The organism is Mesorhizobium sp. ArgA1 (assembly GCF_053714375.1).
In genome coordinates, this window is sequence record NZ_JBSKBQ010000001.1 from 114,147 (window position 1) to 344,832 (window position 230,686).

The following is a 230,686-nucleotide window of genomic DNA, read 5'->3' on the forward strand; positions in this document are numbered from 1 at the left end:
GTTCAGGCCTTTTCATCCACCCTTTTCATGAACTGGCTCAGCTCGGCCGGGTCCATGCGCACGACATGCTTGTCCTCTGGATACGCGCCGCTGTTGACGTCGGCGACATATTCGGAAAATGCCGCCACTCGCTCCGCCTGTAGGCGGTCATACTCGGCGGCGAAGTTGCGATAGACCTTGGAATGACGCGGCATGTGGCCCCTGTTCTGGCCGAGAATGTCGTCGGCAAACAGATATTGCGCGTCGCAGCCGGTGCCCGCCCCCATCGACAACATGATCAGCGAGGTGCGTTCCGAGATCGCTTTGGCGACCTCGACCGGCACCACTTCGATCTCGGCGCCCAGCGCACCGACGGCCTCATACTGCTTGACGGCCTCGAAGATCTGCATGGCGGTGTCGGCGGTCTTGCCGACCGCCTTGAAACCGCCGGTCCAGGTGGCGCGGGAAGGAATGAGGCCGACGTGGCCGATCACCGGAATCGCGTCGTCAGCCAACCGCTTCACGGTGGCGAAGCCGGCGCTGCAATAGACCGCATCGGCGCCTGCCTTGTAGAGCCGGAATGCCCAGCGCAGGAAATCGTCCGCCGTGCCGATCTCGTAAAAGTTCTCGCCCGGCATGGTGAACAGGCTGGGTGCGGCGTCGCGGTATTGCGGATTGAGCACCAGCTCGGGCGGCACCGAGACGATATCGACCCCCGCCCGCTCGGCAGCCTCGGCCTCATCCATGGTCAAGACGCGCAGCATGGTCAGCTGGCGCTTGCCCTTCATGGCGCGCAAATCCGCCACCGTCGGTCTTTTTCTGCCCATCAGGATGCCCCTGTATGCTGGAATTGATCCTGCCCACCTTACCGGCCACGTGACAGGCCGGATAGAAGGCAGGTGACTACTCGGCCGCCGCCGACATATCGACCTCGTGGAACTCGCCGCGATAGGGCCGCGCCGTCGGCGGCAATTCGCGCTTGAGGAAATAATCTTCGTATCGCAGCTGCTTCAACAGAACCGGCCAGACCTCGCGATAGGCATGCCACATCGACGGGTTCGCCACCGGCAGGTCGTGCTTGATCAGTCCGTGCAGCTTCGGCAGCGCATGATACGGAACCATCGGGAACATGTGGTGTTCGACGTGATAGTTCATGTTCCAGTAGATAAAGCGGCTCACCGGGTTCATGTAGACGGTGCGCGTGTTGAGCCGGTGGTCGACGACATTGTCGGCGAGCCCAATATGCTGCAGCAGGCCGGTCAGCACCATGTGCCAAGTGCCATAGAGGCGCGGCAGACCGATCAGCACCAGCGGCACCCATGACCCCAGCGCGATCGCCAAAGCGATCGTCGCAAGGTACACCGCCATGTGCCAGCGCGCCGCGGTAATGGCCTTGGCCTGCTCCGTCTCCGGGATGTAGCTCTTCTCGTCATCGGACAATCTGCCGAACGCCTGCCGCGCCAGCGTCGGCAGCGAATAGCGGAAATCGAGAATGCCGGTGAAGGCGAGCGCCGCCTTGAGCAGGTCGGGTGGCCGCATCACAGCTATCTCGGCATCGCGGCCAACGATGATGGTGTCGGTGTGGTGGCGGGCATGGCTCCAGCGCCATTGTACTGGATTGCGCACCACCATGAACGAGGCGATCTCGTAGATGACATCGTTCATCCAGCGCGTCCGAAACGCCGTTCCGTGACCGCACTCATGCCAGCGCGAGTCGCTCGACGAGCCATAGAGCACGCCATAGACCAGCAGGAACGGCACCACCCACCACGTGCACCAAAACCAGATGATGCCGGCCGCCGAGCCAAGGATCGCGGCGACCCAGATGACGGTGTCGCGGATTGCCGGCCCATCAGATCGCTGCATCAGCTCCTTCATCGCCTTGCGCGGCACATCGGTGTGATACCACTCGGCTGAAGCCAGCCCGGTCTCGATGGCCCGGCGGGTGCTTTCGCCGACCAGGCTGTAATCGCGCTTTGTCTTGGCCGCCATCGCCGTCTCGCCCTGCCTCAAAGCCCGTTGGCGCGGAATTTCCCGTCAAGGAATGTCTTCGCGCGCGGCACGTCGTCCTCGGTCAGATGCTCGATGATAACAGGAATGTTCGGATGCTTTTCGCTGAGCCGCTTCAGATAGAGATCGTAGTTCAGTGAACCGAGACCCGGCGCCGGCAATTCGATCTCGCCGACGCCGCGGAACGTCAGCCCCTCATGCGCATCGGCATCGCCGATGTCGGCATGCTTCTCCGTCTTGTCGCTGCCTGAGCGCTTCACATCCTTGGCATGCGCGATCCTGATCTTGTCGGTCAGCGTGTCGAACACCTGGTTCAGCACCTGATCCATGCGGTCGATGTTGTGCGCCTCGAAATAGTTGGTCGGGTCCATCAACAGGCCAAGGCCGGGATGGTCGACCTGCGCGAACATCTTCACCGTCTCCTCGACCGAGCCGACGACATTGTTGACATAGGTTTCGAGCAGGAACACGGCGCCATCGTCATAGGCGGTCTGGGCAAGGTCCGAGATCACCCTGCGGCATTCCTCGAACCCTTCCTCGGTCTTGTTCTTGGGGTGATGCACCCAGTCGGACTCGGTGTTGTAGGTGCCGGTCTCCGAGATCACATAGGGCGAGCCGAAGTCGCGCGCGTTGCGGATGATCTCCTTGAGATAACCGACGCGCTTTGCGCGCTCGGCCTTATCAGGGTGGATGATGTTGGTGTAGCCGGAGATACAGCAGACCGGCAGATTATGGTCGCGGAACGTGTCGCGCACCGTCCTTGCCTTATCCCTGGTGATCTGTCCGGCCGTGAGATCGATATCCTTGAAATGCATGTCGAGCTGCACTGTGTTGAAACCGAGCCCGCGGATGCGCCGGGCTGCCTCCTTGAGCTCGTAGGGAAAGTAGCCGGTGAAGATCCCTGCCTGCATCATGATGTGAACTCCTCCCGGTAAGCGATTCAGCCGCCACGCTATTTGGCGGCAAGATGTTTCAGTCGATCGAGATCTCGGACAGTTTTACGGTGCGGCCTTCCGCCATCGACCGATAGCCAGCCTCGACCAGTGCCATCGTCTTGACGTTGTCCGCGATCGACAGCGCCGGCGGCGTGCCTGTCTTCACCGCATGCTGCAATTGCTCCATCACGCCTATGAAGGCGTGCGGGAACCACATCGTGTCCCAGCTTGGGCTCACCCACTCTCCACCGGTCGTCTCGGTCGAGGCATAGGTCAGTGTCGAGGCCACGCCCTTCGGCCAGCCGATCGTGCCCTTGGCGACACCCTTGGTGCCGTCGACGCGCCAATTGATGTGCTGGTCGTCCTTGTAGCCGGCCTGGCGCGGGCCGGACCAGACATCCTCCAGCGACACGGCGAGCACGCCGGATGGAAAGCGCAGCGTCGAGACGGTGATGCCGTCGAAATGATCGAACGTCGTGCGCGGGTCCTTGCGCGTCAGCGTGGTGATCTCCTGGGGATCGCCGAACAGGAAGCGCTGCACGTCGAGATGATGCACGCTCATATTGGCGAGCGTCAGACGATCATAGTCAGCCAAGAATGTCTGCCAGTGCGGGATCGCATGCATGTCGATCTGCGCGAAGACGATCTCGCCCAGCGCGCCGCTGTCGATGATCTGCTTCAACACGCGCATCGACTGGTCGTAGCGCATGTTCTGGTTGACCGAGAGGATCTTGCCGGACCTGGCTGCCTCGTCGCGCACTTTCACCGCTTCCTCGACCGAAAGCGCCAGCGGCTTCTGCGCCAGGATCGCCTTTATATGTTTCTGCTTCAGCGCATGGCGGATCAGCGCCGGCTGCTGGTCTGGCGGAAAGGCGAGGTCGACGATCTCGACCCTGTCGTCTTCGATCAACTGCTCCGGTGTGTCGTGGACCGTCGGAATGCTCCAGCGCTTCGCCACTTTCTCGGCGCTGGCCTTGGTCCGCGAGGCGATCGCCACCACGGGAAAGCCGGCCTGCGCATAGGCGGCGAGATGGCATTCGGCCATGATCATGCCGGCGCCGATGCAGCCGATCCGGTATTCGCTGCTGCGAACCCTTACATCCGGCTCGAAACCCTGGCCTGCCATCCATTCCTCCCGTAGAGGCAGGATATAACGCCATGGCCGGCCGATCAGCCAAGGTCCGCTCCATCAATTCCCATCAGAACCGCTGTAGCGCTACAATGGGGCGGGGCCTAGCTTGCGGCGATCAGCACGGTGCTTTCCGCCGACCAACTGAGCATCACATGCTGGCCCTCGGCCAGCCGGTCATTGCCTGTGTTCTGCACGATGACCTTCAGCGTCTGGCCGGCGCGCTCGACAAAATAGGTGCTGTTGTTGCCGGCAAAGATACGCTTGGAGACCTGACCCTTCAGGGCGTTCGCATTGGCCGCATCCGCAGCCTTGGCATCGGTGGCGATGCGGATGCGCTCGGGCCGCACGGCGCAGCTCGCCTTGGCGCCGGCGGCGAGCCTGTCACCGATGCCGGCAGCAATCGCCGTGCCGTCCGGCAGCCGGATGCCGTTGCCGGTCGCATCGCCGCGAAAAATGTTGGCGTCACCAAGGAAAGTGGCGGCGAACTCGCTCTTCGGCTTGTCGTAGATTTCCTCCGGCGGTCCCTCCTGGACCAGCCTGCCATCGCGCAAAATGCCGATGCGGTCGCTCATCGTCAGCGCCTCTTCCTGGTCGTGGGTGACGAAGATGGTGGTGATGCCGATCTCGCGCTGGATGCGCTTCAGTTCAATCTGCATATCGACGCGCAGCGCCTTGTCCAGCGCGCCGAGCGGCTCGTCGAGCAGCAGCACGCGCGGCTTGGTGACGATGGCGCGCGCCAGCGCCACGCGCTGGCGCTGACCGCCGGAGAGCTGATGCGGCCGGCGTTCGCCGAGCTTGCCAAGCTGCACCAGATCGAGCGCGCGCTGGACTTCGCTCGCGATTACCGCCTTGGCTTCGCCGCGCACTGACAGGCCGAAGGCGACATTGTCGGCAACGCTCATATTGGGAAACAGCGCGTAATTCTGGAACACCATGCCGATACGCCTTTTCTCGACCGGCACGCGCTCCACGCTTTCGCCGCCGATCGCGATGCGGCCGGAGTCGGGAAAGTCGAAGCCGGCGATTTGCCGGAGCAGCGTGGTCTTGCCGCTTCCCGACGGCCCGAGCAGCGCGTAGAAGCCGCCATCGGCAAAGTCGATGGAGACATCGTCCAGCGCCTTGTGCGCGCCAAAACTGCGCGAGACGTTTGATACCTGCACGCCGGCCATTATTTCTCTCCGCCGAATTTGAAGAAGCGCGCCGTGAGCAGCATCAGCGCCATCGACACGACAATGATGATGGTCGAGACCGCATTGATCTCGGGCGTGAACCCTTTGCGGATCGCGGCATAGATTTCGACCGGCAGCGTCGTCTGCCCCGGCGTCGCCAGGAAATAGGAGACGACGAACTGGTCGAACGACACAGCGAAGGCAAACAGCCCACCGGCAATGACGCCCGGCATGATCCAGGGCAGCGTGACGCGGCTGGTCACCTGCCACTGATTGGCGCCGAGCGAGCGCGCCGCCTCTTCCAATTCCGGCGCGAAGGTCTGCAGCCGGGCCGAGACGACGACGATGACATAGGGCAGCGCCAGCGCGACATGACCAAGCAGGATGGCGAAAAGGCCGCGACCGATGCCAATGCCGAAAAAGAAGATCAGCATCGCGGTGCCGGTGATCAGCCACGGAATGGCGATCGGCGGGAAGAGCAGCGCCTGCAGGAATTTCTTGCCGCGGAAATCGTAGCGGTAAAGCGCCAGCGACGCCGCCGTGCCCAGCACCACGCAGATGAGCGTGGTGATGATTGCGATCTCGAGGCTGTTCCAGGTCGCAGCGATCAGCTGGTCGTTTTGCCAGAAAGAGGCGTACCACTCCGTCGTCCACTCGAACGGCAATTGATAGAAGGGCGAGACGTTGAACGACATCAGCGCCATGATGATGATGGGCAGATAGAGGAAGGCGAGCAGCAGGCCGACATAGAAGCGGCCGAGCCCTTCGAGGATGCGCGTCGTCATCATCACGCAGCCCTCTTCAACACTGGCGACGCCACCGCCAATATGACCAGCACGACCGCAAGCAGGATGAAGGACAGCGCCGCCCCCAACGGCCAGTTGAACACGGCGACGAACTGATCCTCGATGACCGTGCCGTAGAAGGTGCCGGTGCGCCCGCCGAGGATGCGCGGCTCCATGAACGAGCCGACGACCGGCACGAAGATGAGTGCGGCTCCAGCCACCAGTCCGGGCATCGACAGCGGGATGATCACCCGCTTCAACACCTGCAGCCGCGAGGCGCCGAGCGAACGTCCGGCCTCGATCAGCGAGTCGTCGATGGCTTGAAGCGTAAGATAACAGGTCAGCACCATGTAGGGCACGTAGGAGTGCACGAGCCCGATGATGACGGCGGGATAGGAATACATCAGATCGATGTTGATCGTGAACGGCAGCACGGCGTTGAGCGCCGTGTCGAGAATGCCGCCTTCGCGCAAAACCATCGCCCAGGAGAAGATGCGCACCAAACCGTTTGACCAGAAGGGCAGGATGACCAGCAGGAAGATCGCCTCTCGGCTGCGCCCCTTCAGCACCTTGGCCAGCACATAGGCCGCAGGATAGCCGATGACGACGCACCAAAGCGTCACTTCCAGGCCGAGACGCAGCGAAGCGAGCAGCAGCGTCAGATAGAGACTCTGCGAGAAGAAAGCCGCGTAGTTGCCAAGGGTGAACGCCCAAGGCTTTCCCGACAGCGGCAGGTCGGTCATGAACGAGAAGAACACCATGGCCGACAGCGGCAGGAAGATCGCCACGGTCAGCCACAGATAGGCCGGCGCCAACAGCGGCAGGGCAGATCTCAGCCCGCTGCGCGACGCGACCGCGCCCCCTAAAGCCATGATACCCTCCTCCCCAGGATGGAACGGCCGGTCGGCGCAGACCGCCGGCCGGTTTTCGGACGTGAACTTATTTCACGTCGACCTTGAGCTGCTGCCACAGCGCCAGATAGGCTTCGCGCTGAGCGTCGGTGATCGGCGCCTGGAACTGGATGCGCTTGGCGACCTCGGGGTCGCCCATCACCTGGCGGTTGAAGGCGTCCTCGGGCAACGCTGCCACAGCCTTGGTATTCGCGGACACCGGAGCACCGACCTTGGTGACCCATTCGACGTAGAATTTCGGGTCGATCATGTAGTTGATGAAGGCCTCGGCGCCGGCGACGTTCTTGGAGCCGGTCGGAATGGAAAAGGCGTCGAGCCAGGCGACTGAGCCTTCCTGCGGGATGACCAGCGACACCGGCAGCTTGAAATGTGTCTTGGCACGGTCGGCCGAGCCGCTCCAATAGGTGCCGATGTCGATCTGGTTGGAGGCGACCATCTGGTTCCAGTCGTTCTCGGAGCTCCAGAAAGTCTTGATTTGCGGCATCAGCGAGGTCAGCTTCGTCTTGACCGCGTCCATATCCTTGATGTCGTTGATGTTCTGGCCGGTGGCGATGGCGCCGAACTGCACCGCCTCGACAGCGTCGTCGCGGATGACGACTCGGCCCTTATGCGCCGGATCCCACATTTCCGCGATCGAGGTCGGCGCCTTGTCGAAGGATTTCTCGTTGATGGCGAGCGCGGTCAGGCCCCACACCCACGGCACGCCATAGACCTTGCCGTCGTGGTCGAGCATCGGCGATTGCGCCTTGTCCTTGCTGATGTCGGCATAGTTCGGCAGCTTCGAGACGTCGATCGGCTGGATCAGCTTTTCGGCCATCGCCTGGTCATTGAAGGCGGCGTTGATCATGACCACGTCGTAGAGGCCGGGATTGGTCCGGATCTTGGTCAGCATTTCCTGTTCGGAATTGAAGAAGTCGTTGATGACCTTGTTGCCGGTCGCCTTTTCGAAAGCCTCGATGGCCCACGGCTCGTCGGCGCCGTAACCCTTCCAGTTGAGGACGTGGACGTCCGCCGCACTGGCGGCCAGCGTGAGCGTGGAGGTGATGACGGCGGTCGCCGCAAGCATCAAGTTCAGTCTGGGCATGCGCATGTTCGTTCCTCTCATTGTTTGCCCGCTTGGCGGGGCTTGTTTAGGCCTCTTGCCTCCGGCCATGCGCGGTCGCGGAGCGGCCGTCATGGCGCAGGAATTCCTGGATCTCCCGATCGGTCGGCGCCGACGACCCGCCATGGCGGGTGACCGAGAGCGCCGCCGCCGCATTGGCGTAGCGCGCCGCCTCGAAGGGATGCGCGCCGAGCGACAAGGCGCTGACGAACGCGCCAATATGGGTGTCGCCGGCGCCGTTGGTATCGATGGCATCGACTTTGAAGCCGGCAATGGTCTGCGTCTCGCCGCTGGCCAGCCGCACGAAGCAGCCCTGGGCGCTGGCGCGGATGACGACTCCCGCGGCCTTCGGGCAATGATCGGCAAGCAGTCGGATAGCCAATGTTTCAACATCGCCTTGCCCAGCAATCTCGGCCGCTTCCGTGGTGTTGCAGCTTAGCCATGTCGTGCGGGCAAGCACGCGCGACAGGATGGGGCGCACGATGTCGGCGACGACGGGCGTCGGATCGAAGACGAAGGGAATGTCCGCCGGCAGCGCTTCGATCCAATCGACCAGCGCGTCGCGACTGCCGGGATAGCTCAGCGTGTAGCCCGAGGTGAACACCCAGTCGCCGGACGCAACGACAACGGGCGCCATCATGGCGAGGCTGAGGACACTCTCCGCGCCCGGCCAGGAAACGAAGGTACGCTCGGCATCCCCCGAGATCATGGCGACGCAATTGCCGGTGTCCATGATCGGCGAAGGCGGCGTCAGCGTGTCGATGCCCTCGCGAGCGAACGCTGCCCGCAGAAAATCCCCATTCGGTCCGCTGCCGAGTTGGCCACCGAACACCACCGTCATGCCGGTGCGGCGGGCCGCGACAATCATATTGAAACCGCCGCCGGCGACCTGCTCGAAGCTCGACGCCGTCTTCTCACTCCCTGGCGCCGGCAAGGCGTCGATGCGGTAGACATAGTCGACCACCGCGCTGCCAATATGAACCAGGCGCCCGCTCATGCCGCAGCGTCCTTGCTGGCCTTCGCCATGCGCGCCGCGACGAGGTCTTCGGCAAGCGGGCGCACCTCGGCGATGTCGATGCCGACAAGCCGCGCAATGTGTTTTGGCGGCAGCCGCGAAAGGCCAACGCAGGCGCCGGCCATGCCTGCGGCGATGGCGCCGATCGTGTCGGTGTCGCCGCCGAGATTGGCGCTGATGACGGCCGCCCGCCATGCGTCACCGCCGGCGATTTCCAGCACCGCGAAGGCCGCCGGAACCGACTCCTGGCTGGCAACGCCGGTGCCGACCAGATCGGTGATCAGCAGGATTCCGTCACGCATCGTCTTGCCGCGCACGATGTCCTGCGCCCAGACGATCCGCGCGGCGATGTCGCCGCCGGTCACCCAGTTTCCGAGCTTGGCCCCTCGCCGCGCCGCCGCGACCGCGCTGTCGGAAGCGGCGCGCCAGTCGCCACCGGCAATGCCGCGGCTGATGGCGGCGGCGACGGCGGCGGCCGACGCAATGGCAATCGTGGTGTTGTGCGTTGCCCGGCAGGTTTCCGCCACCTTGGCGACAAAAGCATCGAGCGGTTCCAGCGGCATCATGATGCCGACCGGCGCGATGCGCATCGCCGCGCCATTGGTGTCGCCACGGCTTCCCGCCTCTTCCGGCGCAACGCCATCGTTGATGGCGTCGATGGCCCGCTTGGTTGACGGTCCGAGCAGATCATAGCTGCCCCGCGCCTTGACCTCGCGCTCCCAGTCGAGCAGCGCATTGACCCAGCGCGTATGATCGAAGCGGTCGCCGGACTCGACCAGAATGCGGCCAAGCAGCAACGCCTGCTCCGTGTCGTCGGTGACGGTGCCGGCCACGAGCCCTTTCGACACCGGATGGTCAGCGAAAGGCGCGATGAAATCCTCGACATGGCCGTAAAGTTCGGCAATGCGGGCTGGCGACAAAAGCTGTGTCGGCATGCCGAGCGCATCGCCCAGCGCGCCACCGACAAGCGCACCCATGGCGCGATCGAGAATGGCTTTGGTGTTATCCGCCATCGCTCAGAACCTCATATGCAGCGCGAAATGCGCCGGGTTGAGCAGGCTGGTGACGTATTCGATCGGCCGCTCGTCGGCCGCGCGCGTCAGCCGACGGCCGCGCAGGAAGGGCGTGCCTTGCGGACAGCCGAGTATGGCGGCGTCCTCGGCATTGAGCATTTCGATATCGACCCATTCCTCGCCATGGTCGGGAACGAGGCCTGCGCCGCGCAGCGTCTGGTGCAGCGAACCTTCGCGCAGACCGCGCAGCGGCACATCCTCCAGTTCGGGCGACAGCGGCAGGCGGCTGCGCTCGATGGAAATGGCATGGCCGTCGCTGGCATTGGTGCGCACCCGGTCGACGGCAATGAAGGATGGGCTGTCTATGCCGAGCAGCGCCGCAAGCTCGGCATCCTCGATCACTTCGAGCCGCAGTGTGCGCGTCTCGGCATTGGCGCCGGCATCGGCCAGTGCCCGTGACCAGCCGATGGCGTCATCGACGGGCTTGCCGTCGAAAGTCACGAAGGAACCGATGCCGACCTTGGTGGTGATCAGCCCGCGGCTGGACAGTTCCTCCAGCCCCTTGCGGACCGTATTGCGGCTGACGGAAAAGCGCTGGACGAGTTCGTTCTCGCTTTGCAAGCGGTCGCCGAAGCCGAGCACGCCGGAGCGGATTTCATGTTCGAGAACAGTGGCGATCTGCTCGGGCTTGCCCGTGCCGGGAGACAGTTGAACCGATCGCCGTGCCATATATGCACCTGTTCAATGAACCTGTATAACCCTGTTCAATATTGGACTTTGGGCGAGCGGTCAACGGTATATTTTGTTTCACGCATATGCTCTGCCGCTCGCGAGGCCGAGACGGAGCGGGGCAAACGTCAGACGACTGCCAGCCCCTCAGACGAAGAAGAATTCCTCGACGCGCTGCTTGGCCTTCCGCAGCGCCGGCAGGATATCCCGCTCCATCTCTGCCACCGAAAACCGCGCCGACTGGGTCGACATGTTGATTGCCGCCACCGTCCGCCCGGATCGGTCGGCAATCGGCACGGCAATCGAGCGCAGGCCGAGCTCCAGTTCCTCATCGACGAGGGCAAAGCCATCCACCCTCGCCACGTCGATCGCCTTGCCAAGTGCTGCGCGGCTGGTGATCGTCTTCGGCGTCCGCCGCTCGATCCTGGCCCGGGCAAGGAAGGACTTCAGTTCGTCCGCGCCAAGGCCGGCAAGCAGGACGCGCCCCATCGAGGTGCAATGCGCCGGCAACCTGGTGCCGACATCGAGCGATACGCTGAGGATGCGACGGCCGGGTATGCGCGCGACATAGACGACTTCCTCGCCAGACAGCACCGCCGCGTTGCAGGCCTCATTGAACTGGCCCGCCAGCTCACGCATGATCGGCGCAGCAAAAGTCCATAGCGAAGCGCCGCCAAGCCAGGTGCGAACGACCGTGAGCAGGCGTGGCGATAGCGAGAACAGCCGGCCGGCTTGCGTCGCGTAACCCGTCGCGGTCAGCGTCAGCAGAAATCGCCGCGCGCCGGCGCGGGTCAGCCCCGCCTCCTCCGCCATCTCGGTAAGCGTCAGGCCCGCCGGATGCCTGGCAAGGATCTCCATGACCGCAAGGCCGCGTTCCAGCGAACCGACATGGTCGCGCGAAGTTCCCTCATCGTCCATGCGGCCTCCACGAAACAATGCGTCGCCATTGACTCGACGCGGCGATTTGGGATAAAAGTATCCCATATAAAACAAATGTTCGCAATACGAACTTTTCGAGCCCGGAGTTTCTTGCGATGGTCAAATTCCTGCCGCTCAAACAGGCTGTGGCCGAGAACCTGCACGATGGCGATGCGGTTGCGTTCGAGGGCTTCACCCATCTGATCCCGACGGCGGCGGCACATGAAGCGATCCGCCAGAGGTTTCGCGATCTCACCCTGATCCGCATGACCCCCGACCTGATCTACGACCAGATGATCGGTATGGGCATGGCGAAGAAAATCGTCTTCTCTTATGTCGGCAATCCCGGCGTCGGCCTGCTGCGCCGCGCCCGCGACGCCATCGAGAACGGCTTTCCCCGCTCCATCGAGATCGAGGAGCACAGCCATGCCGGCATGGCCAACGCCTATGAGGCTGGTGCGGCCGGCCTGCCCTGCGCGGTGTTTCGTGGCTATCGCGGCGCCGGGCTGACAGCGGTCAATCCCAACATCAAGTCGCTCACTTGCCCGTTCACCGGTGAAGCGCTGGCCGCTGTTCCGTCGATCCGCCCCGACGTCACTTTCATCCATGCCCAAAAGGCCGACAAAAAAGGCAATGTGCTGGTTGAAGGCATTGTCGGCATCCAGAAGGAAGCAGTGCTGGCGGCCAAACGCGCCGTGGTGACGGTGGAGGAGGTGGTCGACAATTTCGACGACCTGCACCCCAACCTGACCGTGCTGCCGCGCTGGACGATCGCTGCGATCTCAGTGGTGCCCGGCGGTTCGCATCCCTCCTACACGCACGGCTATTATGCGCGCGACAACGCCGCCTATCTCGAATGGGACGAGATCGCCGCCGACCGGGAGAAATTCCAGACCTGGATGCAGGCCAATGTCATTGAACGCACGGCCGACGATTTCGCGGCCCGTGTCGAGCATCTGAGGAGCGCGGCATGAGCGGCTTCACCCCCAACGAGATGATGACGATTGCCGCCAGCCGCGCGTTGAAGAACGACGATGTCTGCTTCGTTGGCATCGGCGCGCCCTCCGCCGCCTGCAATGTCGCGCGGCTGACGCATGCGCCCGACATCACGCTGATCTATGAAAGCGGCACGATCGGCACCGCGCCCGACGTGTTGCCGCTGTCGATCGGCGACGGCGAACTCTGCGACACTGCCGTCACCACCGTCTCGGTGCCCGAGATGTTCCGCTACTGGCTGCAGGGCGGGCGCATCTCGATAGGTTTCCTTGGTGCCGCCCAGCTCGACAAGTTCGGCAACATCAACACCACCGTCATCGGCGACTATGCACACCCCAAGACCCGCCTGCCCGGCGGCGGCGGCGCGCCGGAGATCGCCACCTCGTCGAAGGAGATCTACATCACCATGGCGCAAACCAAGCGCGGCATGGTCGAAAAGATCGACTTCTTCACCTCCTTCGGCCATGGCGACGGCGGCGATCATCGCCGGCGCCTCGGCATCGACACCGCTGGACCGACGCTGCTGATCACAGACCTTGCCATCTGGAAGCCAGACCCGGTGAGCAAGGAATTCACCGTCGTGTCTCTGCATCCCGGCGTGACGCGCCGTGAGGTGCAGGACACCTGCGGTTGGGTGGTGAAATTCGCCGACGCACTTGAAGAGACGCCGGCGCCGACCACGCTTGAGCTCACGACATTGCGCGACCTGCAGGCCCGCACCAAGGCGGCGCATGAAGGAAGCGGAAAAGAAAAGGCTGCATGACATGGCCGAGGCCTTCATCTGCGACTACATCCGCACCCCGATCGGCCGTTTTGGCGGTTCTCTGTCCTCAGTGCGTGCCGACGATCTCGGCGCCGTCCCCCTGAAGGCACTGATCGAGCGCAATTCCGGCATCGACTGGCAGGCTATCGACGACGTCGTCTACGGCTGCGCCAACCAGGCCGGCGAGGACAACCGCAATGTCGCGCGCATGTCGCTGCTTTTGGCCGGACTGCCGAAGGAAGTGTCAGGCTCGACCGTCAATCGCCTCTGCGGCTCCGGCATGGATGCCGTCACCATAGCTGCCCGCGCTATCAAGGCGGGCGAGGCCGAATTGATGATCGCCGGCGGCGTCGAATCGATGAGCCGCGCTCCCTATGTCATGCCCAAGGCCGAGACCGCCTTTTCACGCCATGCCGAAATCCACGACACCACTATCGGTTGGCGTTTCATCAACCCGCTGATGAAGGCGCAATACGGCGTCGATTCCATGCCAGAGACCGGCGAGAATGTCGCCGAGCATTACAAGGTGTCGCGCGCCGACCAGGATGCATTTGCCGTACGCAGCCAGGACAAGGCCGTCGCCGCGCAAGCCAATGGCCGGCTGGCGAAGGAGATCACGCCGGTGACCATCCCGCAGAAGAAAGGCGATGCTGTAGTCGTCTCCAAGGATGAACATCCCCGCGCGGGAACCACGGTCGAGTCGCTGGCGAAATTGCCGACGCCGTTCCGCCAAGGCGGCACGGTCACCGCCGGCAACGCGTCGGGCGTCAACGATGGCGCCGCGGCGCTGGTCATCGCCTCGGAAGCAGCAATAACGAAATACGGCCTGACGCCGATCGCCCGCATCCTCGGCGGCGCTGCCGCCGGCGTGGCGCCGCGCATCATGGGCATCGGCCCCGCGCCGGCGACGAAAAAGCTGTGTACCCGCCTCGGCCTGACGCCGCAGCAATTCGATGTCATCGAACTCAACGAAGCCTTCGCCTCGCAGGGCATAGCCGTGCTGCGCCAGCTCGGCATCGGCGAGGACGCGGATTACGTCAATCCCAATGGCGGCGCCATTGCGCTTGGCCATCCGCTCGGCATGTCAGGCGCGCGCATATCAGGTACTGCGGCGCTTGAACTGCGCGAGCGCGGCGGCCGCTATGCGCTGGCCACCATGTGCATCGGCGTCGGCCAGGGCATCGCAGTGGCGCTCGAGCGGGTTTGACGGCTTCCACCGATCAATAGGGCAGCCCGACGTAGTTCTCGGCAAGAGCGGTCGACGCCGCCTGCGAACGCACGAGATAGTCGAGCTCGGCCTCCTGGATGCGCTGGCCGAACTCACCCGTATCGGGAAAGCGGTGCAGCATCGTGGTCATCCACCAGGAGAAGCGCACCGCCTTCCAGACCCGCGCCAGCGCTTTGGCTGAATAGGCGTCCAGCCCCGCAGTTGATTTCTCCAGATAGAATTCGCGAAGCCCGGCAAAGAGATAGCGCACGTCGCTGGCGGCGAGGTTTAGCCCCTTGGCTCCCGTCGGCGGCACAATATGGGCGGCGTCGCCAACCAGGAACAGCCGGCCGAAGCGCATCGGCTCGGCGACGAAGGAGCGCAGCGGCGCGATCGATTTTTCGAAGGACGGGCCGGTGACGACGGCGGCAGCGGTCTGTTCCGGCAGGCGGCGGCGCAACTCATCCCAGAAGCGGTCGTCGCTCCAGGCTTCGATGCTCTCATCGGCCGGAACCTGCACATAGTAGCGGCTGCGATGGGTCGAGCGCATCGAGCACAACGCAAAGCCGCGCTCGTGATTGGCGTAGACCAGTTCGTGATCGGCCGGCGGAACCTCCGCCAGCACGCCGAGCCAACCAAACGGGTAGGTCCGCTCGAAGGTTTTCAGCGCGCGCTCGGGCGCCGATTTGCGGCTGATGCCGTGATAGCCGTCGCAGCCGGCGATGAAGTCGCAATCGATGCGATGGCTGACGCCGTCCTTGTCATAGGTGACGAAAGGCGCCTCGCCGTCGAAACCGTGCAGCGCGACATTTGCCGCCTCGTAGACGGTGACCAGCCCCCCCGCCTCGCGTTTGTCCATCAGATCATGCGTCACCTCGGTCTGGCCATAGACGGTGACGTGCTTGCCACCGGTCAGCGCCGTGAGATCAAGCCGGTGCAGACCACCGCCGAAGGCAAGTGAGATACCGGAATGCGACAGGCCCTCGGCGTGCAGCCTTGCTGCGGCTCCGGCCTGCTCCAGCAACTCGACGGTGCCCTGTTCGAGCACCCCTGCCCGCACGCGGCCAAGCACGTGCTCCCGGCTCGAGCGCTCGAGGATCACCGTCTCGACGCCGATGCCGCCGAGAAGCTGACCGAGCAACAAGCCGGACGGTCCGGAGCCCACGATGACGATTTTTGTGCGCATCAGTGCCCCAGGCTTTCGATCTGTCCGGCAAGTTCGGCGGCAAGCCGTAGTGCAGCCGCGGTCGCAACCGCCATTTGTGGCAAGAGCAGCCATTCCAGCGTCCAGACAGCGCCCGAGCGCTCCTGCTCATGCACCAACGCCTGATGCATGCCGGAGAGCTGCGTGGCGTTGAAGCGCGCCAGCGTCACCAGCACCTCCGCCTTCACCGGGTTCTGCTTGTGCGGCATGGCCGACGAGCCGCCGCCGCCGGACAGCTTGATGTCCGCCCCCGCCTGCGCCATCAGCGCAACATCCTGGCCGAACTTGCCGAGGCTGCCGGTAACAAGCGACAGCCAACCTGCGAACTCGGCGAGCGCATCGCGCTGGCTGTGCCATTGCGGCGCGTCGCCAAGGCCGAGCTTTGCGGCAAGCGCCGCGCGCACCGCAGGTCCCTGGTCCCCGAGCTTTTCCAGGGTGCCGGCGGCGCCGCCAAATTGCACCACAAGCAGGCGCCCGGATTGCTCCGACAGTCTTTGCTGATGCCGTTGCAGCGGCGCACGCCACGCCGCAGCCCGGTCCGACACGTTTATAGGTATCGCCGGCTGCATCCGCGTCATGGCGGTCAACGCCCTGCCGCCAAAACGCTCGTCCAGTGCTGCCAGCCGCACAATGTTTTCGGTCAGCAGCAGGTCGAGATGTTCGATCACCCGGCGCAGCCGAAGCATCAAACCTGTGTCGATGACATCCTGGCTGGTTGCGCCGAAATGAACACTTGCGTCGTGCGGCGCCCCGACTGCTGCCTTCAACTGGCGCACCAGTTCGGGAGCGATCACGCCGTCCTTCGCCACCCCGGCGCGCAACCGCGTGGTATCCGGCTTGTAGGACAACAGGACAGACACGATCGCCGCCGCGGCATCCATGCGGATGATCCCGCTTTCGGCTTCCGCTTCCGCCAGCGCGCGCTCGAAATCGAGCATGGCGGCGATTTCCGCATCGGCGGAAAAATGCCGCGCCGCCTCCTCGTCGCCGAGCAGGCCGGACAGCAGCGGATGGTCGAAGGGCGATACGGTCATGTCTCTGGTCTCCTAGCTGTCGAAGAAGACCGTTTCCTTCTCCCCCTGGAGATGGACGTCGAAAATATAGTTGTCGCCTTGCCGCTCGGCGATCAGCGTCGGCACGCGCACCTTGTGCTCGATGCGGGCCAGGATCGGATCCTCGGCATTGGCCTTTTCCTCGTCAGAGAAATAGAGCCGCGTGTGGAGACCGATATTGATGCCGCGCGCGACGATCCACAGGCTGATATGCGGCGCCATCAACCGTCCGTCCCCATAAGGCACGCGCCCGGGCTTGATCGTCTGAAAACTGCACAGGCCGGTTTCCATGTCGGTCGGCTGGCGGCCCCAGCCCTGGAAATCCGGATCGGCATCGCCACTCAATTCGGCCAGCGAATTGTAAAGGCCGTCGGCATCCGCCTGCCAGATCTCGATCAGCGCGTCCCGGAGCGGCGTGCCGGTGCCGTCGAGCACCCGGATCCGCAGGCCGATCCGCTCACCCCGGGTCTTGTCGTTGATCATCGAGGCGCCGAGGTCGCTGGCATAGACGCCGCCGATGCCGCCGAAATTCGGCGTCAGTCCGATATGCACATAAGGCCCGGCCGTCTGTGACGGGCTCTCCTTCAGCCGGGTGAGCGCCTGAGCCATCAATTGCCCTCCGGCCGGTTTTCGAACAGCGACGCGCGACGTCCGCGCAGCACGATGTCGAACTTGTAGGCACGCGCGTCGAACGGGACCGTCGTCTGCATGTCGAGCGCGGCGATCAACGTTTCGATTGCCGCTTTGTCGCGGATGCCGCCGACGATTGGGCAGCGCCAGATCAACGGGTCGCCTTCAAAGTACATTTGCGTGATCAGCCGCTGTGCAAAACCATGGCCGAACACCGAGAAATGGATATGCGAGGGCCGCCAGTCATTCGGCCCGTTCGGCCAGGGATAGGGGCCGGGCTTGACCGTGCGAAAGGCATAGCCGCCATCGGCGTCGGTGATGGTGCGGCCGCAGCCGCCGAAATTCGGATCGAGCGGTGCAAGATAGCCGTCCTTCTTGTGGCGGTAGCGGCCGCCCGCATTTGCCTGCCAGAATTCAAGCAGCGCGCCTGGCACGCCAACGCCGCGCTCGTCGAGCACCCGGCCATAGACGATAATGCGCTCGCCGATGGCGCTTTCGCCTGGCTTGGCGAAATTGTGGATCAGATCATTGTCGAGTTCGCCGAGCATGGCGTGGCCGAACACCGGCCCGGTGATTTCCGACGCCGTGTTGTCGAAGGCCAGCAGCGCCTTCTGCGGCGAGCGCAGCACCGATGTCTTGTAGTCCGGCGTCAGCGCCGGCGGATGCCAGCTCCGGTCGCGCTGGAAGAAGGCGCCGGTCTCGGGCCTGCGGTTCGAGCCGGCATCAGCTGGCATGGCCATTCCTGCTTCCGTCCATGTCCGAAAACACCTCCTTGGCGATCCTGAAGGCACGGTTGGCCGCAGGCACGCCGGCATAGATGGCGACATGCAGGAACGCTTCGCAGATGTCGTCACGCGACGCGCCGGTGTTGGCGGTGGCGCGCACATGCATGGCGACCTCTTCATCATGGCCAAGTGCTGCCAGCAGGGCCAGCGTCACGATCGAGCGCTCGCGCTTGCTAAAACCCGGCCGCGCCCACACCGTCCCCCAGGCTGCCTCGGTGATCAGTTCCTGGAACGGCCGGTCGAAATCGGTGACGGCATCCTCGCTGCGGTCGACATGCGGGTCGCCGAGCACCGAGCGCCGCACTGTCAGCCCGGTCCGGTATCTGGTCGTGGTCTTGGACACTTCATCCATGGATCTGCTTTCTCTGAGGAAGCGAAGCGACGAATTCTCGGATCAGGGCGATCAGCGCCCCGGGCTGCTCGACGCAAGAGATGTGGCCGGCATCCCGGATAATCTCGAAGCGCGCGCCGGGGATCAGGTCTGCCATCCAGCGCACGAGGTCCGGCGGCGTCGAGCCGTCCTGGTCGCCGACGACGCACAGCGTCGGCACAGCGATGGCCTGCGCAACTTCGGTGAAATCCGCATCGCGCACGGCAGCACATGTGCCAACGTAACCAGTGACGGCTTGCCGGGTCATCATGTTCCAATAGCCGTCGAGCTCGGCGACACGCTCCGCATGAAAGGCCGGCGTGAACCACATTTTAAGGATGGGATCGGCGACCGCCTGGATGCCTTTGCTTTCGACTGTTTCAATGCGGGTGTTCCAGCTGTCGAGCGTGCCGATCTTGTGCGCGGTGTCGCATAGGATGAGGCCTTCGACGATTTCGGGGCGTCGCGCGTAAAACCCTTGCGCGACCAGGCCGCCGACCGACAGGCCGCAGAGCACGACATTGGTCAGCCCGAAATGATCGATGAGGCCGGAGAGATCATCGACATGGTCGTCAATCGTGGAGACGCCGCCAATATCGGAGAGCCCGTGGCCGCGCTTGTCGTAAACCAGCAAGGGCATGTCAGCGTTCAATTCAGACACCACTTCGTCCCAGATGCGAAAGTCGGTACCGAGCGAATTGATGAACACGACCGGTCGCGCATTGCCCTCCGCCTTGAGGTGGCGATGGTGCAGCGTGATGCCGCCAATGTTGACGAATGGCACGATTTCGATCCTCCGTGTTCACATTGCACAAGGCATTTGGTTTGGTAAAATGATATTTTGCGGCGTTTCATTAACTGAGAGGTTACGAGAACCATGTCCGAGAGCCGCATACGGTTCCGTCACCTGCAGGCATTCCTTGAGGTAGCGCGGCAAGGCAGTGTGGCGAGGGCGGCCGACTTTCTTCATGTCAGTCCGCCGGCGGTTACCAAGACGCTGCGCGAGCTGGAAGAGGCACTTGGTATCGCCGTCGTCGAACGCGACGGTCGCGGCATACGGGTTACGCGGCTCGGCGAAATCTTCCTCAGCCATGCCGGCACGGCGATCACCGCCTTGAAGCGTGGGGTCGATTCCGTCCGCCAGGACGGCGCCGTCAATCGCCACCCGATCCGCATCGGCGCGCTGCCGACGGTGTCGGCGAAGGTTATGCCGCTCGCCATGAGCCTGTTCCTCGCGGAGAACACCGGCGCCGCCATCAAGATCGTCACCGGGGAGAATGCGGTGCTGCTCGAACAGTTGCGCGTCGGCGCACTCGACCTCGTCGTCGGCCGGCTTGCGGCGCCGGAAAACATGACCGGCTTCTTCTTCGAGCATCTCTATTCCGAACAGGTGCTGTTTGTGGTGCGGGCCGGCCATCCGCTATTGCAGCCCGACCAGGATATCTTCGCGCGCCTCGACGAGTTTCCGGTTTTGATGCCGACGCGTGAATCGGTCATCCGCCCCTTTGTCGACCGCCTTTTCATCACCAATGGCATGACCGCGCCGGCCACCGAAATCGAGACCGTCTCGGATTCCTTCGGCCGCGCCTTCATGCGCCAGAGCAACGCCGTGTGGATCATCTCGGCCGGTGTCGTCGCCAATGAATTGGGCAGCGGCGCCTTCGTTGCCCTCAATGTCAACACCGAGGAAACCAAGGGACCGGTCGGGTTGACGATGCGGACCGACACGGCCCCCTCGCCGGCTTTCACCATCCTTCTGCAGACCATTCGCGAGGCGGCCAGCCAGCGCGCCTGAGACATAATCTTTCTGCCATTACCGCGAACTCGGGCAGTTGCGCGGCTTTTGATAACCCATGGGTTAACGAAACACCGCAAAATATCATTTTACCAAACCAAAGGCGTAAGGCACTGTGGTGATGGGAGGATCGAAATCATGCCATCGTCGGCATTGCCGACCTTCCGCCGCCGCCTCCAGCCTGCCGGGGCGATATCCGATACGGGGAATGGGCGGCAAAGATTTTGAGCAGGCCGACGGCCGCCTCCGGCAGGCCCGTCAGGAAAGGGAGGAAATATCAGCATGACCTCGGAGAAATCCATCCTTCGCGGCGTCTCGCGGCGCCAGTTCATCGCCACCTCGCTCGCCGGCGGCGCAGCGCTTACGCTCGCCCGCGGCAAGGCCTTCGCTCAGGCCGCCGACACGCTGAAGGTCGGTTTCGTCAGCCCGCGCACCGGCCCGCTCGCCGGCTTCGGCGAAACCGACGGCTATGTGCTTGACCTCGCCCGCAAGGCGCTTTCCAACGGCATCGAACTCGGCGGCAAGAAATTCAGCGTCGAGATCATTGATCAGGACACCCAGTCCGATCCGTCCCGCGCCGGCCAGCTTGCCAAGGACCTCATCAACAATCAGGCCGTCGACCTGATGCTGGCTGTGTCGACGCCGGAGGTGATCAACCCGGTCGCCGACGCCTGCGAAGCTGCCGGCGTGCCTTGCCTGTCCACCGTCATGCCGTGGGAGGCCTGGTATTTCGGGCGCGGTGCCAAGCCCGGTGAGCCCTCGCCGTTCAAATGGACCTATCATTTCGGCTTCGGCGTCGAGGAATTCTTCAAGGCCTATATCTCGCAGTGGAAGCTGATCGAGACCAACAAGAAGGTCGGCGTCATGTATCCCAACGACGCTGACGGCAACGCCATCCGTGCGCATCTGGCACCGCTGCTGGCCAAGGAAGGTTTCACCATCGTCGATCCCGGCGCCTATGAGACCGGCACCACCGACTATTCCTCGCAGATCGCGCTGTTCAAGCAGGAAGGTGTCGAGATCTTCAACTCCTTCCCGATCCCGCCTGACTTCGCCGCCTTCTGGCGCCAGGCCGCGCAGCAGGGCCTGACCCGGCAGATCAAGATCTGCCAGGTCGCCAAGACCGGGCTGTTCCCGTCCGACATTGAGGCGCTTGGCGATCTCGGCAACAAGATCTCGAGCGCCGCCTACTGGCACAAGGCTTTCCCTTACAAGTCGCCCCTGACCGGCGTTTCAGGTGCCGAGCTTGCCGACGGCTATGAGGCAGCGAGCGGCAAGCAGTGGACGCAACAGCTCGGCGCCTCGATGTCGCTGCTCGATGCCGGCTTCGAAGCGCTGAAGGCGAGCAGCAACGCCAAGGACAAGGCAGCGGTCGCCAAGGCTCTGAGTACGCTCAACACCGAGACCATGATCGGCAAGGTCGATTTCACCAGCGGCCCGGTACCCAACGTCTCGCCCGGCCCGATCATCGGCACGCAGTGGGTGCCCGCCAAGGAAGGGTCCAAGTTTCCGCTCGACTACGTCGTCACGGAAAACGCCACCGACCCGAAGGTTCCGGTCGAGGCCAAGCTCCAGCCGTACAACGGCTGATCGACGGTTAAGGGGATCGCATCGTGAACGCCTCGCCCAAAGCTGCGATCCTCAGCGCCGCCGGCATCCACAAACGCTTCGGCGCGCTGGTGGTGCTGGACAATATCGATTTCGCCATGACCGCGGACGAAGCCGTCGGCATTGTCGGCCCGAACGGCGCCGGCAAGACGACGCTGCTCAGCGTGCTCTCAGGCGCCTTCCCGCCGAGCGCCGGCACCGTCGCCTTCAAAGGCGGCGACGTAACGGCGCTGCCGGCCACACAGCGCTGCCGGCTCGGCCTGGTGCGCACGCACCAGGTGCCGAAACCGTTCAGCGGCATGACCACTTTCGAGAACGTTTTTGTTGCGGCGTCGCATGGTGCGGGTCTCGCCCGCGATGAGGCCTATGAGGAGGCGCTGGCGTCGCTCGAACTCTGTGGCATGCTGGGCGTAGCCAACCGGCGCGCCGAGACGCTCGGCCTGCTCGACCGCAAGCGGCTGGAGCTTGCGCGTGCGCTTGCGGCAAGGCCGAACCTTTTGTTGCTCGACGAAATCGGCGGCGGCCTGACCGATGGCGAAGCGAGCGAACTCGTCGACACCATCAAGGAATTGCGCCGGCGCAAGATCGCCATCGTCTGGATCGAACACATCGTCCACATCCTGCTCCAAGTGGCCGAGCGGCTGATCTGTATGGATGCCGGAAAAATCATCGCCGACGGCGAGCCGCAGGCTGTCATGGCCGACCCCGAAGTCGTGCGCGCCTATCTCGGCGGAGGTCCGAAATGAGCCTGCTCGCCATCGAAAACCTGGTTGTCCGGCACGGCCTGTTGCAGGCGGTGCGCGGCGTCAGCTTCAGCATAGAGCGCGGCCAGACGCTGGCGCTGGTCGGCGCCAACGGCGCCGGCAAGACGACGCTGCTGCGGGCGATTGCCGGCGCCCATCAGCCATCCGCCGGCCGCGTGCTGCTGGACGGCGCCGATATCACCAGCGTGCCCTCGCACAAGCGGGTCGGCATGGGCATCGCGCTGGTGCCGGAGGGACGAAAACTGTTCGTGCAGATGACGGTCGAGGAAAACCTCCTGCTCGGCAAGACCGCCGGCCGTCCCGGCGACTGGAGCGTCGAAAAAGTGCTCGACACTTTCCCCAATCTCAAACCGCGCCGCCATGCCAAGACCGGGCATCTCTCCGGCGGTGAGCAACAGGCGACCGCCATCGGCCGCGCGCTGATGAGCAATCCCGAACTGCTGCTGCTCGACGAGGTCTCGCTCGGCCTGTCGCCGCTGGTGGTCGACCGCGTCTACGCTTCACTGCAAGGTCTTATCAGTTCCGGCACGACCATCATCCTCGTCGAGCAGGACCTCAACCGCGCGCTGTCGGTCTCGGACAAGGTCATCTGCATGCTGGAAGGGCGTGTCGCGCTCGAAGGCCCGAGCAAAGGCATGTCGCGGGACGAGGTGACCAAGGCCTATTTCGGTCTGCACCGGAAAAATGCCGGGAGCGTTCCGGCATGATGAACCAGATCGTCCAGGGCATCCTTCTCGGCGGCTATTACGCGCTGATCGCCTGCGGGCTGTCCTTCATGTTTTCGGTGATGCGCATCATCAACCTTGCGCATGGCAGCCTGGCGGTGTTCTCGGCCTATACAATGTGGTGGCTCGCCTCGCGCTTCCACATCCCGCCCTTCATCGGCCTGCTCATCGTGCTGCCGCTGATGGCGGCGATCGGCTGGGCGTTGCAGCGGTTCCTGCTCGAACGCAGCGCGCGTGGCGGCGAATTGTTGCCGATCCTCACCACATTCGGCCTCGCCATCGTCATCGACAATCTGCTCTTCCAGCAGTTCGGCGCCAACACGCGCTCGCTGGCGCCCTATATCGGCAGCCTGTCCTACGATTCCTGGGAATGGCCGGGCTCGATCTATGTCGGCAAGCTTGCTGTGATCATGTTCGCCACAGCCGTGATCCTGCTTGGCGGGCTGCAGCTGTTCCTCACCCGCACCAGGCTTGGCCGCTCGATCCGCGCCACCTCGGAGGATCCTGATACGGCTGGTCTCGTCGGCGTCGATGCGCGCCGCGCCAACGCCCTTGCCGCTTCCATCGCCATGGTCACCGTCGGTCTTGCCGGCGCGTTCCTCGGCATGCGCGCCACCTTCGATCCCTATACCGGCGCACCGCAATTGCTGTTCGCATTCGAGGCCGCAGTGATCGGCGGCGCCGGCTCGCTGTGGGGCACGCTGGTCGGCGGCATCGTGCTGGCGCTCGCCCAGACCCTCGGCGCGCAGATACATCCGCAAGGCTTCCTGATAGGCGGCCATGTCGCCTTCCTGATCGTGCTGTTCATCCGGCTTTCCACGTCCGGCCTCGGCTTGCGCGGCCTGCTGCGCCTGCCCGCGAGGAAAGCATCATGAGCGCCGTTTCGACCTCCCCCGTCATCGAGCGCGGCACCCCTGCTTCGCGTATCTCGGCGATCGCGGTCGTTGTCCTCATCGCGCTGCTCGCCGTTGCGCCGCATTTCCTGTCGGCCGGCGCGGTCGACCGCATGACAGCCTTGTTCATCTATGTGATCCTGGCGGCGATGTGGAATGCGCTCGCCGGCTTCGGCGGCCTGGTCTCGGTAGGACAACAAGTGTTCTTCGGCCTCGGCGCCTATTTCGCCATTCGCCTGGCCGATGCCGGCCTCAACCCGCTCGCTTCGCTGTTCGTCTCAGCGATCATCGTCGGAGCGGTTTCCTGGCCAATGTCGTTGTTCATGCTGAAGCTCAGGCATGGCGAGTTCGCCATCGGCATGTGGGTGATCGCCGCGCTCACCCATCTCCTGGTCAATCTCGACCGGTTGGTGCAGGGCGAGACCGGGACGTCGCTGATCTCGCTCAACGTCTATGACGCCGGCGCCAGGCGCGCGACGATCTACTGGCTGGCGCTGGCCTCGATGACGGCGCTGCTCGCCATCCTGTTTAGCCTGCTGCGCGGCAGCACGGGTGCCGCCATCCGCGCCATCCGCGACAATGAGGACGCGGCCGCTTCCGTAGGCGTGCGCGTCACCGGCACCAAGCGGCTGCTCTTCGTGCTCGCCGCCTTCGGCATCGGCATGGCCGGCGCGCTGTGGCTGGCGACCTCGATCACCTTCCAGCCAAAAACCTACTTCAACGTCCAGTGGACCGCCTACATGATCTTCATGGTGCTGGTCGGCGGCATAGGCACCTTCGAAGGCGCCATTCTCGGCGCTCTCCTGTTCTTCCTCATCGAGACCTGGTTCGGCGGCACCGGCGTCTGGTATCTCATCGGCCTCGGCGCCACGGCGATGCTGTTTTCGCTGTTCCTGCCGCGCGGCCTGTGGGGAACGCTGGAAGAACGTTTCGGCCTGCGCCTGCTGCCGGTCGGCTACCGCGTCAGGCTTCCGGCCAACGCCGGGGACGGCGACGCGGCATCGACGCCGCAACAAACCACGGCACAGCGGGAGAGAGCCTGACCATGCTTTTCGGCAAAACCATTCTCATCACCGGCGTTGCCTCCGGCATCGGCGCGCGCACGGCCGAACTTGCAGGTCAGCTGGGCGCCGATGTGATCGGCGTCGATGTCCGCGAGCCTGCTGTGGCGGTCGGCTCCTACGTCAAGGCCGACATCTCGTCCAAGGCCGGCGTCGACGATCTCGTCGCAACCTTGCCACAGCGCATCGATGCGCTCTGCAACGTCGCCGGCCTCTCCGGCAACACCGGCGCGGTGTCGACGCTTGCCGTCAATTTCTACGGCCTGCGCGCTCTCTCGGAAGGCCTCGCACCAAAGCTTCGCGAAGGCGGCGCCATCGTCAACGTCGCCTCGATCGCCGGCTATGGCTGGCGCGCCAATCTCAACCGCACGGCGTCGATGGTCGGCATCGAAGGTTTTCCCGATATCGCCAAAGTGGTCGCTGACCATCAGGTGAAGAACGAGGAAGGCTATCCCGTCTCCAAGGAGCTGCTGTTGTTGTGGACGATGCGCGCCGCGCATCAGGACCAGTTCAGGAGCCGCGGCATCCGCGTCAATGCGGTCAGCCCTGGCCCGGTCGAGACACCGATCCTGAAACAATTCCGCAATGTACTCGGCGATGCTCGCGTCGACAGCGATATCGCCAGGGTCGGCCGCGCCGGCACCTCGGGCGACATCGCGCCTGTCGTGCTGTTCCTGTGCTCGGATGGCGCGCGCTGGGTCAACGGCGCCAACGTACCGGTTGACGGCGGCCTTGAAGCATCGATCAACGCCGAGGTGCTCGGCTTCTAAACCATGATCCCGAAAAGTGGGAACCGGTTTTCGGATAAGATCATGGTCAATAGCAAAGTAGAAAAGACGCTCCAGGGCGAGCGAGGGAGAAAACAATGGACATCGGACTTCTGATCGACGGTGACAAAAGGGATGCGTCGGGCTCCACTTGCTACGAGCGCATAGACCCGTTCACCGGCAAGCTGGCGACGCGCGCCGCCGCAGCCAGCGTTGCCGATGCCAACGCCGCAGTCGAAGCCGCTGCCGCCGCTTTCAAGACCTGGTCGAAGACCGGTCCGGGCGAGCGCCGCGCCCTGCTCGCCAAGGCGGCCGATGTGATGGATTCCAAGGTCGGCGAATTCACCAGATTGATGATGGAAGAGACCGGCGCCACCGGTCCGTGGGCCGGCTTCAACGTCATGCTCGCCGCCAAGATGCTGCGCGAGGCAGCCGCCATGACGACGCAGATTTCGGGCGAGGTCATCCCCTCAGACAAGCCGGGCACGCTGGCCATGGCAATCCGCCAGCCGGCAGGTGTCTGCCTCGGCATCGCGCCTTGGAATGCGCCGGTAATTCTCGGCACCCGCGCCATCGCCATGCCTATCGCCTGCGGCAACACGGTGGTGCTGAAAGCCTCCGAAATGTGCCCCGGCACGCACCGGCTGATCGGCCAGATGCTGGTCGAGGCCGGCCTGCCCAAGGGCGTCATCAATGTCGTCACCAACGACCCCAGGGACGCCGCCGCCATCGTTGAGGCGCTGGTCGCGCATCCCGCCGTCAAGCGCGTCAACTTCACCGGCTCGACCAAGGTCGGCCGGATCATCGCCGAACTCGCCGGCAAGCACCTGAAGCCGGCACTGCTCGAGCTCGGCGGCAAGGCGCCGCTAATCGTCCTCGATGATGCCGACATCGACGCGGCGGTCAACGCGGCCGCATTCGGCGCCTACATGCATCAGGGCCAGATCTGCATGTCGACGGAGAGGCTGGTCGTCGATGAAAAAATCGCCGACGAATTCGTTTCCAAGCTCGCCGCCCGCGCTTCGCAACTGCCGGCCGGCGACCCGCGCGGCCATGTCGTGCTGGGCTCGCTGATCAGCAGCCAGGCCGCCGACAAGATGGAAGAACTTGTTGCCGATGCGGTGGCCAAAGGCGCGAAACTTGTTGCCGGCGGCAGACGCACGGGCACCGTGGTGGAAGCAACCCTGCTCGATCACGTCACCCCTGCAATGCGCGTCTATGCCGAAGAATCCTTCGGCCCGGTCAAGCCAGTGATCCGCGTCAAGGGCGAGGACGAGGCCGTGCGTGTCGCCAACGACACCGAATACGGCTTGTCGTCCGCCGTCTTCAGCCGCGACATCAAGCGCGCGATGGCTGTTGCCGCGCGCATCGAGGCCGGCATCTGCCACATCAACGGCCCGACCGTCGGCGACGAGGCGCAGATGCCGTTCGGCGGCGTCAAGGGCTCGGGGTATGGCCGCTTCGGCGGCAAGGCCTCGATCGCCGAGTTCACCGACCTGCGCTGGCTGACGATCGAGGATCCCGGCCAGCACTATCCGTTCTGATTGATAGGACGCTTCGCCAGATGATTATCTACCGAGCGTCAATCCGACCTTGCGCGCTTCCGCGCGCGCAGGAACGGCAGTCCGAACGCCGATGACATCATCGGGATTCTCCGCCACCGGGCGCCGCACCTGGCGAGCCAACGGATTCCCGCATCAAAACCCGGCAAGGCTCGAGCCGCGCGATCGGCGGCCCCGCCTCACCTTCAATTCTTGCAAACAGCGCCTCCATGGCGTGGCCGGCGATCTGGCGCACCGGCTGTACAACGGCGGCGATCGCCGGCCATGTCACCTGCATCCATTCGGCATCGTCGAAGCCGACCAGCGAAATGTCGTCGGGGCAGTGCCAGCCACGACGGCGGAATTCCGACAACGCCACCAGCGTACCCTTGAGGAACAGCGAATAGACTGCCGTCGGACGTTCGCCTTTCGCGAAATACTCTCGCAACTGCGCCCTCAGCGGCTCGACATCGGTTTCGGCGAGCACGACATCGATGCGCACATCCGGCGCCAGTTTGATCGCAGCAGCGCGAAACCCGTCGAGGCGTGCGCGCACCGTCGCCGCCTGTCCGCCGAGGCCGACGACCAGTATGTGGCGATGGCCCTTGGCGATCAACTCGTGCGCCACCTCGGCGCTGGCTGCGGCGCTGTCGGCCGACACCGTGTCGAAAGCGTCGTCGGAGAGCACACGGTCGATCAGCACGCCGGTCATGCCATTGGCCTTCATGAAGTCGGCTGCCGGGCCATGCTCGTTGCGCACCGGCGCCAGCACCACGCCAGCGACGCGCCAGTCATGCATACGGGCGAGAATTTCTTTTTCGCGCGCTTCGGATTCCCGGCTCGACGCCGCCACCAGCGTATATCCGCGCTGCTCGGCGAGGCTCTCGAGCCGGGTGACCATCTGGCCAAAAAATTCGCTTTCGAATTCGGGCATGATGGCGCCGATAATGCGGCGCTTGGCCCGGCGCATGTCGGAGGCGAGCGGATCGACGCGGTAGCCCAGTTGCTCGACGGCATCGAAAACGCGTTGCGCATTTTCCGGTTTCACCGTGGTGACGCCGGCCATGACCTTGGAGACGGTGGCGGCCGACACGCCGGCGCGGCTTGCCACGTCGTGGATCGACGCACGCCGCTGCTGGTCCTGCCTGTGCGCCATTGGTCGTCCTCCCGAGGCGCGGACCGAGGCATTTCCGCCCGCTGGGGAAATGAGTAAATCGATTTTTCGGAGTTGTAAATCGTTTAATCGTGAGTATTTTACCCCACGAGTGCGTGCCGTCCTAAAGTGTGAAGCGGTTTTGGGATAACGGCAAGTTCAAAGCAAAAATACGCGATCCGGATCGCGCCGGGAGGAACCGTCATGCCGAACAAGACCTTGCCGCTGGTCATCAGCGCGCCGGAACCGCGCACGCTCGAGCTGATCTTCACCCCACCGCAACTGGCGCGACTGAAGGCTCATTACCGCATTGTCGAGACGACGGCCGAGGGCGTGGCGAAGCTGCCCGCCGCTGTTCTGGCCGAAGCTCGCTATATCATCGGCCAGCCACCGATCTCACCTGAGACGCTTGAAGCCATGACGGCGCTGCGCTGCGTCTTCAATGTCGAGACCAATCTCATCAACAACATGCCCTATGAGACGCTGTTTGCGCGCGGCATCCATGTCGTCACCACCGGTCTGGTCTTCGCCGAGCCGGTGGCCGAGCTCGGCCTTGCCATGGCGCTCAACCTCGCCCGCAACATTGTCGACGCCGATCTCGCATTCCGCAAAGGCGAAGAACTGTGGGGCGGCGAGGGCAATCAGACGGCGCGGCTCTTGTCGGGCGCCGATGTCGGCATCATCGGCTTCGGCGATCTCGGTCGAGCGCTGAACCGGCTGCTGTCGGGTTTTCGCACACGAACCAAAGTCTTCGACCCTTGGCTGCCGCCGTCGATCCTCATCGACAATGGCGTCGAGCCGGCCTCGCTCGACGATGTGCTGACATCAAGCGACTTCGTCTTCGTCGTCGCTTCGGTGACCTCGGAGAACCAGGGTTTTCTAGGCGCCGAGGCTTTTGCCAGCATGCGCAAGGGTGCTGCCTTCATCCTGCTCAGCCGCGCCGGCGTCGTTGACTTCCCTGCTTTAATGGCAGCGGTAAAGAGCGGCCACATCGTCGCCGCCAGCGATGTCTTCCCCGAAGAGCCTTTGGCACAGGACCACCCGGTCCGGACAATCCCAGGCTTCCTGCGCTCCGCCCACCGCGCCGGTGCGCTCGACATCGCTTTCAAGCGCATGGGCGACATGGTGCTGGAAGACATGGAGTTGATCGACCGCGGCCTGCCGCCGCTGCGCTCCAAGCGCGCCGAGCGCGAGACTGTGTCAAGGATGAGGTCGAAACCGGCGGACAGGAATTAGTTATCGCTCGTTGAGCGGCCAGATCTCGATCACCCCATGCGCCACGGCGCAGGGCGATTTCGAGGCGAGCGCGATTGCCTCGTCCATGTCTTTGGCTTCCATGACGGAAAAGCCGGCGATCGGCAGATCCGACGAGAGATAAGGCCCGGATTCGGTGCGGACGCCGCTGGCGTCTGGATTTCGCACCTGGACCGGCGTTTCGGCAATGCCCATCACCACCCCGCGCCGCTTGAGCGACGCATCGTGTTCATGGGCTGCCTGCCTGAGGTCCTGCGGCGTCCGGTCATATCCGGCCCGGTCGCCATAGCCGATGGTGATGTATTTGGGCATTCGCAGTTCCTCCATCTCAGGGATAATGGATAGGCGCCGCGACGGTTCCGGCGACCCCTGCCGGACATCGAAGGCTCCGGCCTCGCCGGCGGGTATTGATGACTTGCGGGGCTCTGCGGAACCATCCTTCTGCCAGATGGTTTTGAAAGCAGTCGGGCGGTGGGAAGCCCGGCGTACTCCAAGGAGGCCCGTCACGATTCGCGTCGGTGGCGGGCCTTTTTATTGACGCTCGCACGAAGAACGAAACCCGACGAGCAAGGCCGAAAAAGTTTCAACCTACCTATGACTATATCTCAGAAAGACTCACCTATTTTTCGCACGAAATCCGGAACTTCGATCCAAACCTCTCGTTTGTCCCATGATCGTTGCTTTGACGATCCCTAAGCAACAGGAGGATAACATAATGAATATCAAGATGATCTGTTTTGGCGCAATGACGCTGTCGATGGTCGCCGGCTCGGCGCTTGCCGCCGGCGGGACCGGAACATCGGCCCTGGATGACCCGGCAAAGATGCAGCCCTTCTACACCGACAACACCATGAAGACGATGGTCGGCAATGACGACTTCGTGAAGGCGTGGAAGGCGCTGTCGCCGGATGATCAGACAGCGATGATGGCGGCCTGCGACGAGGAGGCCAAGAACGCCAACGCCGCCAACAGCCACCCGGAATTCTGCAGCAATGTGAAAGCCAATGGCGGCAGCAAGTAAGCTGCCTTCCCAAGGAATAGCGGCCCCGAGGGGCCGTTATTTCTGTGAGCTTGCTGTTGCTCCCTATCCGGCAGCAACACCGGCGGCCGAGCGATTGGCCAGCACCAGCCCGACCTCGCCGACAACCTGCTCGACGCGCTTCAGGATGGGTTCGGCCCTCAGCACGCCGTCGGAAAAATCCTTGTCCGTGGCATAGACACCTGTCGGCAGTGTCAGCGCCTCGAAGAAGCCGAACAGCGGCCGCAACTGGTGCTCGACGATCAACGCATGGCGATCGTTGCCGCCGGTGGCGAGCAGCACCACCGGCTTGCCGCGCAAGGAAGCCGGATCGAACAGATCGAAGAAGTGTTTGAACAGGCCGGTGTAGCTGCCCTTGTAGGTCGGTGACCCCACAACCAGGACATCGGCATTGACGACGCTGTCGAAAATCCCCCGCGCCTGGCCGTCGAGATCGCGCGCCCATTTGGCCGCGCCAAGCGAGGGGCCGAGGTCTTCGATGTCATAGGTGCTGGCCGACAGGCCATGCTGGCGCGCAATATCCCTGACGACCTGGTCGACGAAGCCGCGCGTCTTGGACGGCCGGGTGAAATTGCCGGAAAAGCCGACGACGGTTGGATTGGGCATATTCTGGCACCTCTTACGACGGGCGGACCCACTGTCTCTGCCGCAGGTTTAACGGCTACCAATAGCCGAAAGAAGGGATGGTACGCTGTCGAGCCTGCGGACAGCGAATTTTCTTTCCATCGGCAGCGCTCCCCGGCGGGCCGCACCTCGCGCTACGGCTTCGGCGGCACTATGTTTGCGCGGTGCGGTTCCGCCATGTCTGCGTGTGTTCACGGCCCCGCTTTGCCCAGGAGACGCTTCGTGCCCAAAGGTTCAGATCTGCTCGTAGCCGCCCTCGAAAATGAGGGTGTCGATCGCATCTTCGGCATTCCGGGCGAAGAAAACCTCGACGTCGTCGAATCCATCCGCAAATCGTCGATCCAATTGATCCTGACCCGCCATGAGCAGGCGGCGGCGTTCATGGCCGCCACACATGGCAGGCTTACCGGCAAGCCGGGTGTCTGCATCACCACGCTCGGGCCCGGCGCCCTGAACCTGACGACGGGTGCCGCCTACGCGCTGCTCGGCGCCATGCCGATGATCATGATCACCGGGCAGAAGGGCATCCGGTCGTCGCGCCAGGCGCGCTTCCAGATCGTCGACATCGTTGCCGCGATGAAACCGCTGACCAAGCTGTCGCGCCAGATCATCTCGCCACGGACTATTCCCGCCGTGGTGCGCGAAGCGTTTCGGATTGCCGAGGAGGAACGCCCGGGACCGGTGCATCTGGAACTGCCCGAAGACATCGCAGCCGAGGAATGCGACGAGGTGGCACTGATCCCGCCGCACCCGGTCGAGCTTCCGCTGGCAAGCCCGCTCGCGCTCGACCGCGCCGCGCAGATGATCATCAAGGCACAGCGCCCGCTGGCAATGCTGGGCGCCGCCGCCTCACGACCACGCTCGACCTCCGACCTCGCCCAGTTCGTGCTGCGAACCGGCATTCCCTATTTTACCACGCAGATGGGCAAGGGCACGGTGCCCGGCGGGACCGAACTCTACATGGGGACGGCCGCCCTCTCCGAGCGCGACTATGTGCATGAGGCGATCGAGCAGGCCGACCTCATCATTACCATCGGCCACGACACGATCGAGAAGCCGCCCTTCATCATGGGCGACAAGGGACCGAAGGTGATCCATGTCGGCTACCAGCCGGCCAATGTCGAGCAGGTCTATTTCCCGCAGACCGAAGTGGTCGGCGACATCGGCGCCTCGCTCAGGCTGCTTGCCGACCGCATCGAGGGCAAGATCCCCAACGCACAGGCGCTGCTGCCGCTGCGCGAAGGCATCTTGAACCGCATTGCCGCGCGCGCCACCGAGGAGCGTTTTACGCCGCAGCGCCTGGTGCACGACGTGCGCGCGGTGATGCCGGCCGACGGCATCCTGGCGCTCGACAACGGTATGTACAAGATCTGGTTCGCGCGCAACTACCGCACGCGCGTCGCCAACACGCTGCTGCTCGACAATGCGCTGGCCACCATGGGCGCCGGCCTGCCGTCGGCGATGACGGCCGCGATGCTCTACCCCGGCCGCCGTGTCATGGCGATCTGCGGCGATGGCGGCTTCATGATGAACAGCCAGGAGCTGGAAACCGCCGTCAGGCTCAAACTCAATCTGGTCGTACTGATCATCGAGGACCATGCTTTCGGCATGATCCGCTGGAAGCAGGCGGTCGACCAGTTTCCCGATTTCGGCATGACCTTCGGCAACCCAGATTTCGTAAGATATGCCGAGGCCTATGGCGCCAAGGGTACCAGGGTCAGCTCCGTCTCGGAAATACAATCGACGCTCGAGCGGGCCTTCACCGGCGGCGGCGTTCATCTCGTCGTCGTGCCGATCGACTATTCGGAGAACGAGCGCGTCCTGGTCGAGGAGCTGCGCCACCGATTGCCGGCGCCACCGGAGGTGTGACGCTCAGGCGGCCCGAACTTTGGCGCTCCCAAGCGCCCAGGCCGGCAGCCAGTCGCCATGCGCCGCCAGCAGCTCATCGACCAGCGACCAGATCTGGTCGAGATCGAGCTCGGCCGCCGTATGCGGGTCCATCATCGCCGCGTGGTAGATGTGCTCGCGGTTTTCGGTCATCAGTGCCTGCACCGTCAGCTCCTGCACGTTGATGTTGGTGCGGATCAGCGCAGTGAGCTGCGGCGGCAGCTCGCCAATGAAGGTCGGCTGAATGCCGGAGGCGTCGACCAGGCATGGCACCTCGGCCGCGCAATTGTCTGGCAGCGAAGTGATGCAGCCATTGTTGCGGACGTTGCCGTAGATCACCGACGGCTCGCCGGTCCACACCGAGTTCATGATCGAGGAGGCGTATTCCTTCGACTGCTCGACCTCGATGCGGTCGGCCGAGCGATAGGCCTCGGCCTGCCCCTTCCAGCGCTCGATCTGCTCGATGCAGCGCTTGGGATATTCGTCGAGCGGAATGCCGAACTTCTCGATCAGGTCGGGGCGCCCGTCCTTGATGAAATAGGGGGTGTATTCGGCGAAATGCTCGGAGCTTTCGGTGACGAAATAGCCGAGCCTCGTCAGCATCTCGTAGCGCACCTTGTTGGGGCAGCGCGGGTTCCAGCCCGGCTTGGGCGCCCTGCCCTCGCGATAGGCGCGGACCAGGTCCGGATAGAGGTTGCGGTAGCTGCCGTCCGCTTGGCGATGCTCGAACTTGAGATAGAAGGCCATGTGGTTGATGCCGGCCGAGCGATAGCGGATCTCCTCGTAGGGAATGTCGAGATCGTGTGCCAGTTCCATCGCCGTGCCTTGCACCGAATGGCAGAGGCCGACCTGTTTGATCTCAGGATATTTCTCCGAAATCGCCCAGGTGTTGATCGCCATCGGGTTGACGTATTGCAGCATGATCGCCTGCGGGCAGACAGCCAGCATGTCCTCGCAGATCTTCCACAGATGCGGCACGGTTCTGAGGCCGCGCATGATGCCGCCGACGCCGAGCGTGTCGGCGATTGTCTGGCGCAGGCCGTACTTCTTCGGCACTTCGAAATCGGTGACGGTGCATGGCTCGTAGCCGCCGATCTGGAAGGCGACGACGACGAAGTCGGCGCCGGCCAGCGCCTTGCGCTGGTCGGAGTAGGTCTCGGCCTTCGCCTTCACGCCCAGCGTCGCGATCAGCTTGTTCACGACGATGGCGCTCTCTTCCAGCCGCTGCGGATTGATGTCCATCAGCGCGATCGTCGCGCCCGACAGCGATGACCGCTGCAGCACGTCGCCGACAATGTTCTTCATGAACACGGTCGAGCCGGCGCCGATGAAGGTGATCCTGGGATGTCTTGCCACGTTAAACCTCCGGCATTTTGCTACGCCACGTCGAAGGCGGCCCTGACGAGCCGTTCGGTGTAGGCGGTCTTGGGATTGGTGAGGACCTCGTCGACGGGTCCCTGCTCGACGATCTTGCCGTTCTGCATGACGATGACGCGGTGGCAGAGCGCGCGCACCACCTTGAGGTCGTGCGAAATGAAGAGATAGCTCAGCCCGCGCTCGTCCTGCAGCTTGCGCAACAGGTCGATGATCTGCGCCTGCACCGAGAGGTCGAGCGCGGAAGTCGGTTCGTCGAGCAGGATGAATTCGGGTTCCAATGCAATGGCCCGCGCGATCGCGATGCGCTGCCGCTGGCCGCCGGAAAATTCGTGCGGGAAGCGTGACAGGATATCGCCCGGCATGCCGGCGCTGACCAGGGCGTCGCGCACCCGCTCGACCCGCTCGCGCCGCGTCGCACCCAATTTGTTGACGACCAGCCCTTCCTCGATGATCTGGCCGATCGTCATACGCGGATTGAGCGAAGAGAACGGATCCTGGAAGACAACCTGCATGCGTGAGCGCAGCGGCCGCATCTCGGCACGCGACAGGCCTTGGATCGGCTGGCCGTCGAAACTGATCTCGCCACGCTTGGCATCGGTGAGCTTGAGCAGAGCAAGACCGAACGTGGTCTTGCCGGAGCCGGATTCACCAACCAGCCCCAGCGTTTCGTGGCGGCAAAGTTTCAGGCCGAGATCGTCGACGGCAACCAGTTCGCGCCAGTCCGGCTTCAGGAAGCTGCCATGACGCAGCATGAAGCAGACGCGCATGTCGCGTGCCTCGAGGATAGTGCCGCTGTTCTGCGGCAGCGGCTTCGGCTTGCCGTGCGGTTCGGACGCGAGCAGCCGCTTGGTGTAGGGATGCTGCGGGTCGGCAAACAGCCGTTCGGTGACGTTATGCTCGCACATCTCGCCATATTGCATGACATAGACATAGTCGGAGAATCTCCGCACCACTGTGAGGTCGTGGGTGATCAGGATGACCGCCATCCTGAGCTCTTTTTGCAGGTTGCGGATCAGGTTGAGGATCTGCGCTTGCACCGTGACGTCGAGCGCGGTCGTCGGCTCGTCGGCAATCAGCACATCGGGGTCGTTGGCGAGCGCCATGGCGATCATCACGCGCTGACGCTGCCCGCCCGACAACTGGTGCGGATACTGCTTGATGCGTGCTTCCGGCTCGGGGATCTGGACATGCCGCAAAAGCTCGAGCGCCCGCGCCCAGGCTTGCTTGCGGCTCACCTTGCGGTGCACCCTGATCGCCTCGACGATCTGGCTGCCGACCGTATAGATCGGGTTGAGCGAGCTCATCGGCTCCTGGAAGATCATCGAGATGCGGTTGCCGCGAAGCTTGCGCCGGGCGCTCTCGGGGAACTTCAGTATGTCCTGCCCGCAATAGTCGACGGTCGATTTCGCAGAGACAGTGGCCCGCTTCGAAAGCAGCCCCATGACGGTGCGCGCCGTCACCGATTTACCGGAGCCGGACTCGCCAACGATGGCAATCGTCTCGCCGCGATAGAGCTGGAACGAGATGTCCTTCACAGCCTCGACGACGCCGTGCTCGACCTTGAAGGCGACCTCGATGTTGCGGGCATCGATGATCGGCTGGTCGTGGCGGCCGGCATGGTCGAGCCGGACGGCTGGAGCGAAGGATTGTGCGAGTGCGACGGTCATCCGGCCACCTCAATAGGGATCGACGGCATCGCGCAGGCCGTCGCCCAGCGCGTTGAAGGCAAAGACGGTGATCAGCACGAAGCCGACCGGCGACAGTATCCAGGGATAGGTGCCGATGACCGAATAGGTTGCGGTGTCCTGCAGCATCAGCCCCCATGAGATCAGCGGCGGCTTCACCGCGAAGCCGAGGAAGCCGAGAAAGGCTTCGAGCAGGACCACCGCCGGGATCGCGATCGTCACGGCGACGATGACGTGGCTCATCACATTGGGGAAAATGTGCTGCATGATGATGCGCATGTCGGTGGCGCCGACCGCCATGGCGGCACGCACATAGTCGACCCGCGCCAGCGCCAGCGTCTTGCCGCGCACCTCGCGCGACATCTGCGCCCAGCCCAGCGCCGACATGACGATGATGACGAAGGCGAGGAAGACGTTGGTTGGCGCGGTCACCGGGATCAGCGTCGTCAGCGCCAGATAAAGCGGCAGCTGCGGGAAAGCGAGCACCAGCTCGACGAAGCGCTGCACCCAGACGTCGAACCGGCCGCCGAAATAGCCGGAGACCATGCCGACCGTGGTGCCGATCACAGTGACGATGAAGACCACGGTCAGCGCGATCATCAGCGAGACGCGCGATCCCTGGATGGCGCGCGACAGCACATCCCTGCCGAACTTGTCGGTGCCGAGGAAATGCACCGGCTGGCCGTCGGTCGAAGCGAAGAAATGCCGGTTGGCGGGGATCAGGCCGAGCAGCCGGTACTCGGCGCCGTTGACAAAGAAGCCGAGCAGGCGCGGATGCTCGTAGTCCGGCCCGACGACCGGCTGGAAGGTGACCGGGTCGAGGTCTGTGGAATCCGCGAGCGCATAAACCCGCGGCTGCAGCACGAAATTCCCGTCCTTGTCGTAAAAACTCATCGTCTGCGGCGGGGCGAAAGCGACATCTGTGACCTTGGGGTCCATCGGCGCGAAGAAATCGGCAAACAGCGCCATCAGCACCAGAAGCACGACCAGAATCAGCCCGGCCATGCCGGTCCAGGATCGCTTCAGCCGGCGCCAGACCAGCGCGATGTAGCTCTCATTGCCGCGCGGCCCCGTCTTGACGGGCTCCGTCTTGACTGGATCCGTTTTCATTGGCTCATCCGGAAGCAGCGGCGGTGAGGTGTCGCGGGCAAGCATCTCAGGACCCCGCATATTGGCGGATGCGCGGGTCAAGCAGGGCGAGCAGCATGTCGGCGATGATATTGCCGACGATCAGCGTCGCCGACAGCACCATCATGAAGGTCGCCGTGACATAGACGTCGCCTACCGCCATCGAGCCGACAATGGCCGGGCCCACGGTCGGCAGCGCAAAGATGATCGCCGTCTCGATCTCGCCGGTCAGCATATAAGGCAGCACAACGCCCTGGTACATGATCAGCGGATGCAGCGCATTTGGCACCGCGTGGCGCATGACCACCGCGCTGCCGGTCAGTCCCTTGGCACGCGCTGTTTCGACATATTGAGCATTGAGCGTGTCGAGCAGATTGCCGCGCATGACGCGCATGTTGTAGGCGAGCCCGCCGAAGGTGGCGATCGCTACTACCGGCCAGACATGCTTGACGAGGTCGACGAACTTGCCCCAAGACCACGGCGCGCCGCCATATTGCGGCGAGAAGAACGAGCCGATCTCCGAGACGTTGAACTGGAAGACCAGCAGGTAGACGATGATTAGCGCCATCAGGAAGCGCGGAACGGTCATGCCGAGGAAGGAGATGGCCGACAGCGTCGAGTCGATCCAGGTGTATTGCCGCGTCGCCGCCCAGATACCGAAGGTGATGCCGAGCACCGAAGCGAGCAGATGGCAGACCAGCGCCAGGAGCAGCGTGCGCGGCAGCCGCTCTCCGACCACATCGGCGACCGGCTTGTTGTAGTAGAGGCTGTAGCCGAAATCGCCACGGGTGACGATGCCGCCGATCCAGTTGAGATACTGGACCGGCATCGGCTTATCGAGGCCGTGCTCGACCCGATACGCCTGCGCCTGCGCGTCGGCTTCGGCAAACGAGGCACCGCCCTGGTTGATGAGCTGCGAGCGGATGTAGTCGGCATAGTCGCCCGGCGGTGCCTGGATGATGGCGAAAGTGACCAGGCTCAGGATGACCAGAACCGGCACCGCGGATGCTATGCGCATGGCCAGGAATCGCAGCATCGGTTCGTTTCTCCTCCTTGGATCAAATTTGTTGCCGCTGACCTTATCCCGCCCCGGCCGCGCGCGCAGCGCGGCCGGGCGTCAGCCAGGGGAGGAAACTCAGCTCATGGTCTCTCAGGCGGTCGGGCCCCTCAGTTCGTCGGACCCTTGTCGCCGGGCTTGCCCGGCAGCTGCTCGGGATAGAGTTCGTATTTCTGCTGCTTGTCGGCGGCGACGAAGACCCGTTCGCGCACGATCGAGTCCTCAGCCCAGTTGAACATGAAGATCGGCGTCCCCTGCGGAATGTTGGAGAAGCGCTTGTTGACGATCAGGGCGCCGGGATATTCGGTCAGCCCGACATTGTAGATATTTTCCGTCGAGATCTTCTGGAACTCTCGCATCAGCTTGGCGCGTTCGTCATTGTCCTGGCTCGAGACGAACTTGTTGACGATGTCGACAAGCTCCTTTTCGAACGGCATCAGGTCGACCACACCGCTTTCAGGCGCGCGGTGATCCCAGCTGGTCTTGGGGCCGACGGGCGCGAGTTGCACGGTGTTCTGCACGACGGAAGTCAGCTCCTGCTCATTGCGCCGCACCAGCCAGTCGAATCGGCCGGAATATTGCGAGGCGTCGCGCTGGGTGCCGTTGAGGCCGTTGAGTACGACGCGCAGGCCGAGCTTCTCCATCTGGCCGACGACGCCTTCCGCCAGGCTCTTGTCGGTGGTGTAGTCGTTGTTGACCAGCATGACGATCTCGACATTCTTGCCGCCGGCAGTGCCGGCCGGGAAGTTGACGAAGCCGTCGCCGTCGGTGTCCTTGAGGCCCGCCTTGGCAAGCTCAGCCTTGGCGCCTTCGAGATCGAAAGGATAGTAAACCGTCGAGTTGCGGTCATAGAAGGAGGTGCCGGAGGAGAGCCCGCCCGGATAGATCGCGGTGAACGGCCCCTTGACCAGCGAGTCGCCGAGCGCCTTGCGGTCGAGCGCCATGGTGACGCCCTTGCGGAAGTCCTCGTTGCGGTTCAGCTCGCGGATCGCCTGGCCGCGCTCGTCGGGATTACCCCAGCCATTGGCGGAAAAGTTCATGCGCAGATTGTAGCCGATCAGGCGCGGACCGAAAGCGAGCCGGGCCGGTGCGTCCTTGTCCGCCGCCCGCTTCAGCGAGGCGACGAAATTCTCCGGCTGCTCCAGATTGGAGAAGTCGGCAGCGCCTGCCACCGCCTGGACGTCGCGATCGGCCCAGGTCGACAGCTTGTAGTGCAGCTCATTGAGATAGGGCAGCTGGTTGCCCTTCTCGTCGACCTTCCAGTAGTAGGGATTGCGCCGCATGACGATAATGTCGTCAGGCCGATACTCCACCGGCACCCAGGCGCCCATCACCGGCATGTTCATATATTCCGGCGGGAACGCGTTCTTGAACTGGTCGTAGGTGTTCTTTGAATATTTTGGATGCTGCGGCTTCAGAATATGAGCCGGGCCGGGGCAGAAGGTGCCGTAGGCCATGGCGTAGAGATACTGCTTTGGGAAGGCGTCCTTGAACGTCCACTCGACGGTGTAGTCGTCGATCTTCTTCAGCGTCGTGCCGACCCCGAAGGTTTCCTCGGTGGCGCCGTTAAGCGGCGAGACGTTGGGGTCGACGACCTCGTCGTCCCAGTAGAACATGACGTCATCGGCGTTGAAGGCGACCCCGTCCGACCATTTCGCGCCTTCGACCAGATGCATGGTCAGCTTGTGACCGTCCTTCGACCAGTCCCAGCTTTTGGCCAGGTTCGGCAGCGGTTCGGTGTCCTTGGCCTCGACCTGGAATAAAGGCGCTGTGCGTGTCAGGCATTCCGACAGGCCAATGTCGATGCCGCCCCAGCCTTGCGTCTGGCCGGCGCCATAGTTCCAGCCTTCCGGCCGGCCGCCGATGACATGGCGCATTGTGTCGCCATAGACGCCGATGCCATCCGGCATGTTGGCGGTCTTGAATACCAGCGGCTCCTTCGGCAGCCGGTCCTTGACCGGCGGCAGCTTGCCGGCCTTGACGTATTTCTCGGTGACCCAGTCAGGCTCGTGATATTCGGGCAGCGCCTTGAATTCCAGGATGGAATCGCGGGCGACGTACTTGATCTTGCCCTCGGCGGGAAACGGTGCCGGCGCCGGCGGTGTTGTCGGCTCGGAGGCGTATGCGCCGAGCGCCAAGACCGAGACGCTCAGCGTCAAGCCGGCGAGAATGCCAATTCTGCGAAAGTTCCTCATCGTGTTCCTCCCAGATGTTTCGACGTCTGCTGCTGCCCGCATCTATCTACGACGGCTGATTGGCGAACCGGCCTCCCGCGGTGCGCCTGCAAGCATCTCAGCCCGCCTGTTTCAGCGCCGTCTTTTCGGCGCGCAGTTCCTCGATCGAGCGCACCTTGCGCCGCGCCGCACCCGCCCAGTCGCGGGTCTTGACCTTCGATTTCGAAAGCCGCTCTTTCGCCGCCGGCACCGCATCCGCATATTGCGGCAGCCAGCGGGCCTGGGCGACGACCATCTCGTCGACCATCTGCCAGACCTCTTCCGGTGTCGACACGGCACCGACCAGCGGATCGTGCAGCACGGCAAGCTTCAAGAGATCGATGTCGCCCGATATCGCCGCATGCACCGACATGCGCTGGACATTGATCGAAGAGATGCAGGTGGCGGCACAGGCTTCCGGCAGCGTGATGCCGGCGGCCATGTTGATGCCGAAGCGATCGACGAAGCCCGGCGATTCGATGATGGCGTCCTGTGGCAGGTTGGTGATAATGCCGGTGTTCTTGACGTTGAAATGGCCGCGGTAGACGCGGTTGGTCTCCAGCGCTTCGAGAATGTGGCTGGCATGTTCGTTGGAGCGCTTGGCCGGGTCGATCGGTTTCGACGCCGCTTCGAGAAACTGCGGGAATTCCGTCTCGAACCAGTTGCGCGTTTCCGTGGAGTAGCGGAGGTAGCCGCCGGTCTCGCCATGGATCCAGTCGGACATGTCGATCCAGCGGGTGATTTCGTCCGGCCGCTTGCGGTACCACGGCAGATATTCTGAGAGATGGCCGTTGCTTTCGGTCGAGTAGACGCCGAAGCGCTTCAGCACGTCAATGCGCAGCTTTTCCTGCTGCGAATAGACCGGATGCGCTTCGAACGCAGCGACCAGCTCGTCCTTGCCGATCTTGCGGCCGTTGAGGCGCAGATCGACGAACCAGGTCTGATGGTTGATGCCGGAGCAGACATAGTCGAGTTCGCCATGCGATTTGGCGCCGAGCACTTCGGCGATCTGTTCGGCGCCATGCTGGACGCCGTGGCAGAGGCCGACCGTATCGACCTTGCCGTATTCGATCGCCGCCCAGGTGTTCATCGCCATCGGGTTGGCATAGTTGAGGAATTTCGCGCCCGGCTCGGCGAGTTCGCGGATGTCTTTGCAGAAGTCGAGGATGACCGGGATGTTGCGCTGGCCGTAGAGGATACCGCCGGCGCAGATCGTGTCGCCAACACACTGGTCGATGCCATATTTCAAGGGAATGCGGATATCGTCGGCATAGGCTTCGAGCCCGCCGACCCGCACGCAGCTGATGACGTAGCGCGCGCCTTCCAACGCCTTGCGGCGGTCGGTGGTCGCGGTGACTTTTGTCGGCAATTTGTTGGCCTCGACGATGCGGTCGAGGATCGCCTTGATCATCCCGAGATTGTGCTCGCTGAGATCGGTCAGCGCGAATTCGATATCGCTGAATTCCGGAACGCACAGAATGTCGGTGAACAGTTTTTTGGTGAAGCCGACGCTGCCGGCGCCGATAATAGCGATTTTGAAACTCATCACCTTCACCTCGATGCGGGTCGAATGCCAGGCAAGGAGCGAAGGAGGAGCGCATGGCGACGCGCCATCGCGCGCATGCCATTCGGAACCGGAATTTCCGGCTCATTCTCCTCCCGCCCGCTCCTCGACCGCGGGTCTTTCGCGTTCTCAGGATTTGGATTATGCCGTTATTCGCGGGCACGGCCAGAGAACGTTTATGCTTTCGAGGGTAATTTTGTGCTGCGTGATCTGATCGCCAACGGACAGTTGATGCGCACCATTTCGCTGCCGCGCGGCCGTCAGCGCCTGCATGCCATGCCGACCAGCACCGGCTATGAAGTGCGCGAGGGTGTGACTTACGACTGGGATGGGCGCAAGCGCGGCCAGACACCGTTCACCGTGCTGCAGCACACGATCAGCGGCACCGGCCAGCTGCGCTATGAAAACCGCAACTACCGCCTGCAGGCCAACGACACGCTGCTGGTGCTGGTGCCGCACAACCATCGCTACTGGCTGGAGAAGGGCGACCGCTGGGAATATTTCTGGATCTCGATGAATGGCGAGGAGGCGCTGCGCATCCACAAATCCATTCTCAGTGTCTCCGGTCCGGTGTTGCGGCTCCAGCCTCAGACGATCGATCATCTCGCCGATTGCAGCCTGCGCCTGATCAAAGGCGGCGCTTCGCCGGGGTCGGCTTCGGCAGTCGCCTATGAAGCGGCGATGGCGCTTTACGACGATGTCTTCGGCTCGCACGCCTTCACCGAAAAACAGAGCGCCATGCAGCCGGTCATCGATCATATCAACGCCAATCTCGACAAGCCTCTGCCGGTAGCCGACCTCGTGCAAATCAGCGGCCTCAGTCGGGCACATTTCTCACGCTGCTTTGCCGAGAGCGAAGGCGTGCCGCCGGCCGAATTCGTGCTGCAGCAGCGGCTGCAGCGGGCGGCGAAACTTTTGACCAAGGCCGATTTCCTGCCGGTCAAGGAAGTCGCCATATTGTGCGGCTTCGAGGACGCCAACTATTTTTCGAAAGTCTTCCGCCGGCTCTACGGCATCAATCCGACGCAGTTCCGCACCACCGGCATGTATGCCAGCCTGGGCAACCACCGCTAAAACGGATTGCTTCTGGTTGCCGGCTTCAGGCGCACCCCTCACCCGATGCGGTTGCCGTTTGCGGGATCGAACAGATGCAGCGCCGTCGGATCGGCTGACAGTCTTACCGTGTCGCCCGGCCGGATAGTGCTGCGTCCCATGACGAAGACACAAACCAGCTGGTCGGCGAGCCGGACATAGAACTGCGTCGACAGGCCGAGCGGCTCGACCACTTCGACCTCTGCCTTGAGCCCTCCGTCGTCGGCGAGTTGGATGTGTTCCGGCCGCAGCCCGACGGTGAGCTTGTCACCATCCGTGAGCGGCAAACCCTCAGGCAGCCGCAGCTTCTGGCCGTCAGCCAGCACCGCATCCACCTTGCCAGCCTTCGCGACCGTCGCCGGAAAAAAATTCATGCCGGGCGAACCGATGAAACCGGCAACGAAGGTGTTGATCGGCCGGTCATAGAGTTCGAGCGGATGACCGACCTGCTGGACGTAGCCGTCATGCATGACGACGATGCGGTCGGCCATGGTCATGGCTTCGATCTGGTCGTGGGTGACATAGACCGAGGTGGTTTTCAGCTGCTGGTGCAGCGCCTTGATCTCGGCGCGCATATGGACGCGCAGTTTGGCGTCGAGATTGCTGAGCGGCTCGTCGAACAAAAACACCTTGGGATCGCGCACGATGGCGCGGCCCATGGCGACGCGCTGGCGCTGGCCACCGGACAATTGCCGCGGCAGACGGCCGAGGAAACTGTCGAGACTGAGGCGCTTGGCGGCCGCCCCTACCCTGCCGTCGATCGTCGTCTTCTCCGCCTTCTTCAAAAGCAGGCTGAAGCCCATATTCGACGACACATCCATATGCGGATAGAGCGCATAGGACTGGAATACCATGGCAATGTCGCGGTCCTTCGGCGCGACATCGTTGACCAGCCGTTCGCCGATGCGGATCTCGCCGCCGGAGACTTCTTCCAGCCCGGCAATCATGCGCAAAAGGGTCGACTTGCCGCAGCCGGACGGGCCGACCAGCACGACGAACTCGCCATCGGCGATCTCCAGATCGACGCCGTGCAGGATGCGCAGCGAACCGTAATCCTTCTCGACGTTTTGCAGCGTGACGGAAGCCATCGATTATCCTTTGACCGCGCCGGCGGTGAGGCCGGTGACGAGATAGCGTTGCAGGAAGGCAAAGAAGATGCAGACCGGGATCAGCGCCAGGATCGACGCCGCCATCATCTGCCCCCAGTCGACGGCGAATTTGCCGATATAGGTGAGCAGGCCGACGGCGAACGTCTTCTGGTCGTCGCTGGAGATCAGCATCAGCGCGAACAGCAGTTCGCTCCAGGCGGCGGTAAAGACGAAGCCGAGCGTCGCGCCCATGCCGGGCAAGGTCAGCGGCACGATCACCTTGCGCATCGCCTGCGCCCGCGTACAGCCGTCGATCATCGCCGCCTCCTCCAGATCCTTCGGAATACCGTCGAAGAAGGATTGCATCAGGAAGGTGGCAAACGCCGTGTTGAAGGCGGTGTAGATGATGATCAGCCCGACCAGGCTGTTGGTCAGGCCAAGCTCGCCCATGACGCGGTAGATCGGCGGAATGACCATCACCAGCGGGAAGGTCTGGGTCAGCAGCAGCATGATCGACAGCGTCGCCTTACCGCGGAAGGTGAAGCGCGACATCGCGTAGCCGGCAAGCGTGGCAATCACGGTGACGAGTGCCGCAGTCGACACCGAGACGATCACGCTGTTAAGGAAATAGCGCGGGAAATCAGACGCTTCGAGAACCGTGATGAAGTTGCGGAACGTCGTCTGTGACGGCCACAGCGTGATCCCCTCGGAATAGAGCAACCGCTCCGGCGTCACCGAGATCTTCAGCGTCCAAAAGATCGGGAACAGCGCGAAGATCATGTACGCCGCAATCGCGCCGTAAAGGCCGATGCCGCTGAAAATGCGTGAGGAAGTGGAGCGCCCGGCGATCATCAGACGTGCCTCACCAGCAAGCGGCGAATGGCGATCAGCGCGATCGCATAGGCGATGAGCAGGACCAGGAGGAGCACCGCGACCGCCGAAGCGTAGCCCTTGTCCAGCGACTTGAAGGCGCTGACATAGATGTAGACCGGCACCGTGCTGGTCGAGCCCGCCGGCCCGCCTTCGGTCATGACGAAGATCAGATCGGCGAAAGTGGCGATCCAGATCGTGCGCAGCATGACGGTGATGACAATGGTCGGCGCCAGGAAGGGAAGCGTCACCTTGGTGAAGCGCTGCCAGGGCGAGGCGCCATCGATGGCGGCGGCCTCATGCAGCTCCGACGGGATCGACTTCAGCGCCGCCAGGAGCGTGATGGCGAAGAACGGAATGCCGAACCAGATGTTGGCGACGATCGGCCCCCACATGGCGGTCGCCGGATCGGAGAGCACATTGGTCGGTTCGGCTTTCAGGCCAAGGGCGAACAGCCAATGCGGCAGCGGTCCGATGATCGGGTTGAACAGCCACGCCCAGGTCAGGCCCGACAGGAAGGACGGCACCGCCCAGGGCAGGAAGACGACAGCCTGCACGAATTTGCGGCCGTAGAATGGTTTGTCGAGCAGCAGCGCAAGACCAAGGCCGAGGAAGAACTGGAAGAACAGGCTGGCGACGGTCCACCAAAGCGTGTTGACCAGCGCCTGCCCCAGCACCTGGTCGGTCAGCATCGCCTGATACTGGCCGAGACCGACATATTCGGATTTGAAGGCGGAGAACTTGCGGAAGGAATAGCTTATGCCGATGACCAGCGGCACCAGCAGCACCACAACCAGCAGAACGATCGCGGGGCTGAGATAAAGCCAGGGCTCGATGGCGGCATGCGTCAGCCGCTTCTTTCGCGGCCGGCCTGCGGATCGTATTTCGGACACGGCATAGGTCATTGGGTGCTAAAACATCTCCTGGAGGAGTATCGGGATTGGCCACAGCCGTCCTTCTCCCCGTCTGCGGAGAAAGACGCAGGTAGGCGGATAAAGGGCAGCGCAAACATTGGGGTGCTGGCGCTGCCCCTCATCCGGCCCTTCCGGGCCACCTTCTCCCCATAGAACGGGGAGAAGGAAGAAAGGGAGCCGCGCCTACTTCTTGTTCTTGGCCATCCAGTCCTGCTGTTCCTTGGTCAGGAACGCAGCCCATTGATCGGCGACGTCCTTGGCCGACTTCTGGCCGAGCAGCACTTCCTGGAAATTCTTGATCGCCACCTGGTCGACGAAGTTGCCGAGGTTTTCCAGATGCGTCGGCGGCGTCACCATTTCATATTTCGAGCTGTCGCTGAGCTCGGTGAACCAGCCCTTGAACTGCTCGGTCTTGAAATGGGAGTCCTGGTCGGCGCCATTGTGGATCGGCACGACGCCGACTTCCTTGGCCCATTCCAGATTGTCCTTGGGCGACAACAGCGTCGCCATCAGCTTCCAGGCATCGTCCTTGTGCTGCGAATTGGCGAACATCGCCCAGCCGGCATAGCCCAGCGTCGGATAGGACTTGCCGCTCGGTCCGACCGGCAGCGGCGCCACGGCAAAATCGTCGGCGCTCATCTTGTCGGCAATGCCGATCAGCGCGTCAGGGTCCTGGTTGAGCATGGCGCAGGTGCCGGAATAGAAGCCGGTGACGGTCTCGTTGAAGCCCCAGCTCACCGCGTCCTTCGGCGCCAGCCCGTCCTTGTACATGTCGGCCAGCATCTGCAGGCCCTTGACCGAGCCTTCCTCATTGATGGTCGAGGTGCCGTCCTCGTTGAAGTAGCCACCCTTGCCCTGGGCGATGTTCATGAACATGTGCATGCCGTTGAAGGCGCCCGGGCCGCCGCGCAGGCAATAGCCATATTTGCCCGGAATGGCGGAGATCTTTTTTGAATCGGCGATGAAATCGTCGAGAGTCGCCGGCGGGCCGTCAAGGCCAGCTTCCTTGAACAGCTTCTTGTTCCAGAACAGCGCGTTCACATAGTAGCCGTAAGGGATCATGAACTGGGTGTTGTTGACCGTCGAACCGAACTGCTTGGCGCGGTCGCCGAGCGTCTTGGCATCGTCCCATTTGGCCATGTAGGGGCCAAGATCCTCGAGCTGGCCGTTGGTGGCATAGAGGCCCATCCAGCGCTCCGGCATCTCGACGATGTCGGGCGTATCGCCGGCCTGCACCATGGTCAGGAATTTCTCGAACGCCTGGCCCCAGGGCAGCGAGACCACCTCGACCTTGACGCCCGCATTGGCGGCCTCGAATTCGGCGATCTGCTTCTTCAGGAATTCGGTGCGCTGCGGGCTGGTGATGACCTCGACCAGCTTGAGGGTGGTGTCGGCCAGCGCGCCGCTGGCGGAAATCGCCAGGCCGGCAGCGGTGGCAAGCATGATGCTCAGTCTTTTCATGTTCAGAACTCCCATTTTGAACCCAGTTATTTTTTTGCTTTGTCGAAGACTCTGCTTTTGTCGAAGGCTTGGGCGATGTCGGCCCAGAGGTCCTCGACGCTTTCCAATCCGACATTGAAGCGGATGGTTCGGGGGCTGACGCCGAAGCGCGCCATCGAATTGAGACCCGGCGTCTGCTCGAGCGAGGCTTTTGCCGGCACGACCAGGCTTTCATGGCCGCCCCAGCTGACGCCGATGCGGAAGAATTTCAGCGCGTCGACGAAAGCCGGAATGTCGACATCCTCCGTCACCTCGAAGGAAAACAGCCCGGCGTAGCCGGCAAGCGTCTTCTTGCCGGGATGGTTGGAATAGGCGGGGTGATTGACGCGCTCGACCTTGTCATGTGCCTTCAGCCGCTCGGCGATGGTGAGCCCGCTCTTCATGTGGTGCGGCAGCCTCAGCGGCAGCGTGCGCAGGCCGCGCAGCAAGAGCCAGCCCTCGAAGGGCGACAGTTTGGCGCCGAGCTGCGAATAGGTCTGGTCGTTGATGTGCTTGATGTGAGCAGCCGAGCCCGCGACCACGCCAGCAACCGTGTCGCTGTGGCCGCCGAGATATTTCGAGGCCGAGTGCAAGACGAGGTCGACGCCGTGCAGGATCGGCTTCTGAAACACCGGCGTCGCCCAGGAATTGTCGATGGTGGTGACGATGCCCTGCTCTTTCGCCAGCCGCGTCAGGTGCGCCAGGTCCTGGAGCTCGAACATCATCGAGGTCGGGCTTTCCAGATAGAGCAGTTTCGCGCCCGGCAGTGCCGCAGCGACCGCGTCCGGATCGGAACCGTCGACATAGTCGACCTTGATGTTGAGGCGCGGGAACAGCCGCTCGAACAGCCTGTAGGCGTCGCCATAGCAGTTGCGCACCGCAACGATACGATCGCCGGCGCCGACAAAGGCGAGCACGGTAGAGCTGATCGCCGCCATGCCGCTGGAGAATCCGCGCGCGGCCTCGGCGCCTTCGAGCGCTGCAACGCGCGCCTCGAATTCCATCACCGTCGGATTGTCGCCGCGCGAATAGATCGGCTGTTTGCGCCGGCCGGCGAAGGTGTCGGCCATCTCGGCATAGCTGCCGAAGGTGAACAGCGAGGTCTGGTAGATCGGCGGCACCACGGCATTGCCGGGAAACGGATCGTCATGCGCCAGAAGCGTCGCCGCCTCGGCGAGATAGTCGCTGCCGGAAATGCCTGGGTCGAAGCCGTGCTCGTTCATTTGCGGTCCGAAAGTTTGAGGTTGGCGGCGCCGCGCTTCAAATCGTCCTCGACGGTGGCGATCAGCTTCAGCGCCTCGGCCCGGGCGCCTTCCGGGTCGTGCGCGGCGATGCAGTCGAACATGGTGCGGTGGTAAGGAAAGCTGGCGTGGCCGAAATCACGCACACCGAGCGGATGTTCCCAGAAGCGGTGGAACAACTCATGCATGGCGGCGATGATCTGCTCGAACAGCGGATTGCCGCAGGCGCGGTAGATCGCCTGATGGAATTCCCAGTCCTCTTCCGACGACATGCCGGCCCGGTTGAGAAACTCCTCCTCCATGATGTCGAGCTTGCGCTCGATCTCGGCGAGATCGTCCTTGTCAGCGCGAATGGCGCAAAGGGCGGCGGCTTCCGCTTCGAGCGCCCGGCGGATCTCCAGCGTGCGCATCAGGCCGGTGAAATCATTGCCGCCCGCGAGCGTCAGCGGCAGGTGCAGCATGTCGAGCGAGACGGCAGCCTTGAGATAAGTGCCGGAGCCCTGCCGGCGCTCGACCAGTCCAAGCCCTTCCCAGCGCGTCAGCGCCTCGCGCACCGTGTTGCGGCTGACTTTCAGGCGCTCAGCGAGGATACGCTCGGTCGGCAGCCTCTCACCGGGCTCCAGTTTTTCGCGCATCACAAAGCCAGCCAGCGCCTTCAGCACCGCATCGTCGCGGGCTGTCGTCTGGATCGGCGGAAGGCTGAATTCGGTCACGCCAGCAGAAATCCAAGTGGTTCAATGGTCCAACCAATTTCTGCATGGATGACAGGAGCTGTCAACAGGGGAAACGCGGCAGGGCCGAAGGGCCAGATATGCCCTTCGGCCCTGCCGCCTCAGCCGTATATGCGCGCCGGCGCAGCGGTCGCACGGGCCTCCCGCCAGCGAGCGAACATTTCCTCACGAACCCGCCTCGAACCGGAGAGGCGCTCCTTAGCCTGCGCCAGCACGGCCGGCGAAGCCTCGGCGGGCGTACCCGAGCGAAAAGGAGGTGCCGGGGCATATTCGAGCGAGAGCTGCACGATCTCCGCCTCCTCCTGTCCAAGCAGCCTCGCAACCAGCGCTAGCCCGAAATCGATCCCGGAGGTGACGCCGCCGGCGGTAATCAGCTTGCCGTCCTCGACGATACGCTCATCGACGGGGATCGCCCCGAACTCTTCAAGGAAATCATGTGCATACCAGTGCGTCGTTGCCCGCTTGCCCTTCAGCAGCCCGGCCGCGCCGAGCACCAGAGCGCCGCTGCACACCGAGGTGATGTAGCGCACTTGCGCCGCGCGCTCCCAGACGAAATCGAGGACTGCCTGATCCTCCAGCAGCGGGTTGACGCCGCCTCCCCCTGGAATGCACAGCACATCGAGAGGCGGGCAATCGTCGAAGGTCGCCGTCGGCGTCAGCAACAGCCGCGTCGAGGACATCACCGGATTGCGATCCTTCCAGATCAATTCCACTTCCGCGCCCTTGGCTGTTGCCATGACTTCATAGGGGCCGGTGAGGTCGAGCTGCTGGACGTTGTGAAATACGAGGATGCCGAAACGAAGGGGCATGGAAAATCTCCGTGGGTTGACTTCCGGCAATCTAGGCCATCATGATTTGGCGTAATTGCCATTCACCCCTCGTTTCAGGCCAAACCCAATGCGCCGCATCGAAGTGCTTGCCTATCCCGACGTCCAGCTCCTCGACGTCAGCGGACCGCTTCAAGTCTTTGCCAGCGCCAACGACTTCAAGAGGCAGGCCGGCGAACCAGCACCCTACGAGGTCACGGTCGTCGCGGCCTCGCCGCGCATCGGCACATCGGCCGGCCTCGTCCTGGAGGCAGCGGCGCTGCCGGCGCAGGGAGGCGAGATCGACACGCTGGTCGTGCCTGGCGGATGGGGCGTCAACGCGGCCTGCGACGATGCCGAACTGGTCCAATGGATCGCTGGCCGCTCGCGCGATGCCACGCGAACCGCATCCGTCTGCAGCGGCGCCATGCTGCTGGCGCAGGCGGGCCTGCTCGACGGCCGTCGCGCGGTGACCCATTGGGGACGCTGCGCGGAGTTCGCCCGGCGCTTTCCGGCGGTCCGCCTCGAGCCCGATCCGATCTTCATTCGTGACGGCAATGTCTGGACGTCGGCCGGCGTAACGGCAGGGATCGATCTCGCCCTATCCCTCGTCGAGGCCGACCTCGGCCGGCACACGGCGCTTGCAGTGGCGCGCGAGTTGGTGGTCTTCCTCAAACGTCCCGGTGGCCAGGCGCAATTCAGCCAGACACTCAAGCTGCAGGAGGGCGACGGGCGCTTCGACCGGCTGCATGGCTGGATCCTCGAAAATCTTGCCGGCGACCTGTCGCTGACGCAGCTGGCCGACCACGCCAATATGAGCCCGCGCAGTTTCTCGCGGCGCTATCACGAGGCGACGGGCCGCACACCCGCCCGCGCGATCGAGGAGATCCGGATCGAGGCGGCGCGACGGATGCTGGAGCGCGGCCAGCCCGTCAACCAGACGGCACGCCGCTGCGGCTTCGGCTCGGAAGAAACGATGCGGCGCGGCTTTCTGCGCGTCCTGGGCACCAACCCGCGCGCCTATCGCGAGCGTTTCTGATCGCAATTGCTCGCGCCATCAACGCGGCGGTCGACGCCGTAGGGACAGAGCCCCTATCCCGGCAATCTGCCGAGTCGGGAAGCAAAACGCTCCACCATCGCAAGGCCGACCTCATTGGGCCGCATCGCCGGCGCCCGGTCGTGTATCGGCACACCGGAGCGGGCGCCGAACAGCCGCTTGCCGTAGCAGATCAGGTTCTCGATGCATGGCGCCACAAGGACGGTTCCTTCACCGAGTGATACCCCGGCCGATCTTGCGGCCAGGCCATTGCGACTTCGCGGTCACTCTCGCGGCGGGGCAAGGGTCACGCAGGCCTCTGACGTCAGCAGCCGGAAGGTGAACGTCTCCTGCAGATAAAGTTCGACGCTCGTGCTGGAATGCGAGAGGTAGCCGATCGACAGGTCCTGGCCGATATCGAGCTCGAAATCGCCACCGCGCGTCGAGAGCACAAACCCGCCTTCGATGGCCGGCGCCCAGATGATGCCGCCATCGACCATGCGTTCGATATGGTGGAAGACCGGGTAACCCTCGTCGCTACCGCCGCTGACAGCCGTATAGGCCGCCGCACCCAGCACCAGTGCGTAGGGACCATTGACGCCGGCTAGCCGCAACTGGCTGGCCGCCTGGGCGACCGCTTCGGGATAGCCCATCACATTGCCCGGCAATGCCACCACCGGATTGCTGGTGCCTTCGCGAATGCCCTGGATGCCGGCGGCGGCGTAGCCGTCGAACACCGAGCGATCCTCGGCGAAGGCAATCCTGCGCGCCGCTTCCTTCACCGCCGACCAGTCTGAATCCGTGGCGCCCCGCTCGACATCGTCGATCGCCTGGCGTGTCAGTTCGAACGGGACCCGCAATTCGACCAGCGCCTGCACCTCGCGCTGCGCCGATTGCACCCCTTCGCCCGGACCTGCGATCTGCTTGAGATGGCCGGTGCCGACGGAAGATAGGTCGAAACCTTTCGGGCCGACGACATCGACGACACGCCGCGCCGCCAGATGGCGCTTGAGGGTGCGCGATGCCTCGTCTTCGATCTGCGCCCAAGCACCGTCCGAGATGGGAGCGAGTTCCCGATAAAGCGTGTTCATGTCTGCCTCACATCCTTGAGAGATCCGATACCGAGTGAGCCGTCGCGCGCGCGCGACTGGGGTTGATCCGTTATCTCGGGCTGGGTGGACAGCGGAGCAACGGCCGCATCCGCCGCAACATCGTCGAGGAATGTCGCCGACGGCACGAAAAACAGCGAGCCGGTCACCGCGCGGCTGAAGTCGAGCAGCCGGTCGTAATTGCCCGGCGGCCGGCCGATGAACATGTTCTCCAGCATCTGCTCGATGCGGCGCGGCGAGCGGGCATAGCCGATGAAGTAGGTGCCGAACTCGCCCTTCCCCGCATCGCCGAACGGCATGTTGTCGCGCAGGATTTCCAGCTCTTCGCCATCCTCGGTGATCGAGGTCAGCGCATTGTGCGCCGATGTCGGTTTGACCGCGTCGTCCAGTTCGATGTCGGAAAGCTTGGTCCGGCCGATGATCTTTTCCTGCTCCGCCACCGGCACCTCGTTCCAGCGCGCCAGATCGTGCAGGTATTTTTGCACGATCACGTAGCTGCCGCCGGCAAAGCCGGGATCCTCCTCGCCGACGATCGTGGCGTCGATTGCGCCCTGATCCACCGGGTTCTCGGTGCCGTCGACGAAACCGATCAGATCGCGGTTGTCGAAATAGTTGAAGCCCTGCACCTCGTCCGTTGTGGCGACGGCGCCGCCAAGCCGCGCCATGATCTGCGTCGCCAGTTCGAAGCAGAGGTCCATTCGCGCCGCACGGATATGAAACAGCATGTCGCCGGGCGTCGAAACAGCGTGATGCTGACCTCGGATCTCGCGGAACGGATGCAGATCTCTGGGCTTTGGGGTTGCAAACAAACGGTCCCATGCGTTGGAGCCAATTGCCATGACACAGGACAACCCGCCCTCGAGGTCACGAAAGCCGACCGCGCGCTTGAGTGCGGAAAGATCGGCACACAAGCCGCGTGCGGTCGCGTCGTGTTCGGGATCGGATTTGAGCGTAACGACAAGAAAGATCGCTGCCCGCGTCAAAAGGGCGGCGACCGGTTGCGAAACGACGGCTGGCAAACTGGACTCCATGCTTGATCCATTCGGTATCCTCCGACGCGGTGCCCGAATCAAGCAGCATTTCAATCAAGCCAGTCCACAGGATTTGGCGCTTGCGCCGCACTCGACGATAAGGCATTCCCGCCGCAATGGGCATCCGTCCAACGGATAGGCCGGAAGGATTTTCGGTCCGCCTGCCTCACGACGCGCCTGCCCTTCGGCGACCGGTATCGCGGGCAGGCCAACAGAGCGAAGCAGGTTACGACAAGCAGGGGCGCCGAATTCTCGACGCATGGCACGAGAACAATGTCTGCAAGTAAATGCAACCAGAAATACATAGTTTACTAGCGGCGGTTGCTTGCAAGCGTCGGATCGGTTAATGCCTCTGACCTCCAATTAAAAGCAATCTCTATCCACGGAACACGACGGAAACGCGGCTCTCATCGGCCTTTTCTTGACGCAGGCCGCGTTGACATTTCGATGTCGTCCTGCGGCTGCGCAAGCGATCGCAACGCCGAACTCCCCCACACCGCCATCGAATTCTGTCGGCCGACAAAATGCAACGAGCGCGTTGATCCCATTGGATTTTTATGCTCCAGGGCCAAAAAGCAACCTTGGCCTGGAATGGTTCGATCTTCGCGATTTGGACAGCGCTTCGCAGCCGCAAAGCAGCGCATTGATTTATCTGCATATTTTATGAAAGATTTACGCGTTAACTAACTATTAACGTATCGCTTAACTTTCCCCTCCGTTTACTTAGAATACTTCGAAATGGGTTATTTCCACACGATGCGCAACGTTTCAAAAAAGTCTCAAGGGGGTAAGAGCGCGATCCGCGAAGCGGATTCGCCACGCGCCCAGGCGTCCGCAACAGGTGAGGCTTCCCATCCCCGTTCGCTTGGCGAGATCGGACCTGCAGGCGTGACAACCGGCGCGCAGCTTCCCGCCTTGCCGACCGTTGTGCTCGGCGGCCTGCCGATCACCGTGATCGACCGGCAGGACGCCGCCCGGCTGATGATCACGTCGGCGCGCGGGCACCTGCCCAACACCCGCCCCTATTATTTCACCTCCGCCAATGGCGATGTCATCGCCCAGGTGGGGCAGGACAAGGAAGTCGCCCGGGTATTTCGCCAGGCCGACCAGATCTTCGCCGATGGCCAGCCGCTGGTTTTTGCCTCGCGCCTGCTGTGCAGCCTGCACCTGCCGGAGCGGGTCGCCACCACGGACCTGTTCCACGATGTCGCCAAGCTCGCCGAACAGGAAGGCACGACGTTCTACCTGCTGGGCTCGACGGAGGCGGAGAACAACAAGGCTGTCGCCCGCATCAGCACCAAATACCCCCGCCTGCGCATCGCCGGGAATTGTCACGGCTTTCTGGCCGGCCAGGCGCTTGAAAGGAAACTCGACGAGATCAACGCGCTAGCGCCCGACATATTGTGGCTGGGCCTCGGCGTGCCGCGCGAGCAGATCTTTATCCGCGATTATGCATCGCGGCTCCACAATGTCGGCCTGATCAAGACGTCGGGCGGGCTTTTCGACCATATCGCCGGCAAGGTCCGGCGCGCGCCGCTATGGGTGCAGAAGGCTGGCTTCGAGTGGCTCTGGCGTGTGATGATGGAGCCACGCCGGCTTTTCTGGCGCTACTTCACGACCAGTCCCCGTGCCGTCTATGCCATATTGAGGTACTCCAAATGACGGCCGAGCATCGCCACATTCCGCTGCCCGAAGGGACCGATGCCGAGATCGCCATCGTCGGCGCCGGACTTTCCGGCACCATTGCGGCGAATGTGCTCGGACGGGCCGGTTACAGCGTCATCTTGATCGATCGCCATTCGGTCTTTCCAAGGGAATTCCGTGTCGAGAAAGTCGCCGGCGACCAGATTGAAAAACTGCGCCGGCTTGGCCTTCTGGACAAGCTTTCGACAGCGGCCGTGGCCTTCGATGAGATCGTCAACATCCGCAGGGGACGCTTTCTCGATCGCACGCATGCGCGCCACTACGGAATTTTCTACGATGACCTCGTTGCCGCCATGCGCGCCGAACTGCCCGAAAGCGTTCGCTTCATTTCCGGCCGCGTCAACGGGCTGGAGACAGGAACAGACCGCCAGCGTGTGTCGATCCTCGACCACCACGACGTGACGGCGCGGCTGCTCGTGCTGGCCACCGGCATGGGCGACATTCTGAAACGCGACCTCGGCATCGAGCGCCATTTCGTCCATCAGAAGCAGTCGCTGACCTTCGGATTCAATCTGCGCCCGGTGGGAGCCAGCGCGTTCAAGCACCCGGCCCTCACCTATTACGGCGGGGTCTCCGACGGCATCGATTACCTCAACCTGTTTCCCGCCGCCGACGTCACGCGCGCCAATCTGTTCGTCTTTCGCGATCACCGTGATCCCTGGGTGAAAGCGCTGCGCGAACGTCCGCGGGAAACGCTCATCGACACGCTGCCGGGGCTGGTCAACGCCTTCGGCGATTTCGAAGTCATCAACCGGGTCGACAGCTGGCTCACCGACATCACCGTGGCGCAGAAATGCGTGCGCGATGGGGTCGTTTTGATCGGCGATGCCTATCAGACATCCTGTCCGGCCGCAGGTACCGGCGTCAGTCGGCTGCTCACCGATGTCGAGCGGTTGTGCACGGTGCATGTGCCGCGGTGGATGGCTTCGCCCGGGATGACGGCGGCCAAGATCGCGACGTTCTACGACGATCCCGCAAAGCTGGCGATGGATGAACATGGTCTGCACATGGCTGAGTTCCGCCGCAGCCTGACCATCGACACCGATCTGCGCTGGCGCGCGCACCGGCAGCTTCATTTCAGCCGTCGTCGCGTGATGCAGAAGATCACCAGTCTCAGCCCCGCTTTCGCGGCCAGGCTGCGCGGTTTCAGAAAGCCCGGTATCGAAGCCGCGACCTGATCGCAGGCATTCGGATGTTCAGGATCCAGCCGCCTCGTCGCTGGGCGCCTGCGGCACGACGGTACGGTCGGGCTTGGGCTTCTTGCCATGCGCACCGACCAACCGTCGCGCCAGAGCCTTGGCCGCCGGCAGTTTCTCGACGGTCACGTGCGCGGCATAGCCGAGCGGGCTGCCGGCCCTGAAAATCTGCCACATCGGCGATGGCCGGCCACCGAAGGTAACCTTGTAGGGCTCATCGCCAATCGTGAAGTCGAGCGAATGGTCGCCGCGCTCGATGCAGTCGCGGGCGATCTGCTCGAACATGAGGCTGCCGATCGACTGCTTCCTGTAACCCGCCTCGTCGAAGCCGCCGAGAATGACCAGCAGCGAGCCGCGATGTGCGAGACCGAGCGCGCCGGCGATCGCACGATCATCCATCCAGAACGTGTAGGTGCGCGCAAAGCCGCCACATCCCTCGGCCGCCACAGCCATATAGAACTCGAAGTAGGACGGCGACTGCAACAGGTCGGCTGGGCCGTCGCTGCCGTCGAAGCGCTTGCCGCGGTACAATTTGAGCGCATCGAATGTCGTCCGGATGGCGTCGATACTATCGGAACATTCAAAACGCGCCTGGCCCATCCGGCCGAGCTGCCGCGACTTCTTGTCGAGCTCCTTGCGATAGGAATTGTCGAGCTGGTGTTCGCGCCACGCCGCGAATGTCGCTTCCAGCTTGCTGGAATAGGCGCTCATGCCCATGCTCTCACGCTGGTCGATGCCAAACAGGCGCTCGATTGCCAGCGAGCGGTCGGCCAGCTTGCCGATGCGCAGCAGATCATAGGGCTTCAGATGTTTTCGGATGGCGGCCACTGTGGGGCCGTCTGCCACGATTCGCGAAAACGTCTCCTCGTCGGCGACCGGCGATATGTAGTCGGAAACACGCATGTCGGCGAATTCCACGACTTTCAAGAGCGTGTAGCGACGCCTGACCAGCGGCAGGACCATCGCCAGTCTTCCGCTTATGCGCACGACGATGATCAGCGGCGTGGCCGCACCCTGCCCGACGATCTTCTCGTACAGCAGGGCGAGCCAAATGGGGTGCTGAAAAGCAGTTGCAGCCGAGCTGGCGAAAAGCTCGGCATATTCCTTCGAACGAAAATCGAACGAATCCTCGACAGTGACTTCAAACATTTATGGTCCGAACCGGCTGGGCATGGTCTATCGACGCTGTCTTGCCTTCCACGTCAAGGTCGACGCATGGAATGTTGGAAACTTGGTATATACAGGACCTCAGGCGCCGATTGCATATCTGCCGTCAATCCAGCATTCGTCGGCTGATCGGCAGGATTGGTCAAGATCTTCCCATAAAGCGGACGGCCAGACCTCCAAGTAACGGCAAGGTAAGTTTTTTCGGTCAGTCATTTGTACGTACCGGTCATCGCTTTTCAAATGTCCAGGCCGGGTCCCGATACAAGCGCGAACTGGTACGACATGCTGGCAATCGACGTCATTGTTCCGCAATCTGGACCGCGCCTGTGGCAGAAGATTGTCGTCGAGCGGCTTCAGTCGGACGGCCACGATGTTGCCGTGCTGCAGCAACCGGGAATGCCGGGCTGGTCAGGGTCGGCCAAAGCCGCTTTCGCTTTCGAACAGCGCCTGTTTCGGCGCCGCCGTCCGAATCTGGCCGCAGCGCTGAACGAGATCCCGGTTCAGCCGGCCGGCCGGCCGGTAGCGCTCAGGCTGGACCTTGCCGGCAATGCGCCGCGATCCGATGTTCCAACCATTGGCCTCCTGTTCGACGGATCTCGGTCCGATCTTGCAGTGGCAACAGCGATCGCGCGCGGAAAGTTGCCTGTGATCGAGGCCGTCCTTGATGGAAAAGTGGTCGGCCAAGCACGGCCGATGGTCGACAAGCGAGAATCGGTGGCGCTCGGTACGGAAGATGTGCTTGCACGCGCCATCACCCTGATCGTCTCGCTCGCGAAGGCTTTTGCCGGGAGTCGGCCCATGCAGAATGAACCGTCGTCTGAAGCCGGTAGCAGTCCGGCAACGCAATTCCTGCCCGCCTATGTCGGTTCGGCGCTGCCGCGGCTTGGCCGTGAAATCATCCGGCGCCTCAGCTATCGCCACGCGCATTGGCGGGTCGGCTACCGCTTTGCCGATGCCCCCGGCGTCGCGGAAACCGGCAGGCTGGGCAGCGGCTGGTCGGTGCTGCCCGACCCCGGCGACCATTTCTACGCCGATCCGTTCCCATTCGAATGGCAGGGCCGATCGTTCCTGTTCGTCGAGGACTATCCTCATGCCACCGGCAAGGCTGTCATCTCAGTCGTTGCCTTTGATGCGAACGGCGTTCCCGAGGCGCCACGGGTGGTGCTGGAGGAACCGCACCACCTCTCCTATCCCCAGGTGTTCGAGCATGACGGGGTGATCTGGATGCTTCCCGAAGCCAGCGCCAGCGGCAAGCTCACTCTCTATCGCGCTTCCCGCTTTCCGGACCGCTGGACCGCTGAGACCGTGCTGGTCGAGGGCGAGATTTCCGACGCAACCCTGCTCGGGCATGACGGGCTGCTCTGGCTGTTCGCCACCGATCGCGACGGCTACGGCAGCACCTCCGATACACTGGTGGTGTTTTCAGCCCCCGCCCTCACCGGCCCCTGGACGCCGCATGCCGGCAATCCGATCCTGATCGACCACCGCATGGCGCGTCCGGGCGGCGCTTTCGTTCGCGGCCCAAACGGACGCGTCGTCCTTCCCGTCCAGGATGGAACGGTCGGCTATGGCGGCGGCCTCGGCCTGTCCGAGCTGTTGCAGCTAGACCGGCACACGGTGCGGCTTTCAGCGCCCCGGCCGATCATCGCCGACGGCGACTGGCCATACCCGAAAATCCACACGCTCAACCGCGCCGGCAGGCTGGAAGTGATCGACGGGATCGCGGCGGTGCGGAAGCGTTCAGGACAGCAGTAGCGCCTCGTAGCCGGCACACATCTGGGCCGGCGAGTACTTGTCCTTGAGCCGCCGCCCGGCCGCCGAAAGCCTGGCCATAAGCTCCGGCCTGGCGATCATCTCGGCAAGCCCCGTGGCCATGCCGGCGGCGTCGGCCTCGACGAAGATCGCAGCCGGTTCGCCGTCTTGCGCGGTCAGCACCTCGCGCATCACGGCAAGATTGCTCGCCACCACCGGCAGCCCGGAAATCGCCGCTTCGACACAGGCAAGACCGAAGGTCTCGCTCGTCGACGGGAACGCATAGACATCGCCTGCCGCCAGGAATTCGAAAATCTGTGCCGGCGGAACTTCACCGACCAGATGCAACCGGTCCGCCACGCCCCGCTCCCTGGCAAAGGTGACGAGCGCCTCCAGTTCCGGTCCGACGCCGGCAAGCGCCAAGCGGATGTCGGACAACCGTTCAAGTGCCCCGACTAGCGCGATCTGGTTCTTCGTCCGTGTCAGCCGCCCGGACGAGACGGCAAGCCATGCATTGCCTGGCAAGCCGAAGCGGACACGCGCCGCCGCCTTGTCGAATTGCTCACGCGGTGCCGGAACACCATGATCGATGCGATGGAGACGCCGCCGGTAGGCTTGCGGATAGTGATCGAATTGCGCCTCGGTCCAGGCCGAGTTGACGATGTTTGCGTGGTAAAGGCCGGTCACGCCCATCAGCTTGTCGATCTGCGAGAGCAGGCCCATGGTGCCACTGGTGTGCGGTGCGCCGCTCTGGTTGGCGACGATGTGCCTGACCCCGGCCAGTCGCGCGCCAATCGTGCCGAAGATGTTGCCATAGTGCTGATAGGTTATGACGGCATCCGGCCGCGCCTTGCGGAGATATCCCACCAGTCCGATGGTCGCCCGGATTTGTCCCCGCAAGCCTTTTGGCGGCTCGGTGAGGATGAAATCGGCGCTGGCGTCGTGGTCGAAGGCGTCGGTCTTCCGGTACATGAAGACGGTGCGGACATCATGGCCACGCGCCCGCAATCCTTCACCCACCATGTCGGAAACACGTTGCGCGCCGGCCGCCTCTGCCTGCGTCTGGACCTGCACGATCTTCACGTACGGTCTCTAAGCACAGGGCGGGAAACGGCTGCCGCCTTGCTCATCGCGAGGCCGAAGATGGAAGGGTTTATGCCTATTCGACGCCGTGCGATCGACACTGCGATGGCAGTCCAGGCAATCACCGTTCCGGCGATAGTGACCGCCGCGCCGACCGGCCCGAAATAGTAGGTCGTCACAGCCGTCGCCGCGAGCCCCAGCACGTTGACGACGATCAGCACCTTGAACAGCGCATGCTGCAGGCCGGTCAGTTGCAGCAGTATCTCGATCGGACCGCAAGCGGTGGCGAAGGTCGCGCCGATGCCGAAGATGACGAGCGTCGTGCGCATGGTCGGCGTGTCATAGGCCGAATTGAAAATGGACAGGATGAAGCCGCCGAAAAGCCAGAACGCCGCCAGCACGCAGAGCGCAATGGCAAAGCTGCCAAGCGCCGCAAGGCTGGTGATGCGCTGCACATGCGCCCTGTCGCCGCTGTAGAAAGCGCTTGAAATCTGCGGCGCCAGCGCCTGGTTGATGCCGTTGAGCGCCAAGGCCACGAACCGCGTGGTACGGTCGGCGACGAAGATGGCGCCGGCCGGGACCGGCCCCAGGATCATGGCCACCAGCAAGGTGCTGACCTGGCCGAGCGCCGGCGGCAGCGAGGTGACGCCCCACAGGCCGAGCGTTACCGTCTTGAATTCGCTTTTTTGGTCTTCCGTCAGCGGGCCACGCGCGGCGCGCGACGTGTCGCGCAGCAGAAGCACCGTCTGCGGCACGACCGAAACGATGAGCAGCCCGGCGGTCAGAAAGGTCGCCGCGACCGCACCCATCTCGACATGCAGCAAGCGGCAGCCGAGCATGGCGGCGATGGTCGCCGCCCGCCAAATGATGTCGCGCGGCAGCAGGCCGTAAATGAGTGCATTCTTGGCGCGGAAGGCGCCGGAGGTGAATTCCGACCAGCCGAGCGAGAGCGACAGCACCGCGGCAGCCAGGCACAGCGAAAGCCACTCCGGCGTGCCGCTGCTGGCGAACGGCAAAAAACCCGCCACCAGGATGAGCAGGCTGGAGGCGACAAGCCCCATCAGCGCCACCACGATGGCGCGTGCCATCATGCCATGTGCCGAGTTGAGGTCGCCGAGGCCGACATATTGCGGCCAGAACCTGAGCACTGTGCTCTGCTGGCCGACCGAGGCAAAGAAGGAAACCAGGCTGGCGCCGGCATAGGTGGCGCTGTAGAGGCCGAACTGCCGCTCGTCCATCACCATCGCCACGGCCACGAACATCAGGAACGACAGGCCGGCACTGGCGAGCTTGATCACACCAGCGACCGCCCCGCTCCTGGCGAGCGCGGGGATGGACATGCGCATGTCGGCTGCCGGATTGCCGCTCCCAGCCATTGCGGCTTTGTTGTCGCTTATGTTGTCATCCAAGGTCGGCTCCTGTGACGACCGGCAATGGCCTGGCCCCCGCGGCAGCCGAACCGACGTGAAACCTGTCCCTGAATAGAACAAAAACTCCCGCAAGCGCCAGCCCGAACGCGACGAATGGTTACTGGCGCCCCCGCATACAAAGGTGAAACGCTTTGGTAACCTTAACGAAGGGCTAACGATAATGGGAAATAGTGCGAGGTGTAGAGTGAAGCGACTCTGCAGAGGAAAAATGATGAGTTCTGCCAACATCGACGATCGCACGCTTCCACCGCTGTTTGATATCGCAGCGCTGTGGGCGATTCTTTGGGGCCGTCGCCTGATGATTTTTGTCATTACAGGTGCCGTGCTGCTGCTGACGGTGCTCTATCTCGCCGTGACCAGCCCGAGCTACACGGCAACGGCCTCGATCCTGATCGACCCGCGCGATTCGCGTTCCACCAATTTCAACAATGTTCTTCCCGGCATCGGCTCCGACAGCGCCGCCATTGCCAGCCAGGTCTTCGTCATTGAATCCGAGGATTTGCTGGGAGACGTGTTCGACGGTCAAAAGGTGGCGAGCGACCCCGAATTCTCGGGCCGCGGTCTGGTATCGCGGCTGTTTTCGATACTCGGATCGGACCAGAAAGCCACGCGCGACGCGACCTTCAAGCGTTTTCAAAAGGCGGTATCGGTGGAGCGCGAAGGGCTCACCTATGTCATCAATGTCAGCTTCACCTCGAAATCACCGCAAACGGCCGCGCGCATCGCCAACGCCATCGTCGAGCGCTACCGGACCGGCCTTGCAGGAGAACGCGAAGGCGCCAACAGCGATGTCAACTCCCTCCTCAACGACAGGATCAAGCGTCTGCAGAAGGACGTCAGCGACGCCGAACGCGCGGTTGAGGATTTCAAGACGACGCACCGGATCGTCGATGCGACCGATGGCGGCACGTTGCAATTCCAGCTCGACCAGCTGACGACGCAACTGATCACCGCCCAGGGCGACGCCGACCAGGCAAGGGACCGCTACAATCAGGCGCTTGCCGTGGGCAGCTCGCCGGCCGGTCTGGCCAGGCTGGCGGAAATCCTGTCCTCCAACTCGGCCATCAAATTGCGCGACGACTACAATCAGCGCGCCGCCGAACTCGCCAACCTCGAAACCATGTATGGGCCGCGCCATCCGGCGATCGCGCGGCTGCGCTCCGAGCTCGAACGGATGAACCGGCTCATGGGCGCCGAGGCCGACCGCATCCGGCAGCAGTTGAAGGCCAGCTACGATCTTGCAGCGCAAAATGTCGGCAAGTTGCAGGCCAAGCTCGAAGCTTTGCGCCAGCAGTCTTCCGACTCGAGCCTTGCCCAGGTGCAACTGCGGCAGCTGGACTCCAAGGCCCAGGCCGCACGCGGCGTCCTCGACGACTATCTGAAGCGCGCCAAGGAAACCTCGCAGATGGAGGGCGTCCAGACCTCCGAGGCGCGCACGATCGCCAAGGCCTCGCCCCCACTGCAGCCGACCTGGCCAAAGCCTGCCCTGCTCCTGCCGGTGGGCACGGTTCTTGGACTTCTCGCCGGATGCGGTCTCGCTCTGGGGTTCGGCCCGGTCCGCCGGCCTGAAGATGAACCGCAGGCGCCCAAGGAAGAAATGGTGCCAGTGGCCCAGCCAAGGCAGGGCGCATCGCATCCGGTGGCCCAGCCGACTCCGAAGCCGGTTCCGGCCAGTCTGGGCGAATACCGCGTTCCGGCCGCCGGTACGGCGCTTTCAGGCATCAAGGCGATCAGGGCCTCGCTGTTCCAGGACGGGGACGAAGCGCTTTCGCGCGACGTGCTGAAGCTGATGCGGCAGATCATCCTGCGCCTGCACGACCATCCCAAGCCCTTTGTGCTGGCCGTGTCCTCGACGCGCAGCAGCCTCGAGGCAAGGCTTGCCGGCGCATTGATCGGGATCAGCCTGCAGCGGGTCGATCAGAATGTGCTGGTCGTTGAAATCGAAGGCCAGCCGTCCGCTTTGGCGGGCCACGGCCCCGGTATATTCGTCGACAGCGCCAGCGGGCTGCGAACTGCCATCTGCAGCCCGCAGGGGCAAAAAAATGGCCGGACCTTGGGCGATGTCCTGACTGAGGCCGGAAACGCCTTCGACTTCATCCTCGTCAGTGCCCCGGCCTTCAGCGAAAAGGCCTGGTCCCCGGAGTTTTTCACGCAGGCCGATCTGACGCTGCTTGCGCTGAGCCCGTCGGAGCAGGCAGTCGACGCCGCCGCCCTGCTGGTGCAACGGCTGGGCGTCGCCCAGATCGGACGCAGCGCCACACTGGTAATCGCACCGCAGACCGCGCAGCCGGCCGCCCGCACGCCAATGCAGCCTTCCGGCGCTGCCGATCGGCGCTGCAGTTTGGCTGCGAGGACCTGATCCGTGCCGGCGGTGCTGACATCGCTGCCGGTGATGTCACGGCGGCAAGCGCTCGCGCTGGCTGGCCGGGCTGTGCTTGCGACCCTCCCCTTCCCGGCTCATGCCACGACGATCGCGCGCAGCGTTCCGTCGCGCGGCTTCAATCTTCCGGGATGGCTGGATCGCGAGGCAGGTATAGCTCCCGCCACTGCGACGCTGGAAAAGCTGCGCCAGTCGGGGTTCGAAACCATTCGCTTGCCGGTGAACAGCGATCTTATCTCGGTCGGCGACCGGGCTGGGCTCCGCCGCATCCATGGTGGCGTCGCCGGTCTTGCCAAGCTGGGCTTTGCCGTTCTCGTCGACATGCACCCATCCGCCGACCTTCACACCGCTTTCGAGCGCGATCCGGCAGCCGCAAGCGAACAGGTGGTCCAGGCGTGGACGGCCTTGCGTCCCGTCATCGCCGATCTGCCGGCGGCCTCGGTCTATCCGGAACTGCTGAACGAGCCGCCGATGGAGCGCGCCGTCTGGCTGGCGCTGCGCGACAGGCTCGCCGAGACGCTGCGTGCAACATGTCCGCGTCACACGCTGGTCTGGGGCCCGGCACGCTTCCAAGGCATATGGGAAATAGCCGATGCACCGCCTCTGGCCGATGACAACCAGATCGCCGCCATCCATTTCTATGCGCCGATGGCCTTCACCCATCAATGCGAGAACTGGGATACGTCGCCGCTGGCGCGCATGGCCAACCTGCCGTTTCCCGCGACAAGGGAGACCCCCGCGGTTCGCGACCTCATCGCAAAATTGCGCACTGCCGGCGATGAAGAAGCCGCCTCCCTGCTCGAGAACGAACTCGCAAACCCATGGAGCGAGGCCGCGATCGCCGCGAACTTTGCCGAGGCTGCACGCTGGTCGGCGGCTCATGACTGCCCGGTGATGCTGAACGAATTCGGCGTCCTCAATTTCTGCGTCGATGCGCAAAGCCGCGCGGCCTGGGTCCGTGCCGTACGCGAGGCCGCCGAAGCCAATCATATCGGCTGGACCTATTGGGAGCTCGACCAGGGCTTTGGCTTCATAGCCAACAGGCAGAGCACGGAAGGGTTCGACGCCTCGATGATGGCTGCCCTCCTGGGTGGCGAAGCGGGCCAGCTATGAGCGTCACCGGAGCATATCCCCGCGTCGGGCTCAGCGAACCGAGCGCATCGAGCGCCGAGGCCCTGCTGCATATCTCGATGGCGCTCATCGTCGTGGCGCTCGGCGTTTCGGCTTTTGCGGTGTGGACGCCGTTCGGGATTGTCGCGACGTTCATAGTGACGCTGATCGTTTCGAATGCGGTGCCTGCCGGCATTCCTGTCGTGATCATCTGCGCCTTTCTCTACCAGAACCTCATGGTGGCGTGGTACACGCCTTACATCCCCGACAACGATACGTTCGATGCGCTGCGCGGTACGAACTTCATCATCCTGATGACCGCCTTCTGCATTTTTCTGGCGGCGTCGTTTCAGCACCGAGTGCGCGCGCTGACCGAATTGCGCGGCTGGCTGCTGCTGAGCATCGTGCTGTGCGGGACGATCTGTTTCTATTTTGCCCTGGGCGCCGTGCACGGTGGGCCCAAGGACGCGGTCGTCTACTTCCGCAACACGATCACGCCGCTCGCCTGTTTCCACATCGCGGTCCTGGCCGCCAGCCTCTATCCCATCGACCTGCGCAAGAGCATGCTCTGGCTCGGCGCCGGCGCGGTCATTTACGGCTATGTCGAACTGACCTTCACGATGAATTTCCTCGGCCTCTTTCATGGCGACCTCTACATCGAACGTAACATCTCCCGGCAGATCGAGACCGGCGTGTGGGAGAAGGCGCTCAAGGAGACTGGCTTCGTTTTCCGTGGGCTCGAGGACGTGATGACGACGACCTTCTTCAACACGCCGTTCTTCAACGACATCCTACCAACTGTCTTTCGCATCGGCGGTCCGAACTTTCATTCGATCAGCTATGCCTATGCGCTCAGCATCATATCGGCGTGGCTGCTCTTCAGAGGCCGTTGGCTGCTGCCCATCGCCGCCTTGCCGCTGCTGGCTGTCATCGGCTCCAAGGGCGCGACATTCATGCTGCTCGTCGCGCTGTGCGTGCGGCTGTTCCACCGCCCTTCCCGCACCGGCCTGACGCTTGCCGGCGTCATCGCCTTGGCGGTGGTCTGGACGACCGCGGCAATCGCCTATGGCGCCACCCATGGCGACTATCACGTGCTCGGCCTGGCGGCAGGCATACGCGACTTCCTTGCCAACCCGCTCGGCCAAGGGCTGGGGCTGGGCGGCAACCTGTCGAGTACCAGCATCAATCTCAGCTGGTCGACCGCGCAAGCGGAAGGTGCCGCCTCCGTCCCCGTCGAAAGCGCAGTCGGCGTCATGCTCTACCAGATGGGAATTGGCAGCCTGGCCTTCTTCGGCTTCCTGGCGGCGCTCGCCATGGCGGCACGTCGGCAGCTGATCGAAACCGGCGACCCGGATTTCCTGTTCGGCTTCGTCGGCATTGTCACCATCTCGGCCAATGCCGTGCTGCAGGAAGAGGCATTCTACTCACCCCTCGCTCTCGCCTTCTGCCTGCTGCTCGTCGGTGTCTCGCTGGGCACGCGCTGGCGCGAGCTGGCAGTGCAACGAGCAATCAAGGCCCGAACACCACAAGCTCGGTGAAGGTCAGGTCGCCCGGCGCCGGCGGATTCGGACCCTTGAAGTATTTTATCCCCCGGTTGGCGAAGTAGCGGCCGAACAGGCCAGGAATGGGCTCCCTGGCGTCGACGAGGCAAAGCAGGATTCCCCTTCGCAGGACAAAGCGCCCCAAGGCGCCGGCACACCGGCTCAGATCCGCCAAGGAGCGGCAATAGACGATCTGGGCGCAGGGCATGAGACCATGCAGTATTCGGCGCGGCATCAAAACCAGCGGAGACGCCACCCCGTCGCAAATGCAGACCAGAGAGACGCACCCCAGCGCGGCGTGTTCCAGAACGATGTATCTTTCGCCGTCGGAGAGCATCGCCAATTCGGCAAGATCGGGACGAACCTCAAGCACCCGACACGACCCGTGCACCGGACTCAAGGCGGGAAGGAAGGCAAACTGTCCCTTGGAAAAAAGCTGAAAGCCGAGTGCCTTGTTGGCCTTCAAGGTCGCCGGTGCCGGCGAGATGTTCGTGAAGGTCACATCCCTCCGTCTGAGGATCGCCCAAATCAACTTCATGGCTTGGGGACGGTACCCTTCGTCCACCGTCCAGCTGGAAATGTTGCAGCGGATTTCGTCACCTTCCCGGCCAGGGAAGCGGGCGTAGAGCGTCAACACGACGCCAACGATCTGGCCGGCGTGCTCCAAGGCAAAGCCGTATTGTGGAAAATCGGCGACGATGGGCCGCTGCGACAAACGGGCGAGCGCCCGCATCCAGTAATTGCGGCTGCGTTCTGGAAAGCCCCGGCGCAGGCAATCGGCTACGCCGTCCCAATCACCCTGGTGAATTGGCCGGCAGCCGAGGTCGGGAGGATGGGTACCAAGTACTGCCATAGTCGACCCGTGAACACGATCAGATTACCAGATCCATTCACCCCCACGCTTCCAATAACGCAGGACGATTAACAATCTGCTCTGTCGTCGAGAAATACCCCGACCATGGCACCCGATGATGGTCTGACCTGGGTCGACGCCAGCGTTGTTCGATTCGCGGCGTCACCTACCCGCGGCGTGCCGACCTGCATTCCTGCCGGAAAAGATGCAGCTGCCGAGAAATGTCCCTTCCAGCGCGTTGTAACCGTGATAGCCGCCGCCACCGCCGCCGGCCACCTCGCCCGCCGCATAGAGCCCGGCAATGGGATCGCCATTGCCGTCCAGAACCTGCGAATTGAGGTTGGTGTGCAGGCCGCCCAGCGTCTTGCGCGTCAGGATGTTGAGGCGCACCGCAATCAGCGGCCCGTGCCTGGGGTCGAGTATCTTGTGCGGTTTGGTCACTCGAAAAATCTTGTCGCCGATGTAGTTGCGGGCGCCGCGGATGGCTGTGACCTGCGCGTCCTTGGTGTAGGCATGGTCGACCTCGCGGTCGCGCGCCACGATCTGCGCCTTCAACCGGTCGTAGTCGAGCAGGTTGTCGCCGGACAGCGCGTTCATGCCCGCCACCAGGTCGGCCAGATTTTCGCGGACGAGGAAGTCCTCGCCCTTGTCCAGAAACGCCGCCACCGATGGCGGCGCCTTGCCGCCGCGCCGGTTCTTCAGCACTGCCCGCCAATCCTTGGCCGTAAAGTCGAGGTTCTGCTCCGAGCCGGACAGCACGAACTCCTTCGAGGCGATCGTCTTCGTCAGCACGAACCAGGAATAGTCATGCCCGGTCGACAGGATGCGCTTCAGCGTGCCGAGCGAATCGAAGCTCGGGAAGAACGGCGCCTCCATGCGTTGTCCGAGCGCATCGAACCATAGCGGCGACGGCGCCGACAGGATGCGGATGCCGTGGTTCGGCCAGATCGGATTCCAGTTCTTGATCCCCTCGACATAGTGCCACATCCGGTCGGCGTTGATCACCGCGCCGCCGGCGTCCTGGGTGATCGCCACCATGCGGCCATCGACATGGTGCGGCACTCCGGCCACCATACGCTTCGGCGCCGGCCCCAGCCGCTCGACCGGCCAGACCTTGCGAACAAGCTCGTGATTGCCGCCTATGCCGCCGGAGGTGACGATCACGGCGCCGGCCGAGAGTTCGAAATCACCAACGACGGTGCGGTTCGACTGCTTGCCACGCTCGACGCTGGACGCCTCCAGGATTTCGCCAGCGACGCCGGTGACCGCGCCATTGGCCTTGATCAGCCGGCTGACCTGATGGCGGAATTTCAATGTTATCAGCCCCTTGGCGACGTGCTCGCGCACGCGCCTTTCGAACGGCGCGACCACGCCGGGACCAGTGCCCCATGTCAGGTGGAAGCGCGGCACCGAATTGCCATGGCCATTGGCCAGCGCGCCGCCGCGCTCGGCCCAGCCGACCACCGGCCACCAACGCATGCCCATGCCGTGCAGCCACGGCCGCATCTCACCGGCGGCGAAATCGACATAGGCTTCCGCCACTTTCCTTGGCCAATGATCCTCAGGCCGGTCGAACTGGGCCGAACCCAACCAGTCCTGCCAGGCGAGGTCGTGGCTGTCCTTGATGCGCAAGCGGCGCTGCTCGGGCGTGTCGACCAGAAACAGGCCGCCGAGCGACCAGAACGCCTGGCCGCCGAGAAAACCGCCGCCCTCCTGCTCGACGATGATCACGCGCTTGCCGGCATCGCCGAGTTCCGCGGCGGCGGCCAGACCGGCCAGCCCGCCGCCAACGATGATTGCATCCGCGTCGTCAGCCATGTCGCAACTCCTGTCTCGGCTTTCTGTCGTTGTCTTCGCCTGCTTGCGCTAGCCGCGCAGCGCGTTCCAGATGATACGCGGCAGTTTCAGAAGGCTCGGCCGGTAATTGAACTCGGTGATCAGACGGCCGACGACATCTGCCCTTTTGTGGGTCAGGAACCACGCCGGCTTCGGCATGATGCGGAACGGCGCTTCGAGCACGCTGCGTTCCGGCTTGTCGAACAAATAGGTGTTGTGGACGACGCCGATCCCGCTCTGCACGTCGTCGAGCGTGTGGCCGGGGAAAGCGCCCCAGGTCGGCCGCAGCAGCGCGAACAGAACGCCGCTCCAGGAATTGATGCCGATTCCGCCATAGCGCAATTCAGCAACGATCTCCTCGAAGCGCTGCCGCCCGATCTCGGCGATTGTCTTGGGATGGATGAGAATGTTGGCGGCGAGCGTGCCGTGCAGCTTTTCATTGGCGTAGGCGACTGCAGCGCGCAGGTAGGATTCGGCATTGCCCGCCGGCAGCCGCATGACGCTGAGCCCCGGCGCAAACACTTCGGCATTTTCGAAGTAGGCGTCAGTGCCCGGCCGGAACGACACCACCACGCAGGCCGGTCCGGCAGGGCGCTCGAATTTCTGCACGCCGTCGGCATGCGCCTCGAACGCGGTGAGGCGCTTGGTGGCGCCCGGGTAGTAAGCTGGCCGCGACGGGGCCCTCTGCATCACCTTTTCGAGTGCCGCCAGCAGCGCTTCGGATTTGTCCCAGTTCTCCGGCAGCACCAGCATCTGGCAGGCGATGCAGTTGAAGCCGGAATTGTTGAGCTTCTGGGTCGCGATCAGTTCGGCATGATAGGCGATATCTGCATTCGACCATGGGCCGGGAACCACGATGGTAGGCGCCACGCCGCCGAGTTCCGAGGTGATGCGCCTGCTGTTCCTCGGCGTGCCCGCCGCCTTGTTCTTGCGGCCCTCCTTGCCGGGACCCCAGACGATCACATCATGCGAGGTGGCGGCACCGGTGATGTGGATGTCGTCGACGAGATCGTGGTTGCACAGATAAGCGCCGACATCGGCACCGCCGCGCACAATGCGCAGCGCGCCGAACTCGATCAGCGGCCGCAGCGCCGGCTTGAGGAAATCGATGAGATAGTCGTTGACCGGGTTCATCTTGAGCAGAACGACTTGGTGTTCGACGAGCAGCTTGTGCAGGCAGTCGAGCGGCGCGATCGAGGCGACATTGCCGGCACCGAGCACGAGGCCGATCTTGCCCTTGCGGCTGGTGCGCGGCGCGTCATAAGCCGAGGCGGTGTTTGCGGCGAGGTTCGCCTTGGTCACGCCCGGCTGCATCCAGATCTCGGCCTTGAGGCCGGTGAACAGCACCTTGTCCCAAAGCGAATTCGGAACCACCGTCACCGCCACCTGTCCGCTGGGCAAGGTACGGACCGGCAACCTGTCGAGAAATTTCTTGCCCTCCATCAGGCTCAGCGTGTGGATGAACTGGTTGCAGCCATCCATCAGCGCCGCCGGACCGGCCAGCCATTCCTCGCCTTCCAGCGGCGAGCCGGTCGGGATGCCCTTCTTACGCGTCGCTGTCTTGACCCACGCTTCGGCGACCTCGCGGATGTGATCCTTGACCTGCCGCAGCAAGGCGATCCGCTCGCCATTCGAGGTCTGCGCCCAGTCATCCTTTTTGCAGTCGAGATCGGTGAGCGCCAGATCGAGTTCGGCTGCCCATTCAGGCTGCACGGGGTGGGTTTTGGCTGCCCTTGCGACCATCGTGTCCTCCTCCACTTCGATTTACGAAAACGGCAGTGCGGCCCATTGCTCGACGAATTTCCCGCCGGAATAGACCTGGATCGAACCGAACTGCTGTAGCACGAATTCGCTCTGCGTCGGACGCAGGAAGGCGTAGTCGTCGGGTCCGACATTGACGTCGTCGGGCAACGCCATGAATTGCTGATTGGTCGAAAAGCCGAACGTCTTGTCGGTCTTCATCCCGGCGGGATGGACGGGCTTGGCCATCCATTTGCCGCCATAGATAAAACAACCGCGCCGCGGCAACAGCCCTAGCTTCTGCAGCAGCCAGGAGCGCTCGTCGAGGCCCGGCAACCGGACATCGACCACCTTCAGGATCGGCGTCGCGATGAAAGCGGCAGGCTGCAATTGGCTGAGACTGGGCACGTCGAAATCGGTCGGCAGCATGAAAGCCGATCCGATGGACAATTCATTGGCGCCAACCCAGCTGTCATAGAGCAACGCGGTGCTGCTGCCGCCAAGATTAAGGATCCTGCGCTGGTCGGGCGCGAGGCAGCCGACATACTGGCGAAACAGGCTGACGGCCTTGGCGCGCGCTTTGGCCGGTCCGCCGAGCAGTTTGGGGATATGGCCGATATGCGCTTCATAGGCCATAACGCCTTCGCACTTCAGTCGTGGATATTTCGCCAGCGCGGCAACCGCCCGCGCCAACGCGTCGAGGTCGCTGATACCGCCGCGATGCAGGCCGACATCGACCTCGAAGCAGATACGAAGCTCGCGGTCGAGCTCCGTGGCAAGCGCGCCGTAGGCGGCAAGCCGCTCCTCCGTATCGATCAGCCAGACGATGCGCGACGTCGCCTCGCCAAGCCCGGCGAGCACTCCCTTGGTAAGGGAGTGTCTCGCGCCGGCAAGCGGCATCGGCTTGCCGAGCAGGAGATCGACATCGGGAAAGGCTTTCAGCATTTCGGCGCTGATCGGCAGATGGAACGTCATCAACCTCTCGGTCGAAAACGCCGCACGGATGTGTTCGATGAGCGGCAGGCAAGGCAGCGACTTGTCGACGAGGCGCAGATCGAGGCCCGTGGCGAACTTCGCCTTGATCGCAGCAATGTTGTGATCGAGCCGGTCGAGATCGAGCACCAGGCAAGGTTGAAAGATCCCGGCCGCCCTGAGCGCGCCAGACAGGTCGGCGAAGTAGGTGTCGGTCAGGCTCATGTCGCGACGCCAAGCAGCCTGGCCATGTAGGGGGACACGAAGCGGTTGTCGGGGTCCATCTCGCGACGCACCGCCATGGCATCGTTCCAGCGCGGATAGAGCGCGCTCAATTCCTTTGATGTCAGGCTGTGCATCTTGCCCCAATGCGGGCGGCCGCCGCGCTTCCTGAAGATCGGCTCGGCGGCGTTGAAGTACGCCATCGGATCGCGCTCGACGCCGTGATGGATGGCGATCGAACAGGTCGGGCGCTTGTAGAAGGGGCTCAGCCAGATGTTGTCAGGCGCGACGACGCGAACCTCTATCGGGAAATAGACGTCCGGAAACCGCGTCTCGAGCAGCGTAATGAGTTCGCCGAGTGCACCAGCCCCTTCCTCGAACGGCAGGTGGTACTCCATCTCGTTGAACTTGACGTTGCGCTCCGAGGTGAAGACCTTCAGCCAGTCCTCGACATAGTCCTCTGCCGGCACTTTCGCGAAAGCGGAGCCGATGAGACGGCGGCGCAGCCACGGGAACCAGCTGAGATAGTCGCGCAGCTTCCTGAGCGTGGTAACGGCATCGTCGTCCTCCGTCGGCGGACGCACGGTTGCCGGCGCCTCGGTGATGTCGCTGGCGATCAGCAGCGCCTGGCCGGAAAACGGCACGTAGTAGAACTCGGCCGAGCGATGCGCCGTCATCGTGCGCTCAAATTGCGACAGCACATCGGCAATCGGCGCCGTCCAGCGGCGATGCCGCATCCGGTAACTCGCCATGTTGCGGATCGTCACTTCGGTGACGGCGCCGAAAGCGCCGAGCGAGGCGCCCATGGCTTCGATCATGTCGGGGCTTTTGGCGCGGTCGAACTCCTTCACAGCGCCGCGCCCATCGACGATCAGCATCGCCTCGAGCTGGGTGTGATACGCGCCGAGCGTGATGCCCGAACCATGCGTGGCGGTGCCGAGCGCCCCACCGAACGCCTGCTTGTCGATGTCACCCATATTCGGCAGCGCCTGGCCGACTCCATGCAGAAGTTTTGCCAGCGCGCCGATCTTGGTACCGGCGCCGACCCGCGCGGTCAGCTTGGCCGGATCGTGCGACTTCAGACCCTCGAAGCGATCGAGCGACAGGATTGTGCCGTCATTCCTGACCAGCGGCGTGAAGGAATGCCCGGTTCCGACAAAGCGAACCGGCCCGGGTGAATTGCGAATAGCAACGCTTAGCTCATCGAGAGTCTGCGGTTCGGCAAAAGCCTGCGGCCTGGCCGTGACATAACCCGACCAATTGCTCCACTGGCTGATAGCCTCTCCCACGATCGCCTCCCTGGAACGGCCGACTTGACCGGTCTTGATCGCTGCACGAAATAATATGATACATAGTCAGCTTTTTGGATATGATACATTGTCAGCTTTCTGTCAAGCTGGCAATCGAACGGTACGCTGCCCTGAGCCGGCTTGAGAAGAAAAACGGCCGTGAACTTTCATGAACCGTGACTTTTCGCGTCAATCACAAGGCCCGTCACCGATTGTCATTTTTCGGGGGCAAGCAGCTGTTATGGGACGGCTGTCCCCTGGTCTTGTCGACCGAAAACCCGTCCTGCATCGCCTGTCCCCTGAAGAGAAATCGTATGTGGCTAAGTGAATTCGAAATTGTCCTGCGCGACCGCATCGTCCCGAGCGGCGCCATCCGCATCGAAAACGGCCGGATTGCCGAGATCCGTAACGAGCCGGTCGAAAATGCCGACATCTCAGGCGGCGGCCGCCTGCTTCTGCCCGGCTTCATCGACATGCATGGCGATATGGTCGAGAAGGAAGTCGAGCCGCGCCTCGGCGTGCATGTGCCGATGCAGATCGGCATTGCCGAACTCGACAAGAAGCTGGCTTCGTGTGGCATCACCACGGCCTATGCCGCGCTCTCCTTCATCGGTGCCAGCATCACCAGCGGCGTGCAGCGGTCGGAAGACCATACCTCGGCGACCATCGACACAATTGCCGGGATGAAGGACCATCTGCTGGTCGACCACCGCATCCATGCCCGCTTCGAAGTCACCTTCACCCCGGCGGTTCCCATGCTGCAGAAGCTGATGGATGCCGGCAGGCTGGATCTGATCTCGCTGATGGACCACACGCCTGGACAAGGGCAGTATCGTGATGTCGAGCTCTACATCGCCCGCATCGCCAAGGAGCGCGGCATGTCGGTTGCCCAGGCGTCCGAGGTCGTCGGTCACCGCATCGCCGGCCGCGAAGGCCAGGGCGATGTGCTCAACGCTTTGCAGGACCTGTCGGCGCGTGCGCAGGCAAATGGCGTCGCGCTTGCCTCGCATGACGACGACACGCTGGAGAAGGTGGAACTGGTTCATGGCCTCGGCGCTAAGCTCAGCGAATTCCCGGTGACCCTGGAAGCGGCGCAGGAAGCCCGAAGGCTCGCAATGCATACCGTGATGGGAGCGCCCAATGCGTTGCGCGGCCAGTCCTATTCCGGCAATCTGTCGGCGCGGCAGGCTTATGAGGCTGGACTGCTCGACATGCTGGCCAGCGACTATCATCCGGCCTCGATCCTGCCGGCCATGCTTGGCCTGGCTGAGCTGCGCAACGGCGGCTTGGTGACGGCGGCGGCGCTGACCAGCGCCAACCCGGCGACGGCACTAGGCCTAACCGACCGTGGCGCCATCGAGCCTGGACTTCTCGCCGATCTCGTCATCGCCGATCGCCACCCGGTCGCGCGGGTGCGGGCGACATTCCGAGCCGGCCGCATGATCTACAGCGACGGCACACTGAACCGGCGCTGGCATTGAAACGCAGGCCGCTTGGCGCTTCTCAAGCCAGCCCGAACGTCTCCACGGCGCGCATGATGCCGCGCAGTTCGGCGAGGCCTTTCAGGCGGCCGATCAGCGAGTAGCCGGGGTTGATCCTCGTCTTGCCGATGTCGTCGGCGAGCAGATGGCCATGGTCCGGCCGCATCGGGATTTGCCAGTCGGCGCGGCCCTCTCTGTGGCGGCGCGCCTCTTCCTGCATCAACGCAAGGATGACATGCGCCATATCGGTGCCGCCCTCGAGATGCTCGGCCTCGTAGAACGAGCCGTCCTTCTCGATGGTGATGTTGCGCAGATGGGCGAAATGGATGCGATCGGCGAATTCCTTGACCATGGCGACAATGTTGTTGTCGGCGCGCGTGCCGTAGGAGCCGGTGCAGAACGTCAGGCCATTGGCCTGGCTGTCGACGGCATTGAGAATGAAACGCGCATCCTCGGCGGTCGAAACGACGCGCGGCAGGCCATAAAGCGAGAACGGCGGGTCGTCGGGATGGATGCACATGCGCACCCCCTCCTCTTCCGCCACAGGAATGATTTCGCGCAGGAACCAGGCGAGGTTGTCGCGCAGCTCCTTCGGTCCGATCCCCTCATAGTCCGCCAGGGCCTGGCGAAAACTCTCGCGATCATATTTGCGCTCTGTCGCCGGCAGGCCGGCGATCAGATTGCGCTCGATCTGGTCGATCTTCTCGGCCGGCAATTCCTTCAGCCGCGCTTCCGCCTGCGCAATACGTGCCGGCGTATAGCTTGCCGCACCGTTCTTGCGCTTCAACACGAACAGATCGTAGGCGGCGAAATCGATCGCATCGAAACGCAAGGCATACCCCGTCGTCGGCAGGCGGTAGGCAAGATCGGTGCGGGTCCAGTCGACCACCGGCATGAAGTTATAGCAGACCGTGGCGATGCCGGCCTTGGCCAGCGCGCGGATCGAGTCGCGGTAGTAGCCGGCGTAGCGCTCGCGTTCCGGCGCACCGATCTTGATCGAATTGTGGACCGGGATGCTCTCGACCACCGACCAGGTCAGTCCGGCTTCCTCGATGATGCGCTTGCGCTCCAGCACTTCGGCTTCAGGCCACGCCCGGCCGTCATAGATATGGTGCAGCGCCGAGACCACGCCGCTGGCGCCCGCCTGCTTGACATGATCGAGCGTCACCGGGTCGTCGGGTCCGTACCAGCGCCAGCATTGTTCCATTTTCGGCTTTCCTTCTGCGAGAGGTTGGCAACTTATTGTTGGACCGCGACGGGAGTCGATAGAAAATGGGGAGTTTTCGAAAATGACGGATTTCGACGGCAAGGTGGCCCTGGTGACGGGGACGACCGGCATTGGCCTGGCGACCGCCAGACGCCTTGCGGCCGGTGGTGCCGCAATCATCGCCTGCGGCATCGACCGCACCGCCAATGCGGCGATGAAAGCGCAGCTGGAAAGGGCTGGAGCAGCAGCGCTGGTCATCGACACCGACGTCTCCGTCTCCGACCAGGTGCGCGACGCGGTGGCGGCCGGCGTCACAAAGTTCGGCGGCCTCGACGTCATCGTCAATTCGGCCGCGGTCCATCCCTATGGCACCGCGACGACGACCGACTGGGAAACCTGGAACCGGGCAATGACGGTCAATGTCGGTTCGATCTATCTGACCGCCCATTTCGGCATTCCGGAAATGATCAAGCGCGGCGGCGGCGCCATCGTCAACGTCGCCTCGGTGCAGGGCTTTGCCTGCCAGCAGAACGTCGCCGCCTATGCCACGACCAAGGGCGCTATCCACACACTGACGCGCTCGTTGGCGCTCGACTATGCGGCGGCCGGCATCCGGGTGAATTCGGTCAGCCCGGGCTCGATCCGCACGCCGATCCTGGAGAAGGCCGCGCGTGGCGAGAGTGGCAGCGATGCCGATGTCGAAGAGGCCTACAAACGGTTCGGCGCGGCGCATCCGCTCGGCCGCATCGGCGAACCGGAGGAAGTGGCGGAACTCATCGCCTTCCTGTGTTCGGCGAAAGCCGGTTTCTGCACCGGCGCCGACTACAGGATCGATGGCGGCCTGACCGCAGGCATCGGTGTTAAGTAGTCCACCGACGAGCGACAGCCACGGACGGAAAACTACAGCCTCCACATCCGCCTGGCGTTACCCGACAGCAGCTTCGCCCGATCGCCGGCGCTTGCGCCGGCGATCAGCGCATGCGTCGCAGCCACCCAGGTCGCCAGGCCGCCGCCCAGAGTGCACACCGGCCAGTCGCTTCCCCACACGACCCGGTCCCAGCCGAAACTGCCGATCGTGTGCTCGACATAGGGGCGCAAGGTTTCGACGGTCCACGAACCTGCGTCGGCGTAAGCGACCACGCCCGAGATCTTGGCCGTCACGTTGGGGCGCCGCGCGATCTCGGCCATGTGCTCGCGCCAGGGATGTTCGCCATTGCCCTTTATGTCGGGCACGCCACAATGGTCGAGCACGAACTGGACATCGGGCGCGAAGTCGGCAAGCGCGATGGCGCGCGGAATCTGGTGCGGCAGAACCACGAAATCGAAGGTGAGCCCAGTGCCGGCAAGCCGCTTGATGTTGTCTCGAAACAGCCCACTGTCCGAAAGCTCGTCCGGCATGACATGCAGCACGCGGCGAAATCCCTTGACGAACGGATTGGCCTGCTGGCGCTCGAGATAGTCGGCAAAGCCGCCCTCCTCCGGCCGGCAGGACGCGATCGCGCCGCTGAGCAGGCTTCCCTTCTCCAGCGACTGCGCCCTGACATGGCTGGTCTCGGCCTCGATGTCGGCGGCATCGACATCGACCTCCATGTGAAGCGCCGCCTCGATCCCCGCGCGCCGCGCCTGAGTTGCATATTCTTCGTGCGAAAAATCGCGGTTGAGCGCCGGCACGCCGCCAAGCCAGGGATAGCGCAACGCCGACAGGTCGATCAGATGCAGATGGGTGTCGATAATCATGCTTTCCTCGCCGGATCGGTTTCCTATCATGGCCGGATGCCCGCGCCGGCGCATGAGATACGTTGCTCAGCCCCGTTTCGGGATCTCTTTGTCCTCGAGCAGCAGTGTCAGCCCCATGGCGACGAAATAGAGCGCCGCCACCCAGATGAACATCACGTTAAAACCACTGGAGTAGTGGTCGAGCACAACTTCGCGGATCGCGACCGGCAAGCTTGATGCGAGGTGCGGGGTCAACCCATTCAGGCCCTGCGGCAGCAGGGCGGCAGCGTCGGCTGGGAGCTCGGCAGTCTGCCGGTTCAGGGCCCAGATCATCACCGCGCCGTTCAGCGCCAGGCCGAGCGATGCTCCGAGCGTACGCGCCTGGGTGATCAGCGACGTCACCGCGCCGATGTCCTGCAAGGGTGCCGCCGCCTGGATCGCCACGATCAGCACCTGGAATTGCAGACCCATGCTGACGCCGAACACCGCCATCATCAGCGCCAGCACCCAGATCGGCGTGTGCTGGTTGGTGACGACGAAGCCCAGCATCAACAGCCCGCCAATACCCATCGCCACCACCGGCATCCATTTGTAGCGTCCGGTTGCCGCGATCACCCGCCCGGCCACGATCGAGATGACCATCGACGTCAGCGACGCCGGCAGGAACAGGAAGCCGACTTCGGCGGGGCTCAGACCCGTCAGCGTCTGCATGTAGAGGGCGAAATAGAAGAACATGCCGAGCGTCACCGTTCCGGCGACCAAAGACACACCCGAGACGATGCTGACCGTCGAATTGCCGAACAGCCGCAACGGCACAATCGGCTCCTCGGCCCGTCGTTCGACCATGATGAACAGGCATATTGCCACCAGCGCCAGCACCGGCAGCGCGAAGGTGAAGAGGTCCGGCCCTGAGGGGTCGAGCACATGATAGCCCCAATAGACGATGGCCGTCGTGCCGATGGCGAGCAGAGCGCCGCCGAGATAGTCGATGCGGTGCCGCTTCTCGTTGAACCGGCTGCGCATCGCGAAGGCCAGCACCCCCATCACGACGATGCCGATCGGCAGGTTGACCAGGAACACCCAGCGCCAGCCGAACAGGCTGGTGATATAGCCGCCGGCCAACGGACCGAGCACCGACGACAGCGCAAACACCGCCGAACTGTAGCCCTGGTATTTGGCACGGTCGCGCGGCGAAAACAGCTCGCCGATCATGGCGAAGGCCGACACCATCAGGCCGCCGCCGCCGATGCCTTGCAGCACGCGCGCGGCGATCAGGCTCTCCATCGACCATGCCATGCCGCAGACAAGCGAGCCCAGCAGGAACAGGCCGATCGCCGCCAGCACCACATTCTTGCGGCCATACATATCCCCGAGCTTGCCGTAGAACGGTGAGACCGCGGCGGTCGACAGCAGATAGGCAGCACCCACCCAGCCGAACAGATGCAGATTGCCCAGTTCACCGGCAATGGTGGGCAAGGCAGTGACGACGATCTGCATGTCGATGGTGGCCATGAACATGGCGACCAGCGCGCCGAAATAGACGATCAGCGTCGTCACGTCGGGCCTGGCCCCGGCCTCCGCGGGCGCCGCATCTGGCAGCGTCTGGTCGACTGTCATCGGGGTCTCCGTAACTTGGGGCGCGATTTATGTGCCCACGGCCAAGAGGTGTCAAATAGGCGATAACGCCATGTCGACCCAGTCCATTCGACTAGCAGGGAGAGCCCCAGCCCACGGTACAGTCGTGGATGATGGTCGTCGCGATCTGGTCCGCGGGATCGACTGTTCCGGAGGCTGGTCGAAGCACCGCACACAGACGTTGGTCAGCCCTCAGTCCGTCTTGCCCGCCCCCACGCTCGCTGCCTGCTTCGCGCCCATCCCGAGCAGCAGATTGTCGTCGGAGAGTTCGTCGCCGCGCGCCTGCCGGAACAGATTCAGCATATCGGGGACGTCGAGGCTCTTGCGCTGGTCGCCGGCAATGTCGAACACGATGGTGCCCTCATGCAGCATCACGGTGCGCGTGCCGTGGTCGAGCGCATCGCGCATCGAATGGGTGACCATCAGCGCCGTCAGTTTCTGCTCCTCGACGATGCGGCGTGTGAGATCGAGCACGAAGGCCGCGGTGCGTGGGTCGAGTGCGGCGGTGTGTTCATCCAGCAGCAGGATCTTCATTCCGGTCAGCGTCGACATCAGCAGGCTGACCGCCTGGCGCTGGCCGCCCGACAACAGCCCCATCGAATCGCTCAGGCGGTTCTCCAGGCCGAGGCCCAGCATCGACAGTTTTTCGCGAAACAACGCACGGCGGGTGGCATCGAGCGCGCGCCCGAAGCGCCGCACGCTGCCGCGCGAAAAAGCGAGCGCCATGTTTTCCTCGATCGACAGACGCTCGCAGGTGCCGGCCATCGGATCCTGGAAGACGCGGGCGATCAGCTTCGCCCGCTTGGGCGCCGGCCAGCGGGTGACCTCGGTGCCGTCGACGGCGATCGAGCCCTTCTCCGCCCTCGCCGTGCCGCTCAGCACATTGAGCAGCGTCGATTTGCCGGCACCGTTGGAGCCGATGACGGTGACGAACTCGCCTTCGGGAATGACCAGGTTCAGGCCACGCAGCGCGCGGTGTTCGAGCGGCGTGCCGCGCCCGAAGGTGACGTGAACATCGCTGAGGCTGATCATGCCGCACCCCTTTTCAACAGGCTGCGCATCGGGTTGGCGACCTTGGGCAGGATCAGCGCCATCGCCACCAGCACGGCGGTGACGAGATTGAGGTCGGAGGACTGCAGGCCGAGCCAACCGGTGTTCAGCGCCAGCGCGATGGCGATGCGATAGGCAATCGCACCGAAGACGCAGGAGAAGATGCCGATCACGATCGACCGCGTCCGGAAGATCGTCTCGCCCAGGATCACGGCGGCAAGGCCGGCAATTGCCGTGCCGGTGCCGACTGTGACATCGGCGAAACCGGCGGTCTGCGCAAACAGCGCTCCCGCCAGCGCAACGAGGCCATTGGCAAGTGCGACGCCGATATAGGTGTGCATCTCGGTCGGGATGCCTTGCGCCTGCGCCATGCGCGGATTGGCGCCGGTGGCGCGCATCGCCAGGCCGAACTCCGAGGTCAGGAAGCGGGCAAGCAAGGCACCGACGGCACTGACGATGATCAGCAGCGCCAGCACCTTCAGCGTCGGCCGTCCCGGCAGTCCGGAAGCCTCCACCAGCGGGCGCAACCAGGCAAACAGGTCTATCACCGTCGGCTGGTTCATCAGCGGGATGTTGGGCCTGCCCATGATGCGCAGATTGACCGAGAACAGCGCGGTCATGGTGAGGATGCCGGCGAGCAGGTGCAGGATGCCGAAGCGGATGTTCAGCCAGGCCGTGACGATGCCCGCAAGGCAACCGGCGACGATCGCCGCAAGCGTGCCGGTGACGGGATTGATGCCGCCCGAGATCATCGCCGCTGCAACCGCCGCACCCAGCGGAAACGAGCCGTCAACCGTCAAATCGGGAAAGTCGAGAACGCGAAACGAGATGTAGACGCCGAGCGCCACGAGCGCGAAGACAAGCCCGATCTCGACAGCGCCGATCAGGGAAATCAGGTTCATGAACCGCTCCGTTATCTTCTAGCAAATCAGGCGAGGCGCTTGCGCGCCACGCCTGATCCGTCCGTGCTGCAGGGCGCCTTCGCGCCAGGCGAAACGGCTTTATTCGATGACCTGCTTGGCGCGGTCGCGCACGCTTTTCGGAATGGTCACGCCCATGGCCTCGGCGGCCTTGGCGTTGACCATCAGGTCCGTGCCGGTTGCGTTGCGCACTGCGATGTCGCCCGGCTTCTCGCCCTTGAGCACGCGCACCACGATGGCACCGGTCTCAAGGCCGACCTGATAATAGTCGAAGCCGACGGAGGCGATCGCCCCTCGCTTGACGGTGTCGTTCTCGGCCGAGAACACCGGCAGCTTGTTTTCGGCGCCGACGGCCAGGATCGTCTCCAGCGCCGAGATGATCGTGTTGTCGGTCGGCAGGTAGATGACATCGACCTTGCCGACCAGATTCTGCGCCGCACCCGCGACATCGGCCGACTTGGATGCCGGCGCTTCGACGATCTCGAAGCCCTTGGCCTTGCCCAGTTCCTTCAGCGCCGACAGCAGCGCGATGCTGTTTGATTCCGCCGGATTGAAGGGCACGCCGATCTTGGCGGCCGACGGCAGGAATTCCCGGATCAGGTCGAGCTGCTGTTCCAGCGGCGAGAAGTCGGAAATGCCGGTGACGTTGCCGCCGGGATGGTCGCGGTCGGTGACAATCTGCGCCGAGACCGGATCGGTCACCGCGGTGAACACCACCGGAATATCCTGCGTCGCCGACACCACGGCCTGCGCCGACGGTGTAGCGATGGCGACGATGACGTTTGGCTTCTCGCCCGCGAATTTCTGCGCGATCTGCGCGGCGGTGGCCGGCTGCCCTTGCGCCGACTCGAACTCGAAGGTCAAATTGTCACCTTCCTTGTAGCCGGCATCCTCCAGCGCCTTCTTGACGCCGGCGCGCGCCGCGTCCAGCGACGGATGCTCGACGATCGCGGTGACCGCGACGGTGACCTTGTCGGCCGCAAGCGCGCTCGCGCAACCCAAAATCGCCAGCGCCATGACGCCTCCGGCGAGACCTGAGATGAAACCCTTCAATTCTTCCTCCCACTGCTTCTGCTGGACGTCGCCTGACGTTCAGTCGTCTATCGCAAATCTATCGCTTGCCGGGCCGCAAAGCGACCGGAAGCCTTTCGAAATCCTGCTGTCGATACCTGGCAGCAGCAGCGCCGCCATGATCAGACGACGACGCCGCCTGTCTGATAGCAGGCAGACCGGCTTACTTGCTAGTTTGATGCTTTGTGCCACCCGCTGGGCCGCCACAGCGTGGCGGCCCGATTGGTCAGCCGGCGGCCCGACGCCTTCGATACTCAGGCACCCGGCAATCCGCACCAGCCCCAGTTTTCCAGCAGGGCGCAAAATGGGCCGTGGCCATCCTCAATCATTCCTCCTCAACGGGTGCCGGGATCTCATCCGGTAGATTCTGCGGTCCAACCCGATCGGCAACGAGCATCGAAAGCATCATCTCGACAAGGCCATTGGCGGCCCCCTTCTCGCCACCGGTAGTGCCGATCTGGATCTGCTGCACGATCGGCAGCCTGCCGGTCTCGATCGCCTCGGCAAAGCGTATGAGGACCTGCGAGTGGAGCTGATAGTCCGGGCCGCCAAAGGCCGCGACCTTCTTCTCGGTGGCCTCTGCCTCCGCCAGACCGATGGCGCGCACCTTCTCGGCCTCCGCAAAACCGGTCGCCTTGATGCGTTCGGCATCGGCAAGCGCGACGGCTTGATCATGTCGGCCTCGCCCTGGCCGCCGACACGCACCTTCTCGGCTTCTGCCTTGGCGGTGACCTGAATGGTTTCCGCCTCCTGGCGGGTGCGGGCCAGTTGCGCCTTGCCCTCGTTCTCACTGATCTCGATGGTAAGTGCCGACGTCGTGATCTTGGCTTGCTGTTCGGCGAGCGCCTCCTTCTCACGCAACGTGCGTTCCTGAATGGCCGCCTTCTCCTGCAATTTATAAGTCTCGACCTTTTCGACCGCGATCTGGCGCTCGCGCAGCTGGATCAGGATCTGCTCTATGCTGTTCTGGCCATTGGCAGCACGGGGCGTACCAATCAACACTTCCTGCAGCTCGAGGCTGTAGGAATTGAATTTTTCGCGCATCTCCTCGCCCGATTTGCGCTGGATATCGCTACGCTCCTGCAAAAGCTGGATCAGCGTCTTTGTCTGGGCGATATTCTTGAAGTAGGCAGAGACCATCGGATCGAGCGTTTGTTCGACCAGCCGCTTGATGTCACCGAAACGCTGCACCACGAGCGGCGCCTTCATATAGTCGATATGCACGACGACCGAGAGTGGCAGCACAGGCTCGAACGCATCCTTGGTGATCAACGACACTTCAGACAGGTTCTCGTCCAGCCGGTGTTCGCCAAACTGCTCCTTCGTCCATTTGAGCACGAAGTTGGTGGTCGGCACGGTGATGATTTTGCCGGCATAGGTATTGAACGCATACTTGCCTGGCAGTAGCGGCGTTGACCAGACACCGCGTGCGCCGATTTCGACCAGCTCGCCGTGACGGTATGCCTGCCCGGATATATCCGTGCCGTGACGACCGTTATAGGAGACGACGACACCCACCGTGCCAACATCAATGACCGTCTTCTCGACCAGTTCGACGGTCGCGAAAATGCGATTGAGGAAGTAGCTACCGTCGGCCAGCACCTGCAACTGCCGGCCACGGTAGCCGCCAGCATTGAGAAACTTCTCCGGGTCCTGAAAATTGTTGTGGAAGTTCGGGTCGTTCGGATCGTTGGCGACGGTCGGTGCGATGATCTCGCCGTCCGGCAGGGCCGGACCGTCATGGATGGTGACGATGCCGATCATGTCATCGGCATTATGGATGACGATTGGCTCAAAGCCGCCGCGCTCCGAGATCATGCTGGACATATTGGCAAAAAGGTTTTGTTCGGACGAGCTCAGATTAACGGCATAGATCGACTGGGCGGTGAGCACGATGAATTGTGCGAGATTTATGGCGTAGGTGCCTTCACGCAAGATCTTGCGTTGCGGTCCTTTCTGGCCGCCTTTTTCGAGAAAGCCGCGCACATCCTGGAAGTCATCGGCGTCGGTGTTGGAAGCAAGTGTCTGCGTCGGAGGCAGCGGCTTGCCATCACGGGCAAAGACATAGCCGATCTGACCCTGCGGGATGGTGACGAGATTGGCGCGATGCATCGAATATTGGAACGGCATGAAGAAATGCAGGCCACCGCGCACAACTTCCGGCTGGTAGCCTGCCTCACGGTTGAGCGCAATGAAGCCACTACTGACGGAGCCGCGAAAGCTCCATAGTTTTTCCAGGATGCCGAGCCTGTCGTTTGGGATGTAGCGGACCACGCCGCTCCACCAGAACAGGATCGCCAGCACGATGACCAGCACGGCTATTTCGATCGCCGTCCATCCGATCGGGCCGAGATATTGTAGGGCTTCCATCTTTTCTCTCCTATGGAGCGCGCAGGTTCGTTCACCCGCCGGCCACCCGGTTGGTGTTGATTTATGAAGCGGGGAGATTGCGCAACGACACGCTCGACGCACTGAAGGGCGTGTCGAACGTTTGGGCTGCTCATTGTATGGAAAAATGACCGCGCGTCCCGAGTCCCCAGTGGGGGCGACGTGGCCGTGAGTTATCTCACATCGGTGTTGCCTTGATAGACACTACAACAAATGACGTAGGTATCGCACCAACAGGTTTAAAGATAGTTCGCGCGGAAATCGTAAAAGTATTCCAACGCTATTTCGAAAGCCTGGCGGTTGGCCTTTATTGGCGAGAGCGCGAAAAGGCGCTCCGGCGGGGTCAGAACCGTCGGCGGCCGATCCGTCCGGCTGTCTTACGTTAGTCGAAGAAACCGGCGTCCTCTTCCGCGAGATATTTTTTCGCTCCCTTGGCGTCGATGTCGAGGCCCAATCCCGGCGCTTCGAGCAGGTCGACCATGCTATCCCTGACGATCTGCCCCTTGGGGAGGCCGATGACGATGTCCTCCCACCAGGGGTCGGAGGCACTGGGATATTCGAAGGCGATGTAGTTGGCGGGTAAGGTGGCGCAGACGTTGATCAGCGCGCCAAGACCGAGGAGCCCGTTCGCCGTGCCGTGCGGCGCCATCATGATTGAGTGCATGTAGGCATGCTCGGCCACCCATTTGAGCTCGGCGATGCCGCCGATATCGGCGGGGTCGGGGCCGATGACGCGCACCGCCTGGGTTTCGATCAGCTCCTTGAAGTTATGGCGCAGATAGATCTGCTCTCCCGTGTGGATCGGGGTGGAGGTGGATGTCGTGAGTTCGCGATAAGCCTGCGGATTGACCCAAGGCACGTAGTCGCCGGTCAGCATGTCCTCCAGCCACATCAGATTGTATTTCTCGACTGCCTGCGCAAAGCGGATGGCGTCCGGCAGAAACCAGCCGGGGCCGCAATCCAGCGCCAGAGAGACCTTGTCGCCGAGCACCTCCTTCATCGCGATGACGCATTCGATCATATGCGCCATGCCGCGCTCGCTGATTTGCCCCTGGTCCATCGCGCCGTGATAGGTCGGCGGCTGGCGCACGCCATAGTGGAAGTCGGGCACGGAGGTCTTCATGTTGGAGTGAAAGCTGATGCCTTGCTTGACCATGAAGAAGTTTTCCGGCCGCTCCATCATCCATTTGACGTCGGCCGCATAATCTTCCGGCTTGTCGCCGGTGCGCCTCCTGCGGATCGAGCCGTTATAGACCCGAACTTGGTCGCGGATCTTGCCGCCGAGCAGCTTGTAGACCGGGACGCCGGCCGCCTTGCCGGCAATATCCCACAGCGCATGCTCGATGGCGCTGACGGCGGCGCCATAGGGCTTGAACGAGCCGCGCTGGCGGATCTTCAGCATACAGCGTTCGACGTCCGTCGGGTCCTCGCCGATCAGCGCGTCGCGGAAATGCAGCACCCAAGGCTTGAGATAAGGCTTGGTGTACTCAACCTCGCCGAGGCCATAAAGGCCCTCGTCGGTGACGATGCGGACGACGGGATGCTTGCCGATGACGGCGCACCGGAGATCGGTGATTTTCATGATGTCCTCTATTTCACCGACGAGAACGCGGTTGGCGCGAGAAACTGGCTGGAAATATTGGCCAGGATCGGGCCATCGCGCTCGGACTCGTCGCGGACCTTGAGCCATGCCGGATCAGTGGTGAAAGCCTTCCATCTCACTTCGCGCTCGGCAAGGGATTCCCAGGCGACAAAATAGGTCAGTCGATTGCTGCTTTCGCCGACCACCGTGGTGAAGAACCCGGCCTGGCGGATGCCGTGCCTATCCCACAGCGCCAAGGTATGGTCGTTGAAACGCTTGAGCAGCGCCGGCAACTGGCCCGGCAGGCAGTCATAGATACGAAGTTCGTAGATCATGGTTTCGTCCGTTTCTTTCTTCGCCTCTCCCTTGGGAGAGGTCGACACGAATGGTCGGTCGTTGGCCCTGTCAGCCTGGGGAGAATGAGGACAGGGGGTCTGGGCTAACTCCAGGTCCGGTCCCAGCTATATTCATTGTCCCAATGCTCGGTGGATTGCCATATCCCAGTGACACCGGGCTGCAGATGCTTGCTGATCACCTCGTCGACCACGTCGTCGATGCCGAGGCCGGGCTTGTCGGGCACCGTGATAAAGCCGTCCTTGACCAGCGGCTTGGGCAGGCCGGTGACGATGTCGTCCCACCAGTCCACTTCGACGCTGTGATATTCGAGCGCCATGAAGTTTTCCGTGGCGACCGCGACATGAGCGGCGGCCATCGCCGCAATCGGGCTTTCCGCCATGTGAATGGCCATGGCAACACCGTGGTCCTGCGCCGCGTCGCCGATCTTCTTGGTTTCGAGGATGCCGCCGGTGGTCAGCAAGTCCGGGTGGATCACCGAGATGCCGGCGCTGAGCAGCGGCTCGAATGCTTCCTTGAGGTAGATGTCCTCACCCGTGCAGATCGGCACCGACGTAGCCTGCTGCAACTGGCGATACTGTTCGGTGTACTGCCAGGGAATCACGTCCTCGAGCCAGGCCGGTGCGTACTTCTCGATCCGCCGGGCGAGACGGATGCCGTCCTGCAGCGAGATGTGGCCGACATGGTCGATGGCGAGCGGGACCTCGTAGCCGATCACCTCGCGAACCTCGTGGATATATTGGTCGAGCCGGTCGATGCCCTTTTCGGTGAAATGGAGGCCGGTGAACGGGTGCGGCACGTTCTGCGCATCATAGGCGGCGTTGCGCGCCCGGCGTTCGTCCAGCGTGCGTGCCGGACCGCGGCTGGCATGCGAGTACAAACCGTCAAGCACGCCGGCCGGCGCCACCACCGCGCCCGGTATGTGGGAGATCTGCGCCAGCCCGAGATCCATTTTCAGGAAGGTGAAGCCGAGATCCATCCGCGCCTTGAGCCGCTTGCCGGTCTCGGAGCCACTGGGCTTGTCCGCGTCGGTGTCGCAATAGACGCGCACCTTGTCGCGAAACCGCCCGCCGAGCATCTGGTAAATCGGCACGCCATAGGCCTTGCCGGCGAGGTCCCACAGCGCGATCTCGATTGCCGAGACACCGCCACCTTGCCGCCCATGGCCGCCAAATTGCTTGATGCGGCGAAACAGCCGGTCGACGTCACAGGGGTTCTCGCCCAGCAACCGGCTCTTGAGCATCAGCGCATAGGTCGCGCTGGCGCCGTCGCGCACTTCGCCCAGGCCGACAATGCCCTGGTTGGTATAGATCTTGATCAGCGCCGAGGTGAATGGCGCGCCGACAATCTCGGCGACGCGCAGATCGGTGATGCGCAATTCGCTCGGCCTGGAGTTGGTGTTCACCCGATCGAGCACCTCGCCGGCTGTGTCCGTTTTTGGCATGACCTATCCTCGTTCTGATTGGCTGCGACTGGCGCCCGCACGCTGCGCCGGGCGAGAGCATTGCTAGCCCAGCTCAATCTCGTGGGCTTGCAGATAGTCGCGGTTCATCTCGACACCCAGACCGGGTTTCGACGTCAGTCTGAGATTGCCGTTCGACACGTCGAGAGGTCTGTCGATGAGGTGATCGTATTTGCCCAGGTTCCACTCCGACGTTTCGAGCTTGTAGAAGTTGGGAACCGTCATCATCACCTGCGCTCCCGCAACCACGTTGATCGGTCCCGCCGCGTCATGCGGCGATACCGGGATATAGTAGGCTTCGCACAGGGCAGAAATCTTCTTGAGTTCGGTAATGCCGCCGGTCCAGGTCACGTCCGGCATGATGTAGTCGGCGAGCCTGTTCTCGAGCACCGGTACGAAATCCCATTTCGTGTGGCCGCGCTCGCCCCACGAGATAGGGGCGCTGACCTTCTCACGCACCTGCTTGAGGGCATTGAGGCTCTCGGGTGGGCAAGGCTCCTCGAACCAGTCGATCTGGCCGGCTTCCTCGAGGCTCCCGCAGAGGCGAATGGCGGTAGGAACGTCGAAGCGGCCATGCGCGTCGATGAGAATGTCGACATCAGGCCCCGCCGTTTCGCGGATCAGAGCCGTCAGTTCGGCGGCCTCGCGTTCGTCCTTGCGGGTCATGCTGCCATCGAGGTAGCCGTCCCGCTGTTCGCGAGACAAGCCATCGGCGGTGTGACCCTGGTGGGGGAAAGGATCGAACTTCAGCCCGGTATGGCCGGACTCGACGATGTCTCGAATTTCTCGGACCACAGCCTCCTTGCTGGTAAACTTGCGTTGGTTGGGATGGGTATAGAGCGCGATTTCATCACGTACCGGTCCGCCCAGCAGTTCGTAGATCGGCTTGCCAAGGACTTTTCCCCTTATGTCCCAGAGAGCTATGTCGATGGCGCTCACGCATTCGACGGCGGCGCCGCGGCTGCCCATGTAGGTGAAGCTGCGGAACACCTTGTGCCACAGATACTCGATACGCGCCGGGTCCTCACCTGTCACTGCGGCGCCGATCTGCCGCAGGATCGTGCAGAGAGCGCGGTTGGCGAGCCTTGTGGTGGTGGTGATCTCCCCCCAGCCGCTCACCCCCTCGTCGGTCGTCACTTCGACGAACAGGAACTCTCCCCAATAAGAGGCATCGGACTTGATCAGCCACGGCCGAATGCTCGTGATTTTCATCTCAACTACCTTTGTCTGAAGTGGGTTGGGATAACGACGTTCCGGACCGGATGTTCTATCCCGCCCGAGCGGCGTTACGCGCGCGCATGTGCTCGAGGACATGCCGGCCGGAGCCCTCGACATGGCGCGCAATCAGTTCGGCGGCCTCGTCGGCATTTCCCGCTTTTACATGCGCGATGAGCTCGCGGTGCTCGCGAAGGATTGCGGCACGCCGGGCGAGCGTGAAATTGAAACGCCGGCTCACAGCCCGCAGCACTTCGCGATGCTTCCACCAAAGCTCGGCGGCATGCCGGTTGTAATGCCTCTGGTACATCACGGTGTGAAAGGCGGTATCCAGCTCGCTGTGCCTGAACGTGTCGGCAAAGTTGTTCTCTTCAATCAGGCCCTGGATACGTTCGAGTTCGGCAATGTCCTCGACGGTAGCCATATTCACAAACCATCGCGTCAGGGCTGGCTCGATCAGCACTCCGATCTCGTAGATGTCCCGGACAAAATCCTGATCTATAGGTCGCACGCGTGCCCCGCGGTTGGCGACAAAGGTGACGAAGCCCTCCCCCCGCAGCAGCTGCAGAGCCTCGCGCACGGGGTTGGTCGAGGTACCGTGACGCCGGGCGAGATCGGTGACGACAAGCCGTTCATTGGCGGCGAGCCGGCCCTCGATGATGTCATCCCTGATCAGTTGATAAAGCGATGCGCCCTCACTGGAGGCTCCGATAGGGTCGATCCCTTCGGGTGGCTCTGCTTTGAAATCGCTTGCTTCGGCCAAGGCCGGCTCCCCTCATCAGTACACATTCTGTTCGATATCATGCACGGTTTCCATAAACAATGTACGATTTACCGCGTTGACAGATAATTCACGATCTGAAAACGTACGAAAGGCTCGAAGGGATACATCGAACGGAAAACGTCCCGAAACCGACGAGCAGGACCGCTCGCCTCGACGCAGAGCGGCGTGGGAGAGAAACCTGGAGGATACCTATGACGAGGATTTCACTCGGCGGTGCCGTCCTGCGCGGCACTGTCTCCACTGCTTTGATGGTATCGTTGATGTCCGCACCGGCGCTGGCTGCGGCGCCGGTCGACTTGAGCAAGTGGTCGCCGGAATATGTGCGCTCCATTGCGGGCACACAGGACTTTGACACGGCGGCCGATTGCGCCAAGGTCACCCCTCTCGACTACAAGGGGCGACTGACTTTCTGGTATCAGGGCGTGTTCGAGGGCGACCCCGACCTCCTGCGCCAGTATTACAAGGATTTCTTCGAAACCTTCCGCAAGACCTACCCGAACATCCAGCTGGAAGAACAAGCCCTCACCTACAACGACCTCCTCGACAAGTTCCGCACGGCGCTCCTTGGCAATGCCGCGCCGATGGCGGTGCGCCTGCAAATCCTCGGTGGCACCGAGTTCGCCGCAAAGGGCTATCTGCAGCCGCTCAAGCCTGAGGATGTAGGGTACTCCACCGACGACTTCTGGCCCGGCGCCATGAAGGCCGTAACCTGGGACGGGGTGACCTACGGCATTCCAACCAACAACGAGACGATGGCGTTCATCTGGAATGCTGATATCTTCAAGCGTGCGGGCCTCGATCCGGACAAGGCTCCGGCAACCTGGGATGACGTGGTCAAGGATTCCAAGCAAATCCACGACAAGCTCGGCATTGCTGGTTACGGCCTTGTGGCTCGCAAGAATGCCGGCAATACGCCGTACCGTTTCATGCCGCAGCTGTGGGCCTATGGCGGCGGCGTCTTCGACGAAGCAACGGCGAACCCGACCTACAAGGAGATCCTACTCAACAGCCCGCAAAGCAAGTCTGCGCTGCAGGCCTCCTACGACATGTATGTTCGGGACAAATCGGTTCCGGTCTCGGCACTCACCAACCAGCAGGCAGACAACCAGCCCCTGTTCCTGGCCGGTCAGCTTGGCATGATGGTCTCGCACCCCTCCGACTACAACGTCATGCTCGACCTGCAGAAGAAGGCGACCGGCACCGACAAGGACAAGGCGCAGACCGTTATCGACAACATGCGCTATGGGCTGATACCGACTGGCCCGGACGGCAAGCGCGCAGTCGTGTTCGGCGGCTCGAACATCCACATCCTCAAGCCCGAATATGTCGAGGGCGGCAAGGTAGACGAGCCGGCGGCAAAGGCCATCATCTGCATGTGGACGAGCCCGGAATGGTCGCTGAAGATGGCCTATGCCGGTTCGAACCCCGGCAACCTAAACGGCTTCAAGACCAAATGGATGAAGGAACGTCTGGACCACATCAAGTTCCTCGATGTCACGACTTCGATGTTGCCATACGGCATCCCGTTCCCAGCGCTGCCGCAGTCCCCCGAGATCATGAACATCATCATCCCGGACATGCTGCAGAACGCCCTGACCGGAGCGATGACCGTCGACCAGGCAGCGGACGACGCGGCCAAGAGGGTGAAAGAGCTGATGGGCGGCGGACTGTAGCCGAAGCTGACCTGCCATCCACCGGCTGCGCCGAGAGTGCAGCCGGTTCGTTCCGAAGAACAAGGGCACGCCAAAGTGACGATCGTGACCGGCAAGGCCGGGGCTCGGCAAGAGTTGCGGCCCGCTCGTTGGAGCCTGCTGCGGCGGAATATCTGGGAGCATCGCGCAGACTACGCGTATGTGCTGCCTGCGATCGTCGTGATGCTCATCGTCATCGCTTACCCGATTTACTACACGGTCGAGCTGTCGTTCTTTAATACGCCGCCGGGCCTGCAGCTCCGCGACAAGATCTTCATCGGCTTCGACAACTACACGGCGATCCTCACAAGTGAGGTGTTCTGGAAAGTCACCTGGAACACCCTTGTCTGGACATTGGCCTCCACCTTCGTCTCCTTCGCCCTCGGCTTTGCCGCCGCGCTGGCGCTCCACCGCGACTTTGTCGGCCGTGGCGTCCTGCGCGCCATCCTGATCATTCCCTGGGTCATCAGCGCGGTCGCCGCCTCCTATATCTGGAAGTGGATCTACCATTCGGATTTCGGCATCATCGGCGCGGTGCTGGTCGGCCTCGGATTGACCGACCGGCCGCCGAACTTCATCGACAGCGTCAGCACGGTGTTGCCCTCCCTGATCGTCGTCAATATCTGGCGCGAGTTTCCGTTTGCCATGATCATGATGATGGCCGGCCTGCAGACAGTTCCCGACCAGTTGCTTCGCGCCGCCAAAGTCGACGGGGCCAATGCGTGGCAGCGCTTCTGGCACGTCACCTTCCCACACCTGAGGGACGTTTCAACTGTGACGATCCTGCTGCTCGCAGTGGCCAACTTCAATTCGTTCATCATCCCCTGGATCATGACCGGGGGCGGGCCGTCCAATGCATCTCATATCTGGATTACCCATATTTACGAGCTCGCCTTCGGCCGGCAGCGCTGGGGTGTGGCTTCGGCCTATTCTGTGCTCCTCTTCCTGTTCATGATGACGCTGGGCTACTTCTACGTCCGTGCGTTGAGCGGCAACGAGCGGAAAGAGGCGAACTCATGAGCACGATTGCCGAGACTGCCTCTCGAAGCCGGTCCCGTCGCCGCGGGGGCGTCGACGGATGGCGGTGGGCCGGACGCATCTTCCTCGTGTTCATGCTGCTCTACACAGCGTTGCCGATGGTCTGGATGCTGATCACTTCGATCAAATCCGGGTTCGCGGCGATGCAATTCCCGCCGCAATGGTGGCCCGACGAACCCACCCTCGCCAGCTACCAGAAGCTGCTCGATCCGCAGAACAGTGTCGGCCAGGACTTCCTCCGCTTCTTCTGGAACAGCCTTTTCGTGTCGACCGCCACGACAATCCTTTCGGTGATCGTGGCTGTCCCTGCGGCCTACGCGTTTTCGCGCTTCCGTTTCCCCGGCCGGAACTTCCTGTTCTTCACCGTGCTGCTGCGCAACATGTTTCCGGCCGTGATCTTTCTGGTACCCCTCTTCATCCTGATGCGCATGCTGGGGCTGGTGAACACGCATGGATCGCTCATCCTCACCTACCTCACATTCGGCTTGCCGCTGGCGATCTGGCTGCTCAAGGGCTTCTACGACAACATTCCGGTGCAACTCGAGCAGGCGGCGCGCATCGATGGGGCAACACGGTTCCAGGCCTTTATCCTGATCGTGATGCCGCTCTCGACGCCGGGGATCATCGCCACGGCGATCTATTCCTTTATCGGCGCGTGGAACGAGTACATCTACGCCTATACCTTCCTGTCAAAGAACGAGCAGCTGACACTGCCGGTCGGTATCCAGCGCTTCTTTTCGGAAAATACCACGGATTTTCCGGGTCTGATGGCGGCCAGCTTCATGATGAGCGTGCCCGTCGTGGTGCTGTTCCTCGTCCTGCAACGATACTTCGTACGCGCCCTTACAGAAGGCGCGGTCAAGCACTAAGGAGCTGCCGATGGCCCACGTGGTCCTCAAAGATCTGGTCAAGACCTATGGCAGCTTCAAAGCCGTCAACAATGTCTCGCTGACGGTCAATGACGGTGAATTCGTTGCGCTTGTCGGCCCCTCGGGCTGCGGCAAGACGACGACGCTCAATCTCATCGCCGGGCTGATCCCGATCACGTCGGGCGGTATCTTTATCGGCGACCGTGTGGTCAACGACCTCGACCCCAAGGACCGGGACATCGCAATGGTGTTCCAGAACTATGCGCTCTATCCGCAGAAGTCGGTCTATATGAACCTCGCCTTCCCGCTGCAAATGCGCAAGCTGCCCAGGGGCGAGATCGACAAGAAGGTCAGGGAAGCGGCGCGGGTGCTCGATATGACGCAGCTGCTCGAGCGCAAGCCACGCGAACTTTCGGGCGGGCAACAGCAGCGCGTTGCCCTGGGTCGCGCCCTGGTTCGAGATCCGGCGGTATTCCTGATGGACGAACCGCTCTCCAATCTGGACGCAAAGCTGCGCGTGCAGATGCGGTCCGAAATCAAGCGGTTCCACCAGGACCTCAAGGCGACGATTGTCTATGTGACACACGACCAACTCGAGGCCGTGACCATGGCGGACAGGATGGCTGTGATGAACGGCGGCCACCTGCAGCAATACGATTCGCCGGCGCAAGTTTTCGCCCATCCCGCCAACATGTTCGTTGCGAGCTTCGTCGGCAGCCCGGCGATGAGCCTTATCCCGCTAGAGGCGTCGACCGCAAACGGCAGCACCGTTCTGACGAGCGCGGAAGGCTGGAGTCTCCCGCTGTCGCAACTCAACGCGCGCAAGGTCCTGGGAGCAACCACCAGGAAGGTCGTGCTCGGCGCGCGACATTCGACGATCAAGCTGCACAAGAGCGCTGCCCCCGGCGCCATTCCGGCCAAGGCCTATACGGTGGAACCAACCGGAGACGTCACCTTCGTGCAGGCGTTCCTCTCCGGGGCGATCGTCAACATCAGCGTGTCTCCCAACATCGCCGTCACACCCGACGAGCACATCTGGCTCGAATTCGATCAGGAACGCATCCATCTGTTCGACGGCGAGACGGAGATGGCCCTTCAGGCCGATTGAGACAGGGGCGGATGCGTTCGGGGAATGCGTGTGAATGGTCACAAAGCTTAAGATCACGGCGATCAAGCCTTATCCGGTATGGGTGGGAACGCGCAACCAGATGCTCGTCAAGGTCGAGACCGACCAGGGCATCTTCGGTTGGGGCGAGAGCGGCTTGAGCGGCCGCGAAATGGCCGTGGCCGGCGCGCTCGAGCACTATCGCGAATTTCTCATCGGCCGCGACCCGATGCAGATCGGGCGGATCTGGCAAGAGGTCTATCGTAGCCAGTACTTCGAAGGCGGGCGCGTTCTGCAGGCGGCGATTTCCGCCATCGACATTGCCCTTCACGACATCAAGGGCAAGGCGCTGGGGGTGCCGGTCTACCAGTTACTCGGCGGCAAACAGCGCGACCGCATCCCCACCTTCGCCTCGACCGGAGATGAGGCCGAGGGCGATGTTGCCATCGAACGAGCCCGGGAACTGTGCGCGCAGCGGTGGCAGGCTATCCGCTTCTTCCCCATCGGGCAAAGCAGCAGAGACATCTTCGAGCCGCGCGAGTCGATCGGCGCTACCGCGAGCATGCTGAACAAAGCACGCGAGGCGCTGGGCGATGACGTCGTTCTTGGTATCGACTATCATCATCGGCTGTCCGTGGCCGAGGCGGCGAGCTTCTGCAACAAGCTCGGTCGTGGCGTGCTCGATTTTCTTGAGGAGCCGATCCGCGACGAGACGCCAGAGGCCTACGAATCCCTGCGCACGATGACCGACATCCCGTTCGCCATCGGCGAGGAATTTGCCAGCAAGTGGCAGTTTCTGCCGTACATCGAGCGTGGCATCCACCAATTCAACCGGCTCGATGTTTGCAATGTCGGCGGGCTCACCGAGGCGATGAAGGTCGCTGGCTGGAGCGAAGCGCACTATGTGGACCTGATGCCGCACAATCCCCTTGGCCCAGTCTGCACGGCCGCAACCATCCATCTCGCCGCGGCAGTGCCGAATTTCGCGTGGCTCGAGACCAGGGCGCCGGAAAGGAAGCTGGGTTTCGATAATTCCGAGTTCTTTCCCGTGCAACCACGGCTAAGCGGCCCCGATTACCCGGTCAGCGATTTGCCGGGACTCGGCGTCGAGATCAACGAGGAGGCGATCCAGGCGCAGAGCTTCCGCTTCTGGGAGGCGCCTCACCTCAGGCGTCGCGACGGGTCTGTTACGAACTGGTAGTTTCCTTTCAACCGGAGTCCACAATGACGCATACCCCCGACATCACGCGGCCGCCCAAAGATCTGATCGACGCGCTCAGGGAGATCGGTGCAGCGACGGTTGCCGGCACGCTCGGCCATATGGGCTTCCGCAACCCGCACATGGTCGGTCCGGTGGCGCAGAACCATGGGAAGTCGATCGTCGGGCCGGCGCTGACGCTGCAGTTCCTGCCGCAGCGGCCTGACCTCTTCAGCGAGGGAGAATACGCCGATCCCGAAACGCAGTTGCACCGGCACGTGCTCTACCACGCGCAGGAAGGCGATGTGGTCGTCGTCGACGCGCGCGGCGACATGAGTTCGGGCGTCTTCGGCGATATGATGTCGACCTATTTCAAGGGCAGAGGCGGCGCGGGTATCGTCATCGACGGATGCATGCGTGATCGGCCCAATGTCGAAAAGCTCGATCTGCCCCTGTGGCTGCGCGGTTGGACGCCAAATTATCACGTCCAGACCAGCATCTATCCCAATGCCGTCAACGTTCCGATTGCCTGCGGCGGCGTCACGGTCATCCCCGGCGACATCATCGTCGCCGACGACGACGGAGTGGTGGTGCTTCCCGTCGCAATGGCCGCAACGGTGATTGAAGAATCACGCAAGCATCACGATTGGGAGGAATTCTCCCGCATGAAGCTGATGCAGGGCGCGCCGCTGCAACGCTACTATCCGCTGCATGACGATGCCCGCGGCGAATATGAGGAGTGGCGCAAAGCCAATCGGTAGGCCACTGCAGACGAGCTTGTTTTTTAACGAACACTCCCCCGGCGAACAGAACGTTCAAGAAGGGCGCTGTCCCCTGAAGACGCCGGAGGTCCAACACGGAAGTCGAAGGACAGGACCCGTGTCACGGCGGTGTCGACCTCGCACCGGTAACTCAGATGGTACCATGTGGTCGCCGTGCGGAACGCGACATCCGGGGCGTCGACAACATTGCCGGCCTTCAGCGGAAGGCTAGGGATTAATTCGGGAAAATAGGAGGCGCCAAGCAGGCGCTGGTCCAAGGCGCTGGCGCAAAGTTTCGCGCCCCGTTGATCGCGAGGCACGCCGGACATCGCGGTGGTCGCGAGCGCATCGCCAGTAGCACCTTGTGAATAAAGCTTGCGGACACCCGGAAGGCCTGCATAAGCCCGGGCAGCGGCAGCGTCCGTGGAGCCTGGCCTCTCGGCCCCTCCGCTTTCAACTTTTGCGACCTTTGCGGGGCTGGGCGTCGGCGCGTTTTCAGGCCTGGCCTTCGGCGCCTGGGCCGAAGCGGGGAGCTCGATCTCACCGTCGTCGCCAGGGGCAGCCAGCGGCGTTGCTGCCGCTGCAGCCTGTTTGTCGGCGTCAGGTGCCTCGGCCTCGTGTTTATCTGCTGCCGGCTTCTCGTCAATCTTGGCCTGCTCTGTCGGCCCTCCGGCGTCGGGCGCTAAGGCGGGTTTACTCTCTGCATCCTTTGGCGCGGCAGCTGGCCTTGGCTCGCTGTCCCTGGCCGGCGACGGCGCGTTGTCTTGAGCGCTGCCCCCATCCAGGGATTTCCTGGGGCCGGTATCCTTGTCTCCGAACTGGAAAACCGGCTTCAGGACATCGACCGGCGGCGGCAGCTTTCGTGGCGCAGGCTTTTCCACCTTCTGCTCTGGGGGCTCTTTGGCCTCGGCTTTCTGTGGAGGCGGCGCAGGAGGTTTCGGTTTTGGCGGTTGAGGCGGCGGCACGAGCGCGACATTGATCGGTTGCTCCTCCTGCGGCTGTTCCGGAGGTGTTGGCAGCCGGTAGATCAGGAGCGCGGCGATGAGCGCATGCAGGATCAGCGATGCGGGCAAGGCCCACAGCAAAGTCCGCCGCCGCTCAAATGTCTCGTCCTTCATCCCTCACGATGTGGAGCGAAAGTGCGGCGGCATCAAGCATGGCCGCCGCATTGGCGCAATTTAGCCGCAGCTCGGCAACGAGAACGGAACGATCAACTTCGCCGTGGACTGCCGCCGTGTCATGTAAACGCGCGGCGTCACCGGCCGCCCAGGTACCGACTCCGATGCGCGGCACCGAGCGCCCATCCGAAAGCTCCATCATCCGCCTCCATTGTGCTAGCGACGCAGGGTGGCGTGGCGGGCATGCTCGCGGATGTCTTCGCGGGAAATGCCGGCATCTTCCAGCGTTCGCTCCGGAACCCGCCTCAAGCTTGCAAGCGTCTGGCGATAAGCAAGCCAACGAGCGAAACGGCGTCGAAGGTCATAAAGCATGGTCGTCTCCCTTGGTGCGCGGAACGCTCCGCGTTTGGGTTACTCGAAAGCGCAAAGCGTACACCCCTTGGCTCATTCGCCGCCGACAGGATTGTGCTGGCTTTGGGCTGTTGAAGCGATTGTCACTGTCTTCCAGACAAGAATTGTTCAACGCTTCCAATGGCTACATACTTGCGCGTGATGCCCCTTCGCGCTACAGCCAAGGTCGCAAGGAGTTTTTCATTTCTGAAAAATGGATATCGACTGGGACGATCTGAGGTTGTTTCTGGATGTTGCGCGGCTGGGTGGCTTGAGCGCGGCGACGACAACCACGCGCCTCAGCGCGGCCACCCTCGGACGGCGCGTCACCGCGCTCGAAAAGCAGATCGGCGAACCGCTGTTCGTTCGTCAGCAGACCGGCTACCGGCTGACAGCGGTCGGCGAGGACCTGCTGCGGCGCGCCGAAGACGTCGAGGCGGCAATGCGATCGCTGACCCGCTGGCGCGAAGGAACCCTGCCTGACCGCATTGTCCGCGTCTCGGCCGGGCCATGGAGCTCAGCCTTCATTTCCGCCCATATCGGCGATATCTGGACGGTCGATGACGGCATAAGGCTGGAACTCGTCACCACCACCGACCGGGTCGACATCGGCCGCCGCGCCGCCGACATCGGCATCCGCAGCGAGCGCCCGACCGAGCGTTGGCTGGCGGGCCGTCAGAGCGGCAAGGTCGCCCACGCCATTTACTCCGGACGTCATCTGATCAACGGCGTCGCCGCCGGCTTGTTCGTCGGCGTCACCGGTGAAGGGGCAAACATAGCCTCGGCGCGCTGGCTGCAAGCCCATCACGGCGACCGCATCGCCGTACGCGGCAACGACAGCCATTCGGTGCGCGAACTGGTGGCCGCCGGCGCTGGCCTTTCGATCTTTCCGTGCTTCGTCGGTGACAGCGATCCGCGACTGGTTCGCGTCGCCCAGCCGCTGCCCGAACTCGAAACCGACCAATGGGTCGTCACCCATCACGATGAACGTCACTCCGCGCCGGTACGAAAGGTCGCTGACCGGATTGCCACCTTGATGCGGACGCACCAGCCGCTGTTTCGCGGTGAGGCGCCGATACAGTAGGCTCCGCGTGAAAGCCGCCGAACGGCGCATCCGGTTCTTGGGAAACATAGGCAATGGATCGCAGGCTTCACCTTTTTCGTGGGCCAGAATCAAGTACCTTCCCCTATCTTTCCGAATGGTTCCCCCACATCGCTACACAGCCATCCACGATCGACCCCACGAACGCGCAGCCAACGCTGCTAATGGCTCACCAATCGCGGGCGATCGCACTGGAGACTCGTTCAGGAGGTCGGCTCGGGTAAGCGTATATGGTACGAGCGCCACATCTTGTCTTGCCGCAAAGCTCACCCTCTGATTCCCTGCGCCAAGGCTATGGAACCTGATTCTTGCACCTGGCGTGTTCAAACGGCGCGCTCCGGGATGAATCTTTTGTCGATCAATTCCAAGGAGACAAGACGATGAGCACAGCGGCAAGGCCCGTCATCTCGGAAATGCGGCCGAAGATAACCGTTGTCGGTGTCGGCGGTGGTGGCGGCAACGCGGTCAACAACATGATTGCGGAAAATCTGCAGGGGGCGGAATTCATCGTCGCCAACACCGATGCCCAGGCTCTCACCATGTCCAAGGCGTCGCGGCTGATCCAGTTGGGAGCCCATGTCACGGAAGGCCTGGGCGCCGGATCGCTGCCCGCGGTCGGCCGTGCGGCCGCCGAGGAATCGATCGACGAGATCAGGGACCACCTTGCGGGAACCCATATGTGCTTCGTGACCGCCGGCATGGGAGGCGGAACTGGAACCGGCGCCGCGCCCGTCATAGCGAACGCTGCGCGCACAGCCGGTATCCTGACGGTGGCGGTCGTCACCAAACCATTCACCTTCGAAGGAAAACGCCGCATGCAAGCCGCAGAAGAGGGCATCGAGCAGCTTCGCGAATGCGCCGATACCGTGATCGTTATTCCGAACCAGAACCTGTTCAGGATCGCCGACGCCAAGACGACTTTCGCGGACGCCTTCGCCATGGCCGATCGCGTCCTTTATTCCGGCGTCGGCTGCATCACCGACCTCATCGTCAAGGAGGGGCTGATCAATCTCGACTTCGCCGATGTGAAGTCGGTGATGCGCGACATGGGCCGCGCGATGATGGGCACCGGGGAAGCCACGGGTGAGGACCGCGCCAGGAAGGCCGCCGAAGCGGCTATAGCAAACCCGCTTCTCGACGAAGCCTCCATGATCGGCGCCAAGGGCGTCCTGGTCTCGATCTCGGGCGGCATGGACATGACGTTGTTCGAAGTCGATGAGGCCGCCACCCGCATCCGCGAGGAGGTCGACGCCGACGCCGACATCATCGTTGGCGCGATATTCGACCGGGCCCTTGCCGGAAAATTCAGGGTCTCAGTCGTCGCGACAGGATTGCGGCCGGGACTTGAGATGCCACAGTAAGCAAGGATCCGGCGGCACCTGAAGGCATCGACAGAGCCAGGGCCTACCTACTCCGCGGCCTGAACCCGGTTGACCTGGATGATCGCCTTGATCTCGGCTCGGCAGGAACCGCAATTGGTGCCGGCCTTCAGGGCGCCGCCGATGGCATCGACGGTCGTGCAGCCGGCCGCAGCAGCCGTCGTGATCTGGTTGGCCCCGACGCCAAAACAGGAACAGACGATCGCACCGGCATCTGGCCGTTCGGCTCCAGCGCGGCCGGCGACGATGCGGAAGCGTTCGCGCTGGCTGGCGTGCACCTCATCGAGCTGTTGCGCTGCCCAGCCGCGTGATACCGCGACCGGCCCGGGCGCAACGAACAAGGCCCCGGCGAGGTGCTTGTCATCGAAGGCGGCGATACGATGCTGGCCCGCGTCGCGGTCGTGATAGGCGAGCATTTCGGCTTCCGGCGTCGCGCCGAACAGGGACCGGGCAAAACCTGCCCAGTCGATGTCGTCGTTGGCAAAAGCAAATTCGAGCCGCCAGCCGCCCTTGCATTTGGCCACGGCCCAATAAGTCGCGTCAACCATCGTCGGCCGTCGGCGCATCACGGCGAAACCAAAGGCCTTTGCCGCAAATTTCTCGATGTGGGCCGCGACATGTTTTAGCGCCGGCTGGCCGGAGATTGGATCAGTCAGCGGCGCGGTGAGCGCGTCGAGCCGGCCCTTGGCGGCGAACTGATCGGTCCAATGCATGGGTGCAAACAGACTGCCACGGCGCTGGCGGGGCGTGATCATTGCGCGCACGAGCACCTGGCCGCGCGGGCTTGAGATGCGCACGATGTCGGCGTCGCCAATGCCGTGTTGCTGTGCATCCGCCGGATGGATTTCGACGAAGGGCTCGGCGATGTGCTGCGAAAGACGCGCGCTTTTGCCGGTGCGCGTCATGGTGTGCCAGTGATCGCGGACCCGGCCGGTGTTGAGGATGAGCGGATAGTCCGGATTGGTGCGGATTTCCGTGGCGGCTCGAATGCCGACGAAGCGCGCCTTGCGATCGCTCGTGTAGAAATTCCCGTCGGCGAAGAAACGGGTGATGGAGGGACCAGGTGCGGTCTTCTGGGAACTCGGCGCCGGCCATTGGAACGGCTCCAGCGTGCCGTAGCCTTCTTCACCAAGACCACCATAAGCGCCAATATCGAAATCCCGCGCACCATCATTCTCAAAGCCTGACAGCGCGGCGTGTTCGGCGAAGACCTCCCAGGGCGCCTCGTGCGCAAACGCCGCGCCAAAGCCCATCCGTCTGCCGACTTCAGCAATGATCTTCCAGTCCGGCCGCGCTTCGCCCGGCAGGCCCAGAAATGCCCGCTGGCGTGAGATGCGGCGCTCTGAATTGGTGACGGTACCGTCCTTCTCGCCCCATGCGGCGGCGGGCAACCGGACATGGGCATGGCGGACCGTGTCGGTCCTGGCCAACACGTCGGACACCACGACGAAGGGGCAGGCCTTGATTGCCGCTTCGACGGCATCGGCGTCCGGCATCGAATCGACCGGATTGGTGGCCATGATCCACAGCGCCTTGATGCGCCCGTCGGCCAGCGCCTGAAACATCTCGACCGCCTTCAGGCCAGGCTTTTGCGCCACGGCCGGCGCGTTCCAGAAGCGCTGCACGCGGCCACGGTGTTCAGGGTCTTCGATCTCCATATGAGCGGCCAGCATGTTGGCCATGCCGCCGACCTCGCGGCCACCCATGGCGTTGGGCTGGCCGGTCACCGAGAACGGCCCTGCTCCTGGCTTGCCAATGCGGCCGGTGGCGAGATGGCAGTTGATGATGGCGTTGACCTTGTCGGTGCCGGACGATGATTGGTTAACGCCCTGGCTGTAGACGGTCACGGTCTTCGCGGTGACCGAGACCAGGCTGTAGAAACGGGTGAGCTCATCCTCGCTGAGGCCGGTGGCGGCTGCGACACCGGCAAGGTCGAGTTTCGAGGCGGCAAAAAGGGCTTGGCCGAAACCGGCGGTGTGCGCCGAGATGTAGCCGCGGTCGAGCGCGTTGTGCTGGCCGAGATAGGCGAGCAGACCCGTGAACAAAGCGACATCGCCATCCGGCGCGATCGCCAGATGCATGTCGGCGATGTCGGCAGTCATGGTGCGGCGCGGGTCGACCAGCACAATCTTCATGTCGGGCCGCTTTTCCCGCGCCGCAGCGATGCGCTGGTAGAGCACGGGATGGCACCAGGCGAGGTTGGAGCCGACCAGCACGACGAGATCGGCGAGCTCGAGATCCTCGTAGGTGCCTGGCACCGTGTCGGAGCCGAAGGCGCGGCGGTGGCCGGCCACCGATGAGGCCATGCAGAGGCGGGAATTGGTGTCGATGTTGGCCGAGCCGATGAAGCCTTTCATCAGCTTGTTGGCGACATAGTAGTCTTCGGTCAGCAATTGGCCGGAGACATAGAAGGCGACCGAGTCCGGACCGTACTCGGCAATGGTTTGCGAGAAGGTCGAGGCGACGCGGTCGAGCGCCTCGTCCCAACCGGCGCGGCGACCGTTGATTTCTGGGTACAGCAGCCTGCCGTCGAGGTCGATGGTTTCGGCCAGGGCCGAGCCCTTGGAGCAAAGCCGGCCGAGATTCGCCGGGTGATCGGGGTCGCCGCGGACGCTGACTTCGCCGTCCGCGGCGACCTTCGCCAGCACGCCGCAACCCACCCCGCAATAGGGGCAGGTGGTCCTCACCTCGCGCGCTGCGTCAATCTCCATTTTTCAGGCCGCGCGGCTGGCAAGCGCTTCGAGCGCGATGAACAGACGCTCGCCCTCAATCCTGACGGGAATGGTGCGCACCGCGCCCTCATCGGCGCCGAGCGCCCTGCCCGTCTCCAGCGAGATCACCCAATTGTGCAGGGGACAGGTCACCGCCGCGCCATGGACGATGCCCTGGCTGAGCGGCCCCCCCTTGTGCGGGCAATGGTCGTCGATGGCATAAACCTGATCGTCCGCCGTGCGGAAGACGGCGATCTTGCCTTCCGGCGTGTCGACGCAACGCGCGCCACGGCGAGGGATGTCGGACATGGCGCCGATTGCAATCCAGTTCATCTCCATCACTCCGCCGCCTGCGCAAACCCGACCGAGGCCATCGGCCTGAACTCGTGCTTGTCCTTTCCGGAGACGCGCTCCGACCACGGGTCGACCTGGGCGAATTTCTGGCTGAAGACGAAGCGCTCGTAATAGGCCTTGCGCTTCTCGCCATCGTCCATGATCTGGCGCTTGATCTCGGGAATGCCGATGCGCTTTGCCCATTTGTAGATGCGCTCGAGATAGCGGCCCTGCTCGCGATACATCTGCGTCAGCGCCACGATATGCTCCAGCGCCTCGTCTTCTGTCTTCACAAGGCCGAGCACCTCGGTGCCCTTGATGTCGAGGCCGGCCGCACCGGCGAAGTGAATCTCGTAGCCACTGTCGACGCAGATGATGCCGACATCCTTGCAGGTCGCCTCGGCGCAATTCCTCGGGCACCCCGACACCGCCATCTTGACCTTGGCCGGCGTCCACGAGCCCCACATGAATTTCTCGATGCGGATGCCGAGTCCCGTCGAATCCTGCGTGCCGAAGCGGCACCAGTCGGAGCCGACGCAGGTCTTCACCGTGCGCAACCCCTTGGCATAGGCATGGCCGGAGACGAAGCCCGCCTGACCGAGATCGGCCCACACCGCCGGCAGGTCCTCCTTGCGGATACCCAGCATATCGATGCGCTGGCCGCCCGTGACCTTGACCATGGGGATCTCGAACTTGTCGACGACATCGGCAATGGCGCGCAGTTCCGCGGCGTTTGTCACGCCGCCCCACATGCGGGGCACCACCGAATAGGTGCCGTCCTTCTGGATGTTGGCGTGGACGCGCTCGTTGATGAAGCGCGACTGATAGTCGTCGGCGTAATCATCCGGCCAGTCGCAGACGAGATAGTAGTTGAGAGCCGGCCGGCATTTGGCGCAGCCGCAGGAGGTCGTCCATTCCAGCTCCTGCATGACGGCCGGAATGGTCTTCAGGCTCTTGGCGATGATCAGCCGCCGAACCTCGTCATGGCCGAGCGTTGTGCAGCCGCACATCGGCTGTACGGCGGCCGGGTTGTATTTGTCGCCAATGGTCAGCACCATCAGCTTCTCGACCAGCCCGGTGCAGGAGCCGCAGGAGGCCGACGCCTTGGTGTGGGCGCGCACATCATCGAGCGAAGTCAGGCCTTTGCCTGAAATCGCGTCGGTGATCTTGCCCTTGCACACGCCGTTGCAGCCGCAGATTTCCGCATCATCCGGCAAGGCTGCAACGGCCGCCATAGGGTCCAGCGGGGCACCCCCCTGGTAGGACTGGCCGAAGATCAGCGTGTCGCGCATCTCCGAAATATCGGTCTGCTTCTTTTTGAGATCATTGAACCAGGCGCCGTCTGCCGTCTCGCCATAGAGCACGGTGCCGATGATGCGGTCGTCCTTGAGCACCAAGCGCTTGTAGACGCCGGCCGAAGCGTCGCGCAACACGATCTCCTGGCGATCCTCGCCTTCGGCAAAGTCGCCGAGCGAAAACAGGTCAATGCCGGTGACCTTGAGCTTGGTCGGCGTGTCCATATGGACGAAGGCCGCCGCCTCGTTGCCTGCAAGCTGGCTCGCGGCAACGCGCGCCATCTCGTAGAGGGGTGCTACCAGCCCATAGACCTGGCCGTTGACCTCGGCGCATTCACCGAGCGCGTAGATATCGGGGTCGTTGCTGCGCATGCCAGCGTCGACGACGATGCCGCGATTGACGGCGATGCCGGCCTGTTTCGCCAACGCAGAATTCGGCCTGATGCCGACCGCCATGACCACCAGCGTTGCCGGAATGACGGTGCCGTCGGCCAGTTCCACTTGGCCGACCTTGCCGTTGCCGGTGATCGCCTGGGTGTTGGCCTTGGTGATGACCTTGATGCCGCGCTCCTCGACGGCGCGCTGCAGGAGATAACCGGCTGCCGGATCGAGCTGGCGCTCCATCAGCGTCGGCATGACATGCAGCACGGTGACGTCCATGCCTTGGGCGTTGAGGCCGGCCGCCGCCTCGAGCCCGAGCAGGCCGCCACCGATGACCACGGCCTTGGCCCGCGACTGCGCGGCAAGCATCATCGCCTGCACGTCGTCGAGGTCGCGATAGGTCAGCACACCCGGCAGATCATGGCCGGGCACCGGAATGATGAACGGCACCGAGCCGGTGGCGATGACGAGCTTGTCGTAGGGCTCGGTGACGCCGTGATCGGACGTAACGGTCTTCGACGCCCGGTCGATGGCGATGATCTTGTGACCCTTGTAGAGGGTGATGCCGTTGGCGATGTACCAGCCGTCGCCGTGGATGATGATTTCCTCAAATGCCTTTTCGCCCGACAGCACCGGCGACAGCATGATGCGGTCGTAGTTCACCCGCGGCTCGGCGTTGAAGATGGTGACCTGGTAGCGCCCGGGCGCTTGCTCGAAAAGGTGCTCCAGCATGCGCCCGGGGGCCATGCCGTTGCCGATGATGACGAGTCTTTCGCTCATGACGTTACTCCGCGGCTTCGACGAAGCGGTGGCGTTCGTAGAGGAACTTCAGCACCGCCTCGCGGCAGCGCAGGAAGGTCCGGTCGGAAGAGAGTTCGACGCGTCGGCGCGGGCGCGCCAACGGCACCGGCAGAACCTCGCCGATGGTCGCCGCCGGGCCGTTGGTCATCATGACGATGCGGTCCGACAACAGCACCGCCTCGTCGACATCGTGGGTGATCATGATCGTCGTCGAGCCAAGCCTGGAATGGATGTCCATCACCGCGTCCTGCAGATGGGCGCGCGTCAGCGCGTCGAGCGCACCGAAGGGCTCGTCGAGCAGCAGGATTTTTGGCTCCATGGCCAGTGCCCTGGCGATCCCGACGCGTTGCTTCATGCCGCCCGATATTTCAGCCGGCCGCTTGTCCCTGGCATGTGCCATCTGCACGAGATCGAGATTGCGCATGATCCAGTCATGCCGCTCGGCCTTGCTCTTCGAACGACCGAAGACTTTCGATACCGCCAGACTGATGTTTTCGTAGACGGTCAGCCACGGCAGCAGGCTGTGGTTCTGGAACACCACGGCGCGTTCGGGTCCGGGGCTGTCGACCTCCTTGTCTTCGAGCAGGACGGCACCGGCGGAAACTTTGGTCAGCCCGGCGATGAGGTTGAGCAAGGTCGACTTGCCGCAGCCGGAATGACCGATGATCGAGACAAATTCGCCCTTGTCGATGGTCAGCCTGATGTCCTTCAGCACCTCGCTGACCTGGCTCCCGCGGGCAAAGGATTTGTCGATATGGTCGAGCTTCAGATAGGCTTTCATCACCCTCTCCTCACTTTGCCGTTGTGCCGCGGGTGACGAAGGCGCCGACCGCCGCGACCAGGCGGTCGAGACAGAAGCCGGTGACGCCGATATAGGCGAGCGCGACTATGATGTCGGGCAGCCGCGATGAGTTCCAGGCGTCCCAGATGAAGAAGCCGATGCCGACGCCGCCGGTCAGCATTTCGGCGGCGACGATGGCGAGCCAGGACAGACCAATGCCGATCCTCAGGCCGGTGAAGATGTAAGGTGCGGCCGCCGGCACCATGATCTTGACGAAGAATTCGAACTGGTTGAGCCGCAGGATGCGCGAGACGTTGCGGTAATCCTGCGGGATGTTGCGCACACCGACGGCGGTGTTGATGATGATCGGCCAGATCGAGGTGATGAAGATGACGAACAGCGCCGACGGGCTGGAATCGCGGAATGCAGCCAGCGACAGCGGCAGCCACGCCAGCGGCGGTACGGTGCGCAGGATCTGGAACACCGGGTCGAGGCCACGCATCGCCCAGATCGACTGGCCGACCAGCGCGCCGAGCGCGACGCCGACGACCGCGGCCAGGCCAAAGCCGATGGCGACGCGCTGCAGCGAGATCAGCACCCGCCACGCCAGCCCGATATCCTGCGGGCCGTTGTTGAAGAACGGATGGGCTATCAGATCATAGGCCTCGTTCCAGACCTGGCTGGGCGGCGGCAGGCTTGCGGTGGGCGACGAGCAGGCGATCTGCCAGACGACCAGGATGAATGCGATGACGATGACCGGCGGCACCAGGGCGGTGGCCAATCTCCCGGCAATGGCGATCGGGTCGAAGCGGCGCCGCGCCTTGGCGGTGAAAGCGATCACCGCGGCCGGTTTGGCGGGAAACGCCTTCAACTTGGTGTCCTCGATAGTCTGGATCGACATGTCTGGGAAAGCTCCTTGGGTGCTGCGAGCGGCAACGGCGCGAAGGCGCCGTTGCCGCTTGGGGGCGACAAACGGCTTGCGCCGTTTGCGCCGGCCTAGGCCAACGCCTTGATCTTCAGGCTGTCGAGATAGGCGGACGGATTGGTCGGATCGAAGATCTTGCCGTCGAAGAAGGTCTCGACACCACGCGACGACGACGCCGGAATATCGGCCGCTGCGACGCCGAGGTCCCTGGCCGCCTCGCGCCAAATATCCTCGCGGTTGACCTGATCGACCAGCGCCTTGATGTCGGTTGTCGGCGCGAATTTTCCCCAACGGATGTTTTCGGCGAGGAACCAGCTGTCGTGGCTCTTGTAGGGATAGGAGACGCCGCCCTTCCAGAATTTCATGTAGAGATCGGTGGCGGTGGCGACACGGCCGTTGCCGTAGTTGATGTCGCCCTTGAGGCGGCCGATAATGTCGGCGACGGGCACGTTCATCCACTGCCGCTTGCCGATGATGGCGGCCATCTCGTCCTTGTTCTCGCTGGCCTCGCACCATTGCTGGGCCTCCATGACGGCCATCACGATCGCCTTGGTTGCGTTCGGGTATTTGTCGATGAATTCGGCGCGCAGGCCGAGCGCCTTTTCCGGATGGCCTTTCCACAACTCGCCCGTGGTGGCGGCAGTGAAACCGACGCCTTGGTGGACGAGCTGTTCGTTCCATGGCTCACCGACGCAGAAGACGTCCATGTTGCCGACCTTCATGTTGGCGACCATCTGCGGCGGCGGCACGACGATGGTCGAGACGTCCTTATCGGGATCGATGCCGCCGGCAGCCAGCCAGTAGCGCAGCCACAGATCGTGAGTGCCACCGGGGAAGGTCATGGCGGCCTTGACCTCCTTGCCGGCCGCCTTCTTGGCGGCGAAGGCATCCTTCAGCTTGGAAGCATCAAGGCCGACTCCGGTGGCGGCATATTCCTGGGCCACCGAAATGCCCTGGCAGTCGTAATTGAGCCGCGCCACGATCGCCATCGGCATAGGCTGGTTGTTCTGCGTCACCTTGCCGGTGTGCATCAGGTAAGGCAGCGGCGTCAGGATGTGGGCTCCGTCGATGCCGTTGGCTTCGCCGCCGAGCATCAGATTGTCACGCGTCGCGCCCCAGGAGGCCTGCTTGAGCACCTCGACATCGGGCATGCCGTGTTTGGCGAACAGCCCCTTCTCCTTGGCAATTATCAGAGGTGCCGCATCGGTCAGCGCGATGAAGCCGAGCTTGGCGCCGGTGACTTCCGGAGCAGCGGTGGCGGCATAGGCGCCCGAGGGGAAGAGCTTGCGAGCCGCCATGAACAGGCCGGCGGTCATAGCACTGCTGACAAGAAAATCGCGACGCGTCACATCCTTGAGCGACGTGCCCGTCCCAATCCATTGCTTCATCGTCTTCTTCATCGTCGTCTCCGGTTGAAAGCGAGGGCGCCGTCGATTGGCCCAAAACAAAAAAGCTGCCGTCCAGGCCTCGCGTCCGTACATCCGGGATCGCGTGTAGACCTGAGCGGCAGCTTTGCCTTTTGGCGCCCGCCATTGGACGCCTGTTCCGTGACCCGTGAGGGCTGATTATTTCAAAGCAGGAACCGTGCCAGTTTTGAACAAGTGACAAAACACCAATGAAATCAGCAATTCGAAGCGATTCCCATCACGCCGGCTCATAGGACTGGGAGGCCAAAGATTGTTCACTAGAGAATTTGCACGCACATTTTTTGTGCAATGCACAAGAATGGCGTGAAAATGATCAGGCCCGGAGCAGGCCCGATTTCTGGCTGGCAATGTAGGCGTCGATCTTATCGGGATCGAAGATCTGGCCGTCGAAGAAGCCGTCCGGGCCGAGCACCAAGCTCGCCCCCGCCGAGCCGACCGGCGTTGACGTCTTCAGCGCGCCCTCGACCTTGGCGTTGGCGCCGGGCAGCGCCACGCCAAGCGGCTTCAACGCCGCGCGGTAGAGGTCGGGCCGGTAGCAATTGCTGGCGATGGCGAGGTTTTCCGGAGTGTGCGCGATGTCGCCCCAGCGCACCATCTGCGTGTAGAACCACAGCGCATGGCTCTTCCACGGAAAGTTCGCCGCCTTGTCGAACGGCACGAAGAAATCCTCGACCGTCCGCTCCGCGCCGCCGCCAAGCTGGAGATGTCCGGTGAGGACAGGCATCTGGATCGCCGACGGTTGGCCGAGGAAGCGAGGCTCCGCCATCAACGAGGCCAGATCCGCTCGGTTTGCCGCATCCTGACACCAGCGGGCGGAATGATGCAGCGCTCTCAGAAGCGCCGCCAGCGCCTGCGGATTTTCCTCGGCCCAGGCCTGGCGCGCGCCGATCACCTTCTCTGGGCTGTTCTTCCACAGCAGCGCCTTGACGGTAACGATATGGCCGGTGCCGGCGGCGACCGCGGCGCTGTTCCAGGGTTCGCCGACGCAATAGCCGTCGATGCGCCCAGTGGCCAGGGCGTCGGCCATGAAGGGTGGCGGCACGATGACGATCTCGATCTGGCGCTGCGGATCGATGCCGCAGGCGGCAAGCCAGTAGCGCAGTTCGTAATTGTGCCCGGAATGCGGGTGCACGACGGCAAAGCGCAGCGGCTCTCGGCCGGTTGCTGCCCGCACGCGGATAAATGCGCCAAGTGCTGCTCCGGCGCGCGCCGGGTCGAGATCCGGCTCGGCGCCATGTGCTGCCATGCCGCCCCAGACCGCGTTGGAGACGGTGACGCAGTTGCCGCCAAGGCCCAAGGAGAACGGCACGACGGTGTCGGAGGCGAGCGGCGTCAGGCCAAGGCTGCAGGCAAGCGGCATCGGCCCCAGCATATGGGCAACGTCGAAATGGCCAATGGCGATGCGGTCGCGGATGTTGGCCCAGGATGTCTCGCGCTGCAGCTTGAGTTCCACCCCTTCGCGGGCGGCGAAACCCAACTCGCGGGCAGCGACCAGCACGGCGCTGTCGAAAAGCGGCATGAACCCGGCGGTGATCTGATGCGCAGCAGTCATGCTCATTCGTCCCCCATCGGTCCCAGCAGACCCGCGGCGGTCACCAGGCTCTGGGCGATGTCGCTGATCTTGCGGTTCTGGTTCATCGCCGTCTTGCGCAGCAGCGTGTAGGCGGCCTCTTCGGTCAGGCCGCGCGATTTCATCAATATGCCTTTGGCGCGATCGATCACCTTGCGGCTCTCGAGTTCGCCGCGAACCTCTTCCAGTTCGCGCGCCATGCGCGAGAAAGCGTTGAAACGGCTGACCGCCATGTCGAGGATCGGCTTGACGCGCTCCTGCCTAAGACCGTCGACGACATAGGCCGACACGCCTGCATCGACCGCCGCCTCGATCGAGGCCTGGTCGGAGCGGTCGACGAACATGGCGATCGGCCGCTTCACGGCGCGTGAAAGCTGGAACATGCTTTCCAGCATGTCGCGGTTCGGATTTTCGAGATCGATAACGATGACATCCGGCTCGATCTCGGCAATGCGGCGTGCGATACCGGTCACATCATGGATAACTGTCACCCGCTCATGCCCGGCCTCACGCAAGCCGGCCTCGATGATCGAGGCACGGATGCGGTTCTCATCGATCACCAGGACGGCGAGTGGAGCGCGGATCATGCGTGGCATTCTGCTTAAGTAGAAAAATTGTGCAATGCGGCATGGTTCGGACAGTTGGACCAAACCACACGGGCAGGATTACTTCTTCTGCCCGCACGTCGCTCGATGACGATGGTGGGCACATCAAGACACGCCTGCAATCACAGACCTTGTTTCAGTCCGGCGGCCTAACGTACGGCATAGCGGCGGCGAGCGATCGCTCGAAAGCATCGATCAGCGTATCGACCTGGGCCTCGGTAATGATGAGCGGCGGGCAGAAGGCAATCGCATCGCTCATGTTGCGCGAGATCACCCCGTTCTGCTGGAGGAACCCGTTGACCAGTCCACCAAGCGCGGCGGGCTTCCCCCACGGCGCCTTGCTGGTCCGGTCCGCGACCAGTTCGACGGCGGCGATCAGACCCACACCACGCACCTCTCCGACGAGCGGATGCGATGCGAGCTTGCGCAACCGTGCCTGCATGTGCGCACCGACCGTACGCGCGTTGCCGACAAGGTCGCGCTCCTCGATCAGCTTGAGATTCTCCAGTGCCACGGCTGCGGCGACGGGGTGGCCGCCGCCCGTGAAGCCATGCCCGAACGTACCGATGCGGTCGCTTTCGTCCGCGATTGGCTCGAACATCTTCTCATTGATGAGCAGCGCAGATATCGGCAGGTAAGACGAAGAGATCTGCTTGGACAGCACCATAATGTCGGGCTTGATGCCGAAAGTCTGCGAGCCGAACATCTCGCCTGTCCGGCCAAAGCCGCAGATGACCTCGTCGGCGACGAGCAGGATGTCGTATTTCGACAGCACCGCCTGGACCTTCTCCCAATAGCCTGCCGGAGGAACGATGACCCCGCCCGCGCCCATGATCGGCTCGCCGAAAAAGGCGGCGATGGTCTCGGGTCCCTCGGCGAGGATCAGCGTCTCCAGATCATCGGCAAGACGGCTCGAGAACTGTTCTTCGCCTTCACCCGGCTTGGCATCACGCCAGTAATGCGGAGCCGATGTATGGAGCACGTTGGCGATCGGCAAATCGAATGAAAGATGGTTGTTGGGCAGCCCGGTCAGGCTGGCCGAGGCAATCGTCACGCCGTGATAGCCGCGTTTGCGGCTGATGATCTTCTTGCGAAGTGGCTGGCCGAGCGCATTCGACCGGTACCAGATCATCTTCATCGCCGTGTCGTTGGCCTCGGAGCCCGAATTGGTGAAATACGCCTTGCTCATCGCAACCGGCGCCATCTGAACCAGCTTCTCGGCCAGGTCGACAAGCGGCGAATGCGATTTCGAACCGAAGTCGTGATAGTAGGGCAGCTTTGACATCTGACGCGTGGCGGCGTCGACCAGCCGCTTTTCCGAGAATCCGACGGCTACGCTCCACAAGCCCGCCATCGCTTCAATGTATCGATTGCCGGCCAGGTCCTCGACATAGATGCCATCGCCCTTTTCGATGATGAGCGGACCCGACTCCTGATGTTTGCGGGCGTTGGTATAGCCATGCAGGTGGTACCGGCTGTCACGTGCCTCGGGGGAATTGAGTCTGGCGTCCACGACGGCTCCTGTCTACGGGGTTCACGGGGAACTGTCTCCTGCCGGGCTGGCAGCTTCCCTTTCGCATGATCACAAACCAAGACGGCCCGCACAAGGCAGGCCTTTTGATATTTGGTTGCGGGACCTCAGCACGATCGCGAGCCGCGCATCATTGGCCCCCGACAGAGCCTGACATTCCAGCGCCGGCGCAGCATCCTGACACATGAATTCGTAGCTAGGCCGTTGCAGCGGTCGCCTGAGCCGTGGCTCGTTTTCGAGGGGCCGGACGGCGTCGATCGCGCCGTTTCGAGACGACTTTGAGAGGAACGGCCGGCGCTGGAGAGAGCGCACCAAGCACAGCGTTGACCATGCCGTTTGCTACAAAATCGGCGCTAATATCGGCGGCCAGAGCTTGCCCTTCTTGATCGCCTGCGTCCGCGTCCGACCAGAACACAATCCCAATTCTCAATCCTGCCTTGGCGCGTTTCAGTCGGCGGACCAGAAAGCGTGCATGCATGAGGGAGTCCCGGTTCAGGAAGCCGACCACGACGGTGTCGATGGTTTCGAGCTCGAGACGACGAATAGCTGCCGGCTCCATATCGACGAAACTCGCCTTCGCCACTGTTGCACCTTGCACCTCCAGCACCTGAGCCAGCATGGCAGCAGCGGCATCATCGAGTTCCCCGCGACCGCCGGCACAAAGCACCGACATGTCCTTGCCATCGGGAAGCTCGATCTCGTCCGCTTCGACGCCATCCAGTTCCTTGTTTACGCTCCCTTCCGCGGTGGCTGCAGGCTCATCTTCCTCGCTTGCCTCTTCCAGTGCATCGTCGGCGAGATTTGCGACGAGGATCTGCGCGCTCGCCGCCACCTGCCTCTGCTGCTGATCGCCCATTACGCCACGCATACGGTCCTGCTCGCCCAACAGGAGTGCGGGAATGGCGACCTTGTCGTAGAAATCGATCAGATACTCCTCCTCGAGGATCTCCTCGGCATGGTCGGTGGCTTCGTCGGGATCGCCGGCCAGGAGACGCTGATATAGCCGGGCGTGAGGTTCGAGCACAGGCTCGTTGCCAAACAGGACGTCGAGAAATTCGAACTGCGGAACGTGTCGCCCGAGGACGACGAGACAAACCGTCAGCGGCGTCGAGAGGACCAGGCCGAGCGGCCCCCACAGCCATGTCCAGAAGATCGCAGCAACGATGATAGCCAAAGGGGAAAGTCCCGTGCGCGAACCGTAGAGCCACGGTTCGACGACATTGCCGGTTACCAGTTCCATCACGATGAACAGTGCAGCTGTCCACAGCACGAGCGACCAGCCGGGTGCCACGGCCAAGGCGAGGAACAATGGCAGCAGCGCGCCTATCACGGGGCCGATATAGGGAACGAAGCGAAGCGCCAGTGCCAGCAATCCCCACAGCAGCGCGTTGGGAATGCCGAGCACCCAAAGCCCGATCGCAATGGGGATTGCGTAGACAATGTTGACCACCATCTGCATGAGCAGATAGCGACCGACCCGCTTGCCGGCGTCCTGCAATGCTTCTGTCGTGCGGTGGAGATCTCCGTAACCGACCAGGCGAATGAACCTGTCGCGCAGATCCTCCCGCTCAAGCAACATGAAGATGACCACGATGATGATCAGGCCCGCCGAGGCCAGCGGGCTGATCAATGGTCCTATGATGTTCTGCAAGACCTCGAGAGGTCGCTCGCGCGCCACGATCTCGACCGGAACCGGCTCGCGCCGGGGCTTGTCGGTTACGGGCGGCGGCACCTCCTGCTTATCAATCTCTTGACCGACACGCTCGATCACGCCGCTCAGCCTTGCAATGATGCCGCCACCGACGCCCGTTTCCTTGAGCGAACGGACTTTGGTCAGAATATTAGCCTGGTAGGCCGAAATGTTCTGGGCAAGCTCGCTCACCTGCGTCGCAACAATGAAGCTGAACAGGCCCAGAGCCGCGAACGCGCCAATTACGCTGAGAAGAACTGCGGGCAGCCGAGGCAGGCCGGCGCGTTTCAGCCCGGCAACAACCGGCGCCAGCGCAAAGGTCAAGAGCAATGCGATTGCAATCGGGAGAAAAACCTCGCGACCGAAATACAGCGCAGCAACCGTCGTGACGACAGTTGCGACGGTGGGCAGAGCCGTGCGCGGATGGGCAGTCCCGGCCGCAAGAATGCGTCCTAGCCCTCGCTCAGACGATGGGATGTCGTTTCGACGATTGGCAACCACCGCATTCCCCCGCGTTGCCGTACATGATTAGACCCATCCGCCCGGCGCGCAATGTTAGGAGTAGCGCATACATGAGTTTTGCACTTTTGCCTCTCGATATCTGACGAGTTCGCCTCTCTCAACCGAGACCGGGACCCTCCCAACCTCACCCTATTGTCTGCGTCACCGCCGGCCCAATGCAACTGCGGCTTTTCACGACCACCGCAGCCACCCCGAGGAGCGGTCCTAAAGCTCTCCGAACTCAGCTTCGTTTCTCAATGTCGGGCGCCGCTCATAGTCAACGGGCGGCAAGAGCATGACTTCGGTCTCCTTGCGGCCGAACTCTCTTCCGATCTGGAATGCCGCATAAATCGCGCCGAGGCGGATAAGGAATCTAAACATGGAGTGTCTCCTTCGACGGTAGAAACCGTATGGCTGCAAGATTGTTCCAAGGTTTGCGGGCGGAACTATTTTGCCCCTCGCCAATGGACTCGTCATTCGTCTCGGGGCGGTCTGTCTTGCCGACTGGGCCGCCTTCTAGGCGGCAGGAGAACCCTGAAAGTGCTCATGCTCGAATCTCATGCCTTCATGTCCTGGCTCAAATCGCATCCGGCTGGACAAATGCGGAGACCGAAAGCTGGTTGCGTCGCCGCAGTCAAAGAGATGATGTACAGCGGAATGGCAGCTTTGACGTTCGAAGAAGGCCAGTGGCGGGTGACGGGCAACCAGAGGGTGGACATTTCAGCTCACATGGAAAATGATCATGTTGCTATGCACAATACTGCAGTGCTCTGATCTCGACGACAGCCTGAACGTAAAAGCGGATCAACCGACCTCCGGGTCCAGCGAGTGAGGACGCAAATGGACACCCCAGGCAATAGGCAGTTGCACCGCGACGCTGGCGGGCGACCCCGTCGATCGGCCGGCTGGCTTTCCCGCGCCGCCGTGTCGGCGGCATTCCTCTTCGGCATGGCTTTCAGCAGCACTGCATTTGCGCAAGACCAGCAGCTGCCCGTGGTGACGGCGGCCAAGCCGGTGGTTCGTGAAATCGTCGAAGACGATGAGTTCGTCGGGCGCTTCGACGCCGTCGACCAGGTCGCCATCCGCTCGCGCGTCAGCGGCTATCTGGACAAGGTCAGCTTCCAGGACGGCGCACTGGTCAACAAGGGCGACCTGCTCTTCACCATCGATCAGCGTCCGTACCAGGCGGCTTATGATGCCGCCAAATCGCAAGTGGACGTCGCCAAGAGTCTTCTCGAATTCTCCAAGATGCAGCTCGATCGCGCCGACGAACTGGCCAAGACCGGCAATATCTCAACCGCGACGGTCGACGACCGCCGGCGGGAATATCTTTCGGCGCAGGCGCAGATGCAGGGCGCGACGGCTGCGCTGACGACGGCCAGCCTGAACATGGAGTTCACGGAGATCAAGGCGCCCTTGTCCGGCCGCATCGACCGCCGGCTGGTATCGGTCGGCAACCTCGTGCAGCCGGATTCCACCTTGCTGACGACCATCGTCACACGCGATCCGATCAACTTCTATTTCGACGTCGATGAGCGCCTGTATTTCAGCTACGCCCGCGACGCGAAGGAGCGCGGCGGCTCGATGCAGGAAGGCGCCGGCGGGCTCGATGTGGTGGTTCGAGTTGCCGACCGCCAGGAGGCGGCATTCAAGGGCAAGCTCGATTTTGCCGAAAACCGGATCGACAACGCGACCGGTACCTTGCGGGTGCGGGCAACGTTTCCCAACGCCGACGGCATTCTCCAGCCAGGCATGTTCGGGCGCATCAACGTGCCGGGGTCGCTGCCGCATAGCGGCGTGCTGGTGCCCGACGAGGCGATCGGCGCCGATCAGGATCGCCGCATCGTGTTCCTGGTGGATGAGGCCGGGATGGTGTCGGCGAAGCCCGTGCGCACCGGCCCGCTTCTCGACGGCTACCGGGTGATCCGCGCGGGCCTGACCGGCGACGAGACGATCATCGTCAACGGGCTGATGCACGCCAGGCCAGGCACCAAGGTGAAGGTCGAGATGGTGACGTTGCCGCCCAAGGTCGAGACCGCCGGGTTGCAGCAATGAGGTTCGCCCATTTCTTCGTCGACCGTCCGATCTTCGCATCGGTCGTTTCGATCGTCCTGCTGATCCTCGGCGGGATTGCCTATACCCAGTTGCCGGTCGCGCAATATCCCGAGATAGCGCCACCGACCATCGTCGTTCGCGCGCAGTATCCGGGCGCCGACGCCGAGACGGTCGCAGCCACGGTGGCAACGCCGATCGAGCAGGAAATCAACGGCGTCGAGGGCATGCTCTACATGTCGTCCTATTCGTCGGGCGACGGGGCGATGGCGCTGACCATCACCTTCAAGCTGGGCACCGACCTCGACCAGGCGCAGGTGCTGGTGCAGAACCGCGTGTCGGTCGCCGAGCCGCGCCTGCCCGAAGAAGTCCGCCGCCTCGGCATCACCACCACCAAGAGCTCGCCCGACCTGATGATGGTCGTGCACATGCTGTCGCCCGACAATACATACGACCAGCTCTACGTCTCGAACTACGCCCGCTCGCGTGTACGCGACATACTGCTCAGGCTGGACGGCGTCGGCGACCTCATCATCTTCGGCGAACGCGAATATTCGCTGCGCATCTGGCTCGATCCGGAAAAACTGTCTGCCCTGGGGATGACCTCTGGCGATGTGGTGCAGGCGCTGCGCGACCAGAACGTGCAGGTGTCGGGCGGCTCGATCGGCGCGCCGCCGACCAACACCGGCGCGGCGTTCCAGTACACGGTCACCACGCAAGGCCGCTTCGACGACGCACGCGACTTCCGATACGTGATCGTCAAATCGACCGAGGACGGCCGCCTGATCTCGCTGCAGGACGTGGCGCGCATCGAGCTCGGCGCCAAGGATTACGTCACCAACTCCTATCTCAACGGCAAACCGGCGGTGGCGCTCGCCATCTTCCAGCGGCCGGGCACCAATGCGCTCGCCGCAGCCGAGGAGATCCAGGACAAGATGAAGGAGCTTTCAGCCGACTTCCCGAAGGGGTTGAGCTACGACATCGTCTACAATCCGACCGAGTTCGTCGCCGAGTCGATCCAGGAGGTCTACAAGACGATCCTCGAGGCGATGGTGCTGGTCATCATCGTCATCATCGTCTTCCTGCAATCCTGGCGCATGGCGATCGTGCCGATCGTGGCGATCCCGGTGTCGCTGATCGGCACGCTGGCGGTGCTTTACGGCGCCGGCTTCTCGCTCAACATGCTGACGCTGTTCGGCCTGGTTCTGGCGATCGGCATCGTCGTCGACGATGCGATCGTCGTGGTCGAAAACGTCGAGCGCAATATCGCCGCGGGGCTGGCGCCCAATCCGGCGTCGCACCTGACCATGGACGAAGTCGGCACGGCCGTCATCGCGATCTCGCTGGTGCTGATAGCCGTGTTCGTACCGACAGCCTTCATCCCCGGCATTTCCGGGCAGTTCTACCTGCAGTTTGCGATCACCATCGCGGTGTCGACGGCGATCTCGGCATTCAATTCGCTGACGCTTTCGCCGGCGCTGGCCGCACTGCTGTTCAAGCCACACCACGCCGCAGCGGCGCCGCCGCGCTTTTTCCTGGCGCGGTTCGGCCGGGCGCTCGCCGATGGCTTTAACAGAGGCTTCGACAGGCTCGCCCATTGGTATTCGCGCATCATCGCCGTGCTGGTCGGCTCGTGGATAACGATCGGCGCCATGCTGGCCGTTTTCGCGGCCCTCATCTACGCCACGGTCTACATGGTGCAGACAGTGCCGCGCGGTTTCATTCCCTCGCTCGACCAGGGCTATGCGATCGTCGTCATCCAGTTGCCGGACGGCGCCTCGCTGTCGAGGACCGATGCCGTCATCCAGCAGGCGTCGCAGATCATCCAGAAGACGCCGGGCGTCGACTATGCCGTCGCCTTCGCCGGCTTCTCCGGCGCGACCTTCACCAACGCCAGCAATGCGGGCGTGATCTTCGCCAGGTTCAGGCCGTTTGACGAGCGATTGAAAGCCGGCCAGTCGGCGACCCAGGTCATCGGGAATCTGTTCGGCAGCCTGCAAAGCATCAAGGAAGCCTTCATCATCGCACTGCCGCCTCCGCCGATCCGCGGCGTCGGCAATGCCGGCGGCTTCAAGCTGCAGATCCAGGAGCGCAACAGCGCCGATATGCGGCAGATCCTGGCGCTTGCCTACGAAATCGCCGGCAAGGCCAACAAGACGCCGGGGCTGACGGGTGTGTTCACCACCTTCTCTGCGTCGAGCCCGCAATTCTTCCTGGCGATCGATCGCGACAAGGCGCGCATCCTGAACGTGCCGATCCCCAACATCTTCGAGACGCTGTCGATCAATCTGGGCACCGCCTACGTCAATGACTTCAACGCTTTCGGGCGCGTCTACCAGGTGCGGGCGCAGGCCGACCAGGCGTTCCGCCTCGATCGCGCCGACATCCTGAAACTGAAGGTGCGCTCGGCGACCGGGGCGCTGGTTCCGCTCGGCACGTTGATCGAGATCCGCGACGTCACCGGCCCGGCGTTGGTCCAGCGCTACAACATGTATGTCTCGGTGCCGCTGCAGGGCAACGCCGCGCCCGGCGTTTCCACGGGCGACGCGCTGGCATCGATGGAAAAGATCACCGCTGAGACGCTGCCGGCCGGCACCTCCTATGAATGGACCGAGCTCGCCTATCAGGAGCGCAACACCGGCAATGCCGCTGTCTATATCTTCGGACTGTCGGTGCTGTTCGTGTTCCTGGCGCTATCGGCGCAATATGAAAGCTGGGTGCTGCCGTTCGCCATTGTGCTGGTGGTGCCGCTCGGCGTGCTCGCGGCGTTGCTCGGCGTGTGGTTCCGAGGGCTGGACAACAACATCCTCGTGCAGATCGGCCTCATCGTGCTGATCGGGCTTGCCGCCAAGAACGCGATCCTGATCGTCGAATTCGCGCGGCAGGCGCAGGAACGCGGCCTGTCGGCCGCCGAGGCTGCCGTCGAAGCCTGCCGGCTCAGGCTGCGGCCGATCCTGATGACCGCCTTCGCGTTCATCCTCGGCGTCGTGCCGCTGATGATCGCAACGGGCCCGGGCGCTGAAATGCGCCAGTCGCTCGGCACCGCGGTGTTCTCCGGCATGCTTGGCGTCACCTTCGTCGGCCTGTTCCTGACGCCGGTGTTCTACGTCACCGTCAGGTCGCTGTTTTCACGGCGCAAGCCCCATGCCGAGGCCGAGCCTGCGGCGCCGCCAGAGGCGCCATCGGAGACGCCCGCCGAGTAGGGTTACGAATTCCCCGCGTCGGGCGCGGCTTATCACTCCAGCCACGCTGGTCCCCGGCGTTCGCGAAGGAACGGGCTCAATGCCTTCGAGCGGTTCGAGGTATTACTGACCCGACCGACGCCCATGTTCGGATCAGACCTTCACATCGTCGACTATACGGGAAAGCGTGGTGCGGCCAAGCGAACTCATGGCTGGGTTGGTGCTCCGGTAATACCAGACCAAGCCCATTGCCTGCTGGAAAGCCCATGCCGCTCCGCGCTGCCACTCGACGTCGCTTGATCCAAGATGGCTACGCACGGTTTCGCGCCGGCTGCGGTCCAGCAGATGCCATGCGGCAACAAGATCCAAGGCCGGATCGGCCGGTCCGAAGCTGCCGGTGTCGAGCACACCAACAAGGCGGTCCCCTCGCACGAGGAGGTTCGCCGGAATAAGATCGCGGTGGCTCATGACGTCGAGACCGGACTGCGGCAGTTCACGCAGCCGAGCCCAAATGCGACGGAGCCGAGACACGTCAAGGAGCCCCTCGCTGTTCTTGAAACAGATCGACATCCAGTCGTCGTGGTCAGGAAGACTGCCGCCCCTCCCTTGCCCATCAAAACGACGGCCATGTGTGTTCGCTGCGCGTAGCGACGCAATCAGGTTGGCGATATCCAGTGCGAAGGCCGTGGAAGCAGCGAGCCCATCTTGCGTGGCGACGTCACCTTCTATCCAAGTCTGCATTGCCCAAGGTAATGGATAGAGCGGACCTGGCTGACCAAGCCCGATTGGTCGAGGACAGGCAACCGGAGAATGCGCGGCAAACTCCGTCATGGCTGCGGCTTCGTTGCGCAGGATATTGGCGCACGCGACTGGCTCCATTGCGCGCAGGGGGAATCTTGCTGCTACACTCGATCCAATCCTGAAGATTGCATTGACAGTACCAATCGTGCCGACCTGCTCGATCCGCTCGTGGCGATATTCCGGGAACTGGCCGAAGACCATCTCGCGAACGATATTGGCATCGATATGGACCTGATCGCGGTGCATCATGCTGCTGGTGTCTCCCCTGCGAACTCCTCACCGAACAACGGATCAAGCGCTACGTCCTTCCCCGGAAATCGTCCTAGTTGTGGCGGATTTCCGTGCCCAGCACCTTGAGACACTCGCGAATGAAGGCGGCAAGTGCGGTCCATCCTTTGGCTGAAACCATGGTACCGTCCACATAGGCGTCGGTGGGCGACAGGTCGATATAGGTGCCGCCCGCAAGGGTGACCTCCGGCTCGCAGGCCGCCAGTGCGCCGACCTTCTTGCCGCGCACAACACCATCCACGGCAATCAGGATCTGCACACCGTGGCAGATCGTGAAGATCGGCTTCTCGGTCTCGTGGAAGTGGCGCACCATCGCCTGGACGCGCTTGTCGGTGCGGATGTATTCCGGCCCGCGGCCGCCGGCGCAATAGACCGCATCATACTGGGCAATCTGCCGTTCCGCCTCGGAAAACGTCTTGTTGATAAGGGCGTAATGTCCGGGTTTCTCGGTGTAAGTCTGGTCGCCCTCAAAGTCGTGCAGCGAGGTCCTGATCCGGTCTCCGGCATTTTTGTCGGGACACACGACATGGATGGTATGGCCTACGGCCTCCATCGCCTGCTGATAGACGAAGATTTCGTATTCCTCGGTGAACTCTCCGGTCAGCATCAGGATCTTTTTGGCAGGCATGGTTCTTCCTCTTGGTTGTTTGTCAGGCAAGGCACGCCGTCGCGCCTTAAGTTTGGGGCTCGCTGTCGCGTACTGCCAGCGACATCCGACTGGCTACTCGAATGCAGGCAGGAGCCTGTCGCGTGAGTTCTCGATGTGCACCCGCATCGCCTTTCGCGCGGCAGTCGCGTCGCCGGCAGCGAAAGCCGAAAGAATGGCCTCATGCTCGTCGAGCGCCTCCTCGGTTACGCGCGAGTGGTACATCAGGCGGAAAATGTGAAAATGCGTATGCTGGTGGTTCAGCGTCTCGCGGATGAGCTCGTTTTGCGCGAACTCCATGATCTTGTCATGGAAGATGGCATCCTGGCGGGCGAAGTTCGAATAGCGGAGCCGTTCGTCCCTGCCCTCGCGGCGGGTCATCACCCCCGCGGCGTCCCGCAGGACCGCCAGCCGGGTCTCGTCCAGGCCTGCCGCTGCCTTGGCCGCGGCGGCAGGCTCAAGCAACAGGCGCAATTCGTAAAGCTCGTCAAAACGCCGCCGTGTGATCTGCGGCGCGGCGCGATAGCCGATCAGATGGGTCTTGATCACCAGGCCCTCGCCCTCCAGCCGCCCAAGAGCCTCGCGGATCGGCGTATGCGAGACATCCAGCTCCCTGACGAGATTGTCGACCGTTATCCGAGATCCCGGCGCGATCCTGAGTGACATCAGCTGCTGGAAGATCGCGTCGTAGACGTCGCCCGCCAGGCTGTTGGCGCGCTGGATTCGGCCTGTCGGCCGCGCTTCGTCATCAACCGTCACGATGGGATTCTGCATCTTTTTGCCTCTTGACAGGCGGGAGCACTATCACGATGCTCCGGCCAATTCAATCCTATATCCTATACGATTTTATAGCGGATACTTGCTGATGATAGACCATGGATCGCCGAGGACCAGTCGATGACATTGTTCGCCGCAGCGCGATTGCCGCGCGAGATCCTGTTCGGCAAGGGCCAGCGCCAGGTGCTGCCGCACGTTGCATCCAGGCATGGCAAGCGCGCGTTCGTCTGCACCGACGAGCGCTTCGCGGCCACGGCCGCATTTGCCGAGATGATGGCGGCGCTGAGAAAAGCTTCGCTCGAAATCCTCGTCTACGACCGCACCCTGCCCGACGTGCCGCGGGACAGCGTCGCGGTCTGCGTGGCAGAGGCGGAGGATTTCGAACCAGACATGGTCATCGGGATCGGTGGTGGAAGCTGCCTGGACATGGCCAAATGCGCGGCGCTGCTGATCAGTCATGGCGGCAGGCTTCAAGACTATTATGGTGAGTTCAAGGTGCCGGGGCCGACACTTCCGTTGATTGCAGTACCGACCACCGCCGGCACCGGCTCTGAAGTGACCCCAGTAGCCGTCATTTCCGATCCGGAGCGCCTGCTGAAGGTCGGCATTTCAAGTCCGCACCTCATCGCCGCCGTGGCGCTGTGCGACCCGGAACTGACCGCGACCTGCCCGCCCGCGCTCACGGCGATCGCCGGCGCTGATGCCCTTACGCACGCCATCGAAGCCTTTACGGCGGCAAAGCGGGGCAGCGACCCCAGCTTGCCGCAGAAGCATGTCTTTGTGGGCAAGAGTGCTCTCACGGATCACTTTGCATTATTGGCTATCAAGCTCCTCGGCCGCAGCCTGGAAAGGGCCTACCGCGACGGTTCGGACGAGGACGCGCGCGCCGACGTGATGATGGGCGCGCTGGCGGCCGGTTGCGCCTTCGGTACGGCCGGAACAGCGGCCGCCCATGCCGTGCAATATCCGGTCGGCGCGCTCACTCACACGCCGCATGGATTGGGAGTGGCGACCATGCTTCCCTACGTGATGAACTACAATTTGCCCGCTGCCGTCAGCGAGTTTGCCGAAGTCGGCGCCGCGCTCGGTCTTCCCCAGACGGGCAATGACCTTGAGCAAAGGGCTTACGCGACCATCGAAGAGGTTTCGCGGCTGTTCGGCGCGATCGGCATCATACGAACGCTGGCCGAGCTGGGCTTGCCTGCCGGCAAGATCGAGTGGACCGCCGAGCAGGCGCTCGGCATCGACCGCTTGATCAAGAATAACCCCCGCCCTTTCGATGCCGCTTCGATGCGACGATTGGTGCAAGCCGCTTATGACGGCGACATGTCCGCCAGTCTGATGTGAAGGAGGGAGACACATCTCATGAATATTTCTCCGGTGGTTTTTGACGAGGAGGCCGACATCTCCGAATATGCCACGTTCTCACACGGGCTCTATATCGGCGGGCAATGGCGGCCCTCGTCCGACGGGCGCGTTATCGAGGTGTTCGATCCATCGACGGAAGCCGTCATCGCGGCCGTTCCCGATGCAACGCCGGCCGACGCGGCCGCCGCCGTCAACAACGCCGCCAAGGCGGCGGCCGGATGGCGCGAGACCGCCCCACGCAAACGGTCGGAAATCCTGAGACGTTGCTTCGAACTGATGACCGAGCGGGCGGAGACATTGGCCGCGCTGATTTCGCTGGAGAACGGCAAGGCACTGCGCGACGCACGCGGCGAAGTTGCTTATGCGGCCGAGTTTTTTCGTTGGAACGCAGAGGAAGCGGTTCGCATCAGCGGCGAGTTCGGCCTTGCACCTTCGGGTGCGAACCGTATCGTTGTCGACTACCAGCCCATCGGCATATGCTTGCTGATCACACCGTGGAATTTCCCTGCCGCCATGGCCACACGCAAGATCGCGCCGGCGCTCGCTGCCGGCTGCACCGTCATCCTCAAGCCCGCCAGCGAAACGCCGTTGACTGCCTATGCCCTTGCCGCGCTTTACGAGGACGCCGGTGTCCCGCCTGGCGTCATTAACGTTCTCACGACTTCCAACCCCGGGCCGTTGACCGCCGCCATACTGGCTGATCCGAGGGTGCGCAAACTTTCGTTCACCGGCTCCACCGGCGTCGGGCGCGTTCTTCTGGCCGAAGCCGCCAGGCACGTCATCTCGTGTTCGATGGAGCTTGGCGGCAACGCCCCCTTTATCGTCTTCGACGACGCCGACTTGGAAGCTGCTCTCGACGGGGCAATGATCGCCAAGATGCGCAACGCCGGCGAGGCATGCACGGCCGCCAATCGGCTTTATGTCCAGGCCGGTATCCATGACGCGTTCGCGGAGGGACTGCGCAAACGCATGGCCGCACTCCAGATAGGCCCCGGCATCGACGCCGATACCGAATGCGGCCCGATGATCACTCGCAAGGCCGTCGAGAAGATCGACCGGCTCGTCAAGGATGCGGTTGGTCGCGGCGCCAGGATCCTATGCGGAGGCGCTGTGGCCGATGACAAGGGCTATTTCTACCCGCCAACGGTTCTTTGCGACGTCCCCCCAGCTGCCGAGATAGCGCATCAGGAAATATTCGGTCCAGTCGCTCCAATCATGCGCTTCGACGATGAGGCCGAAGTCATCACACGCGCCAATGACACCGAATACGGCCTGGCGGCCTATATCTACACAAGCGACCTAGCCAAGGGCATGCGCGTGGCATCAAGGATCGAGTCCGGCATGATCGCGCTGAACCGGGGCCTCATGTCCGACCCTGCAGCTCCCTTCGGAGGCGTCAAGCAGAGTGGGCTGGGACGCGAAGGCGGGCAAAAGCACGGCATCAGCGAGTTCCTGGAAGCCAAGTACATCGCCGTGACGATATGAGGGCCGGCGTGATCAAGGATCCTTTTCGCATCCGCGACCACGTTCCCGAATTCGACGATATCGTCGCCGAGATCGTTCGCCGCAGCGCGGAAACCCGAGCGAGAATTCAGACCGTCGCCGATCTTGCCTATGGGCCCGACGCCAGCGAAACCGTCGACCTGTTCTTTCCCCCGGGAAAACGCGACCGCCTGCCGGTTCATATGTTCATCCACGGCGGCTACTGGCGGATGTTCTCCAAGCGGGACCATTCCTATGTCGCGGACATCGTGACGCGGGCGGGCGCGATCGCGGTCATCGTCGATTACGCATTGATGCCTTCGGTGAGGATGGCGGCCATCGCCGATCAGGTGCGCCGGGCCAGGCGTTGGGTGATCGAGCACATCGCCGAGCATGGCGGCGATCCCGGCCGACTGACTGTCAGCGGGCACTCGGCCGGCGCTCACCTGGCAACGATGCTGTTCAATGACCCCAATCGATCGTCCAACGTCAAAGGCGCGCTGCTGCTCGGCGGCCTGTACGACTTGAAGCCTCTGCAGACCTCGTTCCTTGCCGGCGAGATCGCGATAACGGATGACGAGGTCGCCAGCTTCTCGCCGCTGACACATCGCTTCGATCCGTCGGTAGAGATTGACATCGCAGTCGGAGCCGCGGAAACGCCGCCGTTCCATCGCCAGGCCGACGCATTTGCCAAGCATCTGCGAAAGCAGGGGCTGCATGTCTCTCAAACCGCCCTCGCCGGCGCCAATCACATGAGCAGCGTTCGCGACCTCGGAGTGAGTGGAACCGAGGCATCGGATCGGCTGGCGAAGCTTATCGGTTCATAGAGTGGGGCGTCCGAGCCGCGTTCAATGCGGCGACGCCGGTGCGCCGATACGCGAGCGTCGAGGGGCGATCCGGTCGCGGCAATCAACCACATCGCTGACCGGTCATCGGATGCGCTCGCCGCCTTCTCCAAAGATCTGTGCCGACGCGGGCGCGAAATGGAGCGTGATCGTGTCGCCTGTCCTGGGTAGAGCCGACCGGCGCTCCGTGACTATCGTCTCCCCGGTTGCCAGCGTCGCATGGAGGTAACAGGTGGATCCCAGTGCCTCCACGAATTCCACGGTCGCCTTCAAGCCGGAGCCCTCCCGCAGGTCGAGGTGCTCGGGCCTCAGCCCTAGCTGCAATCTCGTCCCGGGTTCGAACCTGGTCGGCACCGGGCTTTGGATTTCGATCCCCCCTGCTGCGAGCCGCCCGCCGGCTTGCGCAGTCGCCGACAGGAAATTCATTCGTGGAGAGCCGATGAAACCGGCAACGAACGCATTGTCCGGGTCGTGATAGAGACCGAGTGGCGTTCCAATCTGCTCGATGCGTCCGTCCCGCAGCACCACGATCCGGTCCGCCATCGTCAGCGCTTCGGTCTGATCGTGCGTGACGTAGATCATCGTGTTGCCAAGCATGGTGTGAAGCTTGGAAATCTCGACCCGCATCTGCACTCGCAACTCCGCGTCGAGGTTGCTGAGCGGCTCGTCGAACAGAAACACCTTGGGGTCGCGCACGATAGCGCGGCCGATGGCGACACGCTGGCGCTGCCCTCCGGAAAGCTGCGCCGGCTTGCGCTGCAGATACTCCTCCAGGCGCAGGATCTTCGCTGCCCTCGCGACCTTCTCGGCAATTTCCGGTTTGGGGCGATGCGTCATGCGCAAGCCGAAGCTCATATTGTCCGCCACCGTCATATGCGGGTAAAGCGCATAGGACTGGAACACCATCGCAAGGCCGCGGTCGGACGGCTCCGCGTCGGTGACATCGGTCTCACCGATGAATATCTCTCCGCTGCTCGTCTCCTCGAGGCCCGCGATCATCCGCAACAGGGTCGATTTCCCGCAGCCCGACGGCCCAACGAACACGGTGAACTCGCCTTCCTCGATGGCCAGCGAAACATCGTGGACGACCTGGGTTGCACCGAAGCTTTTGCTGACGTGTTTAAGTTCAACACGCGCCATGACTAGCCTTTCACTGCGCCGACAGCGATGCCGGACACGATCCGCCGCTGGAAAATGATGTAAAGGATGACGATCGGCGCCGCCGCGATGACAATTCCGGCCGTGAACAGCGGAATCTGGTCGGAATACTGGCCCTTCAGAGCGGAAATTCCCACCATGAGAGTGCGGTTCTTCTGCATGGTCAGCAAGGCTATCAGGACATCGTTCCAGCAATTGAGGGTGTTGAGGATGCCGAGCGTTATCATCGCCGGCATCCCAAGGGGCACCATCACATGCCACCAGACCTGCAACAGTTTGGCGCCGTCGATCCGCGCCGCCTCGATCAATTCGCGGGGCAGGCCGGAATAGAACGCCGTCATCATGTAGACGGAGAACGGCAGAAAGAACGCCGTATAGGACAGGATCAGTCCGATACGCGTGTCGATCAGGTGCAGGCCGACCATGGTGCGCATGTAAGGCACCAGCACGACCTGCACGGGAATCATCAGCGATGACAGGATCACAACGAATACGAAGCGCCGATAGGGAAAGCGCAGGCAAGCCAGTGCAAAGCCGGCAAGGGACGAGATGACCATCAGCAGGATCACCGCGCCAGCCGTCGTGACCACCGAATTGAGGAAATACTGGTCGAGATGCGACCGCGTCCAGGCCTGCACGAAATTGTCGAATGTCGGCTGCATCGCCAGCCCGAAGCGGTCCAGCAGATAGTCGTGCCGGGTCTTGAGCGCATTGTTGACCGCGAAGAAGATCGGATAAAGACAACTCAGCGCCAGCAATCCCATCGGGATCGCCGCAATTCTGAGGACCAGCCTCTGCCGTTTTCCTGCTCCAGCCACTGCGATCCCTCAGAGGTTTGCGTTGCGCGACAGCATGCGGATCTGCAGCCAGGCCAGAATGCCCGTTACGGCAAACAGGATCATAGAAAGTGCCGCGGCGTAGGCGGGCTGGTTGAGCCGGCCCTGCGCGGTCCAGATCAGATATTCGGGGACTGTCGTCGACGTGCCCGGTCCGCCGCCGGTCAGCACATAGATCAGCCCGAACATCGACGTCAGCAGGCCGATCGTGGTGATGACCGTCGAAAACTCGATGATCGGGCGAAGCTCCGGGATGATGATATGCCACCAGATCTGCCACATCTTGGCGCCATCGAGCCGCGCCGCTTCAACCATCTCCCTGGGCACGGTCGACAGGCCGGCAAGGAAGATGAGAACGCCCATGCCGAAGGTCGACCACGACTGGATGATAAGCGTCACCGGCAATGCCGTGCTGGAGCGGCCGAGCCAGTCCACGCCCGGGATGCCCAGCATCTTGAGCGCACCGTTGAAGCTTCCATTGAAACCCAGCACGATGCTGAAAATCGAGCCGATGATTACGCTCGAAAGGACGGCCGGAAAGAAATAGACGGAACGGAAAAACCCGCGTCCCGGAACGCCCTGGTCAATCAGGATCGCCAGTATCATCGGGATCGTCACAAAGAACGGCACTGCAAGCAGGATTGCCCCGGCATTGACCATGGAGGAGCGGAAATTCGGATCGTCAAGTGCCCGCAGGTAATTGGCCGCGCCGATGAATTCGCCCGGATCGGTCGCGGTGGCACTCGTCAGCGAGATGCCGAAGCCCCAGAACAGGGGAATGATGCGAAACACCAGCACCAGCAGAAGAGCCGGAACGAGGAACAGCACCGCCACGATGGCCTCGGCTCGGCGGCTGCGGTGCGAACGCTTGCGGGTTCGTGGGGCTACGGCGGTTTCGGTCAACGAACTTCTGGCCATGGGCAAGTCACTGAGCTTAGAGAAACAGGGAGCACCGAAGCGCTCCCCAATTTGTTCCATTATTTCTGTGGCTTGGCCTGCGCCTGGACCTTGTCCAGGGCCGCCGCGGCAGCGTCGACCGTTGTATCGTCGTTGAGCAGCAATTGGCTCTGGCGATGCCATTCGTCGAGTTCTGCTGCCGACGAGTTGGCATGGGTCGTCGGCACGGCGCTGGTTGCCAGCCAGCCCATGATGCGCTTCAGTCCAGGGCTGTCGATGCCGGACGTATCGACCAGGGTGTTTGCCGGAACGATACCCGCGTCGTTCACCAGGTAGGTCAGCACTTCAGGCGAAGCCAGCGTCTTCACCGCATCGAGAGCGAGATCGACATTCGGCGAGTCCTTGTTCACGCCGTAGCCGACGCCACCATCGAGCGGCACGCCCGGCGCGCCCTGGTGCTGATCGGCGGCGACGGTCGGCGAAGGCATCGGATAGACGCCGACATTGTCGACGCCCATGTCCTTCTCGAACACCTTCCAGTGAGCAACGTTTGACAGCAGGCCCCAGACGTTGCCCGCGCCGCCCTGGGAGAACAGTGTGAACTCGTCCATGAACATGGTCTGCGAGTTGCCGCCCTCCTGGTACCAGCCATCCTTGGCGGTATCGACCCAGGTCTGCAGGATTGCCTTGATGGGCGCATCCGACCAATGGAGCTTCCCGGTCAGCCAGTCGGCCTGCTGCTGCGCGGTCAGCGACTGGTTCGCCATTTCCGACAGGAAGAATTCCGCCTCGTAGCCTTCCTTGTTGGCCATCAGGAAGCAGGCGGTTTTGCCCTGCGCCTTGAAGGCATCGCAGACCTTGGTCATCTCGGCCCAGGTCGTCGGCGGTTTGTCCGGATCGAGCCCGGCGGCCTTGTAGAGCGCCTTGTTGTAGTACACGACGTGGCCCTGCAGGGTCGTCGGGATGAAGTACAACTTGCCGTCGGGGGCGGTAAATGCGGATTTTCCGACCAGCTTGGAGATAAGGTCGGGCAGCTTGTCATCGAGCGGGATCAGGCCGCCGACCAGATTCTTCGCCTGCGCGCCGCCATTGGCCCATATCACGTCCGGGCCCGTTTTCGAGGCCAGAGCCGTACCCAGCAGCGTGTAGTATTCGGCGTCGGGCTGCGACAGGAAAGTCAGGGTTGCGCCTGGATGGGCAGCTTCGAAAGCCGACTTGGCGTGGTCATAGTATGACGCATTGCTGGGCTCGTCGACGTTCACGTCCCATACGGTGATCTCCTGCGCCAACGCAGGTGAGGCCACCATGATGGCAGCGACCGCTGCCATCAGTCCTACTTTATGCATATCGGTCCTCCTGTTACCTGTTACTTTTCTCCTCCGCTCGTCGCGAGGCCTATTCCCGAACAGCCCGAGGACGGGTTGGTGCGGAGCCAAGCTGGTCGCGCGACAAGATTTCGGGGCGTGCCCATTCGCGACGGGCAGCTTCCGACAGCACGAGGCCATGGCCGGGACGGTCGGGCGCGTAAGCCCAGCCGTCGCGGATCTCCACCGGTTCCTCGATCAGATGCTCGAAATTCTGGAACGAGTATTCGAGCCATTCGACCTCGGGCAGCGCGCAGGCCATATGCACGCCGACCTCCAGAAAGGTATTTCCCAGCGACACCGGAATGCCGAGTTCAGCCGCCAGCCAACCGATGCGCATGACGTCGGTGACCTGGCCGTGTACGTTGAGGATGTCGGTGCCGCCAGCCAGCATGAGTTGGCGCTTGCCGGCGGCGTCGAGATATTCGCCTGAGTTGATCTGGGTCCAGGGAACGCACTGCCGGAGGAGGCGGAGGCCATCAAAATCGTTGCGCAGGATTGGGTCCTCGACCCACAACAACTCAAAGCCCGCCCGGCGAATGGTCTCGAGCTTGACGACCGCTTCCTTGCCATCCCAGGCTTCGTTGGCGTCGATCATGAACTGCGCGCCCGGTCGAACCGCCTTGGTGACCAGATCGAGCCGGTGCAGGTCCCGATCGAAGTCCGGATGCCCGACCTTGATCTTGAACGCCCGGTAACCCAGGGCATCGGCGTTCTCAAAGAACGCCACGAACTCGTCGTCGTTGAGATGGAAGTCCAGGCCCGAGGCATAGGCTCGCACCTTGTCCCGCCGCGAACCCAGCAGCCTGTGCAGCGGCATGCCGAGCTGCTTGGCCGCGAGATCCCAGACAGCGACCTGCACGGCCTCGTGAAACGGCAGCGTGAACAAACGCTGGTTACCGCCTCGAGGCCGGCCGACCCGGTGAGCAATCGAGAGTGGGTGCTGGCCTTCAAGGCCCGGCCAGACCTCAGTGCCGAAAACCCGAATGATTTCGCTTACGGCTGGCAATGCGTTGAAAAGGACCTGGACGAAGCCGAGACCGCGATTTCCGTTCTCGTCAATCAGTTCAAGCGCGGCGATATTGGCTTCGTCGGCCCGGACCTGGCTGTCGCCGATGACACGGTCACGGGCAAACTGAAAGCGGGTGAGTTCGAACGAGGAAATACGCATCTTGATCTATTAATTCATCACACTGATATATGACCTTGATCAGCTAATAGACCAATAGCGTGGAAAGGAAAAGAGGGTGTCAGCCAAGAATCCGCGCAAAGCGGCCGTTGCGTTTGGAGAAGGGACACGTCTCAGCGACGTGGCATACGGGCGCATCTTCGATATCTTGTACGATCGCAGATTGGCTGCCGGCGCCTTTGTATCCCAGGCCCAGTTGGTGGAACTGACCGGCGTGCCTGTCGGACCCTTGCGGGACGCGTTGCGGGCGCTCCAGGCCGAAGGGGTCGTCACGATCCATCCGCATGCCGGCATCCAGTTCGTGAAGCCGGGGATGGAGCTGACGCGGTCGACCTATCAGTTCCGCGGCATCATAGAAGCCGCCGCGGTCGCCGTCTTCGCCGAGACCGCACGCGACGTCGAAATTGCCGAGCTGGCGTTGCGGCACAGCGATGTCGCAGCCGCGCTGGAGGGCGATGGACTTACGCTTACAAACATGAGCGAACTCGAGAAACTTGAAGAGCTGCTGCACGGCTCCATCGTCGCGAGCCTGAACAATCCCCTCATCGATACGAGTTACCGACGGATCAGGAATTATCTGAGGCTGCTGCGCCTTGATCGGAAGATGTCCGTTCCGCTCGCCTTGCGCTCGTTGCGTGAACACCAGGAGATCATCGAAGCGTGCCGGAAGCGTGATGCAGCCGGCGCGGTCGAGGCCATCAAGACCCACTTCGCCGCGGCGCTGCAGCGCAATTTGGGATTGTACTAGAGTGGTTGGGCTCGCGCCGCCCATGGGACCCTGACGAGCCACGTTGGCGAAGAAGCGACTAAAAAGGCGGCTGCATGACCTCCCGGCCGCCCAAGCCAGCCCTCGCCGCGCAAGGACATCCGATCCGGCCTACGCCGCTTTCGTTGGCGATCTGAACTTGAAGATCGCGACTGCACGAACCGAGGCTGGCCCAGCCAATTTTGGCTAAGGGCGCGGCATCGACGGCGTCAGCGCACCAGCCTGACACCGGTCGCGGCTACGAGTCCGGCCGGGTCAATCCGAGACAATTTCGTAGTGAAGCAGCTGGGCGTCGCCGAGGGACGACTTCAGCCCAGGCGAAATGACCCCGGAGCCGAAGAGGAGAATATCTTCGCGCCGTACGAATATTTCATGCCCGGGTCCCATCGACACAAATGTGCCCGACGAGCTTCTCTCGACAAGCCGGGGCCTGCCATTCGAAATGGTGAAGGTCGCGTGGTGCCTTGAAACCCAGGGCCGCTCGACGACAATATTGCATTCCGCAGATCGGCCGATGGTCACGGATTCGTTGTTTCGACAGGATCGCAACTGATCTCCATACCGGATGACCAGACTGATCTGCCGCGGCGGGACGGAGCGTCTATCGGTAGTGGTGCCTCGGATGATGGTCTGCGTACTGAGGGCCCCATCGTCGCTCCACAGGGTATAGACATCGAAGAGTTCTTGCTTCCCCTTCAAGGCCATTTTGTCGAGGAGCCGCAGGCCCTTGCGGCTCTTCGCGGAAAGGGCTTCGCAAAAGCTCTGGCTGATCAGCACCTCCCCGGGGTTGGCGGTGGTGGACAACCTTGCGGTAACATTGACAACATCACCGAATACCTCGCCCCGCGTGCGAATGACCGCTCCGAAATGCAATCCGATACGGGCGCTCAACGGCCCTTTCGTCAGTTGGCGGCTGATTTGGCAGACGGCCCTCAGCGCCGCCTCCGGGCTCTCGAACAGGCTGAGCACGTCATCGCCTTTCGAGTGAATGAAATCACCGCCGTGCCGGGCGACGGTCTCGCGCATCGCGTCAAGGCAATCCGAAACCTGCTGCAGAGCCGCATCGTCGCCGATACGCTCATAGAGGGGCGTGCTGCCGACGACATCAGCTAAGAGCACTGCGGCTAGACGTCTTTCCTGATCCATCGATCTCGTATCCGCACCGAGAACGCAGCGTGTATAACACACAACCTGGAAGCAGCGTGATCTCGAGTCATGGCGAAGGAACGCCGGGCTCCCAACTGCAGCCCTTACGCGGAGTCATCATGAAACCTCCGATGATCGCTCATGGGCGCGAAGCAGCCATGCCGCCGTCACGTGTGAGACTCTGCTTTGGTGACAAGCAAAACAGCAGCCCTTACGACTCGTCCCTCTCATCGCGCAAATTAGACACAACGCGACGGTTCTGCGACCTGCAGGCGTTGTCGGGGCAGTCGCGGACGAGCCTGTCCTTGCCGTAGCCCTTGGCCCACATGCGGTTGCGGTCTATGCCGCCGGCGGCGAGGTAGTTCATCACTGCATCGGCGCGCTGCTGCGACAGCGCTGTTTCGCTTGCGCCGGGATCGTCGGCGAAACCCTGCAGCTTGAGCAGCCAGCGCGGATACTTTGACAACCAGGCGATCTGGGTGTCGAGGGTGGTCTTGGCGACAGAATCGAGCGCGGCCGAACCTTTCGTGAAATAGGTGCGGCGGCCGACATTGAGGATAAAATCCTCCTCGCTACCCGGCTGCACGTTCTGGAAGCCGGCAATCTCGGCGTTGGTGACGTCGGGCGTGGGCGGGGCCAGCGTGTTGCTGGTCGAGCAGGATGCGGCCAACACCAGCAGGCCGGCGGCGATCAGCCGACGCGTGTTTTCAATCATGCGGTTCATGGTGCGCCATCATTCGACAGTGGTGGAAGCGGGCGCCTGGTCGGCGATGTGCGGCAGGACCTCCACCGCGGTGCCGATCGGGCACCGCTGGTAGAGGTCTATGATGTCTTCCGGGAACATGCGGATGCAGCCGCTGGAAGCGTCGGTGCCGATGCTCCATGGCTCCAGCGTGCCATGCAGGCGGTAGCCGATGTCGGCGCCGTCGCGGTACAGATAGAGCGCGCGCGGTCCGAGCGGATTGTTGGGCGCGCCGCCTGCGATCATGGGCGGCAGCTCCGGCCTGCGCTTAAGCATTTCGGGGGGCGGGACCCATTGCGGCCAGAGCGCGCGGCGGTCAATCGTCGCGCGGCCGTACCATTTGAAGCCCTCCTTGCCGACGCCGACGCCGTAGCGGATGGCGGTCTTGTTTTCCATGATGAGGTAGAGGAAGTGGTGGCGGGTATCGACCACGACGGTGCCGACCGGCTCGCTGCTGAAATACTTGACAATCTGGCGATGCCATCTCTTGTCGATCTTGGCGAAGTTGGTCTTGCGATAGACAAAATTGTTGTCGGTGGCGGTACCGGCGAAAAAGGATTTTGCCGCCGCGGCATGGACAAGAGTGCCGGTTGCACCGGCCGCGACCAGCGCCAAGCCGCCGAGCATGACATCCCTGCGTGACAAAACCATCGGCAATCCCCCCATGCCTTAAGCCTGACGGACCATAGTTGAGAATTATTTTGCCTCAAAGCGGAAAATGCTGCAGTTGGGGCGACAGCGGAATAGCGGCTCCTGGCTTCGCAACGAAGGTTCCAGACGCTCAAGCTTCTGGGAGCAAGTCGCGAATTGACCCCAAATGCGACTTTGATCTGCTGACCGTCTGTTTCATCGCCGAGGTTTTCTATGAGCGAGCAAAATCGATATTCCTGGCGGGAGCGCATGACGATCCTCGGCGATGTCGAGGCGGCATCCTTCCTTCCGTGGATCGAGCGTCATGCCGCCAAGCTCGGGCTCGCGCAGGCTATATGCATCGCCGCTCCCGATCGGATCGAGCTCGACGTCGCCGGTCCGGCCGAACTGATCGATATGATGGAGATGGGGTGCTCCCTTGGACCAATCGATGTCTGGGTCGAGACTATTCGCCGGACGCCGATCGACAACGAATCGAGCTAGGGTTTGAAGCTCGCTGGCCCTGGCCGGGAGACGTGACGCCCCTTTTTTAGGCATTATTGTCAGTGAGGAAATATTGTGCAAACGTGACCGGGCTTATCAGCAAATCCCTTGACCGCGAAGCTGTGCTCGGGAAGATGCCGATGTCATTTGAAAGTTGACGTATGCCACCCTATCCGACCGGCTCATGGATGCCAGTTGCCCTCTCTGCGGACTTACCGGCGGGAACCGTGATGCCGGCGCAATCCCCAGTCGGACCGATTGCCCTTTGGCGCAGCCGCTCCGGCCGCACGGCGGCCTTCGCCGACAGATGCCCTCATCGCGGCATGCGGCTTTCCCATGGCTTCGTGCGCGGTGAGGCCCTGTCCTGCATCTATCACGGCTGGAGCTATGCCCGGGCGGGAAACTGCCTGCGCATCCCGGCCCATCCGGGGCTGGCGCCGCCGGAGACGATCCGCGTCGCGACCCAGGCGGTCGAGGACAGCGGCGGGCTCATATGGATTTCCGTCGGCGAAGCCGCAGCCCCGCCGCCGCGGCTCGACGGCGTGGCCCCGCTGCGCTCCATGATGGTGGAAGCGGACGTCGCGGCGCTGGAGGCGGCCGCGGGCGCGAAGGCCGAGGGAGGCCTGCTCGACCGTACCCACGATGGCCGGACGCTGCGGCTGCTGTTTGCCCCCGAAGGGGAAGCGCGAACGCTCATGCATGTTCTGGTGGGCGAGGACGCCAATCCGACCGAGCGGATCGCCGCGTCGCGGGCCGCCGAAACGCTGCGGCGGGCGGCCGAGAGCATTCGGCGCAGCAGGGCCGTCCAATGACCCGCAACGCGATGATCGACGAATGGTATCCGGTCGGCCTTGCCAGCCAGCTCGATGCGCAGGGGCGCAAGACGACCCTCATGGGCGAACCGATCGACGTGCGGCTTGGCGACGACGGAAACGCCATGGTCACGGGGGGCAACGGACGCGCCCTACCGGTCTGCGTGCGCTATGGCCATGTCTGGTCGTCGCCCGGTGATCCGCAGAAGGCGCTGTTTGCGATCCCCGAGGCCGATCAGCCCGGCCGCCGGCTTGTCGATGTCGGGGTGGTGCGCGTGCGCTGCTCGCCGTTGCGCGCGGTGGAGAACTTCCTGGACATTGCGCATTTTCCGTTCGTCCATACCGACATATTGGGGGCCGAACCGCATACCGAGGTCCAGAGCTACAAGGTCGAGATCCGCGAGGACGAGGACGAGGTTTGGGCGACCCAGGTTAAGTTCTACCAGCCGCAGGCCGCCAAGTCGGCGGAAGGCGGCATAACCACGGAATACATGTATCGCGTTCCTGCGCCGACCTGCTCGATCCTCTACAAGACCTGTCCGCCGCGCCCGGGCGAATGGGACGTCATCACGCTTTTCGTGCAGCCTCTTGCCGAAGACCTATGCGACGTGTGGCCATGGATGGCGCTGTTCGATGACGAGACGCGATTGACAGACCTGATCCATTTCCAGCAGACGATCTTCGTCCAGGACCGGTCGATCCTTGAAAACCAGATTCCGGGGCTGCTGCCGCTCGATCCCGGCATGGAGATTCCCACGCGAGCCGACCTGACGTCGGTGGCCTACCGGCGCTGGCTGAAACGCCATGGCTACACCTACGGCGCGCAACTGGTGGCGCAATGAAGCTCTACGACTATGTGCTGTCGCCGAGCTGCTACAAGGCGCGCCTGATGGCTGCGCTGGCCGGGGTGAAGCTCGACATCCGGCCCGTCGACTTCCATCCCGGTGCCGAGCATCGCGGTCCCGAACTTATGGCGCTTAACCCGGCGGGTTCGATCCCGATCCTGGAGGATGGCGACCTCGTCCTGACCGAATCCTCGGCCATGCTTGTCTACCTCGCCGCGAAGGCGGCACCGCAATGGCTGGGCAACGATACGGCCGGAGAGGCGGCGCGCGTCCAGCAATGGCTTTCCTTCTCGCATCGGCTGACCGCCAGCCTGGGGGCGGCGCGCCTGCATGAGATGCTGCTGCGTCCGGGCGATATCGATGTCCTTCAGGGACAGGGGACAACGGCCCTGCGGGAGCTGGAAGCCGGCCTCGTCGAACAGCATATCCGCGGCCAGCGCTTCCTCGCGTCGGACCGGCCGAGTGTCGCCGACATCGCCTGTTTCCCCTATGTGGCGCTGGCGCCGGACGGCGGCGTCTCGCTCGATCCCTATCCCGTGATCCGGCTGTGGTCGCGGGCGATCCGCGGTCTCGACGGCTTCATCGAGATGCCCGGCATCCACCGGCTGCACGAGCTCAGACCCGAGCCCGCCCCAGGCGAGGCCTGACGTGGCGGGCCATCTGTTGAAGAACTGCGCTGCGGTCATCGTGGACGATGGCAACGGTCCGCGCGTCCATCGCAATGTCGATGTGTTGACCGACGGCCCGGCGATCCGGGCCATCGGCGAAGGCCTCGACAAGGAGGAACTGCCTGTCGGGACCGTCGCGCAGGATGCTGCCGGCTGGTTCGTCTATCCCGGCCTCGTCAACACCCATCACCACTTCTTTCAGTGCTTCGTGCGCAACCGCGCCGATCTGGACTGGACGAAGCTGTCGGTCATCGAATGGCTCGACCGCATCTATCCCATCTTCTCGCGGCTGACCGAGGAGTGCTTCTACCACGCATCGGTCACGGCCATGGCGGAGTTGATAAAGCACGGCTGTACGACGGCGTTCGACCATCAGTACTGCTTTCCGCGGCATGCCGGCAAAAGGCTGATCGACCGGCAGTTCGAGGCGGCCGAACTGCTCGGCATGCGCTTCCATGCCGGACGTGGCGGCAACACGCTGCCGAAATCGGAAGGCTCGACCATCCCCGACGCCATGCTGGAAACGACGGACGAGTTCATCGCCGACTGCGCCCGGCTGATCGACGCCTACCATGATGCCGGTCGCTTCGGCATGCGCCAGGTCGTCGTCGCGCCCTGCCAGCCGGTCAACTGCTATCGCGAGACATTCGTGGAATCGGTGGCGCTAGCGCGCGACCGCAAGGCGCGCATGCATACCCATGTCGGCGAGGGCGAAAGCCCGGTCATGCAGGCCCGCCATGGCCTGCGCACGGTGGATTATTGCGCGGAGACAGGCTTCTGCGGGTCGGATGCCTTCTATGCCCATTGCTGGGAGTTGACCCACGACGAGCTGCGCAAGATGGCCGCCAGCGGCACCGGCGTCGCGCACTGCCCGGAGCCGGTCTATCTCGTCGGCGCCGAAGTCACCGACATACCGGCGATGTCGGCCCTCGGGCTCATTGTGGGCTTGGGTTGCGACGGCGCCGCCTCGAACGACAATTCCAACCTGATGCACTGCATCCATTCGGCCTACATGCTGCAATGCCTGTCGGCGTCGACGCGTGACCATCCGGTTCCGCCGCCGGTCGATTTCCTCGGCTATGCGACGACCGGGGGCGCGGCGCTGCTCGGGCGCGGCGACATCGGCAGGCTGTCGCCCGGCATGGCCGCCGACTTGTTCGCCATCGACACGCGGCGCATGGACTATGTCGGCACGCGGCACGATCCGCTGAGCCTGCTGGCCAAGGTGGGCATCGGCACGCCGACCGACATGACGATGATCAACGGCCGCATCGTCTGGGCCAAGGGAGAATTCCCGGGGCTCGACGAGGCCAGGCTGTTCGCGCAAGCCGAGGCAGCGCTCGCGACCGTGGAATTCTAGAAGCCAAAACCAAAAGCAAGGGGAACCGACATGCTGACAAATCTTACCCGCAGAACATTGATGAAGGGCGCTGCCGCTACCGGGCTCGTCGCCGCGGTGGGTAGCCGCGCGCTTGCCGCCGACGAACCGCTGGGCATCGTGCTTGTGGTCCCCTCGCCGGTCGGCGACGTCGGCTGGGGCCGTGCGCTGGCCGACGGACTCGAGCCGGTCAAGGCCGCCTACGGCGACAAGGTGAAGGTCACCATCATCGAGAACATTCAGGAAGGCCCCGACGCCGACCGCATCATGAACAAGGCGGTCGCCGACGGGAACAAGTTCCTGATCGCCGGTTCCTTCGGCTACCAGAACGGCGCCCTGCAGATCGCGCGCCGCAATCCCGACGTCACCGTGCTGCACGCTTCCGGTTACCAGGTGGCGCCGAACTTCTCGCCCTTTGCTGCCCAATATTCCCAGGGCACCTACCTGATGGGCATGGCGGCGGCCGCGCTTTCGAAGACCGGCAAGCTCGGCTCGGTCTCCGCCTTCGCCATTCCCGAGCTGATCACCTCCATCAACGCTTTCACGCTGGGGGCGCAGGCGGCGAAGCCCGATGTCGAGGTTTCGGTCGTATGGGTGAACTCCTGGTTCGATCCGGCCAAGGAGCAGGAAGCCGCCAAGGCGCTGCTGGCGCAGAAATGCGACGTCATCTTCTCCAACGCGCAGGACACGCCTTCGGTCGTTGCGGCCTGCGAAGAGGCCGGCATCCCCGCCTTCAACCTCAACTCGTCGATGAAGAAATACGCGCCCAAGACCTATCTCGGCTGCGTGGCGACCGATTGGTCGCCCTTCTTCAAAGCCTCGGTCGACGCCCACCTTGCCGGTACCTTCAAGGGCGCCAACGCCTTCTTGGGTGTCGGCGACAAGGTCGTCGAAGTCGTCGACTGGAACCCGGGCATCCCGGCTGACATCATGACCAAGATCAAGGAGGTTGAAGCCAAGATCGCCGACGGCAGCTTCTCGCCCTTTGCCGGTCCGATCGCCAAGGCCGACGGCAGCGAAGGCGTTCCCGCCGGCAAGACAATGACCGAGGCCGAGATCGTCGCCATGGACTGGCACGTCAAGGGTGTCACCACGCCGCTGCCCAAGTAATCCATGACCGCCCCGCTTCTGTCGCTGCGCGGCATATCCAAGAGCTACGGCCAGATCCATGCCAATCGGGACATCGATCTGGACGTGGCTCCGCGCTCGATCCACGCGATCCTCGGAGAGAATGGGGCGGGCAAGTCGACGCTGATGAAGCTGATATACGGCGTCGAGGAGCCGGACGCCGGAACAGCGACCTGGAAAGGAGAGCCCCTCGCGCTTGCGTCCCCGGCGGACGCGAGGCGCAAGGGGATTGGCATGGTCTTCCAGCATTTCTCGTTGTTCGAGACGCTGACGGTGGTGGAGAACGTCCGGCTGGTCGTGCCCGGGAAAAAATCGGATCTTGCGCAAGGCATCCGCAAGCTCGGCCGCGACTTCGGCCTGGAGGTCGATCCGCTTGCCCACGTGCACGCGCTCTCGGTCGGAGAGCGGCAGCGGGTGGAAATCATCCGCTGCCTGATGACCGAACCGCAGCTCCTGATCCTCGACGAACCGACCTCCGTCCTGCCGCCACAATCGGTGGACAGGCTGTTCGAGACATTGCGGCGGCTGCGCGACGGCGGCGTGTCCGTTCTGTTCATCTCGCACAAGCTGGAGGAGATCCGTGCGGTCTGCGACCGCGCGACCATCCTGCGCGGCGGGCGCATCACCGGCCATGTGGATCCGCGTGACCACGACGCGCACGACCTCGCCCGCATGATGATCGGCCGCGATATGCCGCAGCCCATGCCGGCGGTTGCGCATTCCGGCGGGGAAAAGCGCCTTGAAATCCTCGGCCTAGAGCATCGGCCGGACGATCCCTTCGCCGCAGCACTTTCCGACGTCAGCCTGACGGTCCGGGCGGGCGAGATCCTCGGCATCGCCGGCATCTCCGGCAACGGGCAGAGCGAGCTCGCCGCGCTGATCTCAGGCGAGACGATGCTGCCGCGCGAAAAGTCACAGCGTATCTTCATGATGGGAAGAGACGTCGGCGCGCTCGATGCGGCTGCCCGCCGGCGGCTGGGCTTCGCATTCGTTCCGGAGGAGCGGTTGGGCCGTGGCGCGGTGCCGGAAATGTCGCTCGTTCTCAACAGCCTGCTGACGGCCCATCCCTCCGGTCTCCTGAAACGCGGCCTCGTCGACGCGGCCCGTGCCAAAGCCTTCACCGAAGACTGCATCCGGCAATACGACGTGCGCACGCCGGGTCCCGAAGCCGAGGCCGGGGCGCTTTCGGGAGGCAATCTGCAGAAGTTCATCGTGGGCCGCGAGATCATGCTGTCCCCCAAACTGCTGTTTGTTGCACAGCCTACCTGGGGCGTCGATGTCGGCGCCGCATCCGCCGTCCGCCAGCGCCTTGTCGCCTTGCGCAACGAAGGCATGGCCATCCTGGTCATCTCGGAGGAACTGGAGGAACTGTTCGAGCTTTGCGATGCGATCCAGGTGATCCATCAGGGCCGGCTGAGCCCGCCGCTGGTGACGCGCGACACCAGACCCGAAGAGATCGGCCGATACATGATCGGCGCGCATTCGATCGCCGAAAAGGTTCCTGCATGAGCGCCCTGTCCCGGCCATTCCTTCCCGTTCTGGTTCGCCGGGAACACGCCTCGCTTGCAATCAAGCTGGTCGCCCCGCCCGCCGCGCTCGGCGTGGCGACGCTGCTCAATCTCGGGCTCTACCTCCTGATGGGCCGCGATCCGGTCGCCGTGTTCCAGGCGATGCTTCTGGAGCCCTTCCTGTCCTGGGCCTCGTTCTCGGAAGTCCTGCTCAAGATGGGGCCGTTGCTGCTGATTGCGCAGGGGCTTGCCATCGGCTTTCGCGCAAAGATCTTCAACATCGGCGCCGAGGGCCAGTTCATCCTCGGCGCAATCTTCGCGTCCGCCATTCCCATTTGGCTCCCGCAGGCTACCGGCCAGTGGATCTGGCCTGCCATGCTCGTCCTCGGCGCCCTGGGCGGCGCGCTTTGGGCCTCGCTCACGGCGTTCTGGCGCGTGCGGCTCAACGCAAACGAGATTCTCGTATCGCTCATGCTGGCGCTCGTTGCCGCGCAACTTCTGAACTATCTGCTTCTCGGCCCCTGGAAGGATCCGGCCGGCTTCAACTTCCCACAGTCGGAGATGTTCCAGTACGACGCGATGGTGCCTATCCTGATCCCCGGCACCCGCGTCAATGTCTCGCTGCTCATCGCCTTCGCCTTCTCGCTCGCGGCCTGGGTCTTCATGCAGAGGAGTTTCGCCGGCTACAAGCTGCAGGTCGGCGGCCTTGCTCCACGCGCGGCCGGATACGCCGGCTTCAACGAAGGACGCGCAATCTGGCTTTCGCTCCTCATCGGTGGCTTCGCGGCGGGCCTCGCCGGGGCGGCGGAGGTGGCCGGGCCGCTCGGCCAATTGCAGCGCTCCATCTCGACCGGTTACGGCTATGCCGCCATCATCGTTGCCTATCTCGGCGGCCTTCACCCGATAGGCATCATTTTTTCCGCGCTGCTCATGGCGGCGCTCTATATTGGCGGCGACAACGCCATGGTCTCGGCAAATCTGCCGGTCGCCGCGGTCCGGGTCTTCCAGGGCAGCCTGTTGCTCGCCTATCTCGTCGCCATTGCCTTCGTCCGCTACCGGCTCGAATGGCGCCATGCTACTCACGGAAGCGCCCCATGAATGCCCTCGAGTTCATCGTCGCCGGAATGCTGGCGGCGGCCACGCCGTTCCTTTTGGCCGCGCTGGGCGAAATGGTGGCCGAGCGGGCCGGCGTCCTCAATCTCGGCGTGGAGGGAATGATGGCCATGGGGGCGGTCGTCGCCTTCATCATCGTCTATCACGGCGGCGGTCACTTCCTGGGTTTCCTCGCCGCGGGCCTCGCCAGCGCGGCTCTTTCCCTTGTCTTTGGCGTCATCGCGCTGGGGTTCCGCGCGAACCAGGTCGCAGTGGGGCTCGCCATAGGCATACTCGGCCAGGGCCTCTCGGCACTGTTCGGCAAGAGCTATGAGAGCCTCACGGTCAAAGGCCTGCCGAAGCTTTCATTGCCTTGGCTTTCGGATATCCCGGTCATCGGCGGCCTGTTCGCTCAGGATGTCATCGTGTGGCTCTCGCTGGCCGCGACCGTCGCCATCTGGGCGATATTCGCCTACAGCAAGACCGGCCTTGTCGTGCGCGCCGTCGGCGAAAATCCCAAGGCGGCCCATGCGCTCGGCTATCCGGTAATCGCCGTGCGTTTCGCCGCCGTCGCTTTCGGCGGCGCGCTTGCAGGGTTCGCCGGCGCCTACGCGGCCGTGGTCTACACACCGCTGTGGGCCGATGGCATGATCGCCGGGCGCGGCTGGATCGCGATCGCGCTCGTCGTCTTCGGCACCTGGCTCACCAGCCGTATCTTCCTCGGCGCCTGCCTCTTCGGCGCCGTCTCCCTGGCAAGCCTGGCGGCCCAGGCGACCGGACTGGACGTTTCATCGCAACTTCTGTCGAGCCTGCCTTATCTCGTGACAATCGTCGTGCTGGGCATCATTTCCTCGAACCGGCGTCTGCTCAAGCTCAACGGCGTGGCATCGCTGGGAGAGCCTTTCGAACAATAGTGTCGCTCGCGGCCCGGGCGCGCAATAACCCGACATCTGAGCGCAGATCGCACCGTCCCTGGGGCGTGAAGGGCTGCACGCAATCGCGGCAACCATCCCATTCGTACGTCGTTACCGCCTTTTGCCGTACGCATCGCCCAAGGGGTCTTTCCAGCCTCGAAATAGCTGGACTATACTTGGCTGCACAAACCTGACTGACGAACCGGAGGACAATCGAACTTAAGAGCAGGCATAACTCGCCCTTCCCCGCTCATGGATTGAGTCAATGCACTTGAGTCCTGGGACATAGCGAATCTAGATTGGCCCACTTCTAAGCGAAGTTGACCATAACTATTTGATATTAAACAATTTTGGTGGTGCAGGCAGTCGTCAGCGAACCAGTCTCTGTCAGATTTCCCTGTCAGGCGTGGAAAAACAGCGAATTTACAAACATTTTGAGAAGCTTGGCCAATTCGGGTCTGAAATCTTGCGTCAGATTCAAGGATTTGGCAGAGATTTCCCTATGAAGGCGAACCCTCGACACTATGTCGTGGCTGTAGCTCAAAGGGATAGCTAACGTCTTTAAACGACAAAATTCGGTCCAGTCGGCATCGGAAGCCAACTGCTCACACCATTTTTAGTCGAACGTCCGATCGACACGCACTCACGCGCGCCGCTGAGAGCCGGCCATGATGATTACCGGCGGGTACAGTGCGGCGACGGCTTTTCCACACAGCATGACATAGTGAGTGGCGATGCCCGGCGGCCTACCGCTCCTGCCCAATGACAACGCTTCGATTGGCGGTTGAACGGAAAAGAAACCATTCAGCATCAAAGTACTGCTTTTTGATGCACCTTTCGAAACGTCGGAACGAGCGCTGGTCGAGCCGACAACGATGCCCCCAGGTGAACGGTACCCATGAAGAGTTTGACAATACGCCACCGCATCCTCGTCAGTTTCGCTGCCGTCCTGGTGGTGATGTGCGTGATAGCCGTCGTCGCGTATGCCTGGTTTCTCCAGGCCGAGCAGGAGGCGACAGAGGTCGAAAAGGGCATCCTCCCGGACCTCTATCACAGCACCGAGATCATGATCGGCCAGATGACGGCCCATAGCCTGCTTCAGGAGTATGCGCTCCAAGACAACCCATCGGATAAACGCACGCTTGAAAGCGCGATCGCGACCAATCGCGACCAGGTGCAGCGGCAGATGGACGACTATGAAGCGACAATTGTCTCCGATGTCGACAAACAGAATTATGCGGCCGTCAAAGAACTCGCCAACCAATTTCGCCAAGCTGAAACTGCTGTGCTGGACGCAAGCAGGGCTGCCTTGTCGAAAGGTGAAACCCCAAATGAGGGCCCGGCCATCAAGGACACCACAGAGCCGATCTTTCTAAAATTGCAGTCCGCTCTGCAAGCCATGGTCGAGGACCACAGAGGCGAGGCAGACAGCGCGACGCAGCGGATCAGCTCGATCGTGAGAACGGCGGAATTGGGTTTGAGCGTTGGCTTGCTGGTAGCCCTCGGGCTGGCCCTGCTTTTGGGTTACCAGCTGTTTCGCGCCATCACAGGTCCGCTCACCCGTCTGGTCGACGCGGTTCAGTTGATGCGGCAAGGCGACTTCAGCGAACGCATCGAATTGAAGCGCCGGGACGAATTCAGCGTGCTTGCCGATGGCTTCAACGCAATGGCGGACGATCTCACCACCCTCATTGGGCAGGTTCAAAGGTCCAGCATCCAGGTCAGCACGTCGATCACGGGGATCGCCGCCACCTCCAAGGAACAGCAGGCAACCGCCACTGAAATCGCGGCGACCACCACAGAGATCCGCGCGACAGCCAAGGAAATCTCCGCTACGTCAAACGAGCTCGTCCGGACGATGAACGAGGTCTCGACAGTTGCCGAGCAGACGGCCGCCGTCGCCGGCGGAGGGCAAGCGGGACTAACCCGCATGGAAGAAACCATGCATCAGGTCATGGAAGCTGCGGCCGCCATCAATTCCAAACTGGCGATCCTGAGCGAGAAAGCCGGCAGCATCAACCAGGTGGTGACGACCATCACCAAAGTCGCCGATCAGACGAACTTGTTGTCGCTCAACGCTTCCATCGAGGCGGAGAAGGCAGGCCAATATGGCCGGGGCTTTGCAGTGGTGGCGACCGAAATCCGAAGGCTCGCGGACCAGACGGCCGTGTCCACCTACGATATCGAGCAGATGGTCAAGGACATCCAGTCGGCGGTCGCGGCCGGGGTGATGGGCATGGACAAGTTTTCAGAGCAGGTCCGCCGGGGCATGCAGGAAATCCAGCAGGTCGGCGGGCAACTGTTCGAAATCATTCAGCAGGTTCAGGGCCTGGTGCCACGTTTCGAAGTCGCCAATGAAGGCATGCAAGCCCAGGCGACCGGCGCCGGCCAGATCAGCGACACGCTGACCCAGTTGAGCGAGGCGGCTCAGCAAACAGTCGAATCTCTTCAGCAATCGACGCTCGCGATAGACGAGCTCAATCAAGTCTCGGGCGGGCTGCGAGGCAGCATTTCAAGGTTCAAGCTGAGAGCATAGCGAGCTCGCTGTCGGAGGTGACAATGCTATTCCTCGCCTTCAGCATGGGTACGGATCGCTACCTGATCGATGTGCACCAGATTGAAGAGGTGTTGCCCTATATCGATGTTAAAGCGCTGCCTGGCGCGCCGACCGGTGTGGTCGGTCTGGTCAACTATAACGGAACACCCATCCCGCTGATCGATGTTACTCTTCTGGCGCTTGGCCGCCCATCGGAGCCGCTGTTGAGCACCCGCATCGTTGTGACGCGCCATCCGACGCAAGATGGCGAGCAACGCCTGCTGGGGCTGATCGCGGAACGGGTGACGGATACGCTCGAACGGGACCCTGCTGATTTCGCGCCTTTCGGACTTGAGCCGGGAACGCCGCCCTATCTTGGTCCGGTGGCTTCGGATGGCCCGGAGATCATTCAGTGGGTCAAGGCGGAAGCGCTGCTTTCGGAAGAGATCCGTACCGCGTTGCTCCGCCAGGCCGAGATGGGTGGTTGATGACCGGTGCAGTCGAAAAGCTCCTGACGGAAACCATCGGACTGGACACTGCCAGCGTTGGTCCAACCGTGGTCCGTCAGGCGGTCAAAGACCGGATGGCAGCATGCCGGATAACCGACCCTCAGACCTATTGGGAACATCTGATCGGTTCCGCGCAGGAGCTGCAAGAGCTGATCAATGCGGTGGTGATACCGGAGACCTGGTTCTTTCGCGACCGGGAAGCGTTCACGATGCTGGCGCGGCATGCGCGCGCGAGCAAGCGCGCCCAGCCGATAAAAATCCTGAGCCTGCCATGTTCAACCGGCGAAGAGGCCTACTCGGTCGCCATGGCCATGTTCGATGCCGGCTTTGCGGCACACGAATTCAAGATCGATGCCGTCGACGTCAGCAGCCGCAATATCGCGATGGCTGAACGCGCTGTCTATGGGCGCAATTCGTTTCGGGGCAGCTATCTCGATTTCAAGGATCGCTATTTCGAAGCGGCCGAGGGCGGGTTGCGCCCGAATGCTGCGGTGCTGAAACAGGTTCGGTTCAGGGTCGGAAACCTGTTCGATTCTCGCGCGTCTTTCGGGCAAGAGGTCTATGACATCCTGCTCTGCCGCAATTTGCTGATCTATTTCAATCGAGAGCTGCAGGATCGCGCATTGATCTGCCTGAAGGACCTCATGGCCAAGGACGGACTTCTTCTGGTCGGTCCGGCGGAAGCGGCGCTTCCAAGGCTGCACGGCCTCGTTTCCGCTGAATGGCCACTGGCCTTCGCCTTCCTGAAGTCTGAGCCCGTGAAGACCGCGGCCCCGAAAGTTTCCGCCGCCGTTCCTGTGCGGCCCCCAACCCCGAAGGTCAACAAGGCCAAGCCTGTTGTTCCGCCTCGGCCGGCAATCGGTAAGGAAGGTCGCGTGCAGGCCACAGCCAAGCCGCTTGACCAGCTCGCGGCAAGCCTGATTGCGGTTGAGCGGATCGCCAATGCGGGCCGGGTAAAGGAGGCACAGGAAGTCGCCCTAGCGCATCTCAAGGCATTCGGTCCTTCGGCGGAAATCTTCTACCTGCTGGGCCTGGTCCAGGATGCGGATGGCGCTGCGCCCGAAGCTGCGCAAAGCTATCGGAGGGCGCTCTATCTCGCGCCAAATCATCGGGAAGCTCTCGTCCATCTGGCTTTGCTGCTTCGAAAGCAAGGCGATCATAGCGGCGCCCAGGCATTGGCCGGCCGGCTGGATCGGGCCCAGAAAAGGAGCGGCAGCTGATGGCGGCTTCGACAGGGATCGCTCAGCCGGTGGAGGAGATTGAAATCGACGACTGCTGGCGCCGGATCGGCGTGCGCGGCGACAAGTCATGTCCGCTGCTGGAGCAGCATCTCCACTGCCGAAATTGCCCCACCCAAAAGAAGATTGCACGGCGCCTCCTCGACCGTGCAGCGCCCTCGGCATATCGCGGCGAATGGCCTGACAAGTCTGGTCGTGCCGAGCTCGGTTTGGCGAACGACGAAGCGCTGCAGACTGCCGTCCTTTTCCGTTTGGGAGAGGAATGGCTGGCGCTTCCGGTCGGTATTTTTCATGAAGTGGCTGAATCCCGTCGTGTTCATTCGCTTCCACATCGCAGGAACAGCGCGGTGCTCGGCATTGCCAATGTCCGTGGTGAACTACTGATCTGCCTGTCGCTCGCTGAATTGCTGGGTATAGACGATCGCAAGGAGCGCGAACAAGGCGCACGAAGCAAGGCATTTCGCCGGCTGGTCGTGGTGGGCGAGCGCGACAAGCGGGTTGCTTTTACGGTCGACGAGATCCACGGCTTACACCGCTACCGGGAACAAGACACGCTCGCTGTGCCGGCCACGATCGGCAAGGCGCTGTCGGCCGCCACGGTTGCCGTGTTGCCCTGGCAGGGACGAGCCGTTGGCTGTCTCGACCCGGGACAATTGCTCACGATGCTAGATCGGAGCATCGCATGACAGACGAGGACTTCAGCCAGGTTTCGATGCTGAGCCTCTTCCAGGCCGAACTGGAGTCGCAATCGCAGGCTTTGACCTCCGGTCTTCTGGCACTCGAACGCGATCCTGTCGCCGCCGATGCCCTGGAAGCATGCATGCGGGCCGCGCATTCCCTGAAAGGAGCCGCCCGCATCATTGACCTGATGCCTGCAGTCAAAGTTGCAAACGCCATGGAAGATTGCCTGGTCGCCGCGCAACGCGGGCATCTCAGGGTGCGACGGGAGCATATCGATGCGCTTCTGCAAGGCACAGACCTTCTGAAGTTGATCGCATCGGGACCATCGAGCGAGAGCGTGTCCCCTGAAGTCGAAGCCTTTCTCGCCAAGTTTGCAAAATTGTCTCTCCCGGACGCCACCCATTTGCCCCGCAAATCCGAAATTGATTTCGCGGATGCCCAGGGGGAGCTGGCGACGACCCTTTCAGCGAGCCTCCTGGTGGGCGCGGAACCGCAAAGGCAAGGAAACATCGGCTCCGACAGAATGGTTCGGGTGACGGCGGACAGCCTGAACCGATTGCTCGGGCTGGCCGGCGAGTCGCTGATGGAAGCGCGGCGGCTCAGGCCGTTCGCCGACGGGCTGCTGCGGCTGAAGCGACTTCAATCGGACGTCGCAAGTGCGTTCGACGACCTTCATGCAGTGCTGCCGGCTGTTTCAAAGGACGAAGCAGTGGTGGAGGCGCTGGCCGAAGCGCAGCGAAAGCTTCGGCTGAGCCAGGCGTTCCTGGCGGAGCGTCTCGATGAACTGGATTCAGTAGATCGAAAGGCCACCGATCTTGCCAACAGATTGTACGACGAAACGTTGGCGAGCCGGATGCGGCCGTTTGAAGACGGCGTGCGGCACTATGCGAGGATGGTCCGCGACCTCGGTCGTACCCTCGGCAAGCGGGTGCGGCTGGAGATCGTAGGCGGCTCCACCGGCATCGACCGCGACATCCTCGAACAACTCGACGCACCTCTGGGGCATCTCCTGCGCAACGCCGTAGACCACGGGCTTGAACCGCCCGAGGAGCGGGTCGCGGCAGGCAAACCGGCAGAGGGTCTCATCAGGCTCGAAGCGCGGCACAATGCCGGCCTGCTGCAAATAACCGTGGTGGACGACGGCAGGGGCATCGACTTGGCGGAGCTACGCGAGACGATCGTCGCCCGGCAGCTCGCAACCAGGGAAAGTGCCGACACACTCAGCGAAACGGAATTGCTCGCCTTCCTGTTTCTGCCAGGCTTTTCGATGAAACTGGGCCTTACCGACGTCTCCGGCCGTGGTGTGGGGCTCGACGCTGTGCAGGCGATGACCAAGGAGGTCCGCGGTATCACCAGCGTCTCCTCGGAATTCGGGCACGGAACTAGGTTTCAACTGCAACTGCCGCTGACGTTGTCGGTCCTGCGCACGCTGCTCGTCGATGTCGATGGCGAGCCCTATGCGTTTCCGCTCGCTGCCATTTCGAAGACACTGAAATTGCAGCGGACGCAGATCAATCTCCTTCAGGGCCGGCCGCATTTTCGTCTGAACGACCGACAGATCGGGCTCGTCACGGCACGCGAGGTGCTGAACCGTGGTGAGCCCGGATCCGAACCGGACGCTCTCTCGGTCGTCGTCGTGGATGCCGGTCAGGGCGAAGCATACGGCATGATCGTCGATCGTTTCCTCGGCGAACGCGAGCTGGTGATCCGGCCTCTCGATCCCCGCTTTGCCAAGATCAAGGACATCAGCGCGGCGGCCCTGATGGAGGACGGTTCGCCTGTCCTGATCTTCGACGTGGATGATCTGATAAGATCGGTGGAGAAGCTTGCGTCATCCGGCGGATTTCGAGCCCTTCGGCGTGCCGCGGGCGGTCCAGAACTCGGCAGGCGCAAGCGCGTGCTGGTGATTGACGATTCACTCACGGTTCGCGAACTCCAGCGCAAGATGCTGGGCAATCACGGTTATGAGGTCGAAGTAGCGGTCGACGGCATGGACGGGTGGAATGCCGTCCGCTCCGGCCCCTTCGATCTTGTCGTCACCGACATCGACATGCCGCGTATGGACGGCATCGAGTTGGTGAGCTTGATCCGAAAGGACGCTCATCTCAAGAACACGCCTATCATGATCGTTTCGTACAAGGATCGCGAGGAAGACCGCTCGCGCGGACTTGACGCCGGCGCTGACTACTATCTGACCAAGGGCAGCTTTCAGGACGAGGCGCTGATTCATGCCGTCGTGGACATGATTGGCGAGGCGACCGGATGAGATCGAAATTGGAAGCCAACGAATGAGAATCGGCATAGTCAACGATATGCCGATGGCGGTCGAGCTTCTGCGCCGGCTGGTCGTGTCGACCCGCGAACATCAGGTCGCATGGATGGCGACCAATGGGCGTGAAGCGGTCGATGCCTGCAGACGTGACCTGCCGGATCTGATACTCATGGATCTAGCAATGCCAGAGATGGACGGCGTGGAAGCGACCCGCAAAATCATGGCAGAAACCCCGTGCTCGATCTTGCTGGTAACCGCCAGTATCGAAGCCAACGTCGCCGGGGTTTACGAAGCAATGGGTCATGGCGCGCTCGATGCAGTTGATATTCCGTCGGTGGGCATCGCTGGCAACGCCTCCTCGCAATCCGCACGGCTTCTGACCAACAAGATTGCAACGATCGGTAAGCTGGTCCGTGATGTGCCATCCAAGGCAGGCGGGCGGATATCAGTCGCAGCCGACCCCTCCCCTCGACGCCTGGTTGCGATCGGCGCCTCGGCGGGCGGGCCGGCTGCCGTTGCAAAGGTGCTCAGCGCATTTCCCATTGATTTTGGCGGCGCAATCGTGCTCGTCCAGCATCTCGATGCTCAGTTCATTCCAGGCCTTGCCGATTGGCTCGGGCAGCATACCCGGCTTCCGATCCGTGCGGCGCAGGAAAAGGACAGGCCTCAAGCGGGCACCGTTCTTATCGCCAGTTCGGATGATCATCTGGTTTTCAAGTCGGCTCAGCAACTTGGCTACACGTCCAGCCCCAAGGACAACGTCTATCGGCCGTCCGTGGATGTGTTTTTCGAAAGCGCGGCGCAATGGTGGCCGGGTTCGGTAATTGGGGTCCTGCTTACCGGCATGGGCAGGGATGGGGCGCGCGGGCTGAAACAACTCCGCGACAAGGGGCATCTCACAATCGCGCAGGATGAAGCAACCAGTGCCGTCTATGGCATGCCGAAGGCCGCCGCTGCGATCGGTGCGGCGGTAGATATTCTTCCTTTGAGCGCTATCGGCTTACGCATTATCGAAGCCTGCGGGCGCCCCACGTGAAAGGGCTCGTCTGATGACGCAAGATCCAGAGCCGGTGCCGCCACTGGCAGATAATTATTCGTCGATGGTTCTGCTCATCGATGATCAGGTCATGGTTTGCGAGGCGGTCAGGCGCGCCCTGGCCAACGAGCCCGATATCGCCTTGCACTTCTGCACCGACCCGTTGAAGGCGATGGCCGTCGCGGATGAGGTAAAGCCAACCGTTATCCTGCAGGACCTCGTCATGCCCGGGGTCGACGGGCTGCATCTGGTGAAGGAATACAGGAAGCACTCGTCGACACACTCGGTTCCAGTCATTGTGCTGTCGAGCAAGGAAGATCCAGCCACCAAGGGCGAAGCCTTCGCTGCCGGAGCCAACGACTATCTCGTCAAACTGCCGGATCGCATCGAGCTGATTGCGCGCATTCGATATCACACGCGGGCCTATCTGGATCATGTCCAGCGAGACGCGGCGTACCGCGCGCTGAGGGAAAGCCAGCGACAGCTGATCAGCGCAAATCTCGAGCTTGAGCGTTTGACGCGGATCGATGGCCTGACGGGTCTCGGCAACAGGCGCTATTTCGACGAATATCTGGCGGCTGAGTGGAAACGCGCTCTTCGCGCACAGTCCCCATTGTCGCTATTGATGATCGATGCCGACAACTTCAAACGATACAACGATGCCTATGGCCACATGGCCGGCGATGAGGTGCTCAAGCAAATCGCCCGGGTAATCCAGGGCAGTTCCGGCCGCTCCACCGATCTCGCTGCGCGCTACGGAGGCGAAGAGTTTGTCATCGTTCTGGTCGACACTTTGTTGGAACAATCGAGCAGCATTGCGGAGGGCCTTGTTCAGAGCGTGCGCGACTTGGACATACCGCACGGCGCGGGTCGCGTGACCATCAGCGTCGGCGTCGCGACAACAGTGCCCAAGGAGAACGAGACACCAAACGATTTCGTCAATGCCGCCGATCTGGCGCTCTTCCGCGCTAAGTCGGAAGGACGAGATCGAGTGGCGCTTCACGTCCCCCGCAGCTAGAGAGGTTCGATGGAGGGCCTGGTCGATGTATTCTTGGATGTCGGCCGTTCGCGGCTCGATCCTTTCCATACTTCGCGAAACTCGACCCACTCCTGGATGGGAGCGAAGAGGCTGGGAGGAGTCAATAAATCCCCAAAAGACAGGTTTAAATTCGCTTACAATTAAATCAGATAGTTATGCCAATGGTGGGCCCGGAGGATGCTTGGAAAACGAACATAATCAACAAGTTAGAATCCGGTGGGACCATCCGACATTCAAATCTGTCCCAATGCTTTTTCAATCTTTTTGTCCCACTCAACACGATTGCTTCTGCCTGTCGATCAAATGCGCCTCGCCCAAAGTGTACCGCATGGCGGTGCGAGAAGCGTCTGAAGTGTTTGCGTGAGGTAGTGATAGTATCGGGAACGGACATTTACATCGAGCGTGCTGAATGTCGTGAGTGGGCCCACTGCGGAATGGCGGATTCTGGCCTCCGAAAAACGATAGCGGACGTTCACCTGTTGAGCGCGCGTCTCTGACGGCTAGTTGCGCATACACGCGAGTGCTACGCTCTCAGCAAACCCACGTGGCGTCTTTGTAGTTCAGGAGGCATTGTGGCGCGCCCGGAACGAAAGCTTGTGGCGGTTCTGGCAGCGGACGTAGCTGGCTACTCGCGTTTGATGGGGGCCGATGAGGCCGAGACTCTCTTCCATCTAAAGGCACTGCGCGCGGAAGTGATCGATCCAAAGGTCGCGCAATTCAGGGGTCGGCTGGTCAGCACCGCGGGCGACAGTCTGCTGATCGAGTTCGCCAGCGCTGTCGATGCCTCGCACCGGGGCAAAAAACCAGATTGATGATCAGACCGGAGGCCCTTCGTCTGGACCGGGGACCGAAAAGTGTGGAGCTGGTCGTGGATATTATCGACGTTGCCTTCTATGGCGAACGGCGGCGCATCGTTGCGCGTACCAGCACTGGACAGGACATCGACATCAGGCCGACATTCTCCGCCACCGCTTCGCATGATGTGGCGCCGAGCCAACGTCAGGTCTTTTTCGACCCGAGCGCAGCGTTCCTGTTTCCCGCCTGACTCACCACACCGGATGGGGTCCGCCAGCAGTTCGACGAGTTGCCGCTGGCTGGGGCAAGACGGCGGACGGCAAGGTTGCGCCGGCCCGCGTGTCGCCCACCATGCAGATCATCGGCCTGCCGCCGGGCGTCCAGGACATCGTCGTCATCTTCGTGCTCGCGCTGGCCGGACGCCAAGCCCTGACACGGCGAACGCCGCCCGAACCGCCAGCCGACGATGCTAATCCCGCCATGCAGCCAGGCGAGGCAGGCATGACACGGCAACGAAGGCACTGGTCAAACCCGGAGGTTGTGGTAGAGTGATCATACCAGTCAATAACATGACGATAGGCACGGCCATCGTTGGAAATCGGGAGCAAGCATAGATGACGACGATTGCGCTGTTCGGGGCCGGCGGGAAAATGGGGTACCGCCTGTCGACCAATTTTCGCGGCTCGCCCTATACGATACGCCATGTCGAGGTCAGCGAGGCAGGCCGCGAGCGGCTGAAGTCGGGCCTGGGCTTCGATGCCGTTAGCGCCGATGAAGCGCTCGAAGACGCCGATGTGGTGATCCTGGCGGTACCCGATACGCATATCGGCAAGGTGGCGGCCAGCATCGATAGCAAGCTCGCGCCAGGCACGATGGTCGTCGTGCTTGACGCTGCCGCACCGTTCGCCGGCCATTTGCCGCAGCGGCCGGACCTGACTTATTTCGTCACCCATCCCTGCCATCCGCCGATCTTCAACGACGAAACCGACATGGCGGCGAAGAAGGACTATTTCGGCGGCGTCAAGGCCAAGCAGCATATGGTCAGCGCGCTGATGCAGGGACCGGAAGAGGATTTTGCCAAGGGCGAGGCGATCGCCAAGATCGTCTGGGCGCCGGTCATGCGCTCGCATCGTGTCACTGTCGATCAGATGGCGTTGCTGGAACCCGGCCTCTCGGAAACCGTATGCGCTTCGCTGCTTGTCGTCATGAAGGAAGCCGTCGACGAGGTCGTGGCGCGCGGCGTCGACAAGCAAGCCGCGCTCGACTTCCTGCTCGGCCATATGAACGTGCTTGGCGCCGTCATTTTCGGCGAAACCAAGGGCGTGTTCTCCGACGCCTGCAACAAGGCGATCGAGTTCGGCAAGCCGGTGTTGATGCGCGACGACTGGAAGCGGGTGTTCGAGCCGGAAGAGATCGCCGCGAGCATTCAGCGCATCACCTGAGGTCTATCCAAGCACTTGCCGGAACGCCTGGAAGCGTCGGCGCATCGTCGCCGACGCCTAGCTTAGAACGCTCATCAGGTACATATCATCTGAATTTGTGATTGACTCATCATACCAGTTGGCTTAGCTGTTTATGGGCTCGGATCGACAAGGTTTCGAAGGGAGTTCGAAGCCTGGACGAGTGGAGGGATGGTCGGGGGCCTACGATCGTTTGGGGGAAGCCGGAAACCGGCCTTTGAGCCCGAAACGCTCGGTGGCCCGCGCTGCGCGACGAATTCGAATGCAGACAATGGCCTTGGTTGATCAAGGCAGTTTTTCAAACGGGAGGACATCATGAAACTCACACGCAGAATGACACTTGCGGCTTTTGCCGGCATGTTGGCGCTTGGCACGGCGGCACCAGCCTATGCGGCCGACCTCATCGCCATCATCACGCCCTCGCACGACAATCCGTTCTTCAAGGCGGAAGCTGTCGGTGCCGAAGCCAAGGCCAAGGAACTCGGCTATGAAGCGCTGGTGCTCGTTCATGACGACGATGCCAACAAGCAGTCCGAACTGATCGACACGGCGATCGGTCGCGGCGCCAAGGCCATCGTTCTCGACAATGCCGGCGCCGACGCCACCGTAGCCGCCGTGCAGAAGGCCAAGGATGCGGGCGTTCCTTCGTTCCTGATCGACCGCGAGATCAATGCCACCGGCGTCGCCGTCGCGCAGATCGTCTCCAACAACTACCAGGGCGCCCAGCTCGGCGCGCAGGAGTTCGTCAAGCTGATGGGCGAGAAGGGCAATTTCGTCGAATTGGTCGGCAAGGAATCCGACACCAATGCCGGCATCCGCTCGAAGGGTTATCACGACGTCATCGATGACTATCCGGATCTGAAGATGGTCGCCCAGCAGTCGGCCAACTGGAGCCAGACCGAGGCCTACGCCAAGATGGAATCGATCCTGCAGGCCAATCCCGACATCAAGGGCGTCATCTCCGGCAACGACACGATGGCGATGGGCGCCTATGCGGCGCTGGTCGCAGCAAACCGCAAGGACGTCATCGTTGTCGGCTTCGACGGATCGAACGACGTGCGCGATTCGATCACCGCGGGCGGCATCAAGGCAACCGTCCTGCAGCCGGCTTATGCGCAGGCGCAGATAGCGGTCGAGCAGGCCAACGATTTCATCAAGAACAAGAAGTCGCCCGAAAAGGAGAAGCAGTTGATGGACTGCGTTCTGGTCAATGGCGACAATGCTCCCAAGCTGGAAACTTTTGCGCTGACCAACTGAGCCGGCGTGACATGAATAGCGAGGGGCGAATCTCGGTTCGTCCCTCGCCGCCATTTTCCGTGGGTGCCGACCGCCATGCTGAACAACAGGCCATCATGCTGAACAACAAGCCGAACTGGCCGATCCTTGTCGTTGCAGTCGGAATCAGCCTGACTGCCTGCAAGATTCTCCCGACGCCTTCGGGGGACAGCGGCAACGCCTTCAACCCCGACAAGATGGTAGAGGAGATCTGGGCGGCGAAGGTCGTGCCCTATCTCCAGCGGAAGGCCGGACTGTTTGCCGAGGTTCACGCGCTGGCGAAAACCGATCCCGCTTCTGCCGGCGCCAAATATGGCAATCCGAACAAGCAGGCGAATTCGCCATGGACCTTCGCGGTTCGCGTCGAGGGCAAGATCATCGCCGCCAACACGGCGTCGCGCGCGGCGACGATGGATATCGATGTCGATGGCGACGGCAAGGCCGATGCGCGGGTGCAGATCGGACCCGCGATGCGGGGAACCGCGCTGCGCGACAGCCTCGATTTCATCCAGTTCAACGATTTTACCAATCAGATCGACTTCGCCCAGTTCGGCAAGGCGTTCAACGCTTATGCCGACAAGATCGTGCTTTCCAAACTGCCGCGCGACGCATTGGAAGGCCGGACCGCCAAAGTTCTCGGCGCCTATACGCTCGAAAGCGGCCAGGACCTGCCGCTGGTGACGCCGGCGGAGGCAGAAATCGGGCCGAAACCATGAGTGCCGCCTCCGCTCACGATGTCATCCTGAAGCTGGAAGACGTCTCCAAGGTCTATTCCGGCACCGTTGCGGTTAAGCGCGCGAATTTCGAGGTGCGCAAGGGCGCGGTCAATGTGCTGGTCGGCGAAAACGGCGCCGGCAAATCGACGCTGATGAAGATCATCGCCGGTGTCGAACAACCGACGCTCGGCCGGATCCTTCTGGAAGGGGAGGAGGTTTCCTTCTCGTCATCGGGAGATGCGGTGAACCGCGGCATCGGCATGGTGTTCCAGGAGCTGAACCTGTTCGGCAATCTGACCGTCGCCGAAAACATTTTCGCCAAGCGCGAGATCACCAACAGGTTCCGCAAGATCGACCGCAAGGAGCAGGAACGCCGCGCGGCGCAATTTCTCGAACGGCTGCAAGCTGGCATAAGGCCCGACATGCTGGTCGAGGATCTGCGCATCGGCCAGCAGCAACTGGTCGAGATCGCCAAGGCGGTTTCGCTCGATGCGCGCATCCTGATCATGGACGAGCCGACCTCGGCGCTGAGTGCTGCGGAAGTCGAGATACTGTTCAAGGTGATCGCCGACCTCAAGGCGCGCGGCGTGGCCATCGTCTACATCTCGCACCGGCTGGAAGAGCTGATCCGCATCGGCGACTACATCACCGTGCTGCGCGACGGGCACATCACCGGCCAGGAAGAAATGAAAAACGTCGACACGCGGTGGATCGTGCGGCAGATGATCGGCTCCGACGCCAAGGATTTTGCCAAGGCCGACGGCCATGTCCCGGGCGACGAAATATTCCGCGCCGAAGACATCTGCCTGCCGCGCGCGACCGGCGGGCTGGCGGTCGACCATGTGTCGCTGTCGCTGCGCGCCGGCGAGATTCTGGGCATCTACGGCCTGATGGGCGCCGGCCGTAGCGAGCTGTTCGACTGCATCATGGGCCGCCATGGCCAGGCCACCGGAACGATCTTCATCGCCGGCAAGAATGTCAAGGAGCGCGACACGACGCGGCGCATCCGGCGCGGACTGGCGCTGATCCCCGAAGACCGTCAGCGCGAAGGACTGGTGTCGATCCTCTCGGTGGCCAGCAACCTGACGCTGGCCAGCCTGTCGCGGTTTGTCCGCCTGTTCCACATCCGTGGCGGCCCCGAAAGGCAGGCTGTGACGCAGATGGTTCGGGAACTGGCGATCAAGGTCGCCGACCCGGCGCAGGAGGTCTCATCGCTGTCCGGCGGCAACCAGCAAAAGGTGGTGATCGGCAAGGCGCTGCTCACCGGGCCGAAGGTGCTGCTGATGGATGAGCCCAGCCGTGGCATCGATGTCGGCGCCAAAGCCGACGTCTTCCGCACCATGCGCAAACTGTCGCGCGACGGATTGGGCATTCTCTTCGCCACCTCCGATCTCGACGAGGTGATTGCACTGTCCGACCGCATTGCGGTGATGAGCAATGGAAAACTGACCGGCATGTTCGATCGCGCCGAGGCGACGGAAGCAGCCCTGGTAGCCGCCTCGGCACTTGGCCACGGACCGGCCCCGCACACGGAGAGCCCATGACTGATATCCCGGCCAAGGCGGCCTCCTCCTCCGTCTCGAGCGGCTCGCTGCTGCTGACGTTGATGAAGGCGAGAACCTTCATCGCGCTGATCGCCGTGCTGATCTTCTTTTCGATTGCGGCGCCGAACTTCCTGTCGACCGCCAATCTGATCCTGATGTCGAAACATGTGGCGCTGAACGCCTTCCTGGCGATGGGCATGACCTTCGTCATCATCACTGGCGGCATCGACCTGTCGGTGGGCTCGATCGTCGGCCTGTGCGGGATGGTCGCCGGCTATCTCGTGCTCAACGGCATCGACCTGCAGATTGGCTACACTATCTATTTCAACGTGGTCGAGATCGCGCTGATCACGCTGGCGGTCGGCATTCTGATCGGCGCCGTCAACGGATTGCTGATCACCAGGCTGAATGTCGCGCCGTTCATCGCGACGCTTGGCGTGCTCTATGTCGCGCGCGGCCTGGCGCTGCTGTTGTCGGATGGCCGCACTTTCCCGAACCTGGTCGGCAAGCCTGAGCTCGGCACTACCGGCTTCGGCTTCCTTGGCGCCGGGCGGTTGCTCGGCCTGCCGGTGGCGATCTGGATCCTGATCGTCGTTGCGCTGGCGGCGGCCTATCTCGCCAAATACACGCCGCTCGGCCGCCACATCTTCGCTGTCGGTGGCAATGAGCGGGCGTCGCGAATTTCGGGCGTTCGTGTCAACATGGTGAAGATGTTCGTCTACATGTTCTCCGGTTTCTGCGCGGCGATCGTCGGCCTGATCATCTCGTCGGAACTGATGGCCTCGCATCCGGCGACAGGCGAGAGTTTCGAGCTCAACGCGATTGCGGCGGCCGTGCTTGGCGGCACCTCGATGTCGGGCGGGCGCGGCACGATCGGCGGCACCATCGTCGGCGCCTTCGTCATCGGCATCCTCTCCGACGGGTTGGTGATGATGGGGGTGAGTTCGTTCTGGCAGATGGTGATCAAGGGCCTGGTCATCATCGTCGCCGTTGTCGTCGACCAGGCGCAGCGTCGGCTGCAGAGCCGGGTGACACTGATGCAGATGGCAAAGGCAGGCTGAACATGGCGGAGTTGCGGGGAGCGTTGATCGGTTGCGGCTTCTTTGCCGTCAACCAGATGCATGCCTGGCGCGACATTGAAGGCGCCTCGATCGTCGCCATTTGCGACAGCGACCCGGAACGGCTGCGCATCGTTGGTGACCAGTTCGGCATCGCGAAGCGCTACACCGAAGCGGCCGAACTTTTTGCCAGCGAGAGGCTGGATTTCGTCGATATCGCCACCACGACGCCTAGCCATCGTCCACTGGTCGAGATGGCGGCGCGTTATCGTGTGCCGGTGATCTGCCAAAAGCCGTTCGCGCCGACGCTGGCCGACGCCAAGGCCATGGTGAAGGCCTGTGCCGATGCCGGCGTACCGCTGATGGTGCATGAGAATTTCCGCTGGCAGTCACCGATCCAGGCGGTGCGCGCCGTGCTCGACAGCGGCGAGATCGGCACGCCCTTCTTCGGGCGGATTTCCTTCCGCTCGGGCTATGACGTGTTTTCAGGACAGCCTTATCTGGCGACGGGCAGGCGCTTCATCATCGAGGATCTCGGCATCCACATCCTCGATATCGCCCGCTTCCTGCTCGGCGACGTGTCGAGCCTCACCGCCCGCACGGCGCGCATCAATCCAGCCATTGCCGGCGAGGACGTCGCGACGATGCTGATGGACCACCAGAACGGCGCCACCTCTGTCGTCGATTGCAGCTACGCGACGAAGCTTGCCGTGGAGCCGTTCCCCGAAACGCTGATCGAGATCGACGGCAGCGACGGCACAATCCGGCTGGCGCAGGGCTACCGGCTCACCGTCACCGGCAGGAACGGCACACGGGTCACCGACGTCTCGCCGCCGCTGTTGCCCTGGGCATCGCGCCCATGGCACAACATCCAGGAGAGCGTCGTTGCCATCCAGCGGCACTGGGTCGACTGCCTGGCTAAGGGGATAGAACCGGCGACCTCGGGCGCCGACAATCTCAAGACATTCGCGTTGGTCGAGGCCGCTTATACGGGTGCAGCGAGCCGGGAGCCGTTGCAGCTCGACGCTTTGCTGAAATGACCGCCGACGCTTTCCTCCTCTATGGCACGCATGTGGTCGAAGCTGCGCCGGTCAGGCTCAGCGCCAGCGCGCTCAGCGCGGACTTCGTCAATGGCAATCTGCGCACCATCCGTCTTGGCGGCATCGAAGTGCTGCGGGCCATCGCCTACATCGTGCGCGATCGCGACTGGGGCACTTACGAGCCTGAACTGACGGACCTTGTCATCAACCAGGGCGCCGACACTTTCTCGGTCAGCTACACAGCAAATTGCACCGGGCCGGACGCGAGCCGGCTCGCCTTTCGCGCCACCATCAAAGGCTCTGATGGCCATCTGGTCTTCGACGTGAGTACCCTGCCCGAGAGCGACTTCGAGACCAATCGCTGCGGCTTCTGCGTCCTGCATCCGATCGCAGGCCTCGCCGGCAGTCCGGTCACGGTGGAGCACACCGACGAAAGCGTGGTGAATACCAGGCTGCCTGACCTCATCGATCCTTGGCAGCCGTTCAAGGACTTGCGCGCCATCACCCATGAGGTGCGGCCCGGCGTCACCGCCGAGTGCCGGATGGAGGGCGACATCTTCGAGATGGAGGACCAGCGCAACTGGTCGGACGCCTCCTATAAGACCTATGTGCGGCCGCTGGCGCTGCCATGGCCCTATGTGTTGCCGGCCGGCGAGCCGGTGCTTCAGACGATCCGCCTGCGCATCACCGGCAAGGCAACGGCCGCCGCAGCTGCGGCTGATATCGCGCCGGTCCTCATCGAACTCGGCGAAGCGGGACCGAGACTGCCTGACATCGGTGTGGTCATCTATCCCGAAGACGTCGAAGCGACGCTTGCCAACCTGCCGGATCTGGCTGGACTCGGCCCGCAGCAATTGCTGCTTCACTTCGATCCAACGCGCGGTCACGGCATCGAGGCACTGCTCGCCCATGCCAAGCTCGCCGCCGCGCTGCCGGCGGCAACGACGCTCGAATGCGTGGTCGCCTGCAGCGGCGATCTCGATGCCGAACTCTCCGACGTCGCCGAGATGGTGCGGCGGTCCGGTCTGCGGCTCGATGCCATCGCGGTGTCGCCGTCGGTCGACCGGCAATCCACGCCGCCGGGTAGCGCCTGGCCGGCATGCCCGCTGCTGGGGGATGTCTACGCCGCCGCGCGCCGGGCCTTTCCCGATATCCGCCTCGGCGGCGGCATGTTCAGCTATTTCACCGAGCTCAACCGCAAGCGGGTTCCGGCCGGGCTGCTCGATTTCGTTACGCATTGCACGTGCCCGCTCGTGCATGCCGCCGACGATCTCAGCGTCATGCAGTCGCTGGAGGCTTTGCCGTTCATCACGCGGTCGGCGCGGGCGATCTTCGGCGCGAAGCCGTACCGGATCGGCCCTTCGACGATCACCATGCGGCAGAACCCCTATGGCGGCGCGACCAAGGACAATCCCCAGGAACAGCGCATCGCCATGGCGAATCGCGATCCGCGCCACAACGGCCAGTTCGCCGCCGCGTGGACGATCGGCTATGCCGCGCGCGTCGCGCCGGCCGGGCTGGAGATGCTAACGCTTTCGAGCTTCACCGGTCCGTTCGGTGTGCTGGCGGCGTCAGGCGAACCCACCGCGGAGGGATCACCGCGACCGATCTTCCAGGCTATCAAAGGGCTCTGCAAGCTGGCCGGGCTCGCGCATGTCCCGACCAGGACGAGCGACGAGGCGCGCGTTGCCGCACTAGCAGCCCGCGCTGGCTCGGGCGAGACCATCGTGTGGCTCGCCAATCTGACAGCACAGGATGTTCAGGTCGACGCTTCCGCGCTTGGCCAAGGCCATCTGGTGATGTCGCCCTACGCCATTACGCGGATCGGCTAAGCTTACTTCTCGGAGTTCATCACGTAGAGCGCGCGCGAGCGCTCGAGGTGCTTGATCATCGCCTTCTCGGCGCCATCGGCATCCCTGTGCTCGATGCGGTCGACGATCTCCTCGTGTTCGGTGAGCGTGTACTTTTCCTTGCCGGTCCAGATCAGCATCTCGGTGTGGTACTCCTTCAGCCAGCCGAGCATGGCTTCGCTGACGGCGACGTAGATCGGGTTGCCCGATATCATCGCGATCTGGGTGTGAAACTTCATGTCGGCGGAGATGAAAGCCTCGGAATCGCCACGCGCGGCGCGCTGCTCGGCCACCGTTGCCTTAAGCCGCTGCACGTCCTCGGCGGTGGCCTTTTCGGCGGCTTCCCTGACCATGCCGCGCTCGAAGAAAATGCGCGCGCTCTTGAGGTGCTCGAGGGTGTCCTTCGACGACGAGAGAATGATCTTGGCCGCGCCATCGACCTGCTTGATGATCGACTTCGCGGTCAGTTGCAGCACTTTGGCGCGCTCCCCATGTGAGATCGCGACGAGCCCCATATTGCTCAGCGCCTGCATCGCCTCGCGGATCGCCGGCCGGCCCACCTCGAAACGCTCCATCAATTCGCGCTCCGACGGCATGTCGTCACCGGGCCGCAATTCGCCGCTGGTGATCAGCCGCTGCAGCCGTGCAAAGACTTCATCGGAAAGCTTGCGCCGGACGATCGGCTCCGAACGGTTCATCGTCGCGAATCACTCCTTTGAGCTATGTCTATCTAGCATTGCCACAGCTGTTCCCGGAATGGCTGTGGCCCTGATCGCTCATAGCCGCAAGACAGGATATTGCTTGCAAAGCTTATGTACTCATTATACCAGATTTCGACGATCACGGAACTCTTTTCGAACCTCCTTCGGTCCCAGGCAATGATCACCCTCACCTACCGGATCGAAACGTCAGGCAGCATCGACGCGCTGGCAGCCAAGATCGCCAGCGACCAGTCAACCGGAACCTTCGTTGCGCTGCCCGGCGAGACCGAGGAGCTCAAGGCCCGGGTGGCGGCGCGCGTCCTGGCGATACGGCATCTGCCCGACGCCGAGCGGCCCTCCATCCCGGAAACCGGTAGTGGACCGTTCAAGCGCGCGGACATCGACATCGCCTTTCCTCTGGATGCCATCGGTACAGACCTATCAGCGCTGATGACCATCGCCATTGGCGGCACCTACTCGATCAAGGGCCTGTCCGGCATCCGCGTGGTCGACATGAAGCTGCCGGACGAGTACCAGGGGGCGCATCCGGGTCCGCAGTTCGGCGTTGCCGGCAGCCGCAGGCTGACCGGCGTCACGGATCGCCCGATCATCGGCACTATCGTCAAACCGGCGCTAGGGTTGCGGCCGCACGAGACGGCCGAAATGGTGGGCGAACTGATCGCGGCCGGCGTCGACTTCATCAAGGACGACGAAAAGCTGATGAGCCCTGCCTATTCTCCCTTGGCGGAACGGGTGAAGGCGATCATGCCGCTGATCCTCGACCACGAGCAGAAGACCGGCAAGAAGGTGATGTACGCCTTCGGCATCTCGCATGCCGATCCCGACGAGATGATGCGCAACCATGATCTCGTGGCCGCAGCCGGCGGCAATTGCGCCGTCGTCAACATCAACTCCATCGGCTTCGGTGGCATGGCATACCTTAGAAAACGCTCCGGCCTAGTGTTGCACGCGCATCGGAATGGCTGGGACATCCTCACCCGCCATCCCGGCCTCGGCATGGATTTCAGGGTCTGGCAGCAGTTCTGGCGGCTGCTCGGCGTCGACCAGTTCCAGATCAACGGCATCGCCTCGAAATACTGGGAGCCCGACGAGTCCTTCATCCGCTCCTTCGAGGCAATTACGACGCCACTGTTTTCGCCCGACGATTGCGCGCTGCCCGTGGCCGGTTCGGGTCAGTGGGGCGGACAGGCGCCCGAAACCTACGAACGCACCGGCCGCACCGTCGATCTTCTTTATTTGTGCGGCGGAGGCATCGTCAGCCATCCGGACGGACCCGGCGCCGGCGTGCGCGCCGTGCAGCAGGCTTGGCAGGCGGCGGTCGAGGGCATTGCGCTCACGGACTTCGCAAAGAGCCATGCCGAGCTGGCGCGCTCGATCGAGAAATTCGGCGACGGCAAGGCGGCCTGAGCCATGCAGGACCTTCTGCTCAGCTATTATGGCGACGACCTCACCGGCTCGACCGATGTGATGGAGGCGCTGGAGCTCGGTGGCGTGCCGACCGTGCTGTTCATGCGCCAGCCGGACGCGGCGCAGCTGGCGCAATTCCCGCACTGCCGCGCGGTTGGCCTCGCGGGCACCAGCCGCAGCGAGACACCGCAATGGATGGACACGCATCTCAAGGATGCCTTCGCCTGGCTGAAGACGTTGAACGCCGCCATCTGTCACTACAAGGTTTGCTCGACCTTCGATTCCAGCCCAACGATCGGCAGCATCGGCCGGGCGATCGAGATCGGCCGTTCGGTCTTCGCGCAGGCCAGCGTGCCACTGCTGGTCGGCGCGCCGCAGCTCAAGCGATACACCGCCTTCGGCCATCTGTTCGCGGCCTATCGCGACAGATACTACCGCATCGATCGCCATCCGGTGATGAGCCGCCATCCGACGACGCCGATGGACGAGGCCGATCTTCTGATCCACCTGTCGCGGCAGACCGCGCTGCCCTCGGGATTGCTCGACCTCGCGACGCTGCGTTCGACCAACCGGTCGACGGTCTTCGATCGCCTCGCTGAGGCTGGTGCCGCGATCGTGCTCATCGATGTCGACAGTCCGGAAAGCCAAGCGCTTGCTGGCAGGGAGATCTGGCGCAGCCGCAAGCCCGGTGGTTCCTTCGTCGTCGGCTCGTCCGGCATCGAGTACGCGCTGCTTGCCGAATGGGCGGAGACTGCCGCCGTTGACGCCGAGTCCCGCTTTTCGCCACCCGGCACTGCCGGCCGCGTCGCGGTGGTCTCGGGGAGTTGCTCACCGACGACCGAGCGGCAGATTCGCCATGCGCTGACCGATGGATTCGACGGCATCGAAGTCGATCCCATCGAACTGGTCTCTGGGAATTCCGAACAGGCGATAGCGCGCGCGGCAGCAAGCGGCCGCGCCGGCCTGGAAGCCGGGCGCAGCGTCATCCTCTACACCGCGCTCGGACCCACGGCCGATCGCGGCGCCGAGATCGACCGTGAGCAAGGCGCTCGCCATAAGCTAGGCCGCGGCCTCGGCACGCTGCTGCGGCAACTGGCCGAGGAGCAGGACCTGAAGCGCGTCATCATTGCAGGCGGCGATACGTCCAGCCATGCGCTGGGACAGATGGGCGTCGATGCACTGACGGTCAGGATGCCGCTGCCCGCCTCGCCCGGCTCCCCGCTGTGCGTCGCCCATTCGCGCATCAAGGCAATCGACGGGCTGGAAGTGGCGCTGAAGGGCGGACAGGTCGGAACCGATCGCTATTTCTCAGCCATCCGTGATGGCGTTGGCGGCTAGCGGCGCCCTGCCCCACACAGGTTAAGGGAAAAAAGCAGCCAGGGCCTGCGTGCATATCCTGGCGGCAGGTGAAGAACTTGCCGCGTAAACCTTTCCTGCCGGGTGGAAATCACGACAACACTCGATAGTATCTGCGGAATACAGAGATCGGGAGGATGCCGGTGCAGACCAAGAAGATCATCAACGACGGCAACCGCGCCGTCGACGAGATGCTGGAAGGTATTCTCGCCGCGCATCCACGCCATCTCAAAAGCGTGGGCGGCAGTCCACGCTCGATCGTCGCCCGCGACGGGCCGCGCCAAGGCAAGGTCGGTCTCGTGATCGGCGGCGGTTCGGGTCACGAGCCGAGCTTTCTCGGCTTCGTCGGCAAAGGCTTGGCCGACGCGGCGGCAATCGGCAATGTCTTCGCCTCGCCGCCGCCAGACCCAATCCTCGAATGCGCCAAGGCAGTCAGCGGCGGCACCGGGGTTCTGTTCATGTACGGCAACTATGCCGGCGACGTGATGAATTTCGACATGGCGGCCGAGATGGCAGCGATGGACGACATCGAGGTGCGCACGGTGCTGAGCACCGACGATGTCGCTTCCGCGCCCGTTGGCGACAGGCACAGGCGGCGCGGCGTCGCGGGCAATTTCTTCATCTTCAAAGCGACCGGTGCGGCCTGCGACCTGATGCTGTCGTTCGACGAGTGCGAGCGCGTCGCAAAAAAGGCCAACGACCATACATTCACCATGGGCGTGGCGCTGTCGCCGTGCTCGCTGCCACAAACCCGCCGGCCGAATTTCGAGATCGGACCGGACGAGATGGAGATCGGCATGGGTATCCATGGCGAGCCCGGCATCGCGCGTGGAAAGCTGAAGACGGCCGACGAGATCACCGACGAAATGCTGGACAGGATTCTCGACGAGATGGCGCCGTCGCGCGGCGACAAGATCGCCGTGCTCGTCAACTCGCTCGGCTCGACGCCGCTGATGGAACTCTACATCATGAACCGGCGGGTAAAGCAGAGGCTCGACGACATCGGTGTATCCGTTCACGCGACCTGGGTCGGCAATTACTGCACCTCGCTCGAAATGGCCGGCGCCTCGATCACGCTGCACCAGCTTGACGGCGAGTTACAGACGATGCTGGACCACCCTTGCGACTGCGCCATGTTTCGCGCCGGCTAGACCATGATCGCGAAAAGTGGAGCCCGGTTTTCGGAGCAGATCATGGTCAATCGACAAGTCCCCTAGCATCGAGGACAAAAGACATGACGACAATCGACACCGCCCGCCTTGCCGGGATGTTCGCGGCCATCGCGGACGCCATGTCGGCCGACAGGGACCGGCTGTGCGCGCTCGACGGGGTGATCGGCGACGCCGACCACGGCATTGCGATGGAGCTCGGCTTTTCCGCCGCCCGCGATGCGGTTGCAGCTCTGGACGCCGGCAAAACCGATCCGACCAACCTCCTGAACACCGCGGCAAAAGCGTTCCTGAATGCCGTCGGCGCCTCTTCGGGTCCGCTCTATGCCACCGCGTTCATGCGTGGCGCGGCAGTGGTGAAGGGCAAGGCGACGCTAGACGATGCGGACATGGTTGCCCTGTTCCAGGCCATGGCCAAGGGCATTCAGGACCGTGGCAAGGCCGAGCCTGGGGAAAAGACGATGATGGATGCATGGGCGCCGGCCGCGAAGGCGGCGGGCGAAGCACTGGCTTCCGGCAAGGGTCTGGCGGCCTGTCTCGAAGCTGCCGCAGAGGCGGCAAAGGCTGGCGCGGAAGCGACCAAGGCGATAGTCGCTTCCAAGGGCCGTGCTTCCCGCCTCGGCGAGCGCTCGCTCGGCCATATGGACCCAGGCGCGGCGTCCGCCGTGACCGTCATCGAAGCGATGCGGATCGCTTTGGTGAGCTAGGAGCGGTTCCGACGCTTCAGCGCTTGCCGTCGAGCTTGTCGATGGCCTGCACGTTTGGGGCGGAGGGGCCGTTCGGATCGAATTCCGAGGCCAGCCACGCGTCGGCGATCGATTTCGCCAGTTCGGGACCGATGACGCGGGCGCCCATGGTGATGATCTGGGCGTTGTTGGATTTGGCGGCGCGCTCCGCCGAATAGGTGTCGTGGGTCAACGCCGCGCGAATGCCCGGGACCTTGTTGGCCGAGATGCTGACGCCGATGCCGGTGCCGCAAAACAGGATGGCGCGGTCGTAGTTGCCGTCGATGATTTCGTGGCCGACCGCGGCGGCGATGTCGGCGTAGAATCCGGCCTGGCTGAGATCGACGACCTGCAGCTCGGGCTTGGTGGCGAGATGCTTGGCGATGACATCGAGCAGCGGCTTGCCGGCGCTGTCGGCTCCGAGTGCGATCTTCATGACGATAACTCCTTTTGCTTCGTGAGGTCAGCGCTCGATGGCCGCCGACGCCTTTTTCAGAATGTCGATATAGCCTTCCGCCTGCCATGCCGAGCGGCCGATGAACAACCCGTCGATATGTGGCTGGCCGATCAGTTCGGGCGCATTGCCTGGATTGACGCTGCCGCCGTAGAGCACAAGCGGAGCGTCCGGCAGCCGGCTTGCGGCGACCTGCTTGATCAGCGCCTGCTGCTTGTCGGCGTAGTCGGCGCTGGCCGGGATGCCCTTCTCGCCGATCGCCCAGACGGGTTCGTAGGCAAAGAGGATTTCCGCCGACAGTTCGGCGTCCTTCAGGCCTTGCAGCGCGCCAAGCACCTGCGCGGTCAAGACGTCATCGGCGCGACCGCCTTCGCGCTCTGCCAGCGTCTCGCCGACGCAGATCAGCGGCACGAAGCCGTGCCTGACGGCGGCTGCCGTCTTCAATCCGACAGTCGCATCCGTTTCACCGAAATGCTCGCGACGCTCGCTATGGCCGAGTTCGATCAGGTCGAGCCCGCAGTCCTCCAGCATCACCGGAGAAACCTCGCCTGTCCAGGCGCCGGCGTCCGCCCAATGCATGTTCTGGGCGCCGACTTTGACGCGGCTCTTGGCCAGTGCCGCCTTGACCTCGCGCACGGCGGTGAACGGCGGAATGACGAAGGGCTGTATCGCCGGATCGAAACCAGGCACGAAGGCCGCCAGCGCATCGGCGAATTGCAATGCTTGCGCCAGCGTCTTGTTCATCTTCCAGCTCGTGCCGACCCAATATGGGGTCATGCTCTTTCTCCTTCGACCCATGTTGTCCCGACGACCATCCAGCGCCCGCCGCAGGCCGATGTTTCACTCAGGCCGGAGGCCCGAGACTGTCGCGACCGCTATCGACGTAAGGCGCCCAGAAATCAACCGACTCACGGATCATTTCGATAACCTGATGATCGACCGGTTCCCTCTCCCTGAAGGAAAGTTCAAGGCAAATTTCGTTGTCGGTTCCGCCGCCCTGCCGCACGGCGTCGAGTAGCTTCTCCGGAATGATGCGGCCATCCTTGTTGTAGGCAGCCGTGAACGGCCAGTGGCCGCCCTTGTTCATCGAGGACTGCTTGATATGGATGATCGGCGATTGCAACGGAAACGCTTTCGCCCAGGCGTAGGGATCGGTATCGGCAGGATTGGGCGAGGTTACGTCGCCATGATCGATGTCGACCATCATCCGCATCGGTATCGGCAGCTTGGCCGCATCGATGGCGCCCTGCAGTTCGACACAGCTTTCGATCGTGTGGCCAAACTCGCGGCCGACCGACATCGGTTCCCAGAACAAATAGGTCAGGCCCGCCGCCTTGGCGTGTTCGGCCACCTCGCGCCAGCATTCGAGCGCGACGTCGAGAAGCGCCGCGCGCCGTTGCGGATCGTCAAAATCCCTGTAGGTGAATATGGCGAACTGCGTGCCCATGCCCGACGCGCCAAGCTCGGCGGAAATGTCGGCAAAGGTCTTGAACCAGTCGACATAGTAGCGGCGCACATCGGCGTCCGGATGGCCGAAATGATTGAGCCGGCCATAGGGGCCGGTCATGCCGGAGGTGATGCGCACGCCGGTCCGCGCCAGCGCGCTGTTGAACAGCCGCACGAACTTGGCAATCGTTGCCGCCGGCCAGCCCGGATTGACGAATTCATGCGTCAGCTGCACGTCACGGATACCAATGCCATAGGCAATGGCGTCGATCAGGTCGTCGGGATCGGCGAAGCGATTGACCAGCGGGTTGGTGTTGAGGGAAAGCGTGAAGGCCATCAGTTCGCCGCCGCCATGATCTTGGTGCACCAGTCTTCGAATATCTTCCGCTCGGCCGCATCGATGTGCAGGCCGTGCTTGGTCCGGCGTTCGAGAACGTCGGCGGCTGTCATCGCCCATTCGGTCTCGAACAGGAAAACAGCTTCGCGCTCATAGAAATCCGGACCGAAACGGCGACCGAGATCGGCTTCGCCTTTGACCCCTTTCAGCAAGGCACGCGTGCGCGTGCCATAGCTTCGGGCATAATGCTTCACCAATGACGGGCTCAGCCAGGAAAATTCGGCGTGCAGATCGCTCAGGAATTGCTCGAAATCCGCGTTCGGCAGGTCGCCCCCCGGCAACGGAATCTTGGCCGTCCAGGCTTTCTTCATCGTCGGAAAAAACGGCTGGATCTTTTCCAGCGCATGTTCGGAAAGCTTGCGGAAAGTGGTGATCTTGCCGCCGAACACCGAAAGCAGCGGTGCACCACCGTTCGGGGCATCGAGTTCGAAGATGTAGTCGCGCGTCACCGCGCTCGGATTGTCGGCATTGTCGTCATAGAGCGGGCGCACGCCGGAGAAACTGTAGACCACGTCCTGCGCGGTCAGCTGTCGCTTGAAGTAGCGATTGACCACCTTGATCAGGTAATCGATCTCGCTGGCCTCGGCCGCCACTTCCTCGGGCCGGCCTTCATAGGGAATGTCGGTGGTGCCGATCAGCGCCAGATCGTTTTCATACGGGTTGACGAAGATCACCCGCTTGTCGTTGTTCTGAATCAGATAGGCCTGCCGTCCCTCCCAGAATTTCGGCACGACGATATGGCTGCCTTTCACCAAGCGAACGTTGCGGGTGGAGTTCTGCCCGGCGACGCGGCTGACAATGTCATTCACCCAAGGCCCCGCCGCGTTGACCATTCCCCTTGCGCGGACTTTCGTCACCGCACCGGTGCGGCTGTCCTGCATGTCGATCGACCACAGGCTGCCTTCGCGCCTGGCAGCAATACAGGCGGTGCGGGTGAACACTTTTGCGCCGCGCTGACTGGCGTCGAGTGCATTGAGCAGCACCAGGCGCGCATCGTCGACCCAGCAGTCGGAATATTCAAAACCGCGCTTGAATTCGTCCTTGATCGGCGCCCCTTCCGGCGCGGTTCTCAGGTTCAGCGTCCGCGTCCCCGGCAGCCGCTTGCGGCCGCCAAGATGGTCGTAGAGAAACAGCCCGAGCCGCACCAACCAGGCCGGCCGGTCCTCGGGGCTGTGCGGCAAGACGAAGCGCATCGGCCAGATGATGTGCGGCGCCGCCTCCAGCAGCACCTCGCGTTCGATCAACGCTTCGCGCACCAGCCGGAACTCGTAATATTCGAGATAGCGCAGGCCGCCATGCACCAGCTTGCCGGAGCGCGAGCTTGTGCCTTGCGCCAGATCGTCCTTCTCGCACAGGATGACCGACAGCCCGCGACCGGCCGCATCGCGCGCTATGCCGGCGCCGTTGACGCCGCCGCCAATGACGAAGAGATCGACAACTTCAGACGTATCGCTCAAGACTTTGCTCCTGTGCGGTGCGCCATACTCTTCCATACCGGCCGCAGCGCCTGGCGCGCCGCGACGAAGGATGGAAACAGCGCATCGTAGGTGTGGGAAAGCGCCTCGTCATAGGCATCGCATTCGCCCAGAAGCGGCGTCACCCATTCGGCGCAACAATCATCCATGGAGCGATAGACGCCGAGCCCGACCGCAGCCATCATCGCCGCACCCGCCGCGCCCGCCTCCTGGCGGCTGCTGGTTCTGACTTGTGCACGGGTCGCTGCGGCGATGATGCGACGCAGCGACGGGCTGCGGGCGGCGCCGCCCGACAGGCGGATTTCGCGCGGCATGATGCCCATTGCCTGGTAGCAATCGCGGGCCGCGAACGCCAATCCCTCGAGAACCGCGCGTGCCAGATCGCCAAAACCGTGCTTGACCGAAAGGCCGATGAAGCCTGCCCGCGCATCGGGATCGACGAACGGTCCGCGTTCACCAGCCAGCGAGATATAGGGCTGATAGACCAGCGATCCCGGCTCCGCCCCTTCGACCCAGACATCGAGTGCTTTCAGCAGTTCGTCGCGCGACGGTTTAGCGCCGTTGGCGGTCAGCACGTCACGCGCCAGGCCAAGCAGCCAGTCGATGTTGAGCGTCGCCGCCATGTTGGATTGCAGCTGCGCATAGGCCCCGGGGACCGGCATGGCGATCGTGTAGCCGGATGCAGCGTCGTTGAGGACGACATCATCAGGAGTACGCGCCAGGCGCGTGTGGATGCCGGTCGAGCCGATGACCGTGCAGCCGACATTGCCGCTCGGATCGTAGAGGCCGGCGCCAAGGGCGGTGCTGACCATGTCGACATAGCCCAGCACCACCGGCGTGCCCTCAAGCAGCCCGGCCTCTCCGGCTGCCGACGTAGAAAGCGGATGATGGTCGGTCGTGCCTTCGAGCATGGGCGGCAACAGGCGGCGATGCGTCGTCAGATCCAAGATGTCGAGCACCTCGTCGGAATAGCTGCGCGAGCGGAAATCGCCGAAGGTGAAAGTGCCTTCCGAGGGATCGGTGGCGCGCTCGCCGGTCATCTTGAAATAAAGCCAGTCCTTGCAATGAAAGGCAGAGGCCGCCTTCTCAAGGACTTCCGGGCTGTTCCTCTTCAGCCAGCTGAGCTGAGCACCCTGCTGGCAGGCGTTGAGACCTGTACCGGTGATCTCGAACCGTATGCGGTCGCGGGCATCGCCACGCATCTCGTCCACCAGATGTCCGGCGCGGGCGTCGAGCCAGAGCCAGGCGCGCCCTACCGGCAAGCCGTCAGCATCGATCAGCCAGGTGCCATCGCCCTGCCCGGTGATCGCCACCGCCGCGGTGCGTCGCGCCAGATCGGGAATTTTCGTCGCCAGCTCGCGAACGGTCTGCACCATGTCGCGCCAGGTCTGATCCAGGTCCTGCTCGGCGCCGCCGCCTTCCAGCGTGACGAAGGTGTTGGTCACCGACGCCATCGCCAACTGCCGCCCCGAAAGATCGAAAGCGACCGATTTGATCACGGACGTTCCCGCGTCGATCCCGATCAGCAGGTCTTTCATGCGGCAAGTTCCGGATGGTTATGAAGGCAATTCACAAGCAGAGTCTTTGTTGTCTGGAAGCCGTAGAAGAGGCAGGGAGTGTCCGCAAGGACACCCCCTGTGCAGGTTTTATTCCGACAGCACGAAGGGTGCGGTGTACTTGTCCACATTGTCCTTGGTGATGAGCAGGCAATCGAACAGCTGCTTCTCGCTGGTGGCACCGGTAGCGCCCGACTTGATGAACGAGTCAGCCTGCTGCACGGCCTTGGCCGAGAAGATAGCGACCGGCTGAAGCACGGTGTACTGCAGTTCGCCGGACTTGATGGCCGCAACCGCATCCGGCGAGCCGTCGAAGCCGCCGACCTTGATGCCGGCCAGCTTGCCGGCTTCCTTCAGCGCGGCAACCGCACCAAGCGCCATTTCGTCATTGCCGCTGATCACGGCGATGATGTCGGGATTGGCCTGCAGCATGCTCTGCATCTTGTCGTGGCCCTGGGTACGATCCCAGTTGGCGACCTGCGAAGCAGCCTTTTCGAGATCCGGATACTGGCTGAGCACGGTCGCGTAGCCGTTCGAGCGCGTGGCGGCGTTGTTGTCGGACGGGGCGCCGAGCAATTCGACATACTTGCCCTTTTCGCCGACCGCCTGTACCCACTGCTGCGCGCCGAGAGCCGCGCCCTGCGCGTTGTTGGAAACGAGCTGTCCCTTGGCAAGACCTTCCTGGTTGATCTCGGCGTTGACGAGGAAGACCGGGATGTTGGCGGCAATCGCCTTCTTCACCGCGCCGACCGAACCGTCGGCGTTGGCCGGGTCGAGAATGATCGCCACCGACTTGTTGGTGATGGCGGTGTCGATCAGATTGCTTTCGGTGTTGGTGTCGCCCTTGTGGGCGGCGACATTGGCCGTATAGCCAAGCTTCTCTGCTTCGGCTTTGGCGACGTTGCCTTCGGTCAGCCAGTAAGGGTTGGCCGGATCGTTGACGATGATTGAGATCAGGCCCGCGGCCGATGCGGCTGCGGTAAACCCGACCACCATCGCGGCGGCAAGCAAACTTCTAAGCACGATTTTCATGTACATTCCTCCAATGATTTACGCGGCGTTGCTGCCAGTCACCTGGCAGTCTTCCCTTGGGCAGGATTGGCCGGCTCGGCCTTCCCCCGTTTCTGAGAAGTCGGTTGGCCGCCCGTCGAAGCCGGGAGCTTGCTACGGCGGCGATACTGAACGGCATTGAGGAGCACGGCGAGCACGATGACGGCGCCGGTGAAGACCGTCTGCCAGTAGGATGAGATGCCGATGATCACCAGACCATCAGACAGGAAGCCGATGACGAAGGCCCCGAGCAAAGTGCCGCGGATATTGCCGCGCCCGCCGGTTAGGGCGGCGCCGCCGATGACGACGGCGGCGATGGCCGTCAATTCGTAGGTGGTGCCCGCAGTGGGTCCGGCCGAGGTCAGCTGAGAGGACAGGATCAGGCCGGCTATGGCGGCGCAGATGCCCGAAAGCACATAGACGGAAATCTGCACCGTCTTGACCGGAACACCGGAGAGTTCGGCGGCGCGCTCATTGCCGCCCGAAGCGTAGAGCCAGCGCCCAAAGGCGGTGCGGTTCAGGACGATGCTGCCGATCAGCGCGATGACCGCCAGCACCACAACGCCGGTCGGCACGCCGAACAGACGGTTGAAGCCGAGCGCGTCGAAGCCGGTGTTGCCCAGTTCCGGCTTGCCGCCGAGATTGTTGTAGGTCAGGCCGCTGGTCATCAGCAGCGCCAGGCCACGCGCCATGTACATGACGCCGAGCGTGGCGACGAAGGCCGGAACCTTGAACCGCGCGATCAGCACGCCGTTGATCAGACCGACAGCGGCGCCCAGCATGCAGGCAAGCACCGCGACCACCCAGACCGGCGGATAGAGAACGACGCCCAACCAGGTCAGCGTCACGCCTTGCATCAGAAATCCGGCGACGACGCCGGCAAGCCCGAGCGTCGATCCCACCGACAGGTCGATCCCGCCATTGAGGATGACGAGCAGCATGCCGACGGCGAGAATCCCGAAGATGGCGACATGTGAGGCCATGGTCAGGAAATTCGCCACCGAGAGGTAGTAGGGCGACAGGATCGAGAAGACGACGATGATGACGATCAGGGCAAAGAAGGCCCGGCCCTCGAGCAGCAGCTTGGCCACATCGAAGCCTTCGGCGCCCGCACTGGGACTGGACTGTTTGCTGGCCTGGCTGACATCGGTCATGGATCGGGGCTCCGAAATTCTATGATCAGGCGACCACGGCTTCGCCGGAGGCGGCCATGATCTGCTCTTTGGTGGCGTTCGCGCCGAATTCGGCTGAAATCTTGCCGCGCCGCATGACGACGATGCGGTGCGCGATGCTGAGGCACTCATTGACCTCCGAGGTCGAGAAGACGACCGCCAAGCCCTGCGCGGCGCGCTCGCTGAGCAAGCGGAAGACTTCGGCCTTGGCGCCGACATCGATGCCGCGGCTCGGCTCGTCGAGAAGGATGACCTTGGGGTTGGTCGTCAGCATTTTGCCGATGACGACCTTCTGCTGGTTACCGCCCGACAGCGATCCGATCATGGCGTTGCCGCCGGCGGTCTTGATGGTCACCTTGCGGATCGAATCCTCGATGAGTGCGCGTTCCCTGGGCCGAGACAGGAACAGGCCTTTGGCGAATGCCTCGATGCTGGCAAGCGACAGATTGCGGCCGACGGTCATCGTTTGGACCAGACCATCGCGCTGGCGGTCCTCGGGGACGAGCACAAGGCCTTTGCCGATGCGCTGGGCAATGGTCAGCCCCGAGACGTCCTCGCCTTCCAGCAGAGCCCGCCCGCCCGCCATCGGCACGCGGCCGGCAACAGATTCCAGCAACTCCGTGCGCCCGGCGCCCATCAGCCCATAGATGCAGACGATCTCGCCCGCTTTGACATCCAGCGACAGGTGATCGACGATGGAATAGCCTGAACCCGAAGCATCTATGACGCTGACGTCCTCGATCGACAGGGCGACGTCGCCGAACGCATGAGCAGTCGGGGGCGACCCGAGATCGAAGTTTTCGCCCACCATGTTGCGGACGATCCACTCGAGATCGATGTCCCTGGCTTCGGCCGTTGCCGTAATAGCACCGTCGCGCAGCACGACGGCGTAGTCGGTGATCTGCAGCGCCTCTTCGAGGTGATGCGATATGTAGACGATCGAGACGCCGCGGCTGGTCAGGTCGCGGATCACCTTGAACAGCACCTCCACCTCTGTCGCGCTGAGCGCGGAGGTCGGCTCGTCCATGATCAGGATGCGGGAATCGACCGACAGTGCGCGTGCGATCTCGACGATCTGCTGCTGCCCCAGGCGCAGATCCTCGACCAGGGTTATCGGATCGATGTCTTCCTCGAGGTCGGCCATCAGCGCCCGCGCCTGGCGCGACTCCTCGGCGAAGTCGAGGCCGGTTCTGGTGCGCAGTTCGCGACCCATGAAGATGTTGTCGCGAACGCTCAGGTTCGGCGCCAGGCTCAGCTCCTGGTGGATGATAGAAATGCCGCGATCGCGTGCGTCCGAGGACGAGGAAAAGCTGACGAGATTGCCGTCGAGCACGATGTCGCCGGATGTCGGCGTCACAACGCCGGACAGGATCTTCATCAGCGTCGACTTGCCGGCGCCATTCTCTCCGAAAAGGGTGGTGACCTTGCCGCGATGGATGTCGAAGTTGACGCCTTTGAGCGCGTGAACGCCGCCATACGACATGACGACATTGCGCGCCGAAAGCACGGCATCGCCATTGGCGGGCTCTGTGCCGGAAGCCGAATTCATTTGACGTCCAGCCTCACTGGCGTGACCAGCCAGCTCTTCGGATTGACCAGCTTGAAGGCGCCGACCACCGCTATAGTCTTCCCGGTCAAGGCGCTGGTATCGACTTTCGCCAGCACCTCCTTCTTCATCTCGTTGTTCAGCGCCGAGCCGGCATCCTGATATTCGATCTGATTGGTGAACTGACCGAAGGTGATCTTGCCGGTGGCGTCGCGAAGCTCGGTCCCGTTGATGGCCGGCCCTGTCTGCACGCGGACCGTCAACGTGTCCGGCAAACCGTCGACGGCGACCTTGTAGATGCCAGACTTTCCCTCGCCGACAACGCCGGTGAACTTGACCGAGATGACCGGTCCGACACCCGCAGGCACGCCATATTCCTTTTCGGCCGTCGCCCTGTCCTTGGCGATCGCCGTCGCGACCGTCGCGGCGTCGGCGGCACGCGCCTCGACATCGGCCTGCACCTTGGGAAATTCTGACTTGCCATAGTCGGGGGCCGAAAAGACGGCATTGCGAACATCGCCGGCGGAGCCGATCTTGATCACCTTGGTGTCAAGCGCCATCGCGCCGAGCAGAACCAGAACCGCAGCTCCGGCTAGTGCCCGGCGCAGGCCGGGCGAAGCCTGCCGGGCGGAGGGCGCCTTCGCGCTCATGACGCAATCACCAGCGATACGGATTTTCGGTTGTCACGCATTCGTCGATCCTCCGTTCGCGCGGCGCTTCGTGGCACCGGCTGCATCATCGAGCCGGCTTTGCTCGACGAGCGCGCGGGCCGTGCATTCGTCGGTGATCAGGCCGCTGAGATAGCGGCTTTCAAGCACTGCCTTGATGGCCCGCACCTTCACTTTGCCGCCGGCGACGGCAACGATCCTGCGGCCCTTCAACTGGTCTCGCGGAAGCGCCAGTATTCTCTCCGACAGCGCCGTTTCGACAGGTCGCCCCTTGTCGTCGAAGAAATGCGCCAGCAATTCACCGATGCCGCCGTCACGCTTGACCTCATCGATTTCGGAGGGCTCGATCATGCCTGTGGCGACCAGCGATGCCTCCCGCTCGGCCGTGCCTATTCCGACGAACATCAGGTCGGACCGGCTGGCGAGAGCGAAGACATCGCTGATGCCGCGCTGGCCAAGCAGCACTTCACGGTCCTCGGCGGTGTTGGCGACAAAAGGCACCGGCATGACAAAGGCCTGCGCGCCGGTCCGCTCGGCCAGGCGATGCATGACGTCATGCGGGTTGGCGGCGAATTTGCGCGTCACGCCGCCAAGCAGCGAGACGAAACGGATGTGCGCAGCAGTGGAGCGCGTCAGATATTCGACGCTGGCCGCAAGCGTGCGGCCATGGCCGACGCCGATCAGCATGTCTTCGCCGCGATCGATTTCGCGCTTCAAAAACTGGGCGCCGGCAATACCCAGCCCCTTCAACGGCAGCTCCTCCTGATCGAGATCGGGAACCACTTCGCAATAGTCGAGCCCGTAGGCGGCGGTCAGTCGCTGTTCCAGGTCGACGCATTCGGCGACGTCGCCGTCTATGAAAACCCTGACCAGTCCTTCCTGGTTGGCCTTGGTGATTAGCCGGTGCGCCTTGAGGCTGGTCAGGCCAAGCCGCTTGGCCACCTGAGCCTGCGTCAGACCCCCGGCATAATGAAGCCAGGCCGCACGCGTGGCGAGGCTGGACTCATGGTCGCGGTTCGCGGCTCCACCGGATTTCAAGCCATCTCCTCCCCGAGATGATATTATTATCTTTGTGTGCAAAAATTTTCATACCTTTGCATCGCTGTCAATCCCTTCGCGGATGGTTGCCCCAGCCGACGGATCGGAAGCCAAAGCGGCCTATTAGGAGCCCAGCATATTAGGCGATCATAGAGAGGTGTTAATTTAACGTCAATCTGTGTTATCTCATGCTAAAGACAACTGTAATGCGTAGGTGACGGCAGCCGAAGTCATTGCTAAGAGTTTGTTTTTGTTCAAATGCATCGTGGCTTTGGAAAATCCCAATCTGGCTGTGAGATGGGAAGTTTTGCGCACAAAGCGCAACAAGGCCAAACCGATCGATTTGCCTCAGGAACAGCTATCGGCATCGGCGATAGCGCGATCAGTCCAGCCGCATCAGGTTCCGGCCTTCGAGCTCAACAATCGCGGCTTCGACTTCCCGCGTGAGCCGCTCGGTGCCCCACTCCAGCGCCCGTCCGGCTATCGCGGCAATCTTCTGCAAATCGCGACTTGTCAGCGAACCGCCTATCGCCAACGTGCTGCGCCGCATGACGATATCGGCCAGATGTTCGACGAATTCGTTGCGGACGATGTAGTCGATTTCGGATTTGCCGTAGCCGTCGGAGTCCGGCAGGCAACCCTCATCATTCGCCCCCCACTTGGCGATCTGCACTGCTCTGGTCCCGTAGCGCGACAGCAACTGGTCGAGGCGCCCTTCCCCGGCGCCCGTTGCCTGCTGAGCCTCAGCCAGCCAGTTGGCGCGCGCCGCGGCATTGGCCGGAAAATCCCTCCCGCCGCCGATCGGCATCGACTGTGTCGACACCTTGCGGCTGCGCTGCAGGCGCTTGAGAACGGTGTCGGCGACTTCCTCGGCAAAACCGCGGAAGGTCGTCCACTTGCCGCCGACCAGCGAAATGACCGCAAACGGCCTGTTGCCGTCCGGCTCGGCGACCGGTGCCGAATGATCGCGGCTGATCAGTCCGGGCGTCGCTGCCTCGGACGTCGGCAGCGGTCTGATTCCGCTATAAGCATAGACGATCTGGTCGCGCTCGAACGCCATGCCCGGCAGCAGCGATCGCACGCTGTCGAGCAGATAGTCGACTTCTTCGGGTTCACAGCGCACCGCGTCCGGATCGTTGGCCTTGATGTCGGTCGAGCCGACCAGCGCCAGGCCGAGATAGTCGTAGACAAGACAGATGCGGCCGTCATCGGCCTCGAAATAGAGCATGCGCCCGGCCAGGCTTTCGACCAGCGCGTCGTGCTTCAACAGGATGTGCGAACCCTTGGTGCCACCGATCATCTTCGACGGCGCGCCAAGCAACGCGTTGACGTCGTCGATCCACGGACCGGCGGCGTTGACCACCAGCTTCGGCCGCACCGAAAATGCGCTGCCGTTTTCCTGCCGGAAGGTGAGCACCCCATTGGCTGAAGTACCGAGTGCCGTGTAGTTGGCGCTGGCGGAGGCTGTATTTGCCTGCAGCCCGTCGAGGATCAGTTCCAGCACCAGTCTTTCGGGATGGCTTATCTTGGCATCGTAATAGGTGCCGGTGGCGACGATCGCGGGGCTCAGTGCCGGCATCTCGCCTAGCGCCTGCCGCCGCCCGACCATGCGGTGGCGTGGCATGACCTGGTTTCGCGAGCCGTAGAAGTCATAGATCATCAGGCCGATCTTGATCAGGATGGCGCCCCGGCTACGCGGTGCGCTGGTCGAGCCGAACAGCGTGCGCAGCGCCGCCAGCATGCCCTTGCCCCAGGAAAAGATCGGGATGACGGTCGGCAGCGGGCTGACATAGTGCGGCGCGTTCTGCAGAAGCAGGTTGCGTTCGAGCGTCGACTGCGCCACCAGCCCGAACTCGCCGGTTTCGAGATATTTCAGGCCGCCATGGATGAGCCGCGACGGCGCGGCACTGGTGCCCGAGCCGAAATCCGCCTTGTCGACGATCAGGCAGCTGACGCCTTGCGAGCACAGGTCGCGAAACAGCCCTGCCCCGTTGATGCCGGCGCCAAGAATGACGACGTCGACCTCGCCGGCCGCAGCCATTGCGGCGAGACGCCCGGCGCGATTGTCCGCCCCTGCTCCGTCGGCTGGGCTCATGGCGCTTTCGTCTTGACGATGCGCAGCTTCACGCCCGACCGCTCGAGGCTCTGCGCCTGCGCATCGCCCAGGCCCTCGGTCACCAGCACGGCGTCGAAACTGGTCAGATCGTCGAAGACATGCAGCGCGATCCGGTCGAACTTTGCGTGGTCGACCAAAAGGATGCGTTTGGCCGATGCAGCCATCATCGCCTGCTTCACCCGCACAACATTCGGATCCTGGATGAAGGCCGTGGTGCCGGTGATGGCCGAAGCCGAACAGATAAGCACATTGGCACGCAGCTGCGCCACGGCATTCTCGCAGACGATGCCGATATAGGCATTGTAGGTGCCGTGGTACTGGCCGCCGAGACAGATGAAATCGATGTCATCGACATTGATCATCAGCGCAGCCGTCGACACGCTGTTGGTGACGACCGTCAGCGGCTTTACGTCGAGCAGCAGCGTCGCAACAGCATTTGCCGTCGATGAATCGTCGAGCATCACCACCTGGCCGGCTTCGACATAGTCCAGTGCTGCCCGCGCCAGCGCATCCTTCTCGGCCCTGTTGACCGTCACCCGGTAGCGGAAGGCGCTTTCGTAGAGACCGGACGGCTGAACCGTCACCGCACCGTGCAGCTTGCGCAGCACGCCCTGCTGCGCCAGCCGGTCGATGTGCCGGTGGATGGTCATGCGCGACACGCCAAAATGCTCGACCAGATCGTCGATGCGCACCTGGCCGAGCTTGATCACATAGTCGGCGATCTCTTCGCGTCGTTCGTCGGCCTTGATCATGCGTTTCCCTCCGGCCGCGCCAGCCTTTCGATTTCCGGCCAATGCGCCTTCATCTGCTCGGCGATGCGGCAGTAGAGCGAAAACCGCTCGTTGAACACAGCAGTTGAGGCTGGCACGGGCTGATATTTCCGTGCCATCATGCCGACCTGCCTTGCACCTTCTTGTGGCGTCTTGAACAAGCCGACCGCGGCACCGGCACAAAGGGCGGCGCCCAGGGCGGCGGCCTCATCGGTCGAGGTGACGGTGACCGGGGCGTTCAGCACATCGGCAAACATCTGCACGAAGGCGGGGTTGCGCGAACCGCCCCCGGTCAGGCGGATCTCGCTGATAGCAAAGCCGTCGCGCAAGGCTTCGACATGGGTCCGATGATTGAAGACAATGCCTTCCAGAACCGCCTTCAGCATATCGCCGCGATTGTGCCAGCCGTGCAGGCCGACAAAGCTGCCGCTGGCGATTTCGCCGTGAGGGGAGCCGAACAGATAGGGGTGGAACAGGATGGTCGAAGGCCTCTCCAGCGCGGCGTCGATCTCTGCTGCCAGCGTTTCGTGGATGGAACCGCCATCCGCGTTTGTCCTGTCCTGTTCCGAGCGGCAGAACGTGTCGAGAAACCAGTCATAGTTGGCGGTCGAGGCCGGCGAGATCGCCATGTTATTCCAGCGTCCGGCGTCAAGGGCGTTGCGGCAGAACCAGCGCCTGTCGACGCGCGGCTCTGAAGAAACGACTTCGTTGATGGAATAGGTGCCGGCAACAATGGCGAGCGTGCGCTCCTCATGGCCGCCCATGCCAAGTGCGGAGGCGGTCACGTCATGCAGGCCGCAGGCGACGGGCGTGCCCTTGGACAGACCGGTCATTTCGGCGGCCTCGGCGGTGACATGCCCAACGATGTCGGCCGAATGTGCCACCGGCGGCAGCGCCTCGAAAAGATCGTCCAGGCCGAAGATGCGCATCGCTTCCGGCGCGAAGGCTTGGGTGCGGAAATCCGTGAATGAGGTGCTGGCCTCCGTCCGGTCGGTGCCGATGGTGCCGGTCAGGCAAAAGCGCAGCCAGTCCTTGCAGGCCAGCACGTGGCCGATGCGCCCGTAGCGGTCCGGATCGTTCTGCCTGATCCATGCCAGCAGCGCCGATGGCGCCGAGACGTGCGGCGCCTGGCCGGTGCGCGCCAACGCGTCTTCGAAGACCTCGGCCGACCATCGTTCGACAACCTCGCCAGCGCGGCTGTCGAGCGACAGGATCCCGGGCCCGAGCGGCCGACGATCCTTGCCGAGCAGATAGAGACCGTCGCCATGCGCGGTCGCCGCCACCGCCTTGATATCGTCGGCCGGGCGGCCACAGAGCGCGATCGCCTCCCTGATTGCGTCGGCGGTCGCTCGCCAGAGACCGGCCATGTCGCGTTCCACCCAGCGCGCATGGGGCATCGACTGCGCAACCCGCCGACGCGCCACCGACAACTGCGTGCCGTCGGCGTCGAAGATCACCGCCTTGGTAACCGTGAGACCGTTATCGATACCGAGCAAACAAGGCATGGTCACCGCCTCTTTCAGCAACTGGCGATGCGCACTGCAGGGCAATCCTGCAGGCTGGGGCAAGGGTGGCGGAAATGGCGACAATCAACGAGCAACGATGATACAAGTGATGGCACCCGACGGATCAAACGAACCATAGCGCGATGTTAATTTAACGTCAATATGTGGGACATTGCCACGTAAGTCGACGCTGTTTTGGCTGTTGAGAGCGGTGCACGTCTACAAAGGTATATGATTTAATTGCGTTTTTTCCTAGTTTCAATATCTCATCCTGATTCGTTCACTCACGCCCACAATCCCATAGCTCGCCCTTCGAGCGTCTGCTTCTTGGATCTCGCAGCAAAATGGCGAATCAGGTGCACACATAGAAAGGCTGGAGAGCCGACATTCGGTCGGAGCGCTTCAGTTCGATTTGGTGTCGAATTCGACCGTGCAATCGCTGCCCGGCGGCAAACGGAAAGCGATGGCGGGCATCGGACCTGAGCTAACTGCCAGCCAGATCACCCAAGTGGCGTCCGTCGAGTGAGGATCGACCCGCTGCTGGGTTGGGCTCCCCGTGACAGCTTTTTCGGCTGTCGGGAAACCACCAAAGCGTTGTCAGCGGCGTCTCCGCCAAGCGTTACCGCGAAGGCGCCGCTAACCTTCGGAAATATCGGCCTATTCTGAGACGGTCGAAAGAATGCCAAAACTGGCGGACTGAATGGTGGGCCCGGAGGACGTATCAAGAACGTTGATTTCATGGGGTTTTTCGCGGGCCAAAACCAGAAATCTTCCCGTATCGTTCCGTATGGTTCCGCGACGCTTTCATCGTCAAAACTTGGCTAGATATGCATTGATGCACGCCTGCCTTGGGTAACTTCGAAGGCTGTGACAATCCACTTTGGTCTGCTGCGTTTGGTCCAAGTATAGCTGCAGAAACCGTACTTTTGGATGTTAGTTATCCTAGCGCCACAAGAGTGCCTGTGAAGGCCTGAACAGCCGCGCCTGCCTCGACTCAACTACCCGAGAGTTTGACTGGCAAGCGCATAGGTCACCAGTCCAGTTGAGCCGCCGACGGCAAAATCGTCGAGGGGCTTGCCCATCGACATGGTGAGCACCGTGTCGAAAACCGGCATTCCGCTGTGCGACAGAAAGGCGGCGAACTCGCCATTGTCCATGTGGGTGTCTATGCGCAGGAATGACCCCGAATGCTCGGCCACGTGCGGCCGCACGATCGCCACGGCGTCGGCGTCACTTTCCGCCACGACCGGCCCCACGACATGGCCCCGCCCGAACGGCCGACAAAGCGCGAACGCGTTCAGCTTGTCACCCTTGAAAAGACCATAGCCGGTGGAGTGCGCGAAAAGCCTTTCGATGAGTGCCGCCCGCTTCACGCCAAATCCTGCCGCGTCGAGCGCGATTGTCGCGGGAATGTCCCTTGCGTCCAAAGTCCGGACATCGCCTCGAATATCTGCCGGCCCAGCCATCGTCTGCATCCGGGCGGTGCCCTGGCATTGATAAACGGTCTTCTCCGGCTGGAAGTCGAGCGAGAGATAGAGCCGTCTTGCCGCGCGCGTTGCATTAAGGCGCAAATCGTGCCCGGCGACCTTGTCGAAGACCCGCTTCATCAGCCATTGCCCCGCTCCCAGCGTCTGGAGTCGCGGCGAGGTGATGACCATCCCCACGGTGGCGAAATCGGTGCCATGTGCGAACCACATGGCCGAGCCGAGAACCCGACCGATCTCGTCGAGCGCCACGAACCCCTCTCCCGATTCGCGCAGGAATTGCCAATCCTCGGCGCGGTGTGGCCATCCCACGGAGAGCGAGAGTGCATGCAGCCGGTCCAGCTCGACGCCTTCGATGTCACCGATACGCATCGAGAAGGTGTCGATTTTCAAGTTTCCGGACGGCTTCAAGTCCATGCCTCTGAAATATCCCCGCAAATTGACCGGCGACACGCCGCAACAGCTCTTTGTCCACCAACGCTAAACAAACAGGCCCGTACGATTTGCTCGAAAGCCCCCTGCCAACGCAAGATTCAACTGAAACATTTCCGCTTTCGGCATGCAATCGCGCGAGAACGCAGACATCCTCTGCGGAAATGTAGCAGCACACAATCGTCGGCATCGATTCCGGCGATCCCGATATGCTTTGAGGGCTGGAATGGACGTCTTCGACATCCTCGACCGTCTCGTCGCCTTCCCATCGGTCGCCGGCAAGCCGAACTGTGACATCACCGAGTGGATCGAGGCCTACCTCGCGGGGCACGGGGCGCAGGTCACGGTGCTGCCGGGGCCGGAAGGCGACCGTTTCAATCTTTTCGCGACGATCGGCCCTGTCGATGTCCCGGGCTACATCCTGTCCGGCCATATGGACGTCGTCCCCGCCGGCGAACCGCAGTGGAGCTCGGCCCCTTTTACGCTGCGCCGGGAGGGCGAGCGGCTCTATGGACGCGGCACCACGGACATGAAGGGGTTTCTGGCCGCGGTGCTCGCGGCCGTGCCCATGCTGGCGAAGCTGCGCCTTGCCAGGCCAATCCATTTCGCCTTCTCCTATGACGAAGAGGTGGGATGCCGCGGCGTGCCGCATTTGATCCCGCGCCTTGCCGAACTTTGCGCCAAACCGCTCGGCGTGATCGTCGGCGAGCCGAGCGGCTTGCGCGCCGTGCGCGGCCACAAGGGCAAGGCGGCCGCCCGTGTGACGATCAACGGCCGCTCCGGCCATTCCTCGCGACCCGACCTCGGCCTCAACGCCCTCCACGCCATGGCCAAAACGCTGGCTGCGATCGTGAGCGAAGCCGAGCGGCTGACGCATGGCCCGTTCGACCCGGCCTTCGAGCCGCCCTATTCCTCGCTGCAGGCTGGCGTGATCAAGGGCGGACGGTCGGTCAACATCATTCCCGACAGCTGCACGCTGGAGCTGGAGGCGCGCACCATTCCGGGCGTCGACCCGGCCAGCCTGCTTGCACCGGCAAGGGCGAAGGCAAAGGCCTGTGAGGCCGACGGCTTTCGGGTCGAATGGACGCCGCTCAGCGCCTATCCGGCGCTGTCGCTGCCACAGGACGCGCCGGTGGCGGCGCTGCTGCAAGAGCTGACCGGCGAAACACCGATCGCCGCCGTCAGCTACGGCACTGAGGCCGGGCTCTACCAGGCGGCAGGGATCGATGCGATCATCTGTGGTCCCGGCGACATCGGCCGAGCCCACAAGCCGGATGAATACATCCTCACCAGCGAACTCGCCGCCTGCCAGCGATTGATCGAGGCGCTGGGCGCGCGTTGCGCGGCCTGAAGGGGAACCGGAATGACATTCCTGTTCAATTCCGATGCGCGGCGCGGGGCGATCTTCGCCGAAGCCTTCGCCAAAGAACTGCCGGACGTCCCCTTTACCATCGATTCCACAACGGTCGATCCCGACGCGGTACGCTATCTCATTACCTGGACCGCGCCAGAAGACCTCGCGCGCTACAGGAACCTGGAAATCCTGTTTTCCCTGGGCGCGGGCGTGGACCAGTTTCGCTTCGATGCCGTGCCGGCGAAGGTGAAGATCGTGCGGACGATCGAGGAAGGAATCGTGCGCATGATGCAGGAATATGTGACGCTTGCCGTGCTCGCCCTGCATCGCAACCTGCCCGCCTATCTGGCGCAGCAGCGCACCGGCCAATGGCGCGACATCGGGCAACTCCAAGCCGGGTCGCGCCAGATCGGCGTCCTCGGACTCGGGCAACTCGGCCAAGCCGTCCTCGATCGCCTAAAGCCCTTCGGCTTTCCGCTCGCGGGCTGGAGCCGCTCGCCGCGGCGGATCGAGGGCGTGACCTGTCATCATGGCGAACTGGGGCTGGAGGAGATGCTCGCGGCCAGCGACATACTCATCTGCCTTCTGCCGCTGACCGAAGACACGCGCGGTTTCCTCGATGCCGACCTGTTCGCGAGACTGCCCAAGGGCGCGGCGCTCGTCCACACGGGTCGCGGGCAGCAGCTTGATCATGAAGCGCTTCTCGTCGCGCTGGACAGCGGCCACCTTTCGGCGGCGATGATCGATGTGACCGATCCCGAACCGCTGCCCGCGGGCCGTCCGTTCTGGCGGCATCCGAAGATCATCCTGACTCCGCATGTCGCCAGCGTCACCCAGCCCGCGACCGCTGCGCGCGCCGTCATCGAAAACATCCGACGCCACCGCGCCGGCCTCGACCCCATCGGGCTCGTCGACCGGTCGCGCGGTTATTGAAATCCAACCTGAAAGGCCATCCCTTGTCCCTGCTCAAGACCGTCGAAACCAGCCCTGCCTTCCCGCCGCGTGAATCCCGGGCGCTGCCCGAACGACTGATAGCCGGCGAGCCTGCTTTCAAGACCTGGGCGCAGGACGCGGCCAAGGGCGATCTCGTCCATACCGGCGTCTGGGAAGCGACGCCCGGCGAGACGCGCTCGATCAAGGGGGAGACTTTCGAGTTCTGCCATATCCTCACTGGCGTGATTGAAATCACGCCCGATGGCGGCGAGGCGGTGACCTACCGCGCCGGCGACAGCTTCGTGATGAAACCCGGCTTCACCGGTGTCTGGAAGACCATTGAAACGGTGCGCAAGATCTACGTCACGGTAGGGTAATGGCGTGCGAGCGAGGTGCTGGCCCCGCAAAAGATTTTGCCGTCCTTCATCGCTAGCACGCAACAATCATCCGCGACTGATCGTCGAACGGTGCATGCTGCGCTCCTGCCCGCGCTAGGCTCCCGCAGAATGCTGCAAGGTGGTCGCCTATGAAGTTGAGCTTCGATCCGGATACCGTCTCCCTTCCTGTCGGCCATTTCATTGGCGGAGAGCTCATCGCGGCGGAGGGTGCGATCGAGATGCGCCGACCCTCGGATGGCAAGGCATACGCCGCCAGCCCCGTAGCCGACGTCGATATGGTCGACCGGGCTGTGGAGAGCGCCAAGGCGGCGTTGAAGGCCAGCAACTGGGGCGGTGTTCGGCCGCGCGAGCGCACAAAGGCACTCCAGGTCTGGGCCGACCTGATCGAGGCGGAAGCCGAAACGCTGGCAAAGATCGAGGCTCTGTGCTCGACACGGCCCGTCGGCCAGCTCGTCGCCGGCGACATCGCCGTGACCGCCGAGCAGATCCGCTTCTTTGCCGAATTCGCCGACAAGGAAGGCAGCGAGCTCGTACCCACGGACGATGCCACCCTTGGCATGATCATGAGCGAACCTTATGGCGTGGTCGGCGCAATCACGCCCTGGAATTTTCCTATCTCGATGGCCGGCTGGAAACTTGGTCCGGCACTGGCCGCGGGCAATGCGGTGGTGCTGAAGCCGTCGGAAATGACACCTTTCTCAGCCGTATATATGGCAGAGCTCGCCGTCAGGGCTGGCCTGCCTGCCGGGCTGATCAACGTGGTGCTCGGCGACGGTCCGACGACTGGTACGGCGCTGACCGGTCATCCCGAGATCGCCAAGGTCAGCTTCACCGGCTCGACCCGCGCCGGCTCGGCCATCATGGAGAACGTCGCCCGCACCGGCGTCAAGCCGATGACGCTGGAACTCGGCGGCAAGAGCCCGCAGATCGTCTTTGCCGATGCCAATCTGGACAAGGCGGCGACCGCCATCGCCGGCAGCGTCACCTTCAACGCCGGCCAGGCCTGTGTCGCCGGCACGCGCCTGATCGTCGAGAGGAACGTGGCCGACAGGCTGACGGCCGCCATCCTGGACAAGATGAAGGCGGTGCGGCCCGGTCCGACCTGGGACCAATCGACACAGTATTCGCCTGTTATCTCGGAACGGCAGCGGGCACGTGTCGAGGGCATCGTGCGGGCCGCCGTCGAGGCCGGCGGCGAATGCCTGACCGGCGGCCACACCATGGACAGCCCAGGCTATTTCTACGAGCCGACGCTGATCGCCGATGTGGACCAGACCAATCCCGCGATCGTCGAGGAAATCTTCGGCCCGGTCCTGACCGTCCAGACCTTCGAGACCGAGGAAGAGGCGCTGGCGCTGTCCACCCATCCGACCTATGGACTGGCTTCCGGCCTGTTCACCTCCGATCTATCCCGCACGATCCGCCTGGCACGCAGGCTCGAAGCGGGCACGGTCTGGGTCAACCGCTACAGCCGCTCGCGCGACCATATCCTGCCGACCGGTGGCTACAAGCGCTCCGGCATCGGCAAGGATCTCGGCCGCGAAGCCTATCAAGCCAACCGCAGGACCAAGAGCGTCCTGATCAGCCTGTGAAGAGGTGCCGATGAAGTCCTATTCGATCGCCCTGATCCCCGGTGACGGCATCGGCTGCGACGTGACCGTAACCGCCTGGTCTGTGCTGCAGACCGCGGCCAAACACGCGGGCTTTGCCTTGACCGGAACCGAGTTCCCCTGGTCCTGCAAATTCTACAAGGACACCGGCCGCATGATGCCGGAGGACGGCCTCGAGACCTTGCGCGGCTTCGATGCCATCCTTCTCGGCGCCGTCGGCTGGCCGGCGGAGGTGCCGGATTCCGTTTCGCTGCACGGGCTGCTGCTGCCGATCCGCAAGGCATTCGTTCAGTACGCCAACATCCGGCCGCACCGCCTGCTGCCGGGCGTGACAGGCCCGCTGCGGGCGGAAAACTTCGACATATTGTGCATCCGCGAGAACACCGAAGGGGAATATTCGGGCGCCGGCGGGCGCGTGCATCAAGGCACGCTGGACGAGGTCGCCGTGGAGACCTCGATCTTCACCCGCGCCGGCGTCGAGCGCATCCTACGCTTCGGCTTTGAGCAGGCGCGGACACGGCGCGGCAAGCTCGCCTCCGTCACCAAATCCAACGCGCAGAAACACTCGATGGTGTTCTGGGACGAGATCACCCGCAAGCTGGCTGCGGAGTACTCTGACGTCGCCGTGACCAGCTATCATGTCGACGCGCTCGCCGCGCGGATGATCATGGCGCCGGAGAGCCTCGACGTGGTCGTCGCCTCCAACCTGTTCGGCGACATCCTGACCGATATCGGCGCGGCGATCCAGGGCGGGCTCGGCTACGCCGCCTCCGCCAACATCAACCCCGGCCGCACGGCGCCGTCCATGTTCGAGCCGGTGCACGGCTCCGCGCCCGACATCGCCCACCTGGGCATCGCCAATCCGATCGCCACCATCTGGTCCGGCGCGATGATGCTCGATCATCTGGGCGAAAAGGATGCGGCCAGCCGCGTCATGAAGGCAGTCGAAGCCGCAACCGCGCACGGGATAGGCACCATTCCCGGCAAGGACAGCACGGAATCCATCACGGCCGCCATCGTCGCGGCGCTCACCTGATTGCAAGGTCGTTTTCGATGAAAAACCTGAAAGACAAAAACCTCTTCCGCGAGGCCGGCCTGATTGGCGGCCAACGGGTCGCTGCAGACTCCGGCAAGACGGTCGATGTTGTCGATCCGGCGACCCAGGCGGCGATCGGCACGGTGCCCGACATGGCCGGTCCGGAGACCCGTGCGGCCATAGAGGCCGCAGCTTCCGCCTATGGCGACTGGAAGAAGAGGACCAATGCCGAACGCGCTTCCCTGCTCGAAGCCTGGCATGGCCTGATGCTCGCGCATCTGGACGATCTGGCGCTCATCCTGACGACGGAACAGGGCAAGCCGCTGGACGAGGCCCGGGGCGAGATCCGCTACGGCGCTTCCTTCGTAAAATGGTTCGCGGAGGAGGCACGCCGCATCAACGGCCACACCATCCCCTCGCCGACGCCAGACAGGCGCATCATCGTGCTGAAGGAACCGGTCGGTGTGTGCGGCATCATCACGCCGTGGAACTTCCCCAATGCGATGATCACCCGCAAGGTCGCGCCGGCGCTGGCCGCAGGCTGCACGGTGGTGATCAAGCCATCCGAGTTCACGCCCTATTCGGCGCTGGCGCTCGGCGTGCTTGCCGAACGCGCGGGCATCCCCGCCGGCGTCATCAACATAGTTACGGGCATGCCGGCCGAAATTGGCAACGAGATCATGGCGAACGAGACCGTTCGCAAGATCTCCTTCACCGGCTCGACGCGGGTCGGTTCGCTGCTGATGCGCGGCGCGGCCGACAGCGTAAAACGGCTCAGCCTCGAACTCGGTGGCAACGCGCCCCTTATCGTCTTCGACGACGCCGATCTCGATCTCGCCGTCGAGGGCGCGCTGGTCTCGAAGTTCCGCAATGGCGGCCAGACCTGCGTCTGCGCCAATCGTATCCTCGTCCAGGCCGGTGTCCACGAAGCCTTCGCCGCAAAGCTCAGCGCTCGCGTCAACGCCATGACCGTGGGGCCTGGCACACAGCCCGGCGTCGCCATCGGGCCGATGATCAACATGGCGGCGGTTGAGAAGATCAACCGCCATGTCGAGGATGCGCTCGCCAAAGGCGCTGTGATCATCACCGAAAAGCCTGCGCTACCGGAGGGTCCTCAGTACGTCGCGCCGCTGGTGCTGACCGGCGCCACAAAAGACATGCAGCTCGCCAGCGAGGAAACGTTCGGTCCGGTCGCGCCGCTTTTCCGGTTCGAGACGGAAGAGGAAGCGATCGCGCTCGCCAACGGCACGCCCTACGGGCTTGCTTCCTACTTCTACACCGAAAACCTGAAACGCGCCTGGCGCGTCGGCGAGGCGCTGGAGTTCGGCATGGTGGGGCTCAACACCGGCTCGGTCTCGATGGAAGTCGCCCCCTTCGGCGGCGTCAAGCAGTCCGGCCTGGGCCGTGAGGGCGCGCAGGCCGGCATCGAGGAGTATCTCGAGATGAAGAGCTTCCACATGGGCGGGCTCAGCTGAGGCAATTTGGCTGAGGCCCGGCCACACCGGATCGACGGTCACTGGATCCGGTCGAGTGCCTTGTAGTAGAGGCCGACCATCGGCAGGAACCATGGCTTGCCGGAATAGCCGGGAATGGAAGGCCACTCGAGTCCCTTCATCGGATTGCGGTCTTCGCGGCCGAGCATGGCATCGGCCAGGATCATGCCGAGATGGGTGGAAAGCTGCGCGCCATGGCCGGAATAGCCCATCGCGTACCAGACCCCGTCATGGTAGCCGGCGCGCGGAAAACGGTCCTTGGTCATGTCGACCAGCCCACCCCAGCAATAGTCGATCTCGACCTTGGCGAGTTGCGGGAAGATCGCCGCGAGGCCCGCCTGCAATATCTGTCCGCTCTTCGAATCCGAGCGCTGGTCCGATGTCGCCGAGAAGCGCGCGCGACCGCCGAAGATCAGGCGCCTGTCCGGTGAAAGCCGGAAGTAGTTGCCGATATTCATCGAGGTCACGCATGTCCGGTTGCCGGGCATGGTGGCAGTGATCTCGGCGTCACTCAACGGCCGCGTAGCGATGATGAAGCTGCCGACGGAGATGATCCTGCGGCGAAAATAGCCGAAATTCGGCGTGGTGTAGGCGCCGGTCGCAACAAGCACATTGTCGGCGCTGATCCGGCCGCGGGAGGTCGTGAGCTCATGCCTGCTGCCGACCTGCTTGCGATCCGTCACCGCCGCATTCTCGTGGATGATGGCGCCATGGCGGGTGGCTGCCGTGGCCAGGCCGGCGACATAGCGGCCCATATGCATCATGGCGCTCTTCTTCGACAGCATCGCACCGTGGAAGGACGAACCGATCTCGGACTTGAGATCGGCCGCCGACAGCAGCGCCGTATCCGGATCCACTTCCGCATGGAGGGCTTCGAAGTTGCGGGCGATCGCTTCGAAATGCTGCGGCTTGGAGGCAAGCTTCAGCTTGCCGGCGCGGCGGAAATTGCAGTCGATGCCCTCTTCGGCAACCAGCGCCTCGATGGTGTCGACGGAGTCGTCGAGCGCGCGGTAGAGCCCGATTGCCCGTTCCTTCCCAAGCTCCGCCTTGGCCGAAAGATAGCTGTGAGCGAGGCCGTTGTTCAGGTGCCCGCCATTGCGGCCGGATGCGCCCCAGCCCACCTGCTCCGCCTCCAGCACCGCCACCTTCGCGCCGGCCTTCGCCAATTGGCGCGCCGCTGCGAGACCGGTGAAGCCGCCACCGACGATGACGGCATCATAGTACCCCTCGACCGGGCCTTGCGCTCCGCCGGAAAATACAGGGGCGGTATCGTGCCAGTAGGAGATCAGTTTCATCGACGATCCGCCTGTTTCAAAGCCCGACCACTCCCGGAAGACCGGAAATGTCTGATATCTCGACATAGCCATAGTAAGGGTTTGCCGGTTCGTGGCCGCGATTGACCCAGACCTTGTTCTTGATGCCGAGATCGTGTGCCGACATCAGGTCGTAGCGGAACGAGGACGAGCAGTGAAGAATATCTTCCGGCCCGCAACCCAGCATGTCGAGCATGTACTCGAACCCCTTGAACCGGGGCTTGTAGGCCTGCGCCTGCTCGGCAGTGTAGACGGCATGGAACGGCGCGCCGAGCTTCTCGACATTGAACATGATCTGCGCGTTCATGGCGTTGGACAGGATGACCAGCGGAATTTCCTTGGCGACCTTCGCCAGGCCGGCTGGGACATCTGCATGGGGGCCCCAGGTCGGGACACGTTCATAGACCATCCTGGCGTCGTTAGGGGTGAAGGCAACACCATTGCGCTTGCAGGCCCGCTCGAGTGCGTTGTGGACAACGTCGGCATAGGGCTTCCAGTGACCCATGATCTCGTCGAGCCGATAGGCGGCGAAGTTCTTGATGAACTCCTGCATGCGCGGTTCGTCGAGGCGGCTGCCGTAAAGGTCTCGCGCCGCTTCCGCCATCTGGAAATTGGTCAACGTGCCATAGCAGTCGAAGGTGATGTATTTGGGCCTGAAAGAAGCCATGTCCGTCGATCTCCAGTGGAAGCACATTCGCGTTGGGATGTATTTCATCATAGGACGGGTGGTGGCGACCTACCTGACCGAAATCGGCCTCCCGAAAGCAGAAAGTTCCGTATCCACCATCCGGTTTGGCACGCTGTAGCATCCGGTGTGTCGAACGCGGCGCCGCGCGTGAGGTGAAGCGCCTCCGCGTGGCGGGCGCCAGCACAAGATGCGGCGCACCCCTCGCGCTACGGCGAAAGATACCGCCGAGGCCGAAGCCTTCAGACGATTTGCGACGCGCCAATGGTCGAGACTTGAGGGCAGACGGAAGGATGCCTCATGCAGCAGGGCGAGATCGAAATCCAGGACTTCGGGCCGGACCATATCGACGGCGCGGTGGCGCTTTCTCGCCAGGAGAATTGGCCGCATCGCCCGCAGGACTGGCAGATGGCGCTGCGGCTCTCCAGGGGCGTGGTCGCGCTCGACGACCGGGGCCGTGTCACCGGAACCATCCTGGTGACACCCTATGGCGCGGACTGCGCCATGATCAACATGGTGATCGTCGACAGGAACGTGCGGGGCAAGGGGCTCGGGCGCCGGCTCATGGATCAGGCCATCGCCCTTGCCGGCGACCGTCCGCTCCGGCTCGTCGCGACGACTGACGGCATGCCTCTCTATGAGAAGCTCGGCTTTGTGCCCTCCGGCACGATCCGGCAGCATCAAGGTACGGTTGCAGCGCTCGGCGCGCCCGATGGCGTGGAAGCAGCAGGCGCCGGCGATCTGCCTGACATCAAGACGCTGGACCGCGACGCCTATGGCGCCGACCGGGAAGCCCTGATCGATGCGCTGGCCGAACGCGGCCAGTTCGCAATCATCCGCCGCAACGGCACCATAGAGGCCTATGCCGCGATCCGCCCGTTCGGACGCGGTGAGGTGATCGGACCGGTCATCGCGGAAAGCGCTGACACCGCGAAGGCACTGATTGGCTTCTTCGCCGCGAGCCGCCCCGGCGCCTTCCTGCGCGTGGATACCGACAGCAGGACCGGCCTTGCCGGTTGGCTCGAGGAAATCGGCCTCGCCCATGTCGGCGGAGGCGTGGCTATGGACCGTCCACCCAAGAATGGCGCGGAACAGACCAGGCCAAAAGTTTACGCCCTCGCCAACCAGGCGCTCGGCTAGGAGGACAACAATGCTCGCCAATTCCCTGATCGAACTTGACCGCGCCCATCTCATCCATCCGGTCGCATCCTATCGCGGCCATGAGGCGCTCGGCGTGCGCGTTTTGAAATCGGCGAAGGGCGCGACCGTGACCGATACGTCCGGCAAGCAACTCGTTGACGGTTTTGCGGGGCTGTGGTGCGTCAACGCCGGTTACGGCCACGACAGCATCGTCGAGGCCGCGGCCCGGCAGATGCGCGAGCTTCCCTACGCCACTGCCTATTTCGACCTCGGCTCGGAGCCGGCCATCCGCCTCGCCTCGGAGTTGGCCGAGCGCGCGCCCGGGGATCTCAATCACGTCTATTTCACGCTCGGCGGGTCGGACGCGGTCGACAGCACGATCCGTTTCGTCCGCTATTACTGGAATACCAGGGGCGAGCCGAAGCGCGACCAGTTCATTTCCATCGAGCTGGGTTATCACGGGTCATCGGTGGTCGGCGCTGGCCTGACCGCATTGCCCGCCTTTCACGCCGGTTTTGGCATTCCCTTCGAATGGCAGCACAAGATCCCCTCCCCCTATCCCTATCGCAACCCGGTGGGCGAGGACGGCAACGCGATCATCGCCGCATCGCTCGCCGCGCTGAAGGCCAAGATCGAGGAGATTGGACCGGAGCGGGTCGCCGCCTTCTATGCCGAGCCGATCCAGGGCTCGGGCGGTGTCATTGTCCCGCCGAAGGGCTGGATCAAGGCGGTGCGCGAACTTTGCCGGGAGTACGGCATCCTGTTCATCGCCGACGAGGTGATCACCGGCTTCGGCCGCACGGGACCTCTGTTCGCCTGCACGGAGGAGGACATCGTTCCCGACTTCATGACGACCGCGAAGGGGCTGACTTCCGGCTATGTTCCTATGGGCGCCGTGTTCATGGCCGATCATGTCTATAACGTCATCGCCGACGGCGCGGGCGCTTCGGCGGTCGGCCACGGCTACACCTATTCCGCCCATCCCGTCAGCGCCGCCGTCGCGCTCGAGGTGTTGAAACTCTATGAAGGCGGCCTGCTGGAGAATGGCATCAAGGCCGGCGCTCGCCTGATGGCGGGATTGGAAGGCCTGAGCGATCACCCGCTCGTCGGCGATGTTCGCGGTCGCGGGATGCTTGCCGCAATCGAACTTGTGGTCGACAAAAAGAAGAAGACACCGCTTCCCGCATTGGCCATGCCGGCGCGGCGCGTCTTCGACAGGGCGTGGGACAATGGCCTGATCATCCGTGCCTTTGCCAACGGGGTTGTCGGCTACGCTCCCCCGCTCTGCTGCACGGACGACGATATCGACGCGATCGTCGAGCGCACGCGCCGGACGCTCGACCAGACGCTGGACGATGCCGACGTCCGCCAGGCCCTGGCATGACGGGCGACGAATACCACGTGTTTCGAAATAGCGCCGGGGCAGACGATTTCGCAATTTTGTGCCGCAGCCCAGCGCCTTTTCGGCGAATCCAGCGCGGGGGAAGTGCCAGACTGCTTATAAGACAAGGCCAGAAGCCTCGAATTTCCGGGTTTTTGAAAAGGCCGATGCCCCGGACAGCACGGAATTTTGTTCTGTTCAGCACCATGCAATTCGGCCGCGCGCAGAGGAGAGCCAGTCTTGGCCAGGGGCTTTAGCGAATTCAAATACATGACCTTCGACGTCGTCGGCACGCTGATTGACTTCGAAGGTGGCATCACGACCTGCCTGGCCGGGATTGCCGCCGACGCTGGCGTTTCCGTCGATGCCGAAGCCGCGCTGGCCCTGTATCGGCAGGCCCGCTACATGCCCGATGCGGGCCTGTTCCCCGACGATCTCGTACGTGTCTACATGGTCATCGCGCCGCAACTCGGCCTGCCGGCCGAGGAGAAATGCGGCGTCCACCTGCGGGACTCCGCCAGCGCTTGGCAAGGCTTTCCCGACAGCGCAGCCGCATTGGCCGAGCTTGCGAAGTCACACAAGCTGATCGCCATGACCAATGCCCGGCGCTGGGCGCTCGACCATTTCGAGAAGCAGCTCGGATCGCCCTTCTTCGCCACCTTTACCGCCGACGATACAGGAACGGAGAAACCGGATCCGGCGTTCTTCCAGAAGGTCTTCGATTTCGTCGCCTCCCGGGGTGACAGCAAGGACGACATCCTGCACGTCGCGCAGAGCCAGTATCACGATATTGGCATATCCCGGGCGCTTGGCTTGACCAACTGCTGGATCGAACGCCGGCACGCCCAGAAGGGCTATGGCGGCACGATCGAGCCGGAGCGCTTCACCGCGCCGGACTACCACTTCACCTCAATGGCCGCATTGACGGCGGCCGTGCGGGAAAGCCTGAAGGAACGAACCTGAGCCCAAGCCCGGAAAGCCGCGACAAGACGAGCATCCCGACCAAACAACCAGAAAGGGGAATAACATGACCGACAAGATCACGAACTGGACCAGCGCAGACGATGCCATGGTCGAAAACGCCATCCGCCGGGGCGCAAGCCGCCGCGAACTTCTCAAGATGCTGTTGGCCGGCGGCGCCGCGGTTGCCGCGGGCAGCCTGGTGCTCGGCCGCGCCACCAATGCCGTCGCCGCTGAGCCGGTTTCCGGCGGTACTTTCAAGGCCGCCGGCTGGTCGTCATCGACCGCCGACACGCTTGATCCGGCAAAGGCGTCACTCTCCACCGACTATGTCCGCTGCTGCTCGCTCTACAACCGCCTGACTTTCCTCGACAAGGGTGGCGTCACGCAGATGGAGCTCGCCGAGAGCTTCGACAGCAAGGACGCCAAGACCTGGACCGTGAAGCTGCGCAAAGGGGTCACCTTCCACGACGGCAAGGACCTCACGGCCGACGACGTCGTCTTCTCGCTGAAGCGTCATCTTGATCCGGCGGTCGGCTCCAAGGTCGCCAAGATCGCCGCACAGATGACCGGCTTCAAGGCGGTCGACAAGTCGACCGTGGAAATCACGCTCGCCGACCCGAATGCCGACCTGCCGACCATCCTGGCGCTGCACCATTTCATGATCGTCCAGGACGGCACCACGGACTTCTCCAAGGGCAATGGCACCGGCGCTTTCGTGCTGCAAACCTTCGAACCGGGCGTGCGTTCGGTGGTCACCAAGAACAAGAACTACTGGAAGTCGGGCAAGCCCTATCTCGACTCCTTCGAGTTCATCGCCATCAGCGACGACAGCGCCCGCGTCAACGCCCTGCTTTCCGGCGACATCAATTTTGCGGCCTCGATCAATCCGCGTGCGATGAAACTCATCGGCGGCCAGGAGGGCTTCGAATTGTCGAAGACGACTTCGGGCAACTACACCGACCTCAACATCCGGCTCGACATGGATCCGGGCAGCAAGGCCGATTTCGTGGCGGGCATGAAGTATCTCGTCAACCGCGAGCAGATCGTCAAATCGGCATTGCGCGGACTCGGCGAAATCGGCAACGACCAGCCCGTCTCGCCGGCCAATATCTTCCACAATCCCGACGTCAAGCCGAAGGCTTTCGACCCGGACAAGGCGAAGTTCCACTTCCAGAAGGCAGGCCTGCTCGGCCAGTCCATCCCGGTGATCGCTTCCGACGCGGCGACCTCGTCGATCGACATGGCAGTGATCATCCAAGCCGCTGGTGCGGATATCGGCATGAAGCTCGACGTCCAGCGCGTCCCGGCCGACGGCTACTGGGACAACTACTGGCTCAAGGCGCCGATCCATTTCGGCAACATCAATCCGCGCCCAACGCCGGACATCCTGTTCTCGCTCCTCTACGCTTCCAACGCGCCGTGGAACGAAAGCCAGTACAAGTCCGAGAAGTTCGACAAGATGCTCATCGAGGCGCGCGGCTCGCTCGACCAGGCCAAGCGCAAGGAGATCTACGGCCAGATGCAGGCTATGGTCTCCGAGGAGGCCGGCACCATCATCCCGGCCTACATTTCCAACGTCGATGCGCTCTCCAGCAAGGTGAAGGGTTTGGAAGCGAACCCGCTCGGTGGCATGATGGGCTATGCAATGGCGGAATATCTCTGGCTCGAAGCCTGAGAGAAGCCAGCCGGGGGCCGGTCAGCCAGCCCCCGGCACTTCATTGCGCAAGATTGCTTGGCCGAACAATCGCAGGGAGCGCTTCCATGACATCTGGGGTTCTCAACCTCGTGCTGAAGCGGCTGGGGATCGCGGCCGTCACACTTTTGATCGTGCTGTTCGCTGTGTTCTTCGCCACCAGCATGCTGCCCGGCGACACCGCGTCGATCCTGCTCGGCCAGGCAGCGACACCGGAAGCGGTCGCCGGCCTGCGCGAGGCCATGCATCTCAACGATCCGGCGATCCTGCGCTTCCTGCTCTGGCTTGTCGGCCTGCTCCACGGCGACCTCGGCACCTCCTATGCCAACGAGATGCCGGTCGCAACACTGATCGGCGGACGCCTGGTCAACACTATGAAACTCGCGGGCATCACCACGCTGCTCTCGGTGCCGTTGGCGCTGACGCTCGGCATCACCGCCGCCATGCTACGAGGCTCCGTCTATGACCGCACCGTCACCATCCTGTCGATCGGCATCATCTCCGTGCCGGAATTCATGGTCGCGACCCTCGCGGTCCTGCTCTTCGCCGTTTATCTCAAATGGCTGCCGGCGCTGTCCTCGGTCAACGAGGCGCATTCGCTGACCGACCTCGTGCGCATCTATGCAATGCCGGTGATCACGCTCACCTTCGTCATCTCTGCCCAGATGATCCGCATGACCCGCGCCGCGGTGATCGAAACGCTCTCTACGCCTTATGTCGAGATGGCGCTTCTAAAAGGCGCCTCGCGCGGCCGCATGGTGCTGAGGCACGCGCTGCCCAACGCGCTCGGGCCGATCGTCAACGCGATAGCGCTCTCGCTGTCCTATCTGGTCGGCGGCGTCATCATCGTCGAGACGATCTTCAACTATCCCGGCATCGCCAAGTTGATGGTCGATGCCGTCGCCACCCGCGACCTGCCGCTTATCCAGAGCTGCGCGATGATCTTCTGCCTCGGCTACCTCTTCCTCATCACCGCCGCCGACATCGTCGCCATCATGTCCAACCCGAGGCTCAGATGACGATAGCGCGCGCCACAACCTCCCGGCGGTCCTTCCTGGGTCACAGCTACAGCCTCGTCGGCGTCGTGGCTGCGCTGGTCATCCTGGCCTGGACGCTCATCGCGATCGTGGCGCCCTACGTCATTCCCCATTCGATCGGCGACATTGTCGACGACGACTATTTCGGCCCGATGCGCCAGGGACTGTGGCTCGGCTCGGACTATCTTGGGCGCGATATGCTCTCGCGGGTTCTGATGGGCGCCCGCTACACCGTCGGCATGTCGCTCGCCGCCGTCTCCATCGCCTGCTTTTCAGGTGTCGTGCTGGGGATGATCGCGGCCGTCACCGGTGGTTGGCTCGACACCTGCCTCAGCCGCTTCCTGGACGCCATGAACTCCATCCCCAGCAAGCTGTTCGGCCTTGTTGTCGTCGCTGCGGTCGGCTCGTCGATCCCGGTGCTGATCCTGACCCTGGCCGTCATCTATATCCCGGGCGCTTACCGTTTCGCGCGCGCGCTCGCCGTCAACATCAACACCATGGACTTCATCACCGTCGCCCGTGTCCGTGGCGAGAGCACCGCCTACCTCATCGGCTCCGAGATCCTTCCCAACATCATCCGCCCGGTGCTTGCCGACTTCGGCCTGCGCTTCGTCTTCATCGTGCTTTTGCTCTCCGGCCTGTCCTTCCTGGGGCTCGGCCTGCAGCCACCGCTCGCCGACTGGGGCGCGCTGGTGCGCGAGAACATCGGCGGCCTGCCCTTCGCGGCCCCCGCCGTCATCGTGCCGTCGCTGGCAATCGCCAGCCTCACCATCAGCGTCAACCTGCTGATCGACAACCTGCCGCAGAAGATCAGGGACCGGGACGCATGAGCAATCTCGTCGAGGTCAGGAACCTGAGGATCGAGGCAAAGACCGACTCCGGACGGCTTGTCGAAATCATCAAGGGCGTCAGCTTCGATATCGCCGACGGCGAGATCGTTGCCCTGATCGGCGAGAGCGGCTCCGGCAAGACGACAGTAGCGCTCTCGCTCATGGGCTATGCGCGGCCCGGCTGCCGGATCGTCGGCGGCGAGATCAACGTCAACGGCAAGAACATGGCTGCCCTTTCCGAAAAGGAACGCGCCAGGCTGCGCGGCACCGACATTGCCTATGTTCCGCAAAGTGCCGCCGCCTCGTTCAACCCTTCCTCTACGATCATGGAGCAGGTCATCGAGGTCACGCGCATCCACAAGCTGATGCCACCCGAGCAAGCGCGCCAGCGCGCGGTCGAGCTGTTCCGGGCCTTGTCGCTGCCAGATCCGGAAGGGATTGGTGCGCGTTATCCGCACCAGGTTTCGGGCGGGCAATTGCAGCGGCTTGCAGCGGCCATGGCGCTCATCGGCGATCCCAAGCTGATGATCTTCGACGAGCCGACGACAGCACTCGACGTGACGACGCAGATCGACGTGCTGAAGGCATTCAAGTCGGTCATGCGGGCGGGCGGGATAGCGGGTGTCTATGTTTCCCACGACCTCGCGGTCGTCGCCCAGATCGCCGACCGCATCGTGGTGCTGAAAGGCGGCGAAGTGCAGGAGACCGGCACCACGGCGGACATCCTTTCGGCCGCCCAACACCCCTACACGCGCGAACTGCTGGCCGCCTTCGAACCGAAGCCGCGGCAAGCGCGTGCGGACGCGCATACCGGGACGAAACAGCTGCTGCGTATCGACAATGTGACGGCTGGCTACGGCGCGGTGCGGGATGACGGACTGCCCCTAATCCGCGCTGTCGATTCTGTCAGCCTCGTTGTCGAGAAAGGGCGCAATCTCGGCATCATCGGCGAGTCCGGCTGCGGAAAATCGACGCTGGCGCGCGTCATCGCCGGCATCCATCCGGCGGCTGCCGGTGACATCGTCTTCAACGGTGAGGAACTGCAGCGTGCCGCCAGGAAACGCAGCCAGGACCAACTGCGCGAGATGCAGATTGTCTTCCAATATGCCGATACCGCGCTCAATCCCGCCAAGCCGGTGGAGGACATCATCTCCCGCCCGCTGGCCTTCTACCACCGGCTCGACAGGCAGGCGCGCTCGAAGCGCGTCGATGAGCTGCTCGACATGGTGCGCTTGCCAAGGGGCCTGCGCTACCGTCACCCATCCGAGCTCTCTGGCGGCCAGAAGCAGCGCGTGAATTTCGCGCGCGCGCTGGCGGCCAACCCCAAGCTCATCATCTGTGACGAAATCACCTCGGCCCTCGATACGGTGGTGGCGTCCGCCGTGATCGAGCTGCTCAAGGAGCTGCAGCGCGAGCTAGGCCTCTCCTACATCTTCATCAGCCACGACCTCTCCGTCGTCGAGGCCATCTGCGACGAGATCATGGTCATGTACAACGGGGAACGGGTGGAGAAGATCACGCCCGACAAGCTGACGGCGCCCACCCACCCCTATTCCAAGCTTCTGTTCTCTTCGGTGCCGAAGCTCGACCCGACATGGCTCGACGGCCTCGTCCGCGACCCCGAACTCGTCAGCCAATACGGCCACCGATAGAGCGGTTCGCCATTTCACGGAAACCGCGAACCGCTCTATCCCTTTCCTTTTTGACGCAATTCCAAAGGGAAAGCGTTGCGCGCTTTTCCCGGGAAAACCGCTTCACACTTTTCCTGGAATTGCTCTGACTACATCGGAAACAGGCTGGGCAGCGGCATGTGCGCCTTGACGATGGGGGATTTCAGCACCACGAAGCTGAAATACTTGTCGATGCCGATATCCATGTCGGTCAGCCGCTCCATGATCGTCTGATACTCACTAATGCCGGAGGTCACGAATTTCATCAAATAGTCGTAGCCGCCCGACACAAGATGGCATTCGATGACCTGCTCGATCTTCTCCACGACAGCGAGAAAGCGGGCGAAGTCAATCTGACGATGGTTCTTCAACGTGATTTCGGTGAAAACGGTCAGCGTCTGGCCAAGCTTGCCTATGTTGATCTGCGCGGAATAGCCTTCGATGTAGCCTTCCGACTGGAGTTTCTTGACCCGCATCAGGCACGGGCTCGGCGACAGATGCACCAGATCGGCCAGTTCCACATTGGTGATGCGGCCGTTCTTCTGCAGTTCGTGAAGAATCTTGATATCGATCCGATCCAGTTTCACGGGTTGCCTCCGGGGAAGAGTGCCGCAGCACAAAATGCTGCCTTGCTGGTGACCATCGAGACTACCACAGCCCGCTGGCCTGTCCATCCGAACCGGTACCGCTTTGAAACGCAGGGACTCCTGATTTCAAACGGGCTGTCGGAATAAAATTCTGATTGGGCCTCAACTGCGGCAGCGGCTGCCTGCGCGACGCGATAGACTGGCGCTTCAAGGCAGAGAGGATCATGCGCGCGCCGCTGCAGCAAATCGAGACGTCCGGCGAACTGCCGCAATCCGCGGATGCGGTGGTCATCGGCGGCGGCATCGTCGGCATCTTCGCGGCCTATTATCTGGCGCGGCGCGGCATGCAGGTCGCGCTTGTCGAAAAGGGGCGCATCGGCGCCGAGCAGTCGAGCCGGAACTGGGGCTGGTGCCGCCAGCAGAACCGCGACGCCCGCGAGCTGCCTATGGCAACCCGCAGCCTCGATCTGTGGGACAGCTTTGCGACGGAGACCGGCGAGGACACCGGCTTCCGCCGCTGCGGCCTGCTCTATCTCAGCAATGACGAGGCGGAACTGGCCGGCTGGGCGCGCTGGCGCGACTATGCCAGAACCGCCGGCGTCACCACGCATATACTCGACAGCACCGAGGCCAGCGAGCGGGGCCGCGCCACCGGCCGGACGTGGAAAGGCGGCGTCTTCTCGCCGACTGACGGCACCGCCGACCCATCGCGGGCGGCCCCCGCCGTCGCCCGCGCCATCCTCAACCTTGGCGGCACCGTGCACCAGAATTGCGCCGCGCGCGGTGTCGAGATCGAGGCCGGGCGCCTGAGCGGCGTGGTCACCGAAAATGGCACAATCCGGACCAAGGTGGCGGTGATGGCCGGCGGCGCCTGGGCCTCGTCCTTTTGCCGGCAGTTCGGCTTCCGCTTTCCGCAGGCCTCGATCCGCTCCTCGATCCTGTCGGTCTCGCCGGGCGCCGAGGGCCTGCCGGACGCACTTCACACGGCAAAGATTTCGGCCACGCGGCGCGGTGACGGCGGCTACACGCTCGCGATCTCCGGCCGCGGCCGCGTCGACGTGACGCCGCAGCAGCTGCGCTTCTCTTCGCAATTCGTGCCCATGTTCCTGAAGCGCTGGCGAAGCCTCGGCCCCGGCGGGTTGCAAGGCGTGCGCTCGGGCCACGAAACGCTGAAGCGCTGGCGGCTCGACCGGCCGACGCCGATGGAGCGCATGCGCATCCTCGATCCGGCTCCGGACCGGGCCACGATCCGTCTGACCCATGCCCGCGCGCTTGAACTTCTGCCCGACCTCAGAAAGACGAAGATCAGCGCTGCCTGGGCCGGCTACATCGACAGCACGCCGGACGGCGTGCCGGCCATAGGCGAGATCCATTCCGTTCCAGGCTTTTTCCTGGCCGCCGGATTTTCGGGACATGGCTTCGGCATCGGACCCGGCGCCGGGCACCTCGCCGCCGATCTGGTGACCGGGGCAGAGCCGATCGTCGATCCGGCTTCCTATGATCCCCGGCGCTTCGACGCTTCGGCCTGGGGGAAGGTCGCCGATTTCTAGGACGTGATCCATGCCGTCCGTGCACGGCCTCCGGAACTGCATCAGCCGTTCCGGAGAAAAGCGCCGATAGGCGCTGGCCGGACAGGCGCCTGCCCGCGAAACCGGCCGACAGCGTCGGGCGTGCAGCCGGCTTGCGCCGCAACGAGCTCGACGGCAGCCAACTGGCAATAGCGCCCCTGGCATCGCCCCATGCCGACGCGCGACAGCGATTTCGCCCTGTTGGCTTCGCCGCCGCCGAAATCCACACTCTGGCGTATGTCTGTGGCAGTCACGTTCTCGCAGCGGCAAACGACCGCGTCGTCGGGGAGCGCCTGCACCATCGCGGCCGGCCAGGGAAAGGCCCGAGCCAGGCCGCGGGCAAAGCGCTCGAGCCGCGCGAGCTTGCGCAGATCGGCGCTTGCGGAAGGCAACGGATGTCCGAGATCGGCAAGGCATGCCGCCGCCGCGAGACGCCCCGCGATCTCCGCGCCGTCAGCTCCAAGAAGACGAGCCCCATCGCCTGCCAGGTAAATGCCATTGCCGACACGACCCATCTCGTCGGTGTTTGGCAGCCATTGCCGCCACTGCTCGTCATAGGTGAAGGCGCATCCCGAGAGGTCGGCCAGATGCGTCTCCGCCCGCAGGTGCCAGCCCATGCCGATCATGTCGCATGGAGTGAGGCGCTGCCTTCCGCAGGCGTCGCGCCAGCGCATCGCTGTGACACCTTGTTGGTCGGCCTCGATTCGTTCGAGCGTCACACCCGCATGGTAGCGGCTGCCGAGCCTGGCTCGCAGGGCCAGGCCGCGCAGCGCAACCAATGGCCGGGCAGCAAGTCCCCGGGCCCCTCGCATCTGCTGGCGCCAGGGCGAGGTATCGAGCGCCGCCGCCACATCCGCTCCTGCCTTGATGAGCTGGGCGCCGACCAGCGTCAGCAAGGGCCCCGATCCGACGAGCACGATGCGCCGCCCGAGCGCCACGCCCTGCGCCTTGAGCGCGATCTGCGCTGCGCCAAGGCCGTAGACACCGGCGTTCTGCCAGCCCGGCACCGGGGCGACGCGGTCGGACGCGCCGGTCGCAAGGATCAGGCGGTCATAGAAGACCACCTGCACGCCGCCCTCCCCCAGCACGTGCAGTCGCCCGTCCTGCACGGCGATGACCGAGCTCGCTGCGCTATGGGTGAGCCGCCCCTCTGCTGCCAGCCGGTCGAAGAGCGAATGCAGGGCCTCCGCCTTTGCAGCCTCCGATCCGTAGAGCTGCTTCGCAGTACGGGTGAACCCGGCTGGCGGGCGCCTATAGATCTGCCCGCCCGCGCGCTGCCCTTCGTCGATCGCGACCGGATGGAGTCCCGCCTCGACCAGCGTCGCGGCCGCCCTTATGCCGGCTGGACCGGCGCCCACGATCACGACCCGCGGCGACGAGGTCTCGCTCACGGCCAGCTCTCCTGTGGCGTCGTGCGCAGCCGCATACCTTCGCTGACAAGTGCCGAGCACGCCCGCATGCGCGGGCCCTCGTCCTGCCATACCCAGCAATCCTGGCAGGCTCCCATCAGGCAGAAGCCGGCGCGCGGCTCGGGTCCGAACTCGGATTTTCGCAATGTGTGTCCTGATGCCAGCATGGCGGTCAGCACGGTGTCGCCAGCAAGGGCGCCGCGCACCTCACCGTCGAGAAAGAAATGCACCACTGCGCGGTCGCGCTCGGCCAGCCGGACGATGCGGCCGGCGGTGATCATTCCGCTGCCTCTCGCACAAGGCGAGGACGCGGAAGTTCGGGGAAGCGTTCGCAGACCGCATCGAACGCCGCCTGGACGCCTTCCGGTCCCGAGCGCCCCTTCATGCGACGGAATATCTCCGTCTTGGCGAAAAACCGCCAGTGGATCGGCAAGTCCCGCAATATTGCGGTCAGCAGGTCATAGGCCGCCGGCGTCCACTGCGCTTCGTAGCCATCGCGCTCCGGACCGAAATGAAAATGGCCGGCGGCTGGCGCCTGCCGCGCGCGCAGTCTTTCCGTCGCCTGCACGTCGACCTCGCCGTCGCGGATGACGACCCCATAGTCGCGCTCGGCAGCCGTTGCCGAGACATAGCCACGCCGCACGTCCTGCGCGACGCGCCAGGGCTCGCGCTCACGCGGATCGCCGCGCCCGCCGCCTCCGGCGGAGCGGATATCGAGCACGTCACCAGGCTGCAGCACCGCCGTGTCGATGTTGCCCAGCCGCCGCTCGTGCTCGGTCCCGGGATTGACGACCATGTCCGACAGGCCGGCCGCCTTGCCGCCCAGCACGCCCCAGGGACGAAAGAAGCTGCGGTCGCGGTTGCGCGCCGTGATCCTGGAGTCGGGGGCGAAGACACGGAAAGCCATCTCGGTCGCCAGCCCGCCGCGCCAGCGCCCTGCACCGCCACTGTCCCTGGCGAGCCCGTATTTCACGAACTCGACCGGAGTCTCGGTCTCGGTGATCTCGATCGGCGTGTTCTTGAGATAGGCGGCATCGGCGCCCGATCCGTTGGTTCCGTCGCGATGCGGCATCGCGCCGCCGCCGCCCACCACGGGATTCACCGCCGTTATGACAGTCTTGCTGGTCCGCTCGTCCATGGTCATGACATTGACGATGCAGTTGTTACCGGCAGGTGCTGCGGGCAGGCGCTCCGGCACGGCTTGCGAGAAGGCGCCGAAGATGACCGACCGCAGCCGGGCGCAGGTGAGCGAGCGCATGCCCACCGCGGCGGGATGGACCGGATTGAGCACCGAACCTTCGGGCGTAATGCAGGTGAACGGCCTGGTGAGGCCCGTATTGAGCAGGAGCTTCGGGTTGAGCGTGTAAAGCACGTAGTAGACGCCCACCAGCAGCATAGTGTGTCGTGGGTCGCCGCCTGATGGCACGTTGAGCGAGGAGCCGAGCTGCGGATCGGAGCCGGTGAAGTCGAGCACCGCCTCGTCGCCTTTGATCGTCAGCGTCAGCTTCAGCCTGCAGGGATTGGCCTCGACCGAATCCTCGTCGGCATAATCGGCGAACTGCCATGTGCCGTCGGCCATGGCGCGCAGCACGTCGCGCGCCTGCGCCTCCGCATGGTCGAGAAGCGCGGAAACGCCCTCGATGAAGCCGGCCTTGCCGAACTTCCTCACCATCGCCTGGATTTTGCGCTCGCCGGTGTTGAGCGCGCCGACGAGCGCCTTGATGTCGCCGATGTTGAGGTCGGGCTTGCGCACATTGGTGCTCATGATCCGCAGGATCATCTCATCGAAGACGCCCTCGTTCACCAGCTTCATGGGTGGAAAGCGGATGCCTTCCTGATGGATTTCGGTCAGCGCCCGGCTGAGCGAAGCCGGTACCGCGCCCCCCATGTCGGTGTTGTGGATGTGCCCTCCGGTCCAGGCGACGATCTCGCCGTCGACGAAGACCGGCTTCCACAGATGCGTGTCGGGCGCGTGCGTGGCGACGTGGCCGGAATAGGGATCGTTGGTGAACGCAACGTCCCCCGGCCGGTAGTCGTCGACCATCGCGATCGCGCGGTGATATGAAAGCCCCGGATACCAGGTGGCGCCCAATTCCATCGGCACGGCGAAGGTCGCGCCTGAACGGTCCATCAGCATCACCGTAAAATCCTGCGTCTCCTTGACGAAGGCGGAGTGCGCGGTGCGGTGCAGCGTATGGGCCATGTTCTCGGCGGCCGCGCGGGCGTGGTTCGCCAGAACCTGAAGGTTTGTCCGGTCAAACATGGCGTCACTCGGCGAAGGTCAGCAGAAGGTTGAGGTGGCGGTCGACGCGTGCCTGCGTCCCAGCGGGAATGGCGAAGGTTGTGTCTTCCTGAACGACCACGGCAGGCCCCCGGAAGGTGCTGCCCGGCACGAGGGTCTGCCGATCGTGGAGGTCGACGGTCTCGACGCCCATGCCCGTGTAGACCGGGAGCCGGCGCGCCGGAATGGCGGCGGCGCCGATCTCGTCTGCCTCCGGGAAGGAGAGTTTCGGCCCGGCGCCTATGGCGGACAGCCGGACATTCACAAGCTCGATCTCACCGTCCGGATCGTGGAAATCGTAGAGCTGCTCGTGGGTGCGGTGAAAGGCTTGCTTGATTGCCTCCGCGCCGCCCTCCGCCAGACATTCCGGCGACAGCACGACCTCGATCTCATAACTCTGCCCGAGATAGCGCATATCGCAGGAGAGATTGAGTTCAGCGGCCGCATCATGCCCCTGGGCTGCGAGCCAGTCGCGGCCCTCTTGCGCGAGCGCCTCGAAGGATTGGCGGATCGCGGGGAGCGACGCGGTCGACAGCGGCGCGAAGATGGTGCGGATGAAGTCTCCGCGCAGGTCCGCCACCAGCCCGCCCAACGCCGAGACTACGCCGGGGCGACGGGGCGCCATGACGCGCTTCATGCCGAGCTCGCGGGCAAGGAAGGCACCGAGCATCGGGCCGCCGCCACCGAACGGCATCAGCGTGAAATCGCGCAGGTCGACGCCGGCGCGCGAGGCGAGTTTTTCAACCTCGACGAACATTTCCGACACCGCGACGTCGAGGATCGCCTGTGCGGTCTGCTCGACCGGGCGGCCGAGCCGAGCGGCAAGCTCGCCGACCGCGCGATACGCCAGCCCGGTATCGATCCGGAGCTGGCCATAGGCCATCTCGCTGTGGCCGAGCCAACCGCACACTACCATGGCGTCCGTCACCGTGGCTCGCTCGCCGCCACGGCCGTAGCATGCCGGTCCCGGCGTCGAGCCCGCCGATTCCGGTCCGACGCGCAGCACACCTTGCGCGTCGACGCTGGCGATCGAGCCGCCGCCGACGCCGATCGAGCTGACCGACACCGACGGGATATGCAGCGGAAACTCGCCGATCAGCTCGCCGGTGCCGAACTGCGCCTCGCCGCCAATGATGAGCGCGAAATCGGCGGAGGTCCCGCCGATGTCGAGGGTAAGGATCTTGTCCTCGCCGGCCTCACGCGCCAGCCACGAGGCGCCGATGACGCCGGAAGCCGTTCCCGACAACAGCATGTTGACGCAGGCGCGCTTGCCCTCGGTGGCGTTCATCAGCCCGCCATTCGACTTGGTCAGCATCGGGCGGGCCGGCACGCCCCGCTGCTTCAGCCGCTCTTCCAGCGCCGACAGATAGCCCGAGACGCGCGGATGGACATAGCCATTGAGGATGGCGGTCGAGCTGCGCTCATATTCACGGATAACCGGCCAGACCTCGGCCGAGGTGAAGACGAAGAGATCGTGCGCCAGCCGCGCGATCGCCGCCTTCACCGAAGCTTCCTGCGCGGCGTTGCGCCAGGCATGGAGGAAGGAGACTATGATCCCTTGCGCCCCGTTCGCCTTCGCCGCCGCGACCGCACTCTCCACCGCTGCCATGTCCGGCGCCTGGGACTCACTGCCGTCGGCGCGCATGCGGGCCGGAATGCCGAAGACCATGTCGCGCGAGATCAGCGGGTCCGGCCGCGAGCAGAACAGCGAATACATGTCCGGCATGCGAAGCCGCGCCAATTCGATCACATCCTCGAAGCCGGCATTGGTGAACAGCGCGAGCGGTGCACCCTTGCGCTGGATGATGGTGTTAATGCCGACGGTCGTGCCGTGCACGAAGCGGGTCATATGGGCGGGATCGAAGCCTTCGCGTTCGGCGAGAATAGTGAGGCCGGTCATCAGCTCGGCGCCGGGGTCCTCCGGCGTCGTCAACACCTTCAGCGAGGCGACGCGTCCCGAGTTTGCTTCGAGCGCGCAGAAATCGATGAAGGTCCCGCCGATATCGACGCCGACCTTCCAGTCCGCCTTACTCCGCGTCTCACCCGTCGCGACGGCACCACCCATGATGTGTCCCTTCCTGTCTGCTCCCGAAAACTGGCACGAGCGGGCACTGAGGGTCCAAGATGGATGAAGGGCAAGGATATAAGTCTTGCTTATGCCTTGGCGCGATGCCCACCGAGAACCGCGGAACAGGCCACACGGATTGCGTCGCGCATCATCTCATCGGCCCGCGAAAGGGCCCGGGCGCGCGACGTCAGCAGCGAGATCGGGAATTCCGGCCCGGCCGCCAACGGCCTGACGGCTAGTCCGGAAAACTGGTGCCAAGGGAGCAGCGCGTCGACGAGGCCGATGCCCAGGCCGGCCTGGACGAAGCCGACCGCGGAAATGGAGACATCTATCTCCAGCGACGGCGAAAGCGCCACGCCTTGCGCGCGGGCGGCGTGAGCCAGCTCTTCGGCGGGACGGGTGTTGCCGCGATAGGATATCAGTTCCTCGCCGACGAGATCGGCGAGCGTCAGCTCGGTTTTCCTCTGCAGCGGATGCCCGGCGGGCAGCAGGCAGGCGAAACCGACGCTGCCGATCACCTCAGCCTCGATATCGGGCGGCAAACGGTCGTCCAGGGCCACGCCGAGGCTGGCATCGCCGGCACGCAGCATGTCGACGATCGCGGCGATCGGCGCGCTGTGGGAACGCAGCAAAATGCCGGGATGCTGCGCCCGGAATGCGGTGAAGGCGCGCGGCAAGATCGCCATGGCCGGCGGCGGCGAAGCCGCTACCCGCACCAGTCCGGTCCGGCCGAGACGCAGGTCGGTCGTCTTGCGGCGCAGGCCGTCGAGCCCCGCCGACAGCCTCTCGGCATCGGCGAAGATCTCGAGCGCTTCCGGCGTCGGGCGAAGCCGTCCCTTCACGCGCTCGAACAGCGTGAAGCCGAGTTCGTCCTCGGTGTGGAGCAGTATCTGGCTGAGCGCAGGCTGGGAGATGTTCAGCATCCGCGCCGCCGCGGTCACCGTGCCGGCGCGCATGACGGCGATGAACACTTCGAGCTGCCGGGCCCGCATTGCCACTCCATAGGTAAAGCTTATGGGTCTTGCCCAAACCCATCTTTGACGCAATGCCGCGGCGCCGACAAGATGGATGCATCCAAGGATCAAGGAACGACTATGGATGTGATCGTGCTGGGCGGCGGTCTGATGGGGACGGCTTCGGCCTATTTCCTCGCCAGGCGCGGCGCGCGCGTGACGCTGATCGAGCGCAACCGGATAGGCGCCGGGGCGACCGTCGCTTCATTCGGCAACATCCGGCGCACGGGCCGCCATTTGTCCCAGCTGCCGCTGGCCCATCGCTCGCTCAAGCTCTGGGGCGAGGCCGAAAAAATGCTTGGCCGCGACGTCGAATTCCGCGCCACCGGCCACATAAGGCTGATCTTCGATGAGGGAAGCCTTGCCAACATGCGGGCCTATGCCGAGGCGGCCCGACCCTGGGGGCTAGAGTTGGAAGAATTCGGCCCGAACGAGATACGCACCCGCTTTCCGGGCCTCGGCCCCGAGGCGATCGCCGCGTCGTTCTCGCCGCATGACGGCAGTGGCAATCCGCGGCTGATCGCGCCGGCCTTTGCCGAGGCAGCCCAAAAGCTCGGCGCGGCAATCGTCGAGGACGCCGAAATCGAGACGATCAAGCACACCGGCTCCGGTTTCCTTGTCGCCACTTCGAAAGGTTCTTTCGCCGCTGACTGCATGCTCAACACCGCCGGCGCCTGGGGCGCGCGCGTCGCCGCCGAATTCGGCGAAGATGTGCCGCTGGACGCGCGCGGCCCGCAAATGGGCGTGACCGAGCCGCTGCCGCACCGGATCCTGCCGGTGGTCGGCATCTGGACGCGTGACAGGGATCATGGCGCCTATCTGCGTCAGGTCGAGCGTGGCAACATCGTCTTCGGCGGCGCGGCGGAACGGGTATCGGTGGACCTCGATCCCGGTTACGCAACTGCGGATCCCATGCGCCTCCCGGTGCAATTGCGCGCCGTCGCGCGGCTGCTGCCGGCGATCGCAAAGGTCGCTGTCATCCGCACATGGTCCGGATGCGAGGGTTATGTGCGCGACATGCTGCCGGTCATGGGGCACTCGGCAACGACGCCGGGCCTCTTCCACGCCTTCGGTTTCTGCGGGCACGGCTTCCAGCTCGGCCCGGGCGTCGGCGACGCCATGGCTGAACTCATGATGACCGGCCGCTGCGAAACACCGCTCGACGATTTCAGGGTGGACCGCTTCGGCCGCGCGGCATAACGAACTGAATTGATCACGGTTGGCCGTCCCAAGGCCACTGGCAATGACCGTTCTTAGGAAACGCCGGAACCTTACCGCACCGGCCTATTTGAGGCGCAAAACTGCCGTTCGTTTGATGGTCCTCAGCGGCCCACCATAAGTCAACAAAATCAAAGCGATGCGTAGAGGTTCGCCACTTAACTTTGGCTATCCAAAGGAAGAAATATGTACTAAGTCATTGATAAATAACGATAATGGTAGGCCCGGAGGGTGTGTGACTTCTAAGGAAAATCAATGGTTTAGCGGATGGTTAGCCAACCCATATCCTTCGTATCGTCTCGTATGGTCTGGCGAACTAAAGACACTGAAAGTGGATCATTAGATTGGATACATCGACTACTTAGCGCGGCCGCCCCGACCGCCGGCCGTAGGCTCGCAATTTGCAAGCTCTGCAGTTTGCCAGTTAAGGGCTCATCAATGCCGAATGCTCCTCCAATCATCTCGGCATTCCGCTCGGAGGCAGCCGTCGCTTCAGAGCGGCGATGCGGAACGGTGCATTGACGGCGCCGTAGCCCTTGTAGCCGTTTCGGCGCTCAACTACCTCGAAGAAGAAGCCCTCGCCATAGTTTTGGCTATAGAGCTGGAGATACTCACCGACCTCATCGCGATCGTAGAGGATATTCTCGGCTCGCAAGCGGCTCGTCAGATCAGGATCCAAGCCGAGACGTGCTTCAAGGTCATCATAGTAGTTCGCCGAAATTTCCAGCGCATGGAAGCTCAGTAGTCTCAACCGAGCCGCCGTGGCAAAGATGTCGTCGCATGCGAATGCGATATGCTGGATGTTGGAGCCGAAGCTTTCGGCGATGAAGTGGCCCGCCAGTGTCTTGCGGCTTTCGGCACCGTTGAGCGTCAGTCGCAGTCGGCCATCCGCCCCCTCGACGACTTGGCTTCGTACCAGACCGCCTGGATCGACGACGTCGACCATCGGCAATTTTCGCGCGCGGAAGATGGAAGTGTAGAAGAGAAGCCAGGTCAGCATCTCCTCATAGTTCATCGTCTGCGCGGTATGATCGATGCCGACAAGGCCAGCACCTGGCTCGCCGGTTTCATTTAGCGGATCGAATTCAACGTCCCAGACCTTCGCGAGAGCGTTATCGAGGAAGTAAATGACGCCGCCGCCGACGCCGCGGATCGCAGGAATGGAGAGCTCGCCCACGCCGCGTTGCTCGGCGAAGGTCTCCGCGCCCAGTGCCCTCGCCCGCGCCACAGTTGCAACTGCGTCGGCAACCCTCAGCCCCATCGCATAGGCGTTGGTGCCGTGCACGACATAGGAGGAATGGGCAAAGCCGTCGTGCCCGGTGTTGATGACGATGTTGATCCCGCGGTCTCCACCTTGCCTCCACACTGTCACGTCGCGATTCTTGTGGCGAGCCGACAGCGAGAAGCCCATGGTCGAGAGAAGTGCCGCCAGCTCCTCGCCTTCCTTCTCGTTGGCCGCGAACTCGACGAACTCGACCCCCGAGACACCAACCCGGTCCGGCATATCCGGTGGATCGAGCGCAATTGCCGGCTCGGCTCGGCGCACCTGATCCATCAGAAAGATGAGCGAGCGCCTTCCATCCATCGCGATCGACTTTGGCGAGCCGCCGCGGAATTGATCGTTGAATATCTCCAAGGATAGTGGCCCCTCATAGCCGGTCGCCGCCACGGCCCGCATGAAATCGGTGACCGGCAGGTCGCCCTCTCCCGGCATGTTGCGGAAATGGCGGCTCCAGTAAAGCAGATCCATGTCGATCAGCGGTGCATCCGCAAGCTGCACGATGAAGATGCGGTCGCCGGGGATGGCGCGAATGGTGTCGACGTCGATCTTTCTCGACAGAGTGTGGAAGGAATCGAGAATGAGGCCGATGTTCGCATGGTCAGCACGGCGCACGATCTCCCAAGCGTCGCGATGGTCGTTGATATGGCGCCCCCAGGCGAGCGCTTCGTAACCGACGCGCAAGCCCCGCCGCGCGGCGCGCTCGCCCAGCTCGTGAAAATCGGCGGCGGCCCGGTCTATGCCGCCAAGCGCCGCTGGCGAGACGTTGGAGCAGATCAGCATCAGATCGGTGCCGAGCTGCTGCATCAGGTCGAACTTGCGTTCGGCCCTGTCGAAGGCGCGTTGCCTTTGCGGCTCCGGTAATCCTTCGAAATCACGGAATGGCTGGAACAGCGTGATCTCCAGCCCGTGATCGCGAACCATGCGGCCCACCTCAGCCGGCGTGCCGTCGAAGGCCAGGAAGTCGTTCTCGAAAATCTCCACGCCATCGAACCCGGCCGCGGCTATGGCCGCGAGCTTTTCGCGAAGGTCGCCGCTGATCGAGACGGTGGCGATGGAGGTCTTCATCGTTGCTGGCGCGTCACAGGAGCGCGATGACACGCGTTGGCCCGCCGGTCGCGCCCTTTACCTTCGGAATGCCGAGGAAGAGACGCGCGCCGGCTTCCGGGATCGCATCGAGATTTGCAAGGCACTCCACGCCCCAGCGGCCGCTGCCCAGCCATTCATAATGGACCGGGAATGCTCCGGTCGAATTAAGTCCCGTATCGAGCGAAAGCGTATCGACGCCGATACCCTTCACCTTGCGTTCGTTGATCAGGAACTGCGCGGCCTCAAGGTGAAAACCAGGAGTGTGGTTCTTCTTCTCGTCGTCCCTACCAGCGAATTTTGGATCGCTGACCAGTTTGTGCCAGCCGGAGTTCATCACCACGCAGCAGCCTTCCGGCAGGGGTCCGTTCTTCATTTCCCAGGCCTTGATGTCGTCGGGCGTCAACGCAGTGTCAGCGTTCTCGCCAGCGCGCGCCGCGATGTTGATGATGGCCACCGGAACGATCAGGTCCGCGATCGGGATCAGATCCGCCGTCATTCCATCGGCGGAAAAGTGGATCGGCGCGTCCATATGCGTGCCGCTATGCTCGACGATCGTCCAGCGGTTGAGGTTCACCTTGTCCTTGGCGAAGGTGACGAGATGTTCGACAGTGAACCATTTCTCGCCACTGAAGGTCGGAAAGCCCTCATAGAGAGCGTGCGAGAGGTCGACTGTATCAGTGAAGCTGATCGGCGCCGCCTGGGCTGGCGGCCCCGCCGGAAGCGTGGCGGCCGCCGCGCCAAGCCCCAGTGTAAATCCGGCTTTGAGCAAGCCTCTCCGCGTCGCATTTTCACAGATCGAATGAAGACATCCTGGAGGGCACATCCGATTTCTCCTTCCCCTGTTCGGTTCAAAATCCACGCACTTACTATACTAACCAGTTCGTTCATTGTTCATGCGAGCGAACCCATGATTGACATTGCGCGACTATGTGTCGATCAACTCCCGCAGCGCTTTCACGGCTGTTGCGTATCCACGAGGTCCGAGACCGGCGATGACCGCAGTCGCGACCGTCGAGACCAGCGAGCGATGATAGATTTCCTCACGCCGATGGATGTTGGATATGTGCAGCTCGACGATCGGCCCAGTAAACATCTTCAGCGCGTCGAGAATGGCAATCGAGGTGAAGGAGAAGCCTGCCGGATTGATGACGATGCCGGCGCCGTCCTCGATCGCCTGGTGGATCCAGTCGACGATCTCGCCCTCGAAGTTGGACTGATGGAAGCGAAGGGGATGTTCCCCTGTCGCCTCCCGGCACATGATCTCGATCTCGGCGAGCGTCGTCCTGCCGTAAATCTCGGGTTCGCGTGTACCGAGGCGATTGAGGTTCGGACCGTTGATCACGAAGATAGGCTTCATTCAGCAGCTCCTGTCACCCTTGATAGCCGAGCAAGCGCGGCAGCCAGAGCACAAGCCCCGGAAAGAACGTGATCAGCGCCAGCGAACCGATCATCGCCCAGAGGAAGGGCAGCACATTTCGCACCAGCTCCCTGAACGGCACCTCGGCGATCCTGGTCATGATGAAGAGCAGCAGGCCGTAAGGCGGTGTGACCAGGCCAAGCATGATGTTGACGACGACCACCACGCCGAAATGCACCAGATCGATGCCCAGCGCTCTGGCGGTCGGGATGAGCACCGGAACGATCACCAGCAGGATGGTCGTTCCTTCTAGCACGCAGCCCAGCAGCAAGAGCAGGATGTTGACGAGGATAAGGAAGCCGGTGGGCGATAGCTGCCAGGCATGCAGCAAGGCGCTCACCGACTGCGGGATATTTTCGACGGTGACCACATAGTTGAACACCAGCGCGCCACCGATCAGCATGCCGATCGAGGCGCTGGTGCGGGCGCTGGCCAGCACCGAACGGTAGAGATCAGCCAAGCTGACGCTGCGATAGAGGACCACCGAGACCAGCAGCGCATAGGCGCCGGCGACGGCAGCCGCCTCAGTCGGCGTCGTCGCACCGCTATAGATGCCACCCAGCAACACCACGGGCATCATCAGCGAGGGCAATGCCTGCCAGGTGATGCGCGGCAACTGGCGAAGCGGTGTTGGCGGCTCGACCGGGAAGCCACGCACGCGGGCATGATAGGCGACGATGATCATCTGCCCCGCCGCCATCAGCAAACCCGGCACGACGCCTCCGAGGAAGAGGTAGCCGATCGACGCGTCGGAGACGAGGGCGTAGACGACCATCGGGATGGAGGGGGGGATGATCGGCCCGATCACGGCGGTGGCGGCGGACAGCGCGGCAGCGTAGCTCGGCGGGTATTTGCCATCCTTGGTCATCATCTTCTGCATCAGCTTGCCGGGGCCGGCCGCATCGGCGATCGCCGAGCCCGACATGCCGGCGAAGATGATCGCCTGGACGATGTTGACGAAGGCGAGGCCGCCGCGGAAGCGACCGACAATGGCATTGCAGAAGCGCAGCAGCCGCTCCGTCATCGAGCCGATGTTCATCAATTCGGCGGCCAGCACGAACAGAGGCACCGCAAGAATGATGTAGTTGGCATACATCCCGTTCAGCAGCTGCTCTGCCACGGTGCCCATGTCGAGTCCGGCTAGCAGGAGATAAAGGATCGAGCCGGCGATCATGGCATGACCGATCGGCAGGCCGAGAAAGGCGAGCGCGGTAATCGCTACGATTGACAGGGAGAAGGGGCTGGCAAGGTTCACGTCCCGGACCCCATTTCTGTCGGATCTGGCCTCTTTGGAGCTGGGCCGAAGGCGGCCTGCCAGGAGAGCCACAGGTAACGCACAAGCGTAGCGACGACGAACACCACGTAGATGGAGAAAAGCCAGTCGAAGCGGAACTTCAGGTAGGCGGTGTGCTCGACCTTCATGAAGGTCACGTAGGCGAGGACCGCTGGGAAGGAGATCGCGTAGAGCGCGACGATCGCGGCGGCCGCGGCCAGGAACATGATGCGGCGGACCCTTGGCCCGGCCGATGCGTAGAAGAGGTCGAAGCGTATCTCCTCCTCCTCGCGGATCACGAAGGCTGCGCCCCAAAGCACCAACCAAATCCACAGAATGACGCTCAGCTCATTGGTCCAGCCGATCGGGAAGTTGAGCAGGTAGCGGAAAAGGATCTGCAATAGGAATACGGCAAACATCAGCGCCAGCATGGCCGCGAGCACGACCTCGGCGAAGCGATAGAGTCCGCCGGCGATGGAGCGGGGATTGGCGTTCAAGACATGTCCCTCGTGGCAGTCGCTGCTGGCGCAGCCAGCTCCGTCGGGCTTTGACCGCCGGAGCCGGAGGGCGCATCAGAGCGCGTTGATCTTATCCAGCATCCCCGCCGGCCAGTCCTTCGCCAGGTCCGACGCCAGATACTGCTCCTGCACATGCTTGCGGAAGGCGGCGACGTCGGGCTCGTAGAGCTTCAGCCCCTTGCCCTTGAAGAACTCAACCAGCTCCTTTTCCCGCGCCAGATGCTTGCCGGTCGAAAATTCGATGGCAGCGTCGGCCGCCGTCTGGAACTTTGCCTGCTTGTCGGCGCCCATCTCGTCCCACACCTTCTTCGAGACAGCCAGCAGATCGAAGCCAACGAGATGCGACGTCAGCACGATCTGAGACATCACTTCGTAGAATTTCATGTTCTCGACATTCGGCAGCGGATTGTCCTGCCCGTCGATCGCGCCGGTCTGTAGACCGGTATAGACCTCCGCATAAGCCATCGGGGTCGGGTTGGCGCCGAGCGCCTTGCCAAGGAACTGCCAGGCGTCGCCGCCAGGCATCCTGAGCTTGACTCCGGCCAAATCGGCGGGTGTCTTGACTTCCTTGTCGGGCTTGAGGCCTAACTGGCGCACGCCGAAATAGGTAGGGCCAAGCACCTTTATCCCGAGCTGGTCCTCGGTCATCTTCTTCAACTCCGCGCCTGACTCGCTGGCGAAGAACTTTCTCATGTGGGCCGCATCGCGAAACAGGTAGCCCGCGGTGACAATCGACCATGCCGGAATTTGCTTGGAGACGTCCTGCGGGGCGATGTTGCCCATTTCGAGGTTGCCGCGCTGCATGGCGACAAGCTCGGTACCTTGCTTGAAAAGGTTGCCGCCATAGTACCCTTCGAAGGTGAAGTCATCCTCGATGGCGTCGGCGAATTTCTTCATCATTTCGGCCCGGATGTCCTGCTCTGAGAACACCGCCGAGAATCGCAGCTTCGGCTTGTCCTGCGCAAAAGCCGGAAAGGCCGCGGCGGTCGTCATAAGACCAGCGCCGACAAGAAACTGGCGTCGGGTTGCGTTCAGCGTCATATCTTCCTCCCTGTTTTATTCCCATGGTCCTGATGGGGTTCGCCGCCGCCAGCCGATCGCGGAAGGGGCGTGTCGTCAAAGGCGGTGAACGCCGCCCTCATTCGATCGATGTCCGGTGCGATGCCGGTGAAAAGTTCGAAAGCCCGCGCCGCCTGATAGACCGCCATGCTCTGGCCGCTCAGCGTGCGGCAGCCCCGGCGCCGCGCTTCGGCCAGAAGCTCCGTCTCCAGCGGGAAGTAGACAATGTCGGCAACCCAGCAATCTGGCCTCAGCAACGCAGGATGGAGAGGGATACCCGGTAGCTTGGCCATCCCCACCGGCGTCGCATTGACGATCCCGTTCACCCGCGCCGCTGCCGCTACGCAGTCGGAAACAGCTTTCACCCGGTCGGCGCCGAACTGCGACGCGAGCCGCGCTACCAGCGCGGCTGCCCTTGCCCCCTCGATATCGAAGAGCCGCAGCTGCCCGACGCCGCCTTCCAGGAGTGCGTGGGCAACCGCCGCACCGGCCCCGCCTGCACCGAGCAGCAGGACGCTGTCGCTGGGTACCCCAGCCATCTCCCGCCGGAAACTCTCCTTGAACCCGTGCAGGTCGGTGTTGTGCCCAATTCGGCGGCCGTGAGCGAGCACGACAGTGTTGACAGATCCGATCGCCTCTGCCGCCTCGGACAATTCGTCGAGCAGCGGGATGATCTCCTGCTTGAAGGGATATGTGACATTCAGCCCGTCGAAGCCGAAATCTGCGGCGGACGCGAGTATGTCCTCGAGCCGCAAGGTCCCGTCGCCCATGCGGTCGGCATCGAGCAGACGATATATGTAGGCAATGCCTTGTGCCCTGCCCTCGGCCTCATGCATTGCCGGCGTCCGCGACAGTTGGATGCCTCGCCCGATCAGGCCGACCAATACACGCCGCGGATCGGCAGCCGCATACCCATCGGCCTTGATGCTGGCAGTAGCTGACGCCAATCCAACCTCCCCGACGCCGCCTTGCTCCTCGCAAGTTCCTCCCGGCATCCAAAGCCAGTTTGTACCGTTCGGTTAATTTCGTCAATGGCTTTGTACGAAACGGTTAATTTGCTAATCGTTCGCGCTGGAGTAACCCTTCACTGGGAGAATTAGCCTGACATGGACGACAAACCGGCAAACGGACGAAGCGGGTGGAAGCAGGATCCGGTGGGCGTGCGCAAGAACATCCTTGCCGTCGCGATGACGGAGTTTGCCGCCAACGGTCTCGCAGGTGCGCGTATCGACGAGATCGCGGCTAAGACGAATACGTCGAAGCGCATGATCTACTATTATTTCGGTGACAAGGAAGGACTATACGGCAGGGTTCTTGAAGAAGCCTATCGCGAGGTCCGCGCAGGCGAACAAGAGCTCGAGCTTGACGACCTGCCCCCAATCGAAGCGCTGGCGAAACTGGCCGAGTTCACTTTCGACCACCATAGCCGGCATCCGGACTTTATCCGGATCGTCATGATCGAAAATATCCACCGCGCCGAATATATGGGGCAGTCGGAGCTGATACGACTGCTCAATGCTGGCGCCGTCCAAAAACTGGAAGCGATCTGTCGGCGCGGTCGCGAAGCCGGGCTGTTTCGTGACGATGTAACGCCGCTCGAACTACACTGGCACATCAGCGCGATGAGCTTCTTCAATGTCTCCAACCGCGCCACCTTCTCGCGCATCTTCGGCCACGACCTGTTCAGCGCTAAAGGCCAGGGCGCTTTAAAGCAACATATGGTCGAGATGGTTGTCGATCTTGCACGCAAGCCGGATGGGCGACTACGCCGCTGATCGTTGAGGCTGCGTGTCGGTACCGCCACAATTGCCGGCATCGGCAGATTTCGCGTGTCAAGCGTTGCCGCAAGAGCGTCGCTAACCTACGGAATGACGGCACTATTCGGAGACAATCGAAAACGCGCCAAGACTGGCGAACTGAATGGTGGGCCCGGAGGGACTCGAACCCCCAACCAAGCGGTTATGAGCCGCCGGCTCTAACCATTGAGCTACAGGCCCCACGCGCGCTGGATTAGTGTTTTTCCTTACGCCGCACAAGGCTTTCCGGACGGGCTGGCCGAGATCGCCCAAATCAGCCCATATTCGCACCCTAGAGCCGGGATGATTTCAGGTCTATTCGACCTGAAATCTGAATCCGTCTCTAAACCAAAGAAGTAGAGCATGATGTTGTCCGAAAACCGCTTCACACTTTTCGGCATCATGCTCTAGTCGACAGGCGCGACTGGATCGCAGACCGAGGAGATTTTCATGACCAGACATCTTTTGCCGCTCGCACTTGCCGCCGCGATCGCTTTTCCGGCGATTGCCACCGCTGCCGATTCGCTGCCCCCGCCCCGCATCATCGTTTCGGGTGAAGGCCAGTCGACGGTGGCGCCCGACCTGGCGCTTTTGACGCTCAGCGTCATGCGCGAGGCCAAGACCGCACGCGCCGCACTCGACGCCAACAACGATGCAATGGCCGCCGTGATCGCGGCAATGAAATCGGCCGGGATCAAGGACCGCGACCTGCAGACAGCCGGCATCCAGATCAACCCGCGTTACAACTACACCAACAAGCCCGACGGCAGCCAGGAAGCCGAGCTTGTCGCCTATCAGGTGACCAACACGCTCTCCGTGCGCATCCGCGACATCGACAAGACCGGCGAGATACTCGACAAGGCGGTATCGCTCGGCGTCAACCAGGGCGGCGGCATCTCGTTCTCCAACGAGGATCCGAAAGCCGCCGTCACCGAGGCCCGCAAGAAGGCGGTCGCCGACGCCATGGCCAAGGCCAAGACGCTGGCCGGGGCTGCCGGCGTGAGCATCGGACAGGTGCTGGAAATCACCGAACAGAACATCGCGCCGGCGCCGATGCCGATCAACGCCAAGGCCTTCGATGCGGCGGGCGCCGCGGTTCCGGTGCAGGCCGGCGAGAACGCCTACGCCGTGCAGGTCACCCTCACATTTGAGCTGAAATAGGCCTATCCAAGTCAGTAAAGGCCCGCGGCAACATGCTGCGGGCCGAACTGGCCGGTATCTTGATCGGCACCCGATACGAAAAACCCCGGAGGATCTGGTCCTCCGGGGTTCTTTTCGAGCCGCACCCTTCCGATCTATGGGAAGGGGGCTCCTGGCTGACCTCGCAGAAGGTCATGCCGCTACCACAGGCTGATCCTCGCAGAGGATCATGCCTCCGTTTGCTTAGCGATAAATAACCGGGCAACCGCGCTCATTGGCGAACACGACCACCACCCGATCGCCATACTGGCGGCCGGCAACCTTCACCACGCGGCGATTGATGTCGACGATGCGAACGCGGTGCAGGCCCATGCGCTCGGCCTTGTCGAGGGCGCGCTCCGGCGAGCAGCGGCGCCAGCTGCGCTCGCGGCGGTAGCCGTCATCGTCGTCGCCGATATAAACACCGGTGCGGCGGTCGTGATTGTTGCCGAAGCCGAGATAGATCGAGTCAGCATGGGCGGGCACGGCGGCAAGCGTGCCGAGGGCCACGAGACCCGAAAGGGCTGCCGTCTTGAACGTGTTGAACATTGTCTTCTCTCCTTGTTGAGGGCTTGCGCCCGTCTTCGTCGAACCGATTGGGGGGAGAATGCTCCTTGCAGTCTGAACTCTTTGCGAACCGGCCGTTCATTTTCGGTTAATCTGCCGGACAGGTCGAAAGCAACCGCCCCTTCCACAGCCGCAAACGGCTTGGGACCCAAAAACGTCCGGCCACCCCGCAACGGGCGGCGGCTACATCGGTTCCGTTTAGGGCTCGTCGTCGAGCATATAGTCGAAATAGTCGTCCGGCTCGGCAAGATCGGTCTCGCTGGCGCGGACGCGGCCGCGCATGGAGATGCCGGCCTCATGCACGGTCTCGGCACTTCCCGACACCAGCCTGTGCCACCAGTAGAGATCGTGCCCCTCGGCAACCAGCCGATAGGCGCAGGTTTTTGGCAACCAGCTGATGGTGCGCACATTCTGCGGAGTCAGCCCGACGCAGTCCGGCACGCGCGCCAGCCGGTTGGCATAGTCCGAACAGCGGCAGCTTTGCCCGTCGAACAGCCGGCAGCCGACCGATGTCCAGTAGATCTCGCCGGTATCTTCGTCCTCGAGTTTCGACAGGCAGCATTTACCGCAGCCGTCGCAGAGCGATTCCCACTCGGCCGACGTCATCGCCTCCAGCGTCTTGGTTTTCCAGAACGGGGTTTCCATTGTGAGGTGAGATGTGGCCCTCGCTGGCGGTGAGGTCAAGCTGTACCGCCGCCGCAAATGCCGACCGCACCATACGAAAAACATGAAGTTGCCTTCAAAAGGCCGGTCAATCGTCCTTCTTGTCGGCAATGTCCACGAACCGGAACCAATCCGGCTGATGAAAGTTTGGGCAGGGATGGGACCCCACAAGGAGAATTTCTGATGAAACGCCAACCACGGGTACTGGCAGGTACGGCACTTGGCCTGCTGATGGCATCCGCGCCGTTGGGCGCATCCCCGCTGCAGGGCAACGCCGTTTTCGGCCCCTTGCAGCACACGGCCGCGCCATTGATCCTGGTCCAGGACGATCCTGCTGCAGATGGTCAGCAGACCGACCAGGAACTGCCGCGCAAAAAAAAGCGCAAGCAGGTCGAACAGGCTCCGGCCGAACAGGCAGCCCCCGCCGCCGAGCAGGCCGCACCAGCCGAGGAACAACAGCCGCGCAAGAAGAAGCGCGACCAACAGCAGCAGGCCGAGCAGGCGCCCGCTGAACAGGCCGCTCCGGCTGAAGAGCAGCAGCCGCGCAAGAAGAAACGCAATCAGCAACAGCAGATCGAGGCAGCACCGGCTGATCAACCCACCGAACAGGCCGCGCCCGCAACCGACGAGCAGCCGCTGAAACCGCGTAGGAAGAAGCGCGACCAGCAGCAGCAGATCGAAGCAGCGCCTGCTGAACAGCCGGCCGAACAGGCCGCGCCCGCAACCGAAGAACAGCCGCTGAAGCCACGCAAGAAGAAGCGCGACCAACAGCAGCAGATCGAAGCGGCGCCTGCCGAACAGCCAGCCCAGCAGCCTGCCGAGCAAGCAGCGCCTGCCGAACAGGCGGCGCCCGCGAGCGACAACAATGCGCGCAAGAAAAAGCGCAAGCAGGACCAGCAGCAGATCGAGGCCGCACCCGCCGAACAGGCACCAGCCACCAAGGTTGCTCCTGCCGGAGAACCCGTGCCGCAGGCCGAGCCGGTTCAGCCCCCGGCCGATCAGCAAGCCGCTCCCGCCGAAGGCGAACAGCCTAAGGACCAAGCCAGGAAGCAGGGCAAGAAACCTGTCGGCGAACAGCCGGTGACAGGCGAGCAGCAGCCTGCGGCCGGCGAACAACAGCCCGCGACGGGTGAGCAACAACCCGCCAATGCCGAGCAGCCGGCGCAGGGCGAAGCCGTGGCCAATCCCGACGAAGCACCCATTCTGGACAGCCAGAAGGATGCCAAGCGCAAGCACCGCAAGGACCAAGGTGGCCAGAATAACGATGGCCAGAATGCTGGCGGCCAGACGGGCGAGCAACCCGCTCAGGACGGCACCCAGGCGCAGAGCCCGAAGCCTGCCCCGGTCGACCAGGGACCACCACCTACCGACGACAAGTCGGCCCAGCAGGCAATCCAGCCTGAAAAACTCGTTCCCGTCACCGAGGAAAAGGGCAAGCGCGTCGACCTCACGCCGCAGGACGTTGTCCGCGAGCGCCGGCGGCCGCAGGGTGCTGATGTGGTCAGGCAGTTCGGAGACCGCGTGATCCTCCAGTTCAACAACCAGACATTCGTGGAAAGCAACGAGGCACCTCGCATCACGCGCGGCGCCAGAGACGTCTACTACGAGGATCTTTCGGGCGGCCGAACCCGTGAAATCGTGGAGCGCGACAACGGCGTCAGGATCGTCACCATCCGCAACCGCAATGGAGATGTCGTCAGGCGTTCCCGCATCATGCCGGACGGGCGCGAATATGTGCTGAGCTATGTCGACGAGCGTTATTACAACGACGTCGACGAGTGGCGCGATCCCGGCGACGACCTGCCGCCGATGCGGCTCGACATATCCCGCCGGGACTACATCCTCGATTCTGAGGATGTCGAGAGCGACGACGACTACTACACCTTCCTCGAGCAGCCGCCTGTGGAAAGGGTGCAGCGCCTCTACTCGATCGACGAGGTCAAGCGGTCGGCCCGGGTGCGCGACATCGCCCGGCGTATCGATCTCGACACGCTGAACTTCGAATTCGGCTCGGCCACGATCTCCGACACCGAGGTGCAAAAGCTCGATGGCGTCGCCAACGCCATGGAAAAACTGCTCAAAAAGAACCCGGCCGAGACCTTCCTGATCGAAGGCCACACCGACGCCGTTGGCACGCCGGAGGCGAACCTCGCTCTGTCTGACCGACGCGCCGAGGCGGTCGCCGAGGCGCTCACCAATGCCTTTGGCGTTCCGGCCGAGAACCTCACCACGCAGGGCTATGGCGAGGAGTATCTCAAGGTGAACACGTCCGGCCCGAACCGCGAGAACCGGCGCGTCGCCATCCGCCGCATTACCTCGCTGGTGGCGCCAGTGGCGAGCAATAATTGATCTACGTTTCCAATAGCTTGAGTAGCTTTCTGGAATCAGATCAGCAAGAAGGACCCATCCCGGTACTCCGGGGTGGGTCGAACTGCGGACAGCAGCCTCGGTTCAACAAGAATTGTAGCCACATTAGCGCCGGCTCATTGAATCGCGAGCCTGCTCACCCCAGATTCAGGGCTGGGCGTTCCCTGCCCCGTCCCGACTCCAGCGGGACGCATTGAGCCCCGCCGGCCCTCCCGGCGGGGTTTCTTTTGCGTCGCAATGAACGCGACGCGGTTTGGCCTTGCAAACCGCGGCAAGCTGACCGAAATACCCCATTCGATCGAGAAAACTGACCGGAACCGCTGCATGAAACGTCTCGAACTCGCCATCGAATCGATCATTCTCGCCTCCCGCTGGCTGCTGGTTGTTTTCTATATCGGATTGGCCCTGGCACTGGCAGTCTATGCGCTGTCGTTTGGCAAGAAGCTCTACGAATTCATCATGGTGGCCTTCACGCTCGGCGACACCGACACCATCCTGAAGATGCTCGGCCTCATCGATGCGGCGCTGGTCGCCTCGCTGGTGGTGATGGTTATCATCTCCGGCTACGAGAATTTCGTCAGCCGTTTCGACGAGAATGACGGCGAGGTCCATTGGCTGGGCACGATCGATGTCGGCTCGCTGAAGGTCAAGGTCGCCTCGACCATCGTCGCCATTTCCTCGATCCATCTGTTGCAGGTGTTCCTCAACTCGGCCTCCTACACGACCGAGCAGCTGATGTGGCTAACCATCATCCACCTCGCCTTCGTCCTCTCGGCATTCATGCTGGCCTATATCGACCGGCTGATGGGCCTGGCCAAAAGCAAGAAGGCCGAGGAGTGAAGCGATCCCTTTCCCCCGTCACCATACGGGAAGTTGAGAACTGGTCCGCGCTGCAGATGAAAAGCCAATTGCTTGGCTTTTCGAACAGTAGGTAATGTCCGCTAGTAGATGCTTTTGACGTTCGTCGGCGAATTGGCAAACACCTCATCCGGCACGAAAAAGTCGCCGGCCAGCGGTCCGGTCGCGCCCGGCGCATAAGCCGAGAAATCCGTCACGCCTTCGGCGCGCAGCACCTCTTCGTCGATGTAGAAATTGCCTGATGTCTCGCGCGACGGCCGCAGGAAGATGGCGTGCGCGGCATCGGCCATGATATCGGGCAAACGGCTCATCGCCGCCACCGTCGCGCCGCCAAGCAGATTGCGCACCGCCGCCGTATCGATGGTCGAGATCGGCCACAGCGAATTGACCGCAATGCCATCCTTGGCAAACTCGGCGCTCATCCCCAGCGTGCACATCGACATGCCGAACTTGGCCATCGTGTAGGCGACGTGGTTCTTGAACCATTTGGCCTTCATATCGAGCGGCGGCGCCAGATTCAGGATGTGAGGATTCTCAGCCAACTTCAGATGCGGGATGCACATTTTCGACACCAGGAAGGTGCCCCGCGTGTTGATCTGGTGCATCAGATCGTAGCGCTTCATGTCGGTCTCCAGCGTGCCGGTAAGCTGGATCGCGCTGGCATTGTTGACGCAGATGTCGATGCCGCCGAATTTTGCCACGGTCTTCGCGACTGCCTCGGCAACCTGCGCCTCCTCGCGGATGTCGCACAGCACAGGCAGCGCCTTGCCGCCCGCCTGCTCGATCTCTTCGGCAGCCGAATAGATCGTACCCGGCAGCTTCGGATGCGGCTCGGCGGTCTTGGCCGCTATCGTCACATTGGCGCCGTCGCGCGCCGCCCTGAGCGCAATCGCCAGCCCAATGCCGCGCGATCCGCCGGAGATGAACAGCGTCTTTCCCTTGAGCGACATTTCCTTGCGCCTCCCTGGCTTCACGGCAGACGCGAACCTTTGCGCGGCAGACCGCTACAGCGCAAGGCCCGACTGAACGGATATGGGGTTACGCAGCGTAGGGTCTAGACCAGCACCAACCCCTGCCGCATCGCAATGGCAATCGCATCGGTGCGGTTGGCCGCACCCAGCTTGATCAGGATCGCGGCGACGTGGAATTTCGCCGTGTGCACGGAGATATTGAGCCGCCGCGCGATCACCTTGTTGGGCGCCCCTTCGGCCAGCAGCGCCAGCACTTCGGCCTCGCGCGGCGACAGCGCCGGACGGACATGCTCGTCGGAGCCATCATCCTCGAACGGCACGCCTTCGTGGAAATCCTCGTGGCGTCCACCGACGCCGTCGCTCGAGACGCGATAACCCGCCGCCGCCAGCCGCACGGCCGCGGCGATCAGCAGATCGTCCGCGCCCGCTTGCATGACTGCCATCACCTCGCCGGCAGGCCGTTCGCCGCCCGCGCGCCCTGACAGCAGCACCCGCGGCGTGGCGGCCGGCACGGCGTCAGCACTGCTGCCGTCAATGATGGCGACGTCGGCCGCACCACTGCCGAGCGCGACCGGCAACAGATCGTCGCTCGCGGCAAGCGCGGTGGCCAGACGCTCGGCACGTGCGGCGTCGCCCAGAGCGATCAGCACCACCAGCCGCCGCGAGGCGGGGCCGTCAACCGTGATCGGATCGTTGGCGAATGTGTCCATCAATTCCTCAGCTCAGCGGCTTCTCGCCGACGGTCAGCGCGACATCGCGCTCTTCGCCGCCGCGCACCACCCCAAGCGTCACTGCGGCACCCGCGCTGTCCGGTCCAAGTTTGCGGATCAGTTCGC

At 63.0% G+C, this 230,686-nt stretch carries 205 protein-coding genes, 1 tRNA gene and 1 pseudogene (1 of these 207 running past the window's edge); 89 read left to right on the plus strand and 118 right to left on the minus strand.

The window, feature by feature from the left end; translation table 11 throughout:
• Positions 1-2: 2 nt before the first annotated feature.
• The 12 genes from ACWGTI_RS00505 to ACWGTI_RS00560 all read right to left on the minus strand — a co-directional run bounded on the left by ACWGTI_RS00505 (position 3) and on the right by ACWGTI_RS00560 (position 11,698).
• Positions 3-806, minus strand: coding sequence for a 3-methyl-2-oxobutanoate hydroxymethyltransferase (locus ACWGTI_RS00505; RefSeq protein ID WP_454585305.1), 804 nt, complete (start codon positions 804-806; stop codon positions 3-5).
• A gap of 76 nt (positions 807-882) precedes the next feature.
• Complete coding sequence (locus ACWGTI_RS00510) at positions 883-1,971, minus strand: fatty acid desaturase family protein (protein WP_454585306.1); 1,089 nt, start codon at positions 1,969-1,971, stop codon at positions 883-885.
• Between the two features lie 17 nt (positions 1,972-1,988).
• The gene (locus ACWGTI_RS00515; protein WP_454585307.1) at positions 1,989-2,903 is read right to left on the minus strand and encodes a sugar phosphate isomerase/epimerase family protein; all 915 of its coding nucleotides are present in this window, start codon (positions 2,901-2,903) and stop codon (positions 1,989-1,991) included.
• Positions 2,904-2,961: 58 nt separating this feature from the next.
• Positions 2,962-4,050 (minus strand): Gfo/Idh/MocA family protein, encoded by a 1,089-nt coding sequence (locus ACWGTI_RS00520; protein WP_454585308.1) that lies wholly within the window; start codon positions 4,048-4,050, stop codon positions 2,962-2,964.
• Positions 4,051-4,157: 107 nt separating this feature from the next.
• Complete coding sequence (locus ACWGTI_RS00525; protein WP_454585309.1) at positions 4,158-5,225, minus strand: ABC transporter ATP-binding protein; 1,068 nt, start codon at positions 5,223-5,225, stop codon at positions 4,158-4,160.
• Entirely contained in the window at positions 5,225-6,013 is a 789-nt protein-coding gene (locus tag ACWGTI_RS00530) for an ABC transporter permease (RefSeq protein ID WP_454585310.1), read from the minus strand. Before ACWGTI_RS00530 ends, ACWGTI_RS00525 begins: the two co-directional genes overlap by 1 nt.
• A complete protein-coding gene (locus tag ACWGTI_RS00535; RefSeq protein WP_454585311.1) occupies positions 6,013-6,882 on the minus strand; it encodes an ABC transporter permease in 870 nt (289 codons plus the stop codon). The genes ACWGTI_RS00530 and ACWGTI_RS00535 overlap by 1 nt, the downstream gene beginning before the upstream one ends.
• Before the next feature lie 67 nt (positions 6,883-6,949).
• The gene (locus tag ACWGTI_RS00540) at positions 6,950-8,011 is read right to left on the minus strand and encodes an ABC transporter substrate-binding protein (RefSeq protein WP_454585312.1); all 1,062 of its coding nucleotides are present in this window, start codon (positions 8,009-8,011) and stop codon (positions 6,950-6,952) included.
• Positions 8,012-8,051: 40 nt separating this feature from the next.
• Complete coding sequence (locus ACWGTI_RS00545; RefSeq protein WP_454585313.1) at positions 8,052-9,020, minus strand: PfkB family carbohydrate kinase; 969 nt, start codon at positions 9,018-9,020, stop codon at positions 8,052-8,054.
• The gene (locus ACWGTI_RS00550) at positions 9,017-10,051 is read right to left on the minus strand and encodes an ADP-ribosylglycohydrolase family protein (protein ID WP_454585314.1); all 1,035 of its coding nucleotides are present in this window, start codon (positions 10,049-10,051) and stop codon (positions 9,017-9,019) included. The genes ACWGTI_RS00545 and ACWGTI_RS00550 overlap by 4 nt, the downstream gene beginning before the upstream one ends.
• A 3-nt stretch (positions 10,052-10,054) precedes the next feature.
• Positions 10,055-10,780, minus strand: coding sequence for a GntR family transcriptional regulator (locus ACWGTI_RS00555; RefSeq protein WP_454585315.1), 726 nt, complete (start codon positions 10,778-10,780; stop codon positions 10,055-10,057).
• Between the two features lie 147 nt (positions 10,781-10,927).
• Positions 10,928-11,698, minus strand: a complete 771-nt coding sequence (locus tag ACWGTI_RS00560) for an IclR family transcriptional regulator domain-containing protein (protein WP_454585316.1) — start codon at positions 11,696-11,698, stop codon at positions 10,928-10,930.
• Positions 11,699-11,814: 116 nt separating this feature from the next.
• On the opposite strand from ACWGTI_RS00560, the gene ACWGTI_RS00565 reads away from it, so the two are divergent.
• From ACWGTI_RS00565 to pcaF, 3 genes are read left to right on the plus strand one after another with little or no spacing between them, the layout of a single operon-like run.
• The gene (locus ACWGTI_RS00565; RefSeq protein WP_454585317.1) at positions 11,815-12,672 is read left to right on the plus strand and encodes a CoA transferase subunit A; all 858 of its coding nucleotides are present in this window, start codon (positions 11,815-11,817) and stop codon (positions 12,670-12,672) included.
• Positions 12,669-13,457, plus strand: a complete 789-nt coding sequence (locus ACWGTI_RS00570) for a CoA-transferase subunit beta (protein WP_454585318.1) — start codon at positions 12,669-12,671, stop codon at positions 13,455-13,457. Before ACWGTI_RS00565 ends, ACWGTI_RS00570 begins: the two co-directional genes overlap by 4 nt.
• A gap of 1 nt (position 13,458) precedes the next feature.
• A complete protein-coding gene (gene pcaF / locus ACWGTI_RS00575; RefSeq protein ID WP_454586452.1) occupies positions 13,459-14,664 on the plus strand; it encodes a 3-oxoadipyl-CoA thiolase in 1,206 nt (401 codons plus the stop codon).
• A 13-nt stretch (positions 14,665-14,677) separates the two neighbouring features.
• Here the strand turns inward: pcaF and pobA are convergent, their stop codons facing one another.
• Genes pobA through pcaD form a run of 6 tightly spaced genes read right to left on the minus strand, consistent with a single transcriptional unit; the run spans position 14,678 to position 19,489 of the window.
• Positions 14,678-15,850, minus strand: a complete 1,173-nt coding sequence (gene pobA / locus ACWGTI_RS00580; protein ID WP_454585319.1) for a 4-hydroxybenzoate 3-monooxygenase — start codon at positions 15,848-15,850, stop codon at positions 14,678-14,680.
• Positions 15,850-16,902, minus strand: a complete 1,053-nt coding sequence (locus tag ACWGTI_RS00585; RefSeq protein ID WP_454585320.1) for a 3-carboxy-cis,cis-muconate cycloisomerase — start codon at positions 16,900-16,902, stop codon at positions 15,850-15,852. The genes pobA and ACWGTI_RS00585 overlap by 1 nt, the downstream gene beginning before the upstream one ends.
• Before the next feature lie 12 nt (positions 16,903-16,914).
• On the minus strand, positions 16,915-17,529 hold the full coding sequence (gene pcaG, locus ACWGTI_RS00590; RefSeq protein ID WP_454585321.1) for a protocatechuate 3,4-dioxygenase subunit alpha: 615 nt from the start codon (positions 17,527-17,529) through the stop codon (positions 16,915-16,917).
• Positions 17,529-18,284, minus strand: a complete 756-nt coding sequence (pcaH, locus tag ACWGTI_RS00595) for a protocatechuate 3,4-dioxygenase subunit beta (RefSeq protein ID WP_454586453.1) — start codon at positions 18,282-18,284, stop codon at positions 17,529-17,531. The genes pcaG and pcaH overlap by 1 nt, the downstream gene beginning before the upstream one ends.
• Positions 18,274-18,687 carry a 4-carboxymuconolactone decarboxylase gene (pcaC, locus tag ACWGTI_RS00600; RefSeq protein WP_454574764.1) on the minus strand — a complete coding sequence of 138 codons (414 nt, stop codon included), beginning with the start codon at positions 18,685-18,687 and terminating at the stop codon, positions 18,274-18,276. The genes pcaH and pcaC overlap by 11 nt, the downstream gene beginning before the upstream one ends.
• Entirely contained in the window at positions 18,680-19,489 is an 810-nt protein-coding gene (gene pcaD, locus ACWGTI_RS00605) for a 3-oxoadipate enol-lactonase (RefSeq protein WP_454585322.1), read from the minus strand. The genes pcaC and pcaD overlap by 8 nt, the downstream gene beginning before the upstream one ends.
• 93 nt (positions 19,490-19,582) lie before the next feature.
• Here pcaD and pcaQ point away from each other — a divergent pair, with 93 nt between their 5' ends.
• The 8 genes from pcaQ (at position 19,583) to ACWGTI_RS00645 (ending at position 27,862) form a co-directional block, all read left to right on the plus strand.
• Positions 19,583-20,500 carry a pca operon transcription factor PcaQ gene (gene pcaQ / locus ACWGTI_RS00610; RefSeq protein WP_454585323.1) on the plus strand — a complete coding sequence of 306 codons (918 nt, stop codon included), beginning with the start codon at positions 19,583-19,585 and terminating at the stop codon, positions 20,498-20,500.
• A 282-nt stretch (positions 20,501-20,782) separates the two neighbouring features.
• Complete coding sequence (locus ACWGTI_RS00615; RefSeq protein ID WP_454585324.1) at positions 20,783-22,090, plus strand: ABC transporter substrate-binding protein; 1,308 nt, start codon at positions 20,783-20,785, stop codon at positions 22,088-22,090.
• A gap of 89 nt (positions 22,091-22,179) precedes the next feature.
• A complete protein-coding gene (locus ACWGTI_RS00620; protein WP_454586454.1) occupies positions 22,180-22,854 on the plus strand; it encodes an ABC transporter ATP-binding protein in 675 nt (224 codons plus the stop codon).
• Positions 22,851-23,579, plus strand: a complete 729-nt coding sequence (locus ACWGTI_RS00625) for an ABC transporter ATP-binding protein (RefSeq protein ID WP_454585325.1) — start codon at positions 22,851-22,853, stop codon at positions 23,577-23,579. Before ACWGTI_RS00620 ends, ACWGTI_RS00625 begins: the two co-directional genes overlap by 4 nt.
• Positions 23,576-24,472, plus strand: coding sequence for a branched-chain amino acid ABC transporter permease (locus tag ACWGTI_RS00630; RefSeq protein WP_454585326.1), 897 nt, complete (start codon positions 23,576-23,578; stop codon positions 24,470-24,472). Before ACWGTI_RS00625 ends, ACWGTI_RS00630 begins: the two co-directional genes overlap by 4 nt.
• Positions 24,469-25,533 (plus strand): branched-chain amino acid ABC transporter permease, encoded by a 1,065-nt coding sequence (locus ACWGTI_RS00635; protein ID WP_454585327.1) that lies wholly within the window; start codon positions 24,469-24,471, stop codon positions 25,531-25,533. The genes ACWGTI_RS00630 and ACWGTI_RS00635 overlap by 4 nt, the downstream gene beginning before the upstream one ends.
• Positions 25,534-25,535: 2 nt before the next feature.
• The gene (locus ACWGTI_RS00640; protein ID WP_454585328.1) at positions 25,536-26,321 is read left to right on the plus strand and encodes a coniferyl-alcohol dehydrogenase; all 786 of its coding nucleotides are present in this window, start codon (positions 25,536-25,538) and stop codon (positions 26,319-26,321) included.
• A 95-nt stretch (positions 26,322-26,416) separates the two neighbouring features.
• Entirely contained in the window at positions 26,417-27,862 is a 1,446-nt protein-coding gene (locus ACWGTI_RS00645) for an aldehyde dehydrogenase (RefSeq protein WP_454585329.1), read from the plus strand.
• Between the two features lie 97 nt (positions 27,863-27,959).
• On the opposite strand, the gene ACWGTI_RS00650 is transcribed toward ACWGTI_RS00645, so the two are convergent.
• Positions 27,960-29,015, minus strand: coding sequence for a LacI family DNA-binding transcriptional regulator (locus tag ACWGTI_RS00650; protein WP_454585330.1), 1,056 nt, complete (start codon positions 29,013-29,015; stop codon positions 27,960-27,962).
• A gap of 201 nt (positions 29,016-29,216) precedes the next feature.
• On the opposite strand from ACWGTI_RS00650, the gene ACWGTI_RS00655 reads away from it, so the two are divergent.
• The gene (locus tag ACWGTI_RS00655; RefSeq protein WP_454585331.1) at positions 29,217-30,248 is read left to right on the plus strand and encodes a hydroxyacid dehydrogenase; all 1,032 of its coding nucleotides are present in this window, start codon (positions 29,217-29,219) and stop codon (positions 30,246-30,248) included.
• Here ACWGTI_RS00655 and ACWGTI_RS00660 read toward each other — a convergent pair whose 3' ends face one another.
• Positions 30,249-30,578, minus strand: a complete 330-nt coding sequence (locus ACWGTI_RS00660; protein WP_454585332.1) for a YciI family protein — start codon at positions 30,576-30,578, stop codon at positions 30,249-30,251.
• A 403-nt stretch (positions 30,579-30,981) separates the two neighbouring features.
• Between ACWGTI_RS00660 and ACWGTI_RS00665 the strand changes: the two genes are divergently transcribed.
• A complete protein-coding gene (locus ACWGTI_RS00665; protein ID WP_454585333.1) occupies positions 30,982-31,287 on the plus strand; it encodes a hypothetical protein in 306 nt (101 codons plus the stop codon).
• Positions 31,288-31,350: 63 nt separating this feature from the next.
• Here ACWGTI_RS00665 and msuE read toward each other — a convergent pair whose 3' ends face one another.
• On the minus strand, positions 31,351-31,911 hold the full coding sequence (msuE, locus tag ACWGTI_RS00670) for an FMN reductase (RefSeq protein ID WP_454585334.1): 561 nt from the start codon (positions 31,909-31,911) through the stop codon (positions 31,351-31,353).
• Between the two features lie 240 nt (positions 31,912-32,151).
• Here msuE and ACWGTI_RS00675 point away from each other — a divergent pair, with 240 nt between their 5' ends.
• Positions 32,152-33,798, plus strand: a complete 1,647-nt coding sequence (locus tag ACWGTI_RS00675) for an acetolactate synthase large subunit (RefSeq protein WP_454585335.1) — start codon at positions 32,152-32,154, stop codon at positions 33,796-33,798.
• A gap of 3 nt (positions 33,799-33,801) precedes the next feature.
• Here the strand turns inward: ACWGTI_RS00675 and melA (ACWGTI_RS00680) are convergent, their stop codons facing one another.
• The 6 genes from melA (ACWGTI_RS00680) to melA (ACWGTI_RS00705) form a co-directional block, all read right to left on the minus strand.
• Positions 33,802-35,172, minus strand: coding sequence for an alpha-galactosidase (gene melA, locus ACWGTI_RS00680; protein ID WP_454585336.1), 1,371 nt, complete (start codon positions 35,170-35,172; stop codon positions 33,802-33,804).
• Positions 35,173-35,192: 20 nt separating this feature from the next.
• Entirely contained in the window at positions 35,193-36,860 is a 1,668-nt protein-coding gene (locus ACWGTI_RS00685) for an ABC transporter ATP-binding protein (RefSeq protein ID WP_454585337.1), read from the minus strand.
• Positions 36,861-36,869: 9 nt separating this feature from the next.
• Entirely contained in the window at positions 36,870-37,988 is a 1,119-nt protein-coding gene (locus tag ACWGTI_RS00690; RefSeq protein WP_454585338.1) for an ABC transporter permease, read from the minus strand.
• A gap of 46 nt (positions 37,989-38,034) precedes the next feature.
• A complete protein-coding gene (locus ACWGTI_RS00695) occupies positions 38,035-39,042 on the minus strand; it encodes an ABC transporter permease (protein WP_454585339.1) in 1,008 nt (335 codons plus the stop codon).
• A 131-nt stretch (positions 39,043-39,173) separates the two neighbouring features.
• Positions 39,174-41,258, minus strand: a complete 2,085-nt coding sequence (locus ACWGTI_RS00700) for an ABC transporter substrate-binding protein (RefSeq protein WP_454585340.1) — start codon at positions 41,256-41,258, stop codon at positions 39,174-39,176.
• A gap of 97 nt (positions 41,259-41,355) precedes the next feature.
• On the minus strand, positions 41,356-42,822 hold the full coding sequence (gene melA / locus ACWGTI_RS00705) for an alpha-galactosidase (protein WP_454585341.1): 1,467 nt from the start codon (positions 42,820-42,822) through the stop codon (positions 41,356-41,358).
• Between the two features lie 75 nt (positions 42,823-42,897).
• Between melA (ACWGTI_RS00705) and ACWGTI_RS00710 the strand changes: the two genes are divergently transcribed.
• Positions 42,898-43,914, plus strand: a complete 1,017-nt coding sequence (locus ACWGTI_RS00710) for an AraC family ligand binding domain-containing protein (RefSeq protein WP_454585342.1) — start codon at positions 42,898-42,900, stop codon at positions 43,912-43,914.
• A 38-nt stretch (positions 43,915-43,952) separates the two neighbouring features.
• Here ACWGTI_RS00710 and ACWGTI_RS00715 read toward each other — a convergent pair whose 3' ends face one another.
• The 7 genes from ACWGTI_RS00715 to ACWGTI_RS00745 all read right to left on the minus strand — a co-directional run bounded on the left by ACWGTI_RS00715 (position 43,953) and on the right by ACWGTI_RS00745 (position 51,064).
• Positions 43,953-45,020: an ABC transporter ATP-binding protein gene (locus tag ACWGTI_RS00715; protein WP_454585343.1), complete on the minus strand. Its 1,068-nt coding sequence runs from the start codon at positions 45,018-45,020 to the stop codon at positions 43,953-43,955.
• 3 nt (positions 45,021-45,023) lie between these two features.
• Entirely contained in the window at positions 45,024-45,872 is an 849-nt protein-coding gene (locus ACWGTI_RS00720; protein ID WP_454585344.1) for a carbohydrate ABC transporter permease, read from the minus strand.
• Positions 45,872-46,795 (minus strand): carbohydrate ABC transporter permease, encoded by a 924-nt coding sequence (locus ACWGTI_RS00725; protein ID WP_454574741.1) that lies wholly within the window; start codon positions 46,793-46,795, stop codon positions 45,872-45,874. Before ACWGTI_RS00725 ends, ACWGTI_RS00720 begins: the two co-directional genes overlap by 1 nt.
• Before the next feature lie 192 nt (positions 46,796-46,987).
• A complete protein-coding gene (locus ACWGTI_RS00730; RefSeq protein WP_454585345.1) occupies positions 46,988-48,265 on the minus strand; it encodes an ABC transporter substrate-binding protein in 1,278 nt (425 codons plus the stop codon).
• A gap of 26 nt (positions 48,266-48,291) precedes the next feature.
• The gene (locus tag ACWGTI_RS00735) at positions 48,292-49,506 is read right to left on the minus strand and encodes a PLP-dependent transferase (protein ID WP_454585346.1); all 1,215 of its coding nucleotides are present in this window, start codon (positions 49,504-49,506) and stop codon (positions 48,292-48,294) included.
• On the minus strand, positions 49,503-50,237 hold the full coding sequence (locus ACWGTI_RS00740) for a FadR/GntR family transcriptional regulator (RefSeq protein WP_454585347.1): 735 nt from the start codon (positions 50,235-50,237) through the stop codon (positions 49,503-49,505). The genes ACWGTI_RS00735 and ACWGTI_RS00740 overlap by 4 nt, the downstream gene beginning before the upstream one ends.
• Before the next feature lie 119 nt (positions 50,238-50,356).
• Positions 50,357-51,064, minus strand: coding sequence for a DJ-1/PfpI family protein (locus tag ACWGTI_RS00745; RefSeq protein ID WP_454585348.1), 708 nt, complete (start codon positions 51,062-51,064; stop codon positions 50,357-50,359).
• 88 nt (positions 51,065-51,152) lie between these two features.
• Between ACWGTI_RS00745 and ACWGTI_RS00750 the strand changes: the two genes are divergently transcribed.
• Positions 51,153-52,100, plus strand: a complete 948-nt coding sequence (locus tag ACWGTI_RS00750) for a GlxA family transcriptional regulator (protein ID WP_454585349.1) — start codon at positions 51,153-51,155, stop codon at positions 52,098-52,100.
• A 53-nt stretch (positions 52,101-52,153) separates the two neighbouring features.
• On the opposite strand, the gene ACWGTI_RS00755 is transcribed toward ACWGTI_RS00750, so the two are convergent.
• The 3 genes from ACWGTI_RS00755 to ACWGTI_RS00765 all read right to left on the minus strand — a co-directional run bounded on the left by ACWGTI_RS00755 (position 52,154) and on the right by ACWGTI_RS00765 (position 54,237).
• Positions 52,154-52,315 carry a hypothetical protein gene (locus ACWGTI_RS00755; protein WP_454585350.1) on the minus strand — a complete coding sequence of 54 codons (162 nt, stop codon included), beginning with the start codon at positions 52,313-52,315 and terminating at the stop codon, positions 52,154-52,156.
• Between the two features lie 66 nt (positions 52,316-52,381).
• Positions 52,382-53,188 (minus strand): family 1 encapsulin nanocompartment shell protein, encoded by an 807-nt coding sequence (locus tag ACWGTI_RS00760; RefSeq protein ID WP_454585351.1) that lies wholly within the window; start codon positions 53,186-53,188, stop codon positions 52,382-52,384.
• Complete coding sequence (locus tag ACWGTI_RS00765; RefSeq protein ID WP_454585352.1) at positions 53,185-54,237, minus strand: Dyp-type peroxidase; 1,053 nt, start codon at positions 54,235-54,237, stop codon at positions 53,185-53,187. The genes ACWGTI_RS00760 and ACWGTI_RS00765 overlap by 4 nt, the downstream gene beginning before the upstream one ends.
• Positions 54,238-55,125: 888 nt before the next feature.
• Here ACWGTI_RS00765 and ACWGTI_RS00770 point away from each other — a divergent pair.
• Both ACWGTI_RS00770 and ACWGTI_RS00775 read left to right on the plus strand, forming a co-directional pair.
• Entirely contained in the window at positions 55,126-55,899 is a 774-nt protein-coding gene (locus ACWGTI_RS00770; protein ID WP_454585353.1) for a WecB/TagA/CpsF family glycosyltransferase, read from the plus strand.
• Positions 55,896-57,119: an FAD-dependent oxidoreductase gene (locus tag ACWGTI_RS00775; RefSeq protein ID WP_454585354.1), complete on the plus strand. Its 1,224-nt coding sequence runs from the start codon at positions 55,896-55,898 to the stop codon at positions 57,117-57,119. The genes ACWGTI_RS00770 and ACWGTI_RS00775 overlap by 4 nt, the downstream gene beginning before the upstream one ends.
• Before the next feature lie 18 nt (positions 57,120-57,137).
• On the opposite strand, the gene ACWGTI_RS00780 is transcribed toward ACWGTI_RS00775, so the two are convergent.
• Complete coding sequence (locus ACWGTI_RS00780) at positions 57,138-58,286, minus strand: GNAT family N-acetyltransferase (RefSeq protein WP_454585355.1); 1,149 nt, start codon at positions 58,284-58,286, stop codon at positions 57,138-57,140.
• Positions 58,287-58,544: 258 nt separating this feature from the next.
• Between ACWGTI_RS00780 and ACWGTI_RS00785 the strand changes: the two genes are divergently transcribed.
• On the plus strand, positions 58,545-60,059 hold the full coding sequence (locus ACWGTI_RS00785; RefSeq protein ID WP_454585356.1) for a glucosamine inositolphosphorylceramide transferase family protein: 1,515 nt from the start codon (positions 58,545-58,547) through the stop codon (positions 60,057-60,059).
• Here ACWGTI_RS00785 and ACWGTI_RS00790 read toward each other — a convergent pair.
• Both ACWGTI_RS00790 and ACWGTI_RS00795 read right to left on the minus strand, forming a co-directional pair.
• Complete coding sequence (locus ACWGTI_RS00790) at positions 60,045-61,139, minus strand: glycosyltransferase family 4 protein (protein WP_454585357.1); 1,095 nt, start codon at positions 61,137-61,139, stop codon at positions 60,045-60,047. The genes ACWGTI_RS00785 and ACWGTI_RS00790 overlap by 15 nt on opposite strands.
• Positions 61,136-62,548, minus strand: a complete 1,413-nt coding sequence (locus tag ACWGTI_RS00795; protein WP_454585358.1) for a lipopolysaccharide biosynthesis protein — start codon at positions 62,546-62,548, stop codon at positions 61,136-61,138. Before ACWGTI_RS00795 ends, ACWGTI_RS00790 begins: the two co-directional genes overlap by 4 nt.
• A 232-nt stretch (positions 62,549-62,780) precedes the next feature.
• On the opposite strand from ACWGTI_RS00795, the gene ACWGTI_RS00800 reads away from it, so the two are divergent.
• From ACWGTI_RS00800 to ACWGTI_RS00810, 3 genes are read left to right on the plus strand one after another with little or no spacing between them, the layout of a single operon-like run.
• Entirely contained in the window at positions 62,781-64,928 is a 2,148-nt protein-coding gene (locus ACWGTI_RS00800; RefSeq protein WP_454585359.1) for a GumC family protein, read from the plus strand.
• Positions 64,929-64,931: 3 nt separating this feature from the next.
• The gene (locus ACWGTI_RS00805; RefSeq protein WP_454585360.1) at positions 64,932-66,062 is read left to right on the plus strand and encodes a glycoside hydrolase family 5 protein; all 1,131 of its coding nucleotides are present in this window, start codon (positions 64,932-64,934) and stop codon (positions 66,060-66,062) included.
• Positions 66,059-67,597, plus strand: coding sequence for a hypothetical protein (locus ACWGTI_RS00810; RefSeq protein ID WP_454585361.1), 1,539 nt, complete (start codon positions 66,059-66,061; stop codon positions 67,595-67,597). Before ACWGTI_RS00805 ends, ACWGTI_RS00810 begins: the two co-directional genes overlap by 4 nt.
• On the opposite strand, the gene ACWGTI_RS00815 is transcribed toward ACWGTI_RS00810, so the two are convergent.
• From ACWGTI_RS00815 to ACWGTI_RS00835, 5 genes are all read right to left on the minus strand, one after another.
• Positions 67,569-68,453, minus strand: a complete 885-nt coding sequence (locus ACWGTI_RS00815; RefSeq protein WP_454585362.1) for a hypothetical protein — start codon at positions 68,451-68,453, stop codon at positions 67,569-67,571. The two genes, ACWGTI_RS00810 and ACWGTI_RS00815, sit on opposite strands and share 29 nt — an antisense overlap.
• A 162-nt stretch (positions 68,454-68,615) precedes the next feature.
• Positions 68,616-70,271, minus strand: a complete 1,656-nt coding sequence (locus tag ACWGTI_RS00820; protein WP_454585363.1) for an FAD-binding dehydrogenase — start codon at positions 70,269-70,271, stop codon at positions 68,616-68,618.
• A 48-nt stretch (positions 70,272-70,319) separates the two neighbouring features.
• Positions 70,320-72,032 (minus strand): aldehyde dehydrogenase family protein, encoded by a 1,713-nt coding sequence (locus ACWGTI_RS00825; RefSeq protein WP_454585364.1) that lies wholly within the window; start codon positions 72,030-72,032, stop codon positions 70,320-70,322.
• Between the two features lie 21 nt (positions 72,033-72,053).
• Positions 72,054-73,226 carry an alanine racemase gene (locus tag ACWGTI_RS00830; protein ID WP_454585365.1) on the minus strand — a complete coding sequence of 391 codons (1,173 nt, stop codon included), beginning with the start codon at positions 73,224-73,226 and terminating at the stop codon, positions 72,054-72,056.
• Entirely contained in the window at positions 73,223-74,512 is a 1,290-nt protein-coding gene (locus ACWGTI_RS00835) for a D-arabinono-1,4-lactone oxidase (protein WP_454585366.1), read from the minus strand. Before ACWGTI_RS00835 ends, ACWGTI_RS00830 begins: the two co-directional genes overlap by 4 nt.
• Positions 74,513-74,826: 314 nt before the next feature.
• Between ACWGTI_RS00835 and ACWGTI_RS00840 the strand changes: the two genes are divergently transcribed.
• Positions 74,827-75,993 (plus strand): alpha-D-ribose 1-methylphosphonate 5-triphosphate diphosphatase, encoded by a 1,167-nt coding sequence (locus ACWGTI_RS00840; RefSeq protein ID WP_454585367.1) that lies wholly within the window; start codon positions 74,827-74,829, stop codon positions 75,991-75,993.
• Positions 75,994-76,015: 22 nt separating this feature from the next.
• On the opposite strand, the gene uxuA is transcribed toward ACWGTI_RS00840, so the two are convergent.
• On the minus strand, positions 76,016-77,200 hold the full coding sequence (gene uxuA, locus ACWGTI_RS00845) for a mannonate dehydratase (protein ID WP_454585368.1): 1,185 nt from the start codon (positions 77,198-77,200) through the stop codon (positions 76,016-76,018).
• Positions 77,201-77,282: 82 nt separating this feature from the next.
• On the opposite strand from uxuA, the gene ACWGTI_RS00850 reads away from it, so the two are divergent.
• Complete coding sequence (locus tag ACWGTI_RS00850) at positions 77,283-78,068, plus strand: SDR family NAD(P)-dependent oxidoreductase (protein WP_454585369.1); 786 nt, start codon at positions 77,283-77,285, stop codon at positions 78,066-78,068.
• Between the two features lie 32 nt (positions 78,069-78,100).
• Here the strand turns inward: ACWGTI_RS00850 and ACWGTI_RS00855 are convergent, their stop codons facing one another.
• From ACWGTI_RS00855 to ACWGTI_RS00905, 11 genes and pseudogenes are all read right to left on the minus strand, one after another.
• Positions 78,101-78,937, minus strand: a complete 837-nt coding sequence (locus ACWGTI_RS00855; protein ID WP_454585370.1) for an amidohydrolase family protein — start codon at positions 78,935-78,937, stop codon at positions 78,101-78,103.
• A 66-nt stretch (positions 78,938-79,003) separates the two neighbouring features.
• Positions 79,004-80,533, minus strand: coding sequence for an MDR family MFS transporter (locus ACWGTI_RS00860; RefSeq protein WP_454585371.1), 1,530 nt, complete (start codon positions 80,531-80,533; stop codon positions 79,004-79,006).
• Between the two features lie 210 nt (positions 80,534-80,743).
• Positions 80,744-81,583, minus strand: a complete 840-nt coding sequence (locus ACWGTI_RS00865) for an ABC transporter ATP-binding protein (protein ID WP_454585372.1) — start codon at positions 81,581-81,583, stop codon at positions 80,744-80,746.
• On the minus strand, positions 81,580-82,503 hold the full coding sequence (locus tag ACWGTI_RS00870; RefSeq protein ID WP_454585373.1) for an ABC transporter permease: 924 nt from the start codon (positions 82,501-82,503) through the stop codon (positions 81,580-81,582). The genes ACWGTI_RS00865 and ACWGTI_RS00870 overlap by 4 nt, the downstream gene beginning before the upstream one ends.
• Positions 82,504-82,602: 99 nt before the next feature.
• Positions 82,603-83,538, minus strand: a complete 936-nt coding sequence (locus ACWGTI_RS00875; protein WP_454574933.1) for an ABC transporter substrate-binding protein — start codon at positions 83,536-83,538, stop codon at positions 82,603-82,605.
• A 379-nt stretch (positions 83,539-83,917) separates the two neighbouring features.
• Positions 83,918-85,962, minus strand: a pseudogene (locus tag ACWGTI_RS00880) (SPFH domain-containing protein).
• Positions 85,963-86,362: 400 nt separating this feature from the next.
• Positions 86,363-87,562, minus strand: a complete 1,200-nt coding sequence (locus ACWGTI_RS00885) for a mandelate racemase/muconate lactonizing enzyme family protein (RefSeq protein ID WP_454585374.1) — start codon at positions 87,560-87,562, stop codon at positions 86,363-86,365.
• 8 nt (positions 87,563-87,570) lie between these two features.
• Positions 87,571-87,897, minus strand: a complete 327-nt coding sequence (locus tag ACWGTI_RS00890; protein ID WP_454585375.1) for an NIPSNAP family protein — start codon at positions 87,895-87,897, stop codon at positions 87,571-87,573.
• 104 nt (positions 87,898-88,001) lie between these two features.
• Complete coding sequence (locus tag ACWGTI_RS00895; RefSeq protein WP_454585376.1) at positions 88,002-89,360, minus strand: mandelate racemase/muconate lactonizing enzyme family protein; 1,359 nt, start codon at positions 89,358-89,360, stop codon at positions 88,002-88,004.
• Positions 89,361-89,423: 63 nt separating this feature from the next.
• Positions 89,424-90,590, minus strand: a complete 1,167-nt coding sequence (locus ACWGTI_RS00900; RefSeq protein WP_454585377.1) for a mandelate racemase/muconate lactonizing enzyme family protein — start codon at positions 90,588-90,590, stop codon at positions 89,424-89,426.
• Positions 90,591-90,645: 55 nt separating this feature from the next.
• The gene (locus ACWGTI_RS00905) at positions 90,646-91,356 is read right to left on the minus strand and encodes a GntR family transcriptional regulator (protein WP_454585378.1); all 711 of its coding nucleotides are present in this window, start codon (positions 91,354-91,356) and stop codon (positions 90,646-90,648) included.
• A 212-nt stretch (positions 91,357-91,568) separates the two neighbouring features.
• Between ACWGTI_RS00905 and ACWGTI_RS00910 the strand changes: the two genes are divergently transcribed.
• The 6 genes from ACWGTI_RS00910 (at position 91,569) to ACWGTI_RS00935 (ending at position 98,039) form a co-directional block, all read left to right on the plus strand.
• Complete coding sequence (locus tag ACWGTI_RS00910) at positions 91,569-93,050, plus strand: ABC transporter substrate-binding protein (RefSeq protein WP_454585379.1); 1,482 nt, start codon at positions 91,569-91,571, stop codon at positions 93,048-93,050.
• A gap of 75 nt (positions 93,051-93,125) precedes the next feature.
• The gene (locus ACWGTI_RS00915) at positions 93,126-94,088 is read left to right on the plus strand and encodes a carbohydrate ABC transporter permease (RefSeq protein ID WP_454574706.1); all 963 of its coding nucleotides are present in this window, start codon (positions 93,126-93,128) and stop codon (positions 94,086-94,088) included.
• The gene (locus ACWGTI_RS00920; RefSeq protein ID WP_454585380.1) at positions 94,085-94,975 is read left to right on the plus strand and encodes a carbohydrate ABC transporter permease; all 891 of its coding nucleotides are present in this window, start codon (positions 94,085-94,087) and stop codon (positions 94,973-94,975) included. The genes ACWGTI_RS00915 and ACWGTI_RS00920 overlap by 4 nt, the downstream gene beginning before the upstream one ends.
• A gap of 10 nt (positions 94,976-94,985) precedes the next feature.
• Positions 94,986-96,083: an ABC transporter ATP-binding protein gene (locus ACWGTI_RS00925; RefSeq protein ID WP_454585381.1), complete on the plus strand. Its 1,098-nt coding sequence runs from the start codon at positions 94,986-94,988 to the stop codon at positions 96,081-96,083.
• A 34-nt stretch (positions 96,084-96,117) separates the two neighbouring features.
• Positions 96,118-97,281 (plus strand): mandelate racemase/muconate lactonizing enzyme family protein, encoded by a 1,164-nt coding sequence (locus tag ACWGTI_RS00930; RefSeq protein ID WP_454585382.1) that lies wholly within the window; start codon positions 96,118-96,120, stop codon positions 97,279-97,281.
• Between the two features lie 23 nt (positions 97,282-97,304).
• On the plus strand, positions 97,305-98,039 hold the full coding sequence (locus ACWGTI_RS00935; protein WP_454585383.1) for a ribonuclease activity regulator RraA: 735 nt from the start codon (positions 97,305-97,307) through the stop codon (positions 98,037-98,039).
• A 23-nt stretch (positions 98,040-98,062) separates the two neighbouring features.
• On the opposite strand, the gene ACWGTI_RS00940 is transcribed toward ACWGTI_RS00935, so the two are convergent.
• The 3 genes from ACWGTI_RS00940 to ACWGTI_RS00950 are packed head-to-tail and all read right to left on the minus strand — an operon-like array spanning position 98,063 to position 99,529.
• Complete coding sequence (locus ACWGTI_RS00940) at positions 98,063-99,157, minus strand: DUF930 domain-containing protein (protein WP_454585384.1); 1,095 nt, start codon at positions 99,155-99,157, stop codon at positions 98,063-98,065.
• Positions 99,138-99,359 (minus strand): hypothetical protein, encoded by a 222-nt coding sequence (locus tag ACWGTI_RS00945; RefSeq protein ID WP_454585385.1) that lies wholly within the window; start codon positions 99,357-99,359, stop codon positions 99,138-99,140. The genes ACWGTI_RS00940 and ACWGTI_RS00945 overlap by 20 nt, the downstream gene beginning before the upstream one ends.
• Positions 99,360-99,373: 14 nt before the next feature.
• On the minus strand, positions 99,374-99,529 hold the full coding sequence (locus tag ACWGTI_RS00950) for a DUF1127 domain-containing protein (protein ID WP_142866806.1): 156 nt from the start codon (positions 99,527-99,529) through the stop codon (positions 99,374-99,376).
• Between the two features lie 232 nt (positions 99,530-99,761).
• On the opposite strand from ACWGTI_RS00950, the gene ACWGTI_RS00955 reads away from it, so the two are divergent.
• Entirely contained in the window at positions 99,762-100,631 is an 870-nt protein-coding gene (locus tag ACWGTI_RS00955) for a LysR family transcriptional regulator (protein WP_454585386.1), read from the plus strand.
• 398 nt (positions 100,632-101,029) lie between these two features.
• Positions 101,030-102,010, plus strand: coding sequence for a cell division protein FtsZ (ftsZ, locus tag ACWGTI_RS00960; RefSeq protein WP_454585387.1), 981 nt, complete (start codon positions 101,030-101,032; stop codon positions 102,008-102,010).
• 47 nt (positions 102,011-102,057) lie between these two features.
• Here ftsZ and ACWGTI_RS00965 read toward each other — a convergent pair whose 3' ends face one another.
• The 11 genes from ACWGTI_RS00965 to ACWGTI_RS01015 form a co-directional block, all read right to left on the minus strand.
• Entirely contained in the window at positions 102,058-104,739 is a 2,682-nt protein-coding gene (locus tag ACWGTI_RS00965; protein WP_454585388.1) for a nitrate reductase, read from the minus strand.
• A gap of 3 nt (positions 104,740-104,742) precedes the next feature.
• The gene (gene nirD, locus ACWGTI_RS00970; protein WP_454585389.1) at positions 104,743-105,078 is read right to left on the minus strand and encodes a nitrite reductase small subunit NirD; all 336 of its coding nucleotides are present in this window, start codon (positions 105,076-105,078) and stop codon (positions 104,743-104,745) included.
• A complete protein-coding gene (nirB, locus tag ACWGTI_RS00975; RefSeq protein ID WP_454585390.1) occupies positions 105,078-107,528 on the minus strand; it encodes a nitrite reductase large subunit NirB in 2,451 nt (816 codons plus the stop codon). The genes nirD and nirB overlap by 1 nt, the downstream gene beginning before the upstream one ends.
• 4 nt (positions 107,529-107,532) lie before the next feature.
• The gene (locus ACWGTI_RS00980; protein ID WP_454585391.1) at positions 107,533-108,330 is read right to left on the minus strand and encodes an ABC transporter ATP-binding protein; all 798 of its coding nucleotides are present in this window, start codon (positions 108,328-108,330) and stop codon (positions 107,533-107,535) included.
• A gap of 10 nt (positions 108,331-108,340) precedes the next feature.
• On the minus strand, positions 108,341-109,231 hold the full coding sequence (gene ntrB, locus ACWGTI_RS00985) for a nitrate ABC transporter permease (protein ID WP_454585392.1): 891 nt from the start codon (positions 109,229-109,231) through the stop codon (positions 108,341-108,343).
• Positions 109,232-109,326: 95 nt separating this feature from the next.
• Positions 109,327-110,655 carry a CmpA/NrtA family ABC transporter substrate-binding protein gene (locus tag ACWGTI_RS00990; protein ID WP_454585393.1) on the minus strand — a complete coding sequence of 443 codons (1,329 nt, stop codon included), beginning with the start codon at positions 110,653-110,655 and terminating at the stop codon, positions 109,327-109,329.
• A 340-nt stretch (positions 110,656-110,995) separates the two neighbouring features.
• Positions 110,996-112,234 carry a CmpA/NrtA family ABC transporter substrate-binding protein gene (locus ACWGTI_RS00995; RefSeq protein ID WP_454585394.1) on the minus strand — a complete coding sequence of 413 codons (1,239 nt, stop codon included), beginning with the start codon at positions 112,232-112,234 and terminating at the stop codon, positions 110,996-110,998.
• A 2-nt stretch (positions 112,235-112,236) separates the two neighbouring features.
• Positions 112,237-112,839: an ANTAR domain-containing response regulator gene (locus tag ACWGTI_RS01000; protein WP_454585395.1), complete on the minus strand. Its 603-nt coding sequence runs from the start codon at positions 112,837-112,839 to the stop codon at positions 112,237-112,239.
• A 154-nt stretch (positions 112,840-112,993) separates the two neighbouring features.
• Positions 112,994-114,370: an aspartate aminotransferase family protein gene (locus ACWGTI_RS01005; RefSeq protein WP_454585396.1), complete on the minus strand. Its 1,377-nt coding sequence runs from the start codon at positions 114,368-114,370 to the stop codon at positions 112,994-112,996.
• A gap of 214 nt (positions 114,371-114,584) precedes the next feature.
• Positions 114,585-116,579 carry an AI-2E family transporter gene (locus tag ACWGTI_RS01010; RefSeq protein WP_454585397.1) on the minus strand — a complete coding sequence of 665 codons (1,995 nt, stop codon included), beginning with the start codon at positions 116,577-116,579 and terminating at the stop codon, positions 114,585-114,587.
• Positions 116,580-116,804: 225 nt separating this feature from the next.
• Positions 116,805-116,960 (minus strand): hypothetical protein, encoded by a 156-nt coding sequence (locus tag ACWGTI_RS01015; RefSeq protein WP_454585398.1) that lies wholly within the window; start codon positions 116,958-116,960, stop codon positions 116,805-116,807.
• Positions 116,961-117,119: 159 nt separating this feature from the next.
• Here ACWGTI_RS01015 and ACWGTI_RS01020 point away from each other — a divergent pair, with 159 nt between their 5' ends.
• The 3 genes from ACWGTI_RS01020 (at position 117,120) to ACWGTI_RS01030 (ending at position 121,834) form a co-directional block, all read left to right on the plus strand.
• Entirely contained in the window at positions 117,120-117,353 is a 234-nt protein-coding gene (locus ACWGTI_RS01020) for a hypothetical protein (RefSeq protein WP_454585399.1), read from the plus strand.
• A gap of 174 nt (positions 117,354-117,527) precedes the next feature.
• Entirely contained in the window at positions 117,528-118,634 is a 1,107-nt protein-coding gene (locus ACWGTI_RS01025) for an efflux RND transporter periplasmic adaptor subunit (protein ID WP_454586455.1), read from the plus strand.
• Positions 118,631-121,834, plus strand: a complete 3,204-nt coding sequence (locus ACWGTI_RS01030) for an efflux RND transporter permease subunit (RefSeq protein ID WP_454585400.1) — start codon at positions 118,631-118,633, stop codon at positions 121,832-121,834. Before ACWGTI_RS01025 ends, ACWGTI_RS01030 begins: the two co-directional genes overlap by 4 nt.
• 132 nt (positions 121,835-121,966) lie before the next feature.
• On the opposite strand, the gene ACWGTI_RS01035 is transcribed toward ACWGTI_RS01030, so the two are convergent.
• The 3 genes from ACWGTI_RS01035 to ACWGTI_RS01045 form a co-directional block, all read right to left on the minus strand.
• Positions 121,967-122,863, minus strand: a complete 897-nt coding sequence (locus tag ACWGTI_RS01035; RefSeq protein ID WP_454585401.1) for an aminoglycoside phosphotransferase family protein — start codon at positions 122,861-122,863, stop codon at positions 121,967-121,969.
• Between the two features lie 73 nt (positions 122,864-122,936).
• Positions 122,937-123,530 carry a DJ-1/PfpI family protein gene (locus ACWGTI_RS01040; RefSeq protein WP_454585402.1) on the minus strand — a complete coding sequence of 198 codons (594 nt, stop codon included), beginning with the start codon at positions 123,528-123,530 and terminating at the stop codon, positions 122,937-122,939.
• A gap of 93 nt (positions 123,531-123,623) precedes the next feature.
• Positions 123,624-124,322, minus strand: a complete 699-nt coding sequence (locus ACWGTI_RS01045; RefSeq protein ID WP_454585403.1) for a GntR family transcriptional regulator — start codon at positions 124,320-124,322, stop codon at positions 123,624-123,626.
• Between the two features lie 123 nt (positions 124,323-124,445).
• On the opposite strand from ACWGTI_RS01045, the gene ACWGTI_RS01050 reads away from it, so the two are divergent.
• From ACWGTI_RS01050 to ACWGTI_RS01060, 3 genes are read left to right on the plus strand one after another with little or no spacing between them, the layout of a single operon-like run.
• Positions 124,446-125,672, plus strand: a complete 1,227-nt coding sequence (locus tag ACWGTI_RS01050) for an iron-containing alcohol dehydrogenase (RefSeq protein ID WP_454585404.1) — start codon at positions 124,446-124,448, stop codon at positions 125,670-125,672.
• A gap of 18 nt (positions 125,673-125,690) precedes the next feature.
• A complete protein-coding gene (locus ACWGTI_RS01055) occupies positions 125,691-127,178 on the plus strand; it encodes an NAD-dependent succinate-semialdehyde dehydrogenase (RefSeq protein ID WP_454585405.1) in 1,488 nt (495 codons plus the stop codon).
• A gap of 8 nt (positions 127,179-127,186) precedes the next feature.
• Complete coding sequence (locus tag ACWGTI_RS01060; RefSeq protein ID WP_454585406.1) at positions 127,187-128,002, plus strand: alpha/beta hydrolase; 816 nt, start codon at positions 127,187-127,189, stop codon at positions 128,000-128,002.
• A 102-nt stretch (positions 128,003-128,104) separates the two neighbouring features.
• Here the strand turns inward: ACWGTI_RS01060 and ACWGTI_RS01065 are convergent, their stop codons facing one another.
• The 5 genes from ACWGTI_RS01065 to ACWGTI_RS01085 are packed head-to-tail and all read right to left on the minus strand — an operon-like array spanning position 128,105 to position 133,446.
• Complete coding sequence (locus ACWGTI_RS01065; protein WP_454585407.1) at positions 128,105-129,160, minus strand: ABC transporter ATP-binding protein; 1,056 nt, start codon at positions 129,158-129,160, stop codon at positions 128,105-128,107.
• Positions 129,161-129,162: 2 nt separating this feature from the next.
• The gene (locus ACWGTI_RS01070; RefSeq protein ID WP_454585408.1) at positions 129,163-129,996 is read right to left on the minus strand and encodes a carbohydrate ABC transporter permease; all 834 of its coding nucleotides are present in this window, start codon (positions 129,994-129,996) and stop codon (positions 129,163-129,165) included.
• Between the two features lie 9 nt (positions 129,997-130,005).
• Positions 130,006-130,932, minus strand: coding sequence for a carbohydrate ABC transporter permease (locus tag ACWGTI_RS01075; protein ID WP_454585409.1), 927 nt, complete (start codon positions 130,930-130,932; stop codon positions 130,006-130,008).
• A 59-nt stretch (positions 130,933-130,991) separates the two neighbouring features.
• Positions 130,992-132,257, minus strand: a complete 1,266-nt coding sequence (locus tag ACWGTI_RS01080; protein WP_454585410.1) for an ABC transporter substrate-binding protein — start codon at positions 132,255-132,257, stop codon at positions 130,992-130,994.
• 49 nt (positions 132,258-132,306) lie between these two features.
• Positions 132,307-133,446, minus strand: coding sequence for a mandelate racemase/muconate lactonizing enzyme family protein (locus tag ACWGTI_RS01085; protein WP_454585411.1), 1,140 nt, complete (start codon positions 133,444-133,446; stop codon positions 132,307-132,309).
• Positions 133,447-133,522: 76 nt separating this feature from the next.
• On the opposite strand from ACWGTI_RS01085, the gene ACWGTI_RS01090 reads away from it, so the two are divergent.
• On the plus strand, positions 133,523-134,212 hold the full coding sequence (locus ACWGTI_RS01090) for a GntR family transcriptional regulator (RefSeq protein ID WP_454585412.1): 690 nt from the start codon (positions 133,523-133,525) through the stop codon (positions 134,210-134,212).
• A gap of 273 nt (positions 134,213-134,485) precedes the next feature.
• Here the strand turns inward: ACWGTI_RS01090 and ACWGTI_RS01095 are convergent, their stop codons facing one another.
• From ACWGTI_RS01095 to ACWGTI_RS01105, 3 genes are all read right to left on the minus strand, one after another.
• Positions 134,486-135,376, minus strand: a complete 891-nt coding sequence (locus tag ACWGTI_RS01095; protein ID WP_454585413.1) for an adenylate/guanylate cyclase domain-containing protein — start codon at positions 135,374-135,376, stop codon at positions 134,486-134,488.
• A gap of 211 nt (positions 135,377-135,587) precedes the next feature.
• Positions 135,588-136,100: an OmpA family protein gene (locus ACWGTI_RS01100; protein ID WP_454585414.1), complete on the minus strand. Its 513-nt coding sequence runs from the start codon at positions 136,098-136,100 to the stop codon at positions 135,588-135,590.
• 9 nt (positions 136,101-136,109) lie between these two features.
• Positions 136,110-136,769: a L,D-transpeptidase gene (locus tag ACWGTI_RS01105; protein WP_454585415.1), complete on the minus strand. Its 660-nt coding sequence runs from the start codon at positions 136,767-136,769 to the stop codon at positions 136,110-136,112.
• Positions 136,770-136,982: 213 nt separating this feature from the next.
• Here ACWGTI_RS01105 and ACWGTI_RS01110 point away from each other — a divergent pair, with 213 nt between their 5' ends.
• From ACWGTI_RS01110 to apnL, 26 genes are all read left to right on the plus strand, one after another.
• Positions 136,983-137,252, plus strand: a complete 270-nt coding sequence (locus tag ACWGTI_RS01110) for an acylphosphatase (RefSeq protein ID WP_454585416.1) — start codon at positions 136,983-136,985, stop codon at positions 137,250-137,252.
• A 161-nt stretch (positions 137,253-137,413) separates the two neighbouring features.
• Positions 137,414-138,064: a Rieske 2Fe-2S domain-containing protein gene (locus tag ACWGTI_RS01115; protein WP_454585417.1), complete on the plus strand. Its 651-nt coding sequence runs from the start codon at positions 137,414-137,416 to the stop codon at positions 138,062-138,064.
• Positions 138,061-138,906, plus strand: coding sequence for an aromatic ring-hydroxylating dioxygenase subunit alpha (locus tag ACWGTI_RS01120; RefSeq protein ID WP_454585418.1), 846 nt, complete (start codon positions 138,061-138,063; stop codon positions 138,904-138,906). Before ACWGTI_RS01115 ends, ACWGTI_RS01120 begins: the two co-directional genes overlap by 4 nt.
• A complete protein-coding gene (locus ACWGTI_RS01125; RefSeq protein WP_454585419.1) occupies positions 138,903-139,556 on the plus strand; it encodes a glutathione S-transferase family protein in 654 nt (217 codons plus the stop codon). The genes ACWGTI_RS01120 and ACWGTI_RS01125 overlap by 4 nt, the downstream gene beginning before the upstream one ends.
• Before the next feature lies 1 nt (position 139,557).
• Positions 139,558-140,937 (plus strand): amidohydrolase, encoded by a 1,380-nt coding sequence (locus ACWGTI_RS01130; RefSeq protein ID WP_454585420.1) that lies wholly within the window; start codon positions 139,558-139,560, stop codon positions 140,935-140,937.
• A 33-nt stretch (positions 140,938-140,970) separates the two neighbouring features.
• Complete coding sequence (locus tag ACWGTI_RS01135) at positions 140,971-142,065, plus strand: BMP family ABC transporter substrate-binding protein (protein ID WP_454586456.1); 1,095 nt, start codon at positions 140,971-140,973, stop codon at positions 142,063-142,065.
• 3 nt (positions 142,066-142,068) lie between these two features.
• Complete coding sequence (locus ACWGTI_RS01140; protein ID WP_454585421.1) at positions 142,069-143,592, plus strand: ABC transporter ATP-binding protein; 1,524 nt, start codon at positions 142,069-142,071, stop codon at positions 143,590-143,592.
• Positions 143,589-144,689: an ABC transporter permease gene (locus tag ACWGTI_RS01145; protein ID WP_454585422.1), complete on the plus strand. Its 1,101-nt coding sequence runs from the start codon at positions 143,589-143,591 to the stop codon at positions 144,687-144,689. The genes ACWGTI_RS01140 and ACWGTI_RS01145 overlap by 4 nt, the downstream gene beginning before the upstream one ends.
• Complete coding sequence (locus tag ACWGTI_RS01150) at positions 144,686-145,597, plus strand: ABC transporter permease (protein WP_454585423.1); 912 nt, start codon at positions 144,686-144,688, stop codon at positions 145,595-145,597. Before ACWGTI_RS01145 ends, ACWGTI_RS01150 begins: the two co-directional genes overlap by 4 nt.
• 898 nt (positions 145,598-146,495) lie before the next feature.
• A complete protein-coding gene (locus ACWGTI_RS01155; RefSeq protein WP_454585424.1) occupies positions 146,496-148,133 on the plus strand; it encodes a methyl-accepting chemotaxis protein in 1,638 nt (545 codons plus the stop codon).
• Between the two features lie 23 nt (positions 148,134-148,156).
• Positions 148,157-148,621, plus strand: a complete 465-nt coding sequence (locus tag ACWGTI_RS01160; RefSeq protein ID WP_454585425.1) for a chemotaxis protein CheW — start codon at positions 148,157-148,159, stop codon at positions 148,619-148,621.
• Positions 148,621-149,862, plus strand: coding sequence for a CheR family methyltransferase (locus ACWGTI_RS01165; RefSeq protein WP_454585426.1), 1,242 nt, complete (start codon positions 148,621-148,623; stop codon positions 149,860-149,862). Before ACWGTI_RS01160 ends, ACWGTI_RS01165 begins: the two co-directional genes overlap by 1 nt.
• The gene (locus ACWGTI_RS01170) at positions 149,862-150,566 is read left to right on the plus strand and encodes a chemotaxis protein CheW (RefSeq protein WP_454585427.1); all 705 of its coding nucleotides are present in this window, start codon (positions 149,862-149,864) and stop codon (positions 150,564-150,566) included. Before ACWGTI_RS01165 ends, ACWGTI_RS01170 begins: the two co-directional genes overlap by 1 nt.
• A complete protein-coding gene (locus tag ACWGTI_RS01175) occupies positions 150,563-152,827 on the plus strand; it encodes a hybrid sensor histidine kinase/response regulator (RefSeq protein WP_454585428.1) in 2,265 nt (754 codons plus the stop codon). Before ACWGTI_RS01170 ends, ACWGTI_RS01175 begins: the two co-directional genes overlap by 4 nt.
• A gap of 22 nt (positions 152,828-152,849) precedes the next feature.
• Positions 152,850-153,869 carry a chemotaxis-specific protein-glutamate methyltransferase CheB gene (gene cheB / locus ACWGTI_RS01180; RefSeq protein ID WP_454576290.1) on the plus strand — a complete coding sequence of 340 codons (1,020 nt, stop codon included), beginning with the start codon at positions 152,850-152,852 and terminating at the stop codon, positions 153,867-153,869.
• A 64-nt stretch (positions 153,870-153,933) separates the two neighbouring features.
• Positions 153,934-154,887: a diguanylate cyclase gene (locus ACWGTI_RS01185; protein ID WP_454586457.1), complete on the plus strand. Its 954-nt coding sequence runs from the start codon at positions 153,934-153,936 to the stop codon at positions 154,885-154,887.
• A gap of 593 nt (positions 154,888-155,480) precedes the next feature.
• Positions 155,481-155,720, plus strand: coding sequence for a hypothetical protein (locus ACWGTI_RS01190; RefSeq protein WP_454585429.1), 240 nt, complete (start codon positions 155,481-155,483; stop codon positions 155,718-155,720).
• Between the two features lie 56 nt (positions 155,721-155,776).
• On the plus strand, positions 155,777-155,953 hold the full coding sequence (locus ACWGTI_RS01195) for a hypothetical protein (RefSeq protein ID WP_454585430.1): 177 nt from the start codon (positions 155,777-155,779) through the stop codon (positions 155,951-155,953).
• An 89-nt stretch (positions 155,954-156,042) separates the two neighbouring features.
• The gene (locus ACWGTI_RS01200; protein ID WP_454585431.1) at positions 156,043-156,255 is read left to right on the plus strand and encodes a hypothetical protein; all 213 of its coding nucleotides are present in this window, start codon (positions 156,043-156,045) and stop codon (positions 156,253-156,255) included.
• A gap of 62 nt (positions 156,256-156,317) precedes the next feature.
• Positions 156,318-157,145 (plus strand): phosphogluconate dehydrogenase C-terminal domain-containing protein, encoded by an 828-nt coding sequence (locus ACWGTI_RS01205; protein ID WP_454585432.1) that lies wholly within the window; start codon positions 156,318-156,320, stop codon positions 157,143-157,145.
• 333 nt (positions 157,146-157,478) lie between these two features.
• Positions 157,479-158,420 carry a substrate-binding domain-containing protein gene (locus ACWGTI_RS01210; RefSeq protein ID WP_454585433.1) on the plus strand — a complete coding sequence of 314 codons (942 nt, stop codon included), beginning with the start codon at positions 157,479-157,481 and terminating at the stop codon, positions 158,418-158,420.
• A 95-nt stretch (positions 158,421-158,515) separates the two neighbouring features.
• The gene (locus tag ACWGTI_RS01215; RefSeq protein WP_454585434.1) at positions 158,516-159,154 is read left to right on the plus strand and encodes a DUF2291 family protein; all 639 of its coding nucleotides are present in this window, start codon (positions 158,516-158,518) and stop codon (positions 159,152-159,154) included.
• Positions 159,151-160,698 carry a sugar ABC transporter ATP-binding protein gene (locus tag ACWGTI_RS01220; RefSeq protein WP_454585435.1) on the plus strand — a complete coding sequence of 516 codons (1,548 nt, stop codon included), beginning with the start codon at positions 159,151-159,153 and terminating at the stop codon, positions 160,696-160,698. Before ACWGTI_RS01215 ends, ACWGTI_RS01220 begins: the two co-directional genes overlap by 4 nt.
• The gene (locus ACWGTI_RS01225) at positions 160,695-161,759 is read left to right on the plus strand and encodes an ABC transporter permease (protein WP_454585436.1); all 1,065 of its coding nucleotides are present in this window, start codon (positions 160,695-160,697) and stop codon (positions 161,757-161,759) included. The genes ACWGTI_RS01220 and ACWGTI_RS01225 overlap by 4 nt, the downstream gene beginning before the upstream one ends.
• Positions 161,760-161,761: 2 nt before the next feature.
• Positions 161,762-162,796, plus strand: coding sequence for a Gfo/Idh/MocA family protein (locus tag ACWGTI_RS01230; RefSeq protein WP_454585437.1), 1,035 nt, complete (start codon positions 161,762-161,764; stop codon positions 162,794-162,796).
• Positions 162,793-164,628, plus strand: coding sequence for a D-apionate lactonase (apnL, locus tag ACWGTI_RS01235; protein WP_454585438.1), 1,836 nt, complete (start codon positions 162,793-162,795; stop codon positions 164,626-164,628). The genes ACWGTI_RS01230 and apnL overlap by 4 nt, the downstream gene beginning before the upstream one ends.
• Positions 164,629-164,630: 2 nt before the next feature.
• Here apnL and ACWGTI_RS01240 read toward each other — a convergent pair whose 3' ends face one another.
• Positions 164,631-165,344 (minus strand): transcriptional regulator NanR, encoded by a 714-nt coding sequence (locus ACWGTI_RS01240; RefSeq protein WP_454585439.1) that lies wholly within the window; start codon positions 165,342-165,344, stop codon positions 164,631-164,633.
• A gap of 180 nt (positions 165,345-165,524) precedes the next feature.
• Here ACWGTI_RS01240 and oiaX point away from each other — a divergent pair, with 180 nt between their 5' ends.
• The 4 genes from oiaX (at position 165,525) to dhaL (ending at position 170,007) form a co-directional block, all read left to right on the plus strand.
• Entirely contained in the window at positions 165,525-166,775 is a 1,251-nt protein-coding gene (gene oiaX, locus ACWGTI_RS01245; protein ID WP_454585440.1) for a 3-oxo-isoapionate-4-phosphate decarboxylase OiaX, read from the plus strand.
• Between the two features lie 3 nt (positions 166,776-166,778).
• Positions 166,779-168,113: a four-carbon acid sugar kinase family protein gene (locus ACWGTI_RS01250; protein ID WP_454585441.1), complete on the plus strand. Its 1,335-nt coding sequence runs from the start codon at positions 166,779-166,781 to the stop codon at positions 168,111-168,113.
• Positions 168,114-168,274: 161 nt separating this feature from the next.
• Positions 168,275-169,282: a dihydroxyacetone kinase subunit DhaK gene (locus tag ACWGTI_RS01255; RefSeq protein WP_454585442.1), complete on the plus strand. Its 1,008-nt coding sequence runs from the start codon at positions 168,275-168,277 to the stop codon at positions 169,280-169,282.
• 83 nt (positions 169,283-169,365) lie between these two features.
• On the plus strand, positions 169,366-170,007 hold the full coding sequence (gene dhaL / locus ACWGTI_RS01260) for a dihydroxyacetone kinase subunit DhaL (protein ID WP_454585443.1): 642 nt from the start codon (positions 169,366-169,368) through the stop codon (positions 170,005-170,007).
• A 16-nt stretch (positions 170,008-170,023) separates the two neighbouring features.
• On the opposite strand, the gene derI is transcribed toward dhaL, so the two are convergent.
• The 14 genes from derI to ACWGTI_RS01330 form a co-directional block, all read right to left on the minus strand.
• Positions 170,024-170,461, minus strand: a complete 438-nt coding sequence (gene derI, locus ACWGTI_RS01265) for a D-erythrulose-4-phosphate isomerase (protein WP_454585444.1) — start codon at positions 170,459-170,461, stop codon at positions 170,024-170,026.
• Positions 170,462-170,488: 27 nt separating this feature from the next.
• Positions 170,489-171,256: a triose-phosphate isomerase gene (locus ACWGTI_RS01270; RefSeq protein ID WP_454585445.1), complete on the minus strand. Its 768-nt coding sequence runs from the start codon at positions 171,254-171,256 to the stop codon at positions 170,489-170,491.
• A 67-nt stretch (positions 171,257-171,323) separates the two neighbouring features.
• Complete coding sequence (locus tag ACWGTI_RS01275) at positions 171,324-172,262, minus strand: sugar phosphate isomerase/epimerase family protein (RefSeq protein WP_454586458.1); 939 nt, start codon at positions 172,260-172,262, stop codon at positions 171,324-171,326.
• On the minus strand, positions 172,262-173,815 hold the full coding sequence (locus ACWGTI_RS01280) for a glycerol-3-phosphate dehydrogenase (protein ID WP_454585446.1): 1,554 nt from the start codon (positions 173,813-173,815) through the stop codon (positions 172,262-172,264). Before ACWGTI_RS01280 ends, ACWGTI_RS01275 begins: the two co-directional genes overlap by 1 nt.
• Positions 173,776-175,335: an FGGY family carbohydrate kinase gene (locus tag ACWGTI_RS01285; RefSeq protein ID WP_454585447.1), complete on the minus strand. Its 1,560-nt coding sequence runs from the start codon at positions 175,333-175,335 to the stop codon at positions 173,776-173,778. Before ACWGTI_RS01285 ends, ACWGTI_RS01280 begins: the two co-directional genes overlap by 40 nt.
• 108 nt (positions 175,336-175,443) lie before the next feature.
• On the minus strand, positions 175,444-176,385 hold the full coding sequence (locus ACWGTI_RS01290; protein ID WP_454585448.1) for a substrate-binding domain-containing protein: 942 nt from the start codon (positions 176,383-176,385) through the stop codon (positions 175,444-175,446).
• Between the two features lie 38 nt (positions 176,386-176,423).
• Positions 176,424-177,557, minus strand: a complete 1,134-nt coding sequence (locus ACWGTI_RS01295) for an ABC transporter permease (RefSeq protein WP_454585449.1) — start codon at positions 177,555-177,557, stop codon at positions 176,424-176,426.
• A gap of 25 nt (positions 177,558-177,582) precedes the next feature.
• Positions 177,583-179,124 carry a sugar ABC transporter ATP-binding protein gene (locus ACWGTI_RS01300; protein ID WP_454585450.1) on the minus strand — a complete coding sequence of 514 codons (1,542 nt, stop codon included), beginning with the start codon at positions 179,122-179,124 and terminating at the stop codon, positions 177,583-177,585.
• Positions 179,121-179,771: a DUF2291 family protein gene (locus ACWGTI_RS01305; protein WP_454585451.1), complete on the minus strand. Its 651-nt coding sequence runs from the start codon at positions 179,769-179,771 to the stop codon at positions 179,121-179,123. The genes ACWGTI_RS01300 and ACWGTI_RS01305 overlap by 4 nt, the downstream gene beginning before the upstream one ends.
• A 33-nt stretch (positions 179,772-179,804) precedes the next feature.
• Positions 179,805-180,827: a sugar-binding transcriptional regulator gene (locus ACWGTI_RS01310; protein ID WP_454585452.1), complete on the minus strand. Its 1,023-nt coding sequence runs from the start codon at positions 180,825-180,827 to the stop codon at positions 179,805-179,807.
• A 382-nt stretch (positions 180,828-181,209) separates the two neighbouring features.
• Positions 181,210-182,922 (minus strand): glycerol-3-phosphate dehydrogenase/oxidase, encoded by a 1,713-nt coding sequence (locus ACWGTI_RS01315; protein WP_454585453.1) that lies wholly within the window; start codon positions 182,920-182,922, stop codon positions 181,210-181,212.
• Positions 182,919-183,695, minus strand: coding sequence for a DeoR/GlpR family DNA-binding transcription regulator (locus ACWGTI_RS01320; protein ID WP_454576324.1), 777 nt, complete (start codon positions 183,693-183,695; stop codon positions 182,919-182,921). The genes ACWGTI_RS01315 and ACWGTI_RS01320 overlap by 4 nt, the downstream gene beginning before the upstream one ends.
• The gene (locus ACWGTI_RS01325) at positions 183,692-185,218 is read right to left on the minus strand and encodes an FGGY-family carbohydrate kinase (protein WP_454585454.1); all 1,527 of its coding nucleotides are present in this window, start codon (positions 185,216-185,218) and stop codon (positions 183,692-183,694) included. The genes ACWGTI_RS01320 and ACWGTI_RS01325 overlap by 4 nt, the downstream gene beginning before the upstream one ends.
• 998 nt (positions 185,219-186,216) lie before the next feature.
• Complete coding sequence (locus tag ACWGTI_RS01330) at positions 186,217-187,119, minus strand: GNAT family N-acetyltransferase (RefSeq protein ID WP_454585455.1); 903 nt, start codon at positions 187,117-187,119, stop codon at positions 186,217-186,219.
• Positions 187,120-187,360: 241 nt separating this feature from the next.
• Here ACWGTI_RS01330 and argE point away from each other — a divergent pair, with 241 nt between their 5' ends.
• From argE to ACWGTI_RS01360, 6 genes are all read left to right on the plus strand, one after another.
• Positions 187,361-188,485, plus strand: coding sequence for an acetylornithine deacetylase (argE, locus tag ACWGTI_RS01335; protein ID WP_454585456.1), 1,125 nt, complete (start codon positions 187,361-187,363; stop codon positions 188,483-188,485).
• A gap of 12 nt (positions 188,486-188,497) precedes the next feature.
• Positions 188,498-189,421, plus strand: coding sequence for a 2-hydroxyacid dehydrogenase (locus tag ACWGTI_RS01340; protein WP_454585457.1), 924 nt, complete (start codon positions 188,498-188,500; stop codon positions 189,419-189,421).
• Between the two features lie 23 nt (positions 189,422-189,444).
• Positions 189,445-189,798 carry a cupin domain-containing protein gene (locus tag ACWGTI_RS01345; protein ID WP_056582416.1) on the plus strand — a complete coding sequence of 118 codons (354 nt, stop codon included), beginning with the start codon at positions 189,445-189,447 and terminating at the stop codon, positions 189,796-189,798.
• 149 nt (positions 189,799-189,947) lie between these two features.
• Positions 189,948-191,411, plus strand: coding sequence for an aldehyde dehydrogenase family protein (locus tag ACWGTI_RS01350; protein ID WP_454585458.1), 1,464 nt, complete (start codon positions 189,948-189,950; stop codon positions 191,409-191,411).
• A gap of 10 nt (positions 191,412-191,421) precedes the next feature.
• A complete protein-coding gene (locus ACWGTI_RS01355) occupies positions 191,422-192,465 on the plus strand; it encodes a tartrate dehydrogenase (RefSeq protein ID WP_454585459.1) in 1,044 nt (347 codons plus the stop codon).
• Between the two features lie 17 nt (positions 192,466-192,482).
• The gene (locus tag ACWGTI_RS01360) at positions 192,483-193,940 is read left to right on the plus strand and encodes an NAD-dependent succinate-semialdehyde dehydrogenase (protein WP_454585460.1); all 1,458 of its coding nucleotides are present in this window, start codon (positions 192,483-192,485) and stop codon (positions 193,938-193,940) included.
• Between the two features lie 38 nt (positions 193,941-193,978).
• Here the strand turns inward: ACWGTI_RS01360 and ACWGTI_RS01365 are convergent, their stop codons facing one another.
• Both ACWGTI_RS01365 and ACWGTI_RS01370 read right to left on the minus strand, forming a co-directional pair.
• Entirely contained in the window at positions 193,979-195,253 is a 1,275-nt protein-coding gene (locus ACWGTI_RS01365) for an NAD(P)/FAD-dependent oxidoreductase (protein ID WP_454585461.1), read from the minus strand.
• Positions 195,254-195,269: 16 nt separating this feature from the next.
• Positions 195,270-195,938 carry a haloacid dehalogenase type II gene (locus ACWGTI_RS01370; protein WP_454585462.1) on the minus strand — a complete coding sequence of 223 codons (669 nt, stop codon included), beginning with the start codon at positions 195,936-195,938 and terminating at the stop codon, positions 195,270-195,272.
• On the opposite strand from ACWGTI_RS01370, the gene ACWGTI_RS01375 reads away from it, so the two are divergent.
• The 8 genes from ACWGTI_RS01375 (at position 195,937) to ACWGTI_RS01410 (ending at position 204,652) form a co-directional block, all read left to right on the plus strand.
• Positions 195,937-196,077 carry a hypothetical protein gene (locus ACWGTI_RS01375; RefSeq protein ID WP_454585463.1) on the plus strand — a complete coding sequence of 47 codons (141 nt, stop codon included), beginning with the start codon at positions 195,937-195,939 and terminating at the stop codon, positions 196,075-196,077. The genes ACWGTI_RS01370 and ACWGTI_RS01375 overlap by 2 nt on opposite strands.
• Positions 196,078-196,256: 179 nt before the next feature.
• Entirely contained in the window at positions 196,257-197,096 is an 840-nt protein-coding gene (locus tag ACWGTI_RS01380) for a GNAT family N-acetyltransferase (protein ID WP_454585464.1), read from the plus strand.
• Between the two features lie 10 nt (positions 197,097-197,106).
• Entirely contained in the window at positions 197,107-198,480 is a 1,374-nt protein-coding gene (locus ACWGTI_RS01385; protein WP_454585465.1) for an aminotransferase class III-fold pyridoxal phosphate-dependent enzyme, read from the plus strand.
• 267 nt (positions 198,481-198,747) lie between these two features.
• Positions 198,748-199,440: an HAD-IA family hydrolase gene (locus ACWGTI_RS01390; protein ID WP_454586459.1), complete on the plus strand. Its 693-nt coding sequence runs from the start codon at positions 198,748-198,750 to the stop codon at positions 199,438-199,440.
• A gap of 64 nt (positions 199,441-199,504) precedes the next feature.
• Entirely contained in the window at positions 199,505-201,115 is a 1,611-nt protein-coding gene (locus ACWGTI_RS01395; protein ID WP_454585466.1) for an ABC transporter substrate-binding protein, read from the plus strand.
• Positions 201,116-201,201: 86 nt separating this feature from the next.
• On the plus strand, positions 201,202-202,152 hold the full coding sequence (locus ACWGTI_RS01400) for an ABC transporter permease (RefSeq protein ID WP_454585467.1): 951 nt from the start codon (positions 201,202-201,204) through the stop codon (positions 202,150-202,152).
• The gene (locus tag ACWGTI_RS01405) at positions 202,149-203,000 is read left to right on the plus strand and encodes an ABC transporter permease (RefSeq protein WP_454585468.1); all 852 of its coding nucleotides are present in this window, start codon (positions 202,149-202,151) and stop codon (positions 202,998-203,000) included. The genes ACWGTI_RS01400 and ACWGTI_RS01405 overlap by 4 nt, the downstream gene beginning before the upstream one ends.
• The gene (locus tag ACWGTI_RS01410; RefSeq protein WP_454585469.1) at positions 202,997-204,652 is read left to right on the plus strand and encodes an ABC transporter ATP-binding protein; all 1,656 of its coding nucleotides are present in this window, start codon (positions 202,997-202,999) and stop codon (positions 204,650-204,652) included. The genes ACWGTI_RS01405 and ACWGTI_RS01410 overlap by 4 nt, the downstream gene beginning before the upstream one ends.
• Positions 204,653-204,780: 128 nt before the next feature.
• On the opposite strand, the gene ACWGTI_RS01415 is transcribed toward ACWGTI_RS01410, so the two are convergent.
• The gene (locus tag ACWGTI_RS01415) at positions 204,781-205,257 is read right to left on the minus strand and encodes an Lrp/AsnC family transcriptional regulator (RefSeq protein WP_192259777.1); all 477 of its coding nucleotides are present in this window, start codon (positions 205,255-205,257) and stop codon (positions 204,781-204,783) included.
• Positions 205,258-205,481: 224 nt separating this feature from the next.
• On the opposite strand from ACWGTI_RS01415, the gene ACWGTI_RS01420 reads away from it, so the two are divergent.
• The gene (locus ACWGTI_RS01420; RefSeq protein ID WP_454585470.1) at positions 205,482-206,807 is read left to right on the plus strand and encodes an NAD(P)/FAD-dependent oxidoreductase; all 1,326 of its coding nucleotides are present in this window, start codon (positions 205,482-205,484) and stop codon (positions 206,805-206,807) included.
• A 41-nt stretch (positions 206,808-206,848) separates the two neighbouring features.
• Here ACWGTI_RS01420 and ACWGTI_RS01425 read toward each other — a convergent pair whose 3' ends face one another.
• From ACWGTI_RS01425 to ACWGTI_RS01445, 5 genes are all read right to left on the minus strand, one after another.
• The gene (locus tag ACWGTI_RS01425; RefSeq protein ID WP_454585471.1) at positions 206,849-208,216 is read right to left on the minus strand and encodes an FAD-dependent oxidoreductase; all 1,368 of its coding nucleotides are present in this window, start codon (positions 208,214-208,216) and stop codon (positions 206,849-206,851) included.
• Positions 208,213-208,515 (minus strand): (2Fe-2S)-binding protein, encoded by a 303-nt coding sequence (locus ACWGTI_RS01430; protein ID WP_454585472.1) that lies wholly within the window; start codon positions 208,513-208,515, stop codon positions 208,213-208,215. Before ACWGTI_RS01430 ends, ACWGTI_RS01425 begins: the two co-directional genes overlap by 4 nt.
• Positions 208,512-210,497, minus strand: a complete 1,986-nt coding sequence (locus tag ACWGTI_RS01435; RefSeq protein ID WP_454585473.1) for a hydantoinase B/oxoprolinase family protein — start codon at positions 210,495-210,497, stop codon at positions 208,512-208,514. Before ACWGTI_RS01435 ends, ACWGTI_RS01430 begins: the two co-directional genes overlap by 4 nt.
• A 4-nt stretch (positions 210,498-210,501) precedes the next feature.
• Positions 210,502-212,580, minus strand: coding sequence for a hydantoinase/oxoprolinase family protein (locus tag ACWGTI_RS01440; protein ID WP_454585474.1), 2,079 nt, complete (start codon positions 212,578-212,580; stop codon positions 210,502-210,504).
• A gap of 89 nt (positions 212,581-212,669) precedes the next feature.
• Entirely contained in the window at positions 212,670-213,575 is a 906-nt protein-coding gene (locus ACWGTI_RS01445; RefSeq protein WP_454585475.1) for a LysR family transcriptional regulator, read from the minus strand.
• 102 nt (positions 213,576-213,677) lie between these two features.
• On the opposite strand from ACWGTI_RS01445, the gene ACWGTI_RS01450 reads away from it, so the two are divergent.
• Positions 213,678-214,796, plus strand: coding sequence for an NAD(P)/FAD-dependent oxidoreductase (locus ACWGTI_RS01450; RefSeq protein WP_454585476.1), 1,119 nt, complete (start codon positions 213,678-213,680; stop codon positions 214,794-214,796).
• A gap of 475 nt (positions 214,797-215,271) precedes the next feature.
• Here ACWGTI_RS01450 and ACWGTI_RS01455 read toward each other — a convergent pair whose 3' ends face one another.
• From ACWGTI_RS01455 to ACWGTI_RS01485, 7 genes are all read right to left on the minus strand, one after another.
• Complete coding sequence (locus ACWGTI_RS01455; protein ID WP_454585477.1) at positions 215,272-217,161, minus strand: bifunctional sugar phosphate isomerase/epimerase/4-hydroxyphenylpyruvate dioxygenase family protein; 1,890 nt, start codon at positions 217,159-217,161, stop codon at positions 215,272-215,274.
• 13 nt (positions 217,162-217,174) lie between these two features.
• Positions 217,175-217,951 (minus strand): cyclase family protein, encoded by a 777-nt coding sequence (locus ACWGTI_RS01460; RefSeq protein ID WP_454585478.1) that lies wholly within the window; start codon positions 217,949-217,951, stop codon positions 217,175-217,177.
• 156 nt (positions 217,952-218,107) lie between these two features.
• Positions 218,108-218,539: a type II 3-dehydroquinate dehydratase gene (locus tag ACWGTI_RS01465; protein WP_454585479.1), complete on the minus strand. Its 432-nt coding sequence runs from the start codon at positions 218,537-218,539 to the stop codon at positions 218,108-218,110.
• 13 nt (positions 218,540-218,552) lie between these two features.
• Entirely contained in the window at positions 218,553-219,854 is a 1,302-nt protein-coding gene (locus tag ACWGTI_RS01470; RefSeq protein WP_454585480.1) for a TRAP transporter large permease, read from the minus strand.
• Positions 219,851-220,369: a TRAP transporter small permease gene (locus ACWGTI_RS01475; protein WP_454585481.1), complete on the minus strand. Its 519-nt coding sequence runs from the start codon at positions 220,367-220,369 to the stop codon at positions 219,851-219,853. Before ACWGTI_RS01475 ends, ACWGTI_RS01470 begins: the two co-directional genes overlap by 4 nt.
• Before the next feature lie 75 nt (positions 220,370-220,444).
• The gene (gene dctP, locus ACWGTI_RS01480) at positions 220,445-221,431 is read right to left on the minus strand and encodes a TRAP transporter substrate-binding protein DctP (protein ID WP_454585482.1); all 987 of its coding nucleotides are present in this window, start codon (positions 221,429-221,431) and stop codon (positions 220,445-220,447) included.
• The gene (locus ACWGTI_RS01485) at positions 221,428-222,375 is read right to left on the minus strand and encodes a shikimate dehydrogenase (protein WP_454586460.1); all 948 of its coding nucleotides are present in this window, start codon (positions 222,373-222,375) and stop codon (positions 221,428-221,430) included. Before ACWGTI_RS01485 ends, dctP begins: the two co-directional genes overlap by 4 nt.
• Positions 222,376-222,555: 180 nt before the next feature.
• On the opposite strand from ACWGTI_RS01485, the gene ACWGTI_RS01490 reads away from it, so the two are divergent.
• Positions 222,556-223,224: a TetR/AcrR family transcriptional regulator gene (locus tag ACWGTI_RS01490; protein ID WP_454585483.1), complete on the plus strand. Its 669-nt coding sequence runs from the start codon at positions 222,556-222,558 to the stop codon at positions 223,222-223,224.
• 146 nt (positions 223,225-223,370) lie between these two features.
• Here the strand turns inward: ACWGTI_RS01490 and ACWGTI_RS01495 are convergent.
• Positions 223,371-223,446, minus strand: a tRNA-Ile gene (locus tag ACWGTI_RS01495).
• Positions 223,447-223,695: 249 nt separating this feature from the next.
• On the opposite strand from ACWGTI_RS01495, the gene ACWGTI_RS01500 reads away from it, so the two are divergent.
• Entirely contained in the window at positions 223,696-224,406 is a 711-nt protein-coding gene (locus ACWGTI_RS01500; RefSeq protein ID WP_454585484.1) for an SIMPL domain-containing protein, read from the plus strand.
• 222 nt (positions 224,407-224,628) lie between these two features.
• Here the strand turns inward: ACWGTI_RS01500 and ACWGTI_RS01505 are convergent, their stop codons facing one another.
• Both ACWGTI_RS01505 and ACWGTI_RS01510 read right to left on the minus strand, forming a co-directional pair.
• Positions 224,629-224,973 carry a hypothetical protein gene (locus ACWGTI_RS01505; protein ID WP_454577004.1) on the minus strand — a complete coding sequence of 115 codons (345 nt, stop codon included), beginning with the start codon at positions 224,971-224,973 and terminating at the stop codon, positions 224,629-224,631.
• 216 nt (positions 224,974-225,189) lie between these two features.
• The gene (locus ACWGTI_RS01510) at positions 225,190-225,636 is read right to left on the minus strand and encodes a YcgN family cysteine cluster protein (RefSeq protein ID WP_454577018.1); all 447 of its coding nucleotides are present in this window, start codon (positions 225,634-225,636) and stop codon (positions 225,190-225,192) included.
• A gap of 57 nt (positions 225,637-225,693) precedes the next feature.
• Between ACWGTI_RS01510 and ACWGTI_RS01515 the strand changes: the two genes are divergently transcribed.
• A complete protein-coding gene (locus tag ACWGTI_RS01515; protein ID WP_454585485.1) occupies positions 225,694-228,003 on the plus strand; it encodes an OmpA family protein in 2,310 nt (769 codons plus the stop codon).
• Between the two features lie 342 nt (positions 228,004-228,345).
• Complete coding sequence (locus ACWGTI_RS01520; RefSeq protein WP_454585486.1) at positions 228,346-228,861, plus strand: TIGR00645 family protein; 516 nt, start codon at positions 228,346-228,348, stop codon at positions 228,859-228,861.
• A gap of 101 nt (positions 228,862-228,962) precedes the next feature.
• Here ACWGTI_RS01520 and ACWGTI_RS01525 read toward each other — a convergent pair whose 3' ends face one another.
• The 3 genes from ACWGTI_RS01525 to ACWGTI_RS01535 all read right to left on the minus strand — a co-directional run.
• The gene (locus ACWGTI_RS01525; RefSeq protein WP_454585487.1) at positions 228,963-229,829 is read right to left on the minus strand and encodes an SDR family oxidoreductase; all 867 of its coding nucleotides are present in this window, start codon (positions 229,827-229,829) and stop codon (positions 228,963-228,965) included.
• Positions 229,830-229,933: 104 nt separating this feature from the next.
• The gene (locus tag ACWGTI_RS01530; RefSeq protein WP_454585488.1) at positions 229,934-230,560 is read right to left on the minus strand and encodes a response regulator transcription factor; all 627 of its coding nucleotides are present in this window, start codon (positions 230,558-230,560) and stop codon (positions 229,934-229,936) included.
• 7 nt (positions 230,561-230,567) lie between these two features.
• A protein-coding gene (locus ACWGTI_RS01535) for a S1C family serine protease (protein ID WP_454585489.1) crosses the window boundary here: on the minus strand, positions 230,568-230,686 show its end. Its footprint extends 754 nt past the window's final position; 119 of the gene's 873 nt are visible here — the last part of the coding sequence; the start codon falls outside the window, past its right edge; it ends in the stop codon at positions 230,568-230,570.

Bases quoted from the DNA above. Each gene is read 5' to 3' on its own strand.
- ACWGTI_RS00505 (WP_454585305.1), bottom strand. From the start codon at position 806: ATGGGCAGAAAAAGACCGACGGTGGCGGATTTGCGCGCCATGAAGGGC.
- ACWGTI_RS00510 (WP_454585306.1), bottom strand. From the start codon at position 1,971: ATGGCGGCCAAGACAAAGCGCGATTACAGCCTGGTCGGCGAAAGCACC.
- ACWGTI_RS00515 (WP_454585307.1), bottom strand. From the start codon at position 2,903: ATGATGCAGGCAGGGATCTTCACCGGCTACTTTCCCTACGAGCTCAAG.
- ACWGTI_RS00520 (WP_454585308.1), bottom strand. From the start codon at position 4,050: ATGGCAGGCCAGGGTTTCGAGCCGGATGTAAGGGTTCGCAGCAGCGAA.
- ACWGTI_RS00525 (WP_454585309.1), bottom strand. From the start codon at position 5,225: ATGGCCGGCGTGCAGGTATCAAACGTCTCGCGCAGTTTTGGCGCGCAC.
- ACWGTI_RS00530 (WP_454585310.1), bottom strand. From the start codon at position 6,013: ATGATGACGACGCGCATCCTCGAAGGGCTCGGCCGCTTCTATGTCGGC.
- ACWGTI_RS00535 (WP_454585311.1), bottom strand. From the start codon at position 6,882: ATGGCTTTAGGGGGCGCGGTCGCGTCGCGCAGCGGGCTGAGATCTGCC.
- ACWGTI_RS00540 (WP_454585312.1), bottom strand. From the start codon at position 8,011: ATGCGCATGCCCAGACTGAACTTGATGCTTGCGGCGACCGCCGTCATC.
- ACWGTI_RS00545 (WP_454585313.1), bottom strand. From the start codon at position 9,020: ATGAGCGGGCGCCTGGTTCATATTGGCAGCGCGGTGGTCGACTATGTC.
- ACWGTI_RS00550 (WP_454585314.1), bottom strand. From the start codon at position 10,051: ATGGCGGATAACACCAAAGCCATTCTCGATCGCGCCATGGGTGCGCTT.
- ACWGTI_RS00555 (WP_454585315.1), bottom strand. From the start codon at position 10,780: ATGGCACGGCGATCGGTTCAACTGTCTCCCGGCACGGGCAAGCCCGAG.
- ACWGTI_RS00560 (WP_454585316.1), bottom strand. From the start codon at position 11,698: ATGGACGATGAGGGAACTTCGCGCGACCATGTCGGTTCGCTGGAACGC.
- ACWGTI_RS00565 (WP_454585317.1), top strand. From the start codon at position 11,815: ATGGTCAAATTCCTGCCGCTCAAACAGGCTGTGGCCGAGAACCTGCAC.
- ACWGTI_RS00570 (WP_454585318.1), top strand. From the start codon at position 12,669: ATGAGCGGCTTCACCCCCAACGAGATGATGACGATTGCCGCCAGCCGC.
- pcaF (WP_454586452.1), top strand. From the start codon at position 13,459: ATGGCCGAGGCCTTCATCTGCGACTACATCCGCACCCCGATCGGCCGT.
- pobA (WP_454585319.1), bottom strand. From the start codon at position 15,850: ATGCGCACAAAAATCGTCATCGTGGGCTCCGGACCGTCCGGCTTGTTG.
- ACWGTI_RS00585 (WP_454585320.1), bottom strand. From the start codon at position 16,902: ATGACCGTATCGCCCTTCGACCATCCGCTGCTGTCCGGCCTGCTCGGC.
- pcaG (WP_454585321.1), bottom strand. From the start codon at position 17,529: ATGGCTCAGGCGCTCACCCGGCTGAAGGAGAGCCCGTCACAGACGGCC.
- pcaH (WP_454586453.1), bottom strand. From the start codon at position 18,284: ATGCCAGCTGATGCCGGCTCGAACCGCAGGCCCGAGACCGGCGCCTTC.
- pcaC (WP_454574764.1), bottom strand. From the start codon at position 18,687: ATGGATGAAGTGTCCAAGACCACGACCAGATACCGGACCGGGCTGACA.
- pcaQ (WP_454585323.1), top strand. From the start codon at position 19,583: ATGTCCGAGAGCCGCATACGGTTCCGTCACCTGCAGGCATTCCTTGAG.
- ACWGTI_RS00615 (WP_454585324.1), top strand. From the start codon at position 20,783: ATGACCTCGGAGAAATCCATCCTTCGCGGCGTCTCGCGGCGCCAGTTC.
- ACWGTI_RS00625 (WP_454585325.1), top strand. From the start codon at position 22,851: ATGAGCCTGCTCGCCATCGAAAACCTGGTTGTCCGGCACGGCCTGTTG.
- ACWGTI_RS00630 (WP_454585326.1), top strand. From the start codon at position 23,576: ATGATGAACCAGATCGTCCAGGGCATCCTTCTCGGCGGCTATTACGCG.
- ACWGTI_RS00635 (WP_454585327.1), top strand. From the start codon at position 24,469: ATGAGCGCCGTTTCGACCTCCCCCGTCATCGAGCGCGGCACCCCTGCT.
- ACWGTI_RS00640 (WP_454585328.1), top strand. From the start codon at position 25,536: ATGCTTTTCGGCAAAACCATTCTCATCACCGGCGTTGCCTCCGGCATC.
- ACWGTI_RS00645 (WP_454585329.1), top strand. From the start codon at position 26,417: ATGGACATCGGACTTCTGATCGACGGTGACAAAAGGGATGCGTCGGGC.
- ACWGTI_RS00650 (WP_454585330.1), bottom strand. From the start codon at position 29,015: ATGGCGCACAGGCAGGACCAGCAGCGGCGTGCGTCGATCCACGACGTG.
- ACWGTI_RS00655 (WP_454585331.1), top strand. From the start codon at position 29,217: ATGCCGAACAAGACCTTGCCGCTGGTCATCAGCGCGCCGGAACCGCGC.
- ACWGTI_RS00660 (WP_454585332.1), bottom strand. From the start codon at position 30,578: ATGCCCAAATACATCACCATCGGCTATGGCGACCGGGCCGGATATGAC.
- ACWGTI_RS00665 (WP_454585333.1), top strand. From the start codon at position 30,982: ATGAATATCAAGATGATCTGTTTTGGCGCAATGACGCTGTCGATGGTC.
- msuE (WP_454585334.1), bottom strand. From the start codon at position 31,911: ATGCCCAATCCAACCGTCGTCGGCTTTTCCGGCAATTTCACCCGGCCG.
- ACWGTI_RS00685 (WP_454585337.1), bottom strand. From the start codon at position 36,860: ATGACCGTCGCACTCGCACAATCCTTCGCTCCAGCCGTCCGGCTCGAC.
- ACWGTI_RS00690 (WP_454585338.1), bottom strand. From the start codon at position 37,988: ATGAAAACGGATCCAGTCAAGACGGAGCCCGTCAAGACGGGGCCGCGC.
- ACWGTI_RS00695 (WP_454585339.1), bottom strand. From the start codon at position 39,042: ATGCTGCGATTCCTGGCCATGCGCATAGCATCCGCGGTGCCGGTTCTG.
- ACWGTI_RS00700 (WP_454585340.1), bottom strand. From the start codon at position 41,258: ATGAGGAACTTTCGCAGAATTGGCATTCTCGCCGGCTTGACGCTGAGC.
- melA (WP_454585341.1), bottom strand. From the start codon at position 42,822: ATGAGTTTCAAAATCGCTATTATCGGCGCCGGCAGCGTCGGCTTCACC.
- ACWGTI_RS00710 (WP_454585342.1), top strand. From the start codon at position 42,898: ATGCCATTCGGAACCGGAATTTCCGGCTCATTCTCCTCCCGCCCGCTC.
- ACWGTI_RS00715 (WP_454585343.1), bottom strand. From the start codon at position 45,020: ATGGCTTCCGTCACGCTGCAAAACGTCGAGAAGGATTACGGTTCGCTG.
- ACWGTI_RS00720 (WP_454585344.1), bottom strand. From the start codon at position 45,872: ATGATCGCCGGGCGCTCCACTTCCTCACGCATTTTCAGCGGCATCGGC.
- ACWGTI_RS00725 (WP_454574741.1), bottom strand. From the start codon at position 46,795: ATGACCTATGCCGTGTCCGAAATACGATCCGCAGGCCGGCCGCGAAAG.
- ACWGTI_RS00730 (WP_454585345.1), bottom strand. From the start codon at position 48,265: ATGAAAAGACTGAGCATCATGCTTGCCACCGCTGCCGGCCTGGCGATT.
- ACWGTI_RS00735 (WP_454585346.1), bottom strand. From the start codon at position 49,506: ATGAACGAGCACGGCTTCGACCCAGGCATTTCCGGCAGCGACTATCTC.
- ACWGTI_RS00745 (WP_454585348.1), bottom strand. From the start codon at position 51,064: ATGCCCCTTCGTTTCGGCATCCTCGTATTTCACAACGTCCAGCAGCTC.
- ACWGTI_RS00750 (WP_454585349.1), top strand. From the start codon at position 51,153: ATGCGCCGCATCGAAGTGCTTGCCTATCCCGACGTCCAGCTCCTCGAC.
- ACWGTI_RS00760 (WP_454585351.1), bottom strand. From the start codon at position 53,188: ATGAACACGCTTTATCGGGAACTCGCTCCCATCTCGGACGGTGCTTGG.
- ACWGTI_RS00765 (WP_454585352.1), bottom strand. From the start codon at position 54,237: ATGGAGTCCAGTTTGCCAGCCGTCGTTTCGCAACCGGTCGCCGCCCTT.
- ACWGTI_RS00775 (WP_454585354.1), top strand. From the start codon at position 55,896: ATGACGGCCGAGCATCGCCACATTCCGCTGCCCGAAGGGACCGATGCC.
- ACWGTI_RS00780 (WP_454585355.1), bottom strand. From the start codon at position 58,286: ATGTTTGAAGTCACTGTCGAGGATTCGTTCGATTTTCGTTCGAAGGAA.
- ACWGTI_RS00785 (WP_454585356.1), top strand. From the start codon at position 58,545: ATGTCCAGGCCGGGTCCCGATACAAGCGCGAACTGGTACGACATGCTG.
- ACWGTI_RS00800 (WP_454585359.1), top strand. From the start codon at position 62,781: ATGAGTTCTGCCAACATCGACGATCGCACGCTTCCACCGCTGTTTGAT.
- ACWGTI_RS00810 (WP_454585361.1), top strand. From the start codon at position 66,059: ATGAGCGTCACCGGAGCATATCCCCGCGTCGGGCTCAGCGAACCGAGC.
- ACWGTI_RS00815 (WP_454585362.1), bottom strand. From the start codon at position 68,453: ATGGCAGTACTTGGTACCCATCCTCCCGACCTCGGCTGCCGGCCAATT.
- ACWGTI_RS00820 (WP_454585363.1), bottom strand. From the start codon at position 70,271: ATGGCTGACGACGCGGATGCAATCATCGTTGGCGGCGGGCTGGCCGGT.
- ACWGTI_RS00825 (WP_454585364.1), bottom strand. From the start codon at position 72,032: ATGGTCGCAAGGGCAGCCAAAACCCACCCCGTGCAGCCTGAATGGGCA.
- ACWGTI_RS00830 (WP_454585365.1), bottom strand. From the start codon at position 73,226: ATGAGCCTGACCGACACCTACTTCGCCGACCTGTCTGGCGCGCTCAGG.
- ACWGTI_RS00840 (WP_454585367.1), top strand. From the start codon at position 74,827: ATGTGGCTAAGTGAATTCGAAATTGTCCTGCGCGACCGCATCGTCCCG.
- uxuA (WP_454585368.1), bottom strand. From the start codon at position 77,200: ATGGAACAATGCTGGCGCTGGTACGGACCCGACGACCCGGTGACGCTC.
- ACWGTI_RS00850 (WP_454585369.1), top strand. From the start codon at position 77,283: ATGACGGATTTCGACGGCAAGGTGGCCCTGGTGACGGGGACGACCGGC.
- ACWGTI_RS00855 (WP_454585370.1), bottom strand. From the start codon at position 78,937: ATGATTATCGACACCCATCTGCATCTGATCGACCTGTCGGCGTTGCGC.
- ACWGTI_RS00860 (WP_454585371.1), bottom strand. From the start codon at position 80,533: ATGACAGTCGACCAGACGCTGCCAGATGCGGCGCCCGCGGAGGCCGGG.
- ACWGTI_RS00865 (WP_454585372.1), bottom strand. From the start codon at position 81,583: ATGATCAGCCTCAGCGATGTTCACGTCACCTTCGGGCGCGGCACGCCG.
- ACWGTI_RS00870 (WP_454585373.1), bottom strand. From the start codon at position 82,503: ATGAACCTGATTTCCCTGATCGGCGCTGTCGAGATCGGGCTTGTCTTC.
- ACWGTI_RS00875 (WP_454574933.1), bottom strand. From the start codon at position 83,538: ATGGCGCTGGCGATTTTGGGTTGCGCGAGCGCGCTTGCGGCCGACAAG.
- ACWGTI_RS00885 (WP_454585374.1), bottom strand. From the start codon at position 87,562: ATGAAAATCACCGATCTCCGGTGCGCCGTCATCGGCAAGCATCCCGTC.
- ACWGTI_RS00890 (WP_454585375.1), bottom strand. From the start codon at position 87,897: ATGATCTACGAACTTCGTATCTATGACTGCCTGCCGGGCCAGTTGCCG.
- ACWGTI_RS00895 (WP_454585376.1), bottom strand. From the start codon at position 89,360: ATGCCAAAAACGGACACAGCCGGCGAGGTGCTCGATCGGGTGAACACC.
- ACWGTI_RS00900 (WP_454585377.1), bottom strand. From the start codon at position 90,590: ATGAAAATCACGAGCATTCGGCCGTGGCTGATCAAGTCCGATGCCTCT.
- ACWGTI_RS00910 (WP_454585379.1), top strand. From the start codon at position 91,569: ATGACGAGGATTTCACTCGGCGGTGCCGTCCTGCGCGGCACTGTCTCC.
- ACWGTI_RS00920 (WP_454585380.1), top strand. From the start codon at position 94,085: ATGAGCACGATTGCCGAGACTGCCTCTCGAAGCCGGTCCCGTCGCCGC.
- ACWGTI_RS00925 (WP_454585381.1), top strand. From the start codon at position 94,986: ATGGCCCACGTGGTCCTCAAAGATCTGGTCAAGACCTATGGCAGCTTC.
- ACWGTI_RS00930 (WP_454585382.1), top strand. From the start codon at position 96,118: ATGGTCACAAAGCTTAAGATCACGGCGATCAAGCCTTATCCGGTATGG.
- ACWGTI_RS00935 (WP_454585383.1), top strand. From the start codon at position 97,305: ATGACGCATACCCCCGACATCACGCGGCCGCCCAAAGATCTGATCGAC.
- ACWGTI_RS00940 (WP_454585384.1), bottom strand. From the start codon at position 99,157: ATGAAGGACGAGACATTTGAGCGGCGGCGGACTTTGCTGTGGGCCTTG.
- ACWGTI_RS00945 (WP_454585385.1), bottom strand. From the start codon at position 99,359: ATGATGGAGCTTTCGGATGGGCGCTCGGTGCCGCGCATCGGAGTCGGT.
- ACWGTI_RS00950 (WP_142866806.1), bottom strand. From the start codon at position 99,529: ATGCTTTATGACCTTCGACGCCGTTTCGCTCGTTGGCTTGCTTATCGC.
- ACWGTI_RS00955 (WP_454585386.1), top strand. From the start codon at position 99,762: ATGGATATCGACTGGGACGATCTGAGGTTGTTTCTGGATGTTGCGCGG.
- ftsZ (WP_454585387.1), top strand. From the start codon at position 101,030: ATGAGCACAGCGGCAAGGCCCGTCATCTCGGAAATGCGGCCGAAGATA.
- ACWGTI_RS00965 (WP_454585388.1), bottom strand. From the start codon at position 104,739: ATGGAGATTGACGCAGCGCGCGAGGTGAGGACCACCTGCCCCTATTGC.
- nirD (WP_454585389.1), bottom strand. From the start codon at position 105,078: ATGGAGATGAACTGGATTGCAATCGGCGCCATGTCCGACATCCCTCGC.
- nirB (WP_454585390.1), bottom strand. From the start codon at position 107,528: ATGAGCGAAAGACTCGTCATCATCGGCAACGGCATGGCCCCCGGGCGC.
- ACWGTI_RS00980 (WP_454585391.1), bottom strand. From the start codon at position 108,330: ATGAAAGCCTATCTGAAGCTCGACCATATCGACAAATCCTTTGCCCGC.
- ntrB (WP_454585392.1), bottom strand. From the start codon at position 109,231: ATGTCGATCCAGACTATCGAGGACACCAAGTTGAAGGCGTTTCCCGCC.
- ACWGTI_RS00990 (WP_454585393.1), bottom strand. From the start codon at position 110,655: ATGAAGAAGACGATGAAGCAATGGATTGGGACGGGCACGTCGCTCAAG.
- ACWGTI_RS00995 (WP_454585394.1), bottom strand. From the start codon at position 112,234: ATGACTGCTGCGCATCAGATCACCGCCGGGTTCATGCCGCTTTTCGAC.
- ACWGTI_RS01000 (WP_454585395.1), bottom strand. From the start codon at position 112,839: ATGATCCGCGCTCCACTCGCCGTCCTGGTGATCGATGAGAACCGCATC.
- ACWGTI_RS01015 (WP_454585398.1), bottom strand. From the start codon at position 116,960: ATGTTTAGATTCCTTATCCGCCTCGGCGCGATTTATGCGGCATTCCAG.
- ACWGTI_RS01025 (WP_454586455.1), top strand. From the start codon at position 117,528: ATGGCTTTCAGCAGCACTGCATTTGCGCAAGACCAGCAGCTGCCCGTG.
- ACWGTI_RS01030 (WP_454585400.1), top strand. From the start codon at position 118,631: ATGAGGTTCGCCCATTTCTTCGTCGACCGTCCGATCTTCGCATCGGTC.
- ACWGTI_RS01035 (WP_454585401.1), bottom strand. From the start codon at position 122,863: ATGATGCACCGCGATCAGGTCCATATCGATGCCAATATCGTTCGCGAG.
- ACWGTI_RS01040 (WP_454585402.1), bottom strand. From the start codon at position 123,530: ATGCCTGCCAAAAAGATCCTGATGCTGACCGGAGAGTTCACCGAGGAA.
- ACWGTI_RS01045 (WP_454585403.1), bottom strand. From the start codon at position 124,322: ATGCAGAATCCCATCGTGACGGTTGATGACGAAGCGCGGCCGACAGGC.
- ACWGTI_RS01050 (WP_454585404.1), top strand. From the start codon at position 124,446: ATGACATTGTTCGCCGCAGCGCGATTGCCGCGCGAGATCCTGTTCGGC.
- ACWGTI_RS01055 (WP_454585405.1), top strand. From the start codon at position 125,691: ATGAATATTTCTCCGGTGGTTTTTGACGAGGAGGCCGACATCTCCGAA.
- ACWGTI_RS01065 (WP_454585407.1), bottom strand. From the start codon at position 129,160: ATGGCGCGTGTTGAACTTAAACACGTCAGCAAAAGCTTCGGTGCAACC.
- ACWGTI_RS01075 (WP_454585409.1), bottom strand. From the start codon at position 130,932: ATGGCCAGAAGTTCGTTGACCGAAACCGCCGTAGCCCCACGAACCCGC.
- ACWGTI_RS01080 (WP_454585410.1), bottom strand. From the start codon at position 132,257: ATGCATAAAGTAGGACTGATGGCAGCGGTCGCTGCCATCATGGTGGCC.
- ACWGTI_RS01085 (WP_454585411.1), bottom strand. From the start codon at position 133,446: ATGCGTATTTCCTCGTTCGAACTCACCCGCTTTCAGTTTGCCCGTGAC.
- ACWGTI_RS01095 (WP_454585413.1), bottom strand. From the start codon at position 135,376: ATGGATCAGGAAAGACGTCTAGCCGCAGTGCTCTTAGCTGATGTCGTC.
- ACWGTI_RS01100 (WP_454585414.1), bottom strand. From the start codon at position 136,100: ATGAACCGCATGATTGAAAACACGCGTCGGCTGATCGCCGCCGGCCTG.
- ACWGTI_RS01105 (WP_454585415.1), bottom strand. From the start codon at position 136,769: ATGGTTTTGTCACGCAGGGATGTCATGCTCGGCGGCTTGGCGCTGGTC.
- ACWGTI_RS01110 (WP_454585416.1), top strand. From the start codon at position 136,983: ATGAGCGAGCAAAATCGATATTCCTGGCGGGAGCGCATGACGATCCTC.
- ACWGTI_RS01115 (WP_454585417.1), top strand. From the start codon at position 137,414: ATGCCACCCTATCCGACCGGCTCATGGATGCCAGTTGCCCTCTCTGCG.
- ACWGTI_RS01120 (WP_454585418.1), top strand. From the start codon at position 138,061: ATGACCCGCAACGCGATGATCGACGAATGGTATCCGGTCGGCCTTGCC.
- ACWGTI_RS01125 (WP_454585419.1), top strand. From the start codon at position 138,903: ATGAAGCTCTACGACTATGTGCTGTCGCCGAGCTGCTACAAGGCGCGC.
- ACWGTI_RS01140 (WP_454585421.1), top strand. From the start codon at position 142,069: ATGACCGCCCCGCTTCTGTCGCTGCGCGGCATATCCAAGAGCTACGGC.
- ACWGTI_RS01145 (WP_454585422.1), top strand. From the start codon at position 143,589: ATGAGCGCCCTGTCCCGGCCATTCCTTCCCGTTCTGGTTCGCCGGGAA.
- ACWGTI_RS01150 (WP_454585423.1), top strand. From the start codon at position 144,686: ATGAATGCCCTCGAGTTCATCGTCGCCGGAATGCTGGCGGCGGCCACG.
- ACWGTI_RS01155 (WP_454585424.1), top strand. From the start codon at position 146,496: ATGAAGAGTTTGACAATACGCCACCGCATCCTCGTCAGTTTCGCTGCC.
- ACWGTI_RS01160 (WP_454585425.1), top strand. From the start codon at position 148,157: ATGCTATTCCTCGCCTTCAGCATGGGTACGGATCGCTACCTGATCGAT.
- ACWGTI_RS01165 (WP_454585426.1), top strand. From the start codon at position 148,621: ATGACCGGTGCAGTCGAAAAGCTCCTGACGGAAACCATCGGACTGGAC.
- ACWGTI_RS01170 (WP_454585427.1), top strand. From the start codon at position 149,862: ATGGCGGCTTCGACAGGGATCGCTCAGCCGGTGGAGGAGATTGAAATC.
- ACWGTI_RS01175 (WP_454585428.1), top strand. From the start codon at position 150,563: ATGACAGACGAGGACTTCAGCCAGGTTTCGATGCTGAGCCTCTTCCAG.
- cheB (WP_454576290.1), top strand. From the start codon at position 152,850: ATGAGAATCGGCATAGTCAACGATATGCCGATGGCGGTCGAGCTTCTG.
- ACWGTI_RS01185 (WP_454586457.1), top strand. From the start codon at position 153,934: ATGGTTCTGCTCATCGATGATCAGGTCATGGTTTGCGAGGCGGTCAGG.
- ACWGTI_RS01205 (WP_454585432.1), top strand. From the start codon at position 156,318: ATGACGACGATTGCGCTGTTCGGGGCCGGCGGGAAAATGGGGTACCGC.
- ACWGTI_RS01210 (WP_454585433.1), top strand. From the start codon at position 157,479: ATGAAACTCACACGCAGAATGACACTTGCGGCTTTTGCCGGCATGTTG.
- ACWGTI_RS01215 (WP_454585434.1), top strand. From the start codon at position 158,516: ATGCTGAACAACAAGCCGAACTGGCCGATCCTTGTCGTTGCAGTCGGA.
- ACWGTI_RS01220 (WP_454585435.1), top strand. From the start codon at position 159,151: ATGAGTGCCGCCTCCGCTCACGATGTCATCCTGAAGCTGGAAGACGTC.
- ACWGTI_RS01225 (WP_454585436.1), top strand. From the start codon at position 160,695: ATGACTGATATCCCGGCCAAGGCGGCCTCCTCCTCCGTCTCGAGCGGC.
- ACWGTI_RS01230 (WP_454585437.1), top strand. From the start codon at position 161,762: ATGGCGGAGTTGCGGGGAGCGTTGATCGGTTGCGGCTTCTTTGCCGTC.
- apnL (WP_454585438.1), top strand. From the start codon at position 162,793: ATGACCGCCGACGCTTTCCTCCTCTATGGCACGCATGTGGTCGAAGCT.
- ACWGTI_RS01240 (WP_454585439.1), bottom strand. From the start codon at position 165,344: ATGAACCGTTCGGAGCCGATCGTCCGGCGCAAGCTTTCCGATGAAGTC.
- oiaX (WP_454585440.1), top strand. From the start codon at position 165,525: ATGATCACCCTCACCTACCGGATCGAAACGTCAGGCAGCATCGACGCG.
- ACWGTI_RS01250 (WP_454585441.1), top strand. From the start codon at position 166,779: ATGCAGGACCTTCTGCTCAGCTATTATGGCGACGACCTCACCGGCTCG.
- dhaL (WP_454585443.1), top strand. From the start codon at position 169,366: ATGACGACAATCGACACCGCCCGCCTTGCCGGGATGTTCGCGGCCATC.
- derI (WP_454585444.1), bottom strand. From the start codon at position 170,461: ATGAAGATCGCACTCGGAGCCGACAGCGCCGGCAAGCCGCTGCTCGAT.
- ACWGTI_RS01270 (WP_454585445.1), bottom strand. From the start codon at position 171,256: ATGACCCCATATTGGGTCGGCACGAGCTGGAAGATGAACAAGACGCTG.
- ACWGTI_RS01275 (WP_454586458.1), bottom strand. From the start codon at position 172,262: ATGGCCTTCACGCTTTCCCTCAACACCAACCCGCTGGTCAATCGCTTC.
- ACWGTI_RS01280 (WP_454585446.1), bottom strand. From the start codon at position 173,815: ATGGAAGAGTATGGCGCACCGCACAGGAGCAAAGTCTTGAGCGATACG.
- ACWGTI_RS01285 (WP_454585447.1), bottom strand. From the start codon at position 175,335: ATGAAAGACCTGCTGATCGGGATCGACGCGGGAACGTCCGTGATCAAA.
- ACWGTI_RS01290 (WP_454585448.1), bottom strand. From the start codon at position 176,385: ATGAAAATCGTGCTTAGAAGTTTGCTTGCCGCCGCGATGGTGGTCGGG.
- ACWGTI_RS01295 (WP_454585449.1), bottom strand. From the start codon at position 177,557: ATGACCGATGTCAGCCAGGCCAGCAAACAGTCCAGTCCCAGTGCGGGC.
- ACWGTI_RS01300 (WP_454585450.1), bottom strand. From the start codon at position 179,124: ATGAATTCGGCTTCCGGCACAGAGCCCGCCAATGGCGATGCCGTGCTT.
- ACWGTI_RS01305 (WP_454585451.1), bottom strand. From the start codon at position 179,771: ATGAGCGCGAAGGCGCCCTCCGCCCGGCAGGCTTCGCCCGGCCTGCGC.
- ACWGTI_RS01315 (WP_454585453.1), bottom strand. From the start codon at position 182,922: ATGAGCCCAGCCGACGGAGCAGGGGCGGACAATCGCGCCGGGCGTCTC.
- ACWGTI_RS01320 (WP_454576324.1), bottom strand. From the start codon at position 183,695: ATGATCAAGGCCGACGAACGACGCGAAGAGATCGCCGACTATGTGATC.
- ACWGTI_RS01325 (WP_454585454.1), bottom strand. From the start codon at position 185,218: ATGCCTTGTTTGCTCGGTATCGATAACGGTCTCACGGTTACCAAGGCG.
- ACWGTI_RS01330 (WP_454585455.1), bottom strand. From the start codon at position 187,119: ATGGACTTGAAGCCGTCCGGAAACTTGAAAATCGACACCTTCTCGATG.
- argE (WP_454585456.1), top strand. From the start codon at position 187,361: ATGGACGTCTTCGACATCCTCGACCGTCTCGTCGCCTTCCCATCGGTC.
- ACWGTI_RS01340 (WP_454585457.1), top strand. From the start codon at position 188,498: ATGACATTCCTGTTCAATTCCGATGCGCGGCGCGGGGCGATCTTCGCC.
- ACWGTI_RS01350 (WP_454585458.1), top strand. From the start codon at position 189,948: ATGAAGTTGAGCTTCGATCCGGATACCGTCTCCCTTCCTGTCGGCCAT.
- ACWGTI_RS01355 (WP_454585459.1), top strand. From the start codon at position 191,422: ATGAAGTCCTATTCGATCGCCCTGATCCCCGGTGACGGCATCGGCTGC.
- ACWGTI_RS01360 (WP_454585460.1), top strand. From the start codon at position 192,483: ATGAAAAACCTGAAAGACAAAAACCTCTTCCGCGAGGCCGGCCTGATT.
- ACWGTI_RS01365 (WP_454585461.1), bottom strand. From the start codon at position 195,253: ATGAAACTGATCTCCTACTGGCACGATACCGCCCCTGTATTTTCCGGC.
- ACWGTI_RS01375 (WP_454585463.1), top strand. From the start codon at position 195,937: ATGTCCGTCGATCTCCAGTGGAAGCACATTCGCGTTGGGATGTATTTC.
- ACWGTI_RS01370 (WP_454585462.1), bottom strand. From the start codon at position 195,938: ATGGCTTCTTTCAGGCCCAAATACATCACCTTCGACTGCTATGGCACG.
- ACWGTI_RS01380 (WP_454585464.1), top strand. From the start codon at position 196,257: ATGCAGCAGGGCGAGATCGAAATCCAGGACTTCGGGCCGGACCATATC.
- ACWGTI_RS01385 (WP_454585465.1), top strand. From the start codon at position 197,107: ATGCTCGCCAATTCCCTGATCGAACTTGACCGCGCCCATCTCATCCAT.
- ACWGTI_RS01390 (WP_454586459.1), top strand. From the start codon at position 198,748: ATGACCTTCGACGTCGTCGGCACGCTGATTGACTTCGAAGGTGGCATC.
- ACWGTI_RS01395 (WP_454585466.1), top strand. From the start codon at position 199,505: ATGACCGACAAGATCACGAACTGGACCAGCGCAGACGATGCCATGGTC.
- ACWGTI_RS01400 (WP_454585467.1), top strand. From the start codon at position 201,202: ATGACATCTGGGGTTCTCAACCTCGTGCTGAAGCGGCTGGGGATCGCG.
- ACWGTI_RS01405 (WP_454585468.1), top strand. From the start codon at position 202,149: ATGACGATAGCGCGCGCCACAACCTCCCGGCGGTCCTTCCTGGGTCAC.
- ACWGTI_RS01410 (WP_454585469.1), top strand. From the start codon at position 202,997: ATGAGCAATCTCGTCGAGGTCAGGAACCTGAGGATCGAGGCAAAGACC.
- ACWGTI_RS01420 (WP_454585470.1), top strand. From the start codon at position 205,482: ATGCGCGCGCCGCTGCAGCAAATCGAGACGTCCGGCGAACTGCCGCAA.
- ACWGTI_RS01430 (WP_454585472.1), bottom strand. From the start codon at position 208,515: ATGATCACCGCCGGCCGCATCGTCCGGCTGGCCGAGCGCGACCGCGCA.
- ACWGTI_RS01435 (WP_454585473.1), bottom strand. From the start codon at position 210,497: ATGTTTGACCGGACAAACCTTCAGGTTCTGGCGAACCACGCCCGCGCG.
- ACWGTI_RS01440 (WP_454585474.1), bottom strand. From the start codon at position 212,580: ATGGGTGGTGCCGTCGCGACGGGTGAGACGCGGAGTAAGGCGGACTGG.
- ACWGTI_RS01445 (WP_454585475.1), bottom strand. From the start codon at position 213,575: ATGCGGGCCCGGCAGCTCGAAGTGTTCATCGCCGTCATGCGCGCCGGC.
- ACWGTI_RS01450 (WP_454585476.1), top strand. From the start codon at position 213,678: ATGGATGTGATCGTGCTGGGCGGCGGTCTGATGGGGACGGCTTCGGCC.
- ACWGTI_RS01455 (WP_454585477.1), bottom strand. From the start codon at position 217,161: ATGAAGACCTCCATCGCCACCGTCTCGATCAGCGGCGACCTTCGCGAA.
- ACWGTI_RS01465 (WP_454585479.1), bottom strand. From the start codon at position 218,539: ATGAAGCCTATCTTCGTGATCAACGGTCCGAACCTCAATCGCCTCGGT.
- dctP (WP_454585482.1), bottom strand. From the start codon at position 221,431: ATGACGCTGAACGCAACCCGACGCCAGTTTCTTGTCGGCGCTGGTCTT.
- ACWGTI_RS01490 (WP_454585483.1), top strand. From the start codon at position 222,556: ATGGACGACAAACCGGCAAACGGACGAAGCGGGTGGAAGCAGGATCCG.
- ACWGTI_RS01500 (WP_454585484.1), top strand. From the start codon at position 223,696: ATGACCAGACATCTTTTGCCGCTCGCACTTGCCGCCGCGATCGCTTTT.
- ACWGTI_RS01505 (WP_454577004.1), bottom strand. From the start codon at position 224,973: ATGTTCAACACGTTCAAGACGGCAGCCCTTTCGGGTCTCGTGGCCCTC.
- ACWGTI_RS01510 (WP_454577018.1), bottom strand. From the start codon at position 225,636: ATGGAAACCCCGTTCTGGAAAACCAAGACGCTGGAGGCGATGACGTCG.
- ACWGTI_RS01515 (WP_454585485.1), top strand. From the start codon at position 225,694: ATGCCGACCGCACCATACGAAAAACATGAAGTTGCCTTCAAAAGGCCG.
- ACWGTI_RS01520 (WP_454585486.1), top strand. From the start codon at position 228,346: ATGAAACGTCTCGAACTCGCCATCGAATCGATCATTCTCGCCTCCCGC.
- ACWGTI_RS01525 (WP_454585487.1), bottom strand. From the start codon at position 229,829: ATGTCGCTCAAGGGAAAGACGCTGTTCATCTCCGGCGGATCGCGCGGC.
- ACWGTI_RS01530 (WP_454585488.1), bottom strand. From the start codon at position 230,560: ATGGACACATTCGCCAACGATCCGATCACGGTTGACGGCCCCGCCTCG.